The organism is Pareuzebyella sediminis (assembly GCF_008367235.1).
In the GTDB taxonomy this organism is placed as follows: domain Bacteria; phylum Bacteroidota; class Bacteroidia; order Flavobacteriales; family Flavobacteriaceae; genus Pareuzebyella; species Pareuzebyella sediminis.
The window spans coordinates 1-230686 of record NZ_VTZS01000006.1; the positions used below are offsets into that span (position 1 = coordinate 1).

The window sequence follows — 230686 nt, forward strand, 5'->3', positions numbered from 1 at the left end:
TCCTGAAAAGGGCCCAAAAAAACCCTTAAACGCCCAGGGAAAACATCTCATCGATCACTCTCAAACTCCCAAAGCGGGTGCAAATATAAGAGGGTTTTTTTAATAAAAAATACTAAGACCGATTTTTTTTGGAATTTTTTCCAAGGCTTTTTTTAACCCTTTAAAAATTAACACTTTACAGGTTCGATTAATTTTGAAGGGCCTTAAATTTAATACATTTAATTCGTTTGTGCAAACCGTTTCACCTCGCTTCATTATAATATCCTCTTCAGCATTGCAGCCTCACAGCAAAGTAAAATCGATCACTGAAGAAAACCCTTAAAACGTATACCCAAATCGCATGTTCTTTATCCTCTTTAAGATCATACTTCACCAAACCCAATATAGACACCGTATCTACCCACACCTTTCCGCACTCGAAATAGAAAATAAACTTACACATTATATATTGTACGCCTTAACGCTGAATGTTATCTTTGCATCCTTGATTTTAAAAAAAGGGTATGATCAAAATCACTTTACCAGACGGAACACAAAAAGAATTTGAGCAAGGCACCACACCTATCGATGTTGCTAAAAGCATCAGTGAAGGCTTGGCCAGAAACGTCATCTCAGCAAAATTCAATGAGACCGTCATAGAAACCGTGACCCCTTTGGAGGAAGATGGAAAATTGGTGCTGTATACATGGAACGACCCGGAAGGAAAGAAAGCATTTTGGCATTCCAGTTCACATATTGTGGCCCAAGCCTTGGAAGAACTCTACCCTGGTATCAAGCTCACTATTGGTCCTGCTATTGAAAACGGATTTTATTACGATGTGGATTTCGGCAGCCACACCATTTCGGAAAAGGACTTTCCCGCTATAGAAAAAAAGGCTTTAGAAATCGCACGCGGTAAGCACGACTTTAAAATGCATCCCGTTTCAAAGGCAGATGCCCTTGCTTTCTATAAAAAACAAGATAACGAATTCAAGTTAGAGCTCATCGGAAATCTTGAGGACGGCTCAATCACATTTTGTGACCACGACACGTTTACCGATCTCTGTCGAGGAGGACATATTCCGAATACGGGAATCGTAAAAGCCATAAAAATCTTAAACGTTGCAGGGGCCTACTGGAGAGGCGACGAGAACAAACCCCAATTAACAAGAGTGTACGGTATTTCATTTCCAAAACAGAAAGAGCTTACCGAATACCTTACTATGATCGAGGAAGCCAAAAAGCGAGATCACCGTAAACTAGGAAAGGAACTGGAACTATTTACTTTTTCGCAAAAGGTGGGCCAAGGCCTTCCCTTATGGCTGCCCAAAGGTGCTGCACTTCGCGAACGACTAGAACAATTTTTAAAAAAAGCGCAAAAAAAGGCGGGCTACGAGATGGTGGTCACCCCTCATATCGGTCAGAAAGAACTCTACGTAACCTCGGGCCACTATGAGAAATATGGTGCCGATAGCTTTCAACCCATTCGCACGCCCAAGGAAGATGAGGAGTTTCTTTTGAAACCTATGAACTGCCCGCATCATTGCGAAATATACAAAACCCGACCTTTCAGTTATCGCGAGTTGCCCAAACGATACGCCGAATTCGGAACCGTATATCGTTATGAACAAAGTGGTGAACTTCATGGTCTTACACGTGTTCGGGGTTTTACCCAAGATGATGCCCATATTTTCTGTACCCCTGACCAATTGGACCAAGAATTCAAAGATGTCATTGATCTCTCATTATATGTATTAGAATCACTAGGTTTCGAGAACTTCACGGCGCAAGTCTCAGTGAGAGATCCCGAAACACCTGAAAAATATATCGGGTCGATCGACAATTGGGAAAAAGCGGAAAATGCAATTATTGTTGCCGCCAAAGAAAAAGGCCTGAGCTATACTATCGAAGAAGGAGAAGCTGCATTCTATGGCCCAAAGTTGGATTTTATGGTTAAGGACGCACTTGGAAGGCAATGGCAATTGGGGACCATACAGGTCGATTACACCCTTCCCGAGCGTTTCGACCTGACCTATAAAGGCAGCGATAATGAGCTACACCGACCTATAATGATTCACCGCGCACCCTTTGGCAGCATGGAACGCTTTATCGCCCTTTTACTGGAACATACAGGAGGAAATTTCCCTATTTGGTTAATTCCTGAGCAAGCCATCGTACTGCCGGTAAGTGAGAAACATGAAAAATATGCAGAAAAAGTTTTAAAATCCTTGGAAAATAACGAAATTCGCGCCCTCATTGATAACCGGAACGAAACTGTCGGCAAAAAAATACGGGAAGCCGAGATGAACAAAATTCCTTTCATGCTCATCGTGGGAGACGATGAAGAAGTAAACGCAAGTATATCGGTACGTAGACATGGAGGAGAAGATTTGGGCTCGATTACCTTGGAAGATTTTGCGGACTTGGTATCTAAAGAAATAAGTAGTACCTTAAAGTCGTTCAAAGAAAATTAAAGTTTAACTAAAAAGAATAAGTCATAGCAATACGAAAAAGATTTAGGCCACAGCCTAGAAGGGAAAACAAAAACCCTCACAAAATCAATGAAAAAATACTCGCGTCCAAGGTACGCTTGGTAGGCGATAATGTGGAAGTAGGTGTCTATCCGATTCGGGAGGCACTGGACAAATCGGAGGAAATGGGATTAGATCTCGTGGAAATCTCCCCTAAGGCAGATCCACCGGTTTGCAAAATATTGGATTACAAAAAGTTTCTCTACGAGCAAAAAAAGCGTGAAAAGGCCATGAAGGCCAAAGCGTCCAAGGTCATCGTTAAAGAAATTCGATTTGGTCCCAATACGGACGACCACGATTATGAATTCAAAAAGAAACACGCCGAAAAGTTCTTGAAAGATGGGGCCAAATTAAAAGCCTATGTTTTCTTTAAAGGACGATCTATAGTGTATAAGGACAAGGGTGAGATATTGCTTTTAAAGTTAGCCCAAGAATTGGAAGAATTCGGTAAGGTCGAGCAGCTACCAAGATTGGAAGGAAAGCGAATGACCATGTTTATCGCTCCCAAGGCGAAGAAATAGAATAACGCTCCCTTTTTAGGGATAAAAATATTGCTAAAAACAAGCCCTTAATGGGGCTTGATTGGCATAAAGAGCCCGAAGGCCGCACGAGGGTATAACAAAAATAAGTGCAGCAAGTGAGATAATTAAATCATTAGGAAAAATGCCTAAACAAAAAACAAAATCCAGTGCCAAGAAACGTTTCAAGTTGACCGGCACCGGCAAAATCAAGAGAAAGCACGCTTTTAAAAGCCACATTCTTACAAAGAAGTCTAAAAAGCGGAAGCTTCGATTAACACATGATACCCTGGTTCATAAAGCGGACGAGAACAGTATCAAAGAACAACTGTGTTTGAAATAGTTGTTTATCGGTAATTAAGTATTAACCATGGAGTCGGGCTCAAAAAAGTGTATGAAGAAATCGTACCGCCTGCTACAAAAATGTAAAGAGTTATGCCAAGATCAGTAAATGCAGTTGCTTCAAGAGCTAGAAGAAAAAAGGTGATGAAGCAAGCCAAGGGTTACTTCGGAAGACGTAAAAATGTCTGGACGGTAGCCAAAAATGCGGTTGAAAAAGCAATGTTATATGCTTACCGCGATCGAAGAAACAAAAAAAGAACCTTCCGGGCACTTTGGATTACCCGTATTAATGCGGGAGCCCGTTTGCACGGTATGTCGTACTCACAGTTTATGGGGAAGGTCAAAGCCAGTGGCATCGAATTGAACAGAAAAGTTCTTGCCGATTTGGCCATGAACCATCCTGAGGCTTTCAAGGCCATTGTAGACAAGGTAAAATAAGTTCAAAACTATCTCACTTTAAAAATCCGGCTCCTTAATGAGCCGGATTTTTTTATGTTCCAAAAACCGTTATTACCAGTCGTCGTCCAGAAGCATTGTTACGATGCTCACAAAGATATATGCCTTGCCAAATACCCAGATTAAGTTGGCCATCGGTAATCGGTATTTGAACGGATGCCCCCATTAACGAAGCTTTAATGTGTGCCGGCATATCATCAGGCCCTTCATAGGTATGTATATAATACGGAGCATCTTCGGGGACCAATTCGTTCAAATGGCTTTCAAAGTCTTCCCTGACCGTGGGATCGGCATTCTCGTTAATCGTCAAACTGGCAGAGGTATGTTTGATAAAAACCTGAAGTATTCCGGTCTGAATTTCCTTCAATTCGGGCACTGAGGCGACAATCTTTCGCGTAATGAGATGAAAACCCCTAGGATAAGGCTTTAATGTCATTTCATGCTGGTACCATTTCATAGTCTTCACTTTGTGAACAAATCGTAAAACTTCATAAAACTAAGCCATATTCCATGGATAACAAATATCTTTGCCGTTTTCAAAAAGACACCATGGATTTATCCAAAATTAAAATGGTCGTTACCGATATGGACGGCACACTTCTGAATTCGAAACACGAGGTAAGTGACAAGTTTTTTGCACTCTACGAAAAGCTCAGGGAGCGCAATATTATGTTCGTGGCCGCTAGTGGTAGGCAATACAATAGTATCATCGACAAGCTAGATTCCATAAAGAACGATATCATAGTCATTGCTGAAAACGGAGGCTTTGTTATGGAAAAAGGAAAGGAGTTACTGGCCACTCCCTTGGAAAACAAAGCAAAAGACCACGTTTTAAACCTATTGGAATCTGTACCGGATATATTTCCTGTACTCTGCGGAAAGCACAATGCCTATATACGCAGTAATTCCAAGGAATTCGAGGCCAAATTACGAGAGTACTATACGGAATACGAGCTGTTGGACGATTTAAAGGAATATACCGGTGAAATATTGAAAATTGCCATCTATCACTTTGAGAGTTCTGAGAAATATATCTATCCAGAAGTAGCACATCTCGAAGGCCCTCTTAAAGTGAAGGTTTCCGGTGAAAATTGGGTCGATATTTCAAGTCCGGATGCCAACAAGGGGTATGCCCTTCGGAAGGTTCAGCAACGCTACGGTATCCAACCTGCAGACACTATGGTCTTTGGGGATTATAACAACGATCTTGAAATGCTTGCTTTGTCCGATTTTAGTTTTGCGATGGAAAATGCACATCCGAATGTAGTGGAAGCTGCCAAATACAGCACGTCAAGTAACGATGACTTTGGGGTCGAGCGTATTTTGGAAAGGCTCTTGAACGAATAACCCCCGATTCCGTACACTCTTATTTTTTGAGTAAACTCCCTACGTAGCCTTTATATGTATATCGTGCCAAGGATTGAAGTGACCCCATAGGAAACCCCTAATAATAGAATACCCTAAATTAAGAAATCAGAATTGGTGATTAGGTTTTCTGCTTTTTCTTACGGGCCGCAGGAAAGAGCACGTTGTTTAAAATCAGCCGATATCCAGGAGAATTGGGATGTAGTTCCAATTCCGTTTTAGGGTCCCCTACCCTGTGCTGATAATCCTCGGGGTCGTGCCCGCCATAAAACGTAAAAAAGCCTTTTCCCTCGATACCATGAATGTAACGAGCTTCGCCATTAATTTTATTCTCCCCCAATACCATTACCGTAGGCTTTACTTCATCACGGGCAAAAGCCGTGGTCTGCCCCATAAAGCCTTTGACCAAGGCCGTATGGTTCTGACAAAGCATGGTGGGCACGGGATCCCACTTGGCCGAGAAATCCATTAACGAAAAATAATCCGACTCCTTCGGTACGTCGTTACGCTTACTGGTCATATCAATGGATGAAAACTCATATTTTAGGGGACTGCGCTCCAACGTAAAGTTTGTGAAGGCAAAGGTGCGGTTAAAATCGAGTTTGCTCTGATAGTTGGCCTCGGAAGGGTCGCCATCGAACATAGGTTCACATATATCTACCCCTGCCGCTGATAAGGCAATATCAAAACTATCTGTTGCCGAACACATAGCGAACATAAATCCGCCTCCAATCACGTATTCCCTTATTTTTTCCGCCACCGCCGCCTTCTCGAGCGAGACTTTAGTAAACCCCAATTTTGAAGCCAGGGCCTCCGCTTCCTGTTTCTGGGCAATGTACCATGGAGCCGTTCGATACGCCCCATAAAATTTACCGTACTGCCCCGTAAAATCTTCATGGTGCAAATGCAACCAGTCGTATAGCGCCAGCTTATCACCTAAGACTTCTTCGTCATATACGGTACTATAAGGTATTTCCGCATAGGTCAACACCATGGTGACCGCATCGTCCCAAGGTTGGTTTCCTTTGGGAGAGTATACCGCTATTTTCGGTGCTTTTTCCAAGATAACGGCCTCTTGGTTTTGGGAAGGGCTACTAATGGCTTCAAGAATGGATTGTGCCTGGCCATCGGAGAGTATTTCGAAAGAGACCCCTCTAATCTGACATTCCTTGCGTAAAGCATCTCCATCGGGCAATAAAAAAGAACCGCCCCTATAATTCAACAACCACTGTACTTTTTGTTGCTTATTAAGCACCCAATACGTAATTCCATATGCTTTCAGGTGATTTTGCTGCCCCTCCGCATCCATTGGAATGAGAATGGCGGAAGCACTGCATTCAGCTATCGCAAAAAGAAAAAGAATAAAAATTATCGTGTACCTAACCATTGCATCCGTATATGTACGAGGTTTACCTTCAAATATAAACGAAAATCACTACCTCTTATTTCAGGTGATGTTAAACCTTTCTAAAGAGATAGGTTTACGTGGAGAAGTCAAGAAAACATTTGAAGTGTGCCAATAACAGCTTGACACGTACCTAAAAAGCAAGAAAGGCGGTTCTCAGAACGGAACATCGCTATCATCGTCATCCCCAGGTTCATTATTCATGGTACTACCAAAGGCTTGGTTAGCATCGGGCAGGTTTTTGGTAATGAAAGGGTTGTCTTCGTTATCGTTCATTTTAGACTGGAATTCGAAGGGAGAATCAAAATCATCTAAATTATCGAACTTACCTAACTGACCGATAAACTTCAAGCGAATGTTATCCAATCCGCCATTTCGGTGCTTGGCCACAATAAACTCCGCTTGACCTTGGGTAGGCGTACGCTCTTCGTCATCCCACTCGTCGATCTTGTAATATTCGGGCCTGTAAATAAAGGATACTATATCCGCATCTTGTTCAATGGCACCCGACTCCCGTAAATCGGAAAGGATGGGCCGCTTACTTCCCCCTCTGGTCTCTACCGCTCGTGATAATTGGGATAAGGCAATTACCGGAACATTCAATTCCTTGGCCAATGCCTTGAGATTCCTAGAAATTGTCGATATTTCCTGTTCCCTATTTCCTCCTTTTTGACTCCCCCCCGCCGTCATCAATTGCAGATAATCTATAACGATAAGTTTAATACCGTGTTGGGAAGCCAATCGCCTTGCTTTCGCCCTAAGATCAAAAATGGAGAGTGAGGGCGTGTCGTCAATAAACAGAGGCGCTTTTTCCAAAGCCTTAACCTTGACATTCAACTGTTCCCATTCATGCTTTTCCAATCGGCCTGTTCTAAGCTTTTCCGAAGAAAGGCCGGTTTCCGAAGATATCAATCGGGTAATCAACTGTACCGAAGACATTTCAAGTGAGAAGAATGCCACCGGAATCTCAGAATTAACCGCAATATTTCGAGCCATCGACAACGTAAGGGCCGTCTTACCCATACCAGGCCGGGCCGCTACGATGACCAAGTCACTTGGCTGCCAACCCGAGGTGAGTTTATCGAGCTTATCAAAACCTGAAGGTATACCGCTCAGACCTTCTTTATTCGCTATTTCCTCGATCCTTTTTTTGGCCTGTATGACCAAATTTTGAGCCGTTTCCGCTGAACGTTTTAAATTGCCCTGTGTAACATCGTATAATTTGGCCTCGGCATTGTCGAGTAGATCGAACACATCGGTGCCGTCGTCATACGCCTCTTCTATGATCTCGTTGGATATCTTTATAAGACTTCGTTGAATGTACTTCTGTAAAATTATACGCGCATGAAACTCAATATGGGCCGAGGAGGCTACTTTTTGAGTCAATTTTATCAAATAAAAATCCCCTCCGATAGATTCTAAACGCCCGTCTTTCTTTAATTGCGAAGAAACGGTTAATAAATCGATCGGTTCGGAAGATTCGAACAATTTGAAAATGGATTCGTAGATGTACCGATGGGCATCTTTATAAAATACATCAGGATGTAAAATATCTATTACCTCATCGACACCCTTTTTATCAATCATCATCGCCCCTAACACAACCTCTTCTAAATCAACCGATTGAGGAGGTATTTTACCTCGCTCCAAGCTTATTAGGGTAGACTTGTCTACTTTGCGGCCAATAATTGGGTTTGTCTTTTCCATCAGTGCGAAAATATGCAATTAACCTCTAGTTAATCTGATATTTAAATTCACAGGTGATCAACAATCACCTGTTTATAAGTTACGATTTTGTGTTGATAACTAAAAAAATCCGGGGGGAAGTATGCTCTGGATTTTTGTCAGCTTACTAAAAACAAGTGTTAGCCATTAAATACGCCCATTTGAGCGTACTTCTCCATACGTTGTTGAACCAATTCTTTTGGGGATAACTTTTCAAGTTCCTTAAATTGGGTAGAAATTTTGTTTTTAACGATATCAAAAGCCTTTTCTCGGTTCGCATGGGCGCCACCAATAGGCTCGCGTACAATTTCATCGATCAGCTTGAGCTTTTTCATATCGGTTGCTGTCAACTTTAGTGCTTCTGCTGCCTGCTCCTTGTATTCCCAGCTACGCCATAGTATCGAAGAACAAGATTCTGGCGAGATCACCGAATACCAAGTATTTTCAAGCATGAGTACGCGGTCGCCCACGCCTATGCCCAATGCACCTCCGGAAGCCCCTTCTCCGATAATAACCACAATAATCGGTACTTTGAGCCGTGTCATTTCTAAGATATTCCGTGCAATGGCCTCACCTTGGCCCCGCTCTTCAGCTTCTATGCCCGGGTGGGCCCCTGGCGTATCTATGAGACAAACAACGGGCAGTCCGAATTTTTCGGCGGATTTCATAAGACGTAGGGCTTTTCTATACCCTTCTGGGTTCGCCATACCAAAATTTCGATATTGCCGCGTTTTGGTATTATATCCCTTTTGTTGACCGATGAACATATAACTCTGGTCACCGATCTTGCCCAATCCTCCAATCATGGCCTTATCATCCTTGACATTACGATCGCCGTGAAGTTCAAGAAAAGTATCGCCACAAATCGCATTGATATAGTCTAAGGTATAGGGTCTATTAGGGTGCCTTGACAGTTGCACGCGTTGCCATGCCGAAAGGTTTTTATAAATTTCCTTTCGGGTTTCTGTCAATTTTTTTTCTATTTGTTTACAGGTCTCGGTAACGTCGACATCGCTCTCCTCACCGATGACCATGCACTTGTCGAGTTGCTCTTCAAGTTCTTTTATTGGGAGTTCAAAATCGAGATATTCCATTCGTTCATTGCATTTGGTTCGATGGGCAAATATAAAACTTTAAGCTTAGCTAGAGGCCGATTTTTTGAACCTTCTCCTATTTTTTAAGATGCCGTTGGCCACGACCGTGGTTAAAATAATTATCCCTCCCACATAAAATATGGGGCCCATTCTTTCACTGTCCCCTAGTAGTAAGAATGCCAATAAAATACCATACACCGGTTCTAGATTAATAGTCAACATTACGGTATACGGGCTTATGTATTTCAAAATGTGCACCGAGGCAATAAAGGCATATGCCGTACATACCGACGCCAAAATGAAAATATAGAGAAAATCATTCCACGATAGCTGAAAATAGCTCATTTGCCAATTTCCGCGAAAAGCGAGGTATATTGAAAGAAAGACGACCCCACTCAACAATTCATAGAACGAAATTATCGAAGGCCTTTCTTTTAAAATCAGCTTACCGTTGATCAGTGAAAATAATGCCGACAAAAATGCCGAAGTCAGGGCCAACATTATGCCCTCCACATATTTTGTATCGACCCTGAACATCATATACAGCCCCACCACGACGACACTACCGAATAAAATCTCGTACCCTATCATTTTTCTACGATACCAAAAAGGTTCGATTATCGCAGTAAATAAAGCACCCGTTGACATGGTCGCCAGGGCTACGGACACGTTGGCCGCCTTAATAGCACCAAAAAAGGTGACCCAATGAAGGGCGATTACGATACCCGCAGCTATTAAATTGAGCATCATTTTGCCCGACACTTTCATCGAATATCCTTTAAGCCCAACAAAAAGTACGATCAATAAAGTAGCGAACAACATGCGATACCACACCAAAGGAAGCGCATCGACGGTAATAAGTTTGCCTAAAACCGCCGTAAAACCCCAAATAAATATGATAACATGTAAGTGGAGGTAGTTCTTTAGCTTAGCGCCCATATGTTTGATATTTCAAAGGCTATCGCTTGGCCTTCTGCAACAAAATGATGGCCGCCACTCCAAAAATGAGATTCGGAAGAAGAACAGCTAGTAAGGGTGAAAAACCTGATTGTTCGGCCAAAGTTCCGAAGACCTTATCAAAGAATACGAAAATAAAGGCGACGATGATACCGAAAGCCAGATTTACGCCCATACCGCCCCTTCTTTTTACCGACGAAACCGCTACGGCTATAATGGTAAGTATAAATGCGGTAATGGGCAATGCCCATCTTCTATATTTGACCAATACATACGCATTGATGTTCGAGGCCCCTTTTTGTCGCTGGTCTTTGATAAAGCGATTAAGTTCAAAAATATCTTTCGTTTCCGCCACATAAGATACCGGTGTAAGGTCGCCAATTTCAAAAGTGAACAAGGTATCAAGCCTTCGTTTGGTTTCTAAAAGGGCCGTATCTTTTAACAATTTTCGCTTTTGGTACGAGGTCAAACGGTATAGGCTATCTTTTTCTACCCATCTAATGTTCGCCGCTGAAATCTTATATTCCAATTGATCGTCATCATTAAAATGTTCAAACGTAAAATTATAACCTATCTGTCTTGCGGGATCAAAACTACTTACGTAGATAAAATCATTTTTATTAAGCTGGGTAAATATGTTATTGGTTACCCGATCTTGCTTCCCCTTTTTTAAATATTTAAACTTAAACTCATTAAATCCCTTACTTGCCGAAGGCACGATAAACATCCCCATGATGAACATTATGACGGCGATAATCGAAGCTCCTATGAGATAGGGTCTTAGAAAACGCGAGTACGATACTCCCGAACTTAGAATGGCGACAATTTCAGTATTGCTCGCAAGCTTCGAGGTAAAGAAAATAATGGACAAAAAGAGAAAAATCGGGAAGAGCAGGCTTCCTATATAAATGGTGAAGTTACCAAAATAGACCAAAATCTCGTCCAAGGGTGCCTCATTGGCCTGCATCTTGCCAATCTGCTCGGCCAAATGAGCCATGATCCCAATAGGTATAAACAGCAGTATCATCACTGCGAAAGTGACGAGATACCGCTTTAATATGTACCAATCCAGAATTTTTAGCACTTATAGTCGTTTATCCATTTGCTTTACCATTTGGTTTTTCCAAGGTGTAAAATCACCTTCTAAAATATGTTTTCTGGCCTCACGGACCAACCATAGGTAAAAGCCAAGGTTATGTATCGTCGCTATTTGTTTGCCCAGGTATTCATTGGCCACGAACAAATGGCGTAAATAGGCTTTTGAGTATTCCTTATCAACGAAGGTAATGCCCATTTCGTCAATTTCCGAAAAATCGTTCTCCCACTTTTTATTTTTAATGTTAATCGTGCCATGGGCCGTGAACAACATGCCATTACGTGCATTTCTAGTCGGCATCACACAATCGAACATATCAATACCTAGGGCAATATTTTCCAGAATATTGATGGGGGTACCTACGCCCATAAGGTATCGTGGTTTATCTTCAGGAAGTATGTTACAGACCACCTCGGTCATGGCATACATCTCTTCGGCCGGCTCTCCGACGGAAAGCCCTCCAATAGCATTGCCTTCCGCCCCAACTTCAGCAATATACTCTGCGGATTGTTTGCGCAGATCGACATACGTCGACCCCTGCACTATCGGGAAAAATGTTTGCGCATAATCATATTGATAGGGAGTTTTATTTAAATGCGCGATACAGCGATCTAACCAGCGGTGGGTCATATGCATCGAACGTTGTGCGTACTTGTACTCACAAGGGTATGGGGTACATTCGTCAAAGGCCATAATGATATCGGCTCCGATAACGCGCTGTATTTCCATAACACGTTCCGGGGTAAACAGATGTGTAGAACCGTCTATATGCGATTTGAACTTGACCCCTTCCTCTTTAATTTTTCGATTTTGTGAAAGAGAATATACTTGGTAGCCCCCACTGTCGGTCAGAATATTCCGGTTCCAGCCCATAAATTTGTGAAGTCCCCCGGCCTGCTTCAAAATATCTATTTTTGGCCTGAGAAAAAGATGGTAGGTATTTCCTAAAATTATATCCGCATCAATATCGTCCTTTATTTCCCTCTGGTGCACACTTTTAACGGAAGCCACGGTACCTACGGGCATAAAAATAGGGGTTTGAATAGCCCCATGGTCTGTGGTCATCGTGCCGGCACGCGCCTTGCTTTTGGAATCGGTGTGATGTAGGATAAATTGCAAACCAGGAATTTGCCCGCAAATATAGTCAACTGCCCCGCATAAAAAACCTAAGGAAAAAATAAAGTTTATCCTTTTCCCCCTTGATACGTTTCCGATCCTAAAGGATTGACGGACACCGGTACCTGCGAAAATGTATCAAATACAAGGCGTTAGGTTTTTTGTGTTAGAAAAGAAAACCATCTCAAAAATAATCTCTCCCCCACTTGTATTCCCAAAAGATTGAGATTACATTTGGGGCCTTCAATAACAGACATTTACAGATGGCAAAATTAGACGAATTACAAGATATCGTAACGCAAACACGAAGGGATATTCTAAGAATGGTTCACAAGGTAAATTCAGGCCACCCCGGGGGGTCCTTAGGGTGCACCGAATTTATGGTCGCATTGTATAATGAAATCATGGATTTGAAGGAAGGATTCGATATGGATGGTATCGGTGAAGATCTTTTCTTTCTCTCCAACGGCCATATATCTCCCGTATTCTATAGCGTGTTGGCGCGAAAAGGATATTTTCCCGTGGAAGAATTAAGCACCTTCAGGTTGATAAATTCCCGTCTTCAGGGGCACCCGACCACACATGAAGGACTTCCTGGTGTTCGTATCGCTTCAGGTTCCCTAGGACAAGGAATGTCGGTCGCCCTAGGCGCTGCACAGGCCAAAAAGCTGAACGGCGATGACCACTTGGTATTCAGTCTTCATGGCGATGGGGAATTACAGGAAGGACAAAATTGGGAGGCCATTATGTACGCCGCCGGTAACGGAATCGATAATCTAATATCTACCGTTGACCGTAACGGGAAACAAATCGACGGTCCCACGTCGGAAGTGTTGCCTATGGGAGATATCGCCGAAAAATTCAGGGCCTTTGGCTGGGATGTCTTGGAAATCGAGAACGGTAACGATCTAGAGGAAGTCATTGCAGGTCTCAATGAAGCCAAAAGCAGAACCGGAAAAGGGAAACCCGTTGGTATTATTATGAATACCGAAATGGGGAACGGCGTAGATTTTATGATGCATACCCATGCTTGGCACGGAAAGGCACCGAACGACGAACAGCTTGAGAAGGCCTTGGCCCAAAACCCTGAAACATTGGGTGATTATTAAATTGTAGCCTATCTAAAACAATCACATTCTAAATTTCAAAATCCGCCCCTGCGGAAAGAAAAAATAAAGTTCATGAAAAAATATACTGACCAAGGAAAAAACGATACGAGAAGTGGCTACGGAGCGGCGATGACCGAATTGGGAAGAAGCCACCCCAACGTCGTGGCCCTCTGTGCCGATTTGGTGGCATCGCTAAAGATTCAGGATTTTATAGATGAAAATCCAGACCGGTTTTTTCAGACCGGTATCGCCGAGGCGAACATGATGGGTATGGCCGCTGGCCTGACTATCGGCGGTAAAATTCCATTTGCCAGTACCTTTGCCAATTTTGCTACAGGCCGCGTATATGACCAAATCCGCCAGTCTATTGCCTATTCCGGTAAAAATGTTAAAATTTGTGCCTCCCACGCCGGGATTACTTTGGGCGAGGACGGGGCCACCCATCAGATTTTAGAAGATATCGGAATGATGAAAATGCTTCCGGGCATGACCGTGATCAATCCTTGCGATTACAATCAGACCAAAGCGGCCACCTTGGCCATTGCAGATTACGTGGGGCCCGTATACCTCCGTTTCGGAAGGCCCAAAGTCGCTAATTTCACCCCGGTGGACCAAAAATTTGAAATCGGCAAGGGGCTCCTTTTAAACGAAGGAACCGACGTGACCATTATTGCAACGGGCCATTTGGTATGGGAAGCCCTTAAAGCGGCTGAAAGTTTAGAAGAACAAGGTATCTCTGCAGAGGTATTGAATATTCATACCATCAAACCCTTGGATGAAGAAGCTGTGTTAAAATCTGTTAAAAAAACAGGTTGTGTAGTTTCAGCGGAAGAGCATAATTACTTGGGTGGTTTGGGCGAAAGTATCGCAAGAACCCTTGCAGTACACTACCCCGCGCCGCAAGAATTCGTGGCTACCCAAGATACTTTTGGTGAAAGTGGCACCCCGGCCGACCTTATGGAGAAATACGGACTTAACAATAAAGCTATTGAGAAGGCCGTTTTAAAAGTGATGAAAAGAAAATGACCATGGTATCGTTTTTGATACCTAGTCGTATAAAAAACGAGAACATGAAAAAAACACTGCTTACAGCGGTCTTTGCTTTGCTTAGCATCACCGCATTTTCACAGAAAAAATCAGGAATCGGTATTAAAGGAGGCCTTAACTACAGCGCCAACGGTGATTATTTTGAATCCATCGGTGACGCGGCCAGGGAGCCCGACAGAAATGTAGGCTATCATCTTGGTCTATTCGGTCAGCTCGCCATAAGTCGGCTTTACATAAGGCCCGAACTGATCTACTCCAAGACAAAATCTGATTATCAAGGCGATAAATTTGATATCAGTAAAATCGATGCTCCCATATTATTAGGGGCACGAATCATTGGCCCTCTTCACTTGTTTGCAGGTCCGGCCTTTCAGTATATACTGGATACGGAATTTGAAGGAATTACAATTGACTCCATTGAAAATGATTTTACCATAGGGGCCAATATCGGCGCAGGTCTCGATTTTGGAAGATTTGGGGTCGATATTCGTTATGAAAGAGGTTTTACGGAAAATGAGGCTACCTTTGTTTCCACGAATGGTTTAGGCGGCCCTAGCAGAATCGACGCCAGACCTGATCAGCTAATTGTAAGCTTGTCGTTGAAATTATAAGTCTTTTTATAGCTAAAGACAGCATAAAAAAAGCCCCTAGAAAGGGGCTTTTTTTATGGTCTGTTTGTATAGTACTATTAGTTCGTTTCTGCATCTAAATAATCGGGTAACCCATCATTATCGGCATCGTCGTTGAACAAGTAGCCGTCTCCATTGGTATCTTCCTTGATGGAAGGGATACCGTCTCCATCGTGATCCGCTTGGTTCACGGCAAAAAGATCGATACTAAAAACCAAGGGGCTGTACGAAGGGATGGTACTACGGGCCAAATTGTAATAGCCGAGACCCGATGGAAAAATAAATAATCCGATGCCATAATTTTCAACGGAGTAGGTTCCATCCTCATTGACAATGACCTCATCCCCCCCTTTGAAAAGGCTGACGCCCTCGGCAAAACCACGGGCCGCTGTTCCAGAAATGTTCGACGTTGCAGGAGCCTGCAAAATCGCCAAGTCGAACCACACCGGAGCGTCTGCATTGTTTTCATCGAAAATCTCACCGGTCAATAAATTCCCTCTATACTGTACAAAAGCCGAATCTGCCACCGTCATACTTTCACCGAGCCCTTCCCTGGCCTTTAAATAATACAGTTTATGGGTAACCGTCTCTGCCGGGCCATCGATCAAATAATGACTTGAAGGCACCTTTATTTCGACCGATTCGATCTGATCTATTAGGGGAATGGTATCTGTATTGCCTTCAGGGATCTCCTGAACCCTGATCTGATAGTCAAAATCTTCCGGGGGGTCTTGAAATTCCGCATAATTATAGAAATGCGTTTTCAAATATTCCTGAATCTTAGCCTCGTCTTCTGCCAGTACTTCACCCAACGGTCTTGGTGGATCTGGTGCCGGAGCGCTATTGTCGTCGTTGTTACAGGACCAGAGCAAGCCAACAATAAAAAGGGAAAGCACTATTCGGTTCACTATCATCAAATCTGTTTTAGAGGCGGCAAGATACAATTTTCCCCTATTTTTGTGGAAGCCCTTAACAAAGATTTTAAATAGTTATGCGTATCGATAAATACCTATGGAGCACCCGATACTTCAAAACGCGGAATATAGCCTCTACGGCGTGTAAAAAAGGACAAGTCAAAATAAATGATCAAACGGTCAAACCTTCAAGGGAGGTTTATCCGATGGACAGGATCGTGGTGCGCAAAAACCAAATAAACCTTGAACTTACCGTCATCGATATTCCAGAAAGCCGTGTGGGGGCAAAATTGGTTGATTTATATCGCAAGGATACCACCCCGAAAGAGGCCTATGAGCACAATGCCCTATTGCAACATGCCAAAGCGCATTACCGTAAAAAAGGAACGGGGCGGCCTACCAAAAAAGACCGAAGGGATATTGACGATTATTTGGATGACGATGATTCAATGGACCATATACATCTATAGGCCTTAGTTTACTATCTTTGGTCTGCAAATTGAGCGGTATGGAAAACACGATTTTATCACATGAGCAAATTCAGCACACGATACGGCGGATTGCCTATCAAATATATGAAGCCAACGTCACCGAAGATGAAATCATTATTGCGGGCATCGATGGAGGCGGACTGAAATTTGCCAAGAAAATCCAAACCGTATTGCGCCAGATTACAGAGGCCCGGATAACCCTCTGTAAAATTAGCATGGACAAATCAGATCCTTTGAAAAGTGGGGTGCAAACCTCGATTTCGGAGGAAGCCTATAGCAATAAATCCGTAGTATTGGTCGATGACGTACTGAACTCGGGTACGACTTTGATCTATGGGGTCCATCATTTTTTGAAAACCCCCTTAAAACAATTAAAAACAGCGGTTTTGGTCAATCGAAACCACAAAAAGTACCCGGTGAAGGCCGATTATAAGGGTATTTCACTCTCTACCTCTTTACAAGAGCATATTCAAGTAAAATTTCAACCCGCCAACGACATCGTTTTTTTAGTCTAGCATCTTTTCGATTTCCTCGGCTATAATCTGTGGACTTTTGCCATCTGCTACTACCACATACCTTGCTTGGTTATAGTAAAAAGCGCGTTCAAAAAGATGTTTCCTTATAAATTCGGGCAAATCGGTATCGGCAATTTGTCGAATCAAAGGTCGCTCCGCTTTTTCCTTCGCTAAACGCCGCACCAATTCCTCTATAGATACCTTTACGTACACTACGGTATCGGTATGTTCATAAATGGTGTCAAGATTATGGACATAACAGGGTGTTCCCCCACCGGTAGACAGAATTATATTATCTTCTTCCCGAAGTACCTCTTGCAGGTACTGGTGTTCCTTTTTACGAAAGTAAAGCTCCCCCTTCTGATTGAAAATTTCCGGAATCGACATTTTTTCCGAGCTTTCGATATACGCGTCCAAATCTAGAAAAGCAAGTTCCATTCGTTTTGCAACCTCCTTGCCTACAGTGGTTTTACCGCTTCCCATATACCCCAACAGCACAATTTTCATGGTATCAAATTTTATAAAAAAGAATGTGGTTTCTTTTCGATTTCAAAGAAAAAGAAAATTTCTCTCACAAACGACTTGTAAAATTAATTATTGACCTTATATTTGCAGCCGCAAAGAACAAAAGTTCTGCTTTGATTTTTTGACCTGGTAGCTCAGTTGGTAGAGCATCTCCCTTTTAAGGAGAGGGTCCTGGGTTCGAGCCCCAGCCAGGTCACTTTACGATAAAATCCAGCTCATGAAAATAGGTTGGATTTTTTGATTTAGGCCCGTAGGTATGGGAGGTTTACTACCCTAGGCACGATACTTGCACTTGTCTTCCAAAAGTCGATTGATCCGCGCTTTTGAGCAAAATCAGATTGCTATTTCACCCTTGAGGGTACCCTTTTTCAATGCTGATCGATAGCACGATGGTGCAACACGAACGACGAGACGTGTGACCGCCCTTATTTTCTATAAATTTGTTTTCCTTCTTTGTAGGTTTCCAACACGACAATATTCTTTATGTCTTCCTCGGAAACTTTTAGCGGATTTTTATCCAGTACGACCAAGTCGGCCAATTTGCCTACTTCAAGCGTTCCTTTGGTATCTTCTTCGAAATGTTGATAGGCCGACCATTCCGTAATGCATTTCAGCGCCTCATAGGGTGTTAATTTCTGATCTGCCCCGATTACCTGTCCCGAACGGGACTTTCGTTCGACGGAAATGCCGACCATGCGCATCAAATTGGGCAGGGCCACAGGGGCGTCCGTATGAATGGTGAGCCGTAACCCTTTATTCAAAGCGGTTCTGGTCGGGCTGATAAAGTCTCCCAAACTATCACCGATGATTTGCTTGTGCCAGTCTCCCCAATAAAAGGCGTGGAGTGGAAAAAGGGAGGCAATCACGTTCAGTTCCTTGAACGTATCGAGCTGGTCTTTGCGAATGTACTGCCCATGAATGAGCACATTTCTACGATCGTCATTCCCTAATTCTTCCGCGGCAGATGTCATGCCACGTATCATTTGGTCGATCGCCGCATCGCCATTGGCATGTGTCAAGACCTGCCAATTATTTCTAAAAGCTTTCTTGTACAACGACGTCACCACACTATCTTCGGGGATGGCCGGATATCCTTTGTAGTCCGATCCGGCACCGTCTGGAGGAAGTATATAGGGTTGCGTACGCCATGCCGTTCTTCCCTGTGGAGACCCATCAAGGGTAATTTTCATTCCCCCGATACGGTAGTGATCGGTATACTTCTTACCCGTCCATTTTGCATCCATGTACTTATCTGCAAACATATAGTCGATATAGCTGACGACATCTAATTGTAATCGACCTGCTTCTGCGTTTTTGACCAAGCCCTCATGATTTTGCATCGTGCGTCCTTCTTGGGCGGTGGTATAGCCATACGACAATGCCATTTTTTGGCCGGCGTCAAAGAATTGCAGTGCGGCTTCAGGACTGGCTGGGGTAAGGGCCTCGGGATAATACGGAAACGCCGCCAGTTCCTCCAACACCCCGTTCGGTTCGTTGTTGGCTTCCCGACGAATAATACCCCCTTCAGGGTCTTCCGTTTGGGCATCTATACCCAATAGGTCCAATCCTTTGGAATTGACCACGGCAAAGTGACCCGAAATGTGGATGATCATTATGGGGAATTCGGTACTTACTTTATTCAGATCATGTTTGGTAGGAAACCGGTTTTCCTCCAGTACCGAATCATCGAAGCCCGCTCCGAATATCCATCCTGTTAAGGCCCTGTTTTCCGGGGTATTCCATTCTTTTAATATCGTGATCAGCGTCGGGATATCCTTGGCGCCCGCATCTGGTGGCGGTAAGATCTGCGCACCGATCGCCTGGGACGCAAAACTGTCAAAGTGGGCATGGCCATCGATAAACCCCGGAAGCATAGTACGCCCTTGAAGATCGATCTTTTGGGCCATTTCATAGTTTTTCTCCGCTTCTTCCTTCGTGCCTATAAATGAAATTTTTCCGTTTTCTTCGACCAAGGCCTCCACATATTGGGGGTCATCACCTGCCATGGTAACGATATCGCCATTATAGTATAGGGTTTGATCCGCTTGTTCGGTCTTTGTGGTACAAGACGCCAGAAGTACACAAAGGCTTGCAAAAACTAGAATGTTGTTTTTCATATCGGTAGGGTTTGGTTAGTATGGATGGCAGTGTCCTTGCTAAAAATAGTTCATTTTTTGGAGCAATCTCTTACATTGGCCCGTTTTTCGTGCCAAGCGCATGGCTGTATTTGCCTTTTTTGATGCAACACCCCATCAAAACGTTCGTCGGTGTGAGCAAAAATAACAAGCACTTAGATGGTACGCTTTGCGCCCTATTTGCTATCGCCCCGGTTGACCTTCGTATTCTTCGGCCAGACGGTTTTAAATCGTACGCACACTACGGGCATCTCCTGGGTAGGCTGTTCGCCTATTTCCTGTAAAGCGTCCTTAAAAAATGCCCAGTGCGCTTTTCTCCATCGCTCGAGAGGATTGACATCCATGCCCATATCCCATGCGGCATATTTCTCAGAAATTTTATGAAAGGGAACGGTGTCCACGCTCACATTTTCGATAATGGTCATGGCTTTGCCGTCAAAATCGGTTACTATTTGTTGGGCTCCAACGGTGGGTAGCGCTACGTTATAATGTTTGTACAAACGGTACAGGCCCGAAGAAGCTTTCTTTTTGCCCGTCAACGTCAAACGGGCCAATCGATCGGCATCTGCCCGATTGTTATGGAAAAAATCGGATTCAGGTACTGCCTTATCTTTGAATTCAGGATTGACCGCGATATAGTCGTTCCAAATTTGGGAAACAGAGGGGTGCAAGCCACTTTCGTGCTCCCCTTGTTTTTCTAGGTCCGTTTCGGAACCCATTTGGTATTCTGTTTTGGCCTTCGGTTCGGTTTTACAGCCTAGACACATGAAAAGTAATATAAGTGCTATATGTTTCATTAGCTTTTTTTTGGTAACTGTTTCGCTAATAGCTGGCGGGCCTTTTGGAGCACTTCATTATCAACCTGTGATAAAGTTTAAGTTGTACTACCCTTCAAAACAGCACGGTCCGACTGCTTGATTTTAGCCTTTGCTAGTGGCTTTTTCTTTCACGATTTCAATGATGGTTTGATTAAATCTTTCGGCCTCTTCATCTGGTACTTCATGTCCTGATTTTTCAAACCAAATGAATTTCTTTATTGGAGCTGTCATTTTGTTTAAATGGTTTTCAGCCACTATACTGGGTAAGTTCCAGTCATGGCGACCACCCATAAAATAAACAGGTACTTTTAATTCTTTGATATGTGAAATGTCTGTTCTAAAAGCAACGCCATCCATTCGTGCCGATGTGTAGTTAAATGCTTCGAACCAGTCATAGTCTTTATAATCCTCATACATTGATTCTGCTTTCTCAATTTCTTTTGCGAGATTCTTATCGTACACCGTACCTCCATATTTGACAACAAGTTCGTATTTGCTCATAAAACAATCCAAAATTGTAGCACAAACCGTACTATCCTTTTTTTCAATTAAATCTAACTTCTTCAATACTGCTTTCTCATTCCTTTTTTGAGCTTGCTCTTTTAACCATTGCATGGAAACGTCCCAGCTTTCCGCTACACTTATCACCTGCGAAACCCCAATATAGGCATAATAATCATCAGGGTATTTTTCGGCTAATTTCATTCCAATAACACTGCCATAAGAAAAACCAACCAGAAATATTTTTTCTGTGTTGAATTTCTTTTTTAGATATTGTGTCAACTCATGTGCATCATTGACCAAACTTTCAGGACCTAAGTTTTTCGGATTGGGACTATGCATATAAGATTGGCCACATCCAGATTGATCCCAAGAAACTAAAATTATTTCTTTGGTTAAATCAGTATTAAAATATCTTAGATGTGGTGTCTGAGGCCAGCCCGGTCCGCCATGTAGAAAAAGTAGCACCGGTAACCCATCAGAAGCTCCCGTCATTTCTACATATTGTTTTTCGCCACCTAATTCAATGAATGTCTTTTCTTGGACGGTTCTTGTACTTTCAGATTGCATTTTTTGCTCATTCCCTTTGTTATGGTTTAGGCATCCTAAAAAAGAAACGACAAATGGTATTAGCAAAAGATGTTTCAAGTTTGTCATTTGATTTAATTTCATGGTGTTCGTTTAGCTTCAAATTGCCGCTAACATCAGTCTGTCCCTACCCTCATTTTGATCTTATGAAAGTACCATATTTAGAGTTTTTCAAAGGTACTTAAGCCTTCAGTTTTAGGGCGGAGAACTTACTATTTTCTGTAACCAAAAAACGAGCCTGTTATTTTGCCGTTAACCGGAAGGTGTTCTGCTTACTATTTTGAGTTTGGAGAAGTAGGGGTTCAATGGTGGGGCAACGGTTTAGACAAGCGTAGTATGAAATCTCCAAAATTACTTACTTGTGGGTCGACCGTAAACCTGTGTATTTGTAACCCCTTCCTTATTCAGTAATTTACCCCCTTTTGCGATGGCTGATATCGGTGGGTCTTTTTATTAGTTTATACGTTCAAGTTGACATCTATCGTATAAAGTGAAACCAGGTAAATACTGAATGCGGTTAAGGCGACCAAATAGGGCTTATATTTTCTTTTATTTTTTTTATCCCAAAAAATCAAACCCACAAGAATTGATATGACTACTACATATGGGATTTTAAAAGGACCTAAATGTTCTAATTCCAATACAAAGAAAATGATTCTTCCTAAAGTTGGACCCACAAAAATTAAAGCAATAGCTATCATATATCTCATATGTAATGCCACATCTTTTTTGTGGATTACAGCAAGCATGTAAAATAACAGCAAGAGGGCAATGTCAAAACTGGCGTTTAATGGAAAAAGCCCTTTCCCATATTCTTTTATCATTTGGGGAATAAAAGACAGAATTAATGCAAAGAATACGAAATATGAAATCTTACCAAGTGTCCGATGGAGACTGAAATTCCCGGACCTAATCAACAGAGGTTGTGCAATAAAAAGGGTAATCCATAATGAAGCTGTAAATGCATGGATATGTGTATACCCATCAACAGTACCCACAAATTCAGGAGATAAAACAAAATAGGTTTTGTAAAACCCTAAGAAAGTCAGCGGAATGAATACCAAAAAAATGAAGCCAATATTTTTATATTCCTTTTCCATCTTTTTATTTTTTAAGGACCACCACCTTGTTTATATCGCTGTAAAATGCATATTCATACCCTCCAATCAAGTCGTTAAACAATGATTATCCGCCTTTTCGTCATCCCCGAGCGACATTGCCGCTTTAATGATACTGGGGGGCGCCCAATTAAAAAAAGCAGGTATAGAAAAGTTCTACACAATGAGGTGGGGCAAGTCTAAATATAGGGGTTTTAGGGCAGAGTACTTACGGTTTTCTGCAACTCTTAAATTGGGGCTGTGCTTTTGCCGTTCTTCAGCTTCGCTATTATCGCCCTTTCCCTTATAATCGCTGCCGGTACGCTACTTGCTATGCGTCGCCTTGGGGAAGTAAGCTCGACATTGTGGACAACGGCAGTCCGACGGGTACGTATTTATGCTGTTACTTTCAAAATAGTCCTTCCTTTTAGTTGACCTTCGCGCATCAAGGCGATTTTTTGCTGCACCTCTTCAAGTGTAATTTCGAAGCACGTATCTTCTAATTGTTTTGGTTTCCATTTATCCGATAGCATTTCCCATACCATGGCCCTATATTTCATCGGGTAGTTTTGAGAATCAATTCCAATTAGTGCAACCCCTCTCAGGATAAAAGGGAAAACGGTTAGGTCAAGTTTGGGCGATGCTACATTACCACAACAAGTGACTACACCCATTGAAGCGGTTGACTTAATAATGTTTTCAAGTATTTCTCCGCCAACAGTGTCTATGGCTCCCGCAAATAAAGGCTTCAACAAGGGTTTTTTATCTAATTTTTCAATCTCGCTGCGCACTATAATTTCTTGTGCACCAAGGTTTATCAAATAATCTTGTTCAGTTTCCTTCCCAGTTATCGCGGCTACATGGTATCCTAATTTGCTCAATATTGCAACACTTAATGAACCAACTCCACCTGTCGCTCCTGAAACCGCTATTTTCCCATCCTCCGGTTTTATCAATTCAGTCAGCCTTAAAACCGACATGCCCGCTGTTAACCCAGCTGTTCCATACACCATGGCTTCTTTCATTGACAAATTCTCAGGTAATTTAACGGCCCATTGAGAAGGTACTTTAATATATTCAGCAAACCCTCCGTCTGTATTCATTCCTAAATCATAGCTGGTGACTATTACCTTCTCCCCTACTTTTAGCGTTGGGTCGTTCGATTTTTCTATTATTCCAACAGCATCAATACCAGGGGTATGGGGATAACTTCTTGTAACCCCTTTATTTCCGGAAGCCGACAATGCATCCTTATAATTTAATGAACTGTAGTGCACTTTCACCAGTATTTCCTCTTTGTCTAAAGGACTAAATTCCATTTCTTTTACTGAACCTATGTAGCTGCCATTTTCCTCTTCAACACGAAAGGCCTTAAATGTAGAATTCTTATATGTCATTTATATAGTCTTTTAATTGTACATGAAATTTTTAGTATATGTGTTTCAAGTCATTGAACTTTTAAATAATAGTTCGCCGTTTTTGCAATAAGCAACACCATTGGTTGATATCGCTGTAACATACATGGATATCCCCTCAAATTGACCGGTTTTAGAGTGTTACGCACCTTCTTTTTTTACAAAGAAGTCATTTGTCAAAAGAGTTGATCTTGTAGGTTCCGAACCCCGCATTTCTTTTTTGTGCTTACATGCTTCTTCCCAAAACTCCCCCATTATACAAAAATTTTATCTTCTAAGATTTGGGATGTCATTCTTAATTTGTTTCGTGATGTAATTCTTTCACCAGGGTTGAAATTATTTGCTTCTATTGCCGAAATAGTATTCACCTCAAAAAGGTGATTCTGTTTCATTGAAGTCGGTGTTGATCTTTACATCGTAATAGTGGCTTAGGAGGGAGCTTACAACGTGGTCCGCCTGATTTTAAATATTTCCAATACATCCCGCTGCCCTTATTATCTGTCTTAAATTTTTAAGGTCGCTTTCCAATACCCCATACCGTATCGTGTAGGGTGGGTTTTGATGTCACTTTACATCGGGTTGCACCACTTGTTACTTTAGCGGTATTGGCGTAATGGTATACCCAAGTTCCTTTAATTGGGGTATCAATCCACATTCATACATTAAATGACTTAATCCAACGGCAATAAAGCGGTTATTCGATACTAGCTTTTTGCGAAGATTAACCATCCATTGCCTGTTTCTGTCGGTGAGCACAAGTGCATTGTTACAAGGTTCCTTGAACTTATAGTCGATTTCCATATTGGCATACCAATCTGTTTCTTCACAATACCTTGAATTTCCACTGCGTATTTTATAAATAATGTTCGCAAGTCTCCTTTTATGACTTTTTCGGGGCATGCCCTCCACATCTTTATTAATCAGGGCGATTTGCGCTTCGGTCGTTTCAAGCCCATAGCGTGCGATATCTTGTTCCATGGCTTTGGAACTGATATAATCATCCAAGGAAAGGGAGGTATCGTTCGCACTTTTGACCAAGCAGACCTGTTGTTTGAAATGTCTGTTCAGAAAAACATACATCTCGGTCGGTGTCATCTTGTTATAATCGGTGGGGCTTGTAGCGAAGAGGTTTTTAATGAAGCTCAAGTCGTTTTTGCTGAGATATCTATCCCACCTGGTTCTTGTGGCCCTTCGATTGATAATATCCTCAGCCATTTTGCCGGGAATGTTCAGGTTTTCCTTAATCAATACATCACAGGACGCCAAGGCTTGGTTGGCTTTGGGTAAGGCGTCAAAAAATCATTTCCCGAAGGCATGATGGGTTCCAAAAAGGTACGAGGTCTTATCGGAATTTTGGTGGGTTATTTCGAATAGAATGGTGTTAACATTTTGCGTATCATCGGCATTTTGACCTTTCAGATAGGTGGTAGTCCATATTAGAATTAGTACTGTAATGATTTTCCTAACTATCATTTTTTCTAAGTATTGGCTATGCCCGTGTTAGCGGTTATATTGTTATTCCCTGCTGCTCGAAGTACTTCGAAATGGCCTCATGAACCGCTTGTAACGAGCTATATTTTGGTCGATAATTCAATACCTTCTTTGCTTTTGCTATGCTTCCACAAGCACTATGGGCTATGTGATCCCAAGTCAATTCCGCATCCCTTCTATGGACCTCTTTTTTCCAATCTTTCCAAGGTAAAAACTTTAATTTAGGTTCTTGCCCGAACAGCTTTGCCATTTCTTCCGCATAGCCTCTCAACGTCAGGGCTTGTTCAGAAAGTACGTGAAAACTCTCTCCGAGGGCATTTTCTCTGTGTGCAATGGCCCTCATAAATGCCTGCGCTACATCATCGGCATGCACATGATGAACGGTTTCCATGCCTAGATTAGGTAAAATTATTTCTTCTCCCTTAGTCAACTTTACAAATACTTCCGGGTTTAGGTTTCCAACCGGATTAATAGGCAACCAGCCAGGTCCCGTAATATGGCCAGGATGCAATATCGTAACAGGAAACCCGCATTCTTGATGAATGGCATGTAGATAAGCTTCAATATTCGCCTTATTAATGCCATATGACCCAAAGGGATTTCGTATTTGGTTTTCGGTAGTCGGTACTTGTGTACTGTGACCATGCACCCACATCGTGCCACAATGAATCACATGTTTCACCCTGCCCTTTACTGCTTCTACGAGTTGCTTCGCGCTTTGAGGTGTGAAGCAAATCAAGTCAATTAGTATCTCCACATTGAGGGCGGCCATTTGAGAACCGAAATCCCCATTTTCCTCAGCTTTCGTTCGATCAATGGTCACATACTCCACGGATTTCCAAATTTCATGATCGATATAAGGACGAGTTTGTCGGCGGCTTACACAGACCACACTATGGCCGGCCTCCACGAGTCTTGGAACCAGATAAGTTCCAATATGACCGGTTCCTCCAATGATTACTACTCTCATTTTAGTCTTATCAGATTATCACTTACGGCACGTGTAAGTTTAGTGTTAGTAGCGGATATACATACGGTTATACGTCTTATAGCAAATGATAATTGGTTGTTAATCCAACGGTGCCACTCCCCCCGAACCCGCTGTCAAATTTATACTTTGATATGGCCATTCATTTTATTAAATCTTTTGATGTTGCTAATGCAATTACTCTACCACTATTACCTACGGCATTATAAAAGTGGTAGACAACACCCTTCCATTTAAGTACCCAAGGCTTATGTGCGTATTTGCTATCAAAATTTTCAGAAGGTGCTACTAAGTCTTCTCCATCCCAATCCGTCCAGTTTATTAAATCATATGAGCAGGCAAAGCGTTCAAAAGCTCCGGGTTTCCAGAAAGCCCCAAAATAAAACATCACGTATATATCACCTATCTTTGCAATTTGAGCATCCCCGCAAATACCTTCTTTTCGTGTAATCACAGGTTCTTCTCCAAATCGTTTCCAGGTGAGCATATCATCAGACACGGCCATAGCAATACTTTCGTAATCGCCTTCACCTTTGGCATTATAATACATCACAAAAGGATGACCAGTGTGTTTTAGGCTATCGCGAATAACCAAGCTTTTATAAATGGTTTTATTTTCGAACTTCCTTGCATCCTGATCATCGGGCGTTAAAAGCGGAGCAAACTCTGTATTCCATTCCTTTGCATCGGTTAAAGTTGTAGCGTTGGCCAGGCCAATTTTCAAGGTACCTGCTTCGTATCCAATCGTATTTCCTCCCAAGTAAGTCATCCAGTATTTATTCTTGTATTTTTCCACAAAATAATCGCCTCCCCAATTAATGTCTACCAATGAAACATAGCCTGCCTTTTGATTGGCGTCCCATGTATTTTCAGTAAATGACAATATTTTTCCTTTCGATTCCCAGTGGAGTAAATCCTCACTTTTCGCCAACCAGGTTTCGTAACCTTGTCCATCAAAAATAATATAAGTCATGTACCAGATATCATTCTCACGAAAGATCGTTGGACTGTCAATCCTTTTGGTAGTATCGGGATGTTGAAATACGACACCGTATTTAAAAGGTGTGTTCACCTCATTGTAAATTCTCTCCATTTCTTCTTGGGGTACCCTATTTTTTAATGAGGTATTTGTTCGATTACAAGCAAAAAAAGTTAGTGCCCCAACTGCCATTACTACTAAACTCTTCATTTTAAATGTTTTACTCTCCTTTTTTTGGTCCGCCCAACGAACGGCTAAAGGCGGTTTGGTGATTTCTACGGAAAGATAGCAAAACCTGAAACGATAAAGTGGATATCCGCCTTCCTATAAAATTCGGGCGACAGTTACCTTGGCCGAAGGACGCAGCCCTGTAGCGCTCTAAGTGCGCTATTGGGAGTATAAATTACCGGGGTAATTTGCTCTTAGCTTACGTTATGTCACGTATCCGCTTGAGCAGAGGGCTGGAAGCTGGTTGTAGCAGTTACTCCATCGCCATTTATATAGCAAGGAGAAAAGAGGTATCATGGTATGTTTCCATTCACCGATAAAGGAACGAGGTGCGCTCTGGTAAAGGCGACCATCTTTTCTTTCGTAACGGCATAGGTTACCGGGAGATGATCAGGTCTTTCGTCTTTTCTTATAATTTACGTGATTTTGCTTCCCCCTACTGTGGAATGACTTTTGGTAATCCCTGCCTTTCCACTCCATATATTTGAATATATTCAATCTGTCGTTTGCGGTTGAAAACCTTGGCTAGTAACCCTGTTACAGTCCCCTTTTCGATCCATCCTATTTTTTAAGACCATCGTTCCATTAAAACCCGGCCACGCCCCAATTTTTGCGATAATTTCGACGGAGGTATTTGTTGGCCTCAGGATGATGGGGAAATCGCATGTTGACCGCATCCCATTCAAGGACCGTGTCGGGCACTCGTATCGCCACCGTACCTAATAGGATGGCTTCTGTCATAGGACCGGATTGCGCAAAATGTGATTCTGTTTTTTCACTACCCAGACAGGCATCTGCGAAATGGTGGTAGTGATTTCGGTCCTCTAATTTGGGGGGGCTGTAATCTGTGTATTTGTCTTCCGGTAAGAGCACAGGCATTTCTTTATGCGGTATAAGCAGTGCCCCTTCGGTTCCTATGAGCATGGCCGATTCTGCCGGATACGGCTGCTCGGGAAACAAGGCCTGTATCTCCCACGGAGGATAAAACTCCCCATCGAACCATTCTACGGGCAGCACATCCGATTCGGTAAGCTCGTTGCCGGGGAACATCCAAGTGATATGGTCTCCTTGCGGCCAGGTATCGCCGTTTCGTGCAGCAGATTCTTGCCAAGACTCCTGTACCTTGGCCACGACGGACTTTGGCGCTTTCAAATCGAGGCCTTTCCACACGGCGTCAAATATATGGCATCCGATATCTCCGGACCATCCCGTTCCGAAATCCTGCCACGACCTCCATATGGTCGGATGATAGATATCGGGGGCATAGGGGCGCATCGGTGCGGTCCCTATCCAAAGGTCCCAGTTCAAATGGGAGGGAACATCCTGTCCTTGACGCGGGCGCGGGCCGGGCAACCTGTAGGTCTCAATGGCCGACGGGCGATTAGAGCAGAGGTACACATGCTTGACCTTTCCTATCGCGCCATTCTTGATCAGTTGTACCGCCGAGCGATCACCTTTGCCCGAAGCATGCTGCGTACCAAGTTGTGTAATTACCCCTGCCTCTATCGACGCTTCGGTCAGCTTTCGCACCTCCGCCACATCATGGCACATAGGCTTTTGACAGTACACGTGCTTTCCGTCTTGTATGGCCCGATAGGCAATGGCAAAATGGTTATGGTCGGGCACCGTCACATTCACCGAGTCAATTCTATCGCGCTCCTGTTCAAGGAGCTCACGCCAATCAGAATACGTTCGGGCATCGGGAAGGGCTTCCGCTGACCTTTGCAAGTTGTTCGCATCTACATCACAAAGTGCTACGATCTCTACATCGGGATGTTCCATAAATTTCTGAAGGTCGTGCCATCCCATTCCCCCAACCCCTATACAGGCATGTTTCAATTTGCTCTTTGGTGATGCAAAACCCACGGAGGAATTTGCTACAAAGGGGGCCGCGAATGCCGCTGCCGTCATTGAACCCAAGAATTTACGTCGCGATACCGATCTGTTTTGGTTTTTCATAACGAAAAGATTTCAACTTGCTGCGGTATTCACTGAAATTCCGCATAGTACATCATTAAATATAGGCATTAGGGACGAGTTTTATCTTGACCGGACATTTACCAACCTTGAGCATACTAAAATGTCTTCCATGCGATCGAAGGGTACACCATTAAACGATGGCATATTTCCGTAAATCATAGAATACCCAATTTCGTGTACCCATGGCATACAAGGTTTAATCGGCCCTATCCTCATTAATACCATTCTTCAGCTCTCCGATAGATTCAGGTATTCCGGTGTTCCAAAACTTGATCCTAGAGGTATTCGATTTGTTTTCAAAGAGGTACGGACATGTCGTCCTTGTACATCCCTAAGTTTCCCATCCTTTAGTGCGTCGAAAATGGTACTTCAATGTACTGAAAAAAGTTAAAATTTTTCGATAATCATCCATGTTTATTATATTTGGATTATATCCATATAAATGGATTATATCCATAATTGTTGTCACTATGGTCAGAAATATTGTATTTAGGAACAACGACAGGTTTGCTATAAAACACCTGTTGATACAGATTGGGGAAGCCACACTTAGCCATAACTGTCGCAACAAAAAACTGAACAAGCCAAGACAGATGAACCAATTTTATCTGGAAACCGATCAACATCGCACCATGCTTAAATACCGCTATCCGCAAAAGGGTGTTGAGGGGATTATGCAGGTCGATAATTACGACCTTCCCGAAAATGGTTGGATACGGGTGAGAGTATAGAAGGTAGCGAAACGCAAAAGAAAAGCGATATTGAATATGACCGATTACGAGAAATTGAACCTTTACAGGCAGGAAAAGATGCTTGAAAAACTTTTAAAATTCAGACTTAGAGATCATGGATTCTGTTGGGTCAAGGTCGAGTGCTACAATCGGTTCGACGGAGACCGGACGATGTGCCGTGTCGAGGTTTTTCGCGGAGGTAAGGAAATTAGACACAGGCTAATGAAGTATGAAGCTTTTTTAGGCCGTTCTTTTGTACGGGACTTTGAAGCGCATATGTATCCGTTATTAGAATGAAGATATCACCTTAAACGGAAGCTCTAGCATATGGCTATGAGGCTGTCAAATTGTAAAACACTTCGTAATTTACGTACCTAATTTTTTTGTCATTCGGCAAGCATGATAGCCATAAGACCGGCCATCTTGTAATAGGGGCAATAAAATGGGAAAAAAGGCATCTAATTCGAACACCCATTAATTGAGCAGGACGACAACACTCTGGAAATAAACAAATTACCAATCTATTTTAAAGCCCCAGCTCCTTCCCGGTTCGTCTTCTGATGTTCGAATGATATAAAGCGACTCTGAGGATCTTGCTAGAGTTTCATCGCTCGCCTAAACAGATGGGGCAAGGGTAAACAGTTCCATATGCCTTGTTTTACCCGTAAGGGCATGGTCTCCCATAAAAGTAATTTCGTAGTCCGATGTGAATGACAGCTGTTCCATCAAATCCAAAGAAACCAGAAGATCTACCCCTTTTTCATTGCAAAGTGACTGAATTCTTGCCGTCGTATTCAGTACATCGCCCGTAAAAATAATTTCCTTTTTCAATGCCCCAATCTCTCCCGTAGTCACGGATCCACAGTGAATCGCAGCTTTAAACTCGGGCGCTACACCAAATTTTGAAATGTACCCTTCCGATTTTTTATGTAGCTGCTCTTTCATGGCAAAGAAACAACGCACACAATTATTCTTTTCGATGCCCTTAGGAAATTCCCAGGTAATGACGATCTCATCGCCTACATATTGATACACTTCGCCAGAATGGAGCACGATGGCATCGGAAAAATCAGCATAATAGGCCCTTAAAAGTTCAAAATATTGAATATGTCCCAGATCTTCTGCTATGGTTGTGGAAGCCTTCATATCAACGAACATAAAAATTCGGCGTTCTTCTTTTGGTGTATGATACTTGCCCGTGAAGAAATTATAGAGCACATGCTGCCCCAGATTATCACTAATTTCGGCGTACAACAGCGAAAGAAGTAATTGAAATGCCAGTTGAACTGCCGTACTTAAATGGGTTATACTGAAAAAGAAAAGTACATAACGGTCCCAGACAGCGCTATCAAACACTGAGGTTTTCAATTCAATGCTTGCCGCCAACATATAGAGTACTAACATGAGTACCGACATCAATACAAGGTACAAGATGAACTTGCCTAAAATTTTCAGGCCCAGGTTCAGTTTTCGAAAGAGATGTGCTACAAAGAATACCTCCACGACACCGACAAAAATGCCGACCAAAAAAACGCTCAGACTTGCAAAGGCAAAAATAACCGGTGAAATCTTTATGGCCGATTCAAGGGACTTCGACTGGTCACCCAATACGGCATGCTCGCTTAACATAAAAACCCATCCGACCACGAGCCATATCACTCCAAAGGGAATGATTCTCGATATATTTCTTTTTGCCCTAGGCCCTATCACTACTAAGCTTTTGCTGACTTTTTTAAGAAAATTAAAGATAAGGATTTCCCCATCAAAAGACTTTAACCTCCAGACATCAATAAATAAGAAAGTACATAACTAGCTAAATAGACCTGCATGTACACCTCGTATTATCGTTGCTACACACGTATCATTCGGCAAAGAACTTTTTACAAATAGATGTCAGGAATGAGGGATGATTATTGCGCTGAAGTAGTATACATTCCTAGGTAAGGGCCATGTCATTTCGAATTCCTATAGCCATTTTCTTTGAGAAGCGCCAGCAATTGCTCGGGCTCATCGGTCTGAATGATATTGGCATCGTGTTGAAGTACTACCCCGAGTACTTTCTGCCCATTTCCTCGACGAATTTCCTCATCGAGGTCGCCCAGTGTATTAATCCATATGCGCGCGTCGTGACGCACTAAAAAATCGGTCAGTTCCTTCGTGTAGAATTCATCATCAATGTGAACGACGGGAGGAGAAAATCGGGTGATTGCAGAATCTGCCATCTGAAAAGAATACGCCCTGGGCATGATTTTCGCTTTCGGATGAAATTGTTTTACCCGATCTAACTGCTCATAATCATTGTCAAAATAAAAGACCTGATCCATGGTACCTGTTTTTTTCAAGGCGGCAACAATACCCTTTACATTATCGGTTTTCATATCAATATCGATCATAATCTTTCCTTTGGCGACCTTTAAAAATTCTTCAAAGGTCGGTATGGTTTCAGTACTTATCTCCCCCTTCTGATTTTTTAGGTGGTACTTTCGAATATCGGCCAAGTTCATTTCCTCGACCTTGCCCGAACCTGTGGTGGTGCGATCAATGCTCGAGTCGTGCATGAGTATGAGCTTTCCATCTTTTGTCGTTCGTACATCGGCTTCGATAATGTCGACTCCGATGTCAATACCTTTTTGTGTCGCGGCAATCGAATTTTCAAAATTACCATGGTGAGCCCCCCTATGAGCGGCCACCAAAACAATGCCATCATCGGGATTTTGAAATTCGCTCAGCGTTTCTGAAAGTGCGGGAGACCGTTGGGTGCTCTTACAAGCCTGTACTACAACAAAGGCCACTATGACCCATATCCTAATCAACCTCATGATATTCATTTTTTTATATTTATAAAGCATATAGGGTTTCAAAGATATTCGTAAGAGCTTAGCTTTTTTTCTTCATTCTTGATTAAAATACATCATATTTTGACCGCCATGCATCAGCCAGGACTTTCAACTTTACATAGAATCAACAAACGAGACCTTGATTTGTCCATCGTCATAAGGCCCAAATGTATTTCTACGATCAGGAACGTCCCGTAAGACATCATCAATTTTCTATAGAATCAAGTCAATAATACCGAAGCAACACCCTAAAGGTTTGTTTATATTTACCTAAAGTGTCTTTGAATAAAAAAACATGAATTGGATAAAGCCTACCCTACTGTTAAGTACTTTGATTTTTCTAACCTATTGGACCAAATCAAGGCCTACCCATACCAGCCCAACGAAAGAGGCAACGTTCGAACGATTGCCTTATAATAACCCGGGGCTTGTGGTAGATCTTGGCGTAGGCCTTTGGGCCTCTCCCCTGCCTATGGATTATGATGGGGATGGAGATTTCGATCTTTTGGTCTCTTGCAGCGATGTACCCTTTCACGGCCTTTTTCTATTCGAAAATTCGTCCGGGGATAACTTTCCGGTCTTTGAACCTCCCGTTAAAGTCGGGGAACCTATAAAGCATATTCAAGTGTCTTATGTCAACGGGGAGCCAAGATTCTTAGTGCCCGGCAAAGAACTACTTGACGTCAAAGCTTCTATTATGGACAAAAACAAAGCCCTATTCGACGGAGATGCTTTTGACGCCTTACATAACAAAATTCGCTTCAACCAATGGAAGTATGTAGACTACGAAAACGACGGTGATCTTGATATTGTAGTAGGTATACAAGATGGTGAGGATTACGGTTGGGACAATGCCTTCGACGAAAACGGGGTCTGGACCAATGGGCCATTGCATGGCTATGTGTACCTTATTGAAAATGTCGACGGTGATTACCAACTCAGGGACAAAATAAGGGCAGGAAATAAGCCCATCGACGTGTACGGTGCGCCTTCCCCCAATTTTGATGATTATGACAATGATGGAGACCTCGATATCATTTGTGGCGAGTTTCTGGACAAATTTACCTACTTTGAAAATATTGGAACCAGAACACAACCCAAATATGCAGCGGGTAGGTATCTCGCCAACGCGCATGGGGTCATTACTATGGATTTGGAAATGATTCTTCCCGTTTCATTGGATTGGGACAAAGACGGTGATATCGATCTTGTCGTGGGTGATGAAGACGGTCGCGTGGCATTTGTTGAAAATACGGGAAAGGTCACCAACCATTTGCCCATATTCAATGCTCCCAAGTACTTTCAGCAAAAAGCCAAAGAGGTCAAGTTTGGAGCCTTGGTCACTCCTTTTAGTACAGATTGGGACGATGATGGTGATGAAGACCTTATATGTGGTAATTCGGCCGGGTACATCGCATTCATCGAAAATCTGGAAAACGGTGAGACCCCCAAATGGAATGCGCCCCAACTTTTGGGGAATCAGAAGGGCATCATCAGAATACAAGCGGGGGAAAACGGTTCGATTCAGGGACCCTGCGAGGCGAAATGGGGCTACACTACCCTATCTGTCGAAGATTGGAACCACGATGGCCTAAAAGACCTCATCGTCAATTCAATTTGGGGGAAAGTGGTCTGGTACGAAAACGTGGGGAGCCAAGGAAAGCCTGAACTCGGCCCCGAACAGCCTATTGGGATCCATTGGCCAACACAACCTCCTAAGCCCGAATGGTTTTGGTGGGACCCCCAACCTAATACCTTGGCCACACAATGGCGAACCACCCCTACCGCTATCGACTGGAACAAAGACGGCTTAATGGATCTGGTCATGCTTGATCAAGACGGTTATTTAAGTTATTACGAGCGGACCAGGAAAGGCGAACAACTTATTTTAAAACCTGGAAAACGTATTTTTTACTCCGCCAACGGCACCTATGACCGTAAAAATAACCTCATCGCTAGTGAAGACGGACCTCTGCGCTTGAACGAAGCCAAGTATGGCAGTAGCGGAAGAAGAAAATTAGCCTTCGGCGATTGGGACGGGGATGGCGATACCGATCTTATTCTCAACGGTATCAATGCCATTTTTTGGGAAAATGTCGGCCAGACTCCGGAAAGGGTCGATTTAAAATTCCACGGTAATTTTTCCGATAGAAAGTTGGCAGGCCATAGCACAAGCCCGACGCTGGTGAATTGGGACCGTGAAGGAAAACCTGATTTGTTGGTAGGTGCCGAGGATGGTTATTTTTACTATATGAAAAACGATGAGTAATAGGTCACACATCTTTCACCAAAAGTTCACCCTCTTTCCGGGTGTTCTTCTGATCCCTAATAAGGGTAAGGTATCGACCCATCCAATACGGCAGTAACCAATAAACGGGTTCACGCTCTTGTGCCGGATTTCCGCTCACGGCCTGATACGGGTTACGATCCCACCGAATGGTTCGATATTCGCTGGGAGGCCGCAAAGCTACCTGCAGTTCCTCTAAAATTGGTTGGCGTACCACTTGTAAATCTTCCCGCCTTCCATTATCGATATACCAATCGACCAAGTCTAAAGGCGCATCCTTCAAGAATTCAATGGAATCATCAAGACCTTCGTTGTTGTTGGCCAAAAGGTTGTAGGTAAAATTGAGAAAGGGGCTTTTGGTATTCCTATGCTTGTCAAACCATTTTTGAAGGTGTTCCCGATACATGCCCTTGAGTACCTGATCCTTTTCGAGCTGTACCAACGAAGGATAGATATAGAGCGATAAATAGATGTCAAAGTAGGTTTCCCAAGCGGGATTTGTGGTATGCAGCCGCTTTGCATTTTCAAGATAGCCTTCATTCTCGATAAGATTAATATACTCCTTTTGGTATTTCTCGTCATTGGTGATGTGATAGGTGAATTTTAAGAAGGCCAGCAATTCCAATGAATTCAAGGCTCTTTCAGGCGCCCATTCAGGGTCTTTATTGAGTAGCCGCGGCGACCATACCCCCCACTTGGTATGGGATCCATCCACGTCGGTCAAATTAAAATCATTGCGGATCAGGTGATCCATGATTTTACTGAAGTGCGCCGCTATCCGCTCTTTTTCATCGGCATCGGCGACTAACGTATAGTACCAATAATAACCGAACAGGTGACCACATAACTCATCGCTACTCGTATCTCCCTTCCATTTCCATTTACCATCGCTAGAAACATGCCAGCGTATTTCCACCGGTTTTTGTCTTGGGTTTTCAATAATGGCTTCGGCGATCTCCCGTTCCGTATACGTACGGTTCATATCATGGGATTTTTCCCAGGAAACCGGGATAATGGTTCTGGCGAAAAAGCCATCCGTTTCAGTAACCTCGCGTAAATAGTGAAGAAAATCGAAGGCCTTCTTGGCACGTCTTTTAGCCTCCGGGTTGCCGGTCGCCGCAAATCGAAACGACTCCATAGCCAAATACATCGCCGTATATTCCCCATCATTGTCATCATCATCGGGTTCGATCGTGGTCGTATCACCAGGAATGGTAAGCTTTGATCGCGCTACAATCCATGGTTCGCGTACGTGCCTTCTGATCAATTGGTCATAGAAGTAGTCGGCTTTTTGTGAAAGGGTCATTTCGGTCTTGCGAATGGCACTCACTCCTTCGGCCGTCGCAATCCAAGCGTTGCCCTCTTTATCAAAAGCGATATCCCTCACCTCATCCGATTGTAACCAGCGTTTACTTAAACGCACGGAATACACGCTGTCGCCCGGTGTAAATCTCGTAATACCATAATCGGTACCGATCCACATCGTTCCTTGGGGAGACTTTTTGACCACGTTAACCATAGCATTCGGTATACCGTGCTCTGGACGTAAATGACGCACCACCCCCTGCTCGTTTCGAATGGTGGTTCCTCCCATACAACCTATCCATAGCCGACCCCTGTCATCGGTATCGATTCCCTTGACATACGCACTGACCAAATCTTCATTTTGCTGATAAACCTTCGCCTTTTGACCCTCTTTGACATGGTAGAGCCCCACATCGGTACCAATCCATAAACCCCCTTTGCCATCCGATGCGGCCGCTCGTATGCTTCTGGCGGTACCATACTTTTTTTCAACCCACTGGTCATCCCTGAAAAGCCAAATACCATAAGGCCCCAAGGCGTATACACCCTCTTGGGCCACTACTAATTTTGCTATGGGCGGTTTGGGATCTTTCAATTTTTCAATACCGTTCCTACCATGGCGGTAGACCCCGTTCCATGTGGCCAACCAGATGTTGTTCTCATTGTCAATCGCGACATCATAGCCGGGGCCTTGGTCCTTACCTGTAATCTGTAATTGCCACAAATCACTGTTTGTTTTCTTACTGTACATGCCATTTTTAGTGGCTACCCAAATCGTTCCGTTTTGATCGGGTTGAATCGCCCTGACATCATTTGCCATAGCTTCCGATGGGCTTATTGTATAGCCTTGGTGGTATTCTTGGTCGAAAGGGATATCTATATAAAATCGGTCTTCGGAAGAATTTGTACGAGAGATTTCTTTTTCAGGAGATGTACAGGAGTATATTAAGGCAACAAAAAAAATGAACCACGATCTTCCCATATTTTTCTTTTTAACGTATTAGGCGACCAAACGTCACACTCTGTAAATTGAACTTAAGGAGCTATTGCTTTTCCCAGACGGTCACTCTCTACGAGGGCATCAATAACTGCCATATTGGCGATAGCATCATCTAAAGAAAAAGGCAGGCCTCCCTTATTTAGAATTGCCTTAGAGAATGCATCGACTTGTAAGGTATACTGATTGCTTTGCGGTATCGCTATTTCTTTCCTTACTGCATCTTTTGACCACCAAATTCTCGCCATACGGTCTCCATGAGGGTTAAAAGGTAACTCGAGCTCGATGCTTCCTTGTGTACCGAACAACTTCACTTCTTGATGCTCGGCCAATCGAATGGAAGAGAAAAAAATGGCCTGTCCTTGCTCAAACTCCAGCGTACCCGAAGCATGAATATCGACTTGGGAATCAGGATCGTACTCGAGATTTGAGAACACGAATTTTGGTTCGGCACCAAATAGAAAACGGGATACTGAAACCGGATAGCATCCGATATCCATAAGGCTTCCTCCCCCAAAACTTTTGTTGTTTACGATGCTGTTACTATCATCTTCAAAAAATGAAAAAGACGCTTGTACCATTTTCAGATGTCCGATCTGGCCGTCATCGACCATTTGCTTCGTCTTTACCCATTGGGGATGAAACTTGTACATAAAAGCTTCCATGACTTTAAGTCGAGGATGCGCTTTAATTTCTTCAGCCAACTGCAGTGCCTCGTTTTTATGGAGGGCTATAGGCTTTTCGACAAGTACATGCTTACTAGCTCTTAGGGCTTTAATAGCCCATTCTACATGAAGATGATTGGGTAACGGTATATAGACGGCCTGTACTTTAGGGTCTTCCAAAAGAAAGCTGTAATCACCATAAGATTTTGCAATACCAAATTTTTGGGCCACTTCCTTTGCCCTTGCCTCGCTTCGCGAGGCTATTGCAACTATTTTACAGTATGCGGCATCAAGCATGGCCGGGATTACTTGGTCGACCGCTATGGTGGCGGTACCTAAAATTCCCCAACACAGGCGCTCTTCCATGATGGGTCAGGTATTTAGGGCTTTAGGTTTTTGATTATTGAACATCACAAAAGTAAGGGCAAGTACGATCAGGCCAACGGTGGCTATCGCCCCGATTATTATGGGGTCTATGGTACATTCCAACCAATCATATGAAGTTGGTAGATCTCTTAAAAAGGTACCCCAAATGATAATCAGCACACTAAAAATAACGGATACGATACCCTGCCAACTTTTGATATTCACATTGAAAATAGCGAGAAGGAAAAGCCCTAAAATTCCGCCCCCGAAAATTCCGGATATCTGCCACCAAATATCCAATGCACTCTGCGCATTTATGAGCAACAAACTGAATACGATACCCAACAGGCCCCATACGACCGTGGTCCATCTAAGAAATCCGATACTACTTTTTTCAGAAGCGTTTGGTCTGAAATACTTCTTGTAATAATCTAAGTAGAGTACGGTCGCAGATGAATTCAACGCAGAGTCGACAGTGCTCATCGAGGCCGCAAGAATTGCTGCAATAATCAAACCTTTGACCCCGACTGGAAGTTCTGTTGCAATAAAGTATGGAAAAACCTCATCCCCCTTTAAAATAGACGGGTCGAGAACGTGGCCACCACCCGAATAAAATGCGAACATCGTGGTGCCGATATATAGAAAAATGGCGGTCAAGGGCAAATAGATCAACATGGCTATCCAAACCGATTTTTTGGCCTTTTTTTCCGTAGCGACCGAACTGTACTTCTGGGTATAGTTTTGATCGGCCATCAAATTTCTTATGTTCTCGGTAACCCCATAAATTATCATGACCCAAATCGTTCGGCTACTCAAGGAAAATGAAGTGTCGCCCAAACTGAACTTATTATTGTCGAAAGCATTCTGAATTAAGAAATCAGGTTTCGAAAAGACTTCGGTGGTCAATATATAGGCACTAAATAAAAGGCCACCGATCATTATTATCGACTGTAGTACATCGGTCCAGATTACGGCTTCCATACCTCCCATCAAGGTGTATATGATGGTAAGTATTCCAATAATCAGGATTAAGGCCTTTATGTCGATATCGATAAATGAAGTCAAAAGCAATGAGGACAGGTAGAGGATGACGGCGGTTCTTCCAATCATAAAAAGAACAAAAGAAAAAGAGGCATAAACACGGCCCCAGTCACCTATTCGTCTTTCTAGATAATTATATACCGATATAATCTTATTTTTCCGATAGTGGGGAATGACGTATTTGGTCACGAACCAAGCTACCGGTAATGCAGTCAGGGCGAAAATCAAGGGATGCCAATTGTCATCAAAGGCTTTTCCCGGTACGGCGATATAAGAAATACTACTGGTATAAGCACTCATAACGGCAATACCTGCCGCCCATGAAGGTATACCCATACCGGCCACCATAAACTCTTCCGAAGTTTTGGTTTTTCTTAAAAAATAGATGCCCATACCGACCATTATGAGTCCATAAATGACAAGAATGAGTGTATCTACCGTTCCTAGCTGATAATTCATGTTCCCGGAGTTACAAGTTCACCTTTCAACCGATCGACATAATCCTTAATTCGCGCGCGCTCTTCATCGTTCAGTTTGCGCAACGGCATGGCCATATGGTCTTCGCAAATATTCATGACGGACAATGCGCACTTGGTACCCTTAGTAATTCGCGATTCATATTTACCAACACTATAGATCGTGTCATAAATATAATTTACTTTTTTATTTAGTTGCTCGATAACCGCGTTTTCACCACGTACCGAAGCATGGTATAGATCGACAAAAAGATTCGGAAAAAAATTGGCTCCTCCTGCGACGGCGCCATGCCCCCCCCTCAACATAGTTTTGGACAAAAACGATTCGGTACCCGCAATAATTGCAAAATCAGGGGAGTCCTGAAAGGTATCTATCAAGGTATAGAGGTATTCCAAATCGCCCGAACTATCCTTTATGCCCAAAGCCCCCAATTCTTTGGCCTTGCGCACCACCGTAATGGACATATGCATCTTGGTACAACTTGGCATATTATAAAGCACGAAAGGAAGGGACAACTTAGGTACCAGACATTCTAAATAGTCGATCATTTCATTTTCCGAAATCGGAAAATAATATGGGGGTGCGACCACTACAGCATCTGCACCTGAAGCTTTCGAATGAGCTGTCATATCAATCGAAGCCTGAAAATTCGTATCGGTTATACCAACAAGTACCGGTACTCTTTTATCAATATATTCACATGCCTTAGTAATCAATTGCATTCTAGTAGCATAGGTCAAGCTTGGGGCCTCCCCGTTTGTTCCTAACAAAAAAATGCCATGTACTCCTCCAGCTATTAAATGCTCAATTAGATTTTTAAGGCCTTTTTCGTCTAAATCACCTTCGGCAGTCAAGGGAGTTATCATCGGAGGAATGATCCCCCTTAAATCTAAGTTCATAAATAGGAATTAAAAGGTTACAAAGAAAATCGAAACAGTAGATTATTACCACAATTATTTTAGATAAATCAGATGCTATATTAACCTTTTATTTGAAATAATTATGTAATATTGGAAAGAAGAGTTAAAAATATAGAGATATGGAATTTGTCTTCGAAAAAATATACGTTCCGAACAACCACTCCTTCATTTCACGGAAATTACCGCTATCGACAAATGCCAGAATTCATTCACACAAAAATTTCGAACTTAATTATATCGCTTCAGGCGAAGGTCGACGCATAGTCGGAGACAATATTTCAGGTTTCGAAAAGGGCGACTTGGTCTTGTTAGGCCCGGAGCTACCCCACTGTTGGGAACTGCTCGATGCCGAACGTGACAAGGTGGCTACGTGTATCGTGACCCACTTTTCAGAAAACGTCGTCGATTCCGATTTCTTTAAAATGCCAGAGCTCGAAAAAGTAGTCTGCTTGTTGAAACAGGCCAATCGAGGCATTCGTTTTAAGACCGAAGATGATTCAGAAATATGGCAAATGCTCGTCGAACTGTCTGAAAGTGAAGGCCTTGAATACTACATCGGATTACTAAAAGTATTTAACAATTTGCTGAAAATTGAAGACCGTGAAATTCTATCGAACCCCATGAACCGCTCTTCGGTATTTTCACAAAATATCGAGAAAATCAATAAGGTTTATGAATATGTCTTTCAGAACATTCAGGAAGGTATAAAGCTAGAAGATGCCTCATCGGTATTGAATATGGCTCCTAGTTCATTTTGCCGGTTCTTCAAAAAGAAAACTGGACTTACTTTTATGGAGTACGTTAAAAATGTGCGTGTAGGCATTGCTGCCAAACTACTTGCCGAAACGGACAAACAGATTACCCAAATCTGTTTTGAAAGTGGGTATAACAATCTTGCTAATTTTAACCATTATTTTAAGGCGAGTATGGGCAAAACCCCTTCTGATTACCGCAAGAATTTCAGATAAAATTTATTACCCCCCACTTACCCGATGGTAAAGAACCACTTTTCTAGAAGCGGTTCTGGCTTCTTGGGAGTTCCCCGTGCAGGCTAATGGCAATAACGGACAACATTGCAATAAAAACTACTAGGGCCAAGAAAATTAAAAACCATTTCTTTGAAGGTAGGTTTTCAGTGCTGTGGTTCGGTAAAACGTTAGAATGTCCTATTTTGACCAATACGGTTAACACTATGATGTTCAATACATACAAATGGTGATTCAAAATCATGTGACCTGCGAACAAGCCCACGACCACATAACTCATTATAGTATACACTACTAAATAGCCCAATAAAAAACGTATGATATCCCTTCTCGTATAAGGAAGCTTCCATAAGCTATACAGATATACCAGTACCATCATAAATAAAACCACTAGTACAAAAATGGCGCTATAATAGATTACTGTTTCCGAATCGGTAATTCGACCTAAACGGTCAAGAAGGTGCCCATAGGTCAAAGACTCGCGAAAAACAATCAAAGGTATAATCAGAACGAGTACTAAAAGAGCGCTTCTATTTGCCCATGTGCGGGGCTGGGCCTTGTCAGTCGGCCATGTTGAACTGAAAACACCATAAGCCATACCGGTACCACCAAAAAATCCAATACTATATTCCATAACGTTCCACATGTTGAAAGGTATTTCAAAAACGTTTCCTACCACCTGTAAAAAGTTACCAAAGGCAAAGCCAAATCCTCCGCCCAAGGCTGATAAAATGGCAACACGAATAGGGGAACTTCTTTCTTCTCGGCCCATATACCACAACATGGCCAATCCGGCACCCAATATTATGGCCCAGGCTTCCGATCTAGGAGGGGTCATTTTAAATCCGATCTGTTCCACCAAAAAATAATAGGTTATAAGTCCCCCGGCGGTCATCTCGGCCACCAAGTTGCCCCATTTTACCCGTTTGGCCGCAGTTGAATCTAAAACAAGGCCCACGAGTCCGCCTCCTAAAAGGCCAAACAAAGCCCCGATAACAAATAGCATTCCTAACCCGTAGAAAACGTTTACGAAATTGTCGGCACGGCCATACCCTACAACCTGACCATAGCTGATCATTCCCCCGGCCCCCCATCCCAAGGCGGCCGCAAGGGCAATCAAAACCATCTTATTGTACCAGTCCTTTCTGTTAGAGGCCACGACTAAAGCCAATCCTCCTATGGCCCCTGCCCAAGCTGCCCCTTGCTCATGCCCAAACTGGCCCCTAATTGCCCAGGCGGTCGCCAAAGAAATGGCTACAATTAAAATTGCAATTCCTAACGATCTGTTTTTCATAAAGGTCTTATTTATTGATAAGGTTGCGTTGTGGCAAATTCTGCCTCTTTTACCCTAATGGATTATTGAGGCCATTTCCGCATTTTACTCTCGATTTAATCAAAGGTATGGCGGTGTAAATATTCTTTTAATTTCTCATGCTCCTTTACACCTAGCCGACATAGAGGAGGAGCCATATGACCATTACAAATACCCATATGTTCCAGTGTTGCCTTTATAACTTTTATGCTGCTTGTACTCGAATCATCAAGCGTATATACTTTATGATGCAATTGTAATACTTTTTCTCGCAAGCTTTTTATCCTATCAAAATCACAGGCACAAGATGCTTCGTAAAGGTCTACGAAGAGTTTGGGGAAGATATTTGCGCCCCCGGCGACCACTCCATGCCCTCCGTAAATAATGGTTTCGGGCAGAAAAAGTTCCGCACCGGCAATAATGGAAAATTCCGGCGATCCTTTGAATTCTTCAATCAATGCATATAAAGCGGTCAGATCGCCGGAGCTATCCTTTATTCCGATGGCTCCTAATTCTTTGGCTTCTTTTATGGTTTGAAGTGATAAATGAAGTTTCGTACAGCTTGGGATGTCATAAAGCAAGAAGGGTAACGAAAGGTTCGGGATCAATACCTCGAGATACTTGACCATTTCATCTTGAGAAATCGGGAAGTAATAAGGGGGGGCCACCACAAGCCCATCCGCACCCACCTTTGCCGCATGGTCGGCAATTTCAAGAGTACCCATCATCGAGGTATCGGTAATACCTACCAAAATCGGCACCCGTCCATCAACCATACGACTTGCCTCAGAAATCAATTGCTTACGAAGCCCATGACTCAAACTAGGGCCTTCTCCGTTCGTACCAAGAAGAAAAATACCATGTACGCCGCCCTTTAACAAATGCTCAATTAGTTTTTCAAGGCCGGATAGGTCCAACTCCATATTCTCTAACAACGGCGTGACCATAGGAGGTATGACACCTTTAATCGACAATTTCATAGATTGCTACGTATTGGTTTTTCAAAATAAAATCAATTCAATGGTACATACCACAACAATATGGTTGGAAACCAATTATATTTTGACCTAACATATACAAATATCTCGATGCCGTTTATAAAACACAAGCGATTAGCTATCAATATTTTATGTCAAAATCAGAATAAAGCGTCCATAAAAAAGGGGGCGGATATTACAGCCCCTCTTTTCTACTTCGCCAATTCAAAAAAATAAAATCTTTTCCTAAGGCCTAATAGGGCTCTCCGGTGCCCTGTAGCAACCACATTTTAGACCACGCACTGTTATTGCTCACATCATCCCCCTTAAATTGCGTCGGTTCCAGTCGGTTAATAGCCTCTTCTGCGTTTGAATTATTATCAATTTCATCAATATGATAATAAAATCGAAGCGGAAGTGCTTGCCGCTTAGAGGCCTCTCCCGTCTGCAGATCGGGTAACCCCGTTCTTCTAAAATCGAGCCATGCCTCGGTCGCTGCCGACCAACTTGCTATCCACTTTTGAATGATAATATCATCGGGTTCCGTATAGGCCGCCGGGCCTGAAATATAGTCCTCATAGGTATCGCCAATGCCCCAGGCATTCAACGATTGCCTTATGCCTTCATTGTAGTACGATTCGGCAGAGCCGTTTACCCATCCCTTTGCCGAAGCCTCGGCAAGTATAAAGTTCACTTCTGCGGCTGATATCAGCCGCGCCATAAGCAATGGTCCACTAGCTTCCTTGTATCTATCGTTTAATTGCGATACATGAAGATTCAATGTACCTTGATTTACATTCTCGCTAAGATTATACGCGGCTCCAAAGGTCATCGCCGTAGGAAGACCGACGTATAAGCTATCATAATCGACAGAAAACCCAACGGTAGCCTCATAGGCATCGACAATATTTTGGGAAACATGTCTTCTACCATCTTCTACGTAATCGGTATCATCAGGAGCATCAGATTCCAACTCAAGCGGAACATCGATTCTATTTGCCCAAACCGATAGTCTAGGGTCGTTAAGATCTTGCAAGCGATCGACCAAGGTTTTGGCCATCTTAATCCTGAAATAGGCCCCTTGGGGATCGGCATCGAACTTGGTATTCGTAGGCCAGGCATCATCCCTAGTATTACCGACATAGGCCATATTGGCATCGTCGTTAAATTCTTTAATCAGAGGAAATAATTGTGGATTCGAAACTATTTCAATGATTCCTTGTTGGGCCCAACTTGGCTCCTTTTCAGATAATCTCATAAAATAGCGCAATGATAACGAGTTGGCAAATTTGCGCCATTTCATAACATCACCACCGTAGAGTATATCTTGATCGGACTGAACGCTGAAATAGGAGTCTTGGTTTTGCGACAATAGCAGATTGGCCTTTTTCAAATCGGCTTGTATACCCTCATAAATAGTTTTTTGTGGATCAAAAGGGGCATCAAAAAACTCGGGACCTTCGGCGCCTCTTAAAGCATCCATATACGGGGCATCGCCCCACAAATCGGTTATTAGTCCGAAGATATAAGACTTCATAATCAATCCTACGCCGTGATGGAAGTCGAGGTTCTCGTTTTCTGCTTTCTCTATAAGGGTTTTGTTGTTGGTCAACAGCCTATAGTAGCTATTCCAACTATGGGAATCGTTGCTCCAATCATAGGCATTGTGCCCACTGGACCAACCATCTTTTTGGGTATGTTGCATTACCCCTGCCATATCGCCAAAACCGAGATTGACCATATTTTGGCCCACTCCTCTAATGACCGTCGGTACCAACAGATTAGGATCTACGTTGTCAGAACCTATTTGATTCGGATTTTCGTTCAGTTCTTCTAGACCATGGCATGAGACCATAAGTACTACTCCCAAAACCAACAAAACATGTTTACTTTCTATTCTGTACGTCATGATTTCAGTTTAAATTCCGTTAAAAGGTTATGCCTACTTTAATTCCGATCGGAACCAGCCAAGGCTCTACGTTATACCGTTCAATACCCTGTTTGAACTGTGTACCCCTATTGCCCGAACTGCTCTCCGCTTGAAAGGCCCTTTCGGGATCCACACCGAAAGCAGAGTCCTTCGTCCATAGCATGATATTTCTACTGTAAAGGGCAAAATTTAAATTGTCAATCCCCATGCGGTCAACGAATTTTCTGGGCAAGTCGTAACCTAATGAGATCTCCCTAAGCTTTATAAAATCGGCATCGAACATATGCGGTGTTCCAAAATCCCATGGATTAGCTACCGAAAAGGGAATGAAATTCGTTCCGACATCCCCCAAATTTTCATAGTCAAGAATGAAATTGCCATTTTCGTCATGTTCCCCTACCACTCCGGCATTAAAAATACCATCATATACGACTCTTCCGCCCAAACTCTCGGCAAATCCACCATCTCCCGGTGGGCCTCCAATGGATAAGAAATTCTCACCAAAGATCAAGCGGTCGGCATTATCCAATACCCACTGTTTTAGTTCTGGCCCGGGTTCCGAAATTCCGGGATTGACCAGATTATCTAGAATTCTTTGACCGTAGCCATCCTCGACCAGATATCTTGAGGTCTGTGACATATACTGACCACCCGAGCGCCAATCAAAGGTAAGGTTCAACGTCAAATTCTTATAGGAAAGACTCGATTGAAGACCCATGACGAAATCGGGGTTATAGTTGCCTACTTTCACCCGTTCTTCCTGTGCCAACCATTCGGCATCTTCCCCTTGCCCTATAAGCGGGTAATTATAGTAGGGCGAATTCTCATCGGTCACCCTTCGAATTTTCGGGGAATAAATATTGCCTACGAGACCGTCCTCACCCGTAGCAGAATTGGCCACATAGCCCCGTGAGACACTTTTATTATCACTCCAAAATTCAATATAATCTACGCCCTCGGCCAAGGCTAGGATTTTCGATTCGTTGGTCGTATAGTTCAGATTAAGGTCCCAATTCCAACTCTCGGAACGAATAGGCGTAAGCCCTAAAGAAAGTTCGAAACCCTTACTTTCGAGAACTCCAGCATTGATACTTACACTGTTGTATCCCGACGACCCAGGTATGGGTATGTTAGGTACAATTTGGTTCCTATTTTCAACGGTGTAATAGGTTCCTTCAAAACGTACCCTGTTTCCAAACATGGTCAAATCGATACCAAATTCTTGAGAGGTCGCTTCCTCCGGTTCAAGCCCCGGGGTATTAAGCCCGCCTTGGGCACTATAAAGTATTGCGTTGTTCCACTGTCCAACATTGTTATAGTAGGCACCCAACTGATAAGGGCTTGTGTCGTTACCTACACGGGCCCATCCACCTCTAAGTTTAAATAGGTCGACCTTTGGAATCGTTACTAATTCACTAAGCAAAAAGCTCACCGATGCCGAAGGATAGAAGTAAGATCGATTGTCAACGGGCAGCGTACTTGACCAATCATTTCTCGCCGTCACATCGATATATAGCATATCGTATAAGCCGAAGTTGGCAAGGCCATACACACTATTAATGGCCCTTTCGGTCGTAAAACTGGAATACCTCAAGGCGGTCGGTGCGATATTGTCTACCGTAAAGAGGTTAGGAACAATAAGTCCGGCACGCGTCGCCGCAGAATTGCTCAACCCCTTATTTTTTTGGTACATCAGATTGCCTCCGGCCGAAACCGTCATATCAAATTCTCCCCATATCTTGTTATAGGAGGCCAACATGTCGATATTGGTTTCAATACCATCAGTTTCGGCAATACCATAAGTACCATTGTTGGGCTCCCTATTGTAACCTGGGGCCATTTTAGTTTCTTGGGTTTGGTTAAAACTATTCAAATTATAACTCGTTCGAATATTGAAATTGGGGGAAATATTCCAATCCAACGCCAAATTTCCGTAGACCCTGAACCTCGAGAAGCTATTATTTACTTCATTGGCCAAGAACCAGGGATTCGCATAATCATCAGAAAAATTGAAGACATCGGTACCCGGTAATCGGTAGTCTTTGACATCGAGAATATTGATATTTGCCGGCACACTATAGGCAGCCTGTAAGGGATTCGTACCCCTATTCGATGCAGGCCGGTTATCGGCGTAACTGTGCACGACGTTAATGTTGGTGCTTACGGTAAACCGGTTCGCCATATTAGAAGATGCCGATAACGAAAAACTGTTTCTTTTTAAATCTGAATTCGGAATAACTCCTGAATTGTCCATCGCAGTAACACCTAGCCTATAATTCAAAACTTCATTGCTATTGGATACGGAGAAACTGTTGGTCGTTGTAATTCCATTTCTTACAAATTCCTTGATGTTGTTAGGATACGATCGAAGTGGTATTGGAATAGGATTTCCGTTGGCATCCAAGGGAGAGTTCCACTGTACGGCAAAGTAGCCCTTGTCGAGTTCGGGACCGCCGTTACCCCCCGATGGAATAACGTCGGGCATAATATTGCTACCTCCCTCCGACTCCGGGGAATACGAAAAGTATCCGGAAGCAAAACGCGATTGGGTATCAACATACCGGTACGGTATATCGAAAACGGTATTCGAGGTGATATTTACCTTCATTCGCTGACCTTCAGACGCTTTTTTAGTCGTAATCAACACCACTCCGTTACCTGCTCTTGAGCCGTAGAGTGCCGCGGCACTGGGTCCCTTCAGAATAGTTACGTTCTCGATACTGTTCGGGTCTAAATCAGAAATCGCATTTCCATAATCTACCGGGTTTCTATCCCCGAACCCCCCTATATTGTTCAAGGTATTCGCAACAGGGACCCCATCAATTACAAAAAGAGGTTGATTGTCGGAACTCAAGGAAATGGCCCCTCGTATCACCATACTTACTGATGAGCCCGTACCTCCGGTATTGTTAAGGGTAACCCCGGCTACCTTTCCGGAGAGCGAGTTCAATACATTTTCTTGGGCCACCCGTGTTAATTCTTCAGCAGCAACACGTTCTACTGAATATCCCAAGGATTTGTCCTCACGTTTGATTCCAAGGGCAGTTACCACCACCTCATCGAGCGCTTGAGTACCAGGTTCCATGGCAACATCTATCGAAGAACGTCCATTGACTGCTATTTCCAAAGTCTCGAAACCCAGATACGAAAAAACAAGGATGCCTTCACCATTACCGACCTGTATACTATAATCCCCATCAAAATCGGTAGTGACCCCCGTATTGGTTCCTTTCAATACAATAGTCACACCGGGCAGGGGCATACCATCCTCGACAGAGGTCACCGAACCTGTTACCGTGGCATCCCCATTTTGAGCAAATGCAGGATTGCCGAACCATACGAGGCTCAAGAACAACGAGGCAAATGAAAAATTGGGGAGAAGGGACTTTATATTTATGTACGTTTTCATATTCTTTTGATATTGGTTGGTTTAATGACAATCGGATCGGTACGACCTAGCTATTCGACGACCTCAAAAGTTAATACGAGCGCATTGGTGTTCACCCCAATGAAATCTTGCGAAGCGGCCAAGAACATTACCAAACGCATCGAACTATCGGAAATATCCTGAATGATTACTTTACTTTCAAAATCGAGAAAGCCCACAAATGCACTACCATCGAAATCTATGGTGCTCACATCATTATAGGTTAGTGTGCCGTTTTCACCGAATACCGAGGACATCTGAAAATCTTCATTCTCCACATAACTGAACGTAAGGTCGGACTCGGGAGTGAAAGAGGCCGTGCATAACCCAAAATCAGAGCCCCCATCATTTAAAATATTGGCTCCCCCGCTGGTGACGAACTGATACAGCAATCCGCTAAAAGCTGCGCCATCTTCTTTAAGATCCATGGTAAAACTGCCATCGAAATAAAAAGTATACTCATCATCATATACCTCGGGCATGCCCAGTCCGGCTCCGAATATTCCTGCCGGTAAAGGATTAGGTGCACCTTCAAAAGGGCTTAGCTGGGCGTCAGAATATGCGAAATAATCCTTGTCGGAGTGACTGCTTGCCAAACGCCAGGTCTTACCTTCCGCTGCTGTTGCCCCCCCTGTTAGTAGCACATAGGGCGTAATATCCAACGCCAACTTAACCTCTTTGTATACAGAAGCTCCAGTAGCATCAGTAGCGGTTAGTACGGCCGTGTAATAGCCTGGGTCGGTATAGGTATGTACCGGGTTTTGTTCGCTACTGGTCGAGCCATCCCCAAAATCCCATGACCATGAGATGGCATTGTGGGTAAGCCCTTGAAAAGCCACCCTTTTTCCCTTGACAGAATTGAAAATGTCCGCTGAAAGTGGAAAATTACCGGTATTCGCATCATCATCGGAACTACAGGATGCAAAAAGTAGTGAGGCGGAAAAAAGAACACCTAAGAATATTTTTGCGTATTTTCTTTTCATGACATCGATTTTTCAGCAACCGAAACTACGGGTAGTTAGAGCCGTGGCATTAAAGTTTAGGTTGTGCAATTGTTAAATTTCCCTTGAATTTTCTCAAATCTAAAAGATAAACACTGAAAAAACTTCAATTATTTTAATTAAAAATGATTATATATTAACCTTTAATTAATTTTTTTAATTATAATTTTGTTATTTGGTTAAAATATCACAAATTCAATAAATTAACATTTAATCCATTCCTTTTAACACTATATGCGAAACAGGGTTTTTATTTCTCTATCCGCATGGCTTTTGCCGATTTGCCTTACACTATTTCTTTGTTCCATGCAAACTGGGGCGCAAGAATTGTACGTGGGCGCGGCAAAACGATTAATAACTCCTAACCCTTTAATTTCCGTTTCAGGTGGTGTAGGCGCGCCGAAACCCGCCACCGAAAAAAAAGGAGAGCTTTATGTGCGGGCCATGGTATTGCAAAAAGGAGAGATCAAAGTAGCTATAGTTTCCATCGACAATCTGGGCTGGCCCGCTACCTTAGGTGACCGGTCTAGAGATTTGGTTTCGGAAATACCCCCGCAGAATATCATTATAGGGGCTACACATACCCATAGTGCTCCCGATGCGTATGCCTTTCCGGATGCCATGGGAAATCATGGCGCGGATATGGATTATTTGGAATGGTGCATAGAAGAAATCGCGGGCGCTATAAAAGACGCATTACAAAACATACAACCGGCCTATCTCAAGATTGCCGTGGGAGAGGCGAAAGGAAAAATTGCCTATAATTATTATGCCCCAGATTTATACGACCCAAGGTGCGGTGTCATTCAAGCCATCGGTATCAAAGGCAAAGATAAGAACAGGCCATTGGTCACCTTGGTCAACTATGCAATTCACCCTGAAGTCATTGGAAGTAAAAGAGGTATCTTGAGTCCTGATCTTGTGGGTCCATTAAACGAACAAGTAGAATACAAGACTGGTGGTATGGCCCTATTTATGAATGGTGCCCAAGGCGGTATGGTAACCGCCGATAATCGTATCGGGAATGGTGAAGAGGCCAATGACTGGAAGGAATGTCAAAGGATCGGTTCCCTACTGGCCACTGAGGCGCTGCGTATCGTCAAGGATGCCCCGCTACAAAAAGATCCAGATCTCTATTGTCAATCTAAAAAAGTAAAATTCCCTGTTGAGTCTGCTATGATGCGTTTTATTTTAGAAAACTCACCATTGGCGATGGGTTCATCCGACGGCCAGTCGGTAGATACGACCATTAACCTTTTAAATATTGGCTCTGCCCAGATTTTGACCATTCCTGGGGAAGCCTTACCCAATATCGGTTACTATGTAAAACGCCAAATGCATACCGAACATCCTTTTCTCTTCGGCCTTACAAACGATGCCTTTGGATATATCTTGACCAAGGAAGACTTCAATAGTTTCCGTCGCTACGAATATGTATCCAGAACCAGTTTAGGCGAAATGACCGGAGCGATATTCGAAGCAGAAGCCATAGATCTTATAGAAAATAGTCCAACCCCTCTAAAAATTAAACAGTAATGAAAATACCTTTTACATGTACTCAATCCGTCTTCATCATGTCAGTATGGAGCCTCTTTCTGTTATCGTGCAAGAACAGTACCAAGGAAACGGCTCAATCAAATGCCCCGACCGTCACGGAAACAACACCTGAGAATGCCCTGCAACATTATCTTGACAATGGGGATGATACCTATTCGTGGATCATAAAAGATTCTTTTGAACTACAGGGCCTAAAGGCCTATGACCTATTGCTAACCTCACAAAAATGGCGAGAATTCACATGGAAGCACCAATTGACCATCTATGTGCCCGAAGAAGTTGCCTATGATGGGGCTTTGCTGTTTATTACAGGAGGAAGCCTTAAAGATGGAGAGCCCAAATGGAAAACAAGGGAAAAGAAAGGTAGCGAATCAGAGCCCTTAGCCCTGATCGCACAAAAGAACAAGGCCATTACAGCAGTAATCCGCCAAGTTCCAATGCAGCCCCTGTATGATGGCGACTTGGTCGAAGACCAATTGATATCCTTCACCCTGCATAACTACAAGGAAGATAAAGACCCTACATGGCCCCTGCTCTTTCCTATGGTAAAGAGCGCGGTGCGCGCTATGGATGCCATACAGGAATTTTCGAACGCCTCATTAGATAAAAAAATCAATCGCTTTACGGTAGCCGGGGCCTCAAAAAGAGGATGGACGACTTGGTTGACCGGTGCAAATGACGCACGTGTAGAAGCCATTGGCCCAATGGTCATCGATGTCCTGAACATGCCGGTCAGCCTAGATTACCACCTGACCGCCTGGAACGAATACAGTGAACAAATCAACGATTATATCAAGCTAGAGATACCCCAAACCGTCAACACTGAAGACGGCAACGCCCTTACGCAAATGATCGACCCCTATTCGTATCGCACCAGTCTCACCATGCCGAAACTCATCTTCATCGGCACCAATGATGAATACTGGCCGGTGGATGCCATAAAAAATTATATCGACGATATTCCCGGAGAAAACTATATTCACTACACGCCCAATGCGGGCCATGATCTTGGGGGAGGCGAAAAAGCACTTCAAGCATTAAGTGGCTTTTGGGCACAGACATTGGCCAAAAAACCATATGATGATCTGCAGTATGATATAGAAACCGACACAAGCTCTGCCACGTTGACCGTTGATTCCAATTCCGATAACCTCAGTTCGGCCTACCTTTGGTCTGCTGATTCTACCGATCGTGATTTTAGGGACGAGAATTGGACCGCTACTCCAATAAACCTATCTAAAGCGAGCGAAGTTGTCAAAAAAATCGCATTTCCCGACCAAGGGTATAGGGCCTTTTATATCGATTTGGAATTTAAAGACCGAAATGGGGGCTCATATACAAAGAGTACTCGAATGTATTTAGCCGACGACGATGAAATTCTGTAATAGAAATGAATGCAGTTTATTTTAAAGAACCGCAATAATAAAATCGAATGAATTACCATCGCATACAAACAGTTTTAATTCTTCTATACGCTATCTCCTTATGTCTCGGGTGTGGATTTTCTGCTAAAAATGAACCTACCGAAAATAAAGGCCTCACGGAAAAGCATGATTCCGACCATCATAAGACATGGGCAGAACGGTTAGGATGGCCGGAAGGCAAAAAAGTGATTATACTGCATGCCGATGATATAGGTATGTGTCCAGAGGCGAATCAAGCAGCAAAAAAACAGCTCACGGAAGGAGCCATACAATCGGCAGCCGTAATGATACCCTGTCCGAACGCCGAAGAATTCATTACGTGGGCAACCAAAAACCCGAACTTAGATATTGGTCTTCACCTTACGCTGACCAGCGAGTGGAAAACCTATCGATGGGCAACGGTTACCAATACCAGTGAAGTACCAGGTCTTCTCGATGAAGATGGTAAGATGTGGCATGAAGTACCACAAGTGGTACAGCATGCTTCCGCTGCTGAAGTAGAAAAAGAAATACGGGCACAAATTGATCAGTCGTTAGCATGGGGACATAGACCCGATCATATCGACACCCACATGGGCACCTTATATGGAGATCCCAGCTATGTGGAGGCATATATAAAAGTGGCCCAAGAATATGGTATTCCGGCAAACATCATCGATATCAGTGATACCCTTGTTCTCAATGAATTCAGAAACAAAGGATACCCATTGACCGAAGAGGTCCTTACCAGGGTCAACGATTATACCCTACCCAAACTAGACTATTTTACAAGTGCACCCAATGCCAGCAGCTACGAAGAAAAAATTGCCAAATTCAAACAGCTTATCGTCGATCTGAACCCCGGTATTACTGAAATTATCTTTCATCCTTCAGTAGAGACCGAAAATCTCAAGAACATCACTAATTCATGGCAACAAAGGGTTTGGGAGTCCCAGATGTTCTATGATTCGGAACTCCTCCATTTTTTTGAAGATGAAGGCATCGTTTTCACCAATTGGAAGGAAATTATGCTTCGTTTTCAAAAGCTTAAGTAAAAATTATCACGTACGAATCTTCAAATTGCATGTATTACTGGCTTAACCCAATGATAAGGATAATATTTAACGTAATTCAAATAATATTACATTGGCACGGTATGTTTGATTATCCTTTTCTTTGTAATAAAGTACCTCTTTATAAAAGTCCTATTTTACACTAAACTACATCTTAAAATCGACCATAATGAAATACGGTTACCTGCTCATTTGCATAGTATTTTTATCATCCTGCAAGGAGGAAAAGGAAAAAATATCGGAACTTCCTGAAGTTTTACCCATCGAACATCCAGCAATATTGGAACAAGAATTTATTTACGCCATTGAAGATGCACCCACACCTGAAGCGCATGCGTCCACCGTCGAAGTAAGTAACGGGGTCGCGGTCGCTTCTTGGTTTGGAGGTACTAAAGAGAAGAATAAGGATGTCGTAATCTGGGTCTCCCGCAAAATAGACGGAAAATGGTCTACACCTGTTGAAGTGGCAAACGGGGTTCAAGATGCCGATACGAGATATCCATGTTGGAATCCTGTACTTTTCAAACCTAAAAACAGCCCGCTTTACCTTTTTTATAAGGTAGGTCCCAGTCCCCAAGAATGGTGGGGTCTTTATATGACTTCAGATGACGATGGTAAAACATGGTCCAAACCCCAACAATTACCCGACGGTATTCTGGGTCCAATTAAAAACCAGCCAATCCAATTGGCCGATGGTACCTTACTATCCCCCTCTAGCGAGGAAACCAAATCTGGTGAATGGACTATTCATTTAGAATACAGTTCCGATAGTGCAAAAACTTGGACCAAATCAAAAAAACTGAACCATCCTGATGAATTCGGCGCGATTCAACCCGTGCTGTTTAATTATGGTAACGGAAAACTCCAAATGTTAAGCCGTACCAAAAATGAAGTAGTTGCGGAAAACTGGTCTGACGATTACGGCAAAACATGGAGTGAAATGGAAGCGACCGACCTTCCCAATCCGAATTCCGGAATTGACGGCGTAACCCTAAAAGATGGCCGACAACTCTTGGTATATAATCCAACCAAGAAAAATTGGGGTGATCGGGTGCCCCTAAGTATTGCCATATCTGAAGATGGCAAAAATTGGAACCGCGTTCTCGATCTCGAACCCTTACGTAAAAATACAGATAAGGAAGGCGAAGAATATTCATATCCAACAGTTATTCAGGCAGCGGACGGAAAAGTGCATATCGTATACACGTGGAATCGTAAAACGGTCAAATATGTTGTTATTGATCCGGAAAAACTACCTTAGCCCCACCTTTCGGGTATCACCCGTCTTGGAGGAATTCGGTTCAATGGAAAAGTAATGGCCCGCTGAGCACCTCTGCGTGAAAAAAAGGATTTAGCATCACATTTCAAGCTCCACCTATGAAGCGCTTTTTTAAGGTAACGGGTCTTTTAATCGTACTGGCTGCTATAGTAGTTGGTGGTATTCTGGTATATAACTGGCGTGATCGCCACCCCGATTATGGTATCGATATCAACCTAAAGAACCATCAACCAGACATTCTTACCGTTGGAGTTGCAAAACGCACTATAACTCCGCAGATTGTAGATACCTGGAACGACCAAAACTCAGACTTCGAATATCACGAAAAAGACGGCGACACTTTTAATGACCTTAATGGAAACGGTAAATTCGATGCCTTCTGGATAGCTGGTATGAGCAATGCAAAACCGGCACAAGGGGTTCATGATGATGTATGGTCAAGAGTAATGGTGATAGATGATGGTAAAAACCGAATCGCACTGGTTACTCTAGATGCTATCGGTTTTCTTCATGGTGACGTCATAGACATCCGAAAACGCATCCCTAAAGAACTACATATCGATTATACCCTTATCTCTTCGACCCATACCCATGAAAGCAACGATCTCGTGGGAATTTGGGGTAAAGACATGTTCCATTCGGGAGTCGACCCTGGCATGTTAGAATATGTAAAGACTCAAACAATAGCCGCGATAACTGATGCTGTAAAGCATCTTAAGCCTTCCAAACTGGTGTTCGCAGAAGACCTTTCCGGAAACGATTCGCTTCTGATCAAGGACACCCGTAAACCGATCGTTAAGGCCACCGGTATTCATGTGATGCAGGTCATAGATTATAAGACCAATACCACCATGGGTACGTTGATCAATTGGTCTAACCACCCCGAGACCCTCTGGAGTAAAAATCTTCTCATCAGTTCCGACTTTCCGCATTATGTTCGAGAGGCGGTTGAAAATGGCGTATATAATGGGGAAGAATTGGTGCGCGAAGGGTTGGGCGGTACAACCCTCTACTTTTCGGGGGTTATCGGGGGCCTGATGGCGCCCCACCCAAGTCTGTCAATTTCCGACCCATTTACGCAAGAACATTATGAAGAACCCAGTTTTAAGAAAGCAAAGGCTATTGGAGACCATATAGCGTTGATGACATTAAAAGCCTTACAACGTCAATCGGATACCATTACCGAATCAACTATTTCGGTTCGGGCCAAGACTGTCTTGGCCCCTTTAGAGAATGACGCCTTTAAACTTGCAGGTGGAATAGGGCTTATCAAGATGGGCATGCCCGAATATTTTAAAGTGCGTACCGAAGTTGGAGCCATACGTATCGGTCCGGCCCTATTCGTAAGCATTCCCGGAGAAATTTACCCTGAAATAATATTCGGGGGTATAGAAGCGCCTAAAGGACGGGAATTTAATATCGAACCCTTGGAAATTCCACCAATTCAAGACTTTATAAATGACCGCTATAAATTTTACTTAGGCCTTTCCAATGACGAAATCGGGTATATTATTCCTAAAAGCGAATGGGATACAGAAGCCCCCTATCTCTATCATGATGAACGGGACACCTATGGTGAAGAGAATTCTTTGGGTCCAGAAACAGGACCTTTCATTTACAAGGCTTTAAAAGAAGTACTTGGAGATTTAGAATAGCAGGGCGTTACACTTTAGACTCTAGGGTGTGTGAAACGCAATAACGGAAACTAGTCGGTAAGCCCTTCAATAAAGGCCCGATCGATTTCGGAATAGTCCGCAACAATTTGATCAGCTTGCCAAAGATTTTTAGGGTTTTCGGTATTCGGTATCGCTATACATCGTAGTCCCGCAGCTTTCGCAGACTTTATGCCATTTTCAGAATCCTCGATTACTACGCAATCCTCTGCAGTCTTTTCTAAGCGATATAAAGTCAACAAATACGGTTCAGGATCGGGCTTTCCCTTTTTCACATCCTCCGCAGTAACAACAACCTCAAAACAACCTGCCAGTTCTAAAAGATCGATTACTGTTTGGGCCTCGGCAAGGGTAGAACTGGTCGTCAGGGCTAGCATATAGTCAGACTCCAATTTATGAATGAGGTCGATAACCCCAGGATAGACTTTTAGTTCATCTTCTACCAATTTCAAATACAGCTCAGTTTTATGAGCTATCAAATCAGCCAAGTCTACTTGCTCAATACCATGTGCAACCAAAAGATCTCCAAAAGCGGACACATCGGTTCTTCCCAAACAAAATTTTCGATAGCGTTCTTCGGTAATTTCGAGGCCAACCCTTTCAAAGGCTTGTTTGGTTGCCATTTCATGACAGTGTTCATCGTCGGTAATAACACCGTTCATATCAAAGATTATGGTTGTCGTCATTCTTGATTGTACAAGGTCTAACTTTTAATAAAGGTATCTATAGCCTAAAAATATAAGACGATTACAGTTTTTGGTTAAAGTATTTTATTTAAAACATGTATTATTTTGCCTCTTCGGCTATTTTTTTCCTACTATTTTTGTTTTGAACGTCAATATTCCGATATGTTCAACAACATACCAATTTTTGGTTAAATCCATGAACAAATAAAATCTTGAAATGAGCAACAGATTAATAGGAAGATTACCCAAGGTAGGAATTAGACCTGTAATTGATGGAAGGGAGCGTGGAGTGCGGGAATCCCTCGAAATCCAATGTATGGAGATGGCCCGGAACGCGGCCCGACTAATAGAGGAAAATTTACGTTTTCCAAGTGGTGAAAAAGTCACCTGTGTCATTGCCGATACCAACATCGGAGGGGTGGCGGAAGCTGCCCTGTGCGCCGACAAGTTTGAGCGTGAGGGGGTAGCCGTTACATTGACGGTAACCCCAGCCTGGTGTTATGGTACCGAAGTAATGGATGCCGACCCCCATACCATAAAGGCGATTTGGGGTTTTAACGGAACCGAAAGACCCGGGGCGGTCTATTTGGCAGCCGCCTTGGCCGGCTACGGTCAAAAGGGGCTACCGACCTTCAGCATCTATGGCCGTGAAGTTCAAGATACCGGGGATACTGAAATTCATGCAGACGTCAGGGAAAAAATACTGCGTTTCGTAAAAGCCGGATTGGCCGTAACTCAAATGAAGGGGAAGTCCTATCTATCAATAGGATATTCGTCCATGGGCATCGTTGGATCGATGGTCGACCAAGGCTTTTTTCATGATTATCTGGGAATGCGCACCGAATTTGTAGACCAGACAGAACTTTTGCGCAGAATGCAAGAAAATATATATGATGCCGATGAATATCAAAAAGCACTGGCCTGGACCTTAGCAAACTGCAAGGAAGGGAAAGACTATAACCGGGAAGACCTGAAAGCCGATGAAGGCAGAAAAAAATGGGAATGGGAAACCGTCGTAAAAATGACGCTCATTATAAGAGACTTGATGGTCGGCAACCCAAAGCTTCAGGAAATGGGCTATGGTGAAGAGGCCTTGGGAAGAAACGCCCTGGCTTCCGGTTTTCAAGGGCAGCGGCAATGGACCGATCATATGCCGAACGGTGATTTTTCGGAAGCCATTTTAAATTCATCCTTCGATTGGAACGGTATTAGACAACCTTACATGGTAGCTACCGAAAACGACAGTTTGAACGGGGTCTCCATGCTCTTTGGACATTTACTCACAAATACCGCACAAATCTTTTCGGATGTTCGAACCTACTGGAGTCCCGAATCGGTAAAAAGGGTAACCGGAAAAGTCTTGGAGGGCAAGGCCGAGAACGGAATTATACATCTGATCAATTCTGGTTCTACCACGTTGGATGCGACTGCAAAGCAAAGCAACGAAGCTGGCAATCCCGTCATGAAACCTTTTTGGGAGATTTCTGAAGGTGAAGTTACCGAGTGTCTTAAGGCGACAACATGGCCCCAAGCCGTAAAAGAATATTTTAGGGGAGGCGGATACTCCTCCCAATTCAAGACCGATGGAGAAATGCCGGTCACAATGTGCCGTATCAATTTGGTAAAAGGTATCGGACCCGTTTTACAAATAGCAGAGGGTTGGACCGTCGTACTCGATCCCGGTGTACATCGAATACTTGATGAACGCACCAACCCCACATGGCCCACTACTTGGTTTGCACCGATACTAACCGGGCAGGGTGCCTTTAAAGATGTGTACCGTGTCATGGCCAATTGGGGAGCCAATCACGGTGCCATAAGTTACGGGCATATTGGAGCAGATTTGATAACCTTGGCCTCCATGTTGCGCATTCCGGTGAACATGCACAATGTAAACACCGACCGTATCTTCAGGCCCGCACTTTGGAACTCCTTCGGGGAAGATAAAGAGGGTCAAGATTATAGGGCATGTGAAGCGTACGGGCCTCTTTATGGGATAAAATAAGGGAGTTTTATCTTTTGTATTTGCTTACCTTTTAGGTGTTAATTCGGACATTGCCATGAAGTTATTTGTTTGCCTGATTTCTTTGACCTTTCTCGCTAGTGCCTGTAAGGAGCCTACGGCTACGTCAAGCTACAGAGAACCCAAGGCAACGGATCTGAACGGGCGTCAGTTGGCCGAGATACATTGTGCTAGGTGTCACAGTTTTGTAGCACCACAAAAACTCACCAAGTCGATCTGGGAAGAAGATGTGTTACCCGCTATGGGGCACCGTTTAGGCATGTACGGGCAGAGTGGTCCGCCTGATAGCCTATTTGGCTCGCCACGGAATGCTGAAATTGTTAAAAAGGCCAAGTTTTATCCGGAGCATCCATTGATGGCAGATGTCGATTGGAAAAAAATTCAAGATTTCTACCTGCTTAATGCACCGGAAAGCTTATCCCCACCAAAAAGAGTATTGGATATCCATATAGGCTTGCCCCATTTCAAATATCAGGAAATAGCTTATGGCCATCGACCGCCCATGACCGCCATGGTCAAAATTCGTTCCCATGGGCGCGGGCTTATTTTTAGCGATGGAAAGCCCAAGAACAACATGCTTACTTTTCTCGATGAAAAACTAAACCTCGAAAAGAATATTCTCACCAAGAACACAGCGGTACAAATTGATGAGAATGCCGATAGTCTGTATCTCACCAGCATCGGAAACACTGTTTTTCCGAACGACTTCCCCGATGGAACCCTGCAAACCCTTACCCATCTAGAAAATGAAAACCAACGTCTTGAGTTTAAAACGATACTTGCTCATTTACAACGACCTGTACACGTTTCTTATGGCGACGTTATCGGAGATACTCAACAAGACCTTGTCGTATGTGAATATGGAGACCTGACCGGTAAACTTGTGGTGTATGAAAAAAAATCCGGTTCTCTGTATGAGCCTCACATTTTAAAGCATGTATCAGGGGCTATCAAGACCGTTATCAAAGACCAAAATCAAGACGGACGTAACGACATCATGGTGTTGATGGCCCAAGGCGACGAAGGTATTTTTTATTTTGAGAACAAAGGAGCAGGACTTTTTGAAGAAAAACGTCTTCTTACTTTTTCACCACTCAACGGCAGCCAGAATTTTGAGCTTGTTGACCTCAACAATGATGGATTTGATGATATCGTTTACGTATGCGGAGACAATGCCGATAAAACCCCCATTTTGAAAGAATATCATGGCATATATCTTTTCCTAAACGATGGAAAACTAAACTTCGAACAGGCCTATTTTTTTCCGCTTAACGGTGCTTATAAGGCCATACCTGAAGACTTTGATGGTGACGGTGACATCGACATCGCTTCCATCTCATTTTTCCCCGATTATCGGAACCATCCCGAGGAAAGCTTTGTATATCTAGAAAATATGGGAAATCTGACTTTCAGGCCCTACTCTTTTGCTGAATCGAACAAGGGACGTTGGATCGTGATGGATGCCGGCGATATCGACAGTGATGGTGATATCGATCTGGCCTTAGGTTCTTTTGTCTATTTTTTGGCTAAGGACGATACCACCGGATTGAGCAAGAGGTGGCTTACGGAAAGCCCATCGGTAATCCTCTTGGAGAACACTACAAAGTAGGAAATGTTTTTTTTCACCCACTATTCTGGAATACCCCTTTTTTAAAGAATTTTATTGGTCCTCTATCGGGGAAAGCTTGAAAATACGCTTCATCTTCAACCACTTTTCGCCCGAGGAGGCATTCGGATCGGAAGCTTGATATTTGCTCATAAACGCTTCCCATTCCGATTGTCTGGGCAAATCCGCCAATTTTCCCATTTGTTGATCAAAATCAAAATCCGCAGGTGTTGTGAGAATCATAACCAATAAGGTGCCTGACCGATAAATCTCCGAATCGATAACCCCCACTTTCTTTATGCCATCGACCACCTCTTTCCAAATATTTTGCGGTTGATGCATTTTTTCATACTCCGCGATCAGATCAGGGTCGTCGTTCAATTCCAGGGTCAAGCAATACCGCTTTGTATTTTCAGGCTGTGGTGCTTGAAGGTAACCTCGGTCTTGGGAATCGGTTTGCTGCGCTATACCAGAAATGGGCAGCCCAAATAAAAATAGGGTTCCTAGTAAGATGACTCTCAATTTCATATTGATATTTTTCATTCTCATGCTGTCTTGTTTTCAATACTGAATTTATATAAAAATCCTTAAAGAGAATGTACTAAATCAAAATTCATAGAACATCTCGAAGTTTTTGCTGCTATGAAATATTTTTGACAGATGCTTTTGTTTTGTGCTTTATCCATTGGTTTAGTTTCGGTTGCACAATCCAAATACCAATAAAATAAAACCAAAGTAAAAAAAATTCACCGATAATTTCTCCAAATCGTACTTCCCGCCCTAGCTGAACGGTCTTATATGTTTTGGCCGAGAAGTAAATCACGTAGAACATACAGAGGCTACTGATTACATGAAGGAAAAAAATCAAGATAGCCCCATACCCAAATACCAAGGAAAAAGATAGATTTCCATTGGCAAAAAAGTCGGTGGTACCCAGACCAATGAATAAAGCCATCCCTAGCATATAAACCAACGGAATAAAGAATAAGATTTTAAACTTGGTCACCTTCCTATGAACTTCTTCTGGCACATATTTTTGCAGGCCCATGGCTATGGACCATAACCATCCAAAATAAAAACTGGAAACAAGAAAAATAATCAATGCTGTGAACCTGAACCATAAGGTCGTTATCATGATATCTTGCGCCCCTTCTTTACCGAAATTGAAGGCGGTAAATGCGAAAGCAAATAATTGCGATATAAGGGGTAGGCCGATCATCAGCAAGAACAATTGCCAGTGCTTGGCACTTAAAAATCTATACACCATACCACGTTATTTTTGAAAAGTTTCAATCTTCGGATTTACACGAAGCATCTCTTCTATAAATTCTTTTTTGTTCTTAGGAGAAATCACCACGGCCTTATTTGTACTCCAGTTGACCTCGATTCGATCCAAAGAAAGCGCCGGAGCACTTAATAATGATCGGGTCTCCCTGATAGTATGAACTTGGTTAATATCGATCTTCTTGTTGACCAAAAAGCCTGCCCGAACCTTTAAAAAATGGCCATCGATAACGTAATAGGTTTGTGAATAGAGATAAAGTATAAAGATCAGGGCTGCCAAATTAATGAAAACCCCAGGCCAATTAGGCGGTGTGATTATAGGGATTGTGCTACCGACCAACACCAACAATATAAGGGCCAATAAACCAAAACTTATTTTAGAAGGATACTTTTTCATCTCGTACAACTCCTCATTTTCCCTATGATTTATCTATGTCATGATGCGTGACCTGTTCGTCCATCTAAACCATCTTTTTCGATTAGAACACTACGATTTTATCTTCACCGACGAAAATTGATGTAATATAAAGTCCTTCTAAAAGCCCTATTCCCTAACGTTCGGTCCTCTTAAGATAGCTGATAAGTTTTTCAGGTTCATCAGTTTGAATGCCATCAGTTCTCCAAAGCATAATTTTTTGCCACTCGCTTTCAGAGGCCATATCGTCATCGGTAAAGACCTTTGTGCCTTTCCTATGGCATCTGTTTACGAAACTTTGACTTAAGTTACCCATATCGGTCGCCACTACCCTAGGGTCAAGACTATCGATGATAGTGGATAGATTTTTTTCCTTACCGGGATCGGGCATTATTATACAGTCTTCACATTGGTCTTGCAACATGTCAATTTCCCTCATGTAAGCTGCTGGAATGTACCACACTATGTTTTTAACCATCCCATAATCCCTGATTATTTCCAACTGCTTTTCAATATCGGGCTCTTTCAAGTCGAGATAGATACCGATACGGCCCCGACATAGTTCCAGTATGTCCTCGAAAGTCGGAATAAATTCATCGCTAGTGGATCCGTCCGGATTCTTCAGGGTTGTACTTTGAAGCTGTGAAAGATTTAATTCATTGACCTTTCCCGTCTTTCCTTCAAAATAAGCATCGATGGTTTCGTTATGCACACTGACAAATCTTTCATCTTTGGTCTTTCTTAGATCTATTTCTACAAAATCGCATCCCAATTCAATGGCCTTTTCATAAGCCGCTAGAGAATTTTCAGGATAACTGTCGTGCACACCTCTATGTGCAATCACGTAGGTAGTGCCATTTTTGGGGCTTGGAAATTTGTCTTGACTATTGATACGTCCCATACACATAACACCCATCATAAAACCGATCAGTGACCCATACACCTTGAAGGGGCATTTTGGTAAAAAGCCCATGAGCCTGTGATATTCCGAAACCATTATATAGAACACATTTTAACTCACAAAGCGCCTCGAGGCTTTCATTGAACCTAAATCGATACCAATTCTACGTTTAAACGGTTTTGGGCACCTCAAATCCTCTTCTATAGTCCCTTGTCAGCATTGCGGTGGCTTCCTTATCCTTTACGAACGAATCTTCATTTTCGTCAATTTTCACTTCACGGCCCAATCGATACGAAATATTCGCGATTAATGGTAAGATGCTCGACCGATGCCCCGAGACAATATCTGAGGTAAGTTCAGAGCGATCATTATTGCGTATGGCCGATACAAAATTACTGAAAATGGCCTCTCCGCCCCCGCCTCCGGTAAGATCCATAGGATCATAGGAATCGTCCTTTTCCCCCGATGTGGGACCGGCCTCGTTATTTCTTCCAAAAAAGGTCTGCCAGTTTCCTCCGGCATCGATTTGCATCCATCCTTCGGTTCCCAAAACAATGACCCCTATTTTCACGGGTGATGCAGCTTTGGAGGCAGAAATTTTCCCATTACCCGATATATCGATATCGGGTAAGAGCACGCCTTCGGGATTCGTGTAAATACCGCGGGTACCGAATTCTAAAATCTTACCATCGGCATATTCAAAAACGGACGTTTGGGTATTGGGCGTCTCCTGTGCCGAATTATCGTAGGCAAAATAACCGCCGATCGAATTGACCCTGACCGGAAGTTCTTCTTTACCAAGGGCCCATCGGGCTACGTCAAACTGGTGCGGCCCTTGATTGCCGGTATCCCCATTGCCATAATCCCAGAACCAGTGCCAATTGTAATGAAAGCGGTTTCTATTAAATGGGCGCTCCGGAGCGGGCCCTAACCACATGTCGTAGTGTACCTTTTTCAAATACTCTTCAGTATACGCAGGTTCATAACGCTCCGTTTCAAGGTTGAGCCTGAATTTTTCGCCTGGCTTCATGGGGCCGTCGGGGTATTTACCTATGTTCGGCCTTGGCTTAAAGCACAAGCCACGTGTCATATATACCTCCCCTAACTTTCCTTCGCGAATAAACTTCATAGCACGAATGGTATTGGCTATCGATCTGTTTTGAAAGCCGACCTGTACCAATACATTATATTTTTCCGAGGCTTCTATCATTTTTCTCCCTTCAAAAACATTATGGGTCGAGGGTTTTTCTACATAGACATGCTTGCCCGATTGTGCGGCCCAAATGGTCGAAAGCGCGTGCCAATGGTTAGGCGCTGCTACGGAAACGGCATCTATTTCCTTATCATCGAAGACGCGCCGCATATCCCATTCCGTTTGAGGACGATAACCAGCAAATTGCTCTACCTCGTCAAGACGTTCTTTGAATAGGTTCTCATCGATATCGACCAAGTACTTGAGGTGAACATCCTTCATTTTACCAAAATTATCGATATGGCTTCCTCCCCTCCCCCTAATGCCTATAACGGCCATTTGAAGCCTGTCGTTCGCCCCAAGTATTCGGCCATAGGAAAGGGCACTGGTGGAAAGAAATGAAGCTCCTACGAGGCCCGCCGAACCAGTTTTTACAAATTTTCTTCGTGTGATTTTTTGTTTCATGGGTCTAATTTTAGTAATTATTTCTACTGGGTTATGCCATCCTTAATGAAGGTTCCCTACAAAAGAATCCAAAATATTGTTTCGATGCTTCAACAATTTTGCTCTTTTCACATTAAGATTTGATATCAAGGTTCTCTACTAGCGTGTTGTAATCAAACCAAAGGCTCGATAGCCCTACTTTATCAAAATCGTTCCGTGTTCTATGCCGATATACCTTCTCGGGATTACCTAAATTACAATGTAATTTTCCAAAAAGAAAAAAAGAATGCCGATTCCTGAGCAAACTTCCTTTTACTTTTCTTTGGGTATACCTATTTTCAACCTTTCAGCCTCCCAGCCATGGTCGATATATTCCCAAGAAAAGGTATCACCACTCACCTTTATCTTCATGAATCCCTCTTTGGTATTGTGGCGCCTTCCTTTCCATCCATTCCCTGCAATAGATCCGCCTGTTAGAAACTGTACACGGTCATTGGCATTACCGTATTCTTTCCAATGAATATGTCCCTGGAGCACTACCTTCAGGTTATGGTCCTTGAATATTTCGAATACTTCAAAGTTATTTTCAACCGTTCTGGAACCTTCCTTTCCATTCAGTTGTGAAAACGTGCAAAGCATGGGTATGTGAGTGGTGATCACTATAGGGGTACTGCGGTCTACCTTTTTTAGATGATTGCGTAACCATTGGAGTTGTTCTTTGTGAAAAAAGCCTTTATATCTTTTATTGTCGGTTACGTCTAGGGAGTTCAGGGTAATAAAATGCCATCCTTTATGATCAAAAGCATAGTAGGTCTTTCCAAAATAGCGTTCCCACATACCATACTTATAATCGGGATGGCTTTCATCTTCGGGACTTTCTTCATAAATACCAAAAAGATCGTGATTTCCGATGCAGTTATAGACCGGCATTTGAAAACCTTTGCTCATTTCAGTGTATAATTTGAACAAGGTATCGCTCCTTTCAAAATTTCCACGCATCACATCATAGACCAGATCTCCACCGGTTATGACAAAATCGGGTGAAAGTTCATTGGCTTTATCGATGGCCATTTGAAAACCAAGGGGAGCATTCATTTCAGGTTTTATATGGATGTCGGTCATAAATACAAATTCGAAGGAATTCTCCGGATCGCTCTTGTCTTTTTGCCGTTGCTCGGCATGGCTTGAAATAGACAAAAAAGGCACGGCTGCAGTGGCGAGGGTCGACCGAACCAAAAATTTTCTTCTCCCTAACTCCATTTGATTTTTATCTTTCATTTTTCAATGTAGTATTTAGAATCCATACCTCTGAGACTTGTGCGCCCCGTTCTCCTTCACCACAACTAAATTCAAATTGTACCGTGCCGTCTTCGGTCGCTGCTTGCGGAATGGCAAACTCGTAGATCGGTTGTCTTCCGGTCTCCATAAAGTCGTGAATAACGAGATTATCGGCGGTAAGCTGCATTTTCGATCGAAAACGTCCTGTGTAGGCTACCCGGATACTATAGCTATTTTTCGGGTTCAGATCATCATACCTAATCTGTAAGGGCTGATCGTACAAGGTAGTAATCTGTTTCATCCAAGCTAAAGGAACCGCTTGCCCTTCGAAACCCTTTGCTGTAATCTCGTGTACCCATTCTTCCCCTAGTATACCCACTCCAAAGCTGACCCTCGGTGAGGACAGGTTTCCCGGGTCTTCACCTTGAGACCGGTCTACGACGATACGCTTCCAGCTTCTGGGCGATCCGAAATTATCATAAAATCCTCCTGGCCCTGGATCTGTACGTTTCAATATACGATCAATGGCCTTGAGTCTTATTTTTTCATCGCTCATCGTTTCAATAGCTTCCAACTCATGTATTATCCAAGGCGCATCGTTCAAAGGCAGGTCAATATTATCGATAAAATTTCCCCTTCCCTCGGCCGCGGCATGCCTTCCTACCGTCAATTGTGCGCCTATACTCTCAAAAAGATCGTCGCCCAACTCGAGTATTTTTTCCTTCCAAAAGGTTTGAACCGGTTTTTCTTTGGCCAGCCTCAAGGTCTTTGTAGCTTCCATCACACTTTGACGTGAACCTATCCGCGCCGCGTTTTCCAAGTGTTCCCGGGCACGCCTTTCGAGTGCGGTTTCATACACCAATCTTCTATATTGATAGGCATCGAAGTAAGCCCGAAGCAGCCCCATTTGAAAACGAAAGTTATTCAAAACCTGTACTGGAGCTTGGGAAGCCATCTTTTGCCACTGTATTAGCGTGCGTTCCGTATTTTCATTGGTCAATAAGCTTCCCTGTAAATTATGTTCCAAAGCCATAAGGCCTTGGGCCACACTTTCCGTAAAATCATAACCCATGAAAAAGCGGGCGTAGTCCCGTAAGGTCTCCATCACCGGGGTACTTGGATCCCAATCTTGGTCGCTCCAAACAAATTTATTAACATCATCGTTCGTACCCTCTGAATAACTGATACTTCCCTGAGCAAGCTCATCAAGGGCATTATGAATCATTTTCTCATCGTTAGGCCTAGGATTGATGCATTCACGACCCAGGGTTATGGCATACGCCAAATCCCATTTTGGAACAGGATATTGACTGCTTAGGCTATGGGTAATATCTGGATATCTTCGAATAGGAATCTCGGGGCCTACCCTTTCGCGAATGGTCTCAAGGGGTGTTTTTATCCAAGGACCGAACACAAGTCCCCCGAACCAGTCATAAGATTTGCCAACATGTCGGTAAAAGGCATCGTACCAGACATCGTTAGGTCTGAAAACTTGTGGTGAAACCCATATTTTAGCTCGAGGATGATAGGTGCGTAAAATTACCGCTTCTTTCTCGAGCCAAGCGAACAGCGTATCGGGATCCAAATCGCCCGGATCTCCGCCTGGAACGAATAGGGCATCCAATCTAGGAAGGGACTTAAAAACCTTGTGCCGTTCATTGATTTCTACCTGTACCGAGTCAGGATGCACATAATCGGTTCCCATATTAGGATACCACATCCAGACATCCATACCATAGCTATCGGCAATACGTGATTGTTCACGTATCATTTCGATGGCCGGAATCTTCATGTGAACACTGCTAAAGTCATCATCGGTACGCGGTGGAACAATTTCAATGCTGTTCGCTCCAAAGATGGCCAAATCGCGAATGTATTGATCAAAACGGCCAATGGTAAAAGCATCATAAGCATTCGTTTTAGGGCGATAACCCAACTGATGCCCTCGAATCGGGTATTTGGGGCTAGAAGCTACATTCAGGGTCAAGGGTACCCGAATACCTTTACCATCAATTTCCATTTTTCGCAAGAGTTTACCGACACCATATAAAACCCCCCGGGCATCGAACCCTACGACCAGTACCGTATGGGTTACACTATCTACTACCACCTTATATCCTTCGCTACCGATGCTCGCCATAGAGGCTACAAGCTCTTGATGTCTTTTCGGTATCTGTGTAAGCTGCCCATTTAGTGCCACGACTATTTTCGCCTCTTCTGCCGCACCCCAATGCCTCGAAAGAGGCAGTTTCACACCACTTCTCTTTGTTATCTCTTCACTGAGAACAGCAATGGCTTTTGATATTAATGCATTATTCTTTTCTAAACAAACGATCTTTGCCTGGCTCAAATCAAGGGTTTGCGCATTCAAATGGACCGTGAAGAGCATACATATCAAAAGAAATCGAGATGTTCTTAGACCTTTTATATTCATTGCTTTGATGCATTCATTATCTCTAGGTTTATATCGCCAGGTTCGAATCTTTGTCTGGGCCGACCGTATCACCGATACCTTTCTTTATTTTGTAAAGGTCTTCCCTAAGTTTCTCCCTGAAAAGGAAGAGATCGGAGCTATGCAGAATAATATTGGCGCCTTTACCCGCCCACTCAATTTGCCTTTCGGTTCCCGAAGGGAAATGGATTCCCACCGCCTTATTGCAGTTTTTTACCATAGAAATAATTTTTTCTACGGTCTTCTTAAAATTTGGATGTTCGTATTGCTCCGGCAGCCCCATATTAATGGAGAGGTCATGAGGACCTATTATCACACCATCCAAACCTTCTACGGCAAGCATATCATCTAAATTTTCAACAGCGGTAATACTTTCAATATTTATTAGACATATACTTCCTGCGTTATATTTTCGAAAATAGGTGCTAAGCTCGGGCGATAAAACCTCCCTACTTTCTAGTACCCTCGACAAGGCTTTCCCTTTCAAGGGTCTATATTTCGTAGCCCCGACCAATTGTCTTACCTGATCTACCTCTTCGATGTACGGCGCCAACACCCCAAGGGCCCCGGCATCTCGAGCCATACACGCCAAAAAAGGGTCCGGACTTGATATTCTAACGATGGGCACCAGGCCCAGTGCATCGTAAACTTGGCATAACTGGGTCAGTTCGTTTCTGTCGATAGGCAGATGCTCGGTATCGATGAATACAAAGTCGAGGTCGAGGTCTTTGACCCCTTTGGACCAAATGGGCGACGTGGAAACGATACAGGTACCGTATATTTTCTCGCCTTGGTTCAGTAGTTGTAGTAGGTCGGTTCCCATAAATGATTTCCATCAGTATTAGTAAAAATATCCTAGCCGTTCACAACATTCTCCGGCCGGCCCAAGATAAATGCCTTGAAATTAGCGATAGCCGTGGTCATTAATCGGTTTCTCGAAGCTCTAGGAGCCCAGGAGATATGAGGGGTAATTATACAATTCTCAACACCTAACAAGGGATTGTTTTGAGCTATCGGCTCTTGTGAAACTACATCAACTGCGGCATAAGCTATTTTCCCTTTTTCAAGACCTTTTTTAAGATCTTCCTCATTGACCAATTGCCCCCTCGACGTATTTATAAACAGAACACCCTCTTTCATCGTAGCTATGGAATTAGCATTGATCATTCCTTCCGTCTCTTCGTTTAAGGGACAATGCAAGCTAACGACATCAGATTGGGCCAGTAATTCTTCGAGCGAAACATAATGATATCCTTCTTCTTTAGGTTCTGGCTTGGTACTACTGCCCGTTGTTAGGATACGCATGCCGAAAGCCCTAGCTAATTTGGCGGTCGCTTGACCTATTCTTCCAAAACCCACGATGCCCATGGTCTTGCCATCGAGCTCGACCAATGGATAATTCCAAAAACAAAAGTCTTTGCTCTTTGCCCATTGTCCATTTTGAACGGCCCTATTGTGCTCTCCCACGTGGTGGCACATTTCCAACAGGAGGGCCATAGTCATTTGGGCCACTGCCTGCGTACCATAGGTGGGTACATTGGTAACGGTAATATTCAAATTTTTGGCCGTTTCTATATCGACGACATTATAGCCCGTGGCCAGAACACCTATATATCTTACCGTCCGCGTTTTTTCGAGTACCCCTTTGGACAAGGGCGTTTTATTGGTAAAAATGGCTTCAGCATCGCCAATAGCGACGATTATGTCAGCTTCTTCATAGTCGGTTCTATCATATACCGTCAGTTCACCTAAGGCTTCGAGGGTAGCCCAATCCAAATCGCCCGGATTCAATGTAAACCCATCAAGAACTACTATTTTCATCTTATGATTTTAAGAATTTTAAATCGATACATCTTAAAGAAAATTGTCTTTATATAGAATATCAATAACAAAGATAGGCCTTACTGGGACTTACGTTACCTTTATTTTATCGCATTTGCGTTATATATTGACCAAATGATTTTACTATTGAGTCAAATCAAAGCAATAAAGACAATATTCCATAGAAGTAATTATACATAGCGAACTGAACCACAACCCATCTATATCGTGCAAGGCACTAAAACCACATTTCGGGTGAAGCGCGATTTAAATAGGTATTGATAAAGTTCATTTTTACTAACCCGTTTTCTTTATAAAATAAGGATATTGGATTTTTTTGGTCAAAATATCATGCAAAGCAAATAACATTTGAGAAGTATGGGGCTTTGAAATACGGTTAATTTGCGAATACCATTCACCAAAATCCTATCCTTTTCAAATTATGAGAAAAATTATCGATTATCCAGGCCTCCTTTTTATTCTGATCGCCCTTGCGCTAGGTGCATGTGAACAGCATGACAGCAAGACCACAGAGACCGCCACGCTTCCCGTGTATAAGGACCACCCCTTTGAACAAGATTATAGTATCAAATACTCGGTTGAAGAAGGCCTAAACATCTCCAAAGTGTTTGCCGATAGAAATAAAGTGGTAAAAACGTTGTCTACAGAGGGGCTACTGCGCACCCATGATGGGCAGTTTCTCTATCCCGGTGCCTTGACCAAAGACCATACCTACCGCCCCATTTCCGATAAAAAGATCAAAGGGCTGACTCTGTTTCAAGACCAATTTGTCTTACTTGACGACAAAGCTGTATTGAGCAATGCGTGGGCAGGCAAACTGTACATCAAACACGAATTACCGAACGCACATATAATTGCTCCCGGGGAAAATTTTGATTTCATGATCAGTGATGGGACCCAGCTTCAGTTTTTGTCAGAACACAAAGCCGCATGGTCAGAACCATTATTCGATGATACAGTTTTGCAGATTCGTTATATGCCTTCTGAAAAGACTTTTTATATATTGGGAGAAAGGAGTATTTCTAGTTTCGACACCAAGACTAAGACTTTTGAGACCAACCGATTTAATTGGCAAATGACCGCCTTTGACTTCTTTGAGGATAGAATAATCATCGCCACCTCGGAAGGCTACGTAAAAGTGAATACGGCTACTATGGAGGTCATCGAAGGACCCATTACCCGACTTCCGGCTACCGACCTTACTTGGGTAGAAGCCATAGGGGAAAATCTATGGTTCGGTTCGACAGCAGGGGCCTTTAAATTGAGGAGTGATGGTAGGTTCGATTACTATTATGGCAAACGCTGGCTTCCAGGCAACGTAGTAACACATATTTCCAAAGGGCCGGACAATTCTGTATTGGTATTGACCGATAAGGGACTTGGCCATATCATCTTCAAAGATATGACGTTACTTGAAAAGGCACAATATTTTGAAAGTCAAGTACGTGATCGGCATATCAGATATGGCTTTAATGCCACCTTAACGGATCTTGAGGAAGGTAATGTGGACTCGGGAAGACTTTCAGATTCAGATAATGACGGTCTATGGACGACTATGTATTTGGCCGGACAGGCCTTTCGGTACGAGGTGACCCAATCTGAGGAAGCCCTTCAAAACTGTAGGGAGTCCATGGAGGCCATGGAACGTCTTTTTAGCATTAATCCCGTTCCTGGATTCCCTTCGCGCTCGTTCGACCGTAGCGGTTACATCGATAAATTGCACGATCCTGAGCGTTGGCAAAACAGTGACGACCCCGAATGGGACTGGAAAGCCACGACCAGTAGTGACGAAGCGATCGGTCATATTTTCGCCTTTGGCGTTTTGGCAGAAATCATGGACAACGACCTGAAAGATCGCGCGATTACCCTCATTGATACCTTGATGAGCCACGTAATCAGGAATGACCTCTATCTTGTAGATTACGACGGGGAACCGACCACGTGGGGCAAATGGAACCCCGAATATGTCAATGCCAGACCTAAAATGGTAGGGGACCGCAAAATCAACTCCTCTAACATTATCGGAATGCTACAGACCGCCTATCATTTTACCGGCAAGGAAAAGTATAAGGCTAAGGCTTTCGACCTGATGGAAAACCATGGCTACCTTGACAACCTGATGCGACCGATGGCTGACATAGGAAAAGCCCCGGAAGAGGCCGATGACTGGAGCAAAATGCTTTCTGAATCCTGGAACCATTCCGATGACGAAATGTATTTTGTAGGGTATTGGGGGCTTTACCGATACGCATTCAACGATTCTTTAAAGACCAAATACAAGGAAGCCATCATTGACCATTGGGAAGCCGAACGACCTGAAAAAGAAGGGCTATGGAATATAATGACCGCACTCACGGGAACTCCTACATTCGACCTTGAAGAGGCCGCATGGTATCTTCGTGAACACCCCATGGATTTAATTTCCTGGAATATAAAAAACAGCCATCGAAAAGATATTGACTTTATCGCTCCCAATTTTAGGGAACAAACCACTGAAGAAGTGCTTCCGCCCGATGAACGACCGATACAGCGTCATAATGCGAATATGTTTCGATTAGACCGTGAAGGCAGGGACGGAAGGGAAGAATATTCCGCTGGGGATATTTGGTTGCTTCCCTACTGGATGGGCCGTTATCTCGGAGTTATCAGTAGCCCTGAGACCCCATAAAAGAGCATTATATTCAGTTGACGGAAGCATCAATATCGAGAATGTCGGCCAACGGAATTTTCTGAAAAGTCATATCGGCCTGGCTACTTTCATATAAAATTCCAATGGTATCTTCGTCGATGCTCGTTAGACTGGAATAGCCCCTACCCTGTCCGGCATCCAATAACGTCCAATATTTTTGAGGCCAAGTCTTGCCATTATCGAGACTGGCCTTAATCGTGATATGGTGTCGGCCATTTTTCGAGTTTGGGTTCGAAAAGAGGAGTACCGACTTTTTCTTTCCCTCCCGAATAAAATTATGCTTATATAACGAGGCCATACATACGGGCTCCTGAAGCCCACCGTGCGAAGTGCTATGTTCCGTCCAGCTTTTTCCGAGGTTGTTGGTGACGGCAATGGCCCTTCCATTGGTCACCCCTTTATTCTCCCTGTTTCTATTATCGCGCATGTTTAACATCAAAATTCCATCGCTCAATTCGACTACCGCACACTCTGTAGTATTGCTATAGGCCGGTTCGCTTGTTTTCCATGTGTGTCCATTATTCCGACTATAGGTAACATTTGAAAATGGTACTCCATTTTCGTCTCGCCCTTGTGTAGGGATAACCAATGTACCGTCATTCATTGTGATTCCATTTCCCGGAGCAGGTGCCCATAACCACCATTCCCTTTTTTTGCACATTTCGGTCAAGTTTAAAGGTTCACTCCACGTTTTTCCATCATCGGAGCTTTTTGAAATTAGAAATTGGGAGGTTTGCTTTACCCCAAAACCTGGCTGCGACCCTTTATTGCGCCATTGATGGTTCCAATTTGTAGAATCTTTAGTCAAATGGGTCACCCACTTCCCTTCTTCGTTAATGACTCCGTGCATCCATAAACCAGCTAAGAAAATGTCTCCATTAGTGGTATTCACCAATATATTGGCATCGCTGACCCCGTTATATTTCTCGGGCAGGCCGCCCCAGCTTCCCTTGTCAAGGGCAATGATCATGGGCTGCCATGTAGTACCTCCATCGGTGCTTCGACTAATACCGATATCGATATTGCCCTGTAAATCACGACCACTATTTCTTCTCACATCGTAAGAGGCCAACAAAGTACCTTTGTTGGTAGTGACCAGCCCTGGAATTCTATAGGTGTGTACCTCGTCGTCACCGTGCTTTCGCAGGGCTATACCCATTCTTAGATGTTTTGGATTCGATAAGCTATCCGGTTTGGCCTCTCCGATATCGGTAATAATTCCTTTGGATTGCACACTGATTTTATGCGTTATATCGGCCGACTCGCTGAGACTGACCGTTAGCCAGAAATAATTATGTATATTTTTCAAGTTTAAATTTCCATGTAAACGAATGTGAGGAGCGACATCTTCACTCGTAGCGAATACCTTGCTATTTTTGGATAGTACAGTATCATTACCTTCATTATAATACATCGCTACTGATGCGATATCCCCCAAATCAGTGGTACCCTTCATAGTTAGGACCACCTCTTTAAGGGTTCTTTCCAAAAGTGAATCGTTCTTCACGATATCGATACGAAGTACTAGGGTACTATCGGTGCTTTTTAGTACAGGATAAACCAATTGTCGCTGTGTAATCTTAATGTCGCTGTCGACATGGGTACAGGCAATAAAAAGGCAAAGAACACCGATCCATGGTATTCTTGTTGCGTAGTGAATGGAACACAATTGTCTTCGAATTCGGGGTGTTGGCATACTATTTCTTGATTGCAGCAGTAAGATATTGCTTTTTACCCAATTACTAAATGTGACTAGGGTTCAAGTAGGCCCTCGATCGAGAGGGTGAAAATCTGTAGATACTCGTGCTCCTTGTGCCCATCAATGGTTCTGGAAGTGGTTAAATCTTCGACACCTACGTTATAAGCCAATAGTTTTCCATCCGGTGATACGACCAAGGCCTCCCTCTGAAGGTTATCCGGAGTCAACAAAATCGATTTCCCGAAAACTGATAAATCACCTACGTAACTGGCGTATACTTTACCTCTGCTTATCGAAAAAAGCCAATCATTTGAAGGGTGCCATCGCACATACCCTGCATTACTATCGAAATGGGTCACCTGTTTGGGGCGCATAACGGTATCTTCTGAAGTATCGGAACCTTCGACAGGTATTACAAAAACCTGTAATACGCCCTTCGAATCGACCGATAGGTACGCAATTCTTCGACCATCGTAAGACCCTCTTACAATGCCTTCATCATGGATACTATGGGTCAATCTACGAATGGTGACGCCCTTGGGAGGTGTGGGATACGTATTGACATCACCCGAGAACGCTGTGGTTATATCTGTGCTCTCGGGTATTTCGGCCACAAACAGGGAATTTTCGTAGTCGATACCGTTTTCGGCCCTTACCTTTCCAATAAAAGCCCTTTTCGTACCCAACGAATCGATCCAAGAATCCCCATAGGCCCTTTCTATCTCCCCTGGTTTTGATGTTCCTGACTTAACGGGACGCAACAAAACCGAGAAATAATACTCATACCCTTTGGGAGCTTCAGGATGACGTTCCATATATCCGATCGTTCTACCGTATTCTGGTAAAAGGTAATCGTCATAAGTAAACCCGATGCGCTGTCCATTTTTAGAAAATTCATGTCGATGGGTACCGCCACGATGAGCACCGGGCACCGTAGGTCTATCGATAGCCACGTCTCTAAAATCTAACACGGTCAAATTTCCTCCACCGTCTCCATCTACCATGGCTCCATTTCTGTTTCTGATATCGTAATACCCGCGTGTCTTCACTTCTTCCAACTGTGGGCCATGTATAAAAACAACCTTATTTTGACTGGGATGATAGGAGACGGCCGCAACACCTGGGGCCGCATTTTCACCCGACACGGATTCTGGCTCCCATAAAACGGTTTCGACACCCGTGCTTATGCCTACTTTCTCAATAGACTTACAATTCGCTAGATTAGTATTGAAAACCATATACCGGGTATCATAACATAAATAAGCACCATCCGGAGAGAAATTGTCGTTGTTGTCTAGCGCATGCGTTTTTGGTGAATTGGTTAACTGGCGCTCCATAGCAATAGGTTCATTTTTTTTTGTTGATGACTGACAGCTAGCTATACTAATGGCAAAAATCAAAACAACATCCATCGGAAAACGCATACATTCTGTTTTTGTAGATACTACTATTTGCCGTAAGCAAGCACAACGGCTCATTGCTTCAATAACCAAACGTCGGTAACCCTCGATTGCTTTCTCCAATTGAGATGCTCTTCATCCGGTTTATCAAAACTAATCTTCAATCTACCCTCTTCAATCAAATCTGCCGGCACTGGAAATTCCTTGAATTCTTCGAACCCTTTTTCATACTTTGTGGGTTTCAATCGTTCGCCATTGGCCCTCAATAGAGCTTCCCCTAAACCCGACACTCGTATCATATAATTGACTTTTGGTTCCAAGTTTTCGTACGACAAGGTCGGCGTGAACTGAAAAAGTTGGGTAGATAGTCGCTTTCTGCTACGGCCGTCATTCTCCCAAAGATAATCAATAGCATCATCGGTCTCCGAAGTAACGTGTTGTGCATCGGCACTTGAAATATTATCATAAAAACTTCCTTCACCGGGATGTTCATAGGTCCTGATAAAATCCAACCTTTCGAGCTTGGCCTTCTCGGTCTTATACTGTGAGATGTCTTTGAACTGATCTTCGAGCCACCATCGGTTATTTAGCGGATAATCGATAAAGTCAAGAATGGCCCCTCGCTCTGCACTTCGGGCTCCGTATTTCGGAACACTGGTCTGAGCCCCGATGGACTCGAAAAGAGCTTCCGCATATTGGAATACTTTTTCCCGTAAGTGTGGGGATACTTTGGTCTTATCGACTTTCTCTAGCTCTTGCAATGCCTTTGCCATGGCCTCATCTGCCCCAAGGTTCTTTGCCTCTGCCAAAATTTTATACACATTTTCCTCCAATTTTTTTTCGTAGGTCAAACGGTCTTGGATATAGGCATCATAATAGGCACGCATGATGAGTTGTTGCCAGCGCCAATTCGAACTGTTCATCGTAGCATGTTCCCTTTCGAGTGCTTGCCAAAGGCCTAACGTATTTTTAACCGTTACATTTCCCAATAATGGGCCTTCCCAATTTTTTTCAAGTGAAAAAATACCTTCGGTGGCTTCTTCTACTACATCACTACCAAAGAAAAACCGACAATATTCCGATACAATGTTTTTTACTTCCATGTCGGAGTCAAAACCGAGCTGACTCCATACCACCTTATTCAAATCGTCGTGAGACCCATCGGAATAGGTTATAAATCCATCGGTATGAGGCACATCCCTTCTAAAGAGTTCGGCATAGTGCCTAGGTTGTGGATTGCAGGGCTCCCTGCCCAAGGTCAACGCGTACGCCTGATCCCAACGTTCTACCGGATAATGACATCTCACGGTATGGGTGATATCGGGATAAAATCGATATTGATATTTTTTGGGTAATTGGGATCGCTCAAAGGCCAAAGGCGGACTACTTGGACCATTCACCAAACCTCGCAACCAGTCCGGTTTATTGTTTTTTAAATATTCGAAGAAATAAGTGGTCTTCTCCTCATTAAAACCCTGAAGTGATACCCAAATACCGGCATTAGGGTGGTATTTAAGCAAGATTTTCGACAAATCTTCCAAATAAGGGATTAATACAGAGGGATGGTTCTCACCAGGATCACCACCGGGCACAAAAATACCGTTCAACCTTGGACACCTTGCATAAAATTCCTCTTGCTCTTGGAGACCTATTTCATGGGCATTTTTCGCGGTCAAATCTTCAGGAGCCGGGGTCCAAGCCCAATAGCCGACATCATATTTAGCACAAATCTTACTTAATTTAACTTCCATTTGCTGCGGGTCGATCTTGAAATGTACACTGGAATTCGGGTCTTGAAAAGGGATATTTTCAAAGCTATTCGCACCGAATAAGACCTGCTCCCGAAAGTGCTGGTCGAACTGTTCTACCGTCCATGAGTCCCATGAGTTGGCCGTATTACGATATCCGAATTGATGTCCTCTCAGCGCATATTTCGGTGTGGCCTTAACATCGAGATCGCTTTTGACGGATATATTTCCTTTGGACGTTTCCAGAATTCTTAAAAACTTGCCGATACCGTAAAGCACCCCTCTGATGTCGGCACCCGTAATCAAAATGACATGTTGGCCCTCTATCAGAAGATGTTGAAGCCGGAACCCTTCCTTTTCTAATCGAACCGTATGTTCATTTTCGGCCTTCGGTATCATCAACCCTCGAATGTCTTTATCGTCCTGCAAGGCCAAGGCTATAATAGGTCTATTCTTCCATGTCTCTTCAACGGAAAGTCGAAGCGTTGTTCTTTTTTCGATTTCCTCAATTAGAATATCGGCGGTGGTGGTGTCAAAGGGCGTTTTTATATTCTCGGAAATTAGAATAGTCGCATCGGTCATATTACAGACCTCCTCCGTATGTTCAGAACAAGAAAGATTAACAACCAGCAAGAAGGCTAGTACCATCCGTAACCTTTTATTCCGTATTCTATTTTTTTTCTCCATTAATATATTTTTTCCAAAAATCTTAACTACCGAAAGCCTTCTAAACGAAATCTACCTTGTTCTACAAAAAATAATCCAGTGAAAATGCTCTATACATTGTTAACTTTTTAATTCCAGTGTATCAGCTTATTTTTTCACCTCTAAATACGTAAAAAATAGTGTATAACTAAAATTACCCGAGTCTCCCCGGGTAATTTAAAACTAACTCAATTAACAAAGAACACTGCTATAAATACGGTCCTATTCCATTACCAAGGTTTGTCGACACCCTGTAAGATCCATGGTTTTGACCATGGTGTATCGTTTTCGATATATCCGGGTACATCATCGGTGTACTCGGTCGCCTCTAAACTGTTCAAGGCCGAATAATAATTTTCCCTGTTTAGGGTACTGTTTTCCGTTGGATATACGAAACGAACAGGAATCACCGCCGATCTAGCGAACGGTCCTGGGCGAAGGTCTGGTAAGCCTGTACGTCTCCAATCAAGATAGGCTTCCGAAGCAGAGGAGAAATTCGCAATCCATTTTTGTTCCATAATTTGTTCCAACGTACCGTTAAATACTACACCGTCATTGTCTATATAGTCATCGAATCGGTCACCGATACCCCATGTTTCCAATGAGGCCTGGACTCCTTTATTATAATTATCCTCGGCATCTGAACCCCAGCCTTTCAAAGCGGCCTCCGCCTTCAAGAAACAAAGTTCGGCATAGGAGAATACTCTAGCCTTTAAATTAGGCCCTGAAGGTTCGTTGAACATAGGGTTCATCAAGGATACGTGCACGTTACCCCCACCCTGAACAGGGTTAGGGTTTAAATTGTAGGTATAGGGTTCGGTACCTTGGTTCGATACCGGAATACCTACATATACACTATTCGTATCAATCATGGTCAATCCTGCCTTTCTGTCTTCGAACCAAGTCTCAGGGTCGTAAATCGTGAAATTGTTGTCGGCGAGAATATCTTCATTGATATATCGGACGCCCCCTTCGACCACATCATCTCCGCCTCCAGGTACATCAGCAGCAGCTACCACCTTAATTGGAATTTCAACCGCATCAAACCATATTTCCCTTCTGGGATCATCAAGTTCGGCCAATTTATAGGTGAGGGTAGCACAGGGCTTTACCCGTAGAAAGGTAGAAGGCGTACCACTTTGGGCGTTACTTGGTTGTGAGTCACCTGGGCTTATACCTAAATAAGGTATCGCACATTCTTCATCTACACTTGATATTAATGGTAAAGCCAGAGTTTTCTGTACGCCGGCACCGGCAAAAGAAGGGTCTTTTTCAGATAGCCTCATGTAGTACCGAAGTGCCAAAGAATTGGCATATTTTATCCATTTATCGGCATCTCCTCCAAAAAATATATCTTGGGAAGGTGCAAATACCTCCAAGCCACCCCGGTTAGCGGACAGCATCGCGGAAGCAGACTCTATATCAGCAATAACCCCTTTGTACACTGACTCCTGAGAGTCATACTTTGGTAGATTAATCTCTCCGTCACCCTGTAACGCCTCAGTGTAAGGCACATCTCCATAGAAATCGGTCAGCAAGGCATAATTATGTGCCTTTAAGATCATAGCGACCGCTTCATGAAAAACATAACCGGATTCTTTTGACCGCTCTAGGGCCAAATCGGCGGTTCGAAGCGTATTATAATAGGTCTCCCAGCCACTACCTGACCAGTTGTATTCGTTATTTCCCCATGAATCTTTCTGAATGTATTGCACAAAAGCTGCTAAGGGTTCACTGTATCCTTTGTTGCCAATATCCATGGCGGTACTCACCATCACATCGGACAACAGAAAGCTGGGGTTTGCCTCTTCTAAATTCACCCCGTTCGGATTAGTATTGATGTCGGTAATGTCATTATCGCAAGAGAGTGCGAACAAAATGCATACCGTCAAAAGTGGTTTTACAATTTTTTTAAGAGTACTCATAATTATATCATATTTTAGAATTAATGGCACTTACTAGAAGCCTACGTTGAGTTTAAAACCTATCGGAATTGCCCATGGGTTCACGTTAAAGCGTTCAATACCTTGCTTGAACTGAATACCGCTTCGCCCTTGGGTATTGGATTCTGGCTGAAAGGCCATTTCTGGGTCAATGCCGATGTCCGCTTTAGTCCATAGAATGATATTTCGACTGAACAATGAAATGGCCATATTCTGTAAACCAATTTGTTTTATAGCCCTAGTTGGTATGCTGTAGGTCAGCGAAATTTCCCTCAATTTTACATAATCTGCATCGAAGGTGGCGTTTCTTGTAAAATCCCAACCATAATGATCTTGATACCGCGTATAAATCGTACCAGGACCTCCTAAGTTCTCCGCAGTAGCTACAAAATTGCCATTCTCATCATAATCGCCCTGAACCCCTGGCATAAATACGCCATCGCTCAGGGTTATTCCCCCCTCCTCAACAGGAAAGCCTCCATCTTCGGCCGTAGGCCCACCAACCAACACGTAAAACTCGCCATCAGGGGAAAGAAACTCGTCTGCATTCTCCCGTAAATAGGCAGGTATATCACCTACACTGTTGAAGTTGTGCAATTTATCCAACCATCGCTGGGTATGCATGTCCGACTCGCCATATCGATGGGTCTGTGAAACGAATTGCCCCCCTTTACGCCAATCGAAGTTCATTGAAATGGACCAGTTCTTGTAAGATGCACTCGTGGTCATACCTACATTAAAGTCTGGATTGAAATTCCCGATAATGGGCGCGACTCTCTTACCATTTTCGTCTTCCCTTGTTCGATCACTACTTTCAAAGCCCTCATCATCTATAATAGGCCAGCCGAAGTAAGGCGAGTTAGGGTCTTCCACACGAACCATAGCGGCATCGAAAATATTACCAATTTCCTCTCCCAACCAAGTAATAGCACCTCCACGGGCATCTGTCCATAAGGTTATGGAATTCATGCCGTCGGCCAATTCTTCGACCCTGGTTCGGTTACGGTTAAATATAAAACCCATATCCCATTGCCAGTCGTTGTTGGTTATAATAGTTGCATTGAGACCGGCCTCGATACCTTCACTTGTGAGCAGACCGGCATTAATAAATTTCGAATTATAGCCTGACGAAATCGGAGTGTTGACCGGAAATATCTGATTTCTGTTCTCACTCTTGTAATAGGTAGCGTCAAAACGTAATCTATTGTTGAAAAAGGCGAAATCGGCACCCACTTCCCAAGAATTTTGGGATTCAGGCTTCAATTCGGGGTTAAGAAGATTACCCGGTACGGACAACAAGGATCCCCCATTCCACGAATTTCCACTATTTAAGATGGGTTCAAGATTATAAGGATCTGTATCGTTACCCACCTCTGCATAACCAGCGCGGAGTTTTATAAGCGAAACTGCCCCTCCCAAATTTAAGGCCTTGTTGACCAATAAACTTGAAGATATCGAAGGATAGAAGTAAGAATTGTTTCCACTAGGCAAAGTGCTCGACCAGTCGTTTCTTCCTGTTACATCAATATAGAACATATCCCTAAAACCGATACTTGCCAGGCCATATAAGCTATTTACTTGTTTTTCTGAGGAATAGGAATTATAATCCAAGTTTTCAGGAGCGATATTGGCCAAGGTGAAGAGGTTCGGTGTCAAAAGCCCTTGACCACGGTCTTTGGTCGCGTTCCTCACGGTTGAAGTTCTATTGACCCGTTTGTTACCACCAAAGGATACAGAAAAGTCCCAGTTGGTCAGTTTTTTGGAATACGTGAGCAAGAAATCAACGTTAATCTCATTTCGAAATATATCGGTAATACCATAAGCTCCGTTCATCTCGTTCGTATAGCCATTTGATATTTTGGATTCACGTACTTCGTTCACCTCATCAAAATTATAACGAAGCATAGCGGAGAACTCATCCGTGATAAACCAGTCTCCCTTTACATTTCCGTAGAACCTATTCCTTTCAAAACCATTGTTCACCTCATTGGCCAAAAAGTATGGATTGTTCCATTCGGTCTCGGTAGGATCATCGCCAAATGCATAAGGTGAGTTTTGATAAAGACCTTCATACCCATCCAGCCAGTAATCTTTCATTCCCCGCACATCGATGTGAGGTGCTATTTCGTACATGGCTTGGATAGGATTGGCACCACGGTTTCCGGCAGGGCGGTTATCAGAGGCGGTCTTCGTATAATTCAAACTAGAACTTACGGTTATTTTATCGTTTAGTTTAAGCGATGAGTTCAGGTTTATACTGTTCTTATCTAAATCAGTATTGGGTATAAAACCCTTGTTCTGCATATTCGTATAAGATAATCGATAGTTCAATTTATCCGTATTGTCCTGAATAGAGATATTGTTTGTCGAAGTTATTGCCGTATTGAAAAAATTACGCGCATTATCATACGATTTTAATTCTCTGGGCACGGGCACACCGCTAGCAATTTCCTCTGCGGTATACGGCCAATGTATGGCCCGTATTCCTTGGTCAAGAGGGGCACCGGCCCAAGCCGATGAAGTTTCTCCTACTATAATTGCCCCATAGCTATTCGACGGAAAATTATCTGGCGTGTAAGGCCTTGAACCTGCTGCAAATTTTCTATGCGTATCTAAATAACGGTACGGAATATCGAACACAGTACTGGAATTGATAGTTACCCCCAATCCCTTTTTTGCCTTTCCTGATTTAGTAGTAATCAGTACCACTCCATTACCCGCTCTAGAGCCATAGAGCGCCGCAGCACTGGCTCCTTTAAGAATGGTCATACTTTCAATATCGTCGGTATTGATGTCGGAAATGGCATTTCCATAATCCACCCGGTTATCACGCCCGACACCGCCCACATTGTTCAGTGAATTGAAAACGGGCACCCCATCGATTACAAATAAAGGCTGATTATCACTTGAAAGCGAGGTGGCTCCCCGAATGACCATGCTAACGGATGATCCTGGCGCCCCTGTACTATTGATGGCAACCCCCGAAACCTTTCCGGACAGTGCGTTCAGTGCGTTTTCTTGGGGTACATTATCAATGGCATCTCCATCAATTTCACTGACGGCATAACCTAGTGATTTTTTCTCCCTTGAAATTCCCAAGGCCGTTACCACAACCTCGTCCAATTGCTCTGAAGACTCTTCCAAAGTAACGTCGATACGAGAGCGATTGCCCACAATTACTTCTTTGGTCTGCATTCCTATATAGGAAAATACCAGAATCGAGTCGTCCCCGGGTACGGTAATAGCATAATTACCATCAAAATCGGAAGTAGCCCCCTGGGTCGTACCTTTAAGCAAGACCGTCACCCCTGGCAGTACGATCCCTTCGGCATCTTGTACTGTACCACTGACTTCTTGCTGGGCAAAGACCTGACCTGCGACCAAACCGAACAATATCAGTAGCGCAGTCTGTACTATTTTTCTTTTCATCTTAAATGTGTTTGAATGGTTTAACAGTTTGTTAAGATTCACAAATCTATTTGAAATAAGATTTTGAAACACATAGTATATTATTGAATACTAATAATATTTTGTCACCATATAAGATATTTTCAATGATAAGCTCTAATAAGGTTAAGATATCATTATTAAATAGCAAAATTGTTTTAGGCAAGTTTCGACACTTTACGTGAGGGCTTCAGTATTTATTAAATAATACTTCATTCGCTTATTGTGTCGTCATAGCTCAAATACTTTGCTTTCTCGGCAAGCCCATACCCAAATAAATAGGGCAAAAGCTATTTTAGATGTTAAGGATGAAGATGAACGAAGCATGAAGGAGAACTCAGACTATACAAATTTTACCTTATTAAAGTAATTAAAGGGAAATAGTTCTGAAGTTCGGTATATATACTATGTAAAAGGAACAAGATTTAATAAAGCTTTTCACCCACATTCAATTTAATTTGCAGTGTACGAAACATATCCATTATGCTTACTGGAATCGATTATTTTGTAGTGATATCCTATATTTTAGGAATGTTGTTATTGGGACTTTATTTCAAGAAGTTCGTCAACAGTTCAGAAGATTATTTTCTCGGTGGAAAGAGTTTGCCTTTTTGGGCCATAGGAATGTCAATAGTAGTTTCCGATATTGGTGCCCTCGATTTTGTAGGCGTATCAGGGCAAGCATACCGCTACGGGGTTTCAGTAGGTAATTTCGACTGGGTGGGCTCTGTACCTGCAATGATTTTGGCCGCATTCATTTTTATTCCCTATTTCTGGCGAGGTGGAATGTATACTATTCCCGAATATTTGGGCAGACGGTACAATCGCTCCGTTCGTACGATTGCTTCAGTCACATGGATTTTGTTCTTCGCCCTGGATCTCGGTGTTTTGTTTTGGGCCAGTGCCGTACTGTTGAATGTGCTCATGGGATGGCCTATCTGGATATCTATCCTTTCTACTGCCGGCGTAGTAGGCCTCTATACTTATTTTGGAGGAATTACCGCCGTGATTATGACCGACGTAGTACAAATGATAATTATGTTCACAGGTGGTTTCGCCTTGGTTTTTCTAAGTCTAGATGCCGTTGGGGGGTGGGACAATATGGTAGAGAAAATTAGCACTATGGGGCCCGAGTACAGAAATCATTTTGATATTATTCAACCTGCGGACACTACATCACCCTTTCCGTGGACCGGTATTCTCTTTGGGCTTACCTTTGTTATGGCCAATGCCTATATGATAGGAAACCAATCAATTGTTCAGCGCTGTCTTACGGCCAAAAATGAATGGCATGCCAAAGCTAGTATGATTTTTGGTTCAGCCTTGAAAATGTTTATTCCTATTTTGGTCTTATTCCCAGGGCTTATGGCTCTAGTGGTACATCCCGGCCTAGAGGATGGAGACCAAGCCCTGCCCCTTATGATAAAGAGTATCTTGCCTCCAGGTCTGGTAGGACTAATGTTCGCTGCCTTCTTTGCCGGCCTTATGTCGAGCGTCGATTCATTGTTGAACTCTACCGCCACGCTCTTTACAAAGGATATTTACGAGCCATTCTTTAAAAAGAATGCCAGTGACAAACATTATCTCAAAGTAGGGCAAATTACGACCTTGGTGTTGTTGATCATCGGGGTGATAACCTCGCCCATCAGTAGTGATTTTCCAGGTATCTATGTAGCCATCCAAACATTCATGTCATACTTCCAAGGGCCGCTATTTGCCATTCTCCTCTTGGGTATTTTTTGGAAAGGAAGTACACAATGGGGCGGACTTTTAGCCTTGGTTATTGGTATAGGCTTCGCTATTTTTCTCAATGTATCAAAAGATTCCTTTTTTACCATCGAAGACCCTTTCCTCTATATTTCATGGTGGTCGTTTATACTTAGTTTTATCGTCAATATTTTGATTAGCCTTATGACCGAAAGGCATACTGATCTAGCATTACAAGGGCTTGTATTCAATGCTAAAATCTTCACCAAAAACGAAAAAATTTAGTTATGTTGAATTTTGACTGGCTTTCCGGAATATCACAAGAGACGGCGAAGATGGTCTTCTTTTCCCTTTATATATTCATAGGCTTACTAGTACTTATCATTCCTAATGAATATATTTTTCAAGGCGTGGCGAAAGAAGAAAGGTTCTGGTATAAAAATCTCAAATTATGGGCTTTGACGGTTCTGGGTATTTTGGCGACTATTTATTATCTCTTTTGAACAAACAGCTTTTCTATGAAAAATCTTGAAATCGATGCAAAAATCAAAACAGCACAAATTAATAATGCCTTAGGGGTTTTTATTATGGTGTTTGGTCTGATCGTCCTATTCGCCATCACCCATACCGTTACTTTCGTACAACAAATGACCGATTTGGTCGCCGGATTGTTCTTAATCGCCGTTGGCGGTGGTATGATCTGGAAATCAAGGAGATCCTTGAAAAAATTTAAAAAAAAATAGGAAAACCATTAGGGATGAATCCGTTCAAAATAAATCTCGACCAAAACTGGAAAATAAGATCATCGTTAGATCTGCCCTATCAAGGAAATACGCTATCTACAGACGAAAAAATAACAACTGATTGGTTAGATGCGGCCGTACCCTCTACCGTTTTGGGTACTTTGGTTGCGAACAAGGTTTACAATAATCCGTATTTCGCAGATAATTTAGGAAAGATTCCCACGGGCCAATTTAAATCACCATGGTGGTACACTACCCATTTTGAAATTGAAGAAAATTTCAAAAACCACTATGCGAACCTGAAAATCGACGGAATCAACTATAAAGCGAATATTTGGCTGAACGGCGTATTGATTGCCGACCGAAATACCATCAATGGTGCCTACAAACGTTTTTCACTAGATATAAGCACTAGTACAGAAGTTGGAAGAAATCTTTTGGCCATTGAAGTAATTCCTCCAAAACCCGGTGATTTTAGTACAGGTTTTGTGGATTGGAATCCGGCACCGCCCGATGGCAATATGGGAATTTTCCGCCCTGTATATATAGAACTTCATGGCGGTGTTCGTATAGAAAATCCTTTCGTTCAGTCGAGAATTGATGCTATCGACAAAGCCGAACTTATCGTTTCTACAGAACTCCATAACGATAGTGATCGACAAATTGAGGGTCATATTCAAGGATCAATAGGACAGGTCGAATTTTCTCGGCATGTGAATCTTATGCCCGGAGAAATGCAAGAAATCGTCTTCGATCCTTCTGATGTTCCTCAGCTCATTATCGAAAATCCAAAGTTATGGTGGCCAATACATATGGGACCCCCCGATTTATATGAGCTACACTTACAATTCAACAGTGCGGATAAAGTGCATAGTGATAAGAAAACAAGATTTGGAATTCGAAAGGTTTCCGACTATTGGATAGATGGCGTACATCGGGGATTCAAAATCAATGGACAAAAAGTATTGATTAAAGGCGCGGGTTGGACGGATGACCTTTTGCTCATGGACACGCATGAAACTGTAGAGACACAGGTCAGGTATGTCAAGCAAATGAACCTGAACTGTATTCGATTGGAGGGCTTTTGGGGAAACGACCAAAGGCTTTATGACCTTTGCGATGAATTGGGCATTCTCTTGATGGTAGGGTGGAGCTGCCATTGGGAACATGAAATTCATATGGGGGTTCCGGTAGACGAGCGGTTTGGGGGTGTTTATAATTCAGAAGACATTGCACATGTGAGCCAGGCATGGCAAGATCAGGTAATTTGGTTGCGCAATCATCCCAGTATTTTTGTATGGACCGTGGCCAGTGATAAAGTGCCTATCACGGCATTGGAACAAAAATATATCGAGACCTTTGCTACTTATGATCCGACCAGACCCTATCTGAATTCTACAGGTGGTGTAGGTAGCGATCAACACGTAATCGGAAGCGAAGACGTCATTAGTGAAATAAGTGGATCTTCGGGGGTGAAGATGCTAGGCCCCTATGATTACACGGCACCTGTCTATTGGTACAGCGACACAAAATTCGGTGGGGCGTATGGTTTCAATACAGAGACCGGGCCGGGGGCACAAATACCCCAGCTAGACAGTTTGAAAAAATTTATACCCGAGGAAAAACTATGGCCCATCAATGACATTTGGAATTACCATTGTGGACTTTATGAATTTAACAATCTCGATCGTTTCACAAGAGCGCTGAACGAACGTTATGGTGCGCCAAATTCGATAGAAGAATTCGATACCAAGGCCCAGGCCATGAATTATGAGTTAATGAGGCCGATGTTCGAGGCTTTTCAGGTGAACAAAACAAAATCAACAGGCATCATTCAATGGATGTTAAATGCCGCTTGGCCCAAGATGTACTGGCAATTGTACGACTATTATTTACGGCCAACGGCCGCTTTCTATGCCGTTCAGAAAGCTTGCACCCCCCTTCACCTTGTCTACAATTATGATGACCACCATATCTATCTGATTAACGACCATTTCAAACCCATCAGAAATTTGACCGCCGTGGTTCGCCTTTATGATATTGACTCGCAACTCTTGTCTGAAGAAGAAACAGGCATCGATGCCTTACCCGATTCATCAACAATACTCCATGAAATACAATTGCCCGAGAGTATTTCTTCGACCTACTTCATCGACCTCCGTTTGAAAAATGCCTTGGGTACCGAAATAGATCGTAATTTTTATTGGCTTTCGACCAAAGAAGAAGTATTGGACTATGAAGCTGATTTGGGGGAATTTGCGTTTCATACACCTAGTAAACAATATTCAGATCTGAGCCAATTGAATATGATGGAAAGAATAAGACTGAACGTTTCATGTCATATAACAGAGCACGAATCTTCTAAAGAAACGTTGCTTACCATTGAGAACGATAATCCTACGATAGCTTTTCTGATCAATCTCGAATTGGTCGACAAAAAGACCGGGGAAAATATAGTGCCCGTGTATTGGAACGACAATTTTATCACCTTAACACCCTATGACAAACGAACCGTCCGCGCCGTTTTCGAATCAAAAAATCAGGTGATGTTACGGCTTAAGGGATGGAACGTAGCGGAAGATCAATATGAGGTAGCGACAACCCAGATCGCAATGTAAGAAGGTTTCTAATTTCAAAGAAAAAAAGTAATGACAAGACTAGCGCTTGCCGGAGGAAGTCCCTCTCGCAACATACAAAAAAATCCTTGGCCCAAATGGCCCGTGTGGGGGAAAGAAGAAGAACGGGCTCTTATCGAGACGCTTAATAGTGGGGTCTGGTCGTACAACGGGCCCAAAGAAACCGAGTTCAATAAGCGATTTGCAGAATTCACCGGGGTTCGCCACTCTATATGTACAGTAAATGGAACGGTAACCCTTCAAATTGCTCTTGAAGCACTTGGCATAGGCATTGGTGACGAAGTAATCATACCGGGCCTCACATGGCAGGCCACCGCCGCTACCGTAATCGATGTGAATGCTACCCCCATTTTGGTCGATGTTCTCGAAGAAACCTGGTGTATCGATCCCAAAGAAATTGAAAAAGCCATTACCCCGCGAACAAAAGCCATAATTCCCGTTCATTTGTACGGGGCGTTTGCCGATATGGATGCCATCATGGCCATAGCGCAGCAACACCATTTATATATCATCGAGGATTGTGCGCACAAACACGGCGGTGAATGGCGAGGAAAGAAGGCCGGAAGCATTGGCCATATAGGCAGTTTTAGTTTCCAACTTTCTAAACATCTAACCGCAGGAGAAGGGGGTGCCGTGACCACTGACGATCTTCAACTGGCCGAAAAATTGGATGCTTTAAGAAACTGCGGCCGCAGACCCGAAGGTGATTCGCTGATCGGGGCCGATAAGGGTATCGGGGATTATGGCGATGATGGGAATTTCATTCAATCGGGCAATCTGAGAATAACCGAATTTCAAGCCGCCATTCTTGTCGAAGGACTTAAAAGATTACCCCAACAAAATACTACCCGAGATGCCAATGGCTCGTATTTAAACGAATTACTTAGAGATATTCCAGGTATCTCACCCTTGGTAAGAGATGAGCGGGAGACCAAAAAAGCCTATTTCAATTTCGCATTTCGGTACCACAGTCACGAGTTTAAAAACTTGCCTGTATTTCAGTTTAGAAAGGCCCTAGAAGCTGAACTGGGCATTGTTGTCGACGCTTGCTATGAACCTCTTAATAATTGCTCTCTATATGTTCCGCATACAAAACCGGCACGTCATCGATTAAGTGAAGAATATTGGCAGAATATCGATCCCAAACGATTCTCCCTTCCAGTATGCGAAAGGCTTTTTAATAAGGAATCAGTCTGCCTACACCATAAAGTTTTAATGGGAACGCAAGCAGACATGCGACTGATCGCCACCGCCATTCAAAAAATCTATGATCATGCCGAAGAATTAAGGTAAACAATTACGATGGAAAAAATAAGAATTGCCTTAATCGGAGCCGGATATATTGCGCATTACCATGTAAAAGGATTATTAACCTTGCGCAATGTCGAACTCGTCGCCGTTGTGTCTAAACAAATCGAGAATGCACGAAAATTTGCTAAAGCCTATGATATTCCACATGCGTTTTCGTCCATTTCCAAGGTAATCGAAGATCATGACATCGATGCTGTCATTATCAGTACCCCCAATGCATTACATGCTCCCTATGCAATAGCCTGCCTAGAGCACGGCAAAGATGTTTTTCTGGAAAAACCAATGGCGATGAACTCCTTGGAAGGCCGACAAATCGATAAAATCGCCGAAACCTGCGGTAGGTTGGTCATGGTCGGGCACATGTGGCGTTTTGATACAGAAACCCAATATCTTAAAAACATCATTGAGAAAGATACCTTGGGCAAGGTTTTCAAGACGAAGAGCTATGGTATTCATGAAAATTGGGGCCCTTCGGGTTGGTTTACTGAAAGTAGGCTTGCAGGAGGAGGTGCACTAGCGGATATGGGTGTACATGCCATCGATACGATCAGGTTTCTTTTAGGCGATCCGGCTCCGATTCGCGTTTTTGCACGCATCAGCACACAATTCGGAAATTACGAAGTAGACGATACTGCGATTTTAGTGATTACATGGGAAAATGGAACGGAAAGTATTATAGAAAGTGGATGGTGGCATCCGCATATGGATGGACCCGAAGCAAGCAGTGGAATTTTTGGCACTAAAGGCTATGCGAGCTTATTCCCTACTTTCTTGAAGCTTTCAAAAGGGGTAGAAAAATTTGAAATTGTCAAACCGGAGTTTCCAGTGAGGGAGGAACACTGTGATCAGAAAATTTACACCCGGCAAATGCAGTATTTCGTAGATTGTATTCGTAAAAGAACAAAACCGGTTCCCGGCTTACATGAAGGGCAGACCGTACTTCAAATCGTGGATGCTGCCTATGCCTCTTCGCAAGAGGGAAAAGTAATCGACCTATAGAGCACATATTCCAAGACTCCACACCGATTTAATTAACCTATGTTGGCCCGTTCGACCGTATGTAATTATAGAAATATAAGGTGTACCCTAAGTTCTTAGACAATTAAAAAGGGGGTACTAAGGAGTCAAAAAAAAATTAGTTGCTCAAATTTTCAAAAGTTCTTTGAATACGACATTTATTTTGACAATATTTGCACCCGGAAAGAATTTTGCATCACCATATAGTATGCGCACGTGGCGGAATTGGTAGACGCGCTAGCTTGAGGGGCTAGTGACCATTAGGTCGTGGAAGTTCGAGTCTTCTCGTGCGCACTAAAAACTAAAAGACAAAAATTAAAGTATTTCGAAAAAGAATTCGAAGGCTTTAATTCTCAAAACAAAAACCCCCGAAGGCTCGGGGGTTTTTTATGCAATAGTAATTGAATCATATTATTTTATTACAAATCTGAAATACTCGCTATCTGATTCCAAAATATAAACTCCAGGGGCTAAAGTCGACACATCGACCTGTGCTTCTTTACCAACTTGATCAAGCGTCTTGATGACCCGTCCTGAAAAATTTCTGATTATGAGATCCTGTGATTTTTTTTGAAAAACGTTCATCACGCCATTTTGAACCGGATTAGGTGCTACTCTCAAGGAAATGGCGTTACTAACCCCCTTATTTTCCAACAATACAACACCCGTGCTTTTTGCCACATTGAAACTACTTGCGGAAATTTTAATGGTCTTGGAAACCACTTCTCCTTGGTCATTGGTAACCTCAGCTTTTAACGTATGACTTCCACCACTAATATTCTGAATGACATAAGGTGTAAAATAAGAACCATCGGTATCTACCAAATTGCCGTTAACAAAGATTCTATATTTGACGATGTCAGTGTTTGTATTTTTAGCTTCTACACTGACCGCCACATTATCTCCGATGCTAAACTCAGCCCCATTAGATGGAGTTATTACAACCTCCATCCCTTTGTCATTGTCCTTCGGCGAAATAGGACTGTCACCTACGATTACCGTTACGGTTTCCGATGTTTTTAATCCTATATTGTCAGTCGCCTCCGCCCTAATAGCATAAGTCCCTTGTTCTGCGTTGCTAATTTCATGGGGGGTAAAATAAGCCCCGTCGGTATCTACAAGATCGTTATTTACAAAAATCTGATATTTCTCAATATTATCACCTTCCAATAAATCTATGGTTATTGTTTCGCCTACTGCAAAACTCTCTCCCTCGTCAGGACTTAGGATACTGAAAGGTTTGCTTTCTGGCTTTGGGGACTCGACAGGTTCACTTGGTGCTTCACTCTTTTCCTCCTCTTCAATTTCTTGAGAGCTCTGAACCACCGAAATTTGAACTGTTTCCGTAATCATATTACCCGCACTATCGGTGACCTCACCCTTTATGGAGTAATTGCCGTTTTGAACGTTTTTTAGCACATGGGGAGTAAAATTGCTTCCATCCGTATCAACTAACTTACCATCGACAAAGATCCGATACTTTACTATACTTCCTGAAGCGCTATTTCCCGTAAGACTGATTGATACGTTTTCGCCCTCAATGAATTTTTCTCCAGCACTTGGAGCTACAGCGATCGATATATTATTGTTTTCCACTGGAGTAGGAGGAGCGGGCTCTTCCGTAGTCTCTTCCTCTTTTGGGGCTACCGTTATATTTACTGAACTTTGCACAATCTCACTTTTCTCGTTCGTAACTTCCGCTCGTATCTCGTACTCACCAGCAGGAATATTTGTTTTAGTAAAACCGTTATAAACATTTCCATCTACGTCGGCCGAATTACCATTGAGAAAAATCTGGTGCTTTATAATATTTAGTGATCCACTTGTGTTAAGCTCTACCGCTACATCATCGCCCTGAACAAATTTCTGATTATTGTTGGGAGACGTAATCGCAACTGTCGTGGGGTTCTCAATGGTTGGGGCAGAATTTTGATCACAAGGGTTCTCCATTAGCTTTCGAAAATCATCCGAATCGGGGACCTTATTCCCACCGTTAAATGGGCCACCCGAAATCAAATAATAAGACATACCGGCATCGGAGGAATCAAATTTTCCACCAAAAGGGTTTCTACTGAACAGCCAACGATTAAATTCATAATCGCTGTCACGCATCCAGTACCAATCCCTTGGGTGCGTTTTTAGATTAGCATTTTGATCGTTCAAGTCACCCGGGCCAGAACAAGACCCCTCACAATTTTCAATAAAAAAAACGCCTCTGCTTTGATATTTGCTTTTCAAATCATTCCAATCATGGGCATCACTGCAATGTGTATGGTTTTGGTTCCATGTAGAGTGCGATACGATGGTAACGTTATTAAAACCTCCAGTAGCTTTTTCAAGAGCCCGCCATACCGTTTCCATAGGTCCCCCGGCGATAATCCATAGAGGATTAGCGGAGGTAGATTTCTCGATTTCCAAGGCCATTTTGTTCGTAGAAGAGCTGCCGCGCCTTTCGTAATCGTACAAAATATCTGAATCGTACCCAAATTGAGAAATAATTCCGGAAGCCGTTGTTCTCATATTCTGTGAATCATCGCCCTCACCAACTCCAGAACCATCCGTCTCTTGGACATCGATATTACATACATGATTGTTGTATTCGATTTGAACTACTTGATCTTGAAGACCAGCGGCCCACCAAAGGCCAGCGGCATAACCCATGGCAATAATATCATCGTCGTCGTGAACATTTCCGTCGAAACTCAGTACAACCCTACCTCCCGGGAAATTAACTTCGGGAATAGGACTGCAATTAGAGGACTGACTGTGACTGAATGAAAGAGAAAATAGGAATAAAAGAGAAAAAATAAATGAGGTGTAGTTTTTGTTCATGGGGGAATTTAGGTTTGAAGATTATACTTTTTTATCATTTATATACGAATACAAATAAGGTTTTGGGTGTTAAAAAGTTAAAATTTATGTTAAAAAAAGGTATTTCATCGGTTTTTCGTGCATTTCACATAGTTAAAACATCATTTCTTCGGAAATATTATGTCCCTAATTTTAAGTCGGTTAAAAAATTTGAAGATTAGTAAAAACACCACACAAACGAAATAAAGATCCTTTAAAAAAAAGACAACTATACTCCAGTGATTAGTGAGTACTTCTTACCCTATCCCCTAAGACAGTCCACAGATGCAACTATCCGTACAACTGTATATAAAGTAGACTTATTTGTATACCGCAACTTTAAAGAATTATCATACATTTGTTTAATCCTTATGATTAAAAAATGAACAATATTAAAAAACAATTCAGTATTCGAGACTTGGAGAACCTTTCAGGAATAAAGGCCCACACTATTCGAATATGGGAAAAGAGATATGATTTGCTATCTCCGGAAAGAACGGAAACCAATATAAGGACCTATAGTCTCAAAAGCCTTCAAAAACTTCTTAACGTCACGCTTCTCTATAACAACGGATATAAAATTTCTAAGATCGCTAAAATACCACAAGGTGACATTCCGGTTCTTGTGCGACAAATCGTATCAAAGAAAAGTGTTAAGAATCATGCGATCAACGCTTTAAAAATAGCCATGATCAATTTCGACCGATCACTTTTTATGGAAACTTATAAGGGTATGTTGGCGAATACCTCTTTTCGTTCAATTTTCAAGGATATTTTCATTCCGTTATTGAACGAGTTGGGCTTACTTTGGCAAACCCATACCATTAGCCCAGCACATGAGCATTTTATTTCATTTCTGATCAAGGAACAGATCATAGTAAATACCGAAAAACTACAAAATCATTACCCTCAAAAGACCGATAAGGTGTTTGTACTTTTCCTTCCGGAGAGCGAAATACACGATATAGGTCTACTCTATTTAAGGTATGAAATCTGTCTTAAAGGTTATAAAACTGTCTATCTAGGAGATAATGTTCCGCTTAATAATCTAAAAGAGGTCTTAAACTATTTCGAAAACATTCATTTTGTCTCTTATTTTACGGTAGAACCTAACAAAGACACAATTGATGATTATATGAAGAACTTTTTGGAGACGACTAAAGACTCTATTAATACAAAATTCTGGGTATTGGGTTACCAAACAGGGTGCTTGAACAAAGCAGAACTTCCAGAGTCCATACAAAGCTTTACTTCTATTGATGCCTTAACTTCAAAACTCTAAAGGCGGGCCATCGAAAACTTTGTTAAGGTTATTCTTAATTGGGGAGTAACATTGTCCTTGGTGAACTAGCGAACTATTATAATCATTTTATAAGTTCATCTAATAGTCTCCGATATTGTGAACTGTTCCAAGCCCTTGGCCCACTCTCTGCGATCTTAATGGTACCTTCTTTATCGATAATATATGTCGTGGGCAGTGTTTTTGATGCTATTTCGTCAGGAATCTCAGCTTGCGAATAATAAATGGGCAACTCAAGTTCCCTTCTTTCGAGAAAGGATCTTACTTTCTTGGTGTCTTCTTGGGTTACGAGTAAAAAAGTGACCTTGGATCCATAATCGTCATAAAGTTTTTGAATTTCTGGCATTTCCTTTATACATGGCTTGCACCATGTGGCCCAAAAATTAAGAAATACTACTTGACCTTTCACAGACTCAAAGCCAAACGGCTTGGTCTGGGCATCTGCCAATTGCCAGGTATAGGCTTCACCGCTTAGTTTAAGGTCTTCCTTGGCACTCACCGATAATCTCGCCAATAAAATTCCTGTGTATCTGCGTACAGTGCTTCCAATTGGAGATAGACCCAATATTCCCAACAAAATGAACGCCGAAATGATCAGAATTTTATGTTTGGAAAAGAATTTCATTGTTCTTTGATCAGGTCATCTAGCAATTGGTAGATTTTTTGGTTGTTCCAATTGGCGATATCATTTTGATGCACTACTATATTACCTTTTTTATCGAGAATGTAGGTTCCTGGCGGTTTCAATAATTGAATGGGACTCGGCTCCCCAATAATCTGATAGGTAATTGGAAAGGAATACCCTCTTTGCGCCATAATTTCTTCAGGGTCTTCCTTTTCTTCATCTGTGATGATATAGAACTTGACCTTGCCCTTATACAGTTCGTACAACTCTTGTATATCATCTAATTGTGCTCTTGACGGCAGATTCCAAGAGGCCCAAAAATTTATAAATACAACATGATTTTTGGCTTCTTCAAAATTGAAATAATTCCATTCGGCATCTTTAAGCTTCCAGTTGTAATCGGCTATTTTCCCTTGATTCTGACTTCCTATTATCGTAGGTACGCTTGCGAACCATTTATTCAGAAGTTCTTTGCTGAAATCTCCGAGAGGAGTAATAAAGAAAGATAGTATCAATACGATCAGTATAACATTTGATACCGTTTTTCTTTTAATTTTCATTTGAAATATTTTACCAAAACTAAAAAACTCCTGATTGCATCAGGAGTTTTTTATTGATGTATTAATGTCGCTTATGCGGCATTTTCCCTTTTTATGACATTCAATGCTGATCCTTCATTGAACCAACCGATTTGAGCGCCATTATACGTATGGTTCGCCAAGATAGTATCTCTGCTTCCATCGGAATGCACCACTTCGATTGTCAAAGGTTTATCAGGTGCAAACTCCGAGATATCCAAAAAATTAAAGGTATCGTCCTCCTGAATCAGGTCATAATCCTTCTCATCGGCAAAGGTCAGGGCCAGCATACCCTGTTTCTTCAAATTGGTTTCGTGGATGCGGGCAAACGACTTCACCAAAACAGCGGCAACTCCCAAATGACGTGGTTGCATTGCGGCATGCTCCCTTGATGAACCTTCACCGTAGTTATGGTCACCTACTACAATCGTCTTGATGCCCTTGGCCTTATAAGCACGTTGTACATCAGGCACTCCACCATACTCACCGGTCAATTGATTTTTGACAAAATTCGTTTTCTTGTTAAATGCATTTACGGCACCAATAAGGGTATTATTCGCAATATTGTCTAAATGACCCCGAAAACGCAACCAAGGTCCTGCCATAGAGATATGATCGGTGGTACATTTTCCAAAGGCCTTAATCAATAACTTGACCCCTTGAAGTTGTTCTGGGGTAATAGGTTCAAAAGGTTCTAATAGTTGCAGCCTTTCTGAATCCTTTGCTACTTTTACTTCCACATCGGATCCATCTTCCTTGGGTGCCAAATAACCCGCATCTTCAACTTCAAAACCTTTGATGGGCAATTCGATGCCCATAGGCTCTTCGAGCTTAACTTCCTCTCCGTCTTCGTTGACCAACGTATCGGTCATAGGGTCAAAATCGAGCCTCCCTGATATCGCAATGGCCGCCACCATCTCAGGAGATCCCACAAAGGCATGAGTATTTGGGTTTCCGTCGGCCCTTTTTGAAAAATTACGGTTGAAGGAGTGCACGATCGTATTCTTTTCATCTCCTTTCAAATCACTTCTATCCCACTGACCTATGCATGGTCCGCATGCATTGGTAAAGACAGTAGCACCTAAATTCTCGAATATTTGTAAAAGACCATCACGGTCGGCCGTAAATCTAATTTGCTCAGAACCAGGATTAATACCAAAATCGGATTTAGGTTTGATCTTTTTATCTACAGCTTGTTGTGCGATGGAAGCGGCACGCGTCAAATCTTCGTAGGAAGAGTTGGTACACGACCCTATCAAACCCCAATCTACCTTAATAGGCCAGTCGTTATCTCTTGCCTTAACGCCCAATTCTCCCACGGGCGTCGCCAAATCTGGAGTAAAGGGTCCGTTCAAATGCGGACGCAACTCGTCAAGGTTGATTTCGATCAACTCATCAAAATAGCTTTCAGGATTCTCGTAAACCTCCGAATCAGCGGTCAAATATTCACGTATTTTATTGGCTTCGTCAGCGACTTCGCTTCTATCGGTAGCCCGTAGGTAACGCTCCATTGAATCATCATATCCAAAAGTTGAAGTAGTTGCACCTACCTCCGCACCCATATTACAGATTGTTCCTTTACCGGTGCAGGATAGGTTTTTGGCTCCTTCCCCAAAGTACTCGATAATAGCTCCCGTACCTCCTTTTACCGTTAGAATACCAGCTACCTTGAGAATAACATCTTTAGCGGAGGTCCATCCAGAAATGTTTCCTGTCAACTTAACCCCTATAAGTTTTGGGAATTTCAGTTCCCAGGCCATTCCTGCCATAACATCAACAGCATCTGCACCCCCTACCCCTATGGCAACCATACCGAGACCTCCTGCGTTGACCGTATGTGAATCGGTACCGATCATCATTCCTCCAGGAAAAGCATAATTTTCCAAAACCACTTGGTGTATAATACCTGCTCCTGGTTTCCAAAACCCGATTCCATATTTATTGGAAACTGACTCCAAAAAATCAAAAACTTCAGCACTGGTACTGTTGGCCGATTTCAAATCGGCCGCCGCTCCACTCTTTGCTTGAATCAAGTGATCACAATGCACCGTGGTAGGTACCGCCACCTTCTTCTTTCCGGCCTGCATAAATTGCAGCAGTGCCATTTGAGCCGTTGCATCTTGGCAGGCAATACGATCGGGGGCAAAATCAACATAATCCTTTCCTCTTTTAAAAGCTTTGGTAGGATTACCATCCCATAAATGGGAGTATAAAATCTTCTCTGAAAGTGTAAGGGGCTTCCCAACAATCTCGCGTGCCTTGTCGACACGTTCGGCCATATTTGCATAGACCCCTTTGATCATATCGATATCGAATGCCATTATCTGTCTGTTTTTAGGTTATTGTAATCCCGTAAAATTAAGAAAATAAGAAGCGTAAATAAAATTTTAAGACAGGTATTGAACGGTTTTTTAAGAATTACCGAAGTACTGAATCCTAACTCCTTTAGCTACTCACCTATTAGTCTTGGGTGGCTAAGAAACAAGACATTTGATGGAATGAGGAAATCAAAGGCAGCAAAAATTAAATATTCAACGAATTCTAGAGCAATCCATTAATGATTTCATCTTCGGAAATACCTTCTGCCTCAGCTTTATAGTTCTTTATTATGCGATGCCTGAGAATGCCGAAAGCCACCGCCTTGACATCTTCAATATCGGGCGAAAATTTCCCATTGATCGCCGCATGGGCCTTCGCCGCTAAAACCAGATATTGGGAAGCTCTCGGGCCCGCACCCCAATCGATAAACTGCTTGACATAGTCTGAGGCCGTATCAAGATTCGGCCTAGTAGCATTAACGAGTTTTACGGCGTATTCTACTACCTTGTCGGGGACCGGAATACGACGCACCAAATGCTGTACCTCGAGAATCTCTTGGGCATCGAAAAGGGGATTAATGGTCATCGATGTATCTGAAGTCGTATTTTTGACCACTTGTATTTCCTCCTCAATAGACGGGTATTTTAGCTCTATGGCAAACATAAAACGGTCGAGCTGTGCCTCGGGAAGCGGGTACGTACCTTCTTGTTCTATGGGGTTTTGGGTAGCCAATACAAAATACGGAAGGTTCAACTTATGGCGCTGACCTGCGATTGTCACGACCCTTTCCTGCATTGCCTCTAGCAGCGCAGCCTGCGTTTTTGGTGGAGTACGGTTAATCTCGTCAGCGAGAATTATGTTGGCGAAAATCGGCCCTTTAATGAACTTAAATTCGCGGTTTTGATCTAAGACTTCGCTTCCCAAAATATCACTGGGCATCAGATCGGGAGTAAATTGTATACGCTTAAAATCAAGTCCCAAAGTTTGGGCGATCGTATTGACCATTAAGGTTTTAGCCAATCCGGGAACTCCGATCAATAGCGAGTGTCCACCAGTGTAAATGGATAGAAGAATCTGGTCGATAACCGAGTCTTGACCAACGATTGCCTTTGCAATCTCTTGCTTGAGGGACTTGTGCTTCTTTACGAGATTATTGATTGCCGCTACATCTGACATGCAATCAGTCTTTTATCCAATTGTTTGCGAAATCGCAATCACGATTGGCCTCGTTAACGCTAATATAGGTATCATCAATATGCTTGTCCATCCATTTTTTGATAGCCTTGTACTGCTTTTCGGTTTTAGCCAATTGTTGAATTTTTAGATAATCTTTTGCAAAGTCTGCAACATGCTCATCATAGCGGTTGGTTACTTTTAGAATCTTGTACTTTGAAACGCCGCCCCTTGGATCCTCTTCCAATATAGGATAAGAAATTTCATCGTCCTTGAGGTTTCTGACCTGATTATATAAAGTAGGATCCATCTTGGTAAGTTCGAACCTAGAGTCGAAAGTGGTAGGATTTCGTAGTAATCCGCCATCAAACTTGGTTTCCCTTTCATCCGAAAAGGCCTTTGCGGCATCCGCGAAAGAATATTTACCTTCCATAATGTGCTTTCGAATGGTATCGAGTTCGGCCTTGGCTTCCTCCAGGGCTTTGCTAGAGACTTCGGGTTGCATTACGATATGCCTTAAATCAAGCTCTTGCCCGCGAATCTTTTCGAGAAAAATAATATGATACCCGAACATCGTTTCAAAGGGTTCTGAAATTTGACCTTCCTTTAGACTGAACGCCACATCTTTAAATTCCTTTACATAACCCGATTGCTTGGTTACCCCACCGATAAAACCTCCTTGCGATTTTGAACCTGGATCTTTGGAATACAGAATAGCCTTCACACTAAAGCTGGCATCATTATCTTCGACATCGGCTTTAATAGCGTTCAATTTGTCGATTACCTTTTGCTTCTCTTCCTCTGTAGGCTTCGGTTGTTTAACAATCTGTGCAATTTCCATCTCCGCACCAAAAACCGGACGCTCATCTTCAGGTATCTTATTGAAGAACTGCCGTACCTCTTCCGGAGTAATTTCGATTTTCTCCACGATATTAGATTGCATTTTCTCGGAAAGCATCCTCAATTTGTTAATTTTATTGATATCCTCCCTCAAACTCGCTTCGTCTTCCTTTTTATAGAATTTCAAAAGCTTTTCCATGGACCCGATCTGTTGAACAAAACCTTGTATCTGTCTATCTGTAGTTGCGGCCACCTCATCATCGGAAACCAAAAGACTGTCCTGCACCGCCTGATGGGCATACAATCGATCTTCCATAAGTTTCCCTAAAAGTCCGCAACGCGTTATATCAGCGGTTGAAACGCCTTGACTCTTGAGGTCAATCAACGTCTTCTCGATGTCAGACTCCAGAATAACGTAGTCTCCAACGACGGCCGCTATACCATCAAGTTTAATCTTCTTGAAATTTCTCGTTGTATCACGCGCAACGATTGCATTGGCCTCTTGCAAAATGGCTTCGTTCTCCCCTTCGGTTTCTGCCACATCAGACTGCTGGCCGACGACCGTCGAAATAACAAAAAGCACCGCAAATAATAATACGGCGCTACTCTTCATTTGTGTACACCTCAAACTCATTCTTTTTAATTGCCTCATCTATTATTTCTGTTTCCAATTTTCTTAAATAATCCAAACGCCTTCGATTCAATAACACCTGCTTAATTGTGGGCTCGATGTAGGATAAAGGGGCGATTTCGTTGATATTTCTAATATCAACAATCTTGCCCAAATATACCCCGTTTGCATCCTCTAATTCAAAAAATTGTGATTTTTTTAGGTGTTTGTCGGCATTCTCGAGAGTCAAAGGGGGTATTTCATCGAGTACCCGGGATACACTTACCCATATCGAATCGTTAAAATTGAGTTTTCTGAACTGTACCCCAATAGAATCCAAATAGCTTATATCGGCCTCTTCAAAACGCTTTAATCTTTGAATAACCTCATCTTTATTCAAAAATTGTTCCGGCAATGCCACAAAACGCAATTTGACCAACTTCTCCTTGAGCTTGAAATTCTCTTTTTGTAGCTCATAAAAACGTTGGAGCTGATCTTTACTGACTGCAGAATCGCTACCTTGTTGCACCAAGGCTTCTTTGTAAGCCCGTGTATACAGATCGGTTCTATAGTCCGATACCAAAGCATCGTATTCGGCAAGTTTTTCTTCTGACAAGTTAATCTTTGCCTTTTCGAGCAATATCTGTTTCGATGCCCAATTATTGATATAACTTGTGACAAAAGAAGCGCTATCCTCAGGCGACATACCCTGCCCTAAGAGAGGTTCAATATCTTTGCGCAACAAATATGTCTGCCCCACCCTGGCCAGAAACTCTGGCTCATTTTTTTTCCAAAGGGCTTCACAGGCACCGCACATAATTAAAAGCGACAGCACCCCAATGGGATTTAAAACATTCTTTAACAAACGCTTTGAAATTTTCATTCGGTAAAAATAAGAAATACATTATGGCGTACAAACCTTGTGTTTACTGTTAACAGATATTTGGCTACCCTGACAAGAAATCCTTATTTTAGTAAATGTCAGTGAGAGGAGGCTTTTCTTTTATAAAACAAACCGCTGTTTGTAAAAAAATCCTACTTTCTTTGGCCTCCTGTCGTTCACCTATGAATTGTCACCATTAAAGGCACCTGATCAAAATTTTGAAAAATGAAATATACCACTGAAATCACCGTAGAAGTTCCTAGGCCCATTTTTATCGAAAAAATGGATAGCATAGATAATCTGAAACACTGGCAACAAGGTCTTATAAATTATAAGTTACTTTCAGGGACACCAGGCGAAGAGGGTTCTAAAATGGAGCTGAGCTATCGTATGGGAAAACGAAATCTAGTGCTTGTCGAGACTATCATGAAAAAAGATTTACCCAGTGAATTACACGCGACTTATGACACGAAAGGTGTACATAACATACAGAAAAATCACTTCAAGGATATCGATGGTAAAAGCACCCTTTGGATATCGGAGACGGAATTCCAATTTTCAGGATTTATGATGAAAGTCATGGGGTTTTTAATGCCTGGTGCATTTAAGAAACAATCGGTAAAATACATGCAAGACTTTAAGGCATTTGCCGAAGACGGTATTTCAGTAGCGGAAAAGAATTAGGAGATGAGCAGAAAAATAAAGCTTATTTGGGATTTTCGTGGTCCTGCCGCAGAAAAGACGGCAGAACACCATGAAAAGCATCTTGAAGAGTTCACCCGTATCGAAAAAACCGCAATGAATATAACTGGCTACGAACACCTGAACGAGGTGCACAGCTTGGCATACATGGTTGTAAATGAAGATGAAATGATTTCGGTTCGCGACGCGTTGAAACCCCATCGTGGAGAGTTATGGAATCCAACTGACCCCTCATAGGTTAAGGATTGTTCACTATAATTTGATTAGCAATGCTTAAAAAATTACTTGCCTCTATATTTTTTTGCGCATACCTTATGGTCTCTTGCAATGAAAGAGAACAACAGCAAGACCCGTTGCGCATGGTATTAGCCTCTGACAATCCGAAGATAAAGAGGGTTGTAGATAGCGTTGCCCCCTACGAGGTACAGATTCGGTACACCCAAATCGATAGACAGAACGATAGTGTCATCTTTACTGATTTCGACTATCAGGTCGATTCATCCCATTATTTTTACCCTGCAAGTACGGTCAAACTCCCCATAGCTATATTAGCGCTCGAAAAACTCAATAAAATCGATGGTATGGACATCGACACACGATTTTACATAGAAGGTGATTCGGTGGAAACTACTTTTGCCAAATCGATCTCGGCCATATTTGCGATCAGTGATAATGAATCGAGCAATCGACTTTTCGAGTTCTTAGGACAAGACATCCTAAATAATTCCCTTGAGAAAAAAGAAGTGGGGTCTTTCAGAATAGTGCACCGGCTTGGGCTTCACTCCGATGATGTAACCACTAAACCGCTGATAGTCTATGAAGATGATAGTACAACAACAATCATAGAGGGATCTATCAACACGCCGGCCAAACCCTTGAATATTGAAGGCCTGTTTAAGGGGAGTGCGTTTTATGACAACGATTCGCTTTTTCATGAACCTTTCGATTTTAGCCTTAAAAACTATTATCCAATCGAAACGCAACATGAAGTACTTAAGAGAATCATTTTTCCAGAACATTTTCCGCCCGATAAACGCTTTGACCTCAATGAAAAGCAATTACGCTTTCTATTGGACGCTATGCAAACCTTGCCGAGGGCAGCGGGTTACGACCCTGACAAATACTATGATGGATACTGCAAATTCTTCATGTTCGGTGATTCCAAGGAGCATATTCCCGAGCACATCAAAATTTACAATAAAGTAGGTTTTGCATTTGGAACGCTGACGGATTGCGCTTATATATCAGATACGAAAAACGATATCGATTTCCTTTTAACCGCCACCATCCTTGTTAACAAGAACACTATATTCAATGATGATATATATGAATATGATAGTGTAGGCATTCCCTTTTTGGCAGAATTAGGAAGGCAACTTTATACTTATGAACGAAATAGAAAAAAAGAATAGGTATGGACCATCCAACTTTTGAGACTTTCACCAAAAAAATCTATATCAGAACAAAAAAGGAAAGATTGTATAACTGTTGGGCTACGAAAGAAGGTATTTGCTCTTGGTTTTTAAGAAGCGCCCAATATGTGACGAAAAATGGTACTCTACGCGGGCTTGAAGAAAAGGTGCAGCCCGGCGATGCCTATCTTTGGGAATGGTACAACTGGAACGGACAGGAAAAAGGCGAGATTTTGCAAGCTGACGGAAAAAATTTTATGGAGTTCTCTTTCGCCGAAGTTTGTAGGGTATCAATTACCCTGGAGGAAAAAAATAGAGCCGTATTATTGACCTTAAAGCAATATTCCATTCCAACGGACGAGAAAAGTAAAATGGACATCTATATTGGTTGTTGTATGGGCTGGACTTTTTGGCTTACCAATCTAAAAGCCTATCTAGAACATGGTATTCTGCTTAACGAAACGGAAATAGATCTTACCAACGAGCCTATGGCCGGTCACATGTACGTGAATATGTAAAGAACCATCGCTTGATGGGCCAATCCTTTTCAAGACCCTAGCTTATCCAACGACAATCCTATACCTTTGCCTTTTAAACTTCAGAAGTTGAACGATTCAAAACCAACAAGAATTAATAAATACCTTAGCGAAGTCGGTTATTGTTCGAGAAGAGCGGCGGATAAATTGATTGAACAGGGTAGAGTAACCATCAACGGAAAGGTTCCTGAAATGGGTACCAAAATATCAGGGAATGACGAGGTTCGGGTAGACGGGACGTTAATTACCGAACCGGATGACAAACCCGTATATCTGGCATTTAACAAACCTGTCGGTATTGTTTGCACTACGGACACCCGAGTCGAAAAAGACAACATTATCGACTTTATTAACTATCCCAGACGTATTTTCCCTATCGGGAGATTGGATAAGCTCAGCGAGGGGCTCATTTTTTTGACCAACGACGGCGATATCGTAAACAAGATTTTACGCGCAAGGAATCATCATGAAAAGGAGTATTTGGTAACCGTAAACCGGCCGATTACTCCAGATTTCTTGCATCAAATGCGAAACGGGGTGCCCATATTAGATACCGTAACCCGAAAATGTGAAATTGAACAAATTGGCAAACAAGAATTCAGAATCATACTTACCCAAGGTCTAAATCGGCAGATCCGTCGGATGTGCGAGCATCTTGATTATCGTGTAAAACGATTAAAACGTGTTCGTATAATGAACGTAAAGCTCGATATTGCAGTAGGTAAATGGCGCAACTTGACACCTGCAGAATTAAAGGAAATACATCGGTTGGTTGCTTCTTCTTCAAAAACCCATTTTTAGACTCTATCTACCAATGTTAAGAATTTAAAACAGTGAACTACATCTTCTCATAAAAAATGCACAGATGTTTATTTCTTGCCTATACCTTAACTCGAATATTGATTTATCCCTCCCATTGTATCAAATAATGCCAAAAATGTATGAAAAGACTTATTTTATAGGTAAATTTTAACATCCTATTCTTCTTAAAATCATTAACTTAGAGTGCATATAAATTGCTATATCCATTCATCATGATACATACACAAAGATTACACCATGTAAAAAGCACAATCGCACCATTTTGGATTCTGATTTTTGTTTTTTTAATAGCCACGAATAAGACATTGGCCTTCTTCCAGGATGCACAAGAAAGCAGCCAACAGGAAGTTAATTTTAATGAATTTAAAGGAGAGGTACTTGATTCTGATACCAAAAAACCTTTGGTATTTGCCACCCTCTCGCTCGAAAATTCAAATATCAGTACAATCTCGAATACAGAAGGTGAATTTTCATTGAAGGTTCCGAAAGAAATAACAGATGCCAACATTTTGGTATCCTTTCTCGGTTACAAGACCAGGTCTATTCCCATTCTACAATTTCAAGAAGAGGATAACACCATTTTAATGGATATATCCATTACTGAGCTTCCTGAAATAAACATTAGCATTCCCAAGGATGCAGAAGCCCTTGTTCGTGAAACATTACAGAAAAAAGGTGAGAACTATTTCGACGACCCCACACTGATGACGGCATTTTATCGTGAGACCATTAAGAAAAGAAGGCGAAATGTTTCTCTTTCCGAAGCGGTGGTCAATATTTATAAAACTCCCTATACCTCTCTTAAAAAGGATGGTGTCAAACTTTATAAGGCTCGGAAAAGTACCGACTATAGTAAATTAGACACTATTGCCCTTAAATTACAGGGAGGGCCTTTCAATGCCCTCTTCGTGGATATCATGAAATATCCAGAGTATATATTTGCCAATGAGGACATCTACGATTACGATTTTACGTTCGACCGATCGACAATGGTCAACAATAAGCTAATCTATGTTATTGATTTCAAACAAAAGCAAACCATAAAGGAACCCCTTTATACCGGTAAATTATATATCGACGCGGAGAATAAAATCTTAACTAGTGCCATATACTCTCTAAACATTACGGATAGGGATATGGCTTCACGAATGTTCGTAAGAAGAAAGCCAATAAATGCACAGGTATGGCCTACCGAAGTAGCCTACAGGGTAGATTATAGAGAAAAGAACGGCAGATGGTATTACGGATATAGCAATGTACTCCTGGAGTTTAAAATAAATTGGGACAAACGACTGTTCAACTCGGTCTATAGTATGACCTGTGAAATGGCCGTGACCGATTGGAAGAAAGATATGGCTGCAGATTATCCTCGGTCAAAAGATCGTATCAAGACTTCTATTATTTTAAGTGATGAGGCCATTGGTTTTGCCGATCCGGATTTCTGGGGAGAATATAACATTATCGAGCCAGAAAAGTCGATCGAGTCGGCTATCAGAAAAATACAACGGCAATTAAGACGAGCCGATTCCGACGGCGGCACTTCGATACCTTAAAGAAAACGATTCGAGGCTATAAACTCATATAGAAAGACTGCAACGAATATCGTTGCAGTCTTTTTGCATTATATGTATGTCTTATTAAGATCAAAAAATGATGAGATATTTGATTTTCCTCGAAAAAAAGTGGATTACAAAACAATAGCGTTTATTTTTAGGGTTCAAGCCAGACCCTAAAGCACCATCAATGAACAGAAGACGTCATTTTCTACGTACTGCCCTTGTGGCTTCGACCAGCGTTTTGCTTCCCAGAATATCTAATGCTAAGTCCACGCCAAAAACCAATCAAAAAAAAGTAGTACGTCCGAAGCGCATCAAAAAGGGAGATCGCATCGGTCTTATAGCTCCAGGCTATGCCATTAAACCCGAAACTCTTGAAGAAGCCATAAAAACCTTGGAATCGATGGGCCTCAAGCCTTTTCATACGCATCGTATTATCGGAAAAGAATATGGTTATTTCAGTAATACGGATGAAGAGCGGGCCAAAGATCTTAACGCAATGTTCGCCAATGAAAAAGTAGACGCCATTCTCTGTGCCCGTGGCGGATATGGATGTACCCGGATATTGGATAAAATCGATTATTCTCAAATCATCAAAAACCCAAAAGCACTGATCGGCTTCAGCGATGTCACTGCACTGTTGAACGGCGTACACCAGAGAACGGGCCTAGTTACCTTTCATGGACCTGTAGGGAGTACGCTCAACGACTCTTATAGCATCGCGCAGCTCGAAAAAGTACTGATGTATCCTAGACGTCTCACGACAATTACTAACGTTGAACCTTTGGAGAATAAACTCAAAACCAATGTGGAATATGATAGGTACACCATCTCGGCCGGTATCGCTAGCGGAAAGTTGATCGGAGGCAGTCTGACACTAATCAACGCGCTTATCGGTACACCTGACGAAATAGATTTCACCGATGCCTTGGTTTGCATTGAGGATGTCGAAGAAGCACCTTATCGTATAGACAGAATGTTAACCCAACTCATTGAAGGGAAAACTTTCAAGAAGGCGGCGGGTATCATTTTCGGCGTTTGTGCCGGCTGTAATGAATCGACAAACCCTAATTCATTTACCTTAAAGGAAGTGCTGATGGATAGAGTTCGACCGTTGCAGATTCCATCAGTATATGGAATGAGTTTTGGTCATGTCAAAAATAATTTCACCTTTCCCATAGGTACTCAAGCTCAACTCAATGCAGCCCAAATGGAACTCAAATTATTAGAACGGGCCGTTACATAAATCGAACCTGGAGAAAAGGAAACCTAGAGTCTAGCTTTGCTTCAATTTCTTCTATTATATATTTATAAGTATTATCGATTGGGATTTTGACTACAAGTGGACCACGAACCTGAAAAGCCAGTCGAATCGGTACTCAATACCACCTCATACATAAAATTATTGTAGTCTTAGACCGTACTATCATAAAGGAAGATCAAAAAAGCTACTCACAAAAAAACGCAATCAAATTAATTGATTGCGATTCTTTTTTATGGCCAATACTTTGTACTTATTGAGGCATCACTACTGTGTCGATAGCATGAATTACTCCGTTAGTGGCGGCAACATCGGCCAATACCACGGTAGAAGTATTTCCTTTTTCATCGGTCAACATTACATTGCTTCCGTCTAGCGAAAGAACAATGTCTCCGCCTTGAACAGTCTTTGCGGTGAAAGAGCCATTATTCTCTTTTATAGCTTTTACTACCGCTCCAGCATCATACTTTCCAGCCAAAACATGATACGTCAATACTCCAGTAAGCGCATCTTTACTTTCTGGTTTCAACAAACCTGCCACCGTACCTTCCGGTAACTTGTCAAAAGCGTCATTGGTCGGTGCGAAAACCGTGAACGGCCCATCACTGTTCAGCGTCCCTACCAAATCGGCTGCCTGTACAGCTGCGACCAACGTAGAGAAACTGTCGTTACCAGATGCCACGCCCACAATAGTCTTTGCTTGTGAGAATGAAGTGGTCACACTGAACAGAAGGGCAACCATTGCAATAATTGTAATCTTTTTCATAGTATTTAGTTTTAAATTTTGATGAAGGTAACTAGAAAATCATCAAACATTCTTAATTATTGTTTAAAGTTTTTTATTTATAATTAAACAAAATATAACCGATAAGAATTTGCTTCAGCAAGTTATTCTGTCGTACTATATTTAAAGGAGCTGCGTAGTCTTTTGTAAAGATGGTACTTATAAAGTTGCTCTGAGGGTGTTCTGTGGCAGATGAAAGTTGACCGAAGTTAAAAAGTCTATTCCGAAATTACAGGGCTTGAGGATTTCAATTGGTGAGTATTTCTTTACCTTCAATAGAAGAGGTTCAAAAGGGTAATTTGCCTATACAAAAAAATTGATTTGCCTTTAGGATCGTCGGTTCTGTAGAATGATGGTTTATCTCATATCTAATTCGCAACTTCGCTGATAAACTTAAGCCGATACAATCGAAGTTCCTCATCTTCGTAATCGCCATCAAACTCTTTCATGGCCGCTTCGAGGTCGTCCGATTCAGCTTCGAGAAAATATTCATGAATTTCTTCCTGTTGATCCTCATCGAGTACTTCATCGATCCAATAGTTCAAATTAAGTTTTGTACCACTGAAAACGATTTGTTCCATTTCTTTAATAAGTTCTGGTATTTCGAGCCCCTTGGCCGAAGCAATATCATTTAACGGAAGTTTTCTATCTACATTTTGAATAATGTACAATTTGAGTCCAGAGTTGGCACCCGTACTTTTCACCACCAAATCATCAGGCCGTATAACCTCATTTTCTTCTACATAAGCAGCAATATATTCCACAAATGGCTTGCCATATTTCTTGGCCTTGCCCTCCCCTACACCATACACATTGTTCAGTTCACTTACGGTAACCGGGTATTTCGTTGCCATATCTTCAAGAGAGGGATCTTGAAACACCACAAAGGGGGGCACTCCCAGCTTTTTTGCTTGCGATTTACGGAGATCTTTCAATTGCTTCAAAAGCTTTTCATCGGCCACCCCTCCTTTCGCGGCTCCTACGATGGTATCGGCGCCATCTTTATCATAGGTATGGTCTTTGGTCATCATAAACGATTGGGGATTTTTTAAAAAATCATCCCCCGAACCAGTGAGTCGTAGCACTCCGTATTGCTCAATTTCCTTTTTGAGCAATCCAGCTACTAAGACCTGTCTGATAAGGGCCATCCAATACCCTTTTCCCTTATCGGAACCGCTACCAAAAACAGACTTCTCATCGGCTTTATGTGAAGACACCAGGGCATTCACCTTTCCAGTAAGTGTTTTAACAATTTCTTTTGATTTGAACTTCTCGTTCGTAGCCTTTACCGTATTCAATAATTTGACTACATTTTTTTTAGCCTCCTCTTTTTCTTTAGGATTTCGCGAATTATCATCCATATCGGCACCAGCACCGTTGACCTCATCGAATTCTTCACCAAAGTAATGGAGCATGAATTTTCTACGCGACATAGAAGTTTCGGCATAGGCCACAACTTCTTGCAGCAACGCATTTCCCACCTCTTGCTCTGCCACTGGTTTATTGGACATGAATTTTTCCAGTTTTTCGATATCCTTATAAGCGTAGAAGGCCAGACAATGCCCTTCACCCCCGTCCCTACCGGCTCGACCGGTTTCTTGGTAGTAACTTTCAATGCTCTTCGGAATGTCATGATGAATGACAAACCGCACGTCAGGTTTATCGATTCCCATACCGAAGGCTATGGTAGCCACAACGACATCGACATCCTCCATCAAGAACATATCTTGGTACTTTGATCGTGTCTTGGCATCAAAACCGGCGTGGTAAGGTACAGCACTCACCCCATTTACCTGTAGCACTTGGGCCAATTCTTCGACCCTCTTTCTACTCAGACAATATATAATACCTGACTTGCCTTCGTTTTGCTTTACAAAGCGGATAATTTCAGAATCGACATGGGCCGTCTTAGGACGCACCTCATAATAAAGGTTCGGCCTGTTGAATGAGGCCTTGAAGGTTTTGGCGTCGCCGATACCTAGGTTTTTAATAATATCTTCTTGAACTTTAGGGGTTGCCGTAGCCGTGAGTGCGATTATAGGCATCTTACTGTCCAAGCGATTTACAATCGCCCTCAGATTTCTATACTCTGGCCTAAAATCATGGCCCCACTCAGATATACAATGGGCCTCATCTACTGCAACAAAAGACAGGTTCACTGTTTGTAGAAAATCCACATAATCTTCCTTTGTCAAAGACTCGGGAGCTACGTAAAGTAGTTTAGTGATGCCGTCAGTAATATCTTGTTTTACCTGTTTTACTTCGGTTTTGTTCAGCGACGAGTTCAAGACATGGGCAATACCTGTTGTATCGGAAATACCACGAATGGCATCCACTTGGTTCTTCATCAAGGCAATGAGCGGGGAAACCACTATCGCCGTACCCTCTTGCATAAGTGCGGGAAGCTGATAACAGAGTGACTTACCTCCACCCGTGGGCATAATAGCAAATGTATTTTTGCCCTTCAATATACAGGTGACCACATCTTGCTGTAGTCCTTTAAAATCAGAAAATCCGAAGTATTTTTTAAGAGAGGATTTTATATCCGTTTCTTTCAAAACCATATCATGATTTGCCATAGTATGTCAAAAACTTAGGGTAGCTAAATATCTCACTCTTTAAGATACATATTTTTTTATCGGTGAAAGACACAAAACCCTCAAAATTTATTTCAGGGGATTTAAATTAGCCATACGTTAAGATTATGTAATTTTGTAATCTTAAATATAGAACAATCTTTGAGAAACGGATTCGATTTTTGGATAGATTTAGTAAAACTATCGATGTAATTAAGATTTCTTTAGACTGAACCGGAACCTAAAAAGAAAGAGTACAAATTGAGCGATCACAAAGCTATTCTGGCGACAGCCAAGAAAACCATAGAAACCGAAAGCGCATCGATTCTTCATCTCGCCGATTTATTGAACGATGATTTTGCCCGCGCAGTCAACTGCATTGTCGACTCTAACGGTCGGGTAATTGTTTCCGGAATTGGAAAAAGCGCCATTATCGCTTCAAAAATAGTCGCCACCTTAAATTCAACGGGAACTCCGGCCATTTTCATGCATGCCGGTGACGCTATTCACGGTGATCTGGGCACCATTCAAGACAATGATGTGGTCATCTGTATTTCAAAAAGTGGCAGTACACCAGAGATCAAAATGTTGGTTCCACTAATAAAACGGGGTAAGAACAAATTGATTGGGATGACGGGCAACCCCAATTCATATTTGGCCGATCAAGCCGATTTCATATTGAATACCTATGTCGACAAAGAGGCCTGTCCAAATAATTTGGCCCCTACGACAAGTACAACGGCGCAGTTGGTCATGGGCGATGCATTGGCCATTTGTCTCTTGAAGCTGAAAGGTTTTAGCAGTAAAGATTTCGCCAAGTACCACCCTGGAGGTGCCTTGGGTAAAAGGCTCTATCTTAGGGTTTCCGACATTGTGGCCAAGAACCAAAAACCCGAGGTCGATATCAATACCGATGTTAAAAAGGTCATCGTTGAAATTTCGGAAAAAATGTTGGGCGTTACTGCAGTTACCGATAATGGAAATCTAGTAGGCATCATTACCGACGGTGATATTCGAAGAATGCTTAATAAATATGACAATATCAGCGGGCTCATCGCAAAGCATATCATGACCTCGAACCCAAAGACCATTGCTGTAGATGTTCTGGCCATTGAGGCCTTGGAACAGATGCAAGACAAAGGTATTTCACAATTATTGGGTGTGGATGGCAAAAACTATAAGGGTGTTGTACATTTGCATAACTTGATTAACGAAGGCATACTATAATGGCAAAAAAGAATACCAAGTCTCCCGACGAAATGTCGTTTTTAGATCATTTGGAAGAATTACGATGGCATCTTATACGGTCTGTTTTTGCAGTCTTAATTATTGGTTTTGTAGCCTTTTTGATGAAAAGGTTCATGTTTGATACCATAATCCTTGGTCCCTCGCAAATGAGTTTCCCTACTTATCGATTTTTTTGCGATGTCGCAACCTATTTTGGGTCAGATTCGGCTTTTTGTGCCGAAAAACTTCCTTTTACCCTTCAAAGTCGCCAAATGGCCGCGCAGTTTTCAATGCACATTTGGACCTCGATATGGGCCGGATTCATACTCGGTTTCCCTTATATACTTTACGAACTATGGAAATTTATTAGTCCTGGACTCCATCCGAACGAAAAAAAGCATTCGAAGGGGTTTATTTTGATTGCATCCTCGCTCTTTTTTATTGGGGTGCTTTTTGGTTATTACGTAGTGGCGCCGTTGTCCATCAACTTTTTGGGCACATACCAAGTAAGCGAAATGATCCTGAACGAATTCGACATCGATGACTTTATTGGAAACGTAAGAACGGCAGTTTTAGCCTGTGGTATTATTTTCGAGCTGCCCATTATTATTTTCTTTTTGACCAAAGTAGGACTTGTTACCCCTGAGATAATGAAAAAATACCGAAAAATCGCTCTGGTGATTGTTTTGATTATCTCAGCCGTAATTACCCCTCCCGATGTTACGAGCCAAATTATTGTGGCTGTACCCGTTTTGATACTATATCAAGTAAGTATCTATATTTCAAAAATGGTACTTAAAAGAGAAGCCCGGCGAGAACAAAAGGAAAAACAAAAAGGGTTAAAGAAAATGTAAACGGAAGGCCTTTTTCAAAGTTTATTGCTTTTTTTGTCTAGACCGTTAACAGACCTAATCTTGAACCTACAACAAATCATGAAATCAACCCATGAAGCTCAGAGCTGAAAATATCATGAAGGCCTACCGTGGTCGAAAGGTCGTAAAGGGTATTTCTTTGGAAGTAAACCAAGGAGAAATAATAGGGCTTCTTGGACCTAATGGCGCGGGAAAGACTACCTCATTTTACATGATAGTAGGCCTGATCAAGCCCAATGGGGGAAAGATTTTTCTTGACGGCACCGATATTACCAAGTATCCCATGTACAAAAGGGCTCAGAACGGTATTGGTTATTTGGCCCAGGAGGCGTCGGTTTTCAGAAAACTCAGTATCGAAAAGAATATTCTGAGCGTGCTTCAGCTTACCAAAATGAGCAAAAAAGAGCAGCTGATGAAAATGGAATCGCTAATTGAAGAGTTCGGTCTCGGCCACATTCGAAAAAACCGGGGCGATTTACTTTCGGGTGGGGAGCGACGAAGAACCGAGATTGCCCGTGCCTTGGCGACCGACCCAAAATTTATACTCCTCGATGAACCATTTGCCGGGGTAGATCCCGTTGCCGTAGAAGATATTCAACGTATCGTCGCCCAATTAAAGAATAAAAATATTGGAATACTTATCACCGACCATAATGTTCAAGAAACCTTGGCCATCACTGAGCGGTCTTACTTGATGTTCGAAGGCGGTATTTTGAAGTCAGGTATTCCAGAAGATCTTGCAGCCGACGAAATGGTACGCAAGGTATATTTAGGGCAAAATTTTGAGCTTAGAAAAAAGAAACTTGACTTCTAAGTCTTCTGAACTACTTCACTCATTTAAGGTACCCTTCAAGCTCAATTTTGCAATGAGCGAACTTGCTATATAAAAAAGAATGATGAAGGGTATCGCCAAAAACTTAAGGGTGATTAGAAGTACAAAGCTTATGACGATGAATATGTAGCGCAAAGCGTTATCCTTAAAACTCCAATTTTTAAACTTCAGTGCGAATAGCTCTATTTTTGAGTTCAAGAGGTATGCACTTAAAAACGTGACGCCGATCAAAAACCATGGGTTCAAAATGATTTGGTTGAGCACGTCATTGTTTTGAAATAGCAATACCAAGGGCAATGATAGAATCAACAGCGCATTTGCGGGCGTGGGCAAACCTACAAAAGAAGACACCTGATTTTCATCGAGATTGAACTTGGCCAACCGATACGCCGAGGCCAAAGTAATTAAAAAACCCAAAAGGGGGAGCGGCCGGCTTAGTAAGGTTACACCAGGGCTTGAATGATGAACAAAAGAATCGGCATTCCACCCTCCGGTAACCGACATGCCCAGAAGCTGAAACATAACTATTCCAGGAACAAGGCCACTTGTGATTACATCTGCCAAAGAATCTAATTGCAGGCCTAATTCACTTTGTACACCCAATAGTCTTGCAGCCAACCCATCGAAAAAATCAAAGAATATCCCCAGAAAAACGAACAGGGCAGCCCATTCCAACTGATTTAAAACCGCAAATACCACAGCAACGCATCCACAGAAAACATTGAGTAACGTAATAAGGTTTGGTATATGTCTTTTCATAATATGTAAGGGGTTTAAAGTAAAAATAAGACATTTTACCATACTCCATGCCAGACCATATTTTATTCGGATATTTGTGCCGTCGATTTCAGTAGAAAAATCCAATGACGGCAAAAAAAATACTTCTTACTTTACTATTGCTGCCTTGTATCTTCGGATACTCCCAAAAAGTTGAGCTTTCTCCCTCCTCGGAAATAAGTGTAATCACCTGTGGGCCCGGCAACGAAATGTATTCGATTTTCGGTCATAGCGCCATTCGCGTCTACGATGCGACTCAGGGGTTCGATGTGGTCTACAACTATGGCACCTTCGACTTTACCACCCCCAATTTTACCCTGAAGTTTGCTCGTGGTAAACTGGACTATACGCTTTCACGCCAAAATTTTCCATACTTTTTACTGAACTATGAGGAGGAAAATCGATGGGTCAAGAGTCAAAAGTTAGATTTGTCGCTCGAACAACGACAGGCCGTATTCAGCATTTTAGAAACGAATTACCTTCCTCAGAACCGGGACTACAAATACGATTTCTTCTATAATAACTGCGCCACCAAAATTTGGGACGTTCTTAAAAAGGCTTTTGGAAAAGCTTTGGTTTTTGAAGAAAATTATTTAAATGAACGCTACACCCATCGTGAGCTGATACGGCAAAACGTGCCTATAAACACATGGCTGGGTTTCGGTATCGACCTTGCCTTGGGCTCGGTAATCGACCATACGGCCTCGCCAAAAGAGCATATGTTCTTACCCGCCTATACAATGGAAGAGATTGAAGTGGCCAAGTTGGGCCCAAAAGCACTGGCTCTTCCTGTCGAAACAATTTTTAAAGAACGACCTGAAGAAGAGCATGCTATCTTTCTTTTATCTCCAGGCTTTTGGTTAAGTTTCTTTTTCGTTTTCGTACTAGCTCTTACCTATTTGGATTTTAAAAACAACACGCGCAGAAGATGGCTTGATTTTTCATTGTTTTTAGGTACGGGGGTCATTGGTTTCGTAATTATATTCCTTTGGTTTTTTACGGATCATTCTGCCACCGCAGGAAACCTAAATCTGATCTGGGCCTTTCCGTTGAACTTCTTTATGGCCTTCGTGGTAGCTCGAAAAAGAGGACCCAACTGGGTAGCAAAATATGCCCTGTTTTCCATGGTGCTCATTCTTGTTTGTGCCGTATTATGGTTATCGGGTGTACAGATTTTTTCACCGCTACTTATCCTGATTGGGTTAGCCTTGCTCGTTAGATACTTATTTCTATTTTGGTCGTACCAAAAACCAAAACTCGCATAATCAATGAACCTGCTCAGTGTAGAGAACATATCGAAGTCATATGGCGAACTGGTCCTCTTTGAAAATCTTTCATTTGGTGTAAACAAAGATCAAAAAATTGCTCTAATCGCCAAGAACGGCACAGGAAAGACATCTATCTTAAATATTATGTCGGGGACAGACTCGCCGGACTCTGGACAGGTTAATTATCGTAAGGGCATCAGGGTTTCCTTCTTGGAGCAAGAGCCGGCCCTAGACCCTAATCTAACCGTGGAGGAAACGATATTTGCAGCTGATAACGAAATATTAAGGGTAATTCAACGCTATGAGAAGGCCCTTGAAAGTCCTGAAGATGTCGACACCTATCAAAGTGCTTTTGAAGCCATGGAGCGTTTTCATGCCTGGGATTTCGAAACATTATATAAGCAAATACTTTTTAAGCTAAAGCTTGAAGATCTTCATGCCAAAGTTGGCCTTCTTTCGGGTGGCCAAAAAAAGCGTTTGGCCCTTGCCAATGCGCTCATCAACAAACCAGACCTCTTGGTTCTGGACGAACCCACAAACCACCTCGACCTTGAAATGATCGAATGGCTCGAAGAATACTTCGCCAAAGAAAATATTACCCTTTTCATGGTCACACACGATCGTTTTTTTCTTGAAAGGGTTTGCAACGAAATTCTAGAGTTAGATAACGGTCAACTGTATGCCTACAAGGGTAATTATTCATATTATCTAGAAAAGAAAGAAGCGAGACTCGAACAAGAAGCCGTCGAACAACACAAATCGCAGCAATTGTTCAAAAAAGAGCTCGAATGGATGCGAAAACAACCAAAGGCCAGAACCACAAAATCAAAGTCCCGCATAGACGATTTTCAAGACATCAAGCAAAAGGCCAACCAGCGTAGAAAGGAACATGAAATACAACTGGAGATCAATATGGAACGTATGGGCAGTAAGATTTTGGAACTGCACAAGATTTCCAAGTCTTTTCCCGGCAAGCCCATATTGGACCAATTCGATTATACCTTTACCACCGGGGAGCGGGTCGGCATCATCGGAAAAAACGGTACGGGAAAATCGACCTTTTTGAATATCATTACGGGTATCGAAAAACCCGATGGCGGTAAGGTCGTTGTTGGCGAAACCATCAGGTTCGGCTACTATACCCAAAAGGGAATCGAGATAAAACAGGGTCAAAAGGTCATCGATGTAATTCGTGATTTTGGTGATTTTATTCCCCTAAAAAAAGGAAGGCAAATTTCGGCACAACAATTGTTGGAGCGTTTTCTTTTCGATCGGAAAAAACAGTACGACTTTGTGGAAAAGCTCAGTGGAGGCGAACGAAAACGTTTGTATTTGTGCACGGTACTGATCCAAAATCCTAACTTTTTGATATTGGACGAACCTACCAACGATCTTGATATCGTGACCTTAAACGTGCTTGAAAGTTTTCTTCTTGACTTTCCCGGATGCCTTTTGGTCGTTTCCCACGATCGCTATTTCATGGATAAAATCGTCGACCACCTCTTTGTTTTCCGGGGTAATACGGTTATTGAGGATTTCCCTGGAAACTATTCCGATTATCGGGCCTATGAGGATAGTAAGATTGCAGAAGTACGAATTGAAAAAGCGAGCAACAAAGAAAAAAACTCACAAAGTGCGAAGGTTCAAAATCCAGATAGCAGGAGTAAGCTTTCCTATCTCGAACAGAAGGAGTACAGAAACCTTGAAAGAGATATTCAGAATCTTGAGCTGAAGAAAAAGAAGTTACAGCAAAAATTTGCTGACGACTCCCTTACCGGCACCGAAATCGACCAATTATCCATAGACTTACAGGAAATCATCAATAGCATAGATAGTAAAACAGAAAGATGGTTCGAATTATCAGCCCTTTTGGAATAACCGTAGAATACGTTTTACATTTGAAGGTAGAACTCCTATTTATGAACCTAAGCTCACTTTTTTTGATGTATGCTAGCTTGAAAAATCGCCCCTGTCTCCCTTAAAGGGTCCGGAAAACGTATTTAAAAAATTAAATGACCCATCGTGCATAGACTTTTGCCTTACTTGAAATTTCTCATGGCATCCTCTAACCAACACGGTGTACACTCCCCCTTTATATATAACTATATTACCAAATGTATCTATAGGTCTACCCCTTCTGCTTCGCGGCATGCGAAGTCGATTCAAGTTCTGCTCAAGAGCATAGACTACTTTAACGTGAAAAAATTAAGGCTTCCTGCAGAAGACGAGAAGCTCAAATTACTGATAGAAAGCCGATTTCCCTACATTGAATTCGAGGGCGATACTTATGATATCCTTTACTTTACCAAATCAGAACTAAGAAAATTGCCCTCCATACTTTCGAAAGGTGACTGCGTGCACAATCAATCGTTACTGTTGCTTGATGGTATTCATTACAACAAACGGTCTGAAGAAGCATGGAACCGGATACTAACCGATAAAAAAGCGAGGGTTACCGTAGATATGTTCTATTGTGGAGCAATATTCTTCCGCAATGAGCAGGCCGAAGAACATTTTAAAATACGAATTTGATTCATTAACTTTAAGTAATTCGAATTTCAACTCATGGATTATTCTATTTTTGCCGTATTAGCCATATTATTCTTAGTATATCTATTTATAACCTTTTATAACAAAAGACGTTCGGGAAGGCGAAAGAACAGAAAGTTCATGGAAGGCTACAAACGAAAGTCGAATGATAGGAAAGAAGAAAAATGAGGAAAAACACCTTCTTTTACTGATCTCCTTTTTTAATTACTACATTTCAGAACACATAGCATGAAAATATACACCAAAACAGGTGATGATGGTTCTACTGCTCTAATTGGTGGCAAACGAGTCAAAAAACACCATATCAGAATCGAAAGTTATGGCACCGTAGATGAACTAAATTCTTGGCTTGGTCTCATTCGCGATCAAGAGATCGACGAATCATCACAGACCGACCTAGTCTACCTTCAAAACCGGCTATTCATCATTGGAGCCCTTCTTGCTACCGACCCAAAGAAAAAAGAAAACCGCTCTACGCTACCCAAATTGGAAGCGACCGATGTCGAATGGCTAGAAAGGCGAATAGATCAAATGACAGAAAACCTGGCACCATTGACCCATTTTATCCTACCTGGCGGCCACACTATCGTGTCATACTGTCATATTGCGAGAACGGTTTGTCGAAGAGCCGAGCGCATAAGTACCCTTCTTCACGAAAATGAACCCTTCGAAAGACATGCGCTTGTATTTCTAAATCGACTTTCAGATTATCTTTTTGTCTTGGCACGGAAATTGTCTAAAAGTCTTGAGGCAGAAGAAATAAAGTGGATTCCGAAAAAGGCAGGAGATTCTTCCACTGATAAAGAAGTAAAATAAAAAACTTAGTCAGAAGTTTGTGTTTTACTAATAATTTCATTATTTCTTCGTTATGAAATAATTAAAACAAAAATAATAACATAAAAAAGCTTGATTTACTTGGCTATATGTATTTAAAAATTATTTTTGCAAAAATTTAAAATCGAATAAATACCATGTATTGGACATTAGAATTAGCATCCTATCTGAGTGATGCGCCTTGGCCAGCGACAAAAGACGAATTGATAGATTATTCGATTCGAACTGGTGCGCCCCTAGAGGTTGTTGAAAATCTACAGTCTATGGAAGAGGAAGGTGGTGAAATCTATGAATCTATCGAAGAGATTTGGCCCGATTACCCTACAGAAGAAGATTACCTTTGGAACGAGGACGAATATTAATATTATCACGTCAATAGAAACAAAAAAGTCTCCTTGGAGGCTTTTTTTTTATGTAATTTTGGCAGATAATCAATGGTTTTTTCGATATTCTAGAAGTTGGAACACCTTTTGCCTACCTAGAGTAACATTACAAAATAATTATACTTCACCGCAAATTTCTTTTCAATAGCGGTTCAATTATAAACATATACTATGAGTTTTTTAAATTCCGTTCTTAAAGTATTCGTTGGGGACAAATCCGAAAAGGATGTAAAGGCCATGCAGCCTTTAGTCGAGCAAATTAAATCTTACGAAAAAGAACTAGAGCAAATTAGCCATGATGGGCTTCGTAACAAGACCCTATCCTTCAAAGCCAAGATAGCGGAAGATATTAACCACCTTACCGATCATATAAAAGCCCTTGAAGATGAAGTGAAGGTTTCAAACGACATCGATAAGAACGAGGATATCTATACAGAGATCGACAAACTTAAAGAAGAGGCCTACAAGATTACCGAAGGCACCCTCAACGAAATTTTACCGGAAGCTTTTGCCGTGGTCAAGGAAACCGCAAAGCGCTTTGCCAACAACGAAACCCTAACGGTTGCGGCTTCTGAATTCGACCGCAAAATTTCGGGCACTAAAGAGTATGTCAAACTAGAGGAGGACACGGCTATCTGGAGGAACTCTTGGGACGCGGCCGGGAAAGAAGTGACTTGGGATATGGTGCATTACGATGTACAATTGATCGGAGGTATTGCCCTGCACCAAGGTAAAATTGCCGAAATGCAGACCGGGGAAGGAAAAACATTGGTAGCCACACTTCCTTTGTATTTGAATGCCTTGGCCGGTAAAGGGTCTCATTTGGTTACCGTAAACGATTATTTGGCGAAGAGAGATAGCGCTTGGATGGCTCCTATCTTCGAATTTCATGGACTTTCTGTAGACTGTATTGATCACCATCGTCCCAATTCAGAGGGTAGAAGAGCTGCTTATAACGCCGATATTACCTATGGAACGAATAATGAATTCGGTTTCGACTATCTGCGTGACAATATGGCCCATACACCAAAGGATATCGTACAGCGCCCTCACCACTACGCCATTGTCGATGAGGTCGATTCCGTACTGATCGATGATGCACGTACCCCCTTGATTATTTCAGGCCCCGTACCAGAAGGCGATCGCCATGAATTCAATGAATTACGGCCTAAGGTAGCCGATATTGTCAATAAGCAAAAGCAGCACTTGACAGGCGTTCTAGCGGAAGCAAAAAAGCTGATCGCCGAAGGTGACACCAAGGAAGGCGGGTTTTTATTGCTTCGCGTACATAGGGGCCTTCCTAAAAATAAGGCATTGATCAAGTTTCTTAGTGAAGAAGGTGTCAAGCAATTATTGCAGAAGACCGAAAACTATTACATGCAAGACAACAATAGGGAAATGCCGAGGGTAGATGAAGACCTCTTGTTCGTTATCGATGAAAAGAACAATCAAATTGAGCTCACCGACAAGGGGGTAGACTATATCTCAGGGGCTCAAGACAGGGATTTCTTTGTAATGCCAGATATAGGAGGCGAAATTGCCCAGATTGAAAATCAAAATCTTGAAATCGAGAAAGAGGCGGAACTTAAAGAAGAACTTTTTAAGGATTTCGGGGTAAAGAGTGAACGCATACATACGCTCAGCCAACTATTAAAAGCCTACACCCTTTTTGAGAAGGACGTAGAATATGTGGTGATGAACAACAAGGTCATGATTGTCGACGAACAGACCGGACGAATTATGGAAGGCCGTCGCTATTCGGATGGGCTTCACCAAGCTATAGAAGCCAAAGAGAACGTTAAAATCGAAGCTTTGACGCAAACCTTTGCTACGGTAACGCTACAAAATTACTTTAGAATGTACAACAAACTTGCCGGTATGACGGGTACTGCGGTGACAGAGGCAGGTGAATTCTGGGAAATATATAAACTTGATGTAGTTGAAATACCGACCAACCGGCCCATTGCAAGGGACGACAGAAACGACCTCATTTATAAAACAAAACGTGAAAAATACAACGCGATCATTGACGAGGTTACGAAATTGTCTCAGCAGGGAAGACCGGTACTTATTGGTACTACCTCTGTGGAAATATCGGAACTTTTATCGCGAATGTTGACCATACGTAAGGTAGAACATAACGTTTTGAATGCGAAATTACACAAAAAGGAAGCGGATGTAGTCGCACAGGCCGGCAAGCCAGGAGTAGTCACCATTGCGACCAATATGGCCGGTCGCGGTACCGACATCAAATTGACCGATGAGGTTAAAAAAGTGGGAGGTCTAGCGATTATAGGAACGGAACGACACGATTCCCGCCGGGTCGACCGTCAGTTAAGGGGGCGTTCCGGTCGTCAAGGAGATCCAGGTAGCTCTCAGTTCTATGTATCGCTTGAAGATAACCTTATGCGGCTATTTGGTTCTGATCGCGTCGCCAAAATGATGGACAAAATGGGTCTGGAAGAAGGAGAGGTCATACAACACTCCATGATGACCAAGTCCATTGAACGTGCCCAGAAAAAGGTCGAGGAGAACAATTTCGGGGTACGTAAGCGGCTGCTTGAATATGACGACGTTATGAATGCACAACGTGAAGTAGTCTATAAAAGAAGAAGACATGCCCTACATGGCGAACGATTAAAGGTCGATATCGCAAATATGGTATTTGATACCTGTGAAATCATAGCCGATACCAACAAAGCGGCTAACGATTATAAAAATTTCGAATTTGAGCTCATCAAGTATTTTTCAATCACTTCTCCATTGTCGGAAGACGAATTCAACAAGTTGGGTGTACAGGAAATTGCCAGTAAAGTATATTCAGAAGCGTATACGTATTATCAAAAGAAGATGGAGCGAAACGCCGCTACGGCATTTCCCGTAATCAAAAAGGTCTTTGAAGATAATGCGAATAAATTTGAACGTATCGTTGTACCCTTCACCGATGGAATAAAAACGCTAAACGTAGTCACGAATTTACAAGATGCCTATGAAAGCGATGGCCAACAGTTAGTGAACGATTTCGAGAAGAACATCACTTTGGCCATCATTGATGATTCATGGAAAACACATTTGAGAAAAATGGACGAGTTAAAACAATCCGTTCAATTGGCCGTACACGAGCAGAAGGATCCTCTATTGATCTACAAGTTTGAAGCGTTCGAACTCTTTAGAAGCATCATGGACAAGGTTAATAAAGAAGTGGTTTCTTTTTTATACAAAGGAGAACTACCCAGTGGAAGTCCAAATGATATTCAAGAGGCTAGAAATGTTGGTAGACCCAAGGAAAATTTAAAGACTAGCAAAGAAGAGATTCCTAACAGCGACGAACTCGCTGCGCAGAATCGTGCTGCCGGTCAAACCCAAGGTCAACGACCACAGATTACTGAAACCATCACTCGTGAACGGCCCAAAATAGGGCGAAATGAAAAAGTAACTATTAAAAATGTGATGTCAGGGGAGAGCAAGACCGTAAAGTACAAACAAGCGGAGCCCCTTATCGAAACAGGTGAATGGGTACTCACCGAAGATTGATTTAAAACCTCTACATCCAATAGAAATGGGCGATCTTTTTTGTGTTCGAAAATAAAAATCAACAAAAGAACCAATTTTTTTTACTTGAAATTGTAAGTTTTATCGTATTTTGATAAGAATTAAATCGTACAATTGATACGGATTTCACCTTAAATCTATCGAAAGAGTGGCCTAAAAGATGTCCGATGCTAAAGGGGTATTTATACCTGTTTTTTATGCATGAATGAGGAAGTATTTCGAATTACTTGAAAAAATTGCATATAGCCCCCATATGCGAAGTTCAGGCCCGAATCACAATAGAATAGAGGACAAGACCAAGTTGCTCTTAAAGTTTAACTATGTTTCCTCTTTTCTCAGTTTGGTTCTTGGTTTGTTTTGTGTCTTTTTGTTCGAAATAAAAGGAACCATTTCTTTTGTTTTTTTCTTTTATCCAGTGATGAACTTATTGAATGTTGGTGCTTTTGCAAAGCACCACAATCTCACTGCGATGGCCATCTACACTACCCTGTTATCTTGGGTCAGTACCTTGGCGATTACTTTATCAAGCGGAGGAATAAACAGTCCCTTCATTTTTATTTTAGCGATTATTGTGCTTGCCGGTTACATTGCGACCCGATTTTTCGGAGACATATATATGTACGCCATTCTACTTACCATCATCGCAATTTTTTTCATCAATTACTACTATTCCGATTTCATTGAAAACGAGGTACCACAAGAATCAAGGGAAATGTTCGGTCTGGCAAGTATTTTGTTTGCAGTCTACCTCATGGGGTGGATCTTTGGAAAGGATCTAATGAATGCACACTATAAGCTCTACAAGTCAAAGGAAGAGATCGAAAGGCGTATCGACGAAAAGGAAAATCTTCTTCGCGAGGTGCACCATAGGGTAAAAAACAATCTCCAAACCGTTTCAAGTTTGCTAAGCTTACAAGCCAAAAACACAAAGAACGAACAAATAAAAAACGTCGTAAATAGTAGTCAGACCAGAGTAATGTCAATGGCAATGATTCATGAGATGCTCTACATGCGCAATAATCTCTCTAAGATCCAATTTAAATCCTATATTAATGAACTCACCGAATATTTGGTGAGTTCAATTAAAGAAAAAGAAATCGATATTACTATAAATGTTGATATTCCCGACGTTCAATTAGGAATCGATACGGCAATCCCCTTAGGATTATTGATCAATGAAACTCTGACTAACTCCATTAAGTACGCTTTTGAAGACAACTCCAAGGGACAGATCGATATCGTGTTGCGTAAAGAAAAGAATACAGACTCTTATTCCTTACAAATCTGCGATAATGGTATAGGATTCTCACAAGACATCGATTTTAAAAGCGCCGATTCATTAGGTATAAAACTGATTCATAATCTAGCCCGTCAACTAAAAGGTTCGGCCAAAAGGATTTCTACACCCAAAGGAACCAAATACGAAATTCTTTTTCAAGATATAAATAAAACTAAAAAACATAGGTCTGATTTTCGAAGCCATTTTGCGTAGCTCTAAAGGCTTTGAATTTTTTTTTAAATCTTAGTGTTGGAATTAAAATAGTGAAAATGAGAAGGTACCGTCATTTAATTACGGTTCGTTTTTTGATTATTCGGTAAAACATATTTAGTTTTACTCTTTCAATGTCGGTTTTTCTTAAGAATTCTTTTTTTTAAGTTGTAAGTATTTACGTTATGCAAAAAAACAAGAGGTTTGAAGAACGGCTCCGAGATAAGGAAAGACTTGTTGTTAAAGTCAACTATTATACTTCTATTTTCTCACTGATCTTTAGTGGTATTTGCTTTTTTCTGCTTGATATAACTGAGGTTATACCCTACATCTTTCTAAGCTTTGGCGTTTTAAATTTGATGAATACTTTTTCATATAAGTATCATCGAAATTTGATGCTTACCTATAACATTGTTTCGATAATGACCTTGGCAGGTGCCAGTGTCATAACTTTATATAGCGGGGGCATAAATAGTCCCTTTATTTTCGTATTGGCCCTTATAGTGGTAGCAGGCTATGTAACTACTAAAGCCTACGGCTCCCTCTATTTAAACCTTAACTTACTTATTATTGTATTGATATATTCCCAAAGTATAGCCGATTTTAGTTTTGTTACCAATGTGGTTCCTGAAAAATCAAAAAACCTTTTCGCCCTATTAAGTGTGCTCTTCTCGGTGTATTTATTAGGCGGTGTTTTTGGAAAAAACCTATTGCATGCCCATCACAACCTTTATAAAACCAAAAGTGAGCTCGAAGAAAAAATTCTCGAAAAAGAAACCCTTATTAAAGAAGTGCATCACAGAGTTAAAAATAATTTACAGACCGTCTCAAGTCTCCTGAGCCTACAGTCTCGGAGTATTTCTGATAAAGAAGTGAAAAACCTTCTCAAAAGCAGTCAAAACAGGGTAATTTCAATGGCTATGGTTCACGAAATGCTGTATATGAGAGAAGATTTGTCAAAAATAGAATATAAATCATACGTACAAGAGCTAGCGGAATATTTAGTACGTTCGATCAAGGGTACCAGTAGTAATATTACCTTGGATATCGATATTCCCGATGTAAAATTAAATATAGATACGGCTATTCCTTTGGGGCTTCTAATCAACGAAACCGTCACAAATGCCCTTAAATACGGAATTGTCGATGAAAGTAAGGGAGAAATACATATAAGACTCCGCAAAGGGGAAAACAATGAATACGAATTGAATATCGGTGATAATGGCGCAGGTTTTTCGGAAGAACTTACCCATAAAAATTCAAAATCCCTTGGGCTTAAATTAATCCATAATCTGGCACGACAGCTACAGGGATCCATCATAAGAGACCTTACAAAAAGAGGAACGTACTATACCATAAAATTCAGGGAAATAAGCGACCAAATACCTTCGGTAGTCTAAAAAGACGCCTTTTATGGTATCTTCTCTATTCCAAAAGCATTAGATACCTCAAACCTTTTACTTCTCTAATGATGAAGGTATGCGTAAAGGCCTAAGTATACCCTTTGTTTTTGGGAAAACTAGGGAATTGATCAGAACTAAGGCCAAAGCCATTATACAGACTATTATAAACATAGCGATAAAATTTGTGGGCAATTTCAACAATATGTGACTAGGTTAATAAAAATTACCTTTAGGTCAATTTCGAACGATGGAACTCCGTAGTGAAGGTCAACGCTTTTTTTACCCTTGAATTCGGTACTCTGTACAAACGCGTTATGCCGTTTGTGGTGCAATTTTTAATCTCCGGAGTATCTTTAAAAGAGTCCATGCCAAGATCCAAAACAACACCCATTTTAATAGCGTCAACTTTAACATTGATTTCATTATTTGCTAGAGCCATTGCTCCGATGAGGATAAAAATTAGGGTACTTAAAGGTTTCATGATATTTATTTGGGTACCCTAAAGATATTTTCAAAGCCTCCCAAAGCATTCATAACTCGCTGAAAAGCAATAATTATCGCCCTGATAACAGACCTTTGGACGAAGGGTAAAAAAACTTCGATAAAATAAAAAAAGCGCAAATCCAGTCATCGAAACTTCTTGAAGTTCAACGGCAATATAAGACCAACTTCAGACTGTCAAAAAAAAAAATAGGTACGTGCAGAATTCTAAATAGTGAAGTCAGGACTGCCGTTTGCTGGACCAAATAAAAAAACCGGTAATCGGTAATGAAGCCAAGATCAGAGCATTTAAGCTTGCCATTAAGCGACCTATAAAACCGAACAGGTTACCAAGATGGATATCGTAAACTAATCTGTTCAATAAGGTAAAAGAGCTCGCATCCTTGGAAAGTCCATTTTTAAAATGGCCTTTAACTTTTTGACCGCTATATTGATCGAAGTGATAATAATCGGTGCGCCATACCCGCTGCCATGGGTCGATAATGGCCATATTGATAGTTTCCTCTTCACTGTGCGGATAACTGATTCTTAAAAGAAGGTCAGGAAGTGCTCTTAGGTGGCTATAAACCAAACTGTCTATGATATTTTCAAGATTTTGATTTTCAATGTGTTCGGACACATCGGATATCGGGGAATCGTAAACTATCCTATTTTCTTCGGTCAAAACCTTCAATGAGTCTCTGAAAGGTTCAAAACCCCAAAAAATACCTGTTAAGATAGTAAACACCCCAATCCAACACCCATAGAAGCCAAAAACGTTGTGTAAATCATAATTTACTTTTACCGGACGGGCCTTCCATTGCACTTTAAAAGAGTATTTTCGTTTTGATTTCCGTTTCGGCCACCAGAGCACTAGTCCGGTTATAATCATAAAAAGTGACAACAGCGTTATCCAATGAACGATATGCTCTCCGATTTTACCTAATAAAAGATTGCGATGCAGGGGTACCAACGTATTCAACCACCCACGTTTCATATTCTGAAGATGTTGAATCTCGGCCGTATATGGATTCATAAAGGCATAGTAATATGTACCGGGCACATAAAGCAACACATTGGCCGTACGATCCTTTCCCTGAAAAAGTACGGATCGAAAATCACCTTCCGGAAACTCCTCTGCCAGAGTGGCCTTTAATTTAGACACGGGTACAAAAGGCGCGTCTTGTACTATTACCTTCTGTTTATACATCACTGTACTAAATTCAGGTTTCCAGGCCAAAATAGCTCCAGAAAAAGATATTATGAAAAATGGTACCCCTATGGCCAAACCCAGCACGAGATGAATCTTATGAACGTTTTTTTTGAGTCTAAAAGTTGACATAGCCATGCTTTGAGTTCAATTCAACCCTACTAAGATATTGCATCTTTAAACGGCCTCAAAACCATACTCCATAATTTAAAAGTAGAAATACATATGAATCCAATCTTCAAGATAATTCCGGCAAAGATAGGTGTCAAATAAAAAAGCCTCTTGAAGAGGCCCGTCAGAATTTGTATTTTGATGCCGGACTTAGAAAGTACTATGCCATTTTAGGTCGGTTTGCCTTAGTCGAAAAAGAAAGTTCTTTTTTAACCCTTGAATTACTCCTTTTATATAAACGAGCCACCTCATCATTCTTTTCTAAAACTACCTTTTCAAAAGTCGTTCCTTTTACGATAGTCGTTTCAATAGTAGCCACTTTCATTTCTGAAGTCACTTCTTGAACTTGGGCAGATGCGCTGATAAAGGTTACAAAAAAAAGGATAGTTATTAGAGTTTTCATGACTTGCGTTTTTCTATTAAAAAAACGCTCTACCCCCTATTTTAAAGGGTTTCCCTTCGCTGAAAGCATACTGAATTTCGGTAATCTGCATTAGTTCGGACAAACTGTAAAAAAATATCGCTGAACGTTCAAGGGCAGTAAAACACTTTACCGAACTAATGCGTAATTCAACTGCCATTACGCCGTTGGGCTTGTTCAAAAAGCACCCCATTTAATGAAGAATTCAGCCGGTACTACGCAAGGGCTGCCTCTTTTTAGTATCTTGATGGGATAAATGTAGAAATATCTTCTTCTGGTTTTCTATTCGAACAATGTCTAGCAACTGAAAATGCTACGGCCCATAAACCATACGATGGTAGATGAATACAAAAGACAATCATATCAATTATGTGGAATTCAAGGCCATGGATCTTGAAGGCATAAAAAGGTTCTACACTTCGGTATTCGGATGGTCATTTACTGATTATGGACCTGACTATACTGCATTTTCCAATAGTGGCTTACAAGGTGGATTTGAAAGGTCGGATAGCGTTACCTTACAAGGTGCCTTGATTATACTTTACCATAGCGCACTTGAATCGATCCAATCGAAAATCGAAGCTGCTGGGGGTACGATTACGGAACCTATCTTTTCATTTCCAGGGGGACGAAGGTTTCATTTTGCCGATCCCGAGGGTAATGTACTGGCTATCTGGTCTGATAAATAACAATCTACCCTTCACCGAAGGGTTTTAAATCATACGATCTAACTATGCCGGAAACAAAACAACATCCCGATAATCAAGTCGTAATTTGGCTGCTATGTTTGCTTTCGCTTGGCTTGGCTTCTTGTTCTAAAAATACTACCGTCCAAAAGCCAAATATAATTCTCATTTTCATCGATGATATGGGATGGACGGACCTATCATGTTTTGGAAACACCGATGCGCAAACCCCTAATATTGATCGACTTGCTGCCGAGGGGCTGCGCTTTAATCAATTCTATGTAAACTCACCCATTTGTTCACCTTCGCGGGTAGCAATCTCAACGGGCACTTATCCGCAACGATGGCATATAACATCATACCTTGACAATCGCTCGAGAAATGCCGAGCGCGGCATGGCCAATTGGTTAGACCCATCGGCTCCGATGTTAGCGCGTAACCTTAACAAAATGGGTTATGCTACCGGCCATTTCGGAAAATGGCATATGGGCGGTCAACGCGATGTAACCGATGCACCGTTGATTTCAGCGTATGGCTTTGACCAGTCATTGACCAATTTTGAGGGTATGGGTGCCAAGCTGTTACCACTAACTAAAGATGAGAACGGAAAGGTTGGCCGCATTTGGGAAAATGCCGAAATTTTAGGCGGGCCTTTTACTTGGATGCAACGTTCTGAAATAACTTCGGGTTTTATCGACACGGCCCTTGCTTTTATATCGGAAGCAGAGCATGGACAAAAGCCTTTTTATATTAATATTTGGCCAGACGACGTACATAGCCCATATTGGCCACCTTTCGAAGAATACGGTATGGCCAAGGATGCTGGTAAAAGGGGCCTATATCTTGCCGTTCTGGAAGCGATGGACCAACAATTTGGAAAACTTTTCAATTATATCAATGCCGATGAAAAACTTCGAAACAACACGTTAATTTTATTCTGCTCCGACAATGGTCCGGAGTTGGGAGCGGGACAGGCCGGAGAACTAAAAGGCTATAAGACACATTTGTATGAAGGAGGCATTCGATCTTCCCTGATCGTATGGGGACCCGGCTATATCGATAAAGTGTTGCAGGGAGCCCGAAACGAAACATCTGTAATTTCGGCCATCGACATCATGCCATCGTTACTAGATTTTGCTAATGCCAAAAGCCCGAAAAATAAGCCTAAAGATGGTGAAAACGTTTTAGCGACCCTTCTTGGTAGGTCCCGCAAATCTCGAGCAGCACCTATTTACTACAGTCGTCCCCCTGACCGCAAAAATTTTTATGGCTTCAACGATCTGCCTGATTTGGCCATGCGCGAAGGTGATTGGAAGTTGCTATGCGACTATGACGGTGGTAGGCCCGAACTCTACCAAATTACAAAAGACCCGGGAGAACAAACCGATCTTTCAGGAATACATGTCGAGAAAACAAAACTAATGACCAAAATGGTAACGGAATGGTATGCTTCTATGCCTTTATTGAATAACAAATAGCTGGTTGGCCAAAGCCCTGATCCTTTAATACCATGAAAGGGAAAGATTCAGTACAAGATTCCCAGATCTATTTCCCAAAAGGTATAATTTATTAAAAAATTAGGCGTAAGGCACTGACGAGCAATTCGTATCAAGCCATTTTAGGTCTGTTTTTCTTTGTAGTAAAAGAAAGCGCTTTTTTGATTTTAGCGTTGCTACGCTTATATAACCTTGCCACTTCCAGCTTCTTTTCAATAGTTATCTCTTCATAAGTTGGCTGCGCTACACCGGTCATTTCCACGGCTTGATCTTTAAGCGTCACATCTCCTTCTTGAGCTTGGGCAGCTACTCCTACAAAAAGAACAAAAATGATAGTTGCTATGGTTTTCATGACTTGCGTTTTTATATAAATAAAACGCCCTAGCCCCTATGATTAAAGGTTTCCATTCGCTGAATTCAATAAGATTTTCGGTTATCTGCAAAGGTTCGGATAAAGTGTCAGAAAGCTTCGATGAGTGTGCTTTGAGCAAAAAACGCTTTACCGAGACAAGTTGTTTTTTATCGATCTTTTCAAGGGACAAAAAGAATTTTACAATCACTTCAACTTTTTTTCTATTTTTATCCTCATGGATTTAAAGAAAATTTTCGGCACGGTTTTAACTCTATTGGGAATTGGCGGACTTATCTACACCGCGGTTCTTTTCGCAAACGGGACCGGCACGACCAAAATGTTATTGGTATATGGCGTCTTAGGTGCCATCTTCTTCTTTTCAGGGGTGGGATTGGTCAGAAATACCTCTAGTTAGTAAACCGACTTATAAAGTAATTCTAAGTTTCTGGGTACGATTGGGCAGCGCATGCTTTGTTTCGCATTCAGGTACTTCTCTTATGAGGTCTCCCGACGCAACACTTCCAAAGGTGGGCTTTGTAGCACTTTTCTATTGTTCAATAACCCGATACCGAGTACGAGCAGAGTTATAAACGGTAAAACGATCAAGAATGGAATTACAGAAGGTACAAAAGCTGTTTCGAAGATAAACAGGGCCAATAACTGGCTACTGATCAACGATAATAGAATTCCGATAGTACTTCCCAAAATGCCTAAATACAGATACTCTAAAGCAGTGATTTTCAAAATTTGATGATTCCTTGCACCAAGTGTTCGTAGCAGTACATTCTCTTTGATACGCTGGTATTTACTCGTTCTTACCGAACCTATCAATACAATGATTCCTGTTAGGATACTGAAGAAGGCCATAAAATTGATCACCCAGGAAATTTTATCGAGAATACCATCTACCAAAGATAAAAGCTGTCTTAAGTCGAGTATCGAAACTGTCGGAAACTGACTGACCAGTGCTCTCTGTACCTTGGCAGAGGTACGTTCATCTGGGGCGCTCGTGGTCAAAACATGAAATTGGGGCGCATCTTCTAGAATACCTGTAGGGAATACCACGGAAAAATTCAACTGCATGCGGCCCCAGTCTACTTGGCGAATGCTTGCTACTTCTGTTTCCATCAAAACACCTTGTACATTAAAAACCATAGGATCACCAATAGTAACTTGTGCATCGCGAGCTACATTGTCGGAGAGGGAGATGGGAATCACTTCGGTTCGACGAGCCTTACCTTGCCATTTACCGGAAGCTAAGGTTTCCGAAGGTATAAGCGAATCACGATAGGTTACCCTAAATTCATGGTTCAATATCCATCTATTTATAGTGGAAGTCGTGTCGTTGCGTATCTCATTGGCTGTACGGTCCTTTATTTTTTGTATCCTCATCGTTACTATGGGAATGTTATCGATTACGGGTAGATCGTTCTCTCTAAGACGCTCGGCAACCGCCTCTCGCTGTTCGGTCTGTACATCTAACAAAATCATGTTCGGAGTTCGTTTATTGGATTCCAAAGATGTTTTGGCAAGCAATATATCTTTCGAAAAGTATAAAGTACTGATCAAAAAAGCGCCTACACCAATAGCAAGAACCAAAACCATGGTTTGATTGTTCGGACGGAAGAGGTTCAGTAGACTTTGTCTTGACGTATATCCCCAAGATGCCGGGAAATGTTTTTTGACCACCCGCATGAACATCAATGAAATTCCACTAAGAATCGCGAAAACCACAACGATCCCCAAGACAAATGACAAGGCATACTTCCAACTACCCAGTAGCCAGAATGAAAATGCGATGACTGAAAGGATAATGGCCATGAAAACCATAAGATGGGCCTTTCTCGATTTTTTTGAAGGGTATTCCTGTATTCGCAGTGCCTGTAAAGGCGATACATATAACGTAGACAGTAGTGGAGATAGCGCAAATAGCACCGACATAAATAATCCTAATAAAAGACCAAGAACCAAAGGTTGTCCTGAAAATGAAACCTGCACTTCAAAAGGTAAAAAATCTTGTAGAAAAATGGGAAAGGCCTGCTGTAATAGCAATCCTGCCAGGGCTCCAATCAAACCACCAAAGAGGCCCATACCCGCAATTTGGACCAAAAAAATCATAAAGGTCTGTTTTCGAGTGGCTCCTATACATTTCAATACCGCCACCGAAGGCAGCTTCTCTTTGATATAAATATGTACTGAACTTGCAATTCCTACACATCCTAACAAAAGGGCGATGAAAGCCACCAAATTCAAGAATTTTCCAAAATTTTCATACCGCCGCCCAAGTCGTCTTCCGGTAGATGTATGCGTATCCAAATCGGCATTCTCCTTATCAAGAATAGGATCTACTTTTTCATCGAGAGCTTCTAGGTCTTGACCTGGTTTGGCCACAAAGTAAAAATCATACCCCACGCGACTTCCCACCTGCACCAATCCGCTCGCGGCAATGAAGCGATACGGGATAAAAACAGGAGGCGCTATAGAAGCCGACATCCCTGTACTGCCAGGAGCCGAGACAAGGGTACCGATAATGGGAAGCCCAACTTTTCCTATATTAATAGAGTCGCCCGGTTGTAGACCATATTGCAACATCAAGGTGGCGTCTACTAGGGCCCCGCCCGATTTCTGATATTCCGAAGCCGCCGAGGCGGGTTGCGTGTCAAGCTCGCCGTAAAAAGGATAGGCTCCTTCGATACCCTGAACGTTGACCAATTTTGTGGCCCCTGTTTTGGGAAATTGGGCCATAGAGGGAAAACTAACACCTTTCGCATCTGCCCCTCCCAACGAGTCTATGATGGACTCCACCTTTTCGTTCGGGGGTTGATTGCTATCGATAACATAATCGGCACCCATTAGAGCCTTTGATTGAAGGGCAATATTTTCTTTAAGGGATTCGCTGAATGATTGAATGGAGACTACTGCGGCAATTCCTAAAACGATGGAAGCCATAAACAAGACTAGACGCCGTATGCCTGATTTACCATCGCGCCACGCCATTTTCATATACCAACCGAGACCTGCTTTTGACACCTTTTTTATATCCATGCTTACGACTGTACCATGGTTTCGTTCGCCATTATTCTTCCTCCTTTTAACCTTAAAATACGTTCGTTTTTTCGCGCCAGATCAAGGTCATGCGAAACAATAACCAAAGTAGTACCCAATTCTTTATTAAGCTCAAATAACAGTTTTATAACCTTTTCTCCTGTTTCCTCATCTAAGTTACCCGTGGGTTCATCGGCGAACAAAATCGAGGGGGCGTTAGAAAATGCCCTGGCCAAAGCCACTCGTTGCTGTTCTCCCCCGGAAAGCTGTGAAGGGTAATGATGCAGACGATCGGCAAGGCCGACTTTCTGTAAAAGGTCTTTTCCACTATTACTAGGATTCTTGACACCTTGTAGCTCTAAGGGTACAATAACATTTTCTAATGCGGTCAGCGTAGGCAGTAATTGAAAATTTTGAAAAATAAATCCTACTTTTTGATTGCGCAGTTGTGCCCGACCGTCTTCATCAAGGGTACTTAAATCAGTGCCACAAAGTTCTACAGTACCCTTATCAGGACGATCTAGACCCGCACATAAGCCCAAGAGGGTCGTTTTACCGCTACCTGAAGGACCCACGATGGCAAATGTTTCACCTTCTTCAATTTCAAATGTTATGTCATCAAGTACGGTCAAATCTTTCGAGCCGTTGGAATACGTTTTCCTCAGATGGTTCACGTTTAATATCTTTGCCATGAATTTCTTTTGATTTTTTTTCAAATAAGTGGTCTACCCAAGATAACATGGGGAAAATAAGCAATTGAATTCGATTATGACACCAAGGCTAATGCACAACTTCTTAAAATTTCGTTATTTTTTATTGGTACTCTTTATTCTCTCCTGTGGAGAGACGCCAAAAAAAAAGAATCAGGACAATGAGGCACCACCGACTGAAGCCCCAAATGAAACTGTAAGGGCCAATGATGAAAAAGTCATTCTGTTTTTTGGAAACAGCCTTACCGCAGGATATGGTCTAGATACCGAGCAGGCATTTCCCGCATTGATTCAGAAGCGATTGGATTCTCTAGGATTTGACTACTCGGCCATCAACTCAGGCCTCAGTGGCGAAACCACCTCCGCAGGACTAAATCGATTAAACTGGGTGCTCGACCAAAGAGTAGATGTTTTTGTATTGGAATTAGGTGCCAATGACGGCCTTCGAGGAATACCTCTAGAAGAGACGCGTGAAAATCTACAAAAGATTATTGATCTGGTCCATATGAAAAACCCTGAAACGAAGATTGTTCTCGCCGGCATGCAAATTCCCCCTAACATGGGCGAAACCTATACCAGTCAATTCAGAAAAATTTTCCCCGATTTGGCGCAACGCAACAAGGTTGCCCTAATCCCATTTTTGTTGGAAGGTGTTGCCGGAAACCCGGCATTGAACCTTGAAGATGGTATTCATCCTACTGCGGAAGGTCATAAAATTGTAATGGAAAACGTATGGGAAGTCTTAGCAAACATCATACCCTCTTCCTGAGATCGAAAAATTACACCCATTTACACCCTTTACCTTTTATTTTAAAAAAGAGTTCCCTTTTTACCATATTGTTTCTGCTTCGATAGACCATGGCCAATTCATTTTTCAGGGAGTCTGGAAAAGTGGATTCTTGAGGTAGTACTTTTTTCGATAGTTTTAAAGGCTCTACTTTATCTTTATGAATTGTAGCATCGGATTGCCGTGCATGACCAGCAATTCCGATACCAATGATGAATACTAAAAGTAAAACTAATCGCATGACTACCTTTTTTCTATGGTTATAACCCCCCAAAGGCAGAATTCGGCTTTATAAATTCGATAAAACACACCAAAACAACGATGAAATGCTAAAACATCGACATAGCGTTCAATTTTGTAGTCCGAAACTTTTCTTTTGTAGGAACATTTTATCGATAAAAAATGTATTTCATCGATAATTTCTAATTCATTTTCAATATACAATTTGGGTCAGGGCAGTTCTTTTTATAGAATTGGAGGTCTTTTTGAGAGCATACACCCGGATAATCCCCCTCATTGCCCTCAAGATCCATTATCACTTGAAAATGTAGGTGGGGCGCATAGTTGACATTAATATCGGAGCTGCCAAGTGCGCCCAATATATCTCCTTTTTCGAACCTCTTCCCCTTGTACAGACCATTAAGCGACTCGACCGATAAATGGCCATATAACGTAAAGAAGCTGAAGTTCTTTAGCCGATGGCTTAAAATAATCGTTGGACCATAATCCCCCCTTTGGGTATTGTTTTTAAAACTATGAACTTGCCCTGGCAAGGGAGCGACGACCTTGGTGCCGACCTTGGTCCAAAAATCGATTCCCAGATGAATATTTCGTAAATCTTCACCACTTTGAAAATTGATGTTGCCGAGATATAGATTTCTTTTTTCCAAATAACCACCATAGACCACACTCGCACGTAGCCTACTCATTTCTTGATCGATAAATTTCTGACAGGTGTGGGGGTCTGAGAGCTTCAGGTTTTTCCTTATCGCGTGTTGACTTGACATGTCAATATTTGAATAAGCACCCAATGGTATGGCATTGTCTAGAATCAGAACAGAATTTTCAGGAACTGACGAAAAACATGCTTCAAAATCTATCACCTCTTATTATGGATTAACGGGATACTATCAATTATAAACCTCTGTAAACCTAAAAAAAAATGATAATAGGCTTGTACCTATGATAGGTTTTTAAATCTTACAGGTTATAAAGACGTTCCTGACGGATTCTTTAGTATTTAGTCGATAAAATCAAAATAATGTTGGTAGAAGACTACGATTTCGATAATTTGCACGTTCTTTTGAAAAAGAAAAATGAGTAATTACTAAAAAAACAATGCATTATGAAGCATAATTTAATTATTAGGTTTTTCCTAATCCCCCTATTACTTTTATCCATAGTTGCCGTACCTGTAGCCTGTAGCAGCAGTGATGACAGTCCGGAACCAACTCCACAGCAACCTGAAGAGCCTGAAGAGCCTGAAGAGCCAGATCCAGTAGCCGATCCCACCAACGCGAATACCACGATTGAAGCCACCACGCCTGAGAACACCAATGGTACGTCTACCTCTACCGTAACCGTACAATTGGCAGAAGCCGATGGCACCCTCATGACGGTTAGTGGAGGTACAGTTGCCTTAGACATTACAGGAGATACCGCTAGCATCTCTTCGGTCACCGATAACGGTGATGGTACCTATACGGCAACCGTTACTAGTGATACCGAGGAGACTATTACGGTTTCAGGAACCTTGGATGGTACAGATATATCGGATACTGCAGTAATTACCTTAAACCCCGATGACTCAAACCCTTCACAGGAAATAGAGCAGTCAACTGAGCCTGTTGGCCCTTCAATTTTACGGATTAACAGTGGTGGGCCAGAGGTAACCTATGGTGACGTGACCTTCTTGGCCGATCAGTATTTTACCGATAATACGGAGGCCTATACCAATCCGTTCGTAACAGAAATAGATGGTACGGATATGGATGAACTATTCTTGACCGAAAGGGTGACAGAAAACGACGTTGATGTTAGAGGACCATTTTCCTATGATATTCCGGTAAGTAATGGCACATATACCGTCAAACTTTATTTTGCGGAGATTTACTGGGGCGTTGAAAACCCACAGGGCCTTGAAGGTGGTGTAGGAAGTAGAATTTTCAATATTTCTATGGAAGGTACTCCGATATTTACAGCCTATGATCTTTATAAAGAGGTAGGTGCGGCCACAGCTTCCTTTAGAATGTACGATGTCGAAGTAACCGATGGTGAATTGAACATAAGCATTGAGGCTTCAGTCAACAAACCTAAAATTTCGGCTATTGAAATTTTCGGCAACGGAACTATAGGTTCTTAGATATAGCATTTTTCATTAAATTCATAGACCCTTCGAAAAATTTTCGAAGGGTCTTATTTTTTTGAACCAGCTCCGTAAGTTTTCGTATACATTATAGACTAAATACATAAAACGCATATGAAGATGTCATTACCAAAAATTTTATTGTCCGCTTTAGCCTTGGCGCTATCGACCTCTTGCCAATCGAATACGAATAAAAAAGTGAATAGCAGCGATAATCAACCTACTGCAGCGTTAGTTAAACCTTCACAACAAGATTTAGACCAATATGAAACTGCCTATTTTGCCAGTGGATGTTTCTGGTGCGTAGAGGCCATTTTCGAGAGCGTAAAAGGAGTTAAGGAAGCTGTTTCGGGGTATGCAGGTGGATCGGAAAAAAACCCCACGTACGAACAGGTCGGCGCGGGCCTTACAGGGCATGCAGAAGCTGTAAAAGTATATTATGACCCAAAGGAAATTTCTTTTACCGCACTAGTACAGGTTTTCTTCGGTTCCCATGACCCCACTACACTCAACCGCCAAGGACCAGATCGGGGACCTCAATATAGATCAATTGCTTTTTATGAAAATGAAAAGGAAAAGAAAATCATTGAAAGTTATATCAAAGCTCTTAAAGATCAGAAGGTGTACGGTAACGACACCATCACAACCGAGGTAATGCCCCTCGATAAATTTTACAAAGCTGAAGAATACCACCAAGATTATGAGCGAAAGCATCCCAATAACTCATACATAACGAATGTCTCCGTTCCTCGACTGAATCGATTTAAGCAAAATTTTCAAGAGTATCTTAAAAAGGAGGTTCATTGAAAATGACAAATCGTTAAATAAATACTTTTTAGAACAGCTCTCTTTTAAAGACAGCCTACTAGATGATGTTAACCTAACACCTGAAAAATTTAGGCCAAAGGTTTATGGTGTACTTCGTAGCACACCGAATAATGAAATTTGAACCTAACCGGACCAATATCCTTATATCGAAACCTCCAAGAAAGGGCGTATCGCAAAAAAAGTATAATTTAAAGGAAGGTAAACAATTGAGGCGTGTTCAGCTGTCAAAAAAATGACTGTAAAGAGTAGACGAACAGCTAATCGGTCCGTGTTTATATGGAGCGAAGAGAAAAGGGTGAACTAATGTCACCATTTTTTTGGAGCTAGGGATTAGGACAGAGCTAGTTCAAATTGATTTCACTGTACTTCGCAGTAAGAGTTATTGATTGTGCAGCATCTTTATGAAGATAATACCCCCTCAGTATCTCATTGCCATGGTTGGTTGTCTTTTTCACTTTCAGGTCATTAGGCCCTTCGAAATCAGAGTCCGTACTATTCACGTAAATAGTGTACGCCGTTTTTGGCAGGTTACAGAACAACTCTGCATTCTGCATAGAGATATCCAAGGTCTCAAAATCCTTGGATATCGTTTTAATCAAAATAGGCCCGAAGTCATTTTTTATAAATGCCGTTTTCATAAGGTTTTCGATGGTGACATCCGAAGATATGGCATTCAGGCGCAAGTTAAGTACCTCCTTTAAGTCAACACTCGCAGAGTAGTCGGCCTGTAGCTGACCATAGTTCCACTTTTCAACACTAACAGGGCTGTAAGAAGCCGAAATAGTGGTCTTATCACCATCTATTGTTGTGGCAAACAAACTTGCATGAGATAGCGTAGCGTTCATGTTTGTGGTGCTCTCCGCTAATTTCACCTCTCCATGACGAACGTTCAACTTTAATTTCGTCGATTTGGGCATTCTTATTTTGATGGTTTTTTTCACCTTATAGTTCTTATTTTCTCCCTGAGATTTGAAATAAAAGGTATTTGATCCGGCAGGAATGTCATCATGATGTAGAAAAAAAGACGGTGTGGAGTCTTGGGTTGCCCAGTGTTTTTGATTTCTTTCCAAGCGTCTTTGCTGCGCCTCCATCTGCCTTTCGACACGCTTGGCACTGGCTTTCGCAATTGCCTCAATTCGCTCGGCCTGCTCCTCCATTCTTTTTTCCTCTATTTTCTCTCGCCTCTTTTCCATCTCCTTTTGCTTCACTTCCATTTTACGTTGCCATTCTTCCATCTTTTTTTGATAGGGTTCGCCAAAATTCTTCTCGAAGTTTTTTTGCCAGTTTTTCAAATAAGCCTCTCCATCCTTTTTATAGGCCTCATAGTCAAAATTTGGATTTGGAGGTGGGGGCATAGAGGGCAAATCGCCAATGTCTGAAAAATCAAAATCAAAATCGAACGATTCAAATTCGGGCATTTCGGGAATTTCCACATGAATGTTTGTAAGATTTTCATGATGTTGAAAAAACCATGGCCCAGTATTACGGCTGTTAAGCACAACCTTTTTGCTGTTTCCCACAATTTCGAAGCCCTCGCTATCAAAATAATTTTTGGCTTCTTCCTCGGACACCCCTTCCAATTCAATAGTAGCCTCAATGGATATCTCATCCTTGTTCCAAGTATCGAATTCAATATCGGCATAACTGGTATTAATTTCGAGAACACTATTTTCCGAAACGTTGAACCTTTCAGAAAATGTTTTCTCTCGCTTTTGTCCATAGCCTCCTATGCTGATTAGACATAGGAGCATAGTAATGGACTTAAACACTTGTTTTCGTAACTGTTTCATTTTTTGATGATTTTAATTGATTTAATTTCTCTTTTAACTTGTGCATTAATTGTAAACGTAGCTGTAGGTTCTTAATCATGGCCGTTATGGTCTGATCGTTGGGACCAATATCATTGAGCTCTACGTTCAATTTTTTATACTCTTCGTTCAGTGTGCCGAGTTGTTCCATATAACTATTGACCAATGCCTTATTTTGATGTGATATCTTCAAATGCGACAGCTCGAGATTGATATTGGCTACATAGTAGTCTTCAATTTTTTTTAAATCGGGCGAGAGATCTCCCAATGAAATACCGGTATCGACCTCGTTGACCCCATTTTTATCGACAACGGTCCCATGCCCCGGTACCCCTACCCTCAAACTACCAAAATAATAGATGGCACCTCCAATCGACAACACTACGCATGCCGCTATAGCTAATAAGAAGCCATAGGAACCTTTTTTCTTGGGAGGCATTTCACGCTCTAAACGTGCTACAAATCGTGCCTTATGTCCTTCTTTCAAAGTGCCTTTGTTCGATTGTCTTTCCTTTTCAAAAAGCTTTCTAAGATCCTGTGCCATAATTCTTATTTTTCAATACTGTTTTCAAATGCCCTTTACCCCTTGATAAACGTGTGCGGCAAGCCGTTTCGCTAATATTCAAAATCTGCGAAATCTCGCTATGATCATAGCCTTCTATCAAGTATAACATTACGACATACTTGTACTTTTCAGGCAGTTGATCCATCGATTCCTTTACCTGTTCTATGGTTATACCCTCTTCTACCTTCCAATCTTGATCGTCTTCGATATGCATGTAAGTTTCATCCAATGTTACGGTTTGCTGTTTCTTACACTTTAAAAAATCGATGCTTTTATTGATGACAATCCGTTTTAACCAGGCCCCAAAGGTGACTTCGGACTTAAACTGATGAATCTTTTGAAAAGCTTTAATAAATGATTCTTGTAAAACCTCTTCAGCATCTTCGGTATTTCTCACAAAGCGCAAGGCCACATGAAACATGCCATCGCAATATTGCTCATACAGCATTAATTGTGCTTTTCGATCGTTTGCCTTACATTTTTCAACTACATCGATTTGAAACATTGGCCGGTTTCGGTGTTTTGTTTTGTGATATTCTATTTATAAGGACGAAGGAAATATTTACATGTTGCAAAAAACAGGTATTTTTGCCCTAATTTTAATGCTATCCTTTTGAAACAAGTTACATTACAAAACGAGAACATCATTTTAGTCGTACTCGATTATGGTGCCGTGATTCAAAAATTGTTACTTAAAGATAAAAACGGACGCTATACGAATGTTGTTGTGGGCTTAGAATTTCCCAGCAAATATATAGAGGATAAGACTTCACTTGGAGCCTGTGTGGGAAGATATGCCGGTCGTATCTCAAAGGGCTTTGTATTAGACAGGGAGACCTATCCTCTTTATACTATCAATGGAGTGCACTTACATGGTGGAAAAGAGGGCTTCGCAAAAAAACAGTGGACCATAGATAAAATTGGTCGTGAAGATGAACCATTTGTTCAGCTTTCTTATCTAAGTAACCATTTGGAAGAGGGGTATCCTGGAAATCTTAAGGCCTCAGTAACCTATAAATTGGTGGACAATGCCTTACATATCATTCACGAGGCGATTTCTGACAGAACTACCGTCGTAAACCTCACCAATCACTCCTATTTCAGATTAGATAGTGAAGACACGGTAAGCGATTATCGGTTACAATTAAACTGCTCTCACTACGCAGAAACGCTCGAAAATCTTGTTCCTACTGGGAATTTACTCCCTACCAAAGGAACACCCTATGACTTTTTATCGGAAAGGCCCATAGGGCAACAGCATTTAGACACACCTTTTATTACCGATTTAAAAGCAAAAACTGCGGCAAAAGTATCGTCGTTGAAATCAGGAATCTCAATAGAAGTCATTACGAATCAGCCTGCCGTGGTGGTTTATACCCCCGTAAAGATTCCGGCGATTTGTTTTGAAACCCAGAACCTTCCGGATGCCCCTAACCACAATAACTTTCCAAATTGTATTTTGCGGCCTGGGGAAAAATACAGGAACGTTTCTGAATTCCGTTTCGTTCAAAATTGAAAGTACAACCTTCGCCCTGAGGTGTTTATATTGTAATGTGACCTCTAATTTGTAATTTAACAAGAACTAACATAAAAGTAAATGAAATATCTAAAATGGGGACTGATCGTTCTCGGGCTATTAACTCTATTATTTTTCTTGGTATTCAGGCCCTATATGCGCGATCAGACCAAAAAACATAGCCCGGAAAAGGTAGCGGCCTTTGATCAGGGCGGATTTGACCTTACCGTAAAGTATTCCAGTCCATCTAAAAAGGGCCGAAAAATATTTGGCGGTTTGGTACCTTATGACCAAGTATGGCGCACAGGGGCCAATGAACCGACCACATTCACCACAGGGTCGGATATCAAAATTGGGGGAAAAACCCTACCATCGGGGACATACTCTTTATGGACCATCCCTGGAATTGACAATTGGACGGTCATTTTTAATGAAGACATTCCCGATTGGGGCGTTACCTTGCTTAGTGGTGGTAGCGAGACCGCTCGTATTCCCGAAAAAGATGTGCTCAAGGTTGAAATACCGTCGGAAGAAACCAAGGAAACCATTGAAAATTTCACTATTGATTTCAAGGTTGAACAAGAACTATATATGTCGATTGCTTGGGAAAAGACGAACGTGGAGATACCGATTAAAAGATAAACATTGGCTATAAATAAAAATTCGCCTTTCGTTGGCCGTTTAAATGCTAAAAGGAATAGGAAGAATGAACCGGTCGTTGACGATTTGATATCTGGTATCTTTCGAGGCGATAAGGTAGCTCTTGCCCGGTCGTTAACTTTAATAGAAAGTACCCTCCCCGAGCATTTTAAGAAGGCAGAAGAAATTGTGGAACGTTGTCTCGAATCAAAGACCGATAGTATTCGAATAGGTATCACCGGCGTACCAGGTGTCGGTAAAAGTACATTTATAGAAACCTTAGGTACATTGCTTGCCTCCCAAGGACATAAAATAGCAGTTTTGGCCGTTGATCCAACGAGCAAGCGAAGCAAGGGAAGTATTCTCGGGGATAAAACCCGAATGGAAACCTTATCGAAAAATGAAAGAGTCTTTATTCGTCCATCCCCTAGCGGGCAAACTCTGGGGGGCGTTGCCCGAAAAACAAGGGAGAGTATTATTCTATGTGAAGCTGCAGGGTATTCCATAATCTTGGTGGAAACCGTTGGTGTAGGGCAAAGTGAAACTACGGTACACGGTATGGTCGATTTTTTTCTATTACTGATCTTGGCGGGTGCGGGTGATGAATTACAAGGGATAAAAAGAGGAATTTTCGAGATGGCCGATGCCATTGCCGTCAATAAAGCAGACGGTACAAATCTTAAAAATGCAAGAATTGCCGAAATCGAGGTCAGCAAAGCCATGCATTTGTATCCGCCCAAGAAAAATGGCTGGAGGCCCAAAGTACTGCATATCTCGGCCATAGAGGATATTGGTGTGAAGAAAATATGGAAAATCATATCTGATTATACTATAGCACAAAAGCTATCGGGTTCCTTTCTCGAAAAACGAAAACAACAAAACAGGGATTGGTTCTTTGAATCTCTGGAAAATCAACTGAAATCAGACTTTTATACCCATAAAATTATACAGGAAGCCTTGGAACCATTTGTTCAAAAGGTCGTTGCCAATGAGATTTCACCTTTTAGTGCCGCCCGTCAACTAATAGCTTTGATCAAAGCAGTGCCGAACTCAAGAAAATCTTAACTTTGCATTAATTATCAGCCGATCAATGAACCCAGCCACTTCTTCTTTGCTTTCCATAGTGATACCACTTTACAACGAAACCGATAACGTGGTGCTACTGACCCAAAAAATACATGAGAGCCTGGCAGGCTATAATTACCAAATTATTTATGTCGACGACTTTTCCCAAGATGGTACCCGCCAAAAGGTAACTTCGATGAACGATGAAAAAGTACATCTCATTGCCCTAAAAAAAAACTATGGTCAAAGTTTGGCCTTGGCGGCAGGCATCGATTATGCAGCGGGCGAATTCATCATAACGATGGATGGTGATTTGCAAAACGATCCTAGCGATATACCCGAAATGCTATCGTATGCTATTACCGAAGAATTTGATGTGGTAACCGGAATACGCCAAAATCGTCAGGATTCCTGGATCAAAAAAATACCTTCTAAAATTGCTAATTTTCTCATTCGGCGGATAACTAGATTGAATTTACAAGATAATGGCTGCGCCCTGAAGGTTTTTAAAAAAGATATTGCCAAAGAGCTTAATTTATATGGTGAAATGCACCGATTCATTACCTTGTTGGCTTATTTGGAGGGAGCCCAGATCAAACAGGTGGCAGTAAAGCATCATGCACGGAACGCCGGTGTCTCCAAATACGGACTCGAACGCATTTTTAAGGTCGTTGCAGATATGATGCTACTACTCTTTATAAGAAAATATTTTCAGCGCCCTATTCATCTCTTCGGAATTTTTGGTTTTCTACTCATTATTTTAGGCATGCTGATCAATATATATTTATTGGTCGTAAAACTTGGCTTTGGAGAAGATATAGGTACCCGTCCCCTATTAATGTTCGGAATGATGTTCATTTTGGCCGGCATTCAACTATTTACTATTGGTATTGTTATGGAGTTGCTCATACGCACCTATTACGAATCGCAAAAGAAGCGACCCTATCGTATCAAAAAAATAACGATTGGTGGCAAATCTTCGTAAAAAGGGCATTGCCTTTGTTAAAATTGTCATTAGTCTAGCCCTTGTCTATTTTATTTTTACCAAGGTTGATCTCGCAGAGGTGGCTACCCTTCTTAGAAAAACAAATCCGTTTTATCTTATCGGTGCATTTTTATTGTTCATACTTTCGAAAATCATCGCAGCTATTCGCTTGAACCTTTATTTTCACCAGGTTTCGGTCAAGCTAACACAACTAAGCAATCTTAAACTATACGCCCTCGGTATGTTCTACAACCTTTTTCTTCCGGGAGGTATCGGGGGTGACGCCTATAAGGGATACCTTATCAAAAAGAAATTTGGAGTGCCCACAAAAAAAGCATTGTCCGTTTTGGTATTAGATCGTCTATCGGGGTTACTCTTATTGTTTATCTATGCCTGTATCCTGGCCATTCTTATCGGTGCTGAAAGCCTGAAGGTACCCACCTTCGTGATTTTACTCCTAATTTGCTTGAGCATATTATTTTTCTGGATAATCAACAAAAAGTTTTTTTCAAACACCTTCCAAGTATTCTGGAAATCTTTCGGTTTGTCGGCATTGGTACAGCTGGCACAATTGGGCAGTGCTTGGTGTATACTAGCCGCCCTGAATCTTGAGGCCGATGCGATAGCCTACCTTTTTATATTTCTTCTCTCTTCGATAGCCTCTGTACTTCCTATAACCATTGGTGGCGTCGGTAGCCGTGAAATTACTTTTTATTATGGTTCGAGCTGGCTCCACGTAGACCAAGACGCTTCAATAGGCATTAGTATGATTTTCTTTTTTATTACCGCCATAGTTTCCCTTTGGGGTATAGGATACCATTTCAAAAAACCGACCCTTGACGTTGAAAAACAATCATATAATGATTAGTGTATTCGTATGAGATGAACCCTATCTAAAGTTTTTTTACGGGTCGAAGGATTTAAAAAATTCATACTGAGCCGGGTAATTCTGAATTGCGGCCTAGTATATTGTATATCCCAATCCAGGCCCAACTGCTGAAATTTTCTAAGATCTGCATTATTGATGTATACCCAGATTTTTTTTTGTCCCCTTATTTCTTCAAAAGTGGTCAACTGTACGGGCTTTTGATTGTAAAAATCCAGCGCCCAGGTATGATCATTGGAAACCTTATAGATATTCTCTACTGGAATATTTTGTTCTGAAATTACGGATGCCATGCTTGATCCAGCCTGAAATGTCAATAAATGCGGATAGAAATGGAGGTTAAGAACAGCGTTTAAAAGAATGGAGCAACATGCAGAAATAGTTATTAAGCGCATAAAGAACGATTCATGCCTCAAGCTAAAAAAACCGATAATGCAAGCCAAGGTAATCAGAACCATAGGTATTAAGGGTTGCTCGAAGGTGAAAACATAATAACAAAGTAAAAGGGAAGCAATAAAAACAATACTGAGAACGAAATACTGTATTACCATTAAGACCTTCAGCGTTTTTCTCTGAAGTGTTATATAGAGTTCATTGAGATAACCAGCGGTTAAAACTGCAAATAGAGGTATGGTACCGTTCAAGTAATGGGGCAACTTGAACTGCGAAAAACTGGCAATCAAAAAAAAGAGAGCGATACCCCCTAAGGTCAAGGCTTCCTTATTTTTGGAATAGCTAAATTTTGTTGTGTAGAGTGCTCTAATCCGATTGCCGAAAGCTGCAATTCCCAAAATGGTCCAAGGTAGAAATACCCACAAATACGTGTGGAAAAAGAAGAAGAAATCGCTGCTATTACTTCCCATACCCTCTCCACTCATCCGCTCGAAACTCTGTTCCCAAAAAATAAAGAAAATACCACTTCGACCGCTTTTACCGCGAATTATCTTTTCTGGGTGGAGGTCAAATTGATGATAATACGCGTAGAGCATCGGGGTAATAGTCAACACAAATACCGCTAGGGCAACAATTACCTTCCAATGGAATATAACGCTCCATCTTCTAGTGTAGGCCAAATGGCTCAATATAGCAAGACCTATGGTCAACAAAGCCAACTGACCTTTAGTCGAGAACGCAATACCGGCACCAAAAGCACCAAGAATAATAGCAGCAAGCGACTTTTTATCAATGTAAACGGCCAACTGCCAAATGGAAAAAATACCGAAGCCGGTCAATACCGCATCGGTACGCACATCGATAGCTGCCAGAACAATGGTTTGGGCGGTCATAAAAATTAAGGCCGCCAATCGTCCTGAATCCTTATTGTACAATAATTTACCCAAACCATACGCACTATAGGCCCCTAAAAGAATAGCCAAAATGCCTGGGATGCGATATGCCCAATCATGTAGCCCGAAAATTTTAAAAGAAAGAGCCGCCAGCCAATAATGCATATGGGGTTTGTCAAGATACTCCTCGGTACCCTTGAAGAGGTTCAAGAAATCATTTTCCTGAACCATTCTCATTGCCATCACCGCAAATTGTGCAGAATCGTTTTCGAAAAGGGTTACGAACATTCCGGCGATATACACCAAAACAATCAGGACCATCAAAAACCAATACCTAGAGTTAGATATCATAGGGTAGTGTTCTCGAGGGCAAAGATATACAACTTTACAAATAACCAGCTAAAAATAAGGCCGACCAGAGCGCCTGACAGTACATCCATCGGGAAATGAACACCAATATAAATACGACTGTAAGCAACCAGAATTGCCCAAACCGTCAAAAAGATTCCTATGTAGCGATATTTTGGGCTCAATAAGAAAGTAAAGAAAAAAGCTATTGCAAAACTATTGGCCGCATGTGCCGAAAAATAGCCAAACCGTCCTCCACAGGAATTTTTCACCAATCGTACCAATTCTGCTAGTTCGGGGTCGTAGCAAGGTCTTAAACGTTTCACGCCATACTTGAAAAAATTGGACAGTTGATCCGTCGCTAAAATCATAATGGCAACCGCTACGAGCATCAGCAATGTCTTCTTTAGACCTAATTGCCTATAGGATAGTAGCAGTAGTGCCACATATACTGGAATCGCGCTTAGCTTATGGGTCATAAACATCCAAAAACCGTCCCATGATGGGTTGCCCAGCTTATTCAAAAAAAGAAATAGCTCTTTGTCATATTGGATAAGCGCTTCCCACATAACCTCTAATCTTCATAACGGGAAACCTCCCGATCATAAAATGAATTCGCTTCTTCAATGAGGCCTTCGGCTTCTGATTCGAGCTCTTCTTCGTCTTCTTTCGAAAAATCCTCCAACCATTCAACCTCATCGTTTTCCAAATTAATAATAAATCTGGGGTACTGGGTATGAACTACAAATATGGCCGAAGGATAATCTGTATTGTCTCCTAACAAAAACTTTGGAAATTCCATTTAATATACTTTTAGTTCTTTTTACGCCACCCCGCTAAGGGGCTGAATTTTTAAGAGCTATCGAATCAGACGAATTTGCCCGATAAATACTTATGCCGATATCAATTTCTTGGTTAAAAACTGAAATCGAAGATACAACATTACTGCCGATGCCGATAGCCCGGTAAGAAGGCCGACCCAGATTCCGGTGCTCTGAAGCCCTGTATGTAGCCCTAAATAGTAGCTCACAGGAAAACCTATGGCCCAATAGGCTATAAAGGTAATAAGGGTGGGAATCTTTACATCCTGTAAACCTCGTAATGCCCCAAGTACGACCACCTGAATTCCATCCGAAATCTGAAAAAAGGCTGCGACCAACAACAACTGTGCTGCCAAGCCGATTACTTGGGTATTATCCCGCATGTTAGCCAGGTCATCTATATCCAAGTACAGCGTGGGAAACCAATTTCGGCCCCAAAGAAAAAGTGCAGCAAAAGCTATTTCCAATACTAAGGTCAATAAGAAAATAGATTTGGCGATGCGCCTCAACTCCTTAAAATTTTGGAGTCCTTTTTGGTTGCCCACCCTGATCATTGCCGTTACCCCGAGCCCCATACCAAACATAAAAGTCATACTACTTAGGTTAAGCGCAATCTGATTCGCCGCTTGGGCATTTTTACCCAACACTCCACTTATCCAAATTGCAGCGGTAAAGATGGCCACTTCAAAGAACATTTGCAGGGAAGAGGGAAAACCTAGGCTAATGATTTTATCGATCACTTTTCGCTCAATATTTCGAAAATTAAAACCGGTTACGTAATCGTGGAACTTTTTCTTTTTCTTGAGCAAAAACCATAGGTAGCCTACCATAAAGAAACGTGCCACTAATGTACCGATGGCGGCCCCTACAATCCCCATTTTTGGAAACCCAAAAGCCCCAAAAATCAGAAGATAGTTCAGTATGATATTAATTACGTTCGCCATGACTGTAGCATACATAGGATATTTAGTCTGGGACAAACCTTCCGAAAACTGCTTGAAGGCCTGAAAAATAATCAGCGGGACCAATGAGAAAGCTACTAGATCTAAATAGGGTCGTGCGAGTTTCACCACCTCGGGAGGCTGTTCCATCAAATACATTAAAGGTTTTGCCAATAGAATAATGAAAAAAAGGCTTAACCCTAAGACGGAGCATAATACGAGACCGTGCTTTAATGCACTCTTGGCGTCAGCCTTACGACCTGCGCTATCCGCCTCTGCGACCAGCGGTGTAATGGCCGTAGAAAAACCAATACCCAAAGACATTGCGATAAAAACAAAGCTGTTGCCCAACGAGACCGCTGCTAACTCGGCCGTGCCTATCTGGCCTACCATAATATTGTCGGCAAGCTGAACAAAGGTATGCCCGAGCATACCCATAATTACAGGTATCGAAAGCTTTATATTGTAACGGAATTCCTTTGTATACTCCTGTAACACTTAGTAGCTTCTAATTATAAGGGCAATTTAGTTCTTGGTTGTCATCCAAAATTGTAGGGTAACCACTAGCCTCTGGCAGACTTGGCTTCTTCCCAAAACGCATCCATCTCCGTCAAAGTCATATCTTTTAGTGATTTTTCCATTTCTTTTGCCTTTGTCTCCAAATAGCGAAAACGTTGGATAAATTTCTTATTGGTGCGCTCAAGTGCATTCTCTGGGTTTATATTTAAGAACCGGGCATAATTCACCATAGAAAAAAGTACATCCCCGAATTCCGACTCCATCCTTTCGGAATCACGGTTCCGTATTTCGTCCTGAAATTCCATAAGCTCCTCCTGCACCTTTTCCCAGACTTGTTCGGGCTTTTCCCAATCAAAGCCTACACCTGCCGCCTTATCTTGAATACGACTGGCCTTCACCAAAGCAGGAAGCCCTTTCGGCACCCCTTCTAAAACACTTTTTTTACCCTCCTTCAGTTTTAGATTCTCCCAATTGCGTTTGACCTCTTCTTCATCGGCCACCTCAACGTCGCCATAAATGTGCGGATGCCTATGAATCAACTTTTCACAGATACCATTACAAACGTCGGCGATATCAAAATGGTTCGTTTCCGATCCAATTTTGGCATAAAACACGATGTGCAGCAAAATGTCACCTAGTTCTTTTTTGATTTCCTCCAAATCATTTTCAAGAATGGCATCACCAAGCTCGTATGTTTCCTCGATGGTCAAATGGCGTAAACTTTGCATGGTTTGTTTCCTGTCCCATGGGCACTGGGTTCGTAGTTCATCCATTATTGTCAATAACCGGTCAAAAGCTTGAAGTTGCTCTTTTCTAGAATACATAGTGCACATTTTGCCTCAAAAGTAAGCATCTCTGCGCGCTTATCTTAGTGTCTAAAATTCTTTTTACATTTTTTGTCCGTGAACCAATTGATGAACGAATCGAAGTTTTTCTATTACTGGATCAGGAATTACAAAGGGATAGATATCTTGTTGGCCCATACTTCTATTTAAGCTATTGATCGCATAAGTAAGCGGCCTAAAGGCTTTTAGTATGACCTCAAAATTAGGTTCTTGGTACGGGTCAAAATCGGCCTTCATTTTTAAGGGAGAACTTAAAAAATTTGCACCTGTCTCTAAACTGAAATAAAAGGCGGTCTCTAGCATGTCGACCAAATGAAGATAATGCGCCCAGGTCTCCGCCCAATCTTCCCATGGGTGTGATGCGGCATACTTGCTAATAAAATGCTGGTTCCAATTGGCAGGAGCACCATTTTGATAGTGTTGATGTAACGCCTGGCCATAATCTGAGCGCTCATCACCAAAGAGACCTCTAAATCCTTCTAAAGTTTCGTCTTGTCCGGAAATCAACCTTTCCCAATAATAATGACCTACCTCATGGCGAAAATGACCAATAAGGGTTCGATAAGGCTCGGCCATTTCCTTTCGCATATACTCACGATGTACACTATCGGCCTCGGCCACATTAATTGTAATCAAGCCGTTCATATGACCGGTACGTACAGGTTTCTTATCCGTTGTATTAGAATTCTCGGAAAGAAAATCGAAGGCAAGTCCTTCATGCGGTGCAGCTTCCTTATCGATAAGCGGCAAGCTTAGTCGTAACAAACCATAGACCAAGCGATGTTTGGCCAATTCCAACTTACGCCACTCTTTCAAATTATTGGCATCACTTAGATTAGGAATAGTTCTGTTCAAAGAACAGGCCGTACAAAACTGACTTGTAGCATCAGTCTTGAGAAGCCAATTACACACGTCGTATTGATGGTTTTTACAATACTTATAGATGGTGCCATCTGGGGAGAAAAAGGTATATCCGTTGTCGGAGGTCGATATGCTTATCAATTGTAAAGAGTCTTCTTTATACCCCAAAAGGGTACCACAAACTAAGCATTGGGTATTCTCGAAATATAGGGGATTGTTACAATTTTGACAATGGAAAATCTTCATGGTCGGAGGGATTCTTGTAGGAACAAAGGTAGCATTTCGGAAAATCGAAATATGGACCAATTACATTTATTTTAGACCCATTCGCGTATTCGTACAATTTCGCTATCTTACTCCAAACAAACAGCTATGTTGACCAGAAGAAAGTTCATAACACGTTCTAGTGCTGCGACTGCAGCCAGCTTTTTACTTCCCCCTTTTTCTATTACCTCCCGGCTTAAAGAGGACTATGGAGTGCAACTATATACTTTTCGCGACGCCATGTTGAAGGATGCCAAAGGTACCCTAGAGGAAATTGCGAAAATCGGTATCAAGAAAATCGAATCGGCACGAAGTAAAGAAGGCCTTTATTATGGCCTCTCCCCAAAGGAAATGCAAACCACCTGCAATACACTCGGAATGCAACTAATAAGCGGTCATGTCGCCCTTGACGAAAAATTTCAAAACACCATGGAACAGGCAGTAGCATCGGGTCAAGAGTATGTTATCTGTTCTTCCATGCCAAGCAGCGGACAATATATAGACAACTATAAGGCCGTCGCCGAACAGTTTAACAAAGCCGGGGAGGCCTGCAAGAAATTAGGGCTGAAATTTGGTTACCACAACCACGAATATGAATTCGAAACGGATAAAGGACAGGTTTTATACGACATCTTGATGGACGAGACCGATCCCGAACTCGTACATATGGAGCTTGATCTGGGATGGGTGGTTGTTGCAGGAAAAGATCCATTGGCCTATTTCAAAAAATATCCCGGAAGGTTTCCACTATGGCACCTTAAGGATATGAATATGAAAAAAAAGGAAAGTACCGAATTCGGAAAAGGAGGTCTCGACATTACTACTATGATGAAGCGTCGCAAGCAATCGGGTGTAGCACATATTTTTATTGAACAGGAAGAGTATGCCAGTTCGCCCATTAAAAGTATGCGACACAATATGGCATTTTTAGATCACATGAACTTATAGAAAATGATGCGACGATTTTTCTTGGTATTAGGTGTACTCATCGTCATGTTCTCATGTTCTTCGAAAGAGACTTTCGATGTGCTTATTAAGAACGGAACAATCGTAGACGGCTCCGGTAGTCCATCGTTCCTAGGTGACATCGCTATAAATGCCGATACCATTGTCGAAATTGGACATCTCGATCAAGCCATTGGTAAGATTGAAATAGACGCAGCCGGACTTACCGTTGCGCCAGGCTTCATCAATATGCTAAGCTGGGCCAATGTATCGCTCATTGAAGATGGAAGATCACAGGGTGACATTCGTCAAGGCGTTACACTCGAGGTAATGGGTGAAGGAAGCTCTATGGGGCCTTTGAATGCAGCAATGAAAAAAGAGATGAAAGACGAGCAACAAGATATTACCTACGATATCTCATGGACGACCCTTGGAGAGTATCTTGAGTTTCTTGAAAAAAAGGGAATATCCCCGAACATTGCTTCCTTCATAGGCAATGGTACCCTAAGAGAGTATGCTATGGGTTATGAAAAAAGACATCCGACGCCAGAAGAAATGGCCACTATGAAAAAGTTGACAAGACAGGCCATGGAAGAAGGCGCCATGGGGCTTTCTACTTCGTTGATATACGTACCCAGCGGTCATGCCGAAACAGCTGAGATTGTTGAATTGGCGAAGGTTGTATCTGATTACGATGGGCTTTACATCTCCCACATACGCGATGAAGAAGGTGGACTATTGGAAGCGGTCAATGAACTTATACATATTTCTAAAGAAGCTGACCTTCCTGCCGAAATATATCATTTCAAAGCCTCTGGAACCGAAAACTGGCAGCTATTGGATAGTGCGATTACGCTGGTAGAACAGGCCCGCGCACAAGGCCAAAAGATCAGCACCGACATGTACATGTACAATGCTAGCTCCACTGGCCTCAATGTAGTACTGCCCGATTGGGCCAAAGAAGGGGGACATGAATCGACGATGAAACTTATCGAACAACCTATTCAACGTCGAAAAATGATTCAAGACATCAGCTTTCACGTGCCCCCCGATAAGATACTATTGGTAGGCTTCCGAAATCCAGAATTACGCCATTTGATAGGTAAGACCCTCGCTGAAGTCGCAAGTGAGAAAGAAGCCTCTCCCGAAGAGACCTTGGTGAATCTCATCTATGAAGATGACAGCCGTATTCAGGTGGTATACTTTTCTATGTCGGAAGAAAATATCAAGAAAAAACTGAAACTGCCCTATATGAGTATTTGTTCCGATGCCGGCTCGTACACCAACGAGGATGTTTTTTTGAAGCAAAGTACACACCCTAGGGCCTACGGTTCTTTTGCGCGACTTTTGGGGCACTACGTACGGGAAGAAAAAGTCATATCCCTCGAAGAGGCTATTTACAAACTCACTTCCTTGCCGGCCACACACTTAAAGCTTAAAAAAAGAGGAGGCCTTAAGGAAGGATACTATGCTGACGTGGTTATTTTTGATGCCCAGAGTATTCAAGACCTTGCAACCTTTGAAAAACCCCACCAGTATGCTACCGGTATGAAATACGTTTTTGTAAACGGAACCCAGGTTTTAAAAGAGGGAGAGCATACTGGCGCCTTACCGGGCAAATTTGTTCGTGGCCCTGGCTGGAAGAAAGAAAATGATTCGAACGAATTGGATTAAAACCAAAGTACTATTATCTATGAAAAAAATAAGGATTCTAACCATGGCTTGCTTTTTCATTGTAGCATGCAAGGCACAAAAGAAAGAGGTCTCCCCGATTATCGCCAACGGGGAAAAACTTACCCTCGTATCCGATGAATATGAGTTCACGGAAGGTCCCACGGCCGACAAGAACGGGAATGTTTATTTTACCGACCAACCCAATGATCGTATTCTAAAATGGTCGGCTTCTACCAACACCGTTTCCGAATATATGAGTCCCTCAGGAAGGTCGAACGGGCTCTACATCGATCGAAATGGCAACTTGTTAGCGGCCGCAGATGAAAAGAATGAATTATGGCGTATCGATGCTAGCAAAAATGTAACCGTTCTGGTCAAAAATTTTGAGGGTAAAAAATTGAACGGCCCCAATGACCTTTGGGAAGACCCGAAAGGGGGTGTTTATTTTACGGACCCCTTTTATAAACGTCCTTGGTGGAACCATGACGAACCCGAGCAAACCGCCAAAAGGGTTTACTATCTAGCCCCAAATGCCGATAGTCCTAGAATTGTAATAGATGAAAACTACGACCAACCTAATGGAATTATTGGATCACCTGACGGTAAAAAATTGTACGTCGCCGATATTGGGGCTAAAAAAACCTATGTATACGCCATTGAAAATAATGGCGCCCTTTCCAAGAAAAAGTTATTTGCCGATATGGGCTCTGACGGGATGACCATCGATAGGTTAGGAAATGTCTATTTGACGGGAGATGGAGTGACGGTATTCAATGCCCAAGGCCAACAAATCGAACATATCGATGTACCGGAAAACTGGACGGCCAACGTAACTTTTGGGGGGAGCGACCGTAGGACCCTCTTTATTACGGCCATGGATTCGGTGTATACCCTTAAAATGAACGTTCAAGGGGCCAGATAGGGCATTTGGTTTTTCAATTTGTAAAATTTATGAACCGACCCGGGAATGAACACTAGTGCACAATGCCTGAAATTAAACTTGCAAATAATAGAACACATTATCAAATCATTGCCGATCTGGCCCATAAAATCTGGGCCGAGCATTATACCCCAATTATTGGAGGTGAACAGGTTTCCTATATGCTCGAAAAATATCAAACACCACTAGCTATAGAGAATCAAGTGAGCCAGGGCTTTTCTTATTATCTATTGCAAGATCATCATACGCCCGTGGGCTACTTTGCATTCCAGAATAAAAAAGATGCCCTGTTTTTAAGTAAGCTCTATGTACTCAAAATCAAAAGAGGAAATGGTATTGCAAAATTTGCGATTTCTTTTCTGGAAAAATGTGCAAGAGATTTAGGTATGCTAAAAATTGAACTCACCGTTAATAAACATAACACTTTAGCCATCGCCGCTTATTTACAAATGGGCTTCAAGAACGTAGCGGCAATTGTTCAAGATATTGGCAACGGCTACGTAATGGACGATTATGTACTGGAAAAAATAATACCATAATACACCCAATAAAAAGTCGGTGTATTTACAGATATACGTATGACAAAAGGCTAAAAAATGAACCCAAAAGTCGATTTCTTTTTTGATAAACCATCACAATGGCTAGAAGCATTTAAAGAACTGCGAAGTATAGTACTTGCCTGTGGGTTGATTGAAGAACTAAAATGGGGAAAGCCCTGTTACACCTTTCACAACAGTAATGTTGTACTCATTCATGGCTTTAAAGCGTATTGCGCTTTGCTCTTTCATAAAGGTGCCCTACTGAAGGACACGAATGACATACTGGTACGACAAACTGCAAATGTACAGGCCGCCCGTCAGATTCGCTGTACGGATACTGGCCAAATCAAAAAAATGAGAGACGTTTTGAAAGCCTATATTTATCAGGCTATTGAAGTTGAAAAATCAGGACTGGAAGTACCGATGAAGAAAACGAAGGATTTTGATTTTCCGGAAGAGCTTGAACAAAAAATGACTTCCAACTCCGACCTAAAACATGCTTTCGAGAAACTGACTCCTGGCCGCCAAAGAGGATATCTCCTGTATTTTTCAAGGGCCAAACAGGCAAAGACCATAGCCGCAAGGATTGAGAAGTACATTCCAAAAATACTAGAGGGTAAGGGACTAAAAGAATGATTCGAAATACTCCGTATAATTCAGTATATTCGGGATAAATCACTTTACTTCCCCAAACAAAAACGCTAGCGTTATGATTCTTCTACGCTTTGCAAAGATCACTGCAAAACCTAACATCGCTTTTAGGCAAGAAATTATCTTTTACACCTTGCCCTATTGGTTTGTTTTTGTCTTCTGCCACCTGCAGGTTCAAGCGCAGCAAGGCGATTCACTACCGAATATAGTAGAAGATGGGCATATCGAAAAAATGGGGGATAAACTTGCCATGGATATTTCTTTCAATAATGCCTTCGAAACGTTTCAGGTCAATGCGGATAATAAAATCGTACTCTACCCGAACGCAAGTACCAATCTGTATCTACATATGAGCTATCGCTTTATTTCTTTCGGCTTTAAATTTGCTCCCGATTTTCTACCCGGTAATGGGGATGAGGCCAAAAAGGGAGAGACCAAATCATTCAGCTTAGGTACGGCCCTGATCTTTAAACACTGGTTTGGCAACGTTGCATATTCCAAAGTAAGGGGCTATTATATTGATAATACATCCGACTATAGAGACATGAAACCTAGGGATCCCTTTATCCAATTTCCCGATTTGCATTACAATAGTTTTGTACTCAATTTCGGCTACTACAACAATCCTCGATTTTCCTTTCGTAGCCTGACTTCGCAAACCGAGCGTCAATTGAAAAGCGCCGGTAGCTTTATGCCCGTGCTGCACCTCCGTTATTATACCACCAATGATGAATCACCGGTAGAGAGTTCACAAAAGACTAATAACTTCGAAACCACTATTGGCCCGGGTTACGCGCATACCTTCGTGACCAATCAAAAGTACTATTTATCTTTGGGGCTAACGGCAAGTGCCGGCTATATCAATACCAAATTAACCACAAGACTGCCCGGAGAGGACAATATTAGCCATCAAGATAATTTTATTTTCCGTTGGGATGCCAAGACCGGAATTGGCTATAACGGGTCTAAGTTCTATACAGGACTTTATGCCTCGGCATCGGGAACGCAATACAAACAGCAAAATACGACGGTTATCAATTTCAACAATCGCTTAAATTACCATCTCTTCTTCGGTATTCGGATCGATGCCCCTGATTACCTAAATCGAAAGGTTAATATGGTTGAAGAAAAAATAAATTCGAAACTGAAATCTGCCAAAACAAAGCAGTCAAAGTCCAGATAAAGGTAAGCTCCAATAAGTAATCCTTCCAATGGTGCTGCAAACCACTACCAGAGATAGCCCTTCACGGGTTTAGGCACATCAGGTAGCTCCGATTCTCCCATAACCTCACGTAAATCGCGTTCGATCGCATTGCAAATAAAATTAAGTGGCACATCGGTTGTTCTGTTCTCAAAGGGATCTTCATTTGCGGCTCCTGTTCTTTCGAGCACAATAAAAACAAAGGAAATAAGGATACTTAAGGGAATCATGACCCATGAGCTATTATCCATCGTGCCAAATACATCCAGCAGTCCAAAAGGGAGTAAAGCAATAAATAGCATTACAAACAATCGTGTAAAGATGTCGTATTGGCGAAGCAATGGGGTGCTCTTTATCTTTTCCGACATACTGAATACCTTTAAAAAATTGTTCAGGGAATCTTCTAAAGGTGAAGTATACCACCAGCTCAAAAGGTTCGAGGTGGTAGCCCTTCTGATTTCATAACCCATTACGACATTTATTTTATAGGGAATATTTTTAGCAGTGATTATTTCTTTATATTCCTCGTCAGAAAGGAATTTTTTCAGTTCATCCCAGGTATCAAGTCTTCGAAAATGAATTCGGAGGGCATGAACATAGGCAATTTGCTTATAGATTAACGATTTGGTGAAGTCCCTTTGAACGGCCTCATCGATATCATGGACTTCTTGTTGCGATTTTGAAAATGTCAGGATCATTCGGGCAAAAGACCTGCTCTCATTGGCCAATAATCCCCAAGCACTTCGGGCGTCCCACCACCGTTGATAAGCGGTTTGATTCTTGAAAGCTATGAAAATAGCGAGGGCCGACCCAATGATACTGATCGGTGTAAAGTTCAAGGTAAAATTCCCAATAATCGCGTAATGCGTGCAGATCCAAACGAAGAGGGTCCAAATAATCGCAAAAGACATCGCTTTGTTGATATAGGGCCAAAGCCGAATCAAGTTGAAGGTTTTTTTTACAATCATAAAAGAGGTAATCTTCCTTTTTTTTAGTTGCTTTTTTCTTTCGTAAGATACATCTTTAAATCATTTTGGTTAATTCCTTCCTGACCATTTTAATCCTTTCGATCATTAAAGAACTATTCTTAAATTACGCACTCCAATGAATACCAATACCTTTAGTATCATGATTGACCTTTTGAAGGAAACATCCCAAAAAAACATATTGAAACATACACTTAGCTGTCTCGTGGTGTTTTTTTTAGTCCACTCCCCTACCGTGGCCCAGAGCAGCACCATGAACGATAAAGGAGCACTACGTTTTACTTCATCAAAAAAAGAACTGGAAAACGCTTTTAATTGGGCCAAGGACAAAGCCCTATCTTATGCCCACGATAATTCCGACCCAGTAGGATATTGGTACGAGGCAGCCTTACCGAACCGAGAGGCCTTTTGCATGCGTGATGTCTCGCATCAAGCTATTGGGGCCGAAATTCTTGGGCTTGGAGCCCATAATTATAATATGCTGCTTAAGTTTGCGCAGAATATTAGTAGTAAAAGAGATTATTGTTCCTTTTGGGAAATCAACCGTTACAACAAACCTGCCCCCGAGGATTATGCCAACGACCAAGATTTTTGGTACAATCTTCCAGCGAATTTTGATGTCGTTTATAATGCCTATCGCCTATATGAATGGACGGGTAATAGAGATTATCTCGAAAATGAGGCGCTCAAAAACTTCTACGATCTCAGCATGAACCAATATGTCGACCATTGGGGTTTGGGGTCGAACGACGTACTTGACCGAAATCGATCGATGCATTTGGCCGAGAACTTGGCCACGACCCGGTTCGGTAACCACCGGGGAATACCGACCTATAACGAAGGAGGTCGAGGCTCGACCTTGTTGGGAATTGACATGACCGCCTCTTTAATTGCGGCCTATAAGGCCTATACCGAAATATTGAAACAATCTGGCGAAAAACAAAAAGCCAAAGGCTTAGAAACAAAAATCGCTCAAGAAGAAGCTTTCATGAACGAGTTCTGGTGGGACGACCAAAAAAAGCAATATCGCTCCATATGGTACGAAGATGATACTTTCGATTATTTCATGGTCGGAGACAATCAAGCATTTCTGCACTACCCTATCTATTTCAATGCTATTACCGATAGCGAAAAGGTCGATCAAATCGTGAGCGGTTATTACGACAACGCCGACAGGCTCATAGTAGAATTAAAGTCTTACCTACCGATTATTTTTTATGAGCATAATTTTCCCGAAAAGGCAAATCAAATGATTATAGATTTATGTAGCGAAAAAAATAAGCGCAGGGATTATCCCGAAAATTCCTTTACGGTAATTGAACATATTACCCGAGGATTGATGGGCATTGAACCCGATGCGGCCCAAAACTCGTTCACGACCCGTTCCCGGTTAAAACAAGAAATCGATTGGGCCGAAATGAAGTATGTTCCTATCTTATCAAATAGAATATCGGTACGTCACGAGGGAAAATCACGAACTATCGTCACCAATGAAAGCGGAGCGACAATATATTGGAAGCCTAAAGTTTCCGGTAGCTATGAATATCTCTATCTAAATGGAAAAAGAACTAACTGTACCCAAGAAAGAGAAGGTGAAAACCCATATTCGTATGTCACAATAGCACTTCATGAAGGTGAAAGCATTACTATGAAAACACCCTAGAGCGTATTTTTAAAAACGAATAATTTAGAACTATTTCACATGAAAAACAAGATTCTGTTCATTATCGCCTCGCTGCACTTCCTACAGGTATTTACGATTGTCGCGCAGGAAACAATACACCCCAATGTCATATTGATCATAACGGACGACCAGGGTTATGGAGATTTGGGGGTCACTGGGAATCCGCATGTAAAAACGCCCACTATTGATAAACTGGCCAAAGAGAGTATTCGTTTCCATAATTTTTATGTATCGCCGGTATGTGCACCAACCCGGTCTAGTTTGATGACAGGTCGATATTCGTTACGTACGGGTATTCGTGACACCTATAACGGAGGTGCCATCATGGCATCAAACGAGATTACCATTGCCGAAATGCTCAAGCAGGCGAACTATCGTACGGGAATTTTTGGAAAGTGGCACTTAGGCGACAATTACCCCAGCAGACCCAGCGACCAAGGCTTTGATGAATCGGTCATCCACCTTTCTGGAGGTATGGGCCAAGTCGGGGATTTCACTACGTATTTTAAGGGAGATACCAGCTATTTCGATCCCGTGCTATGGCATAACAACCAACAGCAAACCTATACGGGTTATTGTTCCGATATTTTTACCGATCAGGCCATTCAATTTATTGAAAAGAATGAAACCTCACCGTTCTTCTGCTATCTTGCCTTTAACGCACCACATACTCCATTACAAGTACCCGAAAAGTATTATACAATCTATGAAAATATTGATCCATCAACTGGATTTGATAGAGATGGCAAGCCCTTCCCAAAAATGTCGGAAAAAGATAAGGAAGATGCGCGAAAGGTATACGCCATGGTTACGAATATCGATGACAACCTCGCCAAGTTGTTTAAAAAATTAGAAGAACTGAAAATTTCCGATAACACCATAGTTATTTTCATGACTGATAATGGTCCGCAACAACTGAGGTATGTCGCCGGTATGCGCGGTAAAAAGGGAGATGTGTACCAAGGTGGGGTGCGCGTGCCCTTTTATCTTAGGGCTCCCATGGTGTTAAAAAAAGACAAGGATATCGAGACGGTTGCCGCACATATAGATATATTACCGACACTTGCGACCCTATGTAATGTATCGCCCCCTAAAGACCGTAAAATCGATGGTAAGAACCTATTGCCATTGCTTGAAGGGAAAACGGTAAATTGGGAAGATAGGCCCCTATTTTTCTATTGGACCCGCAAATATCCTGAACTTTATTACAATATGGCGATGCGCAATGGTAATTATAAATTGGTCGGAAGAACTAATTTTAATGCCCCACTTACCGATTTCGAACTGTTTGACCTAAAAAAAGACCCTTATGAGCTTGAAAATCTCATTTTACAAAAAGAAACCCTAGCGGAAAACCTAAAGGCCAAGCTCGATGCAACGTTTCAAGAGTTGATACGTTCCGATAACCTTAACAGCCCTCCTCGAATAGAGATCGGAAGCAAGCATGAAAACCCGGTAATCTTAAATCGAAACGATGCCGGTGGCCAGCGCGGTATATGGGCTCAAGAAGAAATTTTTGGCAAATGGAAGGTTGCCGTAAATAAAGGCCGTTATAATATACGGTTCAAGTTCATCAAACCTGTCCCTAGTGGGGGCACTATGTTCTTAGAAGCCGGTACTTTTGTCCATCGACAATCTAATGGAAAAGAAAACTCTGATATTATAGCGATGAACAATGTCTTCTTACCTGCAATGGATTGTGACTTGATTCCTTTTTATACCAGTAACGGGCGAAATATTCTTCCTTTCTGGGTAGAACTACAGAAGCTAGATTAGAACTTTTGGAACGGTAAAGTAGTTTTTGACCAAAAGGTCGAACAGAATTGGCCAAGGGTATCGATACTACCAATAATCTTCGTATGCGGCATCTAAAATTTGGATCAGCCGATCTTCAGCAACAGGCTTAACCACATATTCGGTAAGTTCTTCATACTTTTCCGCCCGTGTTTTGTCACGTTGACTTTGGGAACTGGTTACCAAATAGAAATGAACCTCTTGCTTAATTTTGGGTTTTAGCTTTCTAAATTCCTCCAAGAATCCCCATCCGTCGAGAAAAGGCATATTTATATCCAAAAGAATAACCCTCGGGAAATCAAGTCCTTGTTCAATGCAAGATTCTATGTATTCCAGCGCCTGTTCCCCATCCATATATGATTCGACATCTATATTTTCCGAAATGCCCTTTAACATACGCTTGGTCAAGTATATGTAGATATCATCATCATCGATTAAAAGGATTTTCGCTTTTTCCATAATTTTTGATTTAAAATTCGATTTTGAATGTGGTTCCAATATTTGGTTGACTCTCCACACTGATAGTGGCATCCAGAGATTCCAATTGTGATTTAACGAGGAATAAGCCCATGCCTTTACCCGATATATCTCTATGAAACCGTTTATATAGTTTAAAGAGATTATCACCATGCCGAAGAAGGTCGATACCCATACCATTGTCCCGAACGTAAAGTACTTTTTTACCATCCTCGAAAGCACTTTCGAATATGATATGGGATGTCACACCTTTTCTTCGATACTTTATAGCGTTTGATATTAGATTTTCGAAAATACTTCTAAGGTAAAATTTGGAAAAAACCACCGTCTTCCAGGCATCCAGCTTATAGATAATCTTAAAATCAGAATCTTGGAAAAGGGTCTCCGAAAATTCTTTCCGCACGCTTTCTATCTTTTCATAAATATTTATCTTCTGCAAATCGACTTTATCGCTATCAAGAATGGTTACATACTCACTGATATCTTCAGTAAGCATGGTTATACTATTGGATATTTGATCGAGTTTTGGTACAAGCTCCTGTATTTTATAATGCTCTTTTTCACTCTTTATCATGTCTACGATAACCGACATGCTTGTCACTGGAGCCCTTAGGTTATGTGATACCAGATGATTAAATTCTTTCAATTGTTTATTTCTCAATCGCAGCCTGTGGTTAGTCTGCTTAAATTCTCTATTTACAGATTCGAGTTCCTTTTTGTGCGTAGAAAGTACCTTATTATTTGTTTTTAATTCTCTAAAAAAATGTCGCTTTTGTCTTTGATAGGTAATGTAGGTATAAGAGACCCCTGCCAATACCACGATCAAGAAAAAATTAAAAACAATTGAATTTTTATATAAAGGCCACAAGTAGGCATTTAACCGTTCAGGAGATACTTTTTGAACGATCGCCCAATCGGTGTTCTTAATAACGTTTACAGACTTTCCGGAAAATGATTTCAGAGAACGATCTTCCGCGTTAAAGTCTATACTTTTTAAGGTCCAAAGCGCACCGTTTTTTACATAGGATGTATCGTGATCGACTGCTAGGCCGAAACCATCCAATCGAACCCGCTTGATTATTGAATCCCTAAACCCAGGAACTTCAAAGGCCATGTCGAATTCAGAAACGGAAGAGCTATTGATTTGTAAATTGGAATCTATCAAATAAATCTCTCCTTCTGAAATGGGTTGTTTTAGAGATTCAAAAATCTCTCTCATGTTATAGTTAAGCACCACTAAACCTTTCTTCCGATCTAAAGAATCAAAAATAGGCACCACAGTCCTTATTACCGGTTTATAAGGTCTCTCTATAGTATTGTTTTCCTGATTAAGGTTTATACGGGTCAAGAGAATATCACCTTTTTCAAGTCCTAACCCTTGGCGCACATAATCTCTATGACTTTTATTCTGCAAAGGAAAAAACTCCATCCGACCATCTTCTTGTCTTTGATATCTAAGCACCTCCGTACCTTTTAAATCAATGATTCGAAATTGATCATACACACTCATCCCATTTATAACTTCGAGATAAGGACGCAGAAAAAGTAGGTCATGTTTGTCAAAATCTTGTGGAAAGGTCAAGGAAGACCAATAATTGGCGTTGTTGATAAAATAATAGAAAACGGATTTTAAGAAATTACTTTTCGATAAGGCACTTTGCTCCTCGATACGAGTCAAATAGGCGATTCTTTCCGTTCTTTCATTATAGAACAGAAAGAGGGAAAGTAATAAAAGGGGTAGATAAAGTAACAAGAAAACATTAAGATACTTCTTACACATACATCAAACTTCACATCAATCCAATCATTTTGTAGAGGTAAGTTACATTCAAGTTTCGAGGGCAAATAAGGAAAATTTTTTTTTAAATTACAATATTTTCTTACCCGTTCAAATTTATTTTTAACAAAAAAATCTGTTATCGAACACATCTAGAAAAATTTTTAAAAATCTACGTTATTGGGTTCAAAACAATTCTTGACCTACGCGTTTTATCTCATGACGACTATTAACCATTGTTGAGTACCGCATGTTTTATTGGTCGCCTTTTTTGGCCCTCATACCGCAATACCAGTAATCAGAGTTAAGGATATACTTTCAAATATAACCTGTTTGGAGTACTCTATTAATGGCAAATGCAAAGCTACTTTATGACTTGAATACACTTCTAAACAAAGACTCGTTCAGTTTTCTAAAGATAGGGTCTCCGACTTCTAGAATAAAGACCACTGTTCGAAGTATATATTATCTTAGCGATGGGTTTATCTATATACTAACAAAGAAGTGTACATAAGATATTCGCTATCGCATACATTTTTAAAAAAGAACCATGCGCAATGTTGACCTTTATTTTTTGAATAAAGAAGAGCCATTTAAAGGCTGCCTACTGGCGTTGAGAGAAAGTATTCTTTCCAAAGATCTGCAAATAACGGAAACCCAAAAATATGGCATGCCCTGCTATTGCTTTAAAGGCAAGGCATTCTGCTATCTATGGACCGATAAAAAAACACAATTTCCATATATCCTTTTTGTGGAGGGCCAGTACCTAAACCACCAAAAATTAGAAACAGGAAAGCGAGCTCGCATGAAAATTTTTCCGGTCGACCCTAAAAAAGATTTGCCTATCAGAACAATAAATGCCCTGCTGCAAGATGCCTTGCTCCTCTATAAAAATGGTACCATTCCCGTTTAATAAAATAGCAACAAGATCTTTCTAATAGCGAGTGATTTAATGCGGAGCTTTTACTTCTTGCCTACTTGGATCACTTTGACTATTTTTAAGTACTATTGCGGTATTTACGGCAATCCTATCGCATAGCCTGACGATGAAACACCTTTCTCTACTTCTTTTGTTGAGCTTATTTTTTCAACCCCTCTTTGGCCAACGTCTTAAGGTGAGTAAAAACCAACGTTTTCTGATTACAGAAAAGGGCGAACCTTTTTTTTATATGGCCGATACGGCCTGGGAGCTTTTTCACCGTTGCACCCGTGAACAAAGTGAACAATATCTTTCAAAACGGGCTGAACAAGGTTTTAGTGTGGTTCAAGCAGTAGCCTTAGCAGAAATAGATGGTTTATTAACTCCAAACCCTTACGGCGAAGTTCCGCTAATTGAAGAGAACCCAAAAAAACCGAACGCAAGGTACTTTGAACACATCGACTACATTATCAAGAAAGCGGACAGCCTTAATCTGTATATAGGGCTGCTACCAACATGGGGCGACAAAGTTTTTAAGAACAGTTGGGGCAAGGGCCCTGAGATATTTACGCCTGAGAATGCCTTTGCCTATGGAAAATGGATCGGAGACCGCTATAAAAATTTTGACAATATAATCTGGATTATCGGAGGCGACCGCAACCCAAGACCTGATAGTAACGACGTAGCAATCTGGAACCAAATAGCCGAAGGCATCGCAAAAGGTGCCGGAGGCTATGACCAAACATTAATGAGCTACCATCCGCAACCCAAAAGGGGCGGTGGCTCATCGACTTGGTTCCACAATGAACCGTGGCTCGATTTTAACATGCATCAAACAGGGCATTGCCCCGATCACCAATCTCATGCGCGTATATCACATGATTATAATTTAATACCGGTTAAACCTACCCTCGATGGCGAACCACTATATGAAGACCACCCTTATTGTTTTAACGCCAAGGAATTTGGGTATAGCATCCCTGAGAATATTCGCCCTATCATGTATTCGAATGTGTTTGCAGGAGCTTGTGGGCAAACTTATGGAAACCATAATGTTTGGCAGATGTACAGCAGCGACAAAGTGGGCATCAATGGCCCCTTAAGGCCTTGGCCTATGGCTTTAGACCTACCTGCGGCCAATCAAGTCAGGCACTTAAAAAATCTAATGTTGTCAAGACCCTATTTGTCGCGAATTCCCGATCAAACATTGGTAGCCTCGGCCCAAGAACTAAACGAGCACTATGTTTCGGCAACCCGCGACGCCCATGGTACTTATGCCCTTTTTTATTTTCCGACTGGCAAACCTGTCCAAGCCAATCTATCAAAGCTTAGGGGAAAGAGTTTGGTAACCCATTGGTACGATCCGCGTACAGGTGCCACTTTCCTTGGACCGAAAATCGGAAGTTCGAGAGAGATCACGATTTCCCCGCCTACAGAAGGCAAAGGTCAAGATTGGGTATGGATTGTTGATGACTCTGCCCAAGCGTATGCACCCCCTGGGTCTCAGTAATGAACTGATACTCGTTTAATTTAAAACTTCCTAAAATGAAAAATGTATTCGATTCCAAAGACGCACAAGAATTAGTTGGGCGTATCAATGCTCTTAATGCTAATACGCCAAGCCTATGGGGCAAAATGAACGTGGGCCAGATGTTGGCCCATTGTAATGTAACTTATGATTTGGTATACACCGACAAATACCCGAAACCCAAAGGCCTTAAAAAATTCTTTATTAAACTGTTCGCCAAAAAAATCGTGGTCGGGCCACAACCCTACAAAAAAAACCTTCGAACCGCACCAGAATTCCTGATTACGGATGAAAAGGATTTTGAACAAGAAAAAGACAGACTTATTGAGCACGTAAAGAAAACCCAACAACTCGGTGCGGAACACTTTGACAATAAAGAGTCGCATGCCTTTGGTCCATTATCGAAAGAAGAATGGAACATTCTTTTTTATAAACACTTAGACCATCATTTACAGCAATTTGGGGTTTGAGTCAATGAACACCTGATTATCGTACCAAATCGAACATACGTGTATATTTGACGATTACGCTGTTGTTCAATGGGTCACCGTCTTGCAGATTGTAGTTCCAGACCACAAAAAGCCCTGTGTTGGCCCGTTGCAGCCACCCAAATCTTAAATTTGCGGCCCATAGCTTGTTGGTTGTATTGTTTTGTATCAAACCTTGAATGTAGATGTTCGGACGAAAGGCATACGAAAGTTGGCTTCTAAAAATATTAGCCGTAAAATCACCAAAGGGTAGCTGGAAATTGTTGTATAAAAAAGTAAAATCGGAATTGAACTTATCGCCTAAACGCAGGCTTGCCGTCACACTCTCTTGATAGCGCGTACCGCCAAAGGAACCACCGATTACCGAACGGATGTTCACGGAAAAAGGATTACTACGATTCGTAAAAAATACAAGTTGAGACTCCACATGATTATAACTTCCTGGTTGTACGATTACACTTTTTCCTCTTGAAATGTCAAAAGCTTCGACCACACCTTCAGTGGTGAAATTTACTCCCGTGTGTAATTCGGTGCCGTTCTTCCATTCAAAATGATTATCGATATGTAGAAAACTTGTTTCCAAAAAATCATCAAAATTCCAATATCCCCGGTATGAAATATGAGGCCGGTATTCCAATATTTTAGCATTAGCGTCCTTTGGCCTCAGGTGATACAATATCCTACCCTCAGGTTTGCGAAAAGCGGAACGCAAAAGAAACCCTACTTCAGGGTTGAAGCCCTCACCGACCTCGGTGTATGCAGCGTTTATCTCCCAATTGTTCCAAATGTAATCGGTCTGCCATTTGAAAGAATGTGCGTTGATGGTATCGTTAGGGTCTTGGGTATGGGCATAAAAGCCTATCATTCTCGCTTTTTTTCCTAGCCCCAGCTTTCCATCCACCGCTAAGGTCCGGTTAAAATCATCGGATTGCAGCCCTAATTTATTTATAAATACTGCACCCAAAGCTGTGCGACCCTTGAATTCATGATTCACTCTGGCTACGGTAAAGTTATGCTCTTCCACACTGGCCTCGGTCACTTCCTCCGTCCACATACTTAAGAGTCCGACATTGGTACGATTGAGTTTTCCCGACAAACGGGCACCGCCGATAATGGGTACCACACTACCGTTTTCACCAATACCGATTCGCCTACTGAAAAACAGATCTACCTCTCCGGGGCTACCTACGCTAAAAAGACCGGCATTCTCTAAGAAAAAGGGACGTTTCTCCGGAAAGAAAAGGTTAAAACGATCGAGATTCACCTGCTGCTCATCAACCTCCACTTGGGCAAAATCGGTATTGTAGGTCAAATCTAATGTCAGGCTAGGCGTTACACTAAATTTCACATCCCCTCCAACTTCCCCAGAAATTTTATGGGTAGGCGAAGCAACTGCATAATCTTTATCTATTCGCCCCAATGCATAGGGAATGAGTTTAAGGTTTCCCGGATTTCGAAGCTGCAATCCTGTTAAGGTTCCAGCAAGTGAAAGTCGATTCAGATCTAGACCAACAGGCATTTCGGCCCAATAGACTATTTCATTTGTTTTTCGGATATTTCTTCTGAAATTGATTCCCCAATCCCTCCCCGATTGAAAGCGGAGTGTACGTAAGGGAATAGCGAACTCGGCGCTCCATCCGTACTCACCTACTTCTGAACGCACTTCCCAAGATCCATCCCAGTTGAGATTGAAACCACCAATGGTTCCGCCCTGTTGGCGATTGGCATTTTGATTGCCTTGCCCTTCATTGTCGACTTGGGCATCGTATTCGACCCCAAGAGAATTTGTTCCAAAAATAAAGCCGTTCTGACTGTCCATGTAGGTATCCAGTATGAAAATAAATGCATCGGTATTGTCGAGATCGGCATCGCGACGGGCGTCTGAAACCACCAATTTATCCGGACGGGCATCATAACAAACGACCCCCACATAAAAAGTATCTTCGGTGTAGGCGATACGAATTTCCGTCTTTTCGGTGGCCGGCTGCCCAAAATTAGGTTGAGTTTGACTTAACTCCCCGAAAGCGGTAACCGTCTGCCAAATTTCGTCGTTCAATACATTTCCATCTAAAACAGGGGCAATCGGTATCGAAACCGCTGTAGTGGAAGGTCGGGGCTTTACATCGAAAGATGTCGCTTGATTTTGAGCCGTCAAAAAGAATGGTAATAGTAAACAAAAAATGATAAGGTACCCGAGTTTGGAATATTTCATTTATTTGGCTGGTCTTTCTATTTTAAAAGTACTGTTTTTTCAGTTTGAAAGGTCGTTGGAAGTAAGAAAAAAGCCCTTTACCAAGACGTTATCTTGTAAAGGGCCTATATATTAAATTCGCTATTTATAGTAAAGCACTAACTCAATTCGCTATGAAGTAAATAGTAGAATGCCGGTCTACTCTTCATACGGATACTAGACATCTTTTCGGCCACTTTATGTATAGCGGCCATTCCCTTTTCTTTATCGCTTATACCTAATTTTTTTTCCACAAAATTTCTACGAACAGTTTCCAATTCAGATGCGTCGGTACCTGAAACCAGTAGCGCATCTTGGTTGTTCACCATTGACTTAAGGCTATTCACATAGCCATCTAAACGATCATCGTCGATATTAGAAACCCCGCAGTCGTTTAGTTGTTTTACTGCCGTCTTTTTTAAGGAAGCTAATTTATCAGATGTTTCACTCATAGTACTATAATTTTAAGATTATTAGAAAAAAATGAAATTCGAGCAAAAATGCTCGACAAAAGTGTTTGTAAGTTAAAAAAATCTTTATCAAAGTGATAAAATTAAAGCCTGAAAATAAAGACATTCGTAAAATTGAAAAGTAAAATGTATCTTGATCCCAAATATGTATTTTTCTTGTTCCAAAACGAGATGCCTATTTTTTATCTAAAAAACAAAAATCTTTAAATACATGTCATATCGGTTACCATTCTTATTTCTGTATCTACTAATTAGCTCGGGCATTTCGTTGCAGGCTCAAATTTCTACCAATACCGAGATTGGAAATACAGGGTTCTCTAAAGAACGTTTGAACCGGTATGATCAATTTCTTAAAGGAGAGGTTAAAAATGGCCGTTTGCCGGGAGCCGTGTCATACATCGTACGAAAAGGTGAAACGGTACATGAGGCCTCTTATGGATATCGTAGTCTTGCTGAGAAATCATCTATGGAACAAAATGATATTTTTCATTTGATGTCAATGACCAAACCCATCGTTACCGCTGCTTTTATGATGCTTTATGAAGAAGGACACTTCTTTTTAACCGACCCGGTATCGAAATATCTACCCCAGTTTAAAGACTTAAAAGTATCTACAGATGTCAACGCTGGCATCGATGGGCCTAAAGAACCTGCGAACAAAGAAATAACCATTCACCATATTTTGACCCATACAGCAGGTTTTTCCCACGGTCTTGGGGGCACCAAACTAGATAATGCCATCGCCAACGCACTGTATCGTCAACCTCAAGCGAACATTGAAAGTAGAGTCAATACGTTGGTAAGCCTCCCATTAATAGGGCAACCCGGGGAACAATGGTACTATAGTGCATCTCCTGACGTACTCGCCCTTTTAATTGAACATTTTTCAGGAATGACAGTAGCCGATTTTCTGCAAAAGCGAATTTTCGATCCCTTAGAAATGAGAGATACAGGGTACAACATAAAGAAAGGAAGTCAAGAGCGTTGGGTTCCTGTGCACAATAAGAACGAAAAGGGGGAAATGGTCACCTCGGCACAACAATTGCCAGTCGAAGGCAACACGGTATTTGGGGGCACGCACGGTCTTTTTTCCACCGCTGCCGATTATATGAAGTTTTGTCGTATGATGCTGAATAAAGGAGCATGGGAAGGAAAACGCTATTTGAGCCCTAAGACCATAGATATTATGACGATGAACCAGGTGGGAGACCTCTATGAAGCGGACGGGCAAGGTTTTGGGCTTGGTTTCGGTGTAACGACCGATGTGGCCGAAAGCAAGAGCCTAGGTTCGGTCGGGCAGTATTACTGGAGCGGGGCTTACTCGACTTTCTTTTTTATTGACCCCAAGGAAGAACTTATCGCCATTCTAATGACACAGGTGCAGCCCTACAACAATTATTACGGAACGATTATGCGTCAATTCGTTTACCAATCCCTTATCGATTAAGGTCAAAACATAAAATAGCTAAACATCACCCTTTAAACCAACCTCAATGACCACTTATATTTTTGAATTCATCGGAACCGGTATGCTAATTCTCATCGGAAATGGTATCGTTGCAAACGTTGTATTAAAAGGAACCAAAGGAGCCGATGCCGGATGGACCGGTATTGCACTTGCCTGGGGTATCGCTGTTTTCATCGGAGTCTTTGTTAGTGCCGATGTCAGTGGCGCTCACTTGAACCCGGCCGTAACATTAGGTCTGGCGACCGCCGGTAAATTCGAGTGGAATCTAGTACCAGGTTATATGCTTGCGCAGATCTTAGGTGCTATGATGGGCAATTTTCTGGTGTGGCTCACCTATAAAAAACAATATGATGCAACGGAAGATCAGGGTTCGATCTTGGCGACCTTCTGCACCGCACCCGCTATTCGAAGTCCCTTCTGGAACTTTATGACAGAGGTCATAGGTACTTTTGCATTGGTGTTCGGGGTTTTCTACATTGCCGGAGGCACGATTTCCAATGAACCGGTATCATTAGGCAGTTTAGATGCTTTACCTGTTGCCCTTCTGGTTATGGGCATTGGGTTCGGATTGGGCGGACCCACTGGGTATGCCATCAATCCTGCCCGAGATTTCGGACCAAGGCTTTTGCACGCACTTTTACCCCTCAAAGGAAAGGGTAGCAGTGACTGGTCGTATGCCTGGGTACCTATCGTTGGACCTTTGGTCGGAGGGTTTGTGGCGGCCTTAGTTTATCTCTGGATAGGTATTTAATAGATCGGATCCCTTTTTATGACTAGGCGTAGGCCAACTGGCTTTCTTTCCATTATTCAAAAAAGGGAACATCTTTGGGCGCATATTTCTTCATACCCTCTTCATTAATCTCGACCCCAATTCCTGGTTTTTCCGATAGTTTTATAAAGCCATTTTCGGTCATGGGTCCATCGTATGTGACAATCTCCTTGAACATAGGGTCTTTGTGAAAATAGATCTGCCATTCCAATATCATAAAATTAGGTACGGAAGCGCACACATGACAAGAGGCCATGGCCCCTAAAAACGAAGCCACCATATGTGGTGCAAAAGGCACATAATATAGGTTCGCCAAATTCGCAATACGTTGTGCTTCACCGAGACCTCCTGCCTTCTGTAAATCGGGCATAATAATATCTACGGCCCCATCTTCCAGTAGTGGACGAAAGCCGTGGGCTAGATAATGATTTTCTCCTGCGCAAATAGGGGTACTGGTAGAATCGGTAATCTTCTTGTACGCGTCCGGATTCTCCGCAGCTATAGGTTCTTCAAGCCACATCATATTCAAAGGCTCTAAAATTTTGGCCGCTTTTTCACCTGAAATAGCGTCATATCGGCCATGCATATCGGCGCAAATATCAATATTGGGACCGACGGCCTCACGAGCCGCGGCCATTTGATCGTACATTCGCTGAATCTCGGCGGGGCTGGCCGTCCAATTAAACTGATCGTACTTGTTGGGATCATTGGCCTGATCGAGGTCGAACTTTACTGCGGTAAACCCCATATCGACCGCCTCCTTTGCACTTGCTGCAAAATCTTCTGGTTTTGGCAGCCGATTTTGATACAAGGCGGTATCCATATACAACCTTACTTTGTCCCTGAACTTGCCACCAAGTAATTGGTACACGGGAAGGTTCAGGGCTTTACCGGTCAAATCCCACAAAGCGGTTTCGACCGCGGTCAACACCGCAACATACATCCCCGATTGCGCACCTTCGAAAAAACCTCTTTTTCGAAGGTCTTCGAACAAACGGTTCACATTCAGCGGATTCTGGCCTTTCAAGCGTTGTCCCAATATTTTGACCAAATGATACGTTCCCGGAGTCGCATCCACACCTTCACCATGCCCCACAATATCTTGATTACTATAAATTTTTACGAAGAGACTGTGGCCGCCTCTGATGTAACCACATTTAATATCGGTAATTTTGAGGTCTGAAGGAGCCGACATTTTTGGAGTATGATCTACCGCCGTTTCCAATTCCCTACCGAAATTAGCGAATGGCAATGCTCCTAAAGCGGTGGTCGCCATAGCTTTGGACAAAAAATCTCTTCTTGAATTTTTCATAGGATTCTATTTTGCTTTATATATTTTCATGATGCCATCACAGATTATGACTATGCGGTATGCCACTACCGTTTTGTAAACTACCAGGTTCTTGTTTTCAATAGTTCCTGTATCTGTTCCTTTGGCACTGGAAGCTCGTCAATATGATCATTGAGCCATTGCGAAAAGTCTTTTTCTATATCGTCGGACCATCTTGAATCTATCTGGCCGGGAGTATATTTCTGTTCTCGAAGCCGTTGATGGCCAAACATATCACGCAACCGCACAATTTCTGAAGTCTTCACCACTTTTTCCGCAAGGTGTGGAGGGATAAAAATAACACCCCCATCACGGCCCAAGACGACATCGCCAGGCATGACCGTGGCCATTCCGATTCGAGTTGGGGTATTGATACCGATCAAGGTGGTATTCAAGGCCCCGTCGGGATTGTTGAGGTGATGGGAGGGATGATAGCTTCTAAAAAAAGATGTAAACCCCCCTATTTCCTTTAATCCGTCAATATCGCGAATAGCTCCGTCATACACGATACCATTTCCGGTTTTGGCATAAATGGAATTTCCGAGATTATCCCCTATTGTCGGGCCATCGACATGGGCCCCAAACTGATCTACAACATAAACATCGCCCTTAGTAAGCATATCGATAGGCCAAGAGTTCTGTGATTTGATGCGCCCATCTTCGTTATGCCCCCTATCATCGATTACCCGATGAATATCCGGGCGTCCTGGCATAAAAATGGCGGTTACCGCCCTTCCAACCAGGACACTGTCGGGGTTTATGGCCTGCCAATGCTCAGCATACTGATATTTATAGTTTTCTCCCTTAAGTACCGCCCAGGCCTCTTCTAAAGTTACCCCTTTCATACGTTCTAGAATGTCGTCAGAAACATACGGTCTACCGTCTTCCAACCGTTTTCCTTCCCATTCCGGGGTTAAAAAAATGAGTTTTTCCTTCGCTATTTGCTGTGCCGATGTCTTGAAAGATAGGGCCAAACCGAAGAAAAAAAGATAGATAAAGGGGGTAGAAAACTTTGGATTGATTTTCATAATTACCGATTTAAGTGGTCTATATTATAGCATCATTTTCCTTAACAATGGGTTAGCCTGTCCTCTTCATTACAAGAATTTTTTGACCAGTACCGAGATAAAAACTAACTTGGGCGACTAATCACACAGAAAATGAAACATGCCTTACTGCTTGCCCTATTATTTTTTGCCAAACCATGCCTTTCACAAGATACGGAACGTTTTAAAAAAGAAGTAGAAGACATACAAAAAAAATATGATACCCTTGGGGATGCTTCGAAAGAAACGGTCGTTTTCACCGGTAGTTCAAGCATTCGTATGTGGCGCGATGTGCGAGAGCGATTTCCCGAATATCAAGTTATCAATTCAGGTTTTGGAGGTTCACAGGCCTCCGATCTATTATACTACATCTATGACCTCATCTTGCGCTATGAACCCCAAACTGTATTTCTCTATGAAGGAGATAACGATGTTTCGGCCCGAAAAGATGCTAAGGAAATAATATCGGACTTCAACCAGATCATCGGGGGCATTTTACGCAACGACCCCACTACTAAAATTATGATCATCTCGCCGAAGCCCAGCATTGCGAGATGGGAGCTTAGGGGAAAGTATAAACGGCTCAACCGGAAATTAAAACGATTGGCCAACGATAATGCCCAAGTACAGTTCATAGATGTATGGCATCCTATGTTAGATGGGCGAAAAGTGATGCAAGATATATTTATCGAAGACGGGCTGCATATGAATTCTAAGGGATATGATATATGGTTCGACAGCATTAAAGACTATCTTAATTAAGAATGGTACGATTGCATAAGAAATTTTAAAAAACAAAACAGAAAGGGCATTGGGCTTATTTTAGCCGTAAAACCCTTTTACTCTTAACCATCAAAAACAATGAAATCCAATTTTATTCGAAGCTTAGTCCTTTGCAGCCTGATTATTCTCTTTTTTTCATGCGAAACCGAAAAAAAGAAACGACAATTGAATTTACCAAAGACCGATCTCGCTATGGAAAATATGATTCCTATTCCTGTGAAGGTCATACCTACCGACAGCGGATTTGCCCTTGACCAATTTACAGCCATCTACACTTCCCAAAATGTGACCGGCTTTCCTGAAATTGGTCAATTCTTGGCCGATAAAATAAAGGAAAAGACGAATATCGATGTTCCCGTAAACGTTGACGAAATTCCTGAACGGGAAGGCGTTATTTTCATTAACCAGTCAGACAGTTTGGAACTTGATGCGCCAGAAGCTTACCAGTTATATATTACAAAAGACTCGGTTATTCTGAATTCAAATACGGCTGCCGGGGCTTTTAGGGGCATTCAGACCCTGCGACAGATAATACCCAATTCCGCCAATGACACATTGGCTTCGTACGAAGTATGGCCCATCCCCACGGGTAAAATTATCGATAGCCCTACTTTCGGCTTCAGGAGCAGTATGCTCGATGTGGCACGGCATTTCTTTAGTGTTGAAGATGTTAAAAAATATATCGATTTGTTGGCCTATTATAAATTCAATACTTTGCACCTACACCTTTCGGACGATCAAGGTTGGCGCATCGAAATCAAATCATGGCCCAAACTCACAGAAATAGGAGGCAGTACAGAAGTTGGTGGTGAATCTGGCGGATTCTATACCCAAGAAGAGTACAAGGAAATAGTGGCGTATGCCGCGGAAAGATATATTGTGATAATCCCGGAAATAGATATGCCCGGCCATTCCAATGCCGCCTCAGTATCCTATCCTTTTTTAAATGGCAATGGCAAGACCCCCGAACTATACGAAGGCATCGAAGTAGGTTTTAGCACTTTTGACACCCGAAAAGATACGGTATATGCCTTTCTTGACGATGTGATTCGAGAAATCACCGAGATAACACCGGGACCCTATTTCCACATGGGCGGCGATGAAACCCATGTGACAAAAATGAAAGATTATATCTATTTCATGGAGCGGGTAGAAAAAATAGTGCATAAATATGGTAAAAAGGCCATCGGTTGGGATGAGATGGTACATGGCGATATGGATTCGACGACTATCGCCCAGTTCTGGGCCAGTAAGGAAAATGCTGATATAGCTATTAAAAAAGGTATGAAAATCATCTTGTCACCTGCTAAAAAAATGTACCTGGACATGCAATACGACTCGCTATCCAAATATGGGTTGCATTGGGCAGCTTATATTCCCACAGATTCGGCCTATACTTGGTCACCTCAGAACTATGAAGGTATTCCCGTCGAAAGTATATTGGGCATTGAGGCTCCACTGTGGTCTGAAACGGTAGGTGAAATCGGTGAACTGGAATATCTAGCTTTTCCAAGAGCCATCGGTCATGCGGAACTGGCATGGTCGATCCCTGAGAATAGGGATTGGGAAAGGTATAAGGTACGTTTGGCAAATCAGGCCCCGTTCTTAGACCGAATGGACGTGAAATATTATCCATCGCCCTTAATCGATTGGGAGAAAAGCAAGTACAGCTATAAGGAAATAGATAAGGATTAAGACGGGAAAGCGTTTCCGTATATGGCATCAATATTCAAAGGTAGGTATATGTCGGATAAAATTACAAGAAGAAAAGCACTAGCGACCGGTCTCAAAGGCTCTCTTGCCGCCATGGGAGGTTATGCATTCGCTTCAAATACGATCGAAAACCAGAAGGGGAAAAGGCCAACGGATAAAAAGGTTTTACCGATGAGGGTCAGTCTCAATACCTCTACCCTATTACATTATAAACTAGATGTAGCCTCTCAAATCGATTTGGTGGCAGATGCCGGTTTCGATGGTATAGAATTGTGGATGAGTAATATCAAGTCATTTCTTGAACAAGGAGGTACGACTCAAGAGTTAAAAGACCAATTAGCCCATCGTGGCCTGGTCTTGGAGAATATTATAGGATTTTCAAAGTGGTGTAGTGATAATGCCAATGAAAGGACTCAGGCTATTGACCAACTCAGGGAAGAAATGATGATAACGGCCGGTATGGGAGGCACCTATATTGCCGCTCCGGTACAGGGAATCGAAGCGATAGATCCTACAAAATATGAGGCCTACGCCGAGCGCTATGCTTCTATTTTAAAATTGGGAGACGAATCAGGCGTAACCCCTATTTTGGAGTTATGGGGAATGGGCGCACTTCATAAAATTGCCGATTGTGCTCAAATTGCCATTGCTACAGGTCATGAAAAAGCCACCATACTCTTAGATTTTTACCATGTGTATAGGGGCGGCAACCATTGGGATACGATTGACCTTCTCAACGGCAGGAAACTACCGGTGATACACATGAACGACTACCCAGATACTCCTGTCTACAATCAACTTACCGATGCCGACAGAGTACTGCCCGGAGAAGGTATTTGTCCATTCGATAAGGTTATTCCCAAATTGTATAATGCTGGTTTTCGTGGAGGTTTTTCTGTAGAACTTTTCAATAAGGGGTATTGGGAAACTATGGATCCAAAGACCTTATTGAAACACAGCTATGAAAAAACTTTTGAAGTGGTTCAAAAAGCCCTTGCCCATACGATTGAATGAAATAAAGTTCCCCGAGGTGGCGTATCTAAATCTTAATTCTGGGTCGAATACGAACAACTCCTGGCATATAATAAAAATACCATGTACACGAATAAAATAGCACTGGTTACCGGCGGTAGTCGCGGAATCGGTGCCGATATAGCCCAGAACCTAGCAAAAAAAGGAATTGAGGTCATTATCACCTATCGGTCGAACAGTGACGCCGCCGAAGCCGTGATCGCTAAAATTAAGCAAATGGGGCAAAAAGCCGTGGCCTTTGAGCTCGATGTTGCCGACATAGCATCTTTTGACCAATTTTTTACGCAAATCGCTTCTTATCTAAAGATGAAGGATGGAAGATTAAAATTCGACTTCTTGATCAACAATGCGGGAACGGGCATTTATAGACCCTTTTTGGAAACCAACGAGGCACATTTTGACGAAATGATGAACATACACCTTAAAGGAGTTTATTTCTTGACACAAAAAGCGGTACCATTTCTTAACGAAGGTGGGAGAATCATCAATATTTCATCTGGGCTGGCGCGGTTTAGCCTACCAGGATCTTCCGCTTACGCGAGTATGAAGGGTGCCGTAGAGGTTTTTACCCGCTATTTAGCAAAGGAACTTGGGGCCCGAAAAATTTCAGCTAATGTCGTAGCACCTGGGGCAGTTGCCACTGATTTTGGGGGCGGCATCAACAAAAATAATGCAGAGAAACGCAAGCTAATAGCTGAAAACACGGCCTTAGGCAGAGTTGGTCTACCCGAAGATATCGGCGGAGTGGTTGCCTTTCTTTGTTCCGAAGAGGCCAGTTGGATCAATGGGCAACGTATAGAAGTTTCCGGTGGCATATTCCTGTAAGCCTACATAGTGCTTTCCAGTAGCTTGTGCGCCAGCTCATTCTTCTATACCGGGAAGCCCTTCTGGTTTTTTCGTTTGCCAATTGAACTTTTCGGCTTTCCCAGCTTTAGGCCAAATAACGTCCAAAGTGTTGGCATCATAAATTTTACCATTTTTGATCACGTGGTTCAGGGTATTTGAATTGCGTACATCTTGCAAAGGATTCTTTTCCAATACTACAATATCGGCCAGCTTTCCCACTTCTAAACTTCCGATGTCTCCATCGAGACCAATGGCCTCAGCACCTAAAATCGTAGCTACCCGTAGGGCATCGTGGTTTTGCATTCCGCCACTCGCTACCGACCAGAGTTCCCAATGATACCCTAGTCCTTGCAGTTGCCCATGGCTTCCAATACCTGCCAACCCACCTGCCTCGACCAAGGCTTTCATGAATTCGGCATGTTTTTGAAAAATATGTTCCTCATCCATAAACCAACTTGGCCTTCTCCTGCTCTTCTGAGCCAATTCTTTGTAGGGCGTAAAATACTGTAGCTTTGCATCGTTCCAAACATCTTCTCGGGAATAGTAATAATTTTCTGCCCAAGGTCCGCCGTACGACACAAGCAACGTAGGGGTTACGGCCATCTTTGATGTCGCTATGGTCTTTACTACATCATTATAAATAGGGTAAATCGGTAACGAATGCTCATGACCTGGATACCCGTCGATCAACTGTGTCATATTAAGTTTGAAATCAAGGGCCCCCTCTGTCGTGGGCATCAGTTTCAATGCTTTACAGGCCTCTATGACCCACTGCCGCTGCTGTCGATTACCTACCAAATACATTTTTATGGTTTTAGTATCGAAATAATCACTGTACTGTCGTAAAACGTCTTTGGTCTGATCTAGACTTTCCAATTGATAACTCCAAAAGCCAAGGCCGGGTCCTGTACTATATATTCTTGGCCCATCTACCATTCCCGCCTCCACCATATCGGAATAGGTAAGTACATCGGTGGTTCCAGTTTGAGGGTCCCTCGTTGTAGTGACACCATAGGCCAGATTGGCCGCATACATCCAAACCTGATTTTTGTGAATACCCCAAGTAGGTCTCAAATGGGCATGCGTATCCACAAAACCAGGCAGCAGTGTTTTGCCGGAAACATCAATTTCTTCGATTCCTTTGGGTACGGTTAAACTACCCGATGTACCAATGGCCCTAATACGGTTGTTTTCGATTAAAATATCCCCCTTTTCAATGATTTCCTTATCCTTCATAGTAACTATACGCCCCCCTTTGAGCAATACCGAACCCTTCGGCCTATCTTTCGTATAAGGTACCTTAATCTTAAATTCGGCTACTTTAAAATCAGGGTATTCATTTTTCTCGGTATCGGTTTCAATGGTATCTTTTTGCGATTCTTGTTTCTTTTGTTCCTTTTTCTTTTCCTTCAACCGGGCGATACTATCGTTATATTTTTTTCCTTCCTCGATATGGTATTTAAAGTGGCTGGCTCCCAAAGACCAATGCACCTTTTGACTATCTGACGACCACGTTGGAAATTCACCTCCAATTTTGGTTAATTTTAAGGCAGGGAAAGCCGCCTTGTCCACATTGGCCACGGATACGCTGGGCGTTTTTCCATACCTCGGTATGGTAACCACATAAATGTCGTTATTGATTTGTGCCAAGGCCGATTTTCCGTCCGGGGCAATTTTGATAAAGTCAGGTTTGGATGCTTTATCGTCATCTGCCCCGACCTCTGAAGGTAGAAGGCCATGCTCTCCAAATTTATCTTGAGAACCGAAAGTTTCGATGCCTTTTAACTTCAAATGTTCTTTTTGGTCGGTACCGTCCCACCTAATGGACAATAGACCCTTGTTCGAATTGCTCAGGTACACCCGATTATCCATTTTAGTGAAATGCGGTCGTTGTCGCCCCTTCGATTTATCGATCAAATGAAGTGTCCCACCCTCAGCGGAAATCCACATCAGGTCTTCGGTCGCACGGCTCGAACGGGTACCCAACAAATCTTGAAAGGTTTGAGCACTGCCCCTATGAAAGGCAATACGGTCGGCATTATATGACCATTCGGGGTAGCTATATAGCCCTGGTACTTGGGTCAGCTGAATAGGTTTGGGACGTCCATCGACGTTTACCTTATAAAGATGTCCGCCGCCTTCTTGCCACGTAGAAAACACCAGATACTCTCCATCTGGCGACCAACTCGGCTCCGCTTCTATAAAATCGTTTTTGGTAAGACGTTCAGGAGTTCCATTCGGAAAATCCATCACATACAGCCGGTTTAGGGCAGTAAACGCTATTTTAGTTCCATCGGGAGAAGGGACCGCATCGCGAATCTGTGTCGCAAATGCTTCCTCCAAATCTTCGATAGGATATTTAAAGGACAGTAAAGGCCCCATATCCAATTGCACGTCAACTGAAAAAGGAATTTCCTTGGCGGTATTTTCAGCGATGGAAATGGCGTAGATCTTTCCGCCGTACGAAGCAACCAAATGTTCACAATCAGGGGTAAACGACATCGCCGGTAAAACTCCTAACGGAGCTATGGACTCCTGTTCATCACGTTGAACCGGGTAAGCCAGCCAACGCTCCTCTCCCGTCGTCAGGTTTCGTAGAATGAGCCCTGTTTTTTCTTCAAAGCGGGTACCATAGACCAGCCACTTACCATCTGGTGAAAGGGTCGGTGTAAAGGCAGAACCATATTTTGAAGTAATGACCGATAGGTCTCCATCTTCCATATCATAGGTACCTACCTGATATTGGGGCAACTGAGCATTGTAGTTCCATGCTTTATTGCGCCGCGAAAAATAAAGCAGTCTACCATCGGCGCCAAAAGCGGGGTCCGTCAATTTAAGATCTTTAGGCTCGCTGACCAATTGGCCACCCGATCCGCCCTCTTTAGAATAAATATACGGTTTGATATTTCTTCTGCCCTTTACTCCTACAATATACGCACCATCCGGGGTCCATTCCGCTGAAAAGAAATTATGCTTTTTCTCTTCGGTAATCTGTTTCTCTTCTTGAGATTGAAGATGTAACGTCCAAATATTGTCCGACCCGCTCTTATCGGAAATAAACACCACCGATTTACCATCAGGGCTATATCTTGGATGCACATCATAGGCCATACCTCTCGTGATTTGAGTAGCCTTTCCTCCCGAAATTGGAATGGTATACAAATCGCCCATCAAATCAAAAACAATAGTTTTACCATCGGGGCTTACATCAAGTGATATCCAAGTACCTTCTTGAGTGGTAAAAAAAACGGTTCTTTCAGGTTCTAGAGGAAGCTCTTCCGTGGCCTTTTTACTTTCTTGAGCTACGATAGGGAAAAACAGGATCGTCGATACAATGCCGGTCAACGTGAGCAAAGTTTTCTTAAGCATCTCGTGGTATTTGAAGTTCACATCGAATATAAGTATTAACCAATTAACCCCACAAAAAAACCCTCTTTGAAAGAGGGTGTATAGAGCGATGATGCACTTTTCAAATCACTTACTCCTCCTCGGTCGAATCTTCTGAAGTCTTTTCTTCTTTCGCCGAAAAATCCGTAATTCCATTGTCATTAAGTATGTTGTACCAATGTATCACTTTCTTAATGTCACTGGCATAGACCCTATCTTCATCATAATTGGGCAATACTTCAAAGAAATATTCTTCAAGCTTTATCTTCTCGTCTTTATGACCTACACTTGTCTTTTCGCCGTTCTCCTTTTCTTGAATCTTTAGAAAAACCTCACGTAACGGCAATTCTTCATCGAGGGTATAAATCGCTATTTCAGAGAGTATGCTCACATTGCTCTGCATTCCTACGGTTATTCTCTTGTTGTCCAATAAGGATTCGGCAACAAAACCCGTTCGGGTCTGGGTGACCAGTTTATAAAGACCAGGTTTACCTCCAATGGCTAATATTTTGTCTAAACTCATATGTAAGATTACGTTTTAGGAGCGCAAATATGATATTTTTCGATGGATTACGGTAAAACTAACGCCCTTTTTTCATATTAGGAAACCGCATACGATAATCAACATGAATCTTACCTTTCGAGATATTGTTCAACCTTCCTTTGAGCATTCTCTTTTTTAGGGGTGACAATTTATCGGTAAAGAGTATTCCCTCTATATGGTCGTATTCATGTTGAACTACCCTTGCTATCAGTCCATCAAAGGTTTCCTTATGGGTCTTAAAGTTTTCATCGACATAGGAAATAGTGACCGTATCTTTCCGCTTCACATCCTCACGGACATCGGGTATACTTAGGCAGCCTTCATTAAAGGTCCACTCTTCTCCCCCTTCCTCTTCAATCGTTGCATTGATAAAAACTTTTTTAAAACCGTCCAACTGGTTTTTTTCATCGGCCGACAGTTCTTCATCATCAGCAAAGGGTGTAGTATCTACCAAAAACAATCGAAGTGGCACGCCTACTTGAGGGGCCGCAAGGCCCACACCTTTAGCATTATACATGGTTTCCCACATACCTTCTAGAAGTTCTTCTAATTTTGGATAACCTTTGGGTATTTCCATGCACTTTTTTCGCAATACAGGATCACCGTAAGCAACAATCGGTAAAATCATTTATATTTTTTTATTTAAATAGGCCTGCAATATAAGTGTTGCACTTATTTCATCTATCAATGCTTTATCCTTTCTTTTCTTTCGTTTCATGCCCCCATCAATCATACTTTGCACTGCAAGTTTCGATGTAAAGCGTTCGTCCTGTCTAACAATTGATATTTCAGGAAATACCTTCGCCAAACAATCTAGAAAAGGCACAATATATTCTTCTGCTTCCGAAGGTTCGTTGTTCATTCTTCGGGGTTCACCAATGACAAAAACCTCGACATTTTCTTTGGCAAGATAATCTTGAAGGAATTCCATCAAATCTATCGTAGCTACGGTAGTCAAACCGGAAGCAATCAAATGTAGCTCATCAGTAACCGCTATACCCGTTCTTTTTTTACCATAATCCAATGCCATCAACCTTCCCAAATCCCTATATTTTTGGCAAAAATAACCTTTAAATTGTTATAAGCGTAAAATTGAATCCGCAAATCATTTTTGACCAATTATATTTGCAGGGTCAGAGAGCTGTTCAAAAAAAGTACAGATCATTGCAAAAATAAGACATAAGCATTAACCCATTTTAAAATACGACTACAGATGACCGATTTACGAGAAACCATTGAGAAAGCATGGAACAACCGAGAACTTTTAAAAGAATCGAAGACGCAAGAGGCTATTCGAGAGGTAATCGACCTTCTTGATCAAGGTAAACTACGATGTGCGGAACCATCTGAAGATGGTTGGCAAATCAATGAATGGGTTAAAAAAGGCGTAGTGCTCTATTTTCCCATACAGAAAATGGAAACACTGGAAGCGGGCATCTTTGAATACCACGACAAAATACCCCTGAAAAGAGGATATAAGGAAAAAGGTATTCGGGTGGTACCTCATGCCGTTGCCCGACATGGCTCATATATTTCGGCAGGTACTATTTTAATGCCCAGTTATGTGAATATCGGAGCCTATGTCGATGAAGGCACCATGGTAGACACTTGGGCCACCGTAGGTAGTTGCGCCCAAATTGGAAAGAATGTACATTTGAGTGGAGGCGTCGGTATCGGAGGGGTACTTGAACCCCTTCAAGCTGCTCCGGTCATCATAGAGGACAACGCTTTTATAGGATCGAGATGTATTGTTGTAGAAGGTGTACACGTGGAAAAAGAGGCGGTTTTGGGAGCCAATGTTGTACTCACCGCATCTACAAAAATTATTGACGTTACAGGAGATAGTCCAAAAGAAATCAAGGGTAGGGTTCCGGCCCGTTCGGTTGTTATACCTGGAGGATACACCAAAAAGTTTTCTGCCGGGGAGTTTCAGGTGCCTTGTGCGTTGATAATTGGGACAAGAAAAGAAAGTACTAACAAAAAGACTTCCCTTAACGATGCTTTGAGGGAATATGATGTTGCCGTATAAATTTTGTAGGAATTTTAAGTATTTATATACTTTTTTCTCCCTTTTTTAGTTATAATTTTGTCTTAAGAGACGCGAGACACTGATTATTTAGATTTCAATGAACGGTAAAAGAGAGAAAATATCCGCCTTGGTCATAGCCTATAACGAGATAGGTTATATTGAACAGTGTATTGATTCCGTCGCCTTTGCAGACGAAATAATCGTTGTAGACAGCTATAGTAGCGATGGTACTTATGAGTATTTGAAGAATCATCCTAAAGTAAAGGTACTTCAACATCCATTTATCAATTTCACCCATCAGAAGTCGTTTGCCCTAAAACAGGCCAATAATGATTGGGTACTTTTTTTGGATGCGGATGAGACCGTTTCCAAGAAACTTCAAAAAGAAATTATAGAAACGGTCAATAACGATACCGATTATGCCGCTTTTTGGTTTTACCGAAAATTTATGTTCGAACGTAGACCACTGCATTTCAGCGGCTGGCAAACAGACAAAAATTATCGTCTTTTTAGAAAAAGTAAGGCGCAGTTCTCCGATAAAAAAATAGTACACGAAACACTTGACGTTGATGGAAAATCAGGGGTTTTTCAAGAAAAACTGACCCATTACTGCTATAAAAACTTTAAAGACTATAAATCAAAAATGCTAAAGTATGGCAGACTAAAGGCCAAAGAGGACTTTTACCGTGAGAAAAGGTTCAACTTTTTGTCGCTGCTTTTTAAACCACTCTGGAAGTTCTTTAACCATTACGTGATAAGACTGGGATTTCTCGATGGTAAAAAAGGTGTTATTATCTGTTATCTGAATGCATTGAGCGACCTTGAGCGCTACCGCGAATTAAAAAAATTGGAGAAGAAAAATGAGCTTGCCTACTATTTGGTAATGCCGTGATAGGTCCACACACTTTTTTTTTGGCGGACTTCCTTTCGGATAATCTGATTTTTAGCAATAGCTTCCGGGGTACGATACCCTCGCTCGTGGTCTAAATGAACACAGACAGCACTGTATCTCAATTGTTTCGATTTTACCCCGAAATTGAACAGGCGTTCCCCGAATTCCCGATCCTCACCTCCGTATTGCATACGCTCATCAAAACCATTGACATTTAGGATATCTTTTTTCCAACCCGAAGAGTTATGCCCGTTCCAACTGGCATTGGTAGGTGTAAAAGTGTTGAACAAAGTGGAGATAAAACCACGGGCCGTAAGCTTATTGTTTTTAAAAGTCTTAGGGATTCCTTTCTCTTTTAACCATTGAATATTAAAACAATTTTGTGCTTCGATATCTTTCAAAGTAATGGCCTTTGATATATTCATAGGCAACATGTAATAGCCGCCAGAAATAAAATAACCTGGCAATTTGTTGATATAATGCACTTGAACGAAATCTTCCCTTGGAATACAGTCCCCATCGGTCATTATAATATAATCGGCATCGCTTGCCACGATGGCTTTATTTAATATTCTACATTTTTGAAAACCATCATCTTCTTGCCAAACGTGCTTGATATCGTATGATACTTTATCGCGAAGTTCATCTACTACCTCCTTGGTTTTTGGCCCTGAACCATCATCGGCCACGATAAGTTCAAAATCTTTGTAGGTCTGGCACTGAAAACCCCAAAGAACTTTCCTCAACCATTCGGGATGGTTATATGTACTAACGACGACGCTTACCGCACTCACTAAAGATTGTTTAATTTTGACTACTTTTACAAATGTAGTTTTTTGAGTTCCATCTCCAATAAAATTCCTTAATTTATATGTGCAGAACCTATGTAGGGTCCACCATATACCATATCTATCTGACGCTGCTGCATATACTCAGGGATTCGCACTACGATACCAATAACTTAGGTAACAATCTCTTATTTTTAGTGGAGAGTACGCCGATGATAGAGACCTTGATCCCTAATCTAAAAGCTCACTTTTTCAGGGATGTACATATCCTTTCAGAGCGCAGACATCACGTTGAACATTTAGGTACGTTCAATTATTCCTTCCGCAGAAAACAGAAACTTATCCCATACTTGGAAGCCAAACACCCTATGCTATCCAAGGAAAAAGACTTTATAAAAAAATCCGCTCTTTATCTCTGTGATACCGATTCGTCAAAAAGTTATTTTCTATATGAATTTGGAAAAAAAGGAATCACTATGATCGAAGATGGTGCACGCACTTATCGCCAACGACATAGTCCGATGGAACAGTTTATCAAATCAAAAATTACGAAGGCCCCCATAGGAGGAGGGTTCGATAAAGAGGTACATACTATTTTAGCCCAGTTTCCCGAAAGACTGCCCGAGCCCATACGCCATAAGGCTGTTGAGCTCAATATCAAAAAGGAGGTTATGAAATTGGACGAAAAGACCAAACATGAAATTTTTACTATTTTTCTTCCAGAACATACCTTTACCATTGACAGTGCCAACAACGCCCTTATTCTAACCCAGCCGATTTCTGAAGATAAGGTCATTAAAAACGAAGCGGAAAAAATAGCCATTTACAGGGATATCATTTCAAAAGTGCCCTCTAGCATGAATATTGTACTGAAAACACACCCTAGGGAAACTACAGATTACAAAGAGCATTTTAAAGATATCACCGTTTTGCCGGCCTTGTTTCCCATTGAAATTCTCGGGCTAAGGGAAGGTTTTTATTTCGATAGGGGATATACGCTTTTTTCGACCGCCCTCTCCAACCTCGAAATTGTAAAACAGCGATTTTTTTTGGGTAAGGATTATTTGGATAAATTTACGGTCAAAGCGACGAGAGACCTCATTCAAAATATGGTCGTTGATTCTTAACACGCCACTATGTCAAAAAAATCCATAGGTTTTATTCCTTTACGAAAGCATTCAAAAGGCATCCCCGGAAAGAACAAGAGAAAACTTCTTGGTCGGCCACTATTCACTTGGGTGTTGACAGAAGCTATATTTTCAAATCTTAACGAGGTTTACGTTTTTACCGATGACGAAGAGATCATTGCCTATGTGGAGCAACACTATACTTGGACTTCAAAGGTAAAGGCCCTTAAACGTTCAGCAGAGAATGCATCGGACACCGCTTCTACCGAAGCGGCCATGTTAGAATTTTGTACCAATGAGCCTACCGATTTTGATGTGTTTTGCCTTCTTCAGGCCACTTCGCCCCTGACCAATCGACACGATATCAACGCGGCATTACTTAAACTACAAGAGAGTACTTTAGATGCCGTTCTCAGTGTGGTAAAAACCCACCGCTTTACTTGGTCAAAAGAAGGTAGTCCCCTAAATTATGATGTTATGGCCAGACCCCGAAGGCAAGACTTCGAAGGTCTGCTTATTGAAAACGGGGCGGTTTATTGTACATATAAAACCTGCCTGCTGGAATCAAAAAATAGATTAAGTGGTAAAATAGGTATGATTCATATGCCCGAAGATACATTGGTCGAAATCGATTCTGAAACCGATTGGCAGCTTATCGAACAATTGCTGATTTCCAATTTCAAGAGCCAAAAATCGGCTCGGCGCATCAATCATCTCATCTTAGATGTCGATGGCGTGTTTACCGATGGTAGGGTTACTTTTAATAAGGAAGGAGAATTTTCGAAAATCTTCGATATGCGTGACGGTATGGGGCTCGAGATATTACGTCAGCACAACGTTAATGTCATGGTTATGACCTCTGAAGATTCGGAAGTAGTTGGGCAACGAATGAAAAAATTGAAATTAAAAGATACATTTTTGGGTGTAAAAGACAAATATTCGTTCTTGGAAAGGCTGTGTGCCGAAAGGAATATTTCACCCAAAGAAATCGCCTATGTCGGAGACGATGTAAACGATTTAAGCAATATGCTGAGGGTGGGCTGGTCTTTATGCCCTATCAATGCAACCAAAACGATAAAGTACCACGCAGACATCGTCTTGAAAAAAGCTTCCGCCCATGGTGCTATTCGCGAAGCCTGTGAATTTATCATCAATTATAACCTTAGATTCAAATGAATTATAAAGAGCCCTATATTATCGCAGAAATCGGATGCAACCATAAAGGCGATATGAAAATTGCCAAAGAGATGATCAACATGGCTAAAATTTTCGGTAATGCGAACGCCGTAAAATTTCAGAAACGCAATAACAAGGAACTACTTACCGAAGAGCAATACAACGCCGCACATCCTAATCCTGCCAACTCCTATGGCGACACCTACGGCGCCCATCGCGAATTTCTGGAGTTCGATGTTGCCCAACACCAAGAATTGAAGGCCTATTGTGAAGAAGTGGGCATCACCTATTCCACTTCGGTATGGGAAACCACTTCGGCCAAGGAAATTGCAAGCTTACGGCCCGATTTTATAAAAATACCATCGGCCTGCAATAATCACTTCGAAATGCTAGGCTGGCTATCGGATAATTACGAAGGAGAAATACATATCTCTACAGGCATGACCACCAAGGGGGAAATTGAGACGCTCGTTAACTTTTTTGGGGAAAGAGGCAGAAATAAAGACTTGGTCATCTATAATTGTACATCGGGGTATCCCGTACCCTTTGAAGATGTATGTCTTCTAGACATTCTAAAACTCAGGGAAAAATATGGTGAAAAGGTTAAAAGCATCGGATTTTCGGGCCATCATTTAGGTATCGCCATTGACGTGGCCGCCTATACCCTTGGAGCCCCTATTATCGAACGTCATTTCACCCTTGACCGAACTTGGAAAGGTACCGACCATGCCGCTTCACTAGAACCCATGGGCCTTAGAAAGTTGTGTAGAGACCTGCGAGCGACCCATCAGGCGCTAACGTATAAGCAAAAGGATATTCTTGATATCGAAAGTGTACAGCGTGAGAAATTAAAGTATAAAAAATAATGAAGATCGACTTTACTACGGCCTTGCAGAATTGTGTGGAAGTACTAGAGCATGGTGGACTTATACTTTATCCCACAGATACAGTTTGGGGCATTGGATGCGATGCCACCAACGCCAAGGCTGTCAGTAAGGTATACGAGCTTAAAAAAAGAGAAGACTCCAAGGCTCTTATATGCTTGGTTGCCAATGATGCCATGCTCGAAAGGTACGTGCAGCATGTGCCCGACCTCGCTTATGACATAATGGATTTGGCCACTAAGCCCACCACCATCATCTACGACAATCCTATAGGTATTGCCCAAAACCTGATAGCCCCTGATAATAGTTTGGCTATCCGTGTGGCGTCTGACAAATTCTGTAGGTATCTTATTCAGACCTTTAAAAAGCCCATTGTATCGACCTCGGCAAATATATCGGGCAAAGACACCCCAAAAACTTTTTCAGAAATAGACAATGTCATTTTAAAAGGTGTAGACTATGTGGTAAATTTGCCTTCCGAAGAAAAATCAGGGGTACCATCTTCCATTATAAAATTAGGGGCCGATGGTACGGTAAAGGTAATCCGTGAATAATTGAAAAAAGGATTATTGACCTTTACAACCTATTTTGAAAAGAGAAAAGTATTTTCTTTTCCATCCTGAAGCAACGAAAAATTATTTTGAAGCATACACAAGCATTACAAGGTCAGATCTTTGAACTCGTTACAAAAGCCTCGGAAGAGCTTGGCACACCCTCTTACGTAATAGGAGGCTTTGTACGCGATTATTTGCTTAAAAGGGGGGCACCCAAAGATATCGATATAGTGGTAGTCGGTAGCGGTATTGCATTGGCAAAAAAACTCGCCCAGTTGTTACCGGAAAAACCCGAAGTTACGGTTTTCAAAAATTTCGGAACAGCCATGCTCAAATACAACGATATCGAACTTGAGTTTGTGGGAGCGCGTAAAGAAAGCTACCATCGTAATAGTCGAAAACCCGTTGTTGAAAATGGCACCTTGGAGGATGACCAAAAGCGTAGGGATTTCACCATTAATACGCTGGCCCTCTCCTTAAACGCTAACGACTTTGGCAAACTACTGGATCCATTCGATGGGCTGTCAGATCTTGACAAAAAAATTATCCGAACCCCATTGGAACCTGGAATTACGTATTCAGATGATCCCTTGAGGATGATGCGGGCAATCCGGTTCGCCACCCAGCTCGATTTTAAAATACAACCTGCTTCGCTCCAAGCCATTTCGGAAAACAAAAACAGAATTCAGATTATCTCCAAAGAGCGAATTGTTGAGGAACTACATAAAATACTGGCCTGCGACAAACCCTCCCTGGGTTTTGCCCTCTTGCACAAAACTGGCCTATTGCCCTATATACTGCCAGAGTTGATAGCACTTCAAGGTATCGAAGAGATAGAAGGGCAGCGGCATAAGGATAATTTTTGGCATACCCTGGAAGTTGTCGACAATATAGCCAAAACCACAGATAATCTTTGGCTACGATGGGCCGCCTTACTACACGATATCGGAAAAGCACCCACAAAAAAATTCCATAAGAAAATCGGTTGGACTTTCCATGCACATGAATTTGTGGGTTCAAAGATGGTTTATAACCTGTTCAAACGTCTTCGCATGCCCCTGAACGAAAAGATGAAATATGTGCAGAAAATGGTACTTATGAGCTCCAGACCCCAGATTCTGTCGGAAGACTTTGTGACCGATTCCGCAGTTCGAAGATTGATATTTGATGCAGGTGATCATGTCGACGATCTCATGACGCTTTGTGAAGCGGATATCACCACAAAGAATTCAAGGAAACAAAAAAAATACAAGGAAAATTTCAAGCTGGTTCGCCAAAAGATTGAAGAAGTTGAAGCCCGTGACCACATTCGAAATTTTCAGCCTCCTATCAGCGGCGAGGAAATAATGGTGACATTCGACCTAAAGCCCTCCAAAGAAATAGGTATTATCAAGGATGCTATAAAGGAAGCTATTCTTGAGGGCCAAATACCCAACGAATATGAAGCCGCAAAGAAATTCATGTTAGAAAAAGGTAAAGAAATAGGCTTATAATTAAATTTCATTTGACCTTATCTTGCCATGGAGGACATCACCATCATTTAAAACTATATTTTTGACTTAGAATTCTTAACGAAGAAAAATACTGAAAGCTCCAATGCTACGTTATTAGGTTAGAATATGCCTACTATCATGCGGTGTGAAAAAATCTAAATGGGAAAACGCTACCTATTTCTTCTATTCATTGTGGTTCAGGCCGAATTCTTATGGGCGCAACCTGAACCCCAATATACCCAGTACATGTACAATACGTTGGCAATTAATCCTGCTTATGCAGGGTCAAGAGGTGCTTTCAGTATCACTGGCATGCACAGATCCCAATGGCTCGGTATCGACGGTGCGCCGAAGACACAGACGCTCAATCTACACACTCCTATGTCCGAACGTGTTGGGTTGGGACTTTCCGTAGTCAATGATGAAATCGGCAATGGTACGAACCAAGAAACCTATTTCGACGGCATCTTCTCGTATACCTTACCCCTTTCAAGGGAAGCTAAATTGGCCTTTGGTATAAAGGCAGGAGGACATCTATTGAATCTCGATTTTACGAAGTTGGCCAACTACAACGAAGAGGTTGTAGGATCTGGATTGAACAATATCGATAATAAGTTCTCACCGAATTTTGGTATAGGTGCGTACTACTACAATGAGAGGTTCTATATTGGTCTGTCCGTTCCCAACTTTTTGAAAACAGAGCATTTCGATGAATCTGAAACAAGCAATTCATTTTTAGCGAACGATCAGCTCAATTTTTATTTTATGACCGGTTATGTCTACGATATACACCCCATTGTTCTATTTAAGCCTGCACTTTTGGTACGAATGGAACAAGGTACTCCTCTTCAAATAGACCTCTCGGGAAGCTTTCTTTTCAATGAAAAATTTACGCTCGGTGCTGCATATCGTTGGAATGCAGCCTTAAGTGCCATGTTCGGTTTTCAGGTCAATGATAATTTTATGATCGGTCTCGCTTACGATCGGGAGATTTCTGCATTAGGGGGAGCGACTTTTAATGACGGATCGTTTGAAGTCTTGCTGCGCTATGAGTTTTTGACGCGCTATCAAAGAAGGCTAACCCCAAGATTTTTCTAGAAATCGATCTGTTTCTTCTACTTTTTTCCCTCAAAGTATGGTAATTTTGTAGTGCATGTATTCGCATAAATGAAGAAATACTTTCACTCTGCAGCAAAAATAGCACTAGTCTTGGTATATCTGGTAATTGCGGCCGGAGCCGTCGTACGGATGACCGGAAGTGGTATGGGATGCCCCGATTGGCCCAAATGCTTCGGATATTACATCCCCCCTACTGAAGCATCCGAGTTAGAATGGCAGCCCCTTAAGGCCTATAAGGCCGGTCAGGTCATCATAAAGGATGAATCTCTTAAAGTGGCCAAGAACGATTTTTCTACAGGGTCGGCCTACATAGATAAGAACTGGGATAATTATACCAAGCACGACTATGCCATTTTCAACCCATGGCACACCTGGATCGAATTCGTGAATCGCCTATTTGGCGCATTGGCCGGTTTGGCAACTTTGGTAGTGGGCATTCTCTCCATCGGCTATTGGAAAAAGAACAAAAAAATAACCATTTTCGCATGGTTGGTAGTTTTTGCGATGGGTTTTCAGGCTTGGTTGGGGGCCACAGTAGTCTATTCGGTACTAGAACCCGTCAAAATAACCACACATATGATTATGGCGCTTATAATTGTGGCCCTGTTGCTCTATGTGATATACGCTTCGAGAAAAAATCCGAAGACTTTTACCTATCGTAAAAACCTTTATGTTTTGGTAGTAATCACTTTGGCCGTCAGCCTGATTCAGATAATTTTGGGAACACAAGTACGCCAGTTTGTGGATGGTCAAATCGAAGTCGTCGGCGAAACGGCAAAGCACCTTTGGCTCGACAACGCAAATTGGCAATTCTATACCCATCGATCCTTCTCGATACTTGTTATCTTGTTGAATCTTTTTTTGGCTCAAATCATTTACAAAAATCGATTGGGTTTTTCAAAAATAAATTGGGTGCTCCTACTTCTCTTCCTTGAAGTGCTAACAGGAATCACTATGGTCTATTTTGAATTTCCCTTTACGACGCAATCTATTCATTTGATCTTGGCATCCCTACTGTTCGGGGTTCAGTTTTATTTAGTTTTAGAGGCGAGAAACACCCAGAAATCTTTGTAACTTTGCATTCGCTCAAAAGTAACGGCCATGATCTATAAAATAAGGATTATCTTGGACGCCCAAGAGGATATTTTTCGAGATATCGAAATCGATGCAAGCAGTTCCCTAGAAGAGTTTCATAATGTGATTTCACAGTCTTTCGGTTTTTTGGGGAATGAAATGGCATCGTTCTATACCTGTGATGACGAATGGAACCAAGACGAAGAAATAGCCCTTTTCGACATGAGCGAAAATGGTTCGGACGTACGCTTGATGAATGAAACCTTTTTAGAGGAGGTAATGAACGAAGATCACCCAAAACTCATCTACGTCTATGACTTTTTGAGTATGTGGACCTTCTTTGTCGAACTGGCTGATATCGTAGAGAATGAAGCGGGAATAGCATACCCCAACCTACTTTTCAGCTTTGGTGAATTACCGGAGACACCCCCGGAAAAAACTTTCAAATCGGAGACAAAATTCGATTTTGACGATACCTTCGAAAACTATGACGATCTTGATTTCGACGAAAACTGGAACTGATCGGCAATTGAAACGCACTATGATTTATGATTAACCTATACCCTGCCCAAATCGAAAGTATTTCCTTGCACCGCGTGGGGAATAAAAATAAAAATGAAGGAATTTTTCTCTCGGCTGAACCATTTGGCCTTAATGATGAGACCACGGGACTTCTAAAGGAGTACTTTTTCAAACCATTTCGGGAAAAGGAAGAGAACTATTATCATTTGTCCCACGAGGTCGATATTGAATTCAACGAGGTATATAAATATGTTACCGAAATTTTTTCCGATTCCGACAGGGCCCATGAATGCTCAAAAAAACTGGCCACACATCTATTCGAGCAATCGAACCACCCTCACATCAAAAGCGGTGAGGTTTATGTAGCCTATTTGACAGGGGTTCTTCTTGACAACGAAAAAATCGATGCGGTAGGCATCTTTAAAAGCGAGCTAAAACATGATTTCCTCCAATTCGAGGAAAGGGGTAGCAATCTCGATATCATTATCCAACAGGGCATCAATATCAATAAACTTGATAAAGGTTGCTTACTATTCAACACCCATAAAGAGGAAGGATATAAAGTGCTTTCCGTAGACAGCAATCGGTACGACACGAAGTACTGGCTTGAAAACTTTTTGGGCGTTACCGCCCTGACCGACGAGAACTTTTATACTAAAAACTACCTAAAATTCTGCCAGAACTTCGCCAAAGACGTCGTCTTACCTGCCGAAGACAAACAACAAGAGGTACTTTTCATGAACCGTGCGGTAAATCACTTCGCTAAAAATGATGCTTTCGAAGAGACCAGTTTTTTGAACGAGGTAATGGAAAATCCTGAATTCATCCCAGAATTCAAACACTACAAAGTCGAAAAAGGTCCTAAGTACAGTATTGAAGATGTATCAAATTTCAATATCGCGAACAAAGCGGTTTCAGACGCACGTAAAAAGATAAAGAACGTAATCAACCTCGATACGCACATACAGATCAAAATGGACTTTATCAATCCGGAATCAGCACAAAAATTTGTTGAAAAGGGTTGGGACGAAGAACGTCAGATGTATTACTATCTCGTGTACTTTAATAAGGAAGAGAAGAGCTGATAGGATCAAGTCAAGCCTATCTTAACTTTTTAGTGTTTCCTTTCAAACACCGAAACACTAAATCTTTATTCTTTGTTCGATAATTTGCTTCATGCTTACGTCTTCATAATTTCGACGCACAAAATTAAGGGCCAAATCAAGTACCTGCCCCATGGTGTGGCATTTTTTAAAGTTTGGGTCCATGGTAAGCTCATAAATCTGCTCTCGTAATAGTTCAATATTTTCAGGGGAAGAGATGGTGTCATCTTTTGCGATGGCCCTCAACTTTTTGATCCGATTTCCCGAACTTAGAATCCGCTTGGCTACAAATGAGCGTTCTTCCAATTTATATTGGTCTACCGAGTTTCGCAATAATTTATGTCGCACCAATTCGACCATTTGAAAATTCTCTTTAAAAAATTGGGGGCGGTAAATCTTCAGCTTTCCTTCATAACATTGCTGGTCAAAATCGATAGCCCGTATGCGATATACCACGTGGTCAAAATCGTGAACAGGTACGATGACGTAATTGTATGAGCGCATATCGCCCAAAAGTCGTATCATGCAACGCTCATTGAATTTTACAAACTCTTTTGCCAACTGCGCCTTTTCAGATTCCGTACAATTCGGCAACATATCCTTTATAAACACATCGCCCGGTATACCGGCCACATGCTCTTCGATCAGGGTATCTTTGTACACCAAAAAGTTCAGGTTGTACGGAGAGAGCATATGCTCAAGCTCAAGGCCGTAAATACGGGAAGCATCGGTTTTCTTGATATAGAAATACGTGAAATTATCATTGAGAATGTTCCTGATTTTAATACGGAAAGGTTTCGAATTTCCAAAAGTGCAAAAATCCACCGCATCGACATTCAAGTACTGATGTATATTATTGCTACCGTCTGAATGCAATATAGAGTACACTTTTTTTAAGCTATTGTCTATTTCTTGACGATCAAATTCGGAGTAGTAGACCCTAATCCAAAGTGTGTCTTCATCATTGGCATCATAAACCACAACAGAGCCGGAAAATCGAAGTAAATCCTCATAAAATATAGGGATTTCAATTTTGCGGTTATAATGCTGCAAATATTCGTCAAGCTTTTCGTTGACAGGGTAGGCCGGCTTCTTTTTCGACATCATTTTTTCACCTGACATAATAGCTGTGTTTTAAAATAAAATATGCTTTTAGAGATTGAAAACAGTTGGAATATGGTCGCTTCCACCTATATAAATAAAAATTCCACGCTTCATTTTGTAAAGGTACGCATAAGGATTAACAACCGGCTTTATCGGTAAGTTTAACCGTCCTGCTGTTTTTCCAACATTATAAATGCGTTTGACAACATATTCTTGTAACCGCAGTCTAGTTATTCTTCCTTTGCAACAGTGCTACATAGCATGTCCCAAAAATGTACCGAATGAACCGTAAAATACTATTTTTATTACTAGGTATTGGCTTTGGCATCTCCGTTAATGCGCAGTTAAGCAATCTGCACTATTTGCCTCCTTTAAAACAAGGACGAAATAATCAAGCGATCCAACAGCAAGCGGTATATCTTTCTACTCCCGAGCCTACCACTTTTGTGGTCAATGCCTATCGAGGAACAAGTCTAACCCCCGAGGCTACCTTCAACATTTCTAACAATAGTCCGGCAGTATATTCCTTGCCAAATGGGGACAACAACATCACCCTAGTAGATAACAACCATACTGGTGTCGTATTGAACAACAGTGGATTGCGCTTTGAATCGCCCAGTGGCAATAAATTTTATGTTAACTACCGCGGGTATTCATCGGCGCAAGCTGCCTCCCTGACCTCAAAAGGTCGGGTGGCTATGGGAAGAAGGTTTCGATGGGGAGGCGTTCCCAATTTAGGGGCACATGTATCAAAATCCAATACGTTAGGCATCATGGCCACTGAGGATAATACAACGATTACCCTATCTGGCTATGACCCAAATTGTGTATTTCGAGTGGGAGGCAACATTGTGGGTATCACCGCTAATACCCATACGGTTACGTTGAACGCGAACGAATCATTTGTGTACGAAAATTACAGGGGCAATAACCCCACTGCCGCAAATCGTGATGGTTGGATAGGAGCAGCTATAGTTTCAGATAAAGATATTGTTATCAGCAACGGTTCCATGAACTTTGGTCGACAGGAAAACAATAGCAACAGGGATGCAGGTATCGACCAACCCGTACCAGAAAACAGATTGGGCAAGGAATATGTCTTTGTTCGCGGTAATGGTAATACGAATGGCTGGACAGAGTTTCCGCTCTTGATTGCTATTGCCGACAACACTCAAATATTTGTAAACGGTTCGACCACCCCGATCGCCACCTTGAACGCGGGTGATTATTTTGAGATACCCAGCAGCTTTTATTCTTCCAATTCGGTGGGTGCCAACATGTTCGTACAGACGTCAAAAGATGTGTATGCCTACCAATGTATGGCGGGTGCCAGTCAAGTATATACACAGGGACTCAACTTTGTAGCACCGGTCAATTGTTTGTTGCCCGATGTCATGGACAATATTCCGGATATTAGAAATATGGCAGGCCAGCTGGTAACGGGCGGAATGACGATAATTGCGGCCGTGAACACTCCTGATGCCAATATACAGGTTACTGATGGCAATGGCCCCGTTGCCCTACCTGCCCATGTTCCGGTTGCCGGTTCTAGTGATTGGAAAACATTTTTCATTCCGAATCTAACCGGAAATGTAAGCGTACAGTCCACAGGTCCCATGGCCATAGGATTTTTCGGTTACAATGGAGCGCGGGGTGTTGCAGGTTATTTTTCAGGGTTTGATACCGTTCCTGAAGTCACCCTTGAAATCAGGGGTGGTAAGGGATGTTTTGTAGGCTCTGAAATCTATGAGGCAACGGGCAATTTTGACGCCTACCAATGGTATTTCGATGGGCAACCCGTACCTGGTGCCAATGGTCCCAGTTTTGCACCGACCGTAGCCGGTGATTACTTTGTTCGCGGCACCAAAGGACCTTGTACCTATGATAGTCAATCTATACAAGCCCTTTATTGTGATCCTGATGTGATCATTAATAAAACGGTAGACAACCCTGAAATCATGGAAGGCGAAACGGCCACCTTTACCATTCGCGTAAGAAACCTAGGGGTGGGGCCTCTGACCAATCTACAGATTACGGATAACATTCCTGCAGGGCTTACCTTGGAATCTTCTTATACCATTACGGGAACATGGAGCGGCACCACCTGGAACATAGGTACATTAAATGGCGGGGAAACTGCACTTCTGGAGCTAGAAGTGAGTGCCGATGAAATTGATACATTACCCCTTTTAAGCCTCACCAACACGGCAATCAACTCCCAAGACCAAACGGATAGCAATACCACACCCGATAATCCATCTGCAAGAATTGTGGTCCATAACGATTTTGATAACGATGGCATTCGTGATGTAACCGATTTAGATGATGATAATGATGGTATCTATGACACGGAGGAGTGCAACAATCTGTCCTTTACTATTTCTGGTGGCAACCCATTTAACAGCGACTTGGCCAGTGTTGACAACTATTTGGTTCTTGACCTTTTTAGTATGGACAATTCCTTCAACCTCCAGTTCAATGGCAACGACGTAGCGGGTGAAGTGCAATTTCAGCCAGGAGCTACAGGTAATTTTGCCGAATTTTTAGATGGTACAAGATATGGTCAAGATGGCATTCCACAGATCTATACCCTTACGGGGTCCCATGGAAGTCCTCTATTAAGGGTCGTAATAAACGAAGCTGGGCAGTTTGAACTTTTTGGGGCGCGTACCTCAAACGGGCAATTGGAACCCATGATATTGACAACTCCTCCCAACTCCATAACTTGGAATACTTCAGGAAACAATACCATTACGGTAAACCAAAATGTTGTCGGCCCCACAAATATGAGCGGCATACTATTAACTGCTGGATGTGACACGGATAATGATGGCTTCCCCGATCAATTGGATTTGGATAGTGACGGCGACGGTTGTTCCGATGCCAATGAGTTTTATAAAGACAATAATGCCGATGGTGGCGATGATGGATTTTATGGTGCGGGAATTCCTGCCGTGAATGCCAATGATGGTAAGGTAAACGCCGCTTCCTATATTAGGGTATATGCCCCCGAGATACTTCTTGGTAATACGACCGAAAATTTAGGCGGCACGGATATTAATGGACAAGACGTAAGCCTTGGCCAAACGATACAGTATGTATTGCGTTTTCAAAATACAGGAGATGATCATGCTCAGAACGTATCCATAATGAATTTGCTACCCCAAAATGTAACCTTGGACAACGTGGATACCTCTAATGCCACAGGGACGACCTATGCCCACGATATAACAACGAACACCTTGAATTTTGATATCCCGAACAGCTTGGTACAGGTGGGCGATCCTCAGTACAGTATAAGAATAACAGTGACCATTGCCGGAAACTGCTCGGAATTTGTAGCCGCCTGTTCCTCCCAACTAGAGAACAGAGCGTATTTGACTTATCAAGGAACACTTAACAGCAACACTTTTTCAGATGAACCGGGCAACGGACCTATATCCGCCTGTGCCAGTACGCCGGAAATAGCCTTAAACTCTATTTTCAATGACTTGGAGAATTGTGAAGAATCTAGAACCGTACAACTTTGTGGAGCCAGTGTCATTTTAATGGCCGGGCAGGGCTATAGTAGCTACAACTGGGTATTCGACACCAACGGAAACGGAGTAGTAGATAGTGGTGAAAGCCCCTTAAACGATGGTAACCCCGACAATGACCCAAGTACTTTATTGGTCACTACTATTGGAGACTATATTGTACAAAAATCATCGGATGGCAGTTGCCCCGATAGAATGGAACGTGTTAAAGTAGAACGGTTCGGAGAAACCCAGACCAACCCCATTATCGACTATTTCAACCAGGTAAATGCCGACAATAATCCCGATAATGACATGCAGGGCGAAATCGCGACATGTACGGTCGATGGGGACGCAATGCCAAAACTATTCTTGTGTGGAGCGAACGATACAGCTACAATTCAATTGGGCATCACCGATGCACAGAGTATTACTTGGCAAAAACTGGATGAAAATAGCTGTTCCGATGCCGGTGAAGATTGCGCTACTAAAAATGGTACTTGTTTATGGAATACTGTAGGAAGTAGCGACAACTTTACCCTTTCCGATAGTGGTGAGTACCGCGTGGTTATTAATTACCAGAATGGCTGTTTTAGTAGATTTCACTTTAAGGTCTTTAAAAACAATTTGGTTTTGGACCATAATGCCACCGACATTCTTTGTAGTACCCCGGGGCATATAACAGTCACAAATGTTGGTTCAGGTTATGGCTTTCAATTGATTGACGTTAATACCGACACGATCATAGTTCCGTTCTCCGCTAATAATGGGCCGAATTTTGATATTTCAAATAGTGGGGTCTATAAAGTGCAGGTCACCCAATTAGACCCGGCAAATGGCACTCCCATATTGGGCAGTTGTATTTTTGAAACTGAAGATATAGGTATCTTGGAACGTAATTTCCAGGTGAATTTGGCGACAGCGCCAGCAAATTGCAGCACCCTAGGGTCTATAGAGATCCAAGCCTTGAATGTTACCCCGATATACAGCTACGAACTTCGTCGGGACGATGGTAGTAATGGAGGCCAAGGAAGCCTTATCTCTACGGCTCCGGCACGCAATGACAATACCCACACCTTTAGCGGTGTAGCGCCCGGCAACTATTTGGTCACTACACGTACCGATGACGGCTGTTTTGACACGCAAAATATTACTGTTGATGAAATCCCGGAATTGACGTTAACAGCCTCGGTTGCGGATCATATTACCTGCAACCCTGGAGTAATAACTCTTACTCCTGGAGGAGGTCAGCCCAATTCGAGTTATTCAATGGCCATTTGGAGTAAAGATGGTATACCTCTATATAGTGACCCGTCGAACATTCCCCTGGCCGCGGTACAAACCACGAACAGCTTTCTTTTCGGACATCGTGGCAATCCCAGTAGCTACTATCCCAACGAAGATGGTGACTATACCTTTATCGTGATGGATAGTAATGGCTGCTACAACATTTCCAATACCGTACGGATTCAAGATTTAGGTAGTCCGTCGATAAATGCATCCCATACCCAGATTACCTGTGCGGATTCGGCTACTTCTACCTTAACGGTGAATGTTACCGGAGGCACCGCGCCCTATCAATACAGTTTAGATGGCGGAACCACTTTTCAAAATACCAACAGGTTTTTAAACCTGCCTTCCGGTTTTTATGAGATTACGGTGATGGATTACAGTGGAAATGGAAGTAATGCCTGTACCGCGACCATAAACTATGAGATAGACCAACCTTTTAGATTGACCGCGTCACCCTCTATATTGGAAGATGCTTCATGCGACCCTAGTGGGGCTTTGGTAAAAATATTGAATCCGAACGGAGGTCAATTTCCCTACGAATTTAGTTTTGACGGTGGTAGCTCCTTTAGTGCCATAGACAACCAACGCCTATTACCGGGAACCTATCAATTAGCCGTACGTGATGCCATTGGTTGTACCTACCCCATGGAAATTATCGTTCCAAATCCTGTGACAGATCCAACATTTGCGCAGGCGGTAGATTACGATTGTCTGGGAGAAGGCACTATTACTATTACCCCCTCCAATACAACGGATTTTGATTTTAGCTATAGTCTAAATAGTACGTTGAATAGCCCTTCGGACAACAATACATTTGCCAATATACTCGCTGGCACCAACACGGTAACGGTAACTTACGTCACTGCTGTGGCACCGGATCAAAGCACATTGTTCTTTGAGGATTTTGGTTCAGGACCTAATACACAAATTGGGGAAGTAGGCCCAGGTTATTGCTATGAGCCACAGGATGGTAGTGCCACGGCCTGTAATTTAGGTCCGGCAGGGATATTGGTAGACGGCGAGTACTCTGTGACCCATTTTGTGACCAACCCCATTCCAGCTTATAGAAACCCTAATGACCATACTTCATTGACCGACGGACGATTCCTGTCCATCCACCCCAGCAACAATCTGGTGGGCAGTAATAGCATCATATGGGCGAGAAGGGCTTTAGAGGTATTGCCGAACAGGGATATTGACATCTCATTTTGGGCCTACAACCTAAGGCAGACCGGTTCTGCAGGCAATAACCCAGAAATTCAGGTTGAATTATTGGATGCTGGGGGCAACGTTATCGACAGTATGACGCTACCTGAAATACCAAAAAACACCAATGCGGATGATTGGCATAACCGATCGGTGACCTTTAATCCAGGTGTCAATACTACGGTGGATATTGTATTGCGAAGCAACCAACCCAGTGATGATGGCAATGAATTGATTTTAGATGACATTCAGGCTAGCCAACCACCTAAAATTTGTGAAAAAACTACGGATATTGTTGTGGTTGTGGAAGGTGGACAAGCTTTTGAAGCTACCCTATTGAGCACGATTGACCCAAAATGTAATGGTGGTTCCGATGGAGCCGTTCGCTTTGCCGTATCGAATTTTGATGCCACTACAGGTTTCGAATATTCCATGGATGGTGGTGCCTCATGGACCACATCCTTGGTCTCACCAGTGACTACGGCAGCCAATTTGACCAGTGGGAACTATACGTTACAAGTACGTAAGGTAGCCGAAACCTCATGTACTAGTGATTTTAACGCAACCTTGAACGACCCATCACCCCTAGTGCCCCAGTTGGCACAAGTGGAAGATTATACCTGTTTCAACACCGGAGGCACCTTAGAAGCTTCGGCGACGGGAGGAAATCCGGCGTATGAGTACCAATTGGAAAATACCTTGGGCCAAATCATTTCCCACTATCAGATCAATGCCCGTTTTACCAATATTGCTGATGGTGATTATGTAGTACGAGTACGTGATCAAAATGGCTGTAGCACGGTGACCACCAATCCGGTCACTATTGCACCAACAGAAACCATTATTTTCGACCTTTCGGCTACGGACTGTTACGATGGTCAAAATAACGCTGAAATTACGGTAAATGTCACCGCAGGAAATGGCGGATACCAATTTAGAATCAATGGAGGTGTATGGGTAACCCCCACTCCGGCCACGGAAGCCACACATACATTTAACGGTTTATCGGAAGGTAGTTATGCCATTGAAGTAAGGGACCGATTAGGCTGTCCTACCGTATCGAATTTGCAAACCATCGAAATACACCCCCCTCTGGTCGTAGACGTAGTCACTGAGGAAATAAGCTCGTGTGGAGATGGTTCTATTACCGTAAATGCCACAGGGGGAAACGGCACATTACGTTACGCCATCGTTCCAGCGAATACAGTTCCAACAGGTTTTTTCAGTGCTACAAGTACTTTAACGGTTACTGATGCCATGGCAACGGCTAACCCGGCCGGGTATGATGTATATGTGGAGGACAATAGCGGCTCTCCATCACTATGCAATTTCCTACAAGAAGATATTATTTTAACTCCTTCAACACCTTTATCCCTATCAGCAACACCCACAGACCCCGAGTGTTTTGGTGGTTTAGGTCAAATAGATGTAACTGTAGGAGGAGGAAAAGCCCCATTCACATATACACTAACGGATTTATCTGCGGCAGATGGTATAGACTATGGTAGAAGTAACACCAACGTTTCCATTGCCACCTTAGCTTTCAATGGCATTGGGGCAGGTAATTACGAAATTACAATAACGGATACGAATGGTTGTACAACCTCATCCTCCCTTACCATAGCTAATGCAATAGAAATAACAGCGGATATAGTACCGATACTGCCCGCAGCATGTACAAGTACAATTGAAAGTGATTTTGGATTTGAATTTCAAAATGTGATCAGTCCATCAGGAACAGTGGAATACAGTAATGATGGGGGGGCCACTTGGCAAACATCCGCTGAGTTAAGGGGCTCTGTGTCCTATCCGACTTTTTCAGGAACAGAGGTTTTCCCATCGATACGGGTAGAGGTATCTCCGGGGGTCTTTTGTCAAAAAGATTTTGACAGGTATATCATTCCATTTCCACTCGATGATCTGGACATAACATTATCGGCGATAGTTATCGGGTGCAACGACCTTCAGGTTACAGTGGAAGGTAGTGAGGGAAATCCTATACCAGGGTATGAGTACACCTATACCGATGATCCTGCTAATTTCACTACATTTATCACGGATCCAAACGTATGGACACCAGCTTTACCTAGCGGTACCTCACATACTTTTGCCAATATAGACCCAACTACTCCTCAGTATCCAGAAGTTCCTCTTCTTATCCCCGGAAGAACCTACGTATTCTATGTAAGGGATGGATCAGGTTGTATTCGACAAAGTAGTGTCGATATAAACGAAATACCCTTGGTCAATCTACCAATAGAAATAACTCCGGATGTCACCCCTACTTGTTTTGGTACAACCACCGGGGCAATAACCTTTACCATCACACCGGATACAAGTTATCCAAATTTTAGATGGGAAATCTATGAATTAGGAAATACTACTCCAATTGAAACGAGTGGTGGCAACGTTCCTTTTAGCAGCTTGGTTTCCACTTCGGTTCCCTTGGGAGAAGGGGAATACTACATAGAGGTAACCCAAATACAGGCAGACAATATCACAGTAGCTTGTAAAGCGGCTAGTGAAAATGTATTCTTGGAGGAATTGGCTCCAATCTCCGCAACGGCAACAGCGACAAGAGATATATCCTGTAACCTTCCAGGACTTATTACTGTTACGGGAATTACAGGTGGAGGCGGCCATCCATATAGTTACGATGTGAGTGGTCCTTCTGGTTTTACAAGTCTGACAGGTACCACCGATAATCCGGTTGAAATACCTGTCAACTCTCCATCAGGTGATTACACCGTTACGCTGTATGATCAATATAATTGTCCCGTCATACTGAATACGGTAACCTTATCATTAACACCAAACCCCTTGCTGTCCGTAACGCAAGACAATTGTACGGCGCCAATTACAGTAACAGCAACTGGTTCGTCAGCGATTGGCAATCTTAGGTATGCTATGGTCTCAAGTGGTGATCCTGCGCCGACTACTTTTAACGACAATGCCGGTATCTTTAACAATATTGCTCCCGGAACCTATGATTTCTATGTAACTGATGGCAACGGATGTATAACTTCTGAACTTGGCTTCGTCGTGTATCCGACACTTTCGGCCAGTGCTTCACTTTCTAAAGTAATAGATTGTACCCTATCACCCGAAGCAATAATAACAATCGATATAACAGAAGGTTCTGCAGCCTATGAATATAGTATCACCAATACGGCAGGGGCTCCCGCAATAAGTAAAACCAGTGTGCCAGGTTTTACTTTTGATTATAGTACTTCATTACCCGGTGACTATACCATTACAATCTATGACACAAATACACCTGATAACGCAAATTGTAACCGAACATTCACGGTCACTGTTCAAGATCGTATAGAACCCGTAATTGACCCTGCTATTCTAACGGAAGATGTAAGTTGTTCCGGGAATACTGACGGAAGTATCACCATTGCAACAAACGCTGGGAATGCCGCTCCATACACCTTTATGATAACATCTATGGATGGTACGGCGACAAGCATTCTACCTACTTCCACAACGGGAATCTCGGCAACTTTCACAGGCCTGGCACCCACTACTTCTCCCTCTGGTTATATTGTTACGGTAACGGGAGATCCAGCATACAATAATTGCAGTGTGACCAGCGGTCCGATTGAAATTAATGAGCCGGCCGCTATTACATTCAACGCCAATGTTACAGAACCGTTTGCCTGTACCTCGGGCAATACCATGGAAAATGCCCTGATCGAAATCGACCTCGGCAGCATTTCAGGTGGTACCAATAGCTATACCCGTTATGAATTTATAGAGGTGGGCACCGGTAATGTATTACAAAATGGCTCCAACCATAGATATACCTATACCAATGTAGCAGGTGGTGATATTATCATAAGGATATACGACGAGAACGGTTGTTCAGGGGAAAGAACGGTGAACGTACCACCATATGATACCTTGGGCACCCCTACCATACATATTGACGATGCCATCTCCTGCAGCAATTTAGGAGAAGATATTTCTTTGGATATTTCATGTTCGGTCACAAGTTTCACCACCCATCCGAGCAATTACGAATTTAGACAACTGCCTTCCGGGGCCTATCAAGCTTCAAACCAGTTTACAGATTTACAACCTGGAAATTATACCTTTGCGGTCCGGAATATTGCTACAAATTGTGAAATAACGGTAAACCATACCGTATCAGACCCGAATACTTTTGGGGCATCAGTGAATAAAATCTCCGACGTAGCCTGTTATGGTGATAATGGGAGTATAACCATTACGGTTACAGACCCCGTTTATTCAGGAAGCTTTAGCTGGTCAATTTTCAACACCAACGGAACCCCGAGCGATCGTTCCGATGACGGTACGGCCGTCACTTCAGGCACCTTAAGCGCAGTGGGTACCACCCCCGGCATAGCACTTCCAGGAGGAAATTACATCGTAGAGGTTCTACAAGATGCCTTCCCCGAATGTGGGCAAGTTCGTTCCTTTACCATTACAACTCCTGCTGCGCCTCTCACCTTAGATGCCATTTCCCTTTCAGAAGTGGGCTGCAGCAATGATCGCGGAAGCGCATCCATAAAACCGTTGGGAGGCCTAGCTCCCTATGATATTCAACTGACGAATACTACTATCGGTAGTAGCTGGAATGAAAATGGTGTGAATGCACATTTATTCACATCGTTATCCGCTGGTCAATACAGTATTTTGGTAACTGATGCCCTAGGGTGTTCACGGACGTTTACCAATGAATTTGAGCTACTGCTACCAGATCCGATTTCAGGAACGGTAAGTACAACCGCGTTGGTATGTGAGAACGGTACCGATGCATCAATAAGTATCTCGGTAGGTCCAAGAAATATCAGTAGCAATTATCGGTATCGCCTTAGAAACTATAGTGATATGACCGGGACCACGCTAATTGGCAATTCTGCCGGCCAAACATCAATTACTTTTAACGACCTGGGAGCTGGATTCTACAGTATCTTCATTGAAGATGATTTGGGATGTACCTTTGAGTCGCCAATTAGGGAGATTGTCAACCCTACCGAAGTGAGTGTACAGCTTAGTATGCAGCAATCTTTGGGATGCCAAACGGATGCTATTTTAGTATTGAGCGCACAGGGGGGAACAGCACCATATTCTTGGAGTATTGATGGTATTACCTTCAACCCAATGAATGGATTGAATGGTTCCACCACCCACGTTTTCCAAAATGTTGGGGCGGGCACATACCATTTTTATGTCAGGGATATGTTCAACTGCGTTTCGACTATTTCGAACGAAGTGGAAATCGCATCGATAGAAAACATGACGCTAGAAGTTAACAAATCAGCCTCTGTAGTGAACTGTAATGGAGATCATACAGGAGCGATATACGCTCAGGCCGCAGGCGGACTAGGTTCCTATAGGTATGCATTGTTCACCGATCAGGCCATGACCAATAATTATTACGGTGTCGGGTACGAGCAGACCGATGGAGAATTTTTCGATCTTCCGGCCGGCACGTATTATGTAAATGTGGTCAGTGATGATTGTACCGTAGTCCCCGAGGAGGTGATCATCAATGAGCCAAGCCCATTATCAGTAGTAAATCCTCAGGATTATACCGATATCACTTGTACCGGCGCGAATGATGGAACAATCTCTGTTGAACTCTCGGGCGGAACAGGGCCCTATCAGTACGCCATTTCTCCCCATCTTAATAAATTTGACCACAAAAACACCTTCGACGGATTGCAGCCCGGTAGTTATACCGTAATCGCTCAAGATCAGAATGGATGCTTTATCAAATTGGACTATACCTTGGTCGAACCCGCTCCATTGACTGCATCGGCCACAAGTTTGCCGGAAATCTGTGATGGTGAAGAAAATGGCGCCATCGAATTAACCCTTTCTGGCGGAACTGCACCATATAGTACCCGCTTGTCGCAGGAAATCGATTTTGTTCAAGGTAGAACAAATATAACTGATTTGGCTGGTGGGGACTACATTGTCTATGTAAGGGATGCCCAAGGTTGTGAAGTAAACGTCAGTGTAAGTATTGAATCAGGAGCAAGTCTAGATGCGTATGTAGAGCCGGTATACGGGTGTAATGGCTATTTACCTAACAACTATGTAAACATTGTTTTGGACGACCCGAGTATATCCGATGAAGTACTCTATGGTTTAGATTCTACCGACCCAAACAACATGCAGCTCAATCCATTTTTTAGGGACTTGAATCCCGGTACCCATACTATTTCAATTTCGCATGCGAACGGCTGCATACGAACGTATACCTTCGAAATTGAAAATTTCGAACCCTTGACCTTATCCGTTGAACAGTCAAACCTCAACGAAATAACGGCAACGGTCACTGGAGGAAAAGAGAATTATACCTTTTATTTCAATGATTTGGATAACGGTGACACTAATACCTTCTATATCAAAAGAACGGATACGTATCTAGTTCGCGTAGTTGATGAAAACGGATGTGAAGCTACGGCCAGCATCTACATGGAGTTCATCGATATTGAAATACCGAACTTCTTTACGCCCAATGGGGACGGACAGAATGATTTTTGGAAACCAAAAAACATAGAACAATTCCCCGATATTTTCATTAAGATATTTGATCGATATGGACGTCAGGTCTTTACCATTAAGGACAATGAAGAAGGTTGGAACGGACTTTATCAAGAATCGAATTTACCAAGTGGTGATTATTGGTATATCATCAAATTGAATGGGGAAGACGATGATAGGGAGTTCATGGGTCACTTTACCTTATACCGTTAAAATCCGAGAAAAGGCGTAAAATCTTACCAATTTTGTTTCGTGCTTTGTAATTGTTGAATAAACATCAGGTCAGAAAAAAGCTACAGTAAAGTCTTTAAATATCGGTTTTACAACTTGAGTCAAAGCATACACAACAAAAAGTTCAATAAGACATAGCCTTTGATTTATTTTACCTTGTAGTGTCAGAACAGTTAAAAACTTACCATGTTCTCTTTTAGGCATTTTTTTTTATTGATCTTGGTATGTTCCTTTTCAATATCGGTACATGGTCAACTAAGCGATCTTCACTATTTACCGCCATTAAAACAGGGTCAAAATAACGGTGCCATTCAACAACAAGCCGTATATCTATCTACGCCGGAGACCTCCTCCTTTACCGTAAATGTATACCGAGGAACCTCTACAACCTCTTTGGCTACCTTTACAATTTCCAATGTGGCACCGGCAGTATATAACCTTCCGAACGGTGACAATAATATTACTTTGGTTGATAATTCGAATACTGGGGTAGTACTCAACAATGGTGGGTTACGATTCGAAGCACCGGGCGGCAATAAATTTTATGTAAACTATCGCGGCAGGTCCGGTTCACAAGCTGCTTCCTTAACCACTAAGGGACGCGTGGCAATGGGAACCAATTTTAAATGGGGAGGTGTACCCAACTTAGGCAGCCATGTCTCCAAATCGAATACTTTAGGAATAATGGCGACCCAAGACAATACGACAATTACCCTTTCTGGCTATGACCCGAACTGCGAATTTCGTGTGGGTAACAATAGAGCCGGTATTACTGATAACTCTTACACCATTACTTTAGATGAAAACGAATCTTTTGTCTTTGAGACGTACATTGGCAATTCGCCAACTCCGGCACATGAAAGGGGATGGATAGGTGCTTCAATTGTATCGGATCAAGCTATTGTGATCAGCAATGGGTCGTTAAACTATGGTAGACAGGCTGGCAACAGCAATAGGGATGCCGGTATCGATCAACCAGTTCCAGAAAACAGACTAGGTAAGGAATATGTATTTGTAAGGGGCAATGGCAACTCCAATGGTTGGACCGAGTTTCCATTAATTATTGCCACTGAAAACAATACACAGATTTTCGTAAATGGTTCCGCTACATCGATAGCAACACTCAATGAAGGTGATTTTTATGAGATTGCAAGCAGTAATTATTCCTCCAACTCCGTGGGTGCCAATATGTATGTAGAAACTTCAAAAGATGTTTACGCCTATCAATGTGTGGGAGGTTCTACGGCAGCATATACCCAAGGTTTAAATTTTGTAGCCCCGGTAAATTGTCTTTTACCCGATACGATGGATAACATCCCAAGTATAACAGATGCCGCAGGCGTGACTATAACTGGTGGGGTTACCATTATTGCAGCTACTAGCACGCCAGATGCAAATATTACGGTGACCGATGGAAATGGCACGGTTGCACTACCTGCTTCCTCACCGATAACGGGAACGACAGACTGGAAAACCTTTTATCTTCCTAGCCTTACGGGTAATGTGAGTGTACAATCCTCCGGGCCTATAGCTGTTGGTTTCTTTGGCTTCAACGGGGCTCGAGGTGTCGCGGGTTATTATTCAGGTTTTGATACTTTACCAGATATCGATCTACAAATTACGGGAAATTACTGTTTGCCCGGAACAATTTTAGAGATTGCCAGCGGAGAAACATTTGATGCCTATCAATGGTATGGAGATGGTGTTTTAATTCCAGGAGAAACATCGGCATCATATACTGCCGCCACAGCAGGGGACTATTATCTAAGGGTTACCAGGGGGCCTTGTAGTTATGACTCCAATTCCATATCAGTCTACTATTGTAATCCGGATATTGTAGTGAACAAGACGGCAAATGTTTCCACTTTAAATGAGGGTGATAATGTAACCTTTACTATCACCGTGGAAAATTTAGGGATAGATCCTACTACAAATTTGACGATAACCGATATAATGCCCAGTAGACTTTCTATAGTATCCACAACACCATCGGCAGGAAGTTGGACATCCCCCGACTGGAACGTAGGTACGCTCAATAGCGGTCAATTGGAAACCCTGACCATAGCGGCGATTGCAGATACAAACAATTCAATTGTTCCCGCATTTTTTGTAACCAACACGGCAAGTAACAGCCAAGACCAAACAGATAACAACATCACTACGGATAACCCCTCCGTTTCGCTTACTATCTATAATGATTATGACAATGATGGTGTAATTGATATTGCCGATTTAGATGATGACAATGATGGTGTCTACGATGATGCTGAAGCAAATATATGTGCCGGAGGTCTCGATTATGAATTCTACGATTTGACGCCGACAGGAAATACCGTGGATAATATTCCCCTGACGGGATCTTACGCCACGGGAACTGCAAACAATGTAAACGTTGCCGGTCTGGCCGCGATACATACACCGGGTGATGGTGAAACATATTCGGTGCGATATACCGGTTATATCGAAATCGAGAATGGTGGTTCATACACCTTTTACACTGATTCCGATGATGGGTCAAAACTGTATATCGATGCCAATTTGGTCGTTGACAACGATGGTCTGCACGGCATTGTTGAAGAATCTGGTACTATAGCGCTATCTCCTGGTCTTCACTGGTTGGAAATCCTTTTTTTTGAATTCACGGGAGGCGATAATCTCGTTGTTCAATATCAAGGACCGTCGATAGTCAAACAAGATATTCCATTTTCAATTTTATTTCCTGCATCCTGCGGATCAGATACAGATGGATTTCCAGATCATTTGGATCTGGATGCCGACGACGACAGCTGCTCCGATGCCAACGAGGCCTATACTAACGTCAACGCGGATGGCGGTGACGACGGTGTATATGGTTCTGGTGTTCCCGCTGTAAACGCAAATGGTACCGTAATCGCCGCAACCTATACCGTACCAGAGGATATCGATAGCAATGGCACCTACGAATTTCAAGAAGCAGGTGCCACTCCAACCATAACACTAGCCCCGGCAGATACCAGGACTTTTGTGAACACCACTGCCAACTTAGATAGTACCGATAATGGGGACGCCCACCAATGGCAGGTAAGCACCGATGGAGGAATAACCTTTACCGATATTTTAGACGGGCCGGAATATAGTGGCACCACCACCAACACCCTTAACATCATACAACCGGGGATTGACAAGAACGGTAACCGCTACAGGGTGATCATCACCAGTGATACCTTTATCTGCGGGAGCATAACCTCGACCCCGGCCCTACTGAACGTCAGCCCCGCCACTATAATTACGAATAGAAGAATTACCTACAGGGTGAATAAAAATTGATTTTGCCGTAACAATTTGATCGATTTCTCGTCAAGTAGGTATAGTAATCTATAAACCATCCTTTTTGAGCTCTATTTTAACCGTTGACCATCTAACCAAAAGATTTGGCTACCTCACTGCTGTCAAGGATCTATCGTTCTCCATTGAAAAAGGGAACGTTTATGGTATTTTAGGTCCCAACGGAAGTGGGAAATCCACCACCTTGGGTATTGTACTCAACGTTGTGAATAAAACTTCAGGTAGTTTTCATTGGTTTGACGGACATACGTCCACTCATGATGCCCTCAAAAAAGTGGGGGCCATTATAGAGCGGCCCAACTTTTATCCCTATATGACCGCAGTACAAAACCTTAAACTGGTCTGTAAGATAAAAGAGGTTTCCCCCGAAAAGATCGATGAAAAATTGGAACTGGTCGGTCTGCTAGAACGTAAACATAGCAAATTCAAAACCTATTCCTTAGGTATGAAGCAACGTCTTGCCATCGCTTCTGCCCTGCTTAACGACCCTGAAATACTAATTTTGGATGAACCCACCAATGGGCTTGACCCCCAAGGCATTCATCAGATTCGGGAAATCATAAAAAAGGTAGCTGCCCAAGGAACAACGATACTTCTGGCCTCCCATCTTTTAGACGAGGTAGAAAAGGTATGCAGCCACGTCATCATTTTAAGAAAAGGTGAAAAATTGTATTCCGGAAGAGTCGACGGTATGCTGGCAAGTTACGGTTACTTTGAATTGAAGGCCGAAAAGATGGAATCCTTAAAAAAATTCTTAAAAAGCGACCCAAAATTCGGCTCTATCACTGTAGAAAACGGCCTTCTAACAGCCTATCTAAATGAGGAAATGGACGCCACGGAACTCAACACCCTACTTTTTGCGCAAGGCATCACACTTAGCCATTTGGTAAAACGGAAGGAAAGTTTGGAAAAGCAATTTTTAACGTTGACCAAGAATCAAACCCACTAAATCACCATGTTTCGACTTCTACACATAGAGTTCATAAAGCTTTGGAACAACAGGGCCAGCAGGGTTTTAATACTTTCTTATTTTATTCTGCTTACCTCCATTGCCTTGGTCGCTGCCATAAAATTCGATATAGGCCCTATTCAATTCCACCTAGCGGACCAGGGTATTTTCAACTTTCCGTACATCTGGCACTTCAACACCTTTATTACGGGTATTTTTAAGTTGTTTCTAGCGATTGTTATTGTATCGATGATGTCTAACGAATACAGTAACAAAACGATTAAACAGAATCTGATCGATGGTCTTTCCAAGAAAGAGTTTATTCTGTCGAAGTTCTTGACCGTCGTTTCATTCGCCCTTATATCGACACTTTTTGTATTTGTAGTCTCCCTGATTTTGGGAATGGGCTATTCCGATTACACAGAAATCTCCATAATATTCTCTGACCTTGAGTTTTTGGCAGCTTATTTTGTAAAACTCGTAGGCTTCTTTTCATTTTGCCTTTTTCTAGGTATTCTCGTAAAAAGATCCGCTTTTGCACTAGGGTTTCTGATTTTGTGGCAAGTCTTCGAGGCCTTCGTAAGGGGCATGATCCGTTGGAAGCTCTTTGATGCCGAAACAACGGATACCATTATGGGCTATTTTCCGCTCAATGCCATGTGGAATTTGCTAAAAGAACCTTTCTCTCGTCTAAATGCCGTACAATCAGCCGTTAAACAAATGGGGGAGCAACTAAACCTGAATTACCATGTACATTGGTATGAAATCCTGATTGTACTCGGGTGGACGGCAATTTTCATCTTTTCATCGTACGCCTTGCTGAAAAAACGTGATTTGTAGTACCTTGCCCAAGTACTGTAGGGTTAACAGAACCATATAGAACATATAAGGACCTATAAGCTTTTTAGCTTCTCGAGAATTGCTGTTTGAAATGAAAGAAAATACCCTTCCTAGAGGGCTGGTATTTCCATTGACACTGGGGAATTACTGCCTACGGACAATATGATCCGTCTTAAGGAGAGCTAACCTTCCCTTCACCATGTATGGGTGAATTCGAAACACTTTCATTTTCAACTATCGACCGTAGATCAAATAGGTCTCCAATTTGAAATTCTTGACTATTGATTCTCATTGGGCCGTACCACGTTTTGTATTAGAGTCTTCCAAAACATGGTATCGAGATATTTTAGTATTTTTAAAGACTTTTGATAGCTATGAAAATGAGTAGAACGCTTTGCCTGATTTTTCTTTTCTTCGCCGGCCTTCACCCTATCCTTGCCCAAAGAGAAGCCTCCCGATGGTATTTCGGCAATGAGGCTGGTTTAGACTTTAATAATGGGGTACCCGTTGCGTTGAATGACGGAAAGTTGGCTACACACGAGGGATGTTCGACCATTTCCGACCAAAATGGAAACTTATTGTTTTATTCTGACGGAATACATGTGTGGGACAAACGACATCGCCTCATGCCTAACGGTATTGATCTTTTGGGGCATGAATCAAGTACGCAGTCTGCGATTATCGTGCCGAAAGCCGGTTCTATGACGCAATACTATATATTTACCGTTGATGAACCAGACCCCGAAGAAACTGATAATGCAGGGCTCAACTATACCTTGGTCGACCTCTCATTGAACAACGGTTATGGAGATGTCGTATCTTCGGAAAAAAACGTTCATTTAATTACCTACAACCCTAATGACCCCGTAGAATCAAAACTTAAATGTTCGGAAAAGATCACCGCTGTTGCCCATAATGATGAACAATCGATATGGGTAATCACCCATTTTGTGAATAAATTCTATGCCTTTCGAGTCGATGCAAACGGGGTGAACCCTTCTCCCGTCGTCAGCCAGACGAATACCACCGTACCGCCACAAGGCTACAAACAGAACGGTATCGGTTATTTAAAGGTGTCACCCGATGGGAGTAAAATTGGAATAGCCCACAGTCAAACCAGCCAATCGGAACTGACAGGCCCTAAAACCCAAGGAAAGCAAACGGGAAAGGTTTTGCTCTATGATTTTAATACTACCACGGGTGCCGTGTCTAACGAATTATCCCTTTTGAGCAATAGAATTCCCTATGGGGTGGAGTTTTCCGCCAAATCGACGAAATTATATGCGACCGTAAACAATTACGGCAGCGACGGATCGCCTCAGGGAAGTTCACTATATCAGTTTGACCTTGCTGCCGGTAATATTGCAGGTTCGCAAACCGATATTATAACCGCGGCCCAAACGGCCGGGGCATTACAACTAGGCATTGACAGTAAAATATATAGGGCCGGCTATCCCATTAATGGTTCAGGAACAAGTCTTTCCGTCATAAATAATCCGGAGGCAAAGGGTAACGCCTGTAATTATGTGGACCGTACCGTATCGTTAAACGGCCGTTTTGCAGAGCTCGGCCTGCCCCCTTTCGTGCAGTCTTTTTTTATCTTGAAATTTGAGTATAAAAATGTCTGTCTCGGTGATACCACTGAATTTACGATTCTAGATGAAGCCCCAGTCGATACTGTATTATGGGATTTCGGGGATGGCCAGACTTCCACCGATATTGCACCTACGCATACCTATGCCCAACCTGGGGAATATACGGTCTCTCTGACCAAATTTTTTGGAGGTATCCCTTCGGATCCGATTACCAAACAAATCACCATTTTCGATGCACCCGCTGTACCTGAAAATCGTGTGGCCTATTATCAGTGTACCGAAGAGCAAAACACAAACGGTATTGGCACCTTTAACCTCAACTTGATCAATCCGACCGTAAGCTTGGACAGTGACCAGATTATCAATGTCTTTTACTATTCGGATATCGCCTCGGCCCAACAGGACGTGTTGAATACCAATGCCCTACCTTACCAGTATACCAACACCGTACCTGATGAGGTACTGGTTGCCAAAGTGTACAATCCCATCAGCGGTTGTTATAGTACAGTTGAAGTGGAACTGAAAATAAAGACCACACTGTCCTTAGGGGAAAATGTAATCTATGGATGTGCCTTAGGAAATGGTTTAGGAGAGTTCCATTTAGACGTACAACGCGATTTTCTTATGGAAGAATTCAATTTGCCTGAAGAAAGTTCCATTAAATTTTATCCCGAAAAGGAGGATGCCTTATTCGGTGATGAAAACTACTTGCCCGATGATTTTATCTCTGAAAATACGGTAATATATATCAGGGTAGATAATGAAAACATCTGCTATGGCATAGGGGCCTTGAGCATTGAATTGTCCGACTTTGATATAATACCTTTCGAAGAACAATTGCTATGCGACAACCAACCTTCCGGTGTTACCTTAACAGCAGGCATTCTCTCGGGCAACACCGACGAATTCACCTACCTTTGGTCTACGGGCGAAACTAGCTCCACGATCGAAGCAAGTTTACCAGGGCAATATTCAGTGACCGTTACTAATGTTGCAGGATGCAAAAAGGAAAGGGTAATCGATCTCATTCAAGGACTGTCACCCCAAATCGACCGTGTAGAATCGTCCAATGACGTGGTTAAAATATTTACCGTGGAGAACGGCGATTATGAATATGCCCTATCGGATATTAATGGACCTTATCAAAACAGCAATGTTTTTGAAAACGTAGCTAGTGGCGAACAGACGGTTTATGTAAGAAATAAAAATGGATGTGGGATATCTTCGGACACGGTTTCGGTAGTCGCCTATCCAAAATTTTTCACTCCGAATGGAGATAATGTGAACGATTTTTGGCAACTAGACGGGTTAAGCGATGAATTCGAACCTGAATCACCAATTTATATTTTTGACAGGTATGGAAAACTTTTGGCCCAAGTGGATCCTGTCTCATCAGGTTGGGATGGAATGTATCAAGGTAAGTTATTGGCCTCTTCAGATTATTGGTTCAAAGTGACATTGAGCGGCGGGCAATTGCTAAAGGGTCATTTTTCTTTAAAACGATAAAAAAATGATCAAGATGAAACGACTAGTAGTAGTAAAACCCGCATACTTCAGAAGACTTCTGGCCCTAGCCATATTCATGGCACTCACATTAGGATGTAGCTCCGATTCCGAAGACCCACCCCCTCCAACCCAAGAAGAGGACATAACCTTTGACGATGTTGAGACCGCATTTTCTGAGTTGCAGATGACCGTAGGGATTAATGATTTTTCCCTTAAGGTTCCTGGTGACCTTAGCTGGACGTTTAGGGCCATAGTTCCAGAGCTATCGAACGACGAAAAAGTACCGCTATTCGTTCATTTACATGGAGCTTCCGGCGGAAATCCGAACGCCCATAAAAGCACCTCTTGCTACATGGAGCCTGCATTGGAAGATACCAAAGCCTATATCATAAGTCCAAATGGAGGTAGCAACCAATGGTACGAGCCAATTAACCAGTCACAGGTTATGGGCCTAGTTACCTATGCCTTAAAATATTGGAATATCGATCCGGATAGGATCGTCGTTGTGGGTTACAGCGATGGCGGCAATGGGAGCTGGTTTTTTGCGGAGACACAACCTCAAGTGTTTTCCGCAGGAATACCGATGGCCAGTTCATACAGTACGATCGGCACCGACGGTGCCCCTAGAAAAATCGATACGCCGCTCTATGTCATCCATGGGGAAAATGATGACCTGTTCCCCGTTGAAGAAACTGAATCTTGGGTCGAACAGTCGGTCGAGGTGGGAAGTCAAATTGAATTTGTGGTGGCACCTGGCCTGGTGCACAACGAGCCCTGCGAGTATGTGGCTTACCTGAAAGAAGGTATTTCGTGGATAAAAACCAATGTTTGGCAATAGACCGTATGACCCAAAAAGAGTGCGAGTCAGAACCCCGAACATGTACATTAATAGGAGAAATCGTCAAGTGACCTCTTTATCCATAAAAAAGCTACCGCCGAAGCAGTGGTGACCTAAAATTTATTAATAAGCCATTATGGCAATGCGTCAGATTTTGTAGCGGGATATATGAAAATAATTAGATATAGCGAATCGAACCATGTAGCGATAACACAAGTTTTTGACCAATACCGTGACCGTATAGCTGAAATCGATATTCTTCAAAAGGTTGGGACGAGAATCGTAAGGGAGCATCAGTTCTCTCTTCCGATTATTGGTGTTTGCCACTTCGCTAAGAATCTAGAGTAGCAAGGCCATTTCGCCTCACAAATATAGATGGGTAACGAGAAAAGGAAAAATCGTGTAGGCGATACAATTATGAAAAAAATTAGTTCCATACTTCTTATGTGGTGCACCTGTTTTTTATATGCTCAGGAGTGCACAACGATTAGCTTTCCGAGTGATGGAACCCTTGATGTTCCGGTAGATGTGACTATAACATGGCCTTCGGTCGAAGGCATAAATGGGTATCTGATTTCATTGGGAACAACCCCTGGGGGAACTGAAATATTGAAACGACAGGCCATTGGTATTGAAAACTTCTACAAGGCCCCTTTGGGGCTACCGGAAAACACCCAAATCTATGTCACTTTAAGTATTCTCACGTTCAACGCCCAACCTAAGGAGTGCTCCAGCATTAGTTTCAGAACTGTAGATGTGGTCTCACCTCCGCCTTGTACTCTTTTAGTAGCTCCTGACAATAATGCTGCCAACGTTACCATAGTTACTGATATTATCTGGGCCTATTCCCCTACCGCTACTGGCTATACATTGTCTATGGGAACCATTCCGGGAGGTACGGATATTCTTGACAATGAAGATATGGGCAATGTGCTAACCTACGAACCTCCCCAAGACCTTCCTCAAGACACTCAAATTTATGTCACTGTAATACCAAGGAACGAAAATGGTTCAATGGCCCCATGCACGGAGGAAAGTTTTAAGACAGGGCCGGCACCATTTGCTTGTGATCCGGTAATTGACGAAAATACGGGGAATACCACTTTTCTAAGGCCAAGAACGCAGTTCCCGGCGGTAGTAGGGCTCTGTAGCGACGAACTTCCCTATATTGTCGCTACCAAAGATACCGCTGACGGTTTCAGGTGGTTCAAGGGAAACGTGGGCAGTACCGAAACCTTGCTGTCGGAAGACCGGGAAGTTGCGATAAACGAGCCTGGAAGATATCGCTACGAGGCGTACAATAGCATCAGGCAGTCGAACGGCACCTATATTGAATGCGTAAGTTCCCAGGTGTTTACCATAGTAACCTCCGAAAAGGCAATTATTGAAAAAATAGAGTCGGTTTATAGACCTGGAGGTAAGACAATAACCATAGCGGTATCTGGAAACGGACAATATGAATACTCACTGACCAGCGAAAATGGGCCATATCAGAACAGCAATGTTTTTGAAAATGTTAGTCCGACCCCACCTTTCGCCTATGTAAGGGACAAAAATGGGTGTGGCATCACCCGAAGAACGGTAGACCGTGATTTGACCCTAAAAGACTTTCCGAACTTTTTCACTCCTAATGGTGACGGGGTCAATGATTATTGGCAGTATATACCTCCCCCCGAAAACTACGAGCAAAGTTTGGAGGTAATCCGTATTTTCGATAGATATGGAAGTCTGTTGACCCAAATCGACCCCCAATCCCAAGGCTGGAACGGCACTTTCAATGGACGCCTATTGCCCGCTTCCAACTATTGGTTCAAAGCAACGTATGTAGACCATCGTGAAATACGGGGGTATTTTGCACTCAAGCGATAAAAAAACACGGTACCCTTAATCTTCATTGACCGGCCCTACAATAATGCCGTCTGGTCTAGTATCACAATTTGAATTATGGTATATTGTACAATGGAGAAATCACTATGAAAAAGGAAGCCATCATATTCTTTTGGGTGCTTCTAATCCCGTTATTTATCTCGGGACAAGGAGAAACCAGTAATTGGTACTTCGGAAGCGGGGCGGGACTTCGTTTCAACAATGATGGCAGCGTAACCCCACTTTCAAACGGGCAGTTACGAACATTGGAAGGGTGTGCTACGATTTCCGACCCTTTTGGCAATTTACTCTTTTACACTGATGGTATTACCGTTTACAATGCCCGACATCAACGTATGGAAAATGGAAACGGTCTTTTTGGAAATGATTCAAGCTCGCAATCTGCCATTATCGTCCCAGACCCCGGGAATGAAAATGGGTATTATATCTTTACCGTAGATACGTCTTTCGGGGAATTTGACGAAAGTTCCGGTTTTAACTACTCCTATGTCAATTTGATGTTGGCCGACGGCCTTGGGGCGGTGACAAAAAAGAATGTAAATCTTTTACCCAGGTGTTCCGAAAAAATTTCCGCTGTGGTCAAAGATTGTGATGAAAGTTCATTTTGGGTTATAACCTCAGCTCCTGCCAATGCAAATTCAGAAATTTATAATAATATATTCAGCTACGAGATCAATGGTGAAGGTATTCAAGAACCGGTAAAATCTGTTATTCCACAACTTTATGCCGAAGATAAAAGGGGCTATTTAAAGTTATCGCCCAACGGAGCCAAAGTGGCCATGGCAACGGCCGAATCGGGTTTGTTCCTTTTAGATTTCAATCCAACCACCGGTACCGTATCCAATCCCTTAAGGCTTTTCATGAATCGACAAAATTTTGCGCCCTATGGGGTCGAATTTTCACCAAACAACCGCTTCTTGTACGTGCACAGCTCCAATGATACCATGGAAGAGCCACACTCCTCCGCACTGTTTCAATTTGATCTCCAATCTACGGATATCAACGAAAGCCGACGTACCTTAGATCAGCGGAGCATTTACCGTGGAGCGCTTCAATTAGGACAGAATGGCAAAATATACAGGGCCTTGGCAAACAGTTATCAAGCGGGCACCAATTTTTTGGGCGTTATAGAAAATCCAAATGATCCACAGGCCGAATACGTACATAATGCGATCGAATTGGGCCCAGGAACCAGGTCAACGCAAGGGCTACCCCCTTTTGTACAATCTTTTTTTGATAAGGTAAATATCATCGGTAGCAAAGGTGAAAACCGAACAAACAGTGGCACGTTACCCCTATGTGTTGGGGAAAGTTACACACTGGAGGCTCCGGAATTTGCAAACGGAACATACGTTTGGTACAAGGACAACGAAAAACTAGCGAACAGCACCTCATCTTTGGAGTTAGCAAATACCACCATAGCCGATAGTGGCACCTATAAACTGGTTATTGAAGGTGTTGGCTATGGGCGTTGTCCGGTTCAGGGCGAAGCGAAGGTTATCGTTGAGCCCATACCGGAGCCCGAAGATACAGAGCTCGTTCAGTGCGACATCGATGAAAACCCCGAGGACGGTCTTGCCATCTTCAACCTTAACAATGCCTTATCCGGACTTACGGGGCCTGGGTCTGATTTCTCCTTGACATTTTTTACGAGCGAGCAGAATGTACTTGACAATGTGCCCATTGCCAACCCCGAAAAATATCAAAATATAAGGGCTGGCGAAGAAATTTGGGTATCGGTCCGCAATAAAGCAGGATGTGGTGATTTGGCCAAAATCACCTTACAAACCGTACCCGTTGCGATCGAACAGGCCACCGTCCCAAATTTTTATGGCTGTGACGAAGACCCCCAAGATGCTATTCTTGCAGGTTTCTTCGATTTCGATGAACTGGCCCTGCGTTATACAGGCATGGAGGCTTCTTTTTATAGTGATTTGGAGGACTTGGCCCAAGGGGAAAATGCCCTTGTCGATCCGGAAGTTTTTGAAGAGGGAACCGTTATCTATGTAAAGCTGGCAAATAATGGTCAATGTGCAGCTGTCGAATATGTAACGCTCTTAATAGACCCTAAACCACAGGTAGAGCCCCCCTCCGACATTCCTATTTTGTGTCTGAATAATCCATCGATTACCCTTATCGGGCCAGAAGGTTACGATGAATACCAATGGTTGCGGGAAACCGATAATGGAACTTATGAAGTTGTATCTGAAGGTATGGTCGCAAATTTGTCCAATGGAGGTTCCCATATACTACAAGTAACGGAGTTCTACGAAGATCAACAAGGTACGCGAAGCTGCTCTAATACGGCAATTTTCACCGTACCCGTATCCAATGTAGCGATATTTCAACCAGAGCCCGAAGTACGTGATCTTTCACAGAATAATATAATTACAGTCTTTACTTTTGGGGAAGGCGACTATGAGTTTTCCCTTAATCCCGAAGGCCCCTATCAATCGGATAATTTTTTTGAAAATGTACCATCAGGATTCGTTACCGTGTATGCACGGGATAAAAATGGTTGTGGCCTTTCGGAAACGGAAGTAGCTGTGGTCGGCCATGATAAATTTTTCACCCCGAACAACGACGGAGTCAACGATTTTTGGCAAATCAACGGCATCAATAAATTGGTGCAGCCCGGTTCTTTGATCACCATATTTAATCGTTATGGCAAATTATTGGCCCAGTTAAGACCTGAGGAGCGAGGCTGGGACGGAACGTTCAAGGGCATACCAGTACCATCCTCCGATTATTGGTTTAGAGTGGAATTACAAGATGGGCGGATGTTCAAGGGCCATTTTACCTTAAAAAGATGAGGAGTCACAAAAAAGGGAAAGGAGCTTCGCAACCTCATAACGTTTCGTATTTTTAACGGCATGAAGTTTAAGGTAGTTTCGGGGTTCAAACCCACAGGAGATCAGCCTGAGGCCATTCGACAGTTGGCCGAAGGTATTAAGAGTGATGAACGGTATCAAACACTGTTAGGTGTTACAGGGTCGGGCAAAACCTTTACGGTGGCCAACGTCATCGAAAAGGTACAAAGACCTACCCTGGTGCTCTCACATAATAAAACACTGGCCGCTCAGCTCTATTCGGAATTCAAACAGTTTTTTCCGGAAAATGCAGTTGAATATTTTGTATCGTACTATGACTACTATCAACCCGAAGCTTTTATACCTACCACTGGGCTATATATTGAGAAAGATCTTTCGATAAACGAAGATATTGAAAAACTGAGGTTGAGCGCGACTTCGTCTTTGCTGTCCGGTAGGCGCGATGTACTTGTTGTAGCCTCGGTCTCTTGCCTTTATGGTATTGGCAACCCCATTGAATTTCAAAAAAATGTAATCTCTATCCGAAAAGACCAAGTTATTGCCCGTACCAAATTTATGCATCAATTGGTACAAAGTCTTTATTCGAGAACAACAGCAGATTTTAGAAATGGAAATTTCAGGGTTAAGGGAGATGTGATAGATGTCTTCCCCAGTTATGCCGATCATGCCTTTCGTATACACTTTTTCGGGGATGAAATCGAGGAAATCGAAGCCTTCGATCCTTTCAACAATACCCTCTTAGAAGTTTACGAAAATCTAAATATCTATCCGGCCAATATGTTTGTGACCTCCCAAGATGTGCTTCAAAATGCCATTCATCAAATTCAGGATGACCTGGTTCAACAGGTCTCTTATTTCAAGGAAATAGGAAAACCTTTGGAAGCTAAAAGATTAGAGGAGCGAACTAATTTTGACCTCGAAATGATTAGAGAGCTTGGCTATTGTTCGGGTATTGAAAATTATTCAAGGTATCTAGATGGTCGCGAGCCCGGCACCCGACCCTTTTGTTTATTAGACTATTTTCCGGATGACTACCTTATGGTGGTCGATGAAAGTCATGTGACTATTCCACAGGTACACGCCATGTACGGTGGGGATCGATCTAGAAAAGTGAACTTGGTGGATTATGGTTTTCGTCTACCGGCAGCAATGGACAATCGCCCCTTAAAATTTGAAGAATTCGAAGCCCTCCAAAACCAGGTTATTTATGTGAGTGCCACCCCAGCGGACTATGAGCTGAAACTCAGTCAGGGAATTTATGTCGAACAGGTTATCAGACCTACCGGATTGTTAGATCCTGAAATTGAAGTAAGGCCGAGTCTAAATCAAATAGATGATCTGGTCGAAGAAATACATATCAGGGTAGAAAAAGACGAACGAACCTTGGTCACTACCCTGACCAAAAGAATGGCGGAAGAGCTTACCAAGTATCTCACGCGTATCAATATTAGGTGCCGATATATACATAGTGATGTGGACACTTTGGAACGTGTAGAGATTATGCAAGATCTTAGGAAAGGTATTTTCGATGTATTGATAGGGGTTAATCTACTTCGAGAGGGTCTAGATCTACCCGAGGTATCTTTGGTCGCCATCATCGATGCGGACAAGGAAGGTTTCTTGAGAAATAATCGATCTCTTACCCAAACAGTGGGAAGGGCGGCACGACATCTCAACGGGAAGGCGATTATGTATGCCGATAAAATTACCCAGAGCATGCAGAAGACCATTGACGAGACGAACTATCGACGTGAAAAACAATTAGCCTATAATACCGAAAATAATATAAAACCCACGGCATTAAATAAAAGTTTAGATAGCGCTCTGGCCAAAAATTCAGTTTCAACGTATCATTTTGAAAAGGAAGAAATGCGAGCCGCCGAACCCGAACTTGAATACCTCACCAAAGAGCAAATCGAAAAGCTGATTCGAGACAAAAGAAAAGCCATGGAAAAAGCCGCCAAGGAATTGGATTTTATGCAGGCGGCAAAGCTTCGGGATGAAATCAAACTGTTGCAAAAACAAGACTAAACTTTCAAATAAGATCAAATTTTGATCAAAAAATTATTTTTATATTAAAGGTTTAGTTAATGCAGTATATATTTCTGGATTATAATTTATTAAATGTTATTTTTAGACTTGTCTAAAATATGTTTTTCCAGCAAATTTGAGAGTGTCTCTTGGTCATCATGATTCTCAAAACTAGGTTTGAACTCCTTTCTTCCATGAAGGAATGTCAAAGGTATTTTTACGCATTATATTTCTTGTTTTCGGTATTGAATTTATTAAAATTTCGAGAATAGAAACTAGTTGTTGAAACAAATTTCACCACGCATTTTGCCGGTTAATGCTTATAAAAAAAGCGCTCCGATTCTAGACCGGAGCGCCATTCAACTAACCAACCAAATCAACCTTTACTTACGATAAGGTCATCATTTACCCTTCTTGTTATTTCAATGCAATGGTCCGTTTTGGTTTTGGCAACGCTTCCTCTTTTTTAGGAAGTGTGAACTTTAAAAGACCATCCTCATACTTGGCTTCAATATTGGAGTTATCAATGGTTTCTGGAAGGGTAAAAGATCTTTTGAAAGAAGAAAAACCAAATTCCCTTCTTGTGTAATTCTCTTCTTTCACCTCATCTTCGTGACTAACCTCTGAAGATATAGTCAAGATGTCATTGTCCACTTCAATATTAAAATCATCTTTTTTTCTACCGGGCACGGCAAGTTCCAATTCAAAATCTTTCTCGTTCTCCTTTATATTGACGGCAGGTACACCGAAGTCGTGATTCTCTGTACCTCCAAACCAATCTGGTTTAAAAATTTCGTTCATCAAGGAAGGAAAGACCAAGTTGTTTCTTTTAACGATACTCATGATATATAAATTTTTTAGTTAAACTTCTATTTCACCCCTAAAATGACAAAGAATGTACCACTCCATTATTAATGCCAATACGGCAGTTTTTAAAAATATATTCATGCCATTATGTCGTATTCATGAGGATTGTAGCTTGTAAAAAGTTCAAAATTTTGCGTTAATAGCTCCATAAACAATTTGTAATTCTTTTCTCCCAACCCTTAATAATCACAAATACAGATATACTTCCCCTTGATGCTCCAGTTTTCTCATGCAAGAAGCCAAGAGGGGCTGCGTCGATCTTAACATTCGTCTCTCTTTTTATTATGGTCTTGGCAAAAGTTTTCTTTAAGTCTTTCTTGGCCTTAGGCAGCATCTATTTATTTTGTAATACCTTGCCAAAAAAATGGAGTATGACGAACAACGATATTTTCAAAAAATTGAGAGTGGCCCTAATGTTGAGAGACGATGATATCCTAGAAATTTTGAAACTAGCCGATTTCGAATTAGGTAAGAGTGAGCTTGGGGCTTTCTTTAGAAAAGAAGATCACCCAAACTACAGGGAGTGTGGAGATCAAATCTTACGGAACTTTTTAAACGGACTTGTCATCTATTTACGGGGCACCAAAGAAAACCCAAAGTATCCCGGCGATATTTTAAAGCAAAACAAATCAACTGAGACGCGGAAACGACCAAGTTTTAAAGCTCAGCAAAGAAAAAAGGTAGATACAGCGGTGAGTCATGGAAAGTACAAGAACAAACCGGCCCGCTCTAAAGGAAATAAAAAGCCCTGATCTGGAACTATCAGATCAGGGCCCTTGGCTTCTGCACTAAAGGTTAGCGA

Annotated in this window: 182 protein-coding genes, 2 tRNA genes and 1 pseudogene (1 of these 185 cut by a window edge); 98 read left to right on the forward strand and 87 right to left on the reverse strand. The window is 42.2% G+C overall.

Annotation, left to right across the window (positions count from 1 at the left end):
• The first annotated feature begins 503 nt into the window (after positions 1–503).
• The 4 genes from thrS to rplT all read left to right on the forward strand — a co-directional run bounded on the left by thrS (position 504) and on the right by rplT (position 3808).
• The gene (thrS, locus tag F2B13_RS17910; RefSeq protein WP_149275369.1) at positions 504–2453 is read left to right on the forward strand and encodes a threonine--tRNA ligase; all 1950 of its coding nucleotides are present in this window, start codon (positions 504–506) and stop codon (positions 2451–2453) included.
• 23 nt (positions 2454–2476) lie between these two features.
• The gene (gene infC, locus F2B13_RS17915) at positions 2477–3031 is read left to right on the forward strand and encodes a translation initiation factor IF-3 (protein WP_149275368.1); all 555 of its coding nucleotides are present in this window, start codon (positions 2477–2479) and stop codon (positions 3029–3031) included.
• Between the two features lie 142 nt (positions 3032–3173).
• On the forward strand, positions 3174–3371 hold the full coding sequence (rpmI, locus tag F2B13_RS17920) for a 50S ribosomal protein L35 (RefSeq protein ID WP_149275367.1): 198 nt from the start codon (positions 3174–3176) through the stop codon (positions 3369–3371).
• A 92-nt stretch (positions 3372–3463) separates the two neighbouring features.
• Positions 3464–3808 carry a 50S ribosomal protein L20 gene (gene rplT, locus F2B13_RS17925; RefSeq protein ID WP_149275366.1) on the forward strand — a complete coding sequence of 115 codons (345 nt, stop codon included), beginning with the start codon at positions 3464–3466 and terminating at the stop codon, positions 3806–3808.
• A 52-nt stretch (positions 3809–3860) separates the two neighbouring features.
• Here rplT and F2B13_RS17930 read toward each other — a convergent pair whose 3' ends face one another.
• Complete coding sequence (locus F2B13_RS17930; RefSeq protein ID WP_149275365.1) at positions 3861–4283, reverse strand: secondary thiamine-phosphate synthase enzyme YjbQ; 423 nt, start codon at positions 4281–4283, stop codon at positions 3861–3863.
• 92 nt (positions 4284–4375) lie between these two features.
• Here F2B13_RS17930 and F2B13_RS17935 point away from each other — a divergent pair, with 92 nt between their 5' ends.
• Positions 4376–5173: an HAD family hydrolase gene (locus F2B13_RS17935; RefSeq protein ID WP_149275364.1), complete on the forward strand. Its 798-nt coding sequence runs from the start codon at positions 4376–4378 to the stop codon at positions 5171–5173.
• 139 nt (positions 5174–5312) lie between these two features.
• Here F2B13_RS17935 and F2B13_RS17940 read toward each other — a convergent pair whose 3' ends face one another.
• From F2B13_RS17940 to tgt, 6 genes are all read right to left on the reverse strand, one after another.
• Positions 5313–6578, reverse strand: a complete 1266-nt coding sequence (locus F2B13_RS17940; RefSeq protein WP_149275363.1) for an asparagine synthetase B — start codon at positions 6576–6578, stop codon at positions 5313–5315.
• A gap of 174 nt (positions 6579–6752) precedes the next feature.
• The gene (gene dnaB / locus F2B13_RS17945) at positions 6753–8303 is read right to left on the reverse strand and encodes a replicative DNA helicase (protein WP_149275362.1); all 1551 of its coding nucleotides are present in this window, start codon (positions 8301–8303) and stop codon (positions 6753–6755) included.
• A gap of 158 nt (positions 8304–8461) precedes the next feature.
• A complete protein-coding gene (locus F2B13_RS17950; protein ID WP_149304794.1) occupies positions 8462–9415 on the reverse strand; it encodes an acetyl-CoA carboxylase carboxyltransferase subunit alpha in 954 nt (317 codons plus the stop codon).
• Positions 9416–9460: 45 nt separating this feature from the next.
• Positions 9461–10354 carry a DMT family transporter gene (locus F2B13_RS17955; protein ID WP_149275360.1) on the reverse strand — a complete coding sequence of 298 codons (894 nt, stop codon included), beginning with the start codon at positions 10352–10354 and terminating at the stop codon, positions 9461–9463.
• A 19-nt stretch (positions 10355–10373) separates the two neighbouring features.
• Positions 10374–11456 carry an LptF/LptG family permease gene (locus tag F2B13_RS17960; RefSeq protein WP_149275359.1) on the reverse strand — a complete coding sequence of 361 codons (1083 nt, stop codon included), beginning with the start codon at positions 11454–11456 and terminating at the stop codon, positions 10374–10376.
• On the reverse strand, positions 11457–12587 hold the full coding sequence (gene tgt, locus F2B13_RS17965; RefSeq protein ID WP_149275358.1) for a tRNA guanosine(34) transglycosylase Tgt: 1131 nt from the start codon (positions 12585–12587) through the stop codon (positions 11457–11459).
• Positions 12588–12847: 260 nt separating this feature from the next.
• On the opposite strand from tgt, the gene F2B13_RS17970 reads away from it, so the two are divergent.
• The 3 genes from F2B13_RS17970 to F2B13_RS17980 all read left to right on the forward strand — a co-directional run bounded on the left by F2B13_RS17970 (position 12848) and on the right by F2B13_RS17980 (position 15351).
• A complete protein-coding gene (locus F2B13_RS17970) occupies positions 12848–13693 on the forward strand; it encodes a transketolase (protein ID WP_149275357.1) in 846 nt (281 codons plus the stop codon).
• Between the two features lie 72 nt (positions 13694–13765).
• Complete coding sequence (locus F2B13_RS17975; RefSeq protein WP_149275356.1) at positions 13766–14719, forward strand: transketolase family protein; 954 nt, start codon at positions 13766–13768, stop codon at positions 14717–14719.
• A gap of 44 nt (positions 14720–14763) precedes the next feature.
• Complete coding sequence (locus tag F2B13_RS17980) at positions 14764–15351, forward strand: outer membrane beta-barrel protein (protein ID WP_149275355.1); 588 nt, start codon at positions 14764–14766, stop codon at positions 15349–15351.
• 77 nt (positions 15352–15428) lie between these two features.
• Here F2B13_RS17980 and F2B13_RS17985 read toward each other — a convergent pair whose 3' ends face one another.
• Positions 15429–16283, reverse strand: a complete 855-nt coding sequence (locus F2B13_RS17985; protein WP_149275354.1) for an FKBP-type peptidyl-prolyl cis-trans isomerase — start codon at positions 16281–16283, stop codon at positions 15429–15431.
• A 77-nt stretch (positions 16284–16360) separates the two neighbouring features.
• Between F2B13_RS17985 and F2B13_RS17990 the strand changes: the two genes are divergently transcribed.
• Both F2B13_RS17990 and F2B13_RS17995 read left to right on the forward strand, forming a co-directional pair.
• Positions 16361–16753 carry an RNA-binding S4 domain-containing protein gene (locus tag F2B13_RS17990; protein ID WP_149275353.1) on the forward strand — a complete coding sequence of 131 codons (393 nt, stop codon included), beginning with the start codon at positions 16361–16363 and terminating at the stop codon, positions 16751–16753.
• A gap of 38 nt (positions 16754–16791) precedes the next feature.
• Complete coding sequence (locus tag F2B13_RS17995; protein ID WP_149275352.1) at positions 16792–17289, forward strand: phosphoribosyltransferase family protein; 498 nt, start codon at positions 16792–16794, stop codon at positions 17287–17289.
• On the opposite strand, the gene F2B13_RS18000 is transcribed toward F2B13_RS17995, so the two are convergent.
• Positions 17281–17796, reverse strand: a complete 516-nt coding sequence (locus F2B13_RS18000) for a shikimate kinase (protein WP_149275351.1) — start codon at positions 17794–17796, stop codon at positions 17281–17283. The two genes, F2B13_RS17995 and F2B13_RS18000, sit on opposite strands and share 9 nt — an antisense overlap.
• A 141-nt stretch (positions 17797–17937) precedes the next feature.
• Between F2B13_RS18000 and F2B13_RS18005 the strand changes: the two genes are divergently transcribed.
• A tRNA-Lys gene (locus F2B13_RS18005) sits at positions 17938–18010 on the forward strand.
• Between the two features lie 229 nt (positions 18011–18239).
• Here the strand turns inward: F2B13_RS18005 and F2B13_RS18010 are convergent.
• The 10 genes and pseudogenes from F2B13_RS18010 to F2B13_RS18050 form a co-directional block, all read right to left on the reverse strand.
• Entirely contained in the window at positions 18240–19931 is a 1692-nt protein-coding gene (locus F2B13_RS18010; RefSeq protein WP_149275350.1) for an amidohydrolase, read from the reverse strand.
• A gap of 194 nt (positions 19932–20125) precedes the next feature.
• Positions 20126–20746: an ASCH domain-containing protein gene (locus tag F2B13_RS18015; RefSeq protein ID WP_149275349.1), complete on the reverse strand. Its 621-nt coding sequence runs from the start codon at positions 20744–20746 to the stop codon at positions 20126–20128.
• A 123-nt stretch (positions 20747–20869) separates the two neighbouring features.
• Positions 20870–21940 (reverse strand): alpha/beta fold hydrolase, encoded by a 1071-nt coding sequence (locus tag F2B13_RS18020; protein ID WP_149304795.1) that lies wholly within the window; start codon positions 21938–21940, stop codon positions 20870–20872.
• Positions 21941–22314: 374 nt separating this feature from the next.
• A complete protein-coding gene (locus F2B13_RS18025) occupies positions 22315–22956 on the reverse strand; it encodes a hypothetical protein (RefSeq protein WP_149275347.1) in 642 nt (213 codons plus the stop codon).
• A 392-nt stretch (positions 22957–23348) separates the two neighbouring features.
• Positions 23349–24350 (reverse strand): YhdH/YhfP family quinone oxidoreductase, encoded by a 1002-nt coding sequence (locus F2B13_RS18030; protein ID WP_149275346.1) that lies wholly within the window; start codon positions 24348–24350, stop codon positions 23349–23351.
• Between the two features lie 609 nt (positions 24351–24959).
• Positions 24960–25640: pseudogene (locus F2B13_RS18035) on the reverse strand (TraB/GumN family protein); the annotation flags it as partial.
• A 27-nt stretch (positions 25641–25667) separates the two neighbouring features.
• Positions 25668–25841 (reverse strand): hypothetical protein, encoded by a 174-nt coding sequence (locus F2B13_RS20540; protein ID WP_198439763.1) that lies wholly within the window; start codon positions 25839–25841, stop codon positions 25668–25670.
• A 34-nt stretch (positions 25842–25875) separates the two neighbouring features.
• Positions 25876–26829: an NAD-dependent epimerase/dehydratase family protein gene (locus F2B13_RS18040; RefSeq protein WP_149275345.1), complete on the reverse strand. Its 954-nt coding sequence runs from the start codon at positions 26827–26829 to the stop codon at positions 25876–25878.
• Positions 26830–26989: 160 nt separating this feature from the next.
• Positions 26990–28036, reverse strand: coding sequence for a glycoside hydrolase family protein (locus F2B13_RS18045; protein ID WP_149275344.1), 1047 nt, complete (start codon positions 28034–28036; stop codon positions 26990–26992).
• Between the two features lie 603 nt (positions 28037–28639).
• Entirely contained in the window at positions 28640–30013 is a 1374-nt protein-coding gene (locus tag F2B13_RS18050) for a Gfo/Idh/MocA family protein (RefSeq protein WP_149275343.1), read from the reverse strand.
• A 491-nt stretch (positions 30014–30504) separates the two neighbouring features.
• Between F2B13_RS18050 and F2B13_RS18055 the strand changes: the two genes are divergently transcribed.
• The gene (locus F2B13_RS18055) at positions 30505–30765 is read left to right on the forward strand and encodes a hypothetical protein (protein WP_149275342.1); all 261 of its coding nucleotides are present in this window, start codon (positions 30505–30507) and stop codon (positions 30763–30765) included.
• Between the two features lie 615 nt (positions 30766–31380).
• On the opposite strand, the gene F2B13_RS18060 is transcribed toward F2B13_RS18055, so the two are convergent.
• Together F2B13_RS18060 and F2B13_RS18065 are read right to left on the reverse strand one after the other, a co-directional pair.
• Entirely contained in the window at positions 31381–32475 is a 1095-nt protein-coding gene (locus F2B13_RS18060) for an adenylate/guanylate cyclase domain-containing protein (RefSeq protein ID WP_232622964.1), read from the reverse strand.
• A gap of 242 nt (positions 32476–32717) precedes the next feature.
• Positions 32718–33584 carry a glycerophosphodiester phosphodiesterase family protein gene (locus F2B13_RS18065; RefSeq protein WP_198439762.1) on the reverse strand — a complete coding sequence of 289 codons (867 nt, stop codon included), beginning with the start codon at positions 33582–33584 and terminating at the stop codon, positions 32718–32720.
• Between the two features lie 313 nt (positions 33585–33897).
• Here F2B13_RS18065 and F2B13_RS18070 point away from each other — a divergent pair, with 313 nt between their 5' ends.
• On the forward strand, positions 33898–35871 hold the full coding sequence (locus F2B13_RS18070; RefSeq protein WP_149275340.1) for an FG-GAP-like repeat-containing protein: 1974 nt from the start codon (positions 33898–33900) through the stop codon (positions 35869–35871).
• A 4-nt stretch (positions 35872–35875) separates the two neighbouring features.
• Here F2B13_RS18070 and F2B13_RS18075 read toward each other — a convergent pair whose 3' ends face one another.
• From F2B13_RS18075 to F2B13_RS18090, 4 genes are read right to left on the reverse strand one after another with little or no spacing between them, the layout of a single operon-like run.
• Positions 35876–38176 (reverse strand): ligand-binding sensor domain-containing protein, encoded by a 2301-nt coding sequence (locus F2B13_RS18075; RefSeq protein WP_149275339.1) that lies wholly within the window; start codon positions 38174–38176, stop codon positions 35876–35878.
• Positions 38177–38229: 53 nt separating this feature from the next.
• The gene (locus F2B13_RS18080) at positions 38230–39222 is read right to left on the reverse strand and encodes a Gfo/Idh/MocA family protein (RefSeq protein WP_149275338.1); all 993 of its coding nucleotides are present in this window, start codon (positions 39220–39222) and stop codon (positions 38230–38232) included.
• 6 nt (positions 39223–39228) lie between these two features.
• On the reverse strand, positions 39229–40722 hold the full coding sequence (locus F2B13_RS18085) for a sodium:solute symporter family transporter (protein ID WP_149275337.1): 1494 nt from the start codon (positions 40720–40722) through the stop codon (positions 39229–39231).
• A complete protein-coding gene (locus F2B13_RS18090; RefSeq protein ID WP_149275336.1) occupies positions 40719–41639 on the reverse strand; it encodes a dihydrodipicolinate synthase family protein in 921 nt (306 codons plus the stop codon). Before F2B13_RS18090 ends, F2B13_RS18085 begins: the two co-directional genes overlap by 4 nt.
• Before the next feature lie 140 nt (positions 41640–41779).
• On the opposite strand from F2B13_RS18090, the gene F2B13_RS18095 reads away from it, so the two are divergent.
• Positions 41780–42628, forward strand: coding sequence for an AraC family transcriptional regulator (locus F2B13_RS18095; RefSeq protein WP_149275335.1), 849 nt, complete (start codon positions 41780–41782; stop codon positions 42626–42628).
• 43 nt (positions 42629–42671) lie between these two features.
• Here F2B13_RS18095 and F2B13_RS18100 read toward each other — a convergent pair whose 3' ends face one another.
• The 5 genes from F2B13_RS18100 to F2B13_RS20745 form a co-directional block, all read right to left on the reverse strand.
• The gene (locus F2B13_RS18100; protein ID WP_149275334.1) at positions 42672–43940 is read right to left on the reverse strand and encodes a hypothetical protein; all 1269 of its coding nucleotides are present in this window, start codon (positions 43938–43940) and stop codon (positions 42672–42674) included.
• A gap of 95 nt (positions 43941–44035) precedes the next feature.
• The gene (locus F2B13_RS18105; RefSeq protein ID WP_149275333.1) at positions 44036–44938 is read right to left on the reverse strand and encodes a dihydrodipicolinate synthase family protein; all 903 of its coding nucleotides are present in this window, start codon (positions 44936–44938) and stop codon (positions 44036–44038) included.
• Between the two features lie 250 nt (positions 44939–45188).
• Positions 45189–46844, reverse strand: coding sequence for a SusD/RagB family nutrient-binding outer membrane lipoprotein (locus F2B13_RS18110; RefSeq protein WP_149304796.1), 1656 nt, complete (start codon positions 46842–46844; stop codon positions 45189–45191).
• A gap of 19 nt (positions 46845–46863) precedes the next feature.
• A complete protein-coding gene (locus F2B13_RS18115) occupies positions 46864–50274 on the reverse strand; it encodes a SusC/RagA family TonB-linked outer membrane protein (protein WP_149304797.1) in 3411 nt (1136 codons plus the stop codon).
• Positions 50275–50324: 50 nt separating this feature from the next.
• Entirely contained in the window at positions 50325–51275 is a 951-nt protein-coding gene (locus F2B13_RS20745) for a PKD domain-containing protein (protein ID WP_149304798.1), read from the reverse strand.
• Between the two features lie 324 nt (positions 51276–51599).
• Between F2B13_RS20745 and F2B13_RS18125 the strand changes: the two genes are divergently transcribed.
• The 5 genes from F2B13_RS18125 to F2B13_RS18145 all read left to right on the forward strand — a co-directional run bounded on the left by F2B13_RS18125 (position 51600) and on the right by F2B13_RS18145 (position 58260).
• Complete coding sequence (locus F2B13_RS18125) at positions 51600–52829, forward strand: hypothetical protein (protein WP_149304799.1); 1230 nt, start codon at positions 51600–51602, stop codon at positions 52827–52829.
• Between the two features lie 38 nt (positions 52830–52867).
• Positions 52868–54235, forward strand: a complete 1368-nt coding sequence (locus tag F2B13_RS18130; protein WP_149275478.1) for a PhoPQ-activated pathogenicity-related family protein — start codon at positions 52868–52870, stop codon at positions 54233–54235.
• Positions 54236–54282: 47 nt separating this feature from the next.
• Positions 54283–55308, forward strand: a complete 1026-nt coding sequence (locus F2B13_RS18135) for a polysaccharide deacetylase family protein (RefSeq protein WP_149304800.1) — start codon at positions 54283–54285, stop codon at positions 55306–55308.
• 187 nt (positions 55309–55495) lie between these two features.
• Positions 55496–56587: a sialidase family protein gene (locus F2B13_RS18140; protein ID WP_149275327.1), complete on the forward strand. Its 1092-nt coding sequence runs from the start codon at positions 55496–55498 to the stop codon at positions 56585–56587.
• Positions 56588–56703: 116 nt separating this feature from the next.
• Positions 56704–58260 (forward strand): hypothetical protein, encoded by a 1557-nt coding sequence (locus F2B13_RS18145; RefSeq protein ID WP_149275326.1) that lies wholly within the window; start codon positions 56704–56706, stop codon positions 58258–58260.
• Positions 58261–58310: 50 nt separating this feature from the next.
• On the opposite strand, the gene F2B13_RS18150 is transcribed toward F2B13_RS18145, so the two are convergent.
• On the reverse strand, positions 58311–58964 hold the full coding sequence (locus F2B13_RS18150; RefSeq protein ID WP_149275325.1) for an HAD family hydrolase: 654 nt from the start codon (positions 58962–58964) through the stop codon (positions 58311–58313).
• A gap of 217 nt (positions 58965–59181) precedes the next feature.
• On the opposite strand from F2B13_RS18150, the gene F2B13_RS18155 reads away from it, so the two are divergent.
• The gene (locus tag F2B13_RS18155) at positions 59182–60969 is read left to right on the forward strand and encodes an L-fucose isomerase (protein ID WP_149304801.1); all 1788 of its coding nucleotides are present in this window, start codon (positions 59182–59184) and stop codon (positions 60967–60969) included.
• A 55-nt stretch (positions 60970–61024) separates the two neighbouring features.
• On the forward strand, positions 61025–62596 hold the full coding sequence (locus F2B13_RS18160) for an FG-GAP repeat domain-containing protein (RefSeq protein WP_149275323.1): 1572 nt from the start codon (positions 61025–61027) through the stop codon (positions 62594–62596).
• A gap of 51 nt (positions 62597–62647) precedes the next feature.
• Here F2B13_RS18160 and F2B13_RS18165 read toward each other — a convergent pair whose 3' ends face one another.
• The 9 genes from F2B13_RS18165 to F2B13_RS18205 all read right to left on the reverse strand — a co-directional run bounded on the left by F2B13_RS18165 (position 62648) and on the right by F2B13_RS18205 (position 72380).
• Complete coding sequence (locus F2B13_RS18165; RefSeq protein ID WP_232625264.1) at positions 62648–63136, reverse strand: L-rhamnose mutarotase; 489 nt, start codon at positions 63134–63136, stop codon at positions 62648–62650.
• 97 nt (positions 63137–63233) lie between these two features.
• Positions 63234–63860 carry a hypothetical protein gene (locus F2B13_RS18170; protein WP_149275322.1) on the reverse strand — a complete coding sequence of 209 codons (627 nt, stop codon included), beginning with the start codon at positions 63858–63860 and terminating at the stop codon, positions 63234–63236.
• Between the two features lie 6 nt (positions 63861–63866).
• Positions 63867–64274, reverse strand: a complete 408-nt coding sequence (locus tag F2B13_RS18175; protein WP_149275321.1) for a PH domain-containing protein — start codon at positions 64272–64274, stop codon at positions 63867–63869.
• 154 nt (positions 64275–64428) lie between these two features.
• Complete coding sequence (locus F2B13_RS18180; RefSeq protein ID WP_149275320.1) at positions 64429–65289, reverse strand: glycerophosphodiester phosphodiesterase family protein; 861 nt, start codon at positions 65287–65289, stop codon at positions 64429–64431.
• Positions 65290–65362: 73 nt separating this feature from the next.
• On the reverse strand, positions 65363–66850 hold the full coding sequence (locus F2B13_RS18185; RefSeq protein WP_149275319.1) for a Gfo/Idh/MocA family protein: 1488 nt from the start codon (positions 66848–66850) through the stop codon (positions 65363–65365).
• Positions 66851–67141: 291 nt separating this feature from the next.
• Positions 67142–68107, reverse strand: coding sequence for a metallophosphoesterase family protein (locus F2B13_RS18190; RefSeq protein ID WP_149275318.1), 966 nt, complete (start codon positions 68105–68107; stop codon positions 67142–67144).
• Positions 68097–70541: a hypothetical protein gene (locus F2B13_RS18195; protein ID WP_198440160.1), complete on the reverse strand. Its 2445-nt coding sequence runs from the start codon at positions 70539–70541 to the stop codon at positions 68097–68099. The genes F2B13_RS18190 and F2B13_RS18195 overlap by 11 nt, the downstream gene beginning before the upstream one ends.
• Before the next feature lie 28 nt (positions 70542–70569).
• Positions 70570–71382: an HpcH/HpaI aldolase family protein gene (locus F2B13_RS18200; RefSeq protein WP_149275317.1), complete on the reverse strand. Its 813-nt coding sequence runs from the start codon at positions 71380–71382 to the stop codon at positions 70570–70572.
• 32 nt (positions 71383–71414) lie between these two features.
• Positions 71415–72380: a D-2-hydroxyacid dehydrogenase gene (locus F2B13_RS18205; protein ID WP_149275316.1), complete on the reverse strand. Its 966-nt coding sequence runs from the start codon at positions 72378–72380 to the stop codon at positions 71415–71417.
• 442 nt (positions 72381–72822) lie between these two features.
• Here F2B13_RS18205 and F2B13_RS18210 point away from each other — a divergent pair, with 442 nt between their 5' ends.
• Positions 72823–75069: a hypothetical protein gene (locus F2B13_RS18210; protein ID WP_149304802.1), complete on the forward strand. Its 2247-nt coding sequence runs from the start codon at positions 72823–72825 to the stop codon at positions 75067–75069.
• A 13-nt stretch (positions 75070–75082) separates the two neighbouring features.
• On the opposite strand, the gene F2B13_RS18215 is transcribed toward F2B13_RS18210, so the two are convergent.
• The 5 genes from F2B13_RS18215 to F2B13_RS18235 form a co-directional block, all read right to left on the reverse strand.
• Positions 75083–76786, reverse strand: a complete 1704-nt coding sequence (locus tag F2B13_RS18215) for a sialidase family protein (protein WP_149304803.1) — start codon at positions 76784–76786, stop codon at positions 75083–75085.
• Positions 76787–76842: 56 nt separating this feature from the next.
• Positions 76843–78213, reverse strand: coding sequence for a DUF3748 domain-containing protein (locus tag F2B13_RS18220; RefSeq protein WP_198439760.1), 1371 nt, complete (start codon positions 78211–78213; stop codon positions 76843–76845).
• 50 nt (positions 78214–78263) lie between these two features.
• Entirely contained in the window at positions 78264–80624 is a 2361-nt protein-coding gene (locus F2B13_RS18225) for an alpha-glucuronidase family glycosyl hydrolase (protein WP_198440161.1), read from the reverse strand.
• A gap of 248 nt (positions 80625–80872) precedes the next feature.
• Complete coding sequence (locus F2B13_RS18230) at positions 80873–82567, reverse strand: SusD/RagB family nutrient-binding outer membrane lipoprotein (protein ID WP_149304804.1); 1695 nt, start codon at positions 82565–82567, stop codon at positions 80873–80875.
• A gap of 33 nt (positions 82568–82600) precedes the next feature.
• Positions 82601–86014, reverse strand: coding sequence for a SusC/RagA family TonB-linked outer membrane protein (locus tag F2B13_RS18235; RefSeq protein WP_149275311.1), 3414 nt, complete (start codon positions 86012–86014; stop codon positions 82601–82603).
• 501 nt (positions 86015–86515) lie between these two features.
• Between F2B13_RS18235 and F2B13_RS18240 the strand changes: the two genes are divergently transcribed.
• The 7 genes from F2B13_RS18240 (at position 86516) to F2B13_RS18270 (ending at position 93740) form a co-directional block, all read left to right on the forward strand.
• On the forward strand, positions 86516–88024 hold the full coding sequence (locus F2B13_RS18240) for a sodium:solute symporter family protein (protein WP_149275310.1): 1509 nt from the start codon (positions 86516–86518) through the stop codon (positions 88022–88024).
• Positions 88025–88026: 2 nt separating this feature from the next.
• Positions 88027–88242, forward strand: coding sequence for a hypothetical protein (locus tag F2B13_RS18245; protein ID WP_149275309.1), 216 nt, complete (start codon positions 88027–88029; stop codon positions 88240–88242).
• Between the two features lie 15 nt (positions 88243–88257).
• Positions 88258–88482 (forward strand): hypothetical protein, encoded by a 225-nt coding sequence (locus tag F2B13_RS18250; protein ID WP_149275308.1) that lies wholly within the window; start codon positions 88258–88260, stop codon positions 88480–88482.
• A gap of 14 nt (positions 88483–88496) precedes the next feature.
• Complete coding sequence (locus F2B13_RS18255; protein ID WP_149275307.1) at positions 88497–91100, forward strand: glycosyl hydrolase 2 galactose-binding domain-containing protein; 2604 nt, start codon at positions 88497–88499, stop codon at positions 91098–91100.
• 30 nt (positions 91101–91130) lie between these two features.
• Positions 91131–92411, forward strand: a complete 1281-nt coding sequence (locus F2B13_RS18260; protein WP_149304805.1) for a DegT/DnrJ/EryC1/StrS family aminotransferase — start codon at positions 91131–91133, stop codon at positions 92409–92411.
• Between the two features lie 9 nt (positions 92412–92420).
• Entirely contained in the window at positions 92421–93428 is a 1008-nt protein-coding gene (locus tag F2B13_RS18265; protein ID WP_149275305.1) for a Gfo/Idh/MocA family protein, read from the forward strand.
• 228 nt (positions 93429–93656) lie between these two features.
• Positions 93657–93740, forward strand: a tRNA-Leu gene (locus tag F2B13_RS18270).
• A 117-nt stretch (positions 93741–93857) separates the two neighbouring features.
• Here the strand turns inward: F2B13_RS18270 and F2B13_RS18275 are convergent.
• On the reverse strand, positions 93858–96278 hold the full coding sequence (locus tag F2B13_RS18275; protein WP_149275304.1) for an Ig-like domain-containing protein: 2421 nt from the start codon (positions 96276–96278) through the stop codon (positions 93858–93860).
• A 400-nt stretch (positions 96279–96678) separates the two neighbouring features.
• On the opposite strand from F2B13_RS18275, the gene F2B13_RS18280 reads away from it, so the two are divergent.
• Complete coding sequence (locus F2B13_RS18280) at positions 96679–97578, forward strand: MerR family transcriptional regulator (RefSeq protein WP_149275303.1); 900 nt, start codon at positions 96679–96681, stop codon at positions 97576–97578.
• A gap of 82 nt (positions 97579–97660) precedes the next feature.
• Here the strand turns inward: F2B13_RS18280 and F2B13_RS18285 are convergent, their stop codons facing one another.
• The 6 genes from F2B13_RS18285 to F2B13_RS18310 form a co-directional block, all read right to left on the reverse strand.
• Positions 97661–98221 (reverse strand): TlpA disulfide reductase family protein, encoded by a 561-nt coding sequence (locus F2B13_RS18285; protein WP_149275302.1) that lies wholly within the window; start codon positions 98219–98221, stop codon positions 97661–97663.
• Complete coding sequence (locus F2B13_RS18290; protein ID WP_149275301.1) at positions 98218–98781, reverse strand: TlpA family protein disulfide reductase; 564 nt, start codon at positions 98779–98781, stop codon at positions 98218–98220. Before F2B13_RS18290 ends, F2B13_RS18285 begins: the two co-directional genes overlap by 4 nt.
• Before the next feature lie 71 nt (positions 98782–98852).
• On the reverse strand, positions 98853–101120 hold the full coding sequence (locus F2B13_RS18295) for an aconitate hydratase (protein ID WP_149275300.1): 2268 nt from the start codon (positions 101118–101120) through the stop codon (positions 98853–98855).
• Between the two features lie 220 nt (positions 101121–101340).
• A complete protein-coding gene (locus F2B13_RS18300) occupies positions 101341–102294 on the reverse strand; it encodes an AAA family ATPase (protein WP_149275299.1) in 954 nt (317 codons plus the stop codon).
• Positions 102295–102298: 4 nt separating this feature from the next.
• Positions 102299–103765: a peptidylprolyl isomerase gene (locus tag F2B13_RS18305; protein WP_232622962.1), complete on the reverse strand. Its 1467-nt coding sequence runs from the start codon at positions 103763–103765 to the stop codon at positions 102299–102301.
• Entirely contained in the window at positions 103734–104624 is an 891-nt protein-coding gene (locus F2B13_RS18310) for a peptidyl-prolyl cis-trans isomerase (protein ID WP_149304806.1), read from the reverse strand. Before F2B13_RS18310 ends, F2B13_RS18305 begins: the two co-directional genes overlap by 32 nt.
• Positions 104625–104849: 225 nt before the next feature.
• On the opposite strand from F2B13_RS18310, the gene F2B13_RS18315 reads away from it, so the two are divergent.
• From F2B13_RS18315 to F2B13_RS18345, 7 genes are all read left to right on the forward strand, one after another.
• A complete protein-coding gene (locus tag F2B13_RS18315) occupies positions 104850–105308 on the forward strand; it encodes an SRPBCC family protein (protein ID WP_149275297.1) in 459 nt (152 codons plus the stop codon).
• Positions 105309–105311: 3 nt separating this feature from the next.
• A complete protein-coding gene (locus F2B13_RS18320; protein WP_149275296.1) occupies positions 105312–105563 on the forward strand; it encodes a hypothetical protein in 252 nt (83 codons plus the stop codon).
• Between the two features lie 32 nt (positions 105564–105595).
• Positions 105596–106738, forward strand: coding sequence for a serine hydrolase (locus F2B13_RS18325; RefSeq protein ID WP_149275295.1), 1143 nt, complete (start codon positions 105596–105598; stop codon positions 106736–106738).
• Between the two features lie 2 nt (positions 106739–106740).
• Positions 106741–107256 (forward strand): SRPBCC family protein, encoded by a 516-nt coding sequence (locus F2B13_RS18330; protein WP_149275294.1) that lies wholly within the window; start codon positions 106741–106743, stop codon positions 107254–107256.
• An 87-nt stretch (positions 107257–107343) separates the two neighbouring features.
• Positions 107344–108075 carry a 23S rRNA pseudouridine(2604) synthase RluF gene (gene rluF, locus F2B13_RS18335; RefSeq protein WP_149275293.1) on the forward strand — a complete coding sequence of 244 codons (732 nt, stop codon included), beginning with the start codon at positions 107344–107346 and terminating at the stop codon, positions 108073–108075.
• A gap of 233 nt (positions 108076–108308) precedes the next feature.
• Entirely contained in the window at positions 108309–109649 is a 1341-nt protein-coding gene (locus tag F2B13_RS18340) for a carboxypeptidase-like regulatory domain-containing protein (protein ID WP_149275292.1), read from the forward strand.
• Positions 109650–109839: 190 nt separating this feature from the next.
• Entirely contained in the window at positions 109840–110898 is a 1059-nt protein-coding gene (locus tag F2B13_RS18345; RefSeq protein WP_149275291.1) for a S66 peptidase family protein, read from the forward strand.
• 268 nt (positions 110899–111166) lie between these two features.
• Here the strand turns inward: F2B13_RS18345 and F2B13_RS18350 are convergent, their stop codons facing one another.
• Positions 111167–111655 (reverse strand): fasciclin domain-containing protein, encoded by a 489-nt coding sequence (locus F2B13_RS18350; protein ID WP_394348979.1) that lies wholly within the window; start codon positions 111653–111655, stop codon positions 111167–111169.
• A 410-nt stretch (positions 111656–112065) separates the two neighbouring features.
• The gene (gene recQ, locus F2B13_RS18355) at positions 112066–114276 is read right to left on the reverse strand and encodes a DNA helicase RecQ (RefSeq protein WP_394348977.1); all 2211 of its coding nucleotides are present in this window, start codon (positions 114274–114276) and stop codon (positions 112066–112068) included.
• A gap of 258 nt (positions 114277–114534) precedes the next feature.
• Here recQ and F2B13_RS18360 point away from each other — a divergent pair, with 258 nt between their 5' ends.
• The 3 genes from F2B13_RS18360 (at position 114535) to lptB (ending at position 117186) form a co-directional block, all read left to right on the forward strand.
• On the forward strand, positions 114535–115500 hold the full coding sequence (locus F2B13_RS18360; protein WP_149275289.1) for a KpsF/GutQ family sugar-phosphate isomerase: 966 nt from the start codon (positions 114535–114537) through the stop codon (positions 115498–115500).
• Entirely contained in the window at positions 115500–116354 is an 855-nt protein-coding gene (gene tatC, locus F2B13_RS18365; protein WP_149275288.1) for a twin-arginine translocase subunit TatC, read from the forward strand. The genes F2B13_RS18360 and tatC overlap by 1 nt, the downstream gene beginning before the upstream one ends.
• Positions 116355–116445: 91 nt before the next feature.
• The gene (gene lptB, locus F2B13_RS18370; protein ID WP_149275287.1) at positions 116446–117186 is read left to right on the forward strand and encodes an LPS export ABC transporter ATP-binding protein; all 741 of its coding nucleotides are present in this window, start codon (positions 116446–116448) and stop codon (positions 117184–117186) included.
• A 15-nt stretch (positions 117187–117201) separates the two neighbouring features.
• On the opposite strand, the gene F2B13_RS18375 is transcribed toward lptB, so the two are convergent.
• Complete coding sequence (locus tag F2B13_RS18375; RefSeq protein ID WP_149275286.1) at positions 117202–117963, reverse strand: CDP-alcohol phosphatidyltransferase family protein; 762 nt, start codon at positions 117961–117963, stop codon at positions 117202–117204.
• A 104-nt stretch (positions 117964–118067) separates the two neighbouring features.
• On the opposite strand from F2B13_RS18375, the gene F2B13_RS18380 reads away from it, so the two are divergent.
• The 8 genes from F2B13_RS18380 to F2B13_RS18415 all read left to right on the forward strand — a co-directional run bounded on the left by F2B13_RS18380 (position 118068) and on the right by F2B13_RS18415 (position 129457).
• The gene (locus F2B13_RS18380; protein WP_149304807.1) at positions 118068–119246 is read left to right on the forward strand and encodes an Lnb N-terminal periplasmic domain-containing protein; all 1179 of its coding nucleotides are present in this window, start codon (positions 118068–118070) and stop codon (positions 119244–119246) included.
• A gap of 3 nt (positions 119247–119249) precedes the next feature.
• Entirely contained in the window at positions 119250–121127 is a 1878-nt protein-coding gene (locus F2B13_RS18385) for an ABC-F family ATP-binding cassette domain-containing protein (protein WP_149304808.1), read from the forward strand.
• 144 nt (positions 121128–121271) lie between these two features.
• Positions 121272–121781 (forward strand): hypothetical protein, encoded by a 510-nt coding sequence (locus F2B13_RS18390; RefSeq protein WP_149304809.1) that lies wholly within the window; start codon positions 121272–121274, stop codon positions 121779–121781.
• Between the two features lie 246 nt (positions 121782–122027).
• Positions 122028–122615: a cob(I)yrinic acid a,c-diamide adenosyltransferase gene (locus F2B13_RS18395; protein WP_149275282.1), complete on the forward strand. Its 588-nt coding sequence runs from the start codon at positions 122028–122030 to the stop codon at positions 122613–122615.
• Positions 122616–122770: 155 nt separating this feature from the next.
• Positions 122771–122995: a DUF2795 domain-containing protein gene (locus tag F2B13_RS18400; protein ID WP_013994285.1), complete on the forward strand. Its 225-nt coding sequence runs from the start codon at positions 122771–122773 to the stop codon at positions 122993–122995.
• 192 nt (positions 122996–123187) lie between these two features.
• Positions 123188–126550 (forward strand): preprotein translocase subunit SecA, encoded by a 3363-nt coding sequence (gene secA, locus F2B13_RS18405; RefSeq protein ID WP_149304810.1) that lies wholly within the window; start codon positions 123188–123190, stop codon positions 126548–126550.
• Between the two features lie 271 nt (positions 126551–126821).
• Complete coding sequence (locus F2B13_RS18410) at positions 126822–128060, forward strand: sensor histidine kinase (RefSeq protein ID WP_149304811.1); 1239 nt, start codon at positions 126822–126824, stop codon at positions 128058–128060.
• Between the two features lie 356 nt (positions 128061–128416).
• Positions 128417–129457 (forward strand): sensor histidine kinase, encoded by a 1041-nt coding sequence (locus F2B13_RS18415; RefSeq protein WP_232622961.1) that lies wholly within the window; start codon positions 128417–128419, stop codon positions 129455–129457.
• Positions 129458–129689: 232 nt separating this feature from the next.
• Here the strand turns inward: F2B13_RS18415 and F2B13_RS18420 are convergent, their stop codons facing one another.
• The 3 genes from F2B13_RS18420 to F2B13_RS18430 form a co-directional block, all read right to left on the reverse strand.
• Positions 129690–129941, reverse strand: a complete 252-nt coding sequence (locus tag F2B13_RS18420) for a hypothetical protein (protein WP_149304812.1) — start codon at positions 129939–129941, stop codon at positions 129690–129692.
• Positions 129942–130181: 240 nt separating this feature from the next.
• On the reverse strand, positions 130182–131282 hold the full coding sequence (locus F2B13_RS18425; RefSeq protein WP_149304813.1) for a PepSY-associated TM helix domain-containing protein: 1101 nt from the start codon (positions 131280–131282) through the stop codon (positions 130182–130184).
• 199 nt (positions 131283–131481) lie between these two features.
• On the reverse strand, positions 131482–131724 hold the full coding sequence (locus F2B13_RS18430) for a hypothetical protein (protein WP_149275276.1): 243 nt from the start codon (positions 131722–131724) through the stop codon (positions 131482–131484).
• A gap of 359 nt (positions 131725–132083) precedes the next feature.
• Between F2B13_RS18430 and F2B13_RS18435 the strand changes: the two genes are divergently transcribed.
• Both F2B13_RS18435 and F2B13_RS18440 read left to right on the forward strand, forming a co-directional pair.
• Positions 132084–132431, forward strand: coding sequence for a VOC family protein (locus tag F2B13_RS18435; RefSeq protein WP_149275275.1), 348 nt, complete (start codon positions 132084–132086; stop codon positions 132429–132431).
• Positions 132432–132475: 44 nt separating this feature from the next.
• Positions 132476–133906: a sulfatase-like hydrolase/transferase gene (locus F2B13_RS18440; protein WP_149304814.1), complete on the forward strand. Its 1431-nt coding sequence runs from the start codon at positions 132476–132478 to the stop codon at positions 133904–133906.
• A 130-nt stretch (positions 133907–134036) separates the two neighbouring features.
• Here F2B13_RS18440 and F2B13_RS18445 read toward each other — a convergent pair whose 3' ends face one another.
• A complete protein-coding gene (locus tag F2B13_RS18445) occupies positions 134037–134276 on the reverse strand; it encodes a hypothetical protein (protein WP_149275273.1) in 240 nt (79 codons plus the stop codon).
• A gap of 235 nt (positions 134277–134511) precedes the next feature.
• Between F2B13_RS18445 and F2B13_RS18450 the strand changes: the two genes are divergently transcribed.
• A complete protein-coding gene (locus tag F2B13_RS18450) occupies positions 134512–134691 on the forward strand; it encodes a hypothetical protein (RefSeq protein WP_149275272.1) in 180 nt (59 codons plus the stop codon).
• Positions 134692–134771: 80 nt separating this feature from the next.
• Here the strand turns inward: F2B13_RS18450 and F2B13_RS18455 are convergent, their stop codons facing one another.
• Positions 134772–137321, reverse strand: a complete 2550-nt coding sequence (locus F2B13_RS18455) for an ABC transporter permease (RefSeq protein WP_232625265.1) — start codon at positions 137319–137321, stop codon at positions 134772–134774.
• A 2-nt stretch (positions 137322–137323) separates the two neighbouring features.
• Complete coding sequence (locus tag F2B13_RS18460) at positions 137324–138013, reverse strand: ABC transporter ATP-binding protein (protein ID WP_149275271.1); 690 nt, start codon at positions 138011–138013, stop codon at positions 137324–137326.
• Between the two features lie 76 nt (positions 138014–138089).
• On the opposite strand from F2B13_RS18460, the gene F2B13_RS18465 reads away from it, so the two are divergent.
• On the forward strand, positions 138090–138800 hold the full coding sequence (locus F2B13_RS18465) for an arylesterase (RefSeq protein WP_232622959.1): 711 nt from the start codon (positions 138090–138092) through the stop codon (positions 138798–138800).
• A 10-nt stretch (positions 138801–138810) separates the two neighbouring features.
• On the opposite strand, the gene F2B13_RS18470 is transcribed toward F2B13_RS18465, so the two are convergent.
• Both F2B13_RS18470 and F2B13_RS18475 read right to left on the reverse strand, forming a co-directional pair.
• The gene (locus tag F2B13_RS18470) at positions 138811–139059 is read right to left on the reverse strand and encodes a hypothetical protein (protein ID WP_149275270.1); all 249 of its coding nucleotides are present in this window, start codon (positions 139057–139059) and stop codon (positions 138811–138813) included.
• Between the two features lie 181 nt (positions 139060–139240).
• Positions 139241–139825: a peptidoglycan DD-metalloendopeptidase family protein gene (locus F2B13_RS18475; protein ID WP_149275269.1), complete on the reverse strand. Its 585-nt coding sequence runs from the start codon at positions 139823–139825 to the stop codon at positions 139241–139243.
• Positions 139826–140163: 338 nt separating this feature from the next.
• Between F2B13_RS18475 and F2B13_RS18480 the strand changes: the two genes are divergently transcribed.
• Positions 140164–141180, forward strand: a complete 1017-nt coding sequence (locus tag F2B13_RS18480) for a malectin domain-containing carbohydrate-binding protein (RefSeq protein WP_149275268.1) — start codon at positions 140164–140166, stop codon at positions 141178–141180.
• Positions 141181–141303: 123 nt separating this feature from the next.
• Complete coding sequence (gene msrA / locus F2B13_RS18485) at positions 141304–141990, forward strand: peptide-methionine (S)-S-oxide reductase MsrA (RefSeq protein ID WP_149275267.1); 687 nt, start codon at positions 141304–141306, stop codon at positions 141988–141990.
• A gap of 362 nt (positions 141991–142352) precedes the next feature.
• On the opposite strand, the gene F2B13_RS18490 is transcribed toward msrA, so the two are convergent.
• The 3 genes from F2B13_RS18490 to F2B13_RS18500 are packed head-to-tail and all read right to left on the reverse strand — an operon-like array spanning position 142353 to position 144889.
• Positions 142353–143801 (reverse strand): hypothetical protein, encoded by a 1449-nt coding sequence (locus F2B13_RS18490; RefSeq protein WP_149275266.1) that lies wholly within the window; start codon positions 143799–143801, stop codon positions 142353–142355.
• On the reverse strand, positions 143773–144363 hold the full coding sequence (locus F2B13_RS18495; RefSeq protein WP_149275265.1) for a hypothetical protein: 591 nt from the start codon (positions 144361–144363) through the stop codon (positions 143773–143775). The genes F2B13_RS18490 and F2B13_RS18495 overlap by 29 nt, the downstream gene beginning before the upstream one ends.
• Positions 144347–144889: an RNA polymerase sigma factor gene (locus tag F2B13_RS18500; RefSeq protein WP_149275264.1), complete on the reverse strand. Its 543-nt coding sequence runs from the start codon at positions 144887–144889 to the stop codon at positions 144347–144349. Before F2B13_RS18500 ends, F2B13_RS18495 begins: the two co-directional genes overlap by 17 nt.
• A 108-nt stretch (positions 144890–144997) precedes the next feature.
• On the opposite strand from F2B13_RS18500, the gene F2B13_RS18505 reads away from it, so the two are divergent.
• The 5 genes from F2B13_RS18505 to F2B13_RS18525 all read left to right on the forward strand — a co-directional run bounded on the left by F2B13_RS18505 (position 144998) and on the right by F2B13_RS18525 (position 149457).
• The gene (locus F2B13_RS18505) at positions 144998–145900 is read left to right on the forward strand and encodes an aldose epimerase family protein (RefSeq protein WP_149275263.1); all 903 of its coding nucleotides are present in this window, start codon (positions 144998–145000) and stop codon (positions 145898–145900) included.
• Positions 145901–145981: 81 nt separating this feature from the next.
• Positions 145982–146542: a DUF2911 domain-containing protein gene (locus F2B13_RS18510; protein WP_149275262.1), complete on the forward strand. Its 561-nt coding sequence runs from the start codon at positions 145982–145984 to the stop codon at positions 146540–146542.
• A 3-nt stretch (positions 146543–146545) separates the two neighbouring features.
• Positions 146546–147604 carry a methylmalonyl Co-A mutase-associated GTPase MeaB gene (meaB, locus tag F2B13_RS18515; RefSeq protein WP_149275261.1) on the forward strand — a complete coding sequence of 353 codons (1059 nt, stop codon included), beginning with the start codon at positions 146546–146548 and terminating at the stop codon, positions 147602–147604.
• Positions 147605–147629: 25 nt separating this feature from the next.
• Positions 147630–148589 (forward strand): glycosyltransferase family 2 protein, encoded by a 960-nt coding sequence (locus tag F2B13_RS18520; protein WP_149275260.1) that lies wholly within the window; start codon positions 147630–147632, stop codon positions 148587–148589.
• On the forward strand, positions 148573–149457 hold the full coding sequence (locus F2B13_RS18525) for a lysylphosphatidylglycerol synthase transmembrane domain-containing protein (protein ID WP_232622958.1): 885 nt from the start codon (positions 148573–148575) through the stop codon (positions 149455–149457). Before F2B13_RS18520 ends, F2B13_RS18525 begins: the two co-directional genes overlap by 17 nt.
• Here F2B13_RS18525 and F2B13_RS18530 read toward each other — a convergent pair.
• From F2B13_RS18530 to F2B13_RS18555, 6 genes are all read right to left on the reverse strand, one after another.
• The gene (locus tag F2B13_RS18530) at positions 149454–151112 is read right to left on the reverse strand and encodes an ArnT family glycosyltransferase (RefSeq protein WP_149275258.1); all 1659 of its coding nucleotides are present in this window, start codon (positions 151110–151112) and stop codon (positions 149454–149456) included. The genes F2B13_RS18525 and F2B13_RS18530 overlap by 4 nt on opposite strands.
• Positions 151109–151678 carry a phosphatase PAP2 family protein gene (locus F2B13_RS18535; protein ID WP_149304815.1) on the reverse strand — a complete coding sequence of 190 codons (570 nt, stop codon included), beginning with the start codon at positions 151676–151678 and terminating at the stop codon, positions 151109–151111. Before F2B13_RS18535 ends, F2B13_RS18530 begins: the two co-directional genes overlap by 4 nt.
• 5 nt (positions 151679–151683) lie before the next feature.
• A complete protein-coding gene (locus tag F2B13_RS18540; RefSeq protein ID WP_149275256.1) occupies positions 151684–151911 on the reverse strand; it encodes a hypothetical protein in 228 nt (75 codons plus the stop codon).
• A gap of 90 nt (positions 151912–152001) precedes the next feature.
• Positions 152002–153369, reverse strand: a complete 1368-nt coding sequence (locus F2B13_RS18545) for an MATE family efflux transporter (protein WP_232625266.1) — start codon at positions 153367–153369, stop codon at positions 152002–152004.
• A 65-nt stretch (positions 153370–153434) separates the two neighbouring features.
• Positions 153435–154214: a nucleoside triphosphate pyrophosphohydrolase gene (gene mazG / locus F2B13_RS18550; protein ID WP_149304816.1), complete on the reverse strand. Its 780-nt coding sequence runs from the start codon at positions 154212–154214 to the stop codon at positions 153435–153437.
• Positions 154215–154277: 63 nt separating this feature from the next.
• Positions 154278–155342, reverse strand: coding sequence for a zinc-binding metallopeptidase family protein (locus F2B13_RS18555; RefSeq protein WP_149304817.1), 1065 nt, complete (start codon positions 155340–155342; stop codon positions 154278–154280).
• A 126-nt stretch (positions 155343–155468) separates the two neighbouring features.
• On the opposite strand from F2B13_RS18555, the gene F2B13_RS18560 reads away from it, so the two are divergent.
• From F2B13_RS18560 to F2B13_RS18585, 6 genes are all read left to right on the forward strand, one after another.
• On the forward strand, positions 155469–156308 hold the full coding sequence (locus F2B13_RS18560) for a sugar phosphate isomerase/epimerase family protein (protein ID WP_149304818.1): 840 nt from the start codon (positions 155469–155471) through the stop codon (positions 156306–156308).
• A 3-nt stretch (positions 156309–156311) separates the two neighbouring features.
• Positions 156312–157979 carry an N-acyl-D-amino-acid deacylase family protein gene (locus F2B13_RS18565; protein ID WP_232625267.1) on the forward strand — a complete coding sequence of 556 codons (1668 nt, stop codon included), beginning with the start codon at positions 156312–156314 and terminating at the stop codon, positions 157977–157979.
• Positions 157980–157998: 19 nt separating this feature from the next.
• Positions 157999–158901, forward strand: coding sequence for an SMP-30/gluconolactonase/LRE family protein (locus F2B13_RS18570; RefSeq protein WP_198439758.1), 903 nt, complete (start codon positions 157999–158001; stop codon positions 158899–158901).
• A gap of 62 nt (positions 158902–158963) precedes the next feature.
• A complete protein-coding gene (locus F2B13_RS18575; RefSeq protein WP_149275252.1) occupies positions 158964–159458 on the forward strand; it encodes a GNAT family N-acetyltransferase in 495 nt (164 codons plus the stop codon).
• Between the two features lie 57 nt (positions 159459–159515).
• On the forward strand, positions 159516–160094 hold the full coding sequence (locus F2B13_RS18580; RefSeq protein ID WP_149275251.1) for a YdeI/OmpD-associated family protein: 579 nt from the start codon (positions 159516–159518) through the stop codon (positions 160092–160094).
• Between the two features lie 73 nt (positions 160095–160167).
• Positions 160168–161292 carry a DUF4421 family protein gene (locus tag F2B13_RS18585; protein WP_149275250.1) on the forward strand — a complete coding sequence of 375 codons (1125 nt, stop codon included), beginning with the start codon at positions 160168–160170 and terminating at the stop codon, positions 161290–161292.
• Positions 161293–161336: 44 nt separating this feature from the next.
• Here the strand turns inward: F2B13_RS18585 and F2B13_RS18590 are convergent, their stop codons facing one another.
• On the reverse strand, positions 161337–162278 hold the full coding sequence (locus tag F2B13_RS18590; protein WP_149275249.1) for a bestrophin family protein: 942 nt from the start codon (positions 162276–162278) through the stop codon (positions 161337–161339).
• A gap of 136 nt (positions 162279–162414) precedes the next feature.
• Here F2B13_RS18590 and F2B13_RS18595 point away from each other — a divergent pair, with 136 nt between their 5' ends.
• Positions 162415–163959, forward strand: coding sequence for a hypothetical protein (locus tag F2B13_RS18595; RefSeq protein WP_149304819.1), 1545 nt, complete (start codon positions 162415–162417; stop codon positions 163957–163959).
• 39 nt (positions 163960–163998) lie between these two features.
• Positions 163999–165756: an arylsulfatase gene (locus F2B13_RS18600; protein WP_149275247.1), complete on the forward strand. Its 1758-nt coding sequence runs from the start codon at positions 163999–164001 to the stop codon at positions 165754–165756.
• A 66-nt stretch (positions 165757–165822) separates the two neighbouring features.
• Here the strand turns inward: F2B13_RS18600 and F2B13_RS18605 are convergent, their stop codons facing one another.
• Together F2B13_RS18605 and F2B13_RS18610 are read right to left on the reverse strand one after the other, a co-directional pair.
• The gene (locus F2B13_RS18605) at positions 165823–166233 is read right to left on the reverse strand and encodes a response regulator (RefSeq protein WP_198440163.1); all 411 of its coding nucleotides are present in this window, start codon (positions 166231–166233) and stop codon (positions 165823–165825) included.
• 10 nt (positions 166234–166243) lie between these two features.
• Positions 166244–168031 carry a sensor histidine kinase gene (locus tag F2B13_RS18610; RefSeq protein WP_149304821.1) on the reverse strand — a complete coding sequence of 596 codons (1788 nt, stop codon included), beginning with the start codon at positions 168029–168031 and terminating at the stop codon, positions 166244–166246.
• Between the two features lie 547 nt (positions 168032–168578).
• On the opposite strand from F2B13_RS18610, the gene F2B13_RS18615 reads away from it, so the two are divergent.
• The 3 genes from F2B13_RS18615 to F2B13_RS18625 all read left to right on the forward strand — a co-directional run bounded on the left by F2B13_RS18615 (position 168579) and on the right by F2B13_RS18625 (position 170945).
• Positions 168579–168941 (forward strand): DUF1801 domain-containing protein, encoded by a 363-nt coding sequence (locus F2B13_RS18615; protein ID WP_149304822.1) that lies wholly within the window; start codon positions 168579–168581, stop codon positions 168939–168941.
• Between the two features lie 133 nt (positions 168942–169074).
• Positions 169075–170457, forward strand: a complete 1383-nt coding sequence (locus F2B13_RS18620; protein WP_149304823.1) for a glycoside hydrolase family 140 protein — start codon at positions 169075–169077, stop codon at positions 170455–170457.
• 35 nt (positions 170458–170492) lie between these two features.
• Complete coding sequence (locus F2B13_RS18625; RefSeq protein WP_149275242.1) at positions 170493–170945, forward strand: DUF1569 domain-containing protein; 453 nt, start codon at positions 170493–170495, stop codon at positions 170943–170945.
• Positions 170946–170961: 16 nt separating this feature from the next.
• Here the strand turns inward: F2B13_RS18625 and F2B13_RS18630 are convergent, their stop codons facing one another.
• Both F2B13_RS18630 and F2B13_RS18635 read right to left on the reverse strand, forming a co-directional pair.
• Entirely contained in the window at positions 170962–173175 is a 2214-nt protein-coding gene (locus tag F2B13_RS18630; protein WP_149304824.1) for a DUF5916 domain-containing protein, read from the reverse strand.
• 137 nt (positions 173176–173312) lie between these two features.
• The gene (locus F2B13_RS18635) at positions 173313–173645 is read right to left on the reverse strand and encodes a DUF2853 family protein (RefSeq protein WP_149275240.1); all 333 of its coding nucleotides are present in this window, start codon (positions 173643–173645) and stop codon (positions 173313–173315) included.
• A 229-nt stretch (positions 173646–173874) separates the two neighbouring features.
• Here F2B13_RS18635 and F2B13_RS18640 point away from each other — a divergent pair, with 229 nt between their 5' ends.
• Positions 173875–175110 carry a serine hydrolase domain-containing protein gene (locus F2B13_RS18640; protein WP_149304825.1) on the forward strand — a complete coding sequence of 412 codons (1236 nt, stop codon included), beginning with the start codon at positions 173875–173877 and terminating at the stop codon, positions 175108–175110.
• Positions 175111–175156: 46 nt separating this feature from the next.
• Positions 175157–175882, forward strand: coding sequence for an MIP/aquaporin family protein (locus F2B13_RS18645; RefSeq protein WP_149275238.1), 726 nt, complete (start codon positions 175157–175159; stop codon positions 175880–175882).
• A 52-nt stretch (positions 175883–175934) separates the two neighbouring features.
• Here F2B13_RS18645 and F2B13_RS18650 read toward each other — a convergent pair whose 3' ends face one another.
• The gene (locus F2B13_RS18650) at positions 175935–177212 is read right to left on the reverse strand and encodes a mandelate racemase/muconate lactonizing enzyme family protein (RefSeq protein ID WP_149275237.1); all 1278 of its coding nucleotides are present in this window, start codon (positions 177210–177212) and stop codon (positions 175935–175937) included.
• Positions 177213–177292: 80 nt separating this feature from the next.
• A complete protein-coding gene (locus tag F2B13_RS18655) occupies positions 177293–178258 on the reverse strand; it encodes an RraA family protein (protein WP_149304826.1) in 966 nt (321 codons plus the stop codon).
• Between the two features lie 132 nt (positions 178259–178390).
• Here F2B13_RS18655 and F2B13_RS18660 point away from each other — a divergent pair, with 132 nt between their 5' ends.
• The 4 genes from F2B13_RS18660 to F2B13_RS18675 all read left to right on the forward strand — a co-directional run bounded on the left by F2B13_RS18660 (position 178391) and on the right by F2B13_RS18675 (position 182629).
• On the forward strand, positions 178391–179038 hold the full coding sequence (locus F2B13_RS18660; RefSeq protein ID WP_149304827.1) for a GDSL-type esterase/lipase family protein: 648 nt from the start codon (positions 178391–178393) through the stop codon (positions 179036–179038).
• A gap of 99 nt (positions 179039–179137) precedes the next feature.
• The gene (locus F2B13_RS18665; RefSeq protein ID WP_149304828.1) at positions 179138–180754 is read left to right on the forward strand and encodes a family 20 glycosylhydrolase; all 1617 of its coding nucleotides are present in this window, start codon (positions 179138–179140) and stop codon (positions 180752–180754) included.
• A gap of 48 nt (positions 180755–180802) precedes the next feature.
• On the forward strand, positions 180803–181786 hold the full coding sequence (locus F2B13_RS18670) for a sugar phosphate isomerase/epimerase family protein (RefSeq protein WP_149304829.1): 984 nt from the start codon (positions 180803–180805) through the stop codon (positions 181784–181786).
• A gap of 81 nt (positions 181787–181867) precedes the next feature.
• A complete protein-coding gene (locus tag F2B13_RS18675) occupies positions 181868–182629 on the forward strand; it encodes an SDR family NAD(P)-dependent oxidoreductase (protein ID WP_149304830.1) in 762 nt (253 codons plus the stop codon).
• A 36-nt stretch (positions 182630–182665) separates the two neighbouring features.
• On the opposite strand, the gene F2B13_RS18680 is transcribed toward F2B13_RS18675, so the two are convergent.
• The 4 genes from F2B13_RS18680 to ruvX all read right to left on the reverse strand — a co-directional run bounded on the left by F2B13_RS18680 (position 182666) and on the right by ruvX (position 187623).
• Positions 182666–186019, reverse strand: coding sequence for an amidohydrolase family protein (locus F2B13_RS18680; protein ID WP_149304831.1), 3354 nt, complete (start codon positions 186017–186019; stop codon positions 182666–182668).
• A gap of 109 nt (positions 186020–186128) precedes the next feature.
• Complete coding sequence (locus F2B13_RS18685; RefSeq protein WP_149304832.1) at positions 186129–186560, reverse strand: DUF5606 family protein; 432 nt, start codon at positions 186558–186560, stop codon at positions 186129–186131.
• A gap of 58 nt (positions 186561–186618) precedes the next feature.
• Positions 186619–187209, reverse strand: coding sequence for a peptide deformylase (def, locus tag F2B13_RS18690; RefSeq protein ID WP_149304833.1), 591 nt, complete (start codon positions 187207–187209; stop codon positions 186619–186621).
• Positions 187210–187623 (reverse strand): Holliday junction resolvase RuvX, encoded by a 414-nt coding sequence (gene ruvX / locus F2B13_RS18695; RefSeq protein ID WP_149275228.1) that lies wholly within the window; start codon positions 187621–187623, stop codon positions 187210–187212.
• Between the two features lie 171 nt (positions 187624–187794).
• Between ruvX and F2B13_RS18700 the strand changes: the two genes are divergently transcribed.
• Complete coding sequence (locus tag F2B13_RS18700) at positions 187795–188610, forward strand: 2,3,4,5-tetrahydropyridine-2,6-dicarboxylate N-succinyltransferase (RefSeq protein ID WP_149304834.1); 816 nt, start codon at positions 187795–187797, stop codon at positions 188608–188610.
• Positions 188611–188707: 97 nt separating this feature from the next.
• Positions 188708–189502: a glycosyltransferase family 2 protein gene (locus tag F2B13_RS18705; protein ID WP_149275226.1), complete on the forward strand. Its 795-nt coding sequence runs from the start codon at positions 188708–188710 to the stop codon at positions 189500–189502.
• On the opposite strand, the gene F2B13_RS18710 is transcribed toward F2B13_RS18705, so the two are convergent.
• Complete coding sequence (locus F2B13_RS18710) at positions 189484–190296, reverse strand: glycosyltransferase family 2 protein (protein WP_232622955.1); 813 nt, start codon at positions 190294–190296, stop codon at positions 189484–189486. The genes F2B13_RS18705 and F2B13_RS18710 overlap by 19 nt on opposite strands.
• Before the next feature lie 77 nt (positions 190297–190373).
• Between F2B13_RS18710 and F2B13_RS18715 the strand changes: the two genes are divergently transcribed.
• The 9 genes from F2B13_RS18715 to F2B13_RS18755 all read left to right on the forward strand — a co-directional run bounded on the left by F2B13_RS18715 (position 190374) and on the right by F2B13_RS18755 (position 199324).
• Positions 190374–191417, forward strand: coding sequence for a glycosyltransferase family 52 (locus F2B13_RS18715; protein WP_149304835.1), 1044 nt, complete (start codon positions 190374–190376; stop codon positions 191415–191417).
• A gap of 9 nt (positions 191418–191426) precedes the next feature.
• Positions 191427–192593, forward strand: coding sequence for an acylneuraminate cytidylyltransferase (locus tag F2B13_RS18720; protein ID WP_149304836.1), 1167 nt, complete (start codon positions 191427–191429; stop codon positions 192591–192593).
• Positions 192590–193459, forward strand: a complete 870-nt coding sequence (locus tag F2B13_RS18725; RefSeq protein WP_149304837.1) for an N-acetylneuraminate synthase family protein — start codon at positions 192590–192592, stop codon at positions 193457–193459. Before F2B13_RS18720 ends, F2B13_RS18725 begins: the two co-directional genes overlap by 4 nt.
• Positions 193459–194031 (forward strand): L-threonylcarbamoyladenylate synthase, encoded by a 573-nt coding sequence (locus F2B13_RS18730; RefSeq protein WP_149275221.1) that lies wholly within the window; start codon positions 193459–193461, stop codon positions 194029–194031. Before F2B13_RS18725 ends, F2B13_RS18730 begins: the two co-directional genes overlap by 1 nt.
• A gap of 86 nt (positions 194032–194117) precedes the next feature.
• Positions 194118–195524 (forward strand): CCA tRNA nucleotidyltransferase, encoded by a 1407-nt coding sequence (locus tag F2B13_RS18735; protein WP_394348978.1) that lies wholly within the window; start codon positions 194118–194120, stop codon positions 195522–195524.
• Between the two features lie 159 nt (positions 195525–195683).
• The gene (locus tag F2B13_RS18740; RefSeq protein ID WP_149275219.1) at positions 195684–196622 is read left to right on the forward strand and encodes a PorP/SprF family type IX secretion system membrane protein; all 939 of its coding nucleotides are present in this window, start codon (positions 195684–195686) and stop codon (positions 196620–196622) included.
• A gap of 69 nt (positions 196623–196691) precedes the next feature.
• Positions 196692–197717 carry a COX15/CtaA family protein gene (locus F2B13_RS18745; protein ID WP_149275218.1) on the forward strand — a complete coding sequence of 342 codons (1026 nt, stop codon included), beginning with the start codon at positions 196692–196694 and terminating at the stop codon, positions 197715–197717.
• A gap of 27 nt (positions 197718–197744) precedes the next feature.
• Positions 197745–198239 carry an IS1096 element passenger TnpR family protein gene (locus F2B13_RS18750; RefSeq protein ID WP_149275217.1) on the forward strand — a complete coding sequence of 165 codons (495 nt, stop codon included), beginning with the start codon at positions 197745–197747 and terminating at the stop codon, positions 198237–198239.
• Positions 198240–198265: 26 nt separating this feature from the next.
• Entirely contained in the window at positions 198266–199324 is a 1059-nt protein-coding gene (locus tag F2B13_RS18755) for a nucleoid-associated protein (protein ID WP_149275216.1), read from the forward strand.
• Positions 199325–199381: 57 nt separating this feature from the next.
• Here the strand turns inward: F2B13_RS18755 and F2B13_RS18760 are convergent, their stop codons facing one another.
• Positions 199382–200464: a hypothetical protein gene (locus F2B13_RS18760; RefSeq protein WP_149275215.1), complete on the reverse strand. Its 1083-nt coding sequence runs from the start codon at positions 200462–200464 to the stop codon at positions 199382–199384.
• A 263-nt stretch (positions 200465–200727) separates the two neighbouring features.
• Between F2B13_RS18760 and F2B13_RS18765 the strand changes: the two genes are divergently transcribed.
• The 10 genes from F2B13_RS18765 to uvrB all read left to right on the forward strand — a co-directional run bounded on the left by F2B13_RS18765 (position 200728) and on the right by uvrB (position 229017).
• On the forward strand, positions 200728–213198 hold the full coding sequence (locus F2B13_RS18765) for a T9SS type B sorting domain-containing protein (protein ID WP_149304838.1): 12471 nt from the start codon (positions 200728–200730) through the stop codon (positions 213196–213198).
• Positions 213199–213402: 204 nt separating this feature from the next.
• On the forward strand, positions 213403–216522 hold the full coding sequence (locus tag F2B13_RS18770; protein WP_149275213.1) for a PA14 domain-containing protein: 3120 nt from the start codon (positions 213403–213405) through the stop codon (positions 216520–216522).
• A 64-nt stretch (positions 216523–216586) separates the two neighbouring features.
• On the forward strand, positions 216587–217489 hold the full coding sequence (locus F2B13_RS18775; protein WP_149275212.1) for an ABC transporter ATP-binding protein: 903 nt from the start codon (positions 216587–216589) through the stop codon (positions 217487–217489).
• Between the two features lie 6 nt (positions 217490–217495).
• A complete protein-coding gene (locus F2B13_RS18780) occupies positions 217496–218329 on the forward strand; it encodes an ABC transporter permease (protein ID WP_149275211.1) in 834 nt (277 codons plus the stop codon).
• A 380-nt stretch (positions 218330–218709) separates the two neighbouring features.
• The gene (locus F2B13_RS18785; RefSeq protein ID WP_198439756.1) at positions 218710–221430 is read left to right on the forward strand and encodes a T9SS type B sorting domain-containing protein; all 2721 of its coding nucleotides are present in this window, start codon (positions 218710–218712) and stop codon (positions 221428–221430) included.
• A 13-nt stretch (positions 221431–221443) separates the two neighbouring features.
• Complete coding sequence (locus tag F2B13_RS18790) at positions 221444–222268, forward strand: carboxylesterase family protein (protein ID WP_198439755.1); 825 nt, start codon at positions 221444–221446, stop codon at positions 222266–222268.
• A gap of 168 nt (positions 222269–222436) precedes the next feature.
• Positions 222437–222616 (forward strand): hypothetical protein, encoded by a 180-nt coding sequence (locus F2B13_RS18795; protein WP_149275208.1) that lies wholly within the window; start codon positions 222437–222439, stop codon positions 222614–222616.
• A gap of 69 nt (positions 222617–222685) precedes the next feature.
• Positions 222686–224137 carry a T9SS type B sorting domain-containing protein gene (locus F2B13_RS18800; protein WP_198439754.1) on the forward strand — a complete coding sequence of 484 codons (1452 nt, stop codon included), beginning with the start codon at positions 222686–222688 and terminating at the stop codon, positions 224135–224137.
• Positions 224138–224241: 104 nt separating this feature from the next.
• The gene (locus F2B13_RS18805; protein ID WP_149275206.1) at positions 224242–226968 is read left to right on the forward strand and encodes a T9SS type B sorting domain-containing protein; all 2727 of its coding nucleotides are present in this window, start codon (positions 224242–224244) and stop codon (positions 226966–226968) included.
• Positions 226969–227028: 60 nt separating this feature from the next.
• Positions 227029–229017, forward strand: a complete 1989-nt coding sequence (uvrB, locus tag F2B13_RS18810; protein ID WP_149275205.1) for an excinuclease ABC subunit UvrB — start codon at positions 227029–227031, stop codon at positions 229015–229017.
• A 417-nt stretch (positions 229018–229434) separates the two neighbouring features.
• Here the strand turns inward: uvrB and F2B13_RS18815 are convergent, their stop codons facing one another.
• Positions 229435–229860 (reverse strand): Hsp20/alpha crystallin family protein, encoded by a 426-nt coding sequence (locus F2B13_RS18815; RefSeq protein WP_149275204.1) that lies wholly within the window; start codon positions 229858–229860, stop codon positions 229435–229437.
• Between the two features lie 395 nt (positions 229861–230255).
• On the opposite strand from F2B13_RS18815, the gene F2B13_RS18820 reads away from it, so the two are divergent.
• The gene (locus F2B13_RS18820) at positions 230256–230636 is read left to right on the forward strand and encodes a DUF1456 family protein (protein WP_149275203.1); all 381 of its coding nucleotides are present in this window, start codon (positions 230256–230258) and stop codon (positions 230634–230636) included.
• Positions 230637–230679: 43 nt separating this feature from the next.
• Here the strand turns inward: F2B13_RS18820 and F2B13_RS18825 are convergent, their stop codons facing one another.
• Positions 230680–230686, reverse strand: the end of a protein-coding gene (locus F2B13_RS18825; protein ID WP_149275202.1) for a hypothetical protein. It continues 329 nt past the right edge of the window; the window shows 7 of its 336 coding nt (coding positions 330–336); its start codon lies beyond the right edge, outside the window — the gene reads right to left on this strand; it ends in the stop codon at positions 230680–230682.

Coding starts and splice junctions, on each gene's coding strand:
- secA (WP_149304810.1), top strand. CDS start 123,188: ATGAGTTTTTTAAATTCCGTTCTTAAAGTATTCGTTGGGGACAAATCC.
- F2B13_RS18675 (WP_149304830.1), top strand. CDS start 181,868: ATGTACACGAATAAAATAGCACTGGTTACCGGCGGTAGTCGCGGAATC.
- F2B13_RS18465 (WP_232622959.1), top strand. CDS start 138,090: ATGACACCAAGGCTAATGCACAACTTCTTAAAATTTCGTTATTTTTTA.
- F2B13_RS18235 (WP_149275311.1), bottom strand. CDS start 86,014: ATGAAAAGAAAAATAGTACAGACTGCGCTACTGATATTGTTCGGTTTG.
- F2B13_RS18260 (WP_149304805.1), top strand. CDS start 91,131: ATGACAAGACTAGCGCTTGCCGGAGGAAGTCCCTCTCGCAACATACAA.
- F2B13_RS18125 (WP_149304799.1), top strand. CDS start 51,600: ATGCAAACTGGGGCGCAAGAATTGTACGTGGGCGCGGCAAAACGATTA.
- F2B13_RS18180 (WP_149275320.1), bottom strand. CDS start 65,289: ATGGTTTCGGAATATCACAGGCTCATGGGCTTTTTACCAAAATGCCCC.
- F2B13_RS17950 (WP_149304794.1), bottom strand. CDS start 9,415: ATGGAATATCTCGATTTTGAACTCCCAATAAAAGAACTTGAAGAGCAA.
- F2B13_RS20540 (WP_198439763.1), bottom strand. CDS start 25,841: ATGATAGTTAGGAAAATCATTACAGTACTAATTCTAATATGGACTACC.
- F2B13_RS18455 (WP_232625265.1), bottom strand. CDS start 137,321: ATGGATATAAAAAAGGTGTCAAAAGCAGGTCTCGGTTGGTATATGAAA.
- F2B13_RS18070 (WP_149275340.1), top strand. CDS start 33,898: ATGAATTGGATAAAGCCTACCCTACTGTTAAGTACTTTGATTTTTCTA.
- F2B13_RS17995 (WP_149275352.1), top strand. CDS start 16,792: ATGGAAAACACGATTTTATCACATGAGCAAATTCAGCACACGATACGG.
- F2B13_RS18175 (WP_149275321.1), bottom strand. CDS start 64,274: ATGAAAAAGTATCCTTCTAAAATAAGTTTTGGTTTATTGGCCCTTATA.
- F2B13_RS18475 (WP_149275269.1), bottom strand. CDS start 139,825: ATGTCAAGTCAACACGCGATAAGGAAAAACCTGAAGCTCTCAGACCCC.
- F2B13_RS18565 (WP_232625267.1), top strand. CDS start 156,312: ATGATGCGACGATTTTTCTTGGTATTAGGTGTACTCATCGTCATGTTC.
- F2B13_RS18430 (WP_149275276.1), bottom strand. CDS start 131,724: ATGAAAACTCTAATAACTATCCTTTTTTTTGTAACCTTTATCAGCGCA.
- F2B13_RS17940 (WP_149275363.1), bottom strand. CDS start 6,578: ATGGTTAGGTACACGATAATTTTTATTCTTTTTCTTTTTGCGATAGCT.
- F2B13_RS20745 (WP_149304798.1), bottom strand. CDS start 51,275: ATGAAAAGAAAATACGCAAAAATATTCTTAGGTGTTCTTTTTTCCGCC.
- F2B13_RS18650 (WP_149275237.1), bottom strand. CDS start 177,212: ATGAAAAATTCAAGAAGAGATTTTTTGTCCAAAGCTATGGCGACCACC.
- F2B13_RS18410 (WP_149304811.1), top strand. CDS start 126,822: ATGCGAAGTTCAGGCCCGAATCACAATAGAATAGAGGACAAGACCAAG.
- F2B13_RS18105 (WP_149275333.1), bottom strand. CDS start 44,938: ATGAAATTGTCGATTAAAGGTGTCATACCTCCTATGGTCACGCCGTTG.
- F2B13_RS18615 (WP_149304822.1), top strand. CDS start 168,579: ATGCGCAATGTTGACCTTTATTTTTTGAATAAAGAAGAGCCATTTAAA.
- F2B13_RS18330 (WP_149275294.1), top strand. CDS start 106,741: ATGGACCATCCAACTTTTGAGACTTTCACCAAAAAAATCTATATCAGA.
- F2B13_RS18750 (WP_149275217.1), top strand. CDS start 197,745: ATGATCTATAAAATAAGGATTATCTTGGACGCCCAAGAGGATATTTTT.
- F2B13_RS18445 (WP_149275273.1), bottom strand. CDS start 134,276: ATGAAAACCATAGCAACTATCATTTTTGTTCTTTTTGTAGGAGTAGCT.
- thrS (WP_149275369.1), top strand. CDS start 504: ATGATCAAAATCACTTTACCAGACGGAACACAAAAAGAATTTGAGCAA.
- F2B13_RS18655 (WP_149304826.1), bottom strand. CDS start 178,258: ATGAAAATCAATCCAAAGTTTTCTACCCCCTTTATCTATCTTTTTTTC.
- F2B13_RS18625 (WP_149275242.1), top strand. CDS start 170,493: ATGAAAAATGTATTCGATTCCAAAGACGCACAAGAATTAGTTGGGCGT.
- F2B13_RS18350 (WP_394348979.1), bottom strand. CDS start 111,655: ATGGTTGCCCTTCTGTTCAGTGTGACCACTTCATTCTCACAAGCAAAG.
- F2B13_RS18115 (WP_149304797.1), bottom strand. CDS start 50,274: ATGAAAACGTACATAAATATAAAGTCCCTTCTCCCCAATTTTTCATTT.
- F2B13_RS18280 (WP_149275303.1), top strand. CDS start 96,679: ATGAACAATATTAAAAAACAATTCAGTATTCGAGACTTGGAGAACCTT.
- F2B13_RS18500 (WP_149275264.1), bottom strand. CDS start 144,889: ATGTTTCAAATCGATGTAGTTGAAAAATGTAAGGCAAACGATCGAAAA.
- F2B13_RS18220 (WP_198439760.1), bottom strand. CDS start 78,213: ATGCGTTTTCCGATGGATGTTGTTTTGATTTTTGCCATTAGTATAGCT.
- F2B13_RS18345 (WP_149275291.1), top strand. CDS start 109,840: ATGAACAGAAGACGTCATTTTCTACGTACTGCCCTTGTGGCTTCGACC.
- F2B13_RS18425 (WP_149304813.1), bottom strand. CDS start 131,282: ATGTCAACTTTTAGACTCAAAAAAAACGTTCATAAGATTCATCTCGTG.
- F2B13_RS18605 (WP_198440163.1), bottom strand. CDS start 166,233: ATGGAAAAAGCGAAAATCCTTTTAATCGATGATGATGATATCTACATA.
- F2B13_RS18040 (WP_149275345.1), bottom strand. CDS start 26,829: ATGAGAGTAGTAATCATTGGAGGAACCGGTCATATTGGAACTTATCTG.
- F2B13_RS18585 (WP_149275250.1), top strand. CDS start 160,168: ATGATTCTTCTACGCTTTGCAAAGATCACTGCAAAACCTAACATCGCT.
- F2B13_RS18670 (WP_149304829.1), top strand. CDS start 180,803: ATGTCGGATAAAATTACAAGAAGAAAAGCACTAGCGACCGGTCTCAAA.
- F2B13_RS18050 (WP_149275343.1), bottom strand. CDS start 30,013: ATGAAAAACCAAAACAGATCGGTATCGCGACGTAAATTCTTGGGTTCA.
- F2B13_RS18195 (WP_198440160.1), bottom strand. CDS start 70,541: ATGAATATAAAAGGTCTAAGAACATCTCGATTTCTTTTGATATGTATG.
- F2B13_RS18755 (WP_149275216.1), top strand. CDS start 198,266: ATGATTAACCTATACCCTGCCCAAATCGAAAGTATTTCCTTGCACCGC.
- F2B13_RS18310 (WP_149304806.1), bottom strand. CDS start 104,624: ATGAAAATTTCAAAGCGTTTGTTAAAGAATGTTTTAAATCCCATTGGG.
- F2B13_RS18800 (WP_198439754.1), top strand. CDS start 222,686: ATGAAAAAAATTAGTTCCATACTTCTTATGTGGTGCACCTGTTTTTTA.
- F2B13_RS18450 (WP_149275272.1), top strand. CDS start 134,512: ATGGATTTAAAGAAAATTTTCGGCACGGTTTTAACTCTATTGGGAATT.
- F2B13_RS17990 (WP_149275353.1), top strand. CDS start 16,361: ATGCGTATCGATAAATACCTATGGAGCACCCGATACTTCAAAACGCGG.
- F2B13_RS18385 (WP_149304808.1), top strand. CDS start 119,250: ATGAACCTGCTCAGTGTAGAGAACATATCGAAGTCATATGGCGAACTG.
- F2B13_RS18095 (WP_149275335.1), top strand. CDS start 41,780: ATGGAATTTGTCTTCGAAAAAATATACGTTCCGAACAACCACTCCTTC.
- F2B13_RS18000 (WP_149275351.1), bottom strand. CDS start 17,796: ATGAAAATTGTGCTGTTGGGGTATATGGGAAGCGGTAAAACCACTGTA.
- F2B13_RS18010 (WP_149275350.1), bottom strand. CDS start 19,931: ATGAAAAACAACATTCTAGTTTTTGCAAGCCTTTGTGTACTTCTGGCG.
- F2B13_RS18230 (WP_149304804.1), bottom strand. CDS start 82,567: ATGAGTACTCTTAAAAAAATTGTAAAACCACTTTTGACGGTATGCATT.
- F2B13_RS18700 (WP_149304834.1), top strand. CDS start 187,795: ATGACCGATTTACGAGAAACCATTGAGAAAGCATGGAACAACCGAGAA.
- F2B13_RS17975 (WP_149275356.1), top strand. CDS start 13,766: ATGAAAAAATATACTGACCAAGGAAAAAACGATACGAGAAGTGGCTAC.
- F2B13_RS18665 (WP_149304828.1), top strand. CDS start 179,138: ATGAAATCCAATTTTATTCGAAGCTTAGTCCTTTGCAGCCTGATTATT.
- F2B13_RS18520 (WP_149275260.1), top strand. CDS start 147,630: ATGAACCCAGCCACTTCTTCTTTGCTTTCCATAGTGATACCACTTTAC.
- F2B13_RS18580 (WP_149275251.1), top strand. CDS start 159,516: ATGAACCCAAAAGTCGATTTCTTTTTTGATAAACCATCACAATGGCTA.
- F2B13_RS18030 (WP_149275346.1), bottom strand. CDS start 24,350: ATGACATATAAGAATTCTACATTTAAGGCCTTTCGTGTTGAAGAGGAA.
- F2B13_RS18190 (WP_149275318.1), bottom strand. CDS start 68,107: ATGAAAGATAAAAATCAAATGGAGTTAGGGAGAAGAAAATTTTTGGTT.
- F2B13_RS18610 (WP_149304821.1), bottom strand. CDS start 168,031: ATGTGTAAGAAGTATCTTAATGTTTTCTTGTTACTTTATCTACCCCTT.
- F2B13_RS18205 (WP_149275316.1), bottom strand. CDS start 72,380: ATGAAAATAGTAGTTCTTGATGGGTTTACATTGAATCCGGGCGATTTG.
- F2B13_RS18460 (WP_149275271.1), bottom strand. CDS start 138,013: ATGGCAAAGATATTAAACGTGAACCATCTGAGGAAAACGTATTCCAAC.
- mazG (WP_149304816.1), bottom strand. CDS start 154,214: ATGTATTCTAGAAAAGAGCAACTTCAAGCTTTTGACCGGTTATTGACA.
- F2B13_RS18660 (WP_149304827.1), top strand. CDS start 178,391: ATGAAACATGCCTTACTGCTTGCCCTATTATTTTTTGCCAAACCATGC.
- F2B13_RS18770 (WP_149275213.1), top strand. CDS start 213,403: ATGTTCTCTTTTAGGCATTTTTTTTTATTGATCTTGGTATGTTCCTTT.
- F2B13_RS18730 (WP_149275221.1), top strand. CDS start 193,459: ATGAAGATCGACTTTACTACGGCCTTGCAGAATTGTGTGGAAGTACTA.
- F2B13_RS18780 (WP_149275211.1), top strand. CDS start 217,496: ATGTTTCGACTTCTACACATAGAGTTCATAAAGCTTTGGAACAACAGG.
- F2B13_RS17980 (WP_149275355.1), top strand. CDS start 14,764: ATGAAAAAAACACTGCTTACAGCGGTCTTTGCTTTGCTTAGCATCACC.
- F2B13_RS17955 (WP_149275360.1), bottom strand. CDS start 10,354: ATGGGCGCTAAGCTAAAGAACTACCTCCACTTACATGTTATCATATTT.
- F2B13_RS18090 (WP_149275336.1), bottom strand. CDS start 41,639: ATGAACTTAGATTTAAGGGGGATCATTCCTCCGATGATAACTCCCTTG.
- F2B13_RS18440 (WP_149304814.1), top strand. CDS start 132,476: ATGCCGGAAACAAAACAACATCCCGATAATCAAGTCGTAATTTGGCTG.
- F2B13_RS18635 (WP_149275240.1), bottom strand. CDS start 173,645: ATGAGTGAAACATCTGATAAATTAGCTTCCTTAAAAAAGACGGCAGTA.
- F2B13_RS18590 (WP_149275249.1), bottom strand. CDS start 162,278: ATGATTGTAAAAAAAACCTTCAACTTGATTCGGCTTTGGCCCTATATC.
- F2B13_RS18140 (WP_149275327.1), top strand. CDS start 55,496: ATGAAATACGGTTACCTGCTCATTTGCATAGTATTTTTATCATCCTGC.
- F2B13_RS17970 (WP_149275357.1), top strand. CDS start 12,848: ATGGCAAAATTAGACGAATTACAAGATATCGTAACGCAAACACGAAGG.
- F2B13_RS18495 (WP_149275265.1), bottom strand. CDS start 144,363: ATGGCACAGGATCTTAGAAAGCTTTTTGAAAAGGAAAGACAATCGAAC.
- F2B13_RS18200 (WP_149275317.1), bottom strand. CDS start 71,382: ATGGGAACCGACCTACTACAACTACTGAACCAAGGCGAGAAAATATAC.
- def (WP_149304833.1), bottom strand. CDS start 187,209: ATGATTTTACCGATTGTTGCTTACGGTGATCCTGTATTGCGAAAAAAG.
- F2B13_RS18760 (WP_149275215.1), bottom strand. CDS start 200,464: ATGTCAGGTGAAAAAATGATGTCGAAAAAGAAGCCGGCCTACCCTGTC.
- F2B13_RS18490 (WP_149275266.1), bottom strand. CDS start 143,801: ATGAAACAGTTACGAAAACAAGTGTTTAAGTCCATTACTATGCTCCTA.
- F2B13_RS18315 (WP_149275297.1), top strand. CDS start 104,850: ATGAAATATACCACTGAAATCACCGTAGAAGTTCCTAGGCCCATTTTT.
- F2B13_RS18470 (WP_149275270.1), bottom strand. CDS start 139,059: ATGCGATTAGTTTTACTTTTAGTATTCATCATTGGTATCGGAATTGCT.
- F2B13_RS18575 (WP_149275252.1), top strand. CDS start 158,964: ATGCCTGAAATTAAACTTGCAAATAATAGAACACATTATCAAATCATT.
- F2B13_RS18785 (WP_198439756.1), top strand. CDS start 218,710: ATGAGTAGAACGCTTTGCCTGATTTTTCTTTTCTTCGCCGGCCTTCAC.
- F2B13_RS18065 (WP_198439762.1), bottom strand. CDS start 33,584: ATGAGGTTGATTAGGATATGGGTCATAGTGGCCTTTGTTGTAGTACAG.
- F2B13_RS18600 (WP_149275247.1), top strand. CDS start 163,999: ATGAAAAACAAGATTCTGTTCATTATCGCCTCGCTGCACTTCCTACAG.
- F2B13_RS18245 (WP_149275309.1), top strand. CDS start 88,027: ATGTTGAATTTTGACTGGCTTTCCGGAATATCACAAGAGACGGCGAAG.
- F2B13_RS18805 (WP_149275206.1), top strand. CDS start 224,242: ATGAAAAAGGAAGCCATCATATTCTTTTGGGTGCTTCTAATCCCGTTA.
- F2B13_RS18015 (WP_149275349.1), bottom strand. CDS start 20,746: ATGAAACATATAGCACTTATATTACTTTTCATGTGTCTAGGCTGTAAA.
- F2B13_RS18705 (WP_149275226.1), top strand. CDS start 188,708: ATGAACGGTAAAAGAGAGAAAATATCCGCCTTGGTCATAGCCTATAAC.
- F2B13_RS18210 (WP_149304802.1), top strand. CDS start 72,823: ATGAGAAAAATTATCGATTATCCAGGCCTCCTTTTTATTCTGATCGCC.
- F2B13_RS18025 (WP_149275347.1), bottom strand. CDS start 22,956: ATGGAAAAGGAATATAAAAATATTGGCTTCATTTTTTTGGTATTCATT.
- F2B13_RS18225 (WP_198440161.1), bottom strand. CDS start 80,624: ATGGAGAAAAAAAATAGAATACGGAATAAAAGGTTACGGATGGTACTA.
- F2B13_RS18155 (WP_149304801.1), top strand. CDS start 59,182: ATGAGCAACAGATTAATAGGAAGATTACCCAAGGTAGGAATTAGACCT.
- F2B13_RS18685 (WP_149304832.1), bottom strand. CDS start 186,560: ATGAGTTTAGACAAAATATTAGCCATTGGAGGTAAACCTGGTCTTTAT.
- F2B13_RS18185 (WP_149275319.1), bottom strand. CDS start 66,850: ATGAAACAAAAAATCACACGAAGAAAATTTGTAAAAACTGGTTCGGCG.
- F2B13_RS17985 (WP_149275354.1), bottom strand. CDS start 16,283: ATGATAGTGAACCGAATAGTGCTTTCCCTTTTTATTGTTGGCTTGCTC.
- F2B13_RS18765 (WP_149304838.1), top strand. CDS start 200,728: ATGAACCGTAAAATACTATTTTTATTACTAGGTATTGGCTTTGGCATC.
- F2B13_RS18630 (WP_149304824.1), bottom strand. CDS start 173,175: ATGAAATATTCCAAACTCGGGTACCTTATCATTTTTTGTTTACTATTA.
- F2B13_RS18820 (WP_149275203.1), top strand. CDS start 230,256: ATGACGAACAACGATATTTTCAAAAAATTGAGAGTGGCCCTAATGTTG.
- F2B13_RS18150 (WP_149275325.1), bottom strand. CDS start 58,964: ATGACGACAACCATAATCTTTGATATGAACGGTGTTATTACCGACGAT.
- F2B13_RS18160 (WP_149275323.1), top strand. CDS start 61,025: ATGAAGTTATTTGTTTGCCTGATTTCTTTGACCTTTCTCGCTAGTGCC.
- F2B13_RS18295 (WP_149275300.1), bottom strand. CDS start 101,120: ATGGCATTCGATATCGATATGATCAAAGGGGTCTATGCAAATATGGCC.
- F2B13_RS18170 (WP_149275322.1), bottom strand. CDS start 63,860: ATGGTGTATAGATTTTTAAGTGCCAAGCACTGGCAATTGTTCTTGCTG.
- F2B13_RS18795 (WP_149275208.1), top strand. CDS start 222,437: ATGAAAATAATTAGATATAGCGAATCGAACCATGTAGCGATAACACAA.
- F2B13_RS18165 (WP_232625264.1), bottom strand. CDS start 63,136: ATGAAAAATATCAATATGAAATTGAGAGTCATCTTACTAGGAACCCTA.
- F2B13_RS18045 (WP_149275344.1), bottom strand. CDS start 28,036: ATGAAGAGTTTAGTAGTAATGGCAGTTGGGGCACTAACTTTTTTTGCT.
- F2B13_RS18285 (WP_149275302.1), bottom strand. CDS start 98,221: ATGAAATTCTTTTCCAAACATAAAATTCTGATCATTTCGGCGTTCATT.
- F2B13_RS18130 (WP_149275478.1), top strand. CDS start 52,868: ATGTCAGTATGGAGCCTCTTTCTGTTATCGTGCAAGAACAGTACCAAG.
- F2B13_RS18595 (WP_149304819.1), top strand. CDS start 162,415: ATGAATACCAATACCTTTAGTATCATGATTGACCTTTTGAAGGAAACA.
- F2B13_RS18530 (WP_149275258.1), bottom strand. CDS start 151,112: ATGATATCTAACTCTAGGTATTGGTTTTTGATGGTCCTGATTGTTTTG.
- lptB (WP_149275287.1), top strand. CDS start 116,446: ATGAAGCTCAGAGCTGAAAATATCATGAAGGCCTACCGTGGTCGAAAG.
- F2B13_RS18570 (WP_198439758.1), top strand. CDS start 157,999: ATGAAAAAAATAAGGATTCTAACCATGGCTTGCTTTTTCATTGTAGCA.
- F2B13_RS18540 (WP_149275256.1), bottom strand. CDS start 151,911: ATGGAATTTCCAAAGTTTTTGTTAGGAGACAATACAGATTATCCTTCG.
- F2B13_RS18510 (WP_149275262.1), top strand. CDS start 145,982: ATGAAATATCTAAAATGGGGACTGATCGTTCTCGGGCTATTAACTCTA.
- F2B13_RS18320 (WP_149275296.1), top strand. CDS start 105,312: ATGAGCAGAAAAATAAAGCTTATTTGGGATTTTCGTGGTCCTGCCGCA.
- F2B13_RS18645 (WP_149275238.1), top strand. CDS start 175,157: ATGACCACTTATATTTTTGAATTCATCGGAACCGGTATGCTAATTCTC.
- F2B13_RS18790 (WP_198439755.1), top strand. CDS start 221,444: ATGAAACGACTAGTAGTAGTAAAACCCGCATACTTCAGAAGACTTCTG.
- F2B13_RS18215 (WP_149304803.1), bottom strand. CDS start 76,786: ATGCCAACACCCCGAATTCGAAGACAATTGTGTTCCATTCACTACGCA.
- msrA (WP_149275267.1), top strand. CDS start 141,304: ATGTCATTACCAAAAATTTTATTGTCCGCTTTAGCCTTGGCGCTATCG.
- F2B13_RS18145 (WP_149275326.1), top strand. CDS start 56,704: ATGAAGCGCTTTTTTAAGGTAACGGGTCTTTTAATCGTACTGGCTGCT.
- F2B13_RS17930 (WP_149275365.1), bottom strand. CDS start 4,283: ATGAAATGGTACCAGCATGAAATGACATTAAAGCCTTATCCTAGGGGT.
- F2B13_RS18340 (WP_149275292.1), top strand. CDS start 108,309: ATGATACATACACAAAGATTACACCATGTAAAAAGCACAATCGCACCA.
- F2B13_RS18055 (WP_149275342.1), top strand. CDS start 30,505: ATGGTCAGAAATATTGTATTTAGGAACAACGACAGGTTTGCTATAAAA.
- F2B13_RS18480 (WP_149275268.1), top strand. CDS start 140,164: ATGAAGCATAATTTAATTATTAGGTTTTTCCTAATCCCCCTATTACTT.
- F2B13_RS18325 (WP_149275295.1), top strand. CDS start 105,596: ATGCTTAAAAAATTACTTGCCTCTATATTTTTTTGCGCATACCTTATG.
- F2B13_RS18275 (WP_149275304.1), bottom strand. CDS start 96,278: ATGAACAAAAACTACACCTCATTTATTTTTTCTCTTTTATTCCTATTT.
- F2B13_RS18250 (WP_149275308.1), top strand. CDS start 88,258: ATGAAAAATCTTGAAATCGATGCAAAAATCAAAACAGCACAAATTAAT.
- F2B13_RS18415 (WP_232622961.1), top strand. CDS start 128,417: ATGAATACTTTTTCATATAAGTATCATCGAAATTTGATGCTTACCTAT.
- F2B13_RS18815 (WP_149275204.1), bottom strand. CDS start 229,860: ATGAGTATCGTTAAAAGAAACAACTTGGTCTTTCCTTCCTTGATGAAC.
- F2B13_RS18535 (WP_149304815.1), bottom strand. CDS start 151,678: ATGTGGGAAGCGCTTATCCAATATGACAAAGAGCTATTTCTTTTTTTG.
- F2B13_RS18135 (WP_149304800.1), top strand. CDS start 54,283: ATGAATTACCATCGCATACAAACAGTTTTAATTCTTCTATACGCTATC.
- F2B13_RS18375 (WP_149275286.1), bottom strand. CDS start 117,963: ATGAAAAGACATATACCAAACCTTATTACGTTACTCAATGTTTTCTGT.
- F2B13_RS18085 (WP_149275337.1), bottom strand. CDS start 40,722: ATGAATTATCAGCTAGGAACGGTAGATACACTCATTCTTGTCATTTAT.
- F2B13_RS18400 (WP_013994285.1), top strand. CDS start 122,771: ATGTATTGGACATTAGAATTAGCATCCTATCTGAGTGATGCGCCTTGG.
- F2B13_RS18740 (WP_149275219.1), top strand. CDS start 195,684: ATGGGAAAACGCTACCTATTTCTTCTATTCATTGTGGTTCAGGCCGAA.
- recQ (WP_394348977.1), bottom strand. CDS start 114,276: ATGGCAAATCATGATATGGTTTTGAAAGAAACGGATATAAAATCCTCT.
- F2B13_RS18020 (WP_149304795.1), bottom strand. CDS start 21,940: ATGAAATTAAATCAAATGACAAACTTGAAACATCTTTTGCTAATACCA.
- F2B13_RS18380 (WP_149304807.1), top strand. CDS start 118,068: ATGACGGCAAAAAAAATACTTCTTACTTTACTATTGCTGCCTTGTATC.
- F2B13_RS18435 (WP_149275275.1), top strand. CDS start 132,084: ATGAATACAAAAGACAATCATATCAATTATGTGGAATTCAAGGCCATG.
- tatC (WP_149275288.1), top strand. CDS start 115,500: ATGGCAAAAAAGAATACCAAGTCTCCCGACGAAATGTCGTTTTTAGAT.
- F2B13_RS18560 (WP_149304818.1), top strand. CDS start 155,469: ATGTTGACCAGAAGAAAGTTCATAACACGTTCTAGTGCTGCGACTGCA.
- F2B13_RS18240 (WP_149275310.1), top strand. CDS start 86,516: ATGCTTACTGGAATCGATTATTTTGTAGTGATATCCTATATTTTAGGA.
- F2B13_RS18290 (WP_149275301.1), bottom strand. CDS start 98,781: ATGAAAATTAAAAGAAAAACGGTATCAAATGTTATACTGATCGTATTG.
- F2B13_RS18110 (WP_149304796.1), bottom strand. CDS start 46,844: ATGACGTACAGAATAGAAAGTAAACATGTTTTGTTGGTTTTGGGAGTA.
- F2B13_RS18620 (WP_149304823.1), top strand. CDS start 169,075: ATGAAACACCTTTCTCTACTTCTTTTGTTGAGCTTATTTTTTCAACCC.
- dnaB (WP_149275362.1), bottom strand. CDS start 8,303: ATGGAAAAGACAAACCCAATTATTGGCCGCAAAGTAGACAAGTCTACC.
- rplT (WP_149275366.1), top strand. CDS start 3,464: ATGCCAAGATCAGTAAATGCAGTTGCTTCAAGAGCTAGAAGAAAAAAG.
- F2B13_RS18720 (WP_149304836.1), top strand. CDS start 191,427: ATGTCAAAAAAATCCATAGGTTTTATTCCTTTACGAAAGCATTCAAAA.
- F2B13_RS18080 (WP_149275338.1), bottom strand. CDS start 39,222: ATGGAAGAGCGCCTGTGTTGGGGAATTTTAGGTACCGCCACCATAGCG.
- rpmI (WP_149275367.1), top strand. CDS start 3,174: ATGCCTAAACAAAAAACAAAATCCAGTGCCAAGAAACGTTTCAAGTTG.
- F2B13_RS18420 (WP_149304812.1), bottom strand. CDS start 129,941: ATGAAACCTTTAAGTACCCTAATTTTTATCCTCATCGGAGCAATGGCT.
- F2B13_RS18395 (WP_149275282.1), top strand. CDS start 122,028: ATGAAAATATACACCAAAACAGGTGATGATGGTTCTACTGCTCTAATT.
- F2B13_RS18680 (WP_149304831.1), bottom strand. CDS start 186,019: ATGCTTAAGAAAACTTTGCTCACGTTGACCGGCATTGTATCGACGATC.
- F2B13_RS18265 (WP_149275305.1), top strand. CDS start 92,421: ATGGAAAAAATAAGAATTGCCTTAATCGGAGCCGGATATATTGCGCAT.
- F2B13_RS18725 (WP_149304837.1), top strand. CDS start 192,590: ATGAATTATAAAGAGCCCTATATTATCGCAGAAATCGGATGCAACCAT.
- F2B13_RS18745 (WP_149275218.1), top strand. CDS start 196,692: ATGAAGAAATACTTTCACTCTGCAGCAAAAATAGCACTAGTCTTGGTA.
- F2B13_RS18075 (WP_149275339.1), bottom strand. CDS start 38,176: ATGGGAAGATCGTGGTTCATTTTTTTTGTTGCCTTAATATACTCCTGT.
- F2B13_RS18300 (WP_149275299.1), bottom strand. CDS start 102,294: ATGTCAGATGTAGCGGCAATCAATAATCTCGTAAAGAAGCACAAGTCC.
- F2B13_RS18640 (WP_149304825.1), top strand. CDS start 173,875: ATGTCATATCGGTTACCATTCTTATTTCTGTATCTACTAATTAGCTCG.
- F2B13_RS18100 (WP_149275334.1), bottom strand. CDS start 43,940: ATGAAAAACAGATCGTTAGGAATTGCAATTTTAATTGTAGCCATTTCT.
- F2B13_RS18305 (WP_232622962.1), bottom strand. CDS start 103,765: ATGAGTTTGAGGTGTACACAAATGAAGAGTAGCGCCGTATTATTATTT.
- F2B13_RS18715 (WP_149304835.1), top strand. CDS start 190,374: ATGTGCAGAACCTATGTAGGGTCCACCATATACCATATCTATCTGACG.
- F2B13_RS18255 (WP_149275307.1), top strand. CDS start 88,497: ATGAATCCGTTCAAAATAAATCTCGACCAAAACTGGAAAATAAGATCA.
- F2B13_RS17935 (WP_149275364.1), top strand. CDS start 4,376: ATGGATTTATCCAAAATTAAAATGGTCGTTACCGATATGGACGGCACA.
- uvrB (WP_149275205.1), top strand. CDS start 227,029: ATGAAGTTTAAGGTAGTTTCGGGGTTCAAACCCACAGGAGATCAGCCT.
- F2B13_RS18555 (WP_149304817.1), bottom strand. CDS start 155,342: ATGAAGATTTTCCATTGTCAAAATTGTAACAATCCCCTATATTTCGAG.